The organism is Pseudomonas sp. MPFS, from assembly GCF_022537035.1.
GTDB lineage: Bacteria > Pseudomonadota > Gammaproteobacteria > Pseudomonadales > Pseudomonadaceae > Aquipseudomonas > Aquipseudomonas sessilinigenes.
Genome location: NZ_CP066123.1, coordinates 112,335 through 343,020 on the forward strand (window position 1 = coordinate 112,335; position 230,686 = coordinate 343,020).

Genomic DNA, 230,686 nt, shown 5'->3' on the forward strand with positions numbered 1-230,686 from the left:
AGGTCGTGCAAAAGGAAGAGCGATTGCCCGAGTGGGTCATGAACCTGTCGGGCGATGCCGAACAAATGAATGCCGTGGAGGAGGATGGCGACAAGTACCTGGTGGGACCGTTGTGCGAGACCACCCAGAGTTGCCGCAGCCAGCGGCTGATCGTGGCCTTCGCTTTCGACAAGAAGCATGCCTATGCATTGCTGGTGGAAGTGCCTGCGGGGTTGCCCGCCGACAAGTCGCCGACCCGGCATGCCAACTACCGGTTTCTCGGCAAGCCCGAGCCCGGTATGCAGGAATTGCTTAAAGAGCAGCTGAGAAAAGACCCGAACTGGTATTGAGTCCGGGTCAGTCGAATAGACGAAAGGGCCTGGTGCGCTTTCGGCTGTTGCACGACCCGAGGAGGGCACGTGCATGACCAGGGGGCCGGGACGTTCTGATCCACCAGAGATCGGAGTGACCTAGGGGTACAGGGAGTGCCTCCGCAAGGGCCGGGTCAGGAAAAAGCGGCGGCGCAAGCTCCCGGGTCGGTGTCGACCCGACGAGCTTGCGGCGTGCGTGAACGGTCAGATCCCCGTTCTAGAGCCATTGGCCTGATGCCACCGATGTCTGAACTGAAAAATCTTCCTTTGACTCCGGTCAAACGTTTCCTGGTGTTTCTCTGCGACCGTATATCGAGAAACTTTCCGGAAAATCCGGAAGGTTCCAGGGCACCCGAAACAGAACATTCCTAAAGTTTTTTAGACCTTTTCCTGACCCTTCCGACAAGCCTGCACGCCGCCTGAAATGGCCGTTTCACGGCATTCTGGCCTGCCGAAATGTCGTATTCGAACCGGTTGGGACGCTCGTTTTGTTTCGAAAAACTCATGCCGATTCGGCATAGGGTAGGCGTTTACGGCATTAGACGCGCCACCCTTGCATCGGAATAGTTGCGCCTTTTTTCGCCTGCAGAGAGCCGTAAATGCTCGCTCGGGATGACCTTATACGGGGGCTGATGCACAGACTTTTCCGCCATTGAGCGTTGCAGTTCGCGCATCAGCCCGAGTCCAACTGAAGTAAGGGTAATGATATGAAGAAGGCCAAATTAAGCCTCGCCTGGCAGATCCTCATCGGTCTGGTCCTGGGTATTGCGATCGGCGCACTGCTCAATCATTTCAGCGCTGAAAAAGCCTGGTGGATTAGCAACGTCCTGCAACCTGCGGGCGATATCTTTATCCGCTTGATCAAGATGATCGTGATCCCGATCGTCATCTCCTCGCTGGTGGTCGGCATCGCCGGTGTCGGCGACGCCAAGAAGCTGGGCCGCATCGGCCTCAAGACCATCATCTACTTCGAGATCGTGACCACCATCGCCATCGTCGTCGGCCTGCTGCTGGCCAACCTGTTCCATCCGGGCGCAGGCATCGACATGAGCACCCTGGGCACCGTGGACATTTCCAAGTACCAGGCCACCGCGGCCGAAGTGCAACATGAACACGCCTTCATCGAGACCATCCTCAACCTGATTCCGTCGAACATCTTCGCGGCCATGGCCCGTGGCGAGATGCTGCCGATCATTTTCTTCTCGGTGCTGTTCGGCCTGGGCCTGTCGAGCCTGCAGGCCGACCTGCGCGAGCCGCTGGTGAAGATGTTCCAGGGCGTTTCGGAAACCATGTTCAAGGTCACCCACATGATCATGAACTACGCCCCTATCGGTGTATTTGCCCTGATCGCGGTGACCGTCGCCAACTTCGGTTTCGCTTCGCTGCTGCCTTTGGCCAAGCTGGTGATCCTGGTCTACGTGGCCATCGCTTTCTTCGCCTTTGTGGTCCTGGGCCTGATCGCACGCCTGTTCGGTTTCTCGGTGATCAAGCTGATGCGCATCTTCAAGGATGAGCTGGTGCTCGCCTACTCCACCGCCAGCTCGGAAACCGTGCTGCCGCGAGTGATCGAGAAGATGGAAGCCTACGGCGCGCCGAAGGCGATCTGCAGCTTCGTGGTGCCTACCGGCTACTCCTTCAACCTCGACGGTTCGACCCTGTACCAGAGCATCGCGGCGATCTTCATCGCCCAGCTGTACGGAATCGACCTGTCCATCAGCCAGCAGCTGCTGCTGGTCCTGACCCTGATGGTCACTTCCAAGGGGATCGCCGGGGTTCCGGGCGTGTCCTTCGTGGTCCTGCTGGCCACCCTGGGCAGCGTTGGCATCCCGCTGGAAGGCCTGGCCTTCATCGCCGGTGTCGACCGCGTGATGGACATGGCGCGTACCGCCCTGAACGTGATCGGCAACGCCCTGGCGGTGCTGGTGATCGCTCGTTGGGAAGGCATGTACGACGAAGCCAAGGGCCAGCGCTACTGGAACTCCCTGCCGCACTGGCGCAGCAAGGAGAAGCTGCCAGCCGGCGAGATCTCCAAGGGCTGAGACGCCTGACGCCCGCCCGCCACCCCGGCGGGCCCGCGCAACAGACAAACCCCGGTCGATCCGGGGTTTGTCGTTTCTGCAGCCCCCGCTATCATTCGCCGCATCTTCCGAGGGATATGACCGATGCTCAATGGCCTGTGGCTTGGCTTCTTTATCGTTGCAACCGTTTCCGCCCTGGCGCAGTGGCTGGTGGGAGGCAACGCCGGGATCTTCGCCGCCATGGTGGAAAGCATCTTCGCCATGGCCAAGCTGTCGGTGGAGGTCATGGTGTTGCTGTTCGGCACCCTGACCCTGTGGCTGGGGTTCCTGCGGATCGCCGAGAAGGCCGGCATCGTCGAATGGCTGGCCAAGGTCCTCGGCCCGTTGTTCAAGCGCCTGATGCCGGAAGTGCCACCGGGCCATCCGGCCCTGGGCCTGATCACCCTGAACTTCGCCGCCAACGGCCTGGGCCTGGACAATGCTGCCACGCCCATCGGCCTCAAGGCCATGCGCGCCCTGCAGGAGCTCAACCCCAGTGCCACCACCGCGAGCAACGCGCAGATCCTGTTCCTGGTGCTCAACGCTTCGTCCCTGACCCTGTTGCCGGTGACCATCTTCATGTACCGCGCCCAGCAAGGTGCGGCGGACCCGACCCTGGTGTTCCTGCCGATCCTGCTGGCCACCAGCGCCTCGACCCTGGTAGGCCTGCTGTCGGTGGCGGTGATGCAGCGCCTGCGGCTGTGGGACCCGGTGGTGCTGGCCTACCTGATTCCCGGTGCCCTGGCCCTGGGGGCTTTCATGGCGCTGCTGGCGAGCCTGTCGGCGGCGGCCCTGGCGTCGCTTTCCTCGATCCTCGGCAACCTGACGCTGTTCGGCCTGATCATGCTGTTCCTGGTGATCGGCGCGCTGCGCAAGGTCAAGGTCTACGAGGCTTTCGTCGAGGGCGCCAAGGAAGGGTTCGACGTCGCCAAGAACCTGCTGCCGTACCTGGTGGCCATGCTGTGCGCCATCGGCGTGCTGCGGGCTTCCGGGGCGCTGGATTTCGGCCTCGACGCAATCCGCCACCTGGTGGCCTGGGCCGGATGGGATACGCGCTTCGTCGATGCCCTGCCCACTGCCATGGTCAAGCCGTTCTCGGGCAGTGCCGCCCGGGCGATGTTGATCGAGACCATGAAGAGCCAGGGTGTGGACAGCTTCCCGGCGCTGGCGGCGGCGACCATCCAGGGCAGCACCGAAACCACCTTCTATGTGCTGGCGGTGTATTTCGGTGCGGTGGGCATCCAGCGGGTACGGCACGCCGTGGGCTGCGCCCTGTTGGCGGAGTTTGCCGGCGTGGTCGCGGCGATCGCCGTCTGCTACTGGTTCTTCGGCTGATCCTGCGCCGGCTTGCCGGCGCGCTGGAGCTCAGCGTTTCCCCACCTGGTTGCCCTGCCCTACGGCCCAGTCCACCACCTGGCGGGCCAGCACATCGCTGGCTTGGCCGAACCCGGCCACGACCGCCGGCACCCGGGTCTCGGCCAGCGGCTGGCGTACCTCGAAGCGCCGGCTGGCGAGGATCTTCTGGTCAGCACCCCGAATCAGCCGTGCATCCAGGCGTATCACCACCTGGGCGGCCTTGTCCTGGTATTCGGTCTGGAAGGCCTGCAGGTCGCCGCCCAGGGCCAGGTCGGTCTGCAGGTTGCTGTCGTCGGTGCTCAGCAGCTGGACCCGGCCGTCGCGCTGGAATCCATCCAGCAGGCGGTTGCGCAGCAGGATCGGTGCCGGGTCGGTCCAGCGCGAAGCCTTGTAGCTGCTGATCAAGTCGCCCTGGGGGATCACTGCGATCCTGGCACTGTTCAGGGCATCGCTGGCCTGGGGCTTGAGCAGTTGCAGCGACCACGGCAAGGCCTTGCCCGGGGTGCTGGGTTGGTTCACCGGCAAGCGGTAGATATCCAGCGGCTCGCTCTTGGGCAGGATCGAGCAGCCGCCCAGGACCAGGGCGGCTCCCAGGGCCAGGGGGGCAAACAGGCGACAGGCACGCATCATGGCGTGAACTCCTTGTTCTTCTCGTTACCCAGCAGGTAACCGCCGGGGTTGGCTTCCAGGCGGCGGGTGATGGCCCGCAGCGAGCTCATGGTCTCGCGCAGTTCGCGCACGGCCGGCGCCAGGCCATTGAGGCCCTGCATGCCGTTGCTCAGCGAATCCTGGTTGTCGGTCAACAGTGTGTTCAGGGTGGCACTGCTTTGCTCCAGCGAGCGCATGGCCTGCTCGGCGCTGCCGAACATCTGCCGGCCCTGGTCGTTGAGCAGGCCGTTGGCGTTGCGCATCAGTGCCGTGGTCTGTTCCAGCATGGCGCTGGTCTGCTTGGTGATGGTTCCCAGTTGCTGCATCAGCTGGCGCAGGTCGTTACGTTGCTCGGCGATGCTGGCGGTGGTCTTCTGCAGGTTATCCAGGGTATTGCTGACCCGGCCCACGTTCTCCGGGGAAAACAGCCGGTTGGCGTTATGCAGCAGCAGGTTGACCCCGGTCATCAGGTCGTCGCTGTTGTTCAGCAGGCGGGCGATGGGCGATGGCGAGGCGATGATGGTCGGCAACTGGCCGTTCTTGCCCTTGAGGGGCTGGCTTTGCGGGGTGCCGCCACTGAGCTGGATGATCGAGGTGCCGGTGATGCCGGTCAGGGCCAGCTTGGCCTGGGTGTCTTCCTTGATCGGCGTGTCGCCGCCCAGGCGAATCTGCGCCAGTACCCGGCGCGGGTCCTTGGGGTCCAGGCGCAGGTTGACCACGTCGCCGACCTTGATCCCGCTGTACTGCACCGAGCTGCCCCGGGACAGGCCGCTGACAGCCTCGTTGAAGACGATCTCGTAGTCCTGGAAGGCGCTGTCGACGCTGGACTTGGCCAGCCACAGGCCGAACAGCAAGGCGCCGGCCACCAGAATCACCGTGAACAGGCCGATCAGTACGTGATGGGCTCGGGTTTCCATGTCATCCCTCGTTGGTCGGTGTCGCGGCCTGGTACGCCGCGCGGCCGCGAGGGCCGTGGAAGTATTCGTGGATCCAGGCGTCCGGGGTCTCGGCGACGATGTCGATGGCATCGGCCACCAGCACCTTCTTCTGGGCCAGTACCGCCACCCGGTCGGTGATGGTGTAGAGGGTATCCAGGTCGTGGGTGACCAGGAACACGCTCAGGCCCAGGGCGTCGCGCAGGGTCAGGATCAGTTGGTCGAAGGCGGCGGCGCCCACCGGGTCCAGGCCGGCGGTGGGCTCGTCGAGAAACAGGATGTCCGGGTCCAGGGCCAGGGCTCGGGCCAGGGCCGCGCGCTTGATCATGCCGCCGGACAGCGACGCCGGGTACTTGTCCGCCGCCGACAGCGGCAGGCCGGCCAGGGCCAGCTTCACCGCCGCCAGGTGCTCGGCGTCGGCGCGCGACAGGCCGGCGTGTTCGATCAGTGGCAGGGCGACGTTCTCGGTCACCGTCAGCGAGGTGAACAGCGCGCCCTTCTGGAACAGCACGCCGAAACGTCGTTCCACCAGCGAGCGCTGCTGCTCCGGCAGGCTTGGCAGGTCCTGGCCGAATACCCGCACCGAGCCTTCGCTGGGCTGGCGCAGGCCGACGATGCTGCGCAGCAGTACCGACTTGCCGCTGCCCGAGCCACCGACCACGCCGAGGATCTCGCCCTTGTACACGTCCAGGTCGAGGTTCTCGTGCACGCTCTGCGGGCCGAAGCGGTTGCACAGCCCGCGAACCTCGATCACCGCCTCGGCGCGCGCGCGCGGCGGGCGGCTCACCAGCCCATCTCCATGAAGAACAGTGCGGCCACGGCGTCAATGACGATCACCACGAAGATCGACTGCACGACGGCGGAGGTGGTGTGCGCCCCTACCGATTCGGAACTGCCGCTGACCTTGAAGCCCTCCAGGCAGCCGATGGCGGCGATCAGGAAGGCGAATATCGGGGCCTTCACCAGGCCCAGCAGGAAGTGCTTCACGCCGATGTCCGAATGCAGCAGCGAAAGGAACATCGCCGGCGAAATATCCAACGACAGCGCACAGACCACTCCGCCGCCGATGATGCCCGAGAGCATGGCCAGGAAGGTCAGCATCGGCAATGCCACCAGCAGGGCCAGGACCCGGGGCAGGACCAGCAATTCCATGGGGTCCAGGCCCAGGGTGCGGATCGCGTCGATCTCCTCGTTGGCCTTCATCGAGCCGATCTGCGCGGTAAAGGCGCTGGCGGTGCGTCCGGCCATGAGGATGGCGGTGAGCAGTACGCCGAATTCACGTAGAAAGGAAAACGCCACCAGGTCCACGGTGAAGATGCTGGCGCCGAACCCGGCCAGCACCGTGGCCCCGAGGAAGGCCACCACCGCCCCCACCAGGAAGGTCAGCAGGGCCACGATGGGCGCGGCGTCCAGGCCGGTCTGCTCGATATGCGCCACCACCGGGGTGATGCGCCAGCGTTTGGGATGTAGCAGGCCGCGGGCCAGGGTCTCGAGGATCAGGCCGATGAAACCCAGGACTTTCAGGGTGTCCTGCCAGACGGTGTAGACCGATCCGCCGATCCGCGAGAGCAGCTGTATGCCGACCGGAATCTCCGGTTGCTTGACCGGTACGCAGAAGTCGTTCAGCGAGCTGTAGACGGTTTGCAACAGGGCGCGGTCGGCGGCGGAGAGGGTGCAGTCGGGGTGTTCGGCGCTGTGGCCCAGGCGCTCGGCCCCGAGCAATTCCACCAGCAGCGAGGCGCCGGCGGTATCCAGGGCACCCAAGCCATTGAGGTCGATATGGGTGCTGCTGTCGTAGCGGCCATCCAGCGCTTGGCTCAGGCGCTTGAGCTCGCTGTAGTGCGCCAGCGTCCAGTCGCCACGGATGCGCAATTGCGCCGGGGATTGGGCAAGATCCAGTTGAGCGGTGCCGGGCGTCACGCTGGTAGTCATAAGCTCCGTGCTTGTGTGGCGATTTCGCAGTGCTACGTAATAGCACGATCCGGATTAATTTGCCTTGCCCGTCTTGGCGGCGCCTTGATCTGGATCGTCGATCCGAAAACGCAGCACGCCGATCACCTGATCGTCTTCGGTGACCACCCGCACTTGCCAGTCGCCTGTGGGGTTGGCCGGGAAGTTCTGCTTGTGGGACCAGGCCCGATAGCCTTCCTTGCGTCCGCCATGGATATCCAGTGCGATGCGATCCACTTCGCTGCCGTTGAACTGCCAGACATGGTAGATGCGCTCGTCCAGGCCGCGCGGTGCATTGATCGCGGTATAGGCGTACAACCCATTGCCGCGCACCTGGGTGGTGTCCAGGTGTTCCAGGCTGGCCCCGGGAGTACGGTCCTGGAGCTGGGTGCTGATGGTTTGCTCGGTCAGCCACAGGGTGGCCGGCGGCACCCAGGAACGCATCAGCCAGCCGGTGCCGCCGATGGCCAGGGTGATGCACAGAACGGCCACGCCACTACGCGCACTGCGGATCGGCAGGATCGAGGCCAGGCTCGGAAAGGACAGCAGCATCGCTGTGCCCAGGGCCAGCTTGAAGCTCTGGGCGGTGGTCAGGTGCAGGATCAGCGGCAAGGCCGTGAGCAGTGCGGCGAACAGCGTCAGGGTATGCAGCGCGAGGAACAACCAGCGGCGCGGGGCCAGCCACTTGTAGTACAGCGGGTCGGTGATGGAGACCAGCGCCGCGGCGCCCAATAGTCCGGTGAACACCAGCTGGCCGCTGGTCCAGCTGGTGGTGACGAAGAAGAATGGCAGGACGAAGAACAGGCTTTCCTGATGGATCATCTGCGTGGCATAGCGCAGCAGCGGCTGGGGGATCTCGCGCTTGAAGACCTGGGCGAACAGCTGGGTCAGGCTGTTCTCCAGCATCAACCAGACCCAGCTCACCAGCATGATGATGGCGATCCATGACGCCAGGCTCTGTTGCCGGTCCACCAGGATGAAGCTGCAGACCCCAGAGATGAAGCCACCCAGTGCAATGACCCCCGGATAGCGCTCTATCAGTTGCAGCAGGCGCTTTATGTGTCGGTTCCAGTCGGGCATTGGGTGCAAGTCACGGTCATGGCAGGAAAAAGCGCGACAGGATAACGTCGGCGGCGGTCCCTGGCGAGGGAGCAGGCTGTTGTCCGGACATGCTGTACAGGGTGTCCGGCCCGGGGAGCTGGTCGTGCTCTTCGAGGCTTGCCGGTTTGCTCGTCATGGCTTATCGGGATTGACGACGCCACAAGCCCACGCCCAGGCCACCGAGGAGCACCAGGGCTAGCAGCCCGCCCATCAGCCAGAGCAATTGCTCGTCGCCCAGCAGGGGTTTTTCGATCCGCAGGTAGCCTGGCTGCTGCAGCAGTTGGTGCAGGGCCTGGTTGGCCTGGTCCAGGGTCACGGCCCGCAAAGCCTTGGCCGGATCGCTGAACCGGCCATCGTCGAAGTCGCCCAGTGCGCTCCAGTAGTAGTCCGCCAGGGCGCTGTTGCCCTGCACTGCCCAGGCCTGGCGGTCGATGGCGGCCTGTTTCAAGCGGGCGAAGGTGGCGGGGTCGAGCCCGTCCTTGAGCAGGTGGCTGAGCAGCTGTTCGACGACTTGCCGGGCCTGGGGCAGGTTCTCGCGCTCGAGGTCCGCGTTGAGGCTGAGGAAGCCGACGCCGCCGAATACCTCACGATCGCTCCAGGGGCCGTAGGACAGTTCATGTGTCAGGCGTAGCTGGCGATACAGCGCCCAGTCCAGGTAGTCCTTGAGCAGGTCGAAGGTCTCGCTGTGCTGCTGCTCCAGTACCGGCTCGGGGAACAGCCAGTGCAGTTGGGCGCTCTGCCCCACCCAGCCACGGATCAGGTCGCGTACGGGGGCCGCGTGGCCTTCGAGCTGGGGCAGCTCCGGATGTTCCCTTGGCTCCACCGGTTCGAGGGCGCCGTAGGTGCGCTCAAGGTAGGCCGGCAGCAGGCGATCCAGTTCGCCGACCACGATCAGGGTCATGTTGTTGGGGGCGTACCAATCCTTGCGCACCTGTTCCAGCTGGGCCAGGGTCAGATGGTCGACCTCGGCCCGCTCGGCACACTTGAGGCCCAGTTCCACGGCCAATTGGTTGCTGGCCTTGTGACCCAGGTCCTGGCGGTCGAGCCAGCGTTGCAGGTGCGAATAGTGGCCGCCGTCCTCACGCTCCACCACCCGCTTGGCGGCGGCCACTGCATTGTCGTCCAGGCGGGTATGGGTCAGCAGCGAGAGCAACAGGTCGAGGACTTTGCGCTGGTTCTTGGCCGGGGCCTCGATGACGAAAGTGGTGTCGGCATTGCTGGTGTAGGCATTCCACTCGCCGCCCAGGGCCTGCATGCGTTCTTCCAGGCCGCCCTCGCCGCTGGCGTCGATACCGCTGAACAGCAGGTGTTCGAGCAGGTGCGGCAACTCCTTTTCGTGGCACGGGAAATCGTCCAGGCCCACGCCCACCACCAGGCGAATCGCCACGTGGCCGCGCTCGCTGCCGGGCTTGAGCAGCAACTGCAAGCCATTGGGCAGGGTATAGCCTTCGACCTGGAAGCGATCCAGGGCCCAAGCTTGTGCGCTGCCCAGCAGCAGGCAGGCGAGTAACAGACAACGCATAACAAGAACTTCCTTACGACGTGCGTAAGTTGTAGAGACTGCACATCATCCTGGACGTTCAGGGTGAATGGGTGATGTCGCTCATGTCCTCGACCTCCAGGGCACCGGTGTCGGAGGTTTCCAGGACCACATAGGCGCTGCTGCAGAACAGCGAGTTGAGGCGCTTCATGTCGGCGATCAGCTCCAGGTGCAGCGAACTGGTCTCGATGCTCTGGACGATCTTGCGCTGCAAGCGGCTGACGTGGGCGTGGGCCAGGCGCCGTTCCTGGGCGCGGAAGCGGCGCTTCTCCCGCAGTAGCTGGCGGGCGCTTTCCGGATCGGCGCTGAGGAATACCGACAGTCCCAGGCGCAGGTTGGCCAGCAGTTGGGCGTGCAGTCCGGCCAGCTCCTCCAGGCCGACCTCGGAAAAGGAGCGGCGCTGGGAGGTCTTTTGCTGCTGGACCTTGCGCAACATGCGTTCGATCAGGTCGCTGGCCAGCTTGAGGTTGATCGCCAGCTCGATGATCTCGGCCCAGCGTCGGCTGTCCTGTTCGCTGAGGTCTTCGCGAGGCATTTGTGCCAGGTACAGCTTGATGGCGCTGTAGAGCACTTCGACGTCGTCGCTCAGGGCCCGCAGTTCCTGGGTGATGGAGGTCTGCTTGCCCCGCAGTACGTCGCCCATGGCTTCGAGCATGTTCTCCACCAGGTCGCCGATACGCAGGGTTTCCCGGGCAGCGTTGGCCAGGGCCAGGCTGGGTGTATCCAGGGCGGTCGGATCGAGGTGGCGGGGCCGTGCCCGGCCATTTTCCTGGGGACGCTCGGGCAAGAGCCAGGAACAGAGCCTGGCCATGGGACCGACGCTGGGCAGCAGCAACAGGCAGCGGGCGGTGTTGTAGAGCAAGTGGAAGCCGATCACCACCTCCTGGGGGCTGAAGTCCAGGCTGTCCATCCAGTGTGCCAGCGGGCTGAGCACCGGGATGATCAACAGCAGGCCGATCAGCTTGTACAGCAAGCTGCCCAGGGCCACCTGGCGCCCGGCGGCGTTCTGCATGCTGGTGCTGAGGAATGCCAGCACGCCACTGCCGATGTTGGCGCCGATCACCAGGCCGATGGCCACCGGCAGGCCGATGACCCCGGCACCAGCCAGGGTCGCGGTGAGTAGCACGGCAGCCAGGCTGGAGTAGGAAACCATGGCGAACACTGCGCCCATCAGTGCATCCAGCAGGATGTCGCCAGTCAGCGAGGCGAACAGCACCTTCACGCCCTGGGCGTGGGTGATGGGCGCTGCGGCCTCCACGATCAGTTGCAGGGCCAGGATGATCAGGCCCAGGCCGATGCCGACCCGGCCCAGTTGGCCGGCGCGGGTCTGCTTGCGCGAGAGGAAGAACATCACCCCGATGAAGATCAGCAGGGGCGACAGCCAGGACAGGTCGAACGTCAGCACCCGGGCCATCAAGGCGGTACCGACATCGGCGCCGAGCATGGTGGCCAGGGCCGGAGTCAGGCCCATCAGCCCCTGGCCGACGAAGGACGTCACCAGCATGGCCGTGGCGTTGCTGCTCTGGACCATGGCGGTTACCAGGATCCCGGCGATGAAGGCCAGCGGCCGGCGGGCCATGTTCTGGCCGATCACGTGGCGCAGGTTGGAGCCATAGACCCGCAGGATTCCGGTGCGCACGATATGGGTGCCCCAGACCAGCAGGGCCACGGCGGAAAGCAGATTGAGCAGGGTCAGCATGAGAGGGCCCCCTGGGGTGAAGAGCCCCAAGCGGGGCCAGTGGACGTTGCTGCGCGCGGTTCTTGGTTATGTCAGTAAGCTTTAGTCGGCTAACGCGCTAGGCGCCAGCATCGCACAGCTAATCTTGCGACTGAAACATAACTGTTATGAAAACGTCATGTTCCAGGCAAGCAAAAGGGGCCCGAAAGCCCCTTTTTCATTTCGACGATTTCAGCGCATTCGGGTTATTGACCGGGAATGTCCTTGCGCAGTTTCACAGGCTCTTGCTGTTTTTTCTTCGCCAGGTTGGTCCGCAGCTTGATGTTGATGACTTCCACCGCCAGGGAGAAGGCCATGGCGAAGTACACATAGCCCTTGGGTACATGCACGTCGAAGGCTTCGGCGATCAGCACGGTACCGACCACCAGCAGGAACGACAGCGCGAGCATCTTCAGCGATGGGTGCTTGTCGATGAACTCGCTGATGGTGCCCGAGGCCAGCATCATCACCAGCACCGCGACGACGATCGCCGCGACCATCACCGGTACGTGGGAAACCATGCCCACTGCGGTGATCACCGAGTCCAGGGAGAACACGATGTCGATGATCGCGATCTGGATGATGGTGTAGATAAACTTGCCGCCCTTGCCCTTGGGCTCGTCGTTGGTCTCATCCTCGCCTTCCAGCGCGTGGTACATCTCCTGGGAGCTCTTCCACAACAGGAACAGGCCACCGAAGAACAGGATCAGGTCGCGTCCGGAGATGCCCTGGCCGAGCACGGTGAACAGGTCGTCGGTCAGGCGCATGACCCAGGTGATCGACAGCAGCAGCAGGATCCGCGTGATCATGGCCAGGGCCAGGCCGAAGATCCGGGTACGGGCCTGCATGTGCTTGGGCATGCGGCTGACCAGGATCGAGATCATGATGATGTTGTCGATGCCCAGGACGATCTCCAGGGCGGTCAAGGTGAAGAAGGCAACCCAGATCTCCGGGTTGGTCAGCCATTCCATGTGTATTCCTTTGAGCGAGTGTTATGGCCCTGTCCGGTGATCGGCCAGGGCGAAGAATCTATGGCCTTAGAGAGTGCTGAACAGGGGAAATATTCCCATCAGCAAGGCGGCGAACATTATGCACAGGCAGACCAGCACTGCCCACTTGAGGGTGAAGCGCTGGTGGTCGCCGAATTCGATACCGGCCAGGGCCACCAGCAGGTAGGTCGAGGGTACCAGCGGGCTGAGCAGGTGTACGGGCTGGCCGACGATCGACGCGCGAGCCATCTCCACCGCGGTGATGCCGTAGTGGCTGGCAGCCTCGGCCAGTACCGGCAGGACACCGTAGTAGAAGGCATCGTTGGACATGAAGAAGGTAAACGGCATGCTCACCAGGGCGGTGATCACCGCGAGGTAAGGGCCCAGGGCTTCGGGGATCACGGCCAGCAGGCTCTTGGACATGGCGTCGACCATGCCGGTGCCGGACAGGATGCCGGTGAAGATACCGGCGGCGAAGATCAACCCGACCACCGCCAGGACACTACCAGCATGGGCCGCGACCCGGTCCTTCTGCTGTTGCAGGCAGGGATAGTTGACGATCATGGCGATGCTGAACGCCACCATGAACAGCACGGGCAGCGGCAGCAGGCCGGCGATCAGGGCACACATCAGGGCGAAGGTCAGGGCGCCGTTGAACCAGATCATCTTGGGGCGACGAGCGTCAGGGTATTGCGACACGCTGATCTCGCTGTGATCGATCTCTTCGCCAACCAGGTGCAGTTCACCCAGGCGGGCGCGCTCGCGCTTGCCGTACAGGTAGGCGATGGCCAGGATCGCCACCACGCCGGCCAGCATCGCCGGGATCATGGGCACGAAAATGTCCGATGGGTCCACGTGCAGCGCGCTGGCGGCGCGGGCGGTGGGGCCGCCCCATGGGGTCATGTTCATCACCCCGCCGGCGAGGATGATCAGGCCGGCCATGATCCGCGGGCTCATGCCGATGCGGCTGTACAGCGGCAGCATTGCGGCCACGCAGATCATGTAGGTGGTGGCACCGTCACCGTCCAGCGATACCACCAGGGCCAGCACCGCAGTGCCCACCGAGACTTTCAGCGGATCACCCTTGACCAGCTTGAGGATCTTGCGCACGGCCGGGTCGAACAGGCCGGAGTCGATCATCAGGGCGAAATACAGGATGGCGAACATCAGCATCACGCCGGTGGGGGCCAGCTTGGTGATGCCTTCGAGCATCATCGGGCCGATCTTCGGCGCGAAGCCACCGAACAGGGCGAACAGGATGGGCACGATGATCAGGGCGATCAGCGCCGACAGGCGCTTGGTCATGATCAGGAACATGAACGTGATGACCATGGCGAAGCCAAGGAAAGTCAGCATGGGAATACTCCAGGCGTAGCGCGGCTAGGGAATGGCGATCGGGAAGGATCAGCGCAGGACGGCAAGCACGAGGCGTACGGGAGTGGGGACAGCGAACAGGCGGGTACGAGCGGACATCAGAATCACCATTGTTGTTGTTAATAGGGCCGGGAGCGCGCGTGCGCTCGCTCTGGCCAACCGGTCTGTCGCCGGTGGTGGGAGGCGATCCTAATGGCGCAAGCTTTCAGCCAGCTTTCGCCGGACAAAGGAATCAAGGGATGTGTCATCGTCCGACAAGCGGCCTAAAGTGCAAGGCATGACGACCAAGGAGATCGAGATGGAGCAGTTGCACAGCGGAGGCTGCCACTGTGGGCGGCTGCGTTATGAGTTCAGCGGGCCCTTGCGGGACATTGCCCACTGTCATTGTTCGATTTGTCGCCGGGTCAGCGGCGGCTTGGTCACGACCTGGATCACCCTGCCCGCCTCGGCTTTCCGGTGGCTGCAAGGCATTCCTGCCCGTTATGACTCGTCTGCCAGCTGTGCGCGTTACTTCTGTAGTGATTGCGGGGCGCACCTGGCGCTCATCACCCAGCTGAGCCCGGACAGCATCGACGTCACTATCGCCACCCTGGACCACCCGGAGCAGGCCCCGGCGCAGCGGCATATCTGGACCGACAGTCGCCTGCCCTGGCTGCACCTGGACGAGCACTTGCCGCAGGAACCGCAAGAAACCCTGTAGCCGCGGTCGCGAGGCGCTCAAGAACGCCAAGCAAGGCCTGTGGTCCTTTTCGCAACCCCGCGGGTTCGGCTGCGGTTATGGCAGTTCCAGACCGCCGGCGGCCTTGTGCAGCGCCCGCAGGTGTTCGCCCACCTGCTTGAGGTTGGCTTCGTTGGCGGCAATTTCCGCTGCCCGGGCCGGTTCCAGCAAAGCTCGCACTTCCTTGTCCAGGTCGCCGGTCAAGGATTGCAGTTGCTTTTGCCGCGTGCTGCTTTCCGACTCCAGGCGCTGCCATTCGCTGGGCTGTGGCAGGCCATAGCCACTGCTGCCCAGCAGTTCCGCCGGGCGACTGAGGAAGCCGCTGTTGGCGAGAATTTCCTGCAAGGTCTTGTTGGCCTGTTCCATACCGCCGTTCTTCAGCTCGCGGGCACCCAGGTAGCGTTGCTTGACCTCGTCCTGGGCCAACAGCAACTGCCGGCGAAAACTGGCTTGCTCCAGCAGTAGCAACGCAGCGCTGGTGCGCAAGTCCGCCTGGTCGAACCATTGGCGGCGCTGTTCGGCGCTCAGGGACAGCCAGTCTTCGACACTGGTTTCCTTGATCGGCAGGTGCTTCTTGATGACTTCGAACATCGCCTGGTAGCGATCGCGAAAGGAGTCGAAGCGATAGCCCAGGCGCAGGGCCTCGCGAGGATCGTCGAGCACGCTGGTATCGGCCAGTCCCCTACCCTTGAGCACCTCCAGGAGACCGTTGGGCATGATGCTGTCCAGGCCAACCAGTTGCTGGTTGTTGCTGCCGCTACGCAGCAGCTTGAGGCTTTCCACGGCGCAGTTGTTGGACAGGAAGTAATAGTTGCCGTCGTAGCTCCAGTGCATTTCGGCGGCGTGCTCCACCACTTCCTCGATTTCGCTGCGCGAGAGGTTCAGGGGCACCGAGGCCAGGCTGCGCAGCTCGGTCTTGGTGTACTCGTCGATCACCTGGGACAGCGGCAGGATGAACAGGCGTGACGGGTACTTGCCCACCAGGCCGTCCCAGCTGGAGAGCTGCACGTCACCGACGAAAGCGCGATAGGACAGAACCAGGTGCTGGTCCAGGTCCAGCCGGCAATCCGGCCCACGAGGCCGGCCCGGCGCGCAGATCACCAGGCGCAGCATGCTGTGGCCCCAGCGACTGACCCAGTTCTGGTTGGCTTCGGCCAGCAGGTAGTCCACCGCGTAGACCCGCTCCGGGTCGACCTTCCCCAGGGGCGTCTTGGCAAAGTCGTTGCCGGCATTGAGGAACGCAAAGGACTTGGCGCAGGTGTCCTTGGCGGCTGGTGCCCAACCGAAGTGCTCCTGGTAGTAGCGATATAGCGCCGGACGCCGGCAGGCGTAGCTCGGGTCGAGGAGGAAGTACTCCATGTTCACCGCGACGAACTCTTTGGGATTGGTCGTCTCGTAGAGGTCGGGGCTGCGGGCAACCTGGCGGTTGTGCTGCTCACGCTCCCCGCGGCGGCCGACGTACTGCGGCCAGCCGGCCAGGTCCAGCAGGCGCGGGTCGTCGCTCAGGGTGAAGCGGCGATCGTTCTGGCCGCGACAGGCGTCTGGCAGGCCCACCAGGCCTGTGGTGCCGTTGTTGCGGGTGCAGCGTTGGATCAGGCTGCGCTCGGCGCTGGGCCAGAGGCGCGCACGATCATAGATATGGGTCAGCTCATGGAGCACGGTGGCGAGCATTTCCCGGCGCACGGTGCCATGGGGGCGATGGGTCTTCTGGGTGGCGGCAGAACCATCGGCGAGGCTGGGTAGCAGTGCGCGGTTCAGGTCCAGCTCCGCGACCAGGGAGGCCTCGCCATAGGCGTTGTCCGGCATGCGGTCGGTCCAGCCGACGTCGATGGTGCGGTCCAATTGCTGGATGAAGCGTGGCGGCAAAGCCTGCATCGCTTCATCCAGCAGCGCCTGGCTGGCTTGTTGTTGCTGCGGGTTCAGGCCGTCGGTCTTCAGGCGCAGCTTCAACTCGGCTTGGGCGCTGGCACAGGACAACCCCAGGGCTGCCGCGAGCAGCCAGGCGAAGAGTGGTTTCACAGGGCGAGGATGGCTTCGGCGAGCACCTGGTCGCTGGCGTCACGAGCTTCCGGTACGCGAGAGCGCAGGGTGCCGAAAGCGGCCTCCAGCTGGGCACCACGGATATCGCCGTTGCTGGCGACGAAGCTGGCGGCGTCGTCGTGGGCTTCGCGAACGATCTTGGAGTCACGGATGGATGTAGTGGTGTCCGAGGTGAAATCGATCGTGCGGCCGAAGGCGCGAACGATGATGTTACTGGTGGCCACCAGGGTATGTGCCTGGGCCACGTCGGCCAACAACAACAGGCCGAGGGTGGCGGCAATCAGTGGGCTACGCATGGAACGACTCCGGAATAACAGGGGTGGCTATTGGACGAGAATTGCCTGCGCCAGTTCAAGGTCGCTGGCATGAAGTTTTGCCGGGGCGTGGCGCAGATATTTCAGCGCTGACTCCAGGCGCGCACCAAGCAGTCGACCGTCCGTTGCAACGAAGGCAGCGGCGTCATCCTGGGCGGCAAGTACAAGTTTATGGTCGAAGGGCGCGGAGGTCACCTGGCTAGTAGCGTAGGCGGTGATGACCGAGCTCTGGGTGCTCAGGTCCATTGCCTGTGCCAGGTTGGTCCAACCAAGGACGATCAATACGGGAGCGATAAGCGTGATGCGGAACAAACCCATGGGTCTCTACAGCTGAAAACCAGCGGCCAAGGCTAGCGCAATGACCGCCGGAGGACCAGCGCAGAGGGCTCCAGGTGCGTAGCTGCACCTGAAGTCGACGATGCTCAGATGGCCAGGATGGCCTGGGCCAGTTGTGCGTCCGTGGCCTGTTGCAGCAGTGGGGCCTGCTGGCGGATGTGGGCGAAGGCGCTTTCCAGTTTCACGCCGCGAATGGCGCCATCGGTGGCGACGAAGCTGGCGGCGTCATCCCGGGCAGCACGGACGATCTTGTGGTCGCGCAGGGAGGATGTGGCGTCGGAGGTGGCATCGGAGGTGGCCTTGAGCGCGCCGACGATGGCATCGGTGGTCACGATCAGGCTGGTGGCGTGGGCGTTGGCGGCCAGGGCCAGCAGTGCGGCAGCGCTAAGCAAGCGGAGACGGGACATGGATAACTCCTGTAGATGAACAGACAGATGAAGGGCGCTGAGTGAGACGCCGGGCAGTCACTGCGAGGTGCTGTGTCTGATAGCTCTGACGCAGCTCGAGCGAGAATCGCCACGTCAGGACTGATATTAGGCTCAGCCGTTCTGTTCGCCCATACCTGCTCAGGTCCGCCAGAAAGGTTTGCGCAGTTCTGCTGCCCTTTCGCAATGACTGATGCCGCTGTCTGCCAGTTGTCGCTCATCCAGTTGGGCCAGCAGCCGACGGGTCCTGCTTCGTTCCTGCATGTTCCTGAAAGCGTCCAGCCAAGTGTGCAAGGCCTGGAGGCCGGTGTGCCTGACTGATGAGTTCATGATGCGATCCTCGATGAAAGGCCGGGCATTGTTCCCGTAGGTCACATAATGGGCAGTGCCAGCAGGCGCGGACAGGTACACCAGAGGAAAATTGTACTGGTTCAGTTTTAATTTATTTGAAACTGTACTTGTCGCTATCGACCGAGGCTGTACGCCGGGCTCCAGGGTTTTTCAGGCCAGAAACGACAAGACCCGCCGCGGTTTCCCGCGGCGGGTCTTGTTAATGCAATTCGGGGTGCTGGCGGTGGACCCGGTGGGTCAGGGCCAGCGACGCTGAGTTAGCGCCAGAACGGCTTGCTCAGCTCTTCGTAGCGTTGTGCTTCGCTGATCCCGGCATCGGCCAGCAGACGCGAGTCCAGGCGAGCCAGTTGATGGCGGCTGGAGATGCGGCGCTGCCACAGCATCAGGTTGGCGATGATACGCAGAGGCATGGAAGCCTGGGATTTTGCAGCCTTGTCTTCGAAGAACAGTTCGGAACTGAGTGTACGTTCCATGGTTGACATCCTTCCGCTTGTGGCGGGATCAGGTAGTGGTTTAACTGGTGCCCATGATCCTCCTCCGGCGCAAGACTCTGTAGATACAGTTCACCTGTATTGTGAATGACCAGTTAACTGTTTATAGGGGCTGTACTGTTCCGAAATGGCACAACTGTACCTGTCAGCACCTTTTTGGTGCATTTCGCGGGTTTTTGGCGGGCGGGTGGCGGTTTCAGGCGGGGAAAAGACCGGTACAGCAGTACAGTTTTTGCAAAGCTGTAGAAATGAAGTCGGCGGGCTGGCGCAACTGTGCTTGCGTCAGCCACCGACTGTATCCATCACTCGGCGAGCATCTTCCCGGTTTCTTCCAGGTTGATGTGCCAGCTCAGGGCTTCACGCAGGATGTGCGGGGTGTGGCCACCCAGGGCGCAGGCCTTGGTGAAGTAATCGTTGAGGGCGTCGCGGTAGGACGGATGCACGCAGTTGTCGATGATCACCCGTGCCCGCTCCCGGGGCGCCAGGCCGCGCAGGTCGGCCAGGCCGATTTCGGTGACGAGGATGTCGACGTCGTGCTCGGTGTGGTCCACATGGCTGACCATGGGCACCACGCTGGAAATAGCCCCGTCCTTGGCGATCGACTTGGTAACGAAGATCGCCAGGTGCGCGTTACGGGCGAAGTCACCCGAGCCGCCGATGCCGTTCATCATCCTGGTGCCGCAGACGTGGGTGGAGTTGACGTTGCCGTAGATGTCGAACTCCAGCGCGGTGTTGATACCGATGATGCCCAGGCGCCGTACCACTTCGGGGTGGTTGGAGATCTCCTGCGGGCGCAGCACCAGCTTGTCCTTGTAGCGCTCCAGGTTGCCGAACACATCGGCGTTGCGCCGGCTCGACAGGGTAATGGAGCTGCCCGAGGCGAAGCTCAGCTTGCCGGCGTCGATCAGGTCGAAGGTCGAGTCCTGCAGTACTTCGGAGTACATGGTCAGGTTTTCGAAGGGCGACTCGATCAGGCCGCACATCACCGCGTTGGCGATGTTGCCGATACCGGCCTGCAACGGGCCGAGCTTGTTGCTCATGCGCCCGGCCTCCACTTCCCGCTTGAGGAAGTCGATCAGGTGGTTGGCGATGCCCTGGGTCTCGCTGTCCGGGGTCGAGACAGTGGATGGCGAGTCGGACTGGTCGGTGATGACGATGGCGGCGATCTTGTCCGCCGGGATCGGGATGGCGGTGCTGCCGATGCGGTCGTCGACCTTCACCAGCGGGATCGGCGTGCGGGTTGGGCGATAGGTCGGGATATAGATGTCGTGCAGCCCTTCCAGGTTCGGGTTGTGCGCCATGTTGATCTCAACGATCACTTGCTTGGCGAAGATCGCGAAGCTGGCGGAGTTGCCCACCGAGGTGGTCGGCACGATGTGCCCCTGCTCGGTAATGGCCACCGCCTCGATCACGGCGATGTCCGGCAGCTTGAGCTGCTGGTTGCGCAGTTGTTCGACGGTTTCCGACAGGTGCTGGTCGATGAACATCACTTTGCCGGCGTTGATCGCCTTGCGCAGGGTGCTGTCCACCTGGAACGGCATGCGCCGGGCCAGTACGCCGGCCTCGGTCAGTTCCTTGTCCAGGTCGTTGCCCAGGCTGGCGCCGGTCATCAGGCTGATTTTAAGCGGTGACACCTTGGCCCGTTCGGCCAGGGCATGGGGCACGGCCTTGGCTTCACCGGCGCGGGTGAAGCCGCTCATGCCGACGGTCATGCCGTCCTCAATCAGAGCGGCAGCGTCTGCAGCGCTCATCACCTTATCCAACAACGAAGGCAAGCGGATACGATCACGGTACATGGATTGTTATCTCGGGCAACGAAAGCAAGAAGCGCAGTCTAGTGATTTCCAAAAAAAACGCCCCGCGACAAAGGTCGAATGAAGGGGCCCGTTCCAGAGCCTTCCGTCGGCTTGCTGGTATAAATAAAAAACCCCAGCCTACTAAAGGCTGAGGTTTGGGGTATTGCGCTACAGCAGGGTTATTCGACGGCTTTGACCATGTCTTCGATGACCTTCTTGGCGTCGCCGAAGACCATCATGGTCTTGTCCAGGTAGAACAGTTCGTTGTCCAGGCCGGCATAGCCGCTGGCCATGGAGCGCTTGTTGACGATGACGGTCTTGGCCTTGAAGGCCTCCAGGATCGGCATACCGGCGATGGGCGATTTCGGATCGTTCTTCGCTGCCGGGTTGACCACGTCGTTGGCGCCGAGCACCAGCACCACGTCGGCCTGGCCGAACTCGGAGTTGATGTCCTCCATCTCGAACACCTGGTCGTAGGGCACTTCTGCCTCGGCCAGGAGCACGTTCATATGACCAGGCATGCGCCCTGCCACCGGGTGGATCGCGTACTTCACGGTCACGCCACGGTGGACCAGTTTCTCGGTGAGTTCCTTCAGCGCGTGCTGGGCGCGTGCCACCGCCAGGCCGTAGCCGGGCACGATGATCACGGTGTCGGCGTTGGTCAGCAGGAAGGTCGCGTCGTCGGCCGAGCCGGACTTCACCGGGCGGGCCTCCTGGGCGCCAGCTGGACCGCCGGCATCGGCGCTGTTGCCGAAGCCGCCGAGCAGCACGTTGAAGAACGAGCGGTTCATCGCCTTGCACATGATGTACGAGAGGATTGCGCCGCTGGAGCCCACCAGGGAGCCGGCGATGATCAGCATCGAGTTGTTCAGCGAGAAGCCGATGCCCGCCGCCGCCCAGCCCGAGTAGCTGTTGAGCATCGACACCACCACCGGCATGTCGGCGCCGCCGATAGGGATGATGATCAGCACGCCCATGATGAAGGCCAGGGCCAGCATCAGGGCGAAGGCGCCCAGGTTGCCGGTGACCATGAAGGTGATGCCCAGGCCCAGGGTAGCCAGGCCCAGTACCAGGTTCAGCTTGTGCTGGCCGGCGAACTGTACCGGTGCGCCCTGGAACAGGCGGAACTTGTACTTGCCCGACAGCTTGCCAAAGGCAATCACCGAACCGGAGAAGGTGATGGCACCGATGGCCGCGCCGAGGAACAGCTCCAGGCGGTTGCCGGTGGGGATCGAGTCGCCCAGCTGCTTGACGATGCCCAGGGACTGCGGCTCGACCACGGCGGCGATGGCGATGAATACCGCGGCCAGGCCGATCATGCTGTGCATGAAGGCCACGAGCTCAGGCATCTTGGTCATTTCGACGCGCTTGGCCATGATCGAGCCGGCGGTGCCGCCGATCAGCAGGCCGACGATCACATAGCCGATGCCGGCGGTGGCGAGTTCGGCGCCGAGCTTGTAGATCAGGCCGACGGTGGTCAGTACCGCCAGGGCCATGCCCAGCATGCCGAACAGGTTGCCGCGGCGCGACGTGGTCGGGTGCGAAAGCCCCTTGAGCGCCTGGATGAAGCACACCGAGGCGATCAGGTAGAGGGTGGTTACCAGGTTCATGCTCATTATTTCTGCACCTCTTCTTTGGCTTTGGGCGCTTTCTTCTTGAACATTTCCAGCATGCGGCGGGTGACCAGGAAGCCACCGAACACGTTGACCGCGGCCAGGGCCACGGCCAGGGTGCCCATGGTCTTGCCCAGCGGGGTTACGGTCAGGGCGGCGGCCAGCATGGCGCCGACAATGACGATCGCGGAAATGGCGTTGGTCACCGCCATCAGCGGTGTGTGCAGTGCGGGTGTGACGTTCCAGACCACGTGATAACCGACATAGATCGCCAGCACGAAGATGATCAGGTTGTAGATACCGGGGGAGATGAGCTCTTCCATCGTCTGAATCCCTGCTTAGGCGTTTTTGCGGATGACTTGGCCGTCGCGGCACATCAGGCACGCGGCGACGATGTCGTCTTCGAGGTTGACGTCGAACTGCCCTTCTTTGGTGAAGACAAGCTTCAGGAAGTCCAGCAGGTTGCGCGCATACAGGGCCGACGCGTCGGCAGCTACTGCGCCGGCGAGGTTGGTCGGGCCGACGATGGTCACCCCGTTCTCGACCACCACCTGGTCAGCCACGGTCAGCGGGCAGTTGCCGCCCTGGGCGGCGGCCAGGTCGATGACCACCGAGCCGGGCTTCATCTGGGCCACGGTATCGGCGCTCAGCAGTGTCGGCGCCTTGCGGCCGGGGATCAGGGCGGTGGTGATGACCACGTCCGCCTGCTTGGCGCGCTCGTGCACGGCCAGGGCCTGGCGCTGCATCCAACTGGCTGGCATTGGGCGAGCGTAGCCACCAACGCCTTCGGCGCATTCGCGCTCTTCATCGGTTTCGTAAGGGACGTCGACGAACTTGGCACCCAGGGATTCGATCTGCTCCTTGACCGCCGGGCGTACGTCGGAAGCCTCGATCACCGCACCCAGGCGCTTGGCCGTGGCGATGGCTTGCAGGCCAGCCACGCCGGCGCCGAGGATCAGCACACGGGCGGCCTTAACGGTACCGGCGGCGGTCATCAGCATCGGCATGAAGCGCGGGTAGTAGTGGGCTGCCAACAACACGGCCTTGTAGCCGGCGATGTTGGCCTGGGACGACAGCACGTCCAGGCTCTGGGCCCGAGAAGTGCGCGGCGCAGCTTCCAGGGCGAAGGCGGTGATCCCGCGTTCGGCCAGCTTGGCGATGGTTTCATTGCTGAACGGGTTGAGCATGCCTACCAGGACGGTCCCGCTCTTGATCAGAGCCAGCTCGCTGTCGTTGGGGGCTACTACCTTGAGGATCAGCTCGGCGCCAAAGGCATCGTTGGCGTTGCCAATGGTCGCCCCTGCCGCTTCGTAGGCACTGTCGGGAACGCTGGCGTTGATGCCGGCGCCGCTTTGCACAGTGACTTTATGACCCTGGCCGATCAGCTTCTTGATGGTTTCCGGGGTTGCAGCAACCCGCGTTTCACCTGTCTGGGTTTCGAGAGGAACACCAATGTGCACGTCAAATCTCCTGCTTGATCTTATTGCTTGCGATCTTTCTTAGAAGGCCAGCGCACTACGCAGGGGCGCTGGGGCGGCCGATCAGCACGATCCCGCTGAAATCACAGCGGGGCGCGGCATTTTGCAGGCGAACTTTGAGGCCTTCAAGGCATTCTGACTAGTGACGGAAAATTAACTACAAGTCACCCCGTGACCGAATGTCGCAACCCCCTGGGCTTAGGCCTTGTAGGCCGTGGCTTTCAAGGGTTTTATCGCAAATTTAAGTTTTTTCGCATTGGTGACATGAATGCACATACATTGTCTGCCAATAAACCCTACAACCCACGTGGTTAGCTGCTTGGAGAAGGTTTTTGGTCGATGTCGGTACAGTCTGTCTATATGCGACAAATAGTTATATCTGTAGTGCTTTGATTTTTCTGACTACGAGGTCAAGTAAAGCTGGAGGCCTTAGTTTTCCAGGGTATAGCTGTGTGCCTGGTGTACCAGCCAATCGCGAAATGCCCGTAGCGAGGCTGACTCGACCTTCCGCTCGGGAATCATCAGGTAATACGCCTTGATGCTCGACAGGGCCTTGGGGTTGGCGATCACCAGGCGCTTCTCCGCCAGTTCACGCTGGATCAGGAACGGCGGGATCAAGGCGATGCCCATGTCGTGCATGGCGGCCTGGGCGAGCATTGAGAATAGCTCGTAGCGTGGGCCTGTCATGTCGCGGGGGATGTTCAACTGCTGGGAGTTGAACCATTGGCGCCAGGCGTAGGGCCGGGTGGTCTGCTGTAGCAGGGGCAGCTCGGCAATGGCTTCGGGGGATAACTGTTGAAGTTCGCCCAGCATGGCCGGGCTGCATACCGGCATGGGGTGTTCGTCCATCAAGCGGTGGGACTGGGTACCGGACCAGTCGGCGTCGCCGAAGTAGATGGCAGCGTCGAAGGGAGTATCGGCGAACAGGAATGGCCGGGTGCGGTTGGTCAGGTTGACGGTGACGTCCGGGTGCCGTTGCTGGAAGTCCTTGAGGCGTGGCAGCAGCCACTGGGTGCCGAAGGTCGGGACCACGGCCAGTTCGATGACGTTGGCGCCCTGCTGCCCCATCACCGATAGCGTGTCGCGTTCCACTGCATCCAGCTGGGTGGCAACCCGGCGGCTATAGGACAGGCCGGCCTCGGTCAGCTTGACCCCGCGTCGGGAGCGGCGGAACAGCTCGACGCCGAGGAACTCCTCCAGGCTGGCGATCTGTCGACACACCGCGCCCTGGGTCAGGGATAGCTCCAGGGCAGCCTTGGTGAAGCTCTCGTGACGGGCGGCGGCTTCGAAGCTGATGAGCGCGGCGGTGCTGGGGATTTTTCTGCGCATGTACGGCAATCTCACTAATGAATGCTGTAAATGGCACTTGTCGCCATTTCGAAGTGAGAAATTAGCACAACAGTATGCGAAATCCTCGTTTGCCCGGGGCGACGACCAGGCCTAGGATCAATCCACGATAGTTGGCCTACTTCACGAGGACTCTCCCATGGGCGGCAAAGCAAGCTTCAACTGGATCGATCCCCTTCTGCTGGATCAGCAACTGACCGAAGAAGAGCGCATGGTGCGCGACAGCGCCGAGCAGTTTGCCCAGGGCAAGCTGATGCCGCGGGTCCTGGAGGCTTTCCGCCATGAGCAGACCGATCCGGCGATCTTCCGCGAGATGGGTGAAGTGGGCCTGCTGGGGGCGACCATTCCCGAGCAATACGGCGGCAGTGGCCTGAACTACGTGTGCTACGGCCTGATCGCCCGTGAAGTGGAGCGTGTGGATTCCGGTTACCGCTCGATGATGAGCGTGCAGTCGTCCCTGGTGATGGTGCCGATCAACGAATTCGGCACCGAGGCGCAAAAGCAGAAGTACCTGCCGAAGCTGGCTTCCGGTGAGTGGATTGGCTGCTTCGGCCTGACCGAACCTAACCATGGCTCCGATCCGGGCGCTATGGTGACCCGTGCGCGCAAGGTGGATGGCGGCTACAGCCTGACCGGCAGCAAGATGTGGATCACCAACAGCCCGATCGCCGATGTCTTCGTGGTCTGGGCCAAGGACGACGCTGGCGATATCCGTGGCTTTGTCCTGGAGAAGGGCTGGAAGGGCCTGAGCGCCCCGGCTATCCATGGCAAGGTCGGCCTGCGGGCGTCGATCACCGGCGAGATCGTCATGGATAACGTGTTCGTTCCGGAAGAAAACATCTTCCCTGATGTGCGTGGCCTGAAAGGTCCTTTCACCTGCCTGAACTCGGCACGCTACGGTATTTCCTGGGGCGCCCTGGGAGCCGCCGAGTTCTGCTGGCACACCGCTCGCCAGTACACCCTGGATCGCCAGCAGTTCGGCCGTCCTTTGGCGGCGACCCAGCTGATCCAGAAGAAGCTGGCGGACATGCAGACCGAGATCACTCTCGCCTTGCAAGGCTGCTTGCGCCTGGGCCGGATGAAGGATGAAGGCACCGCGGCGGTGGAAATCACTTCGATCATGAAGCGCAACTCCTGCGGCAAGTCCCTGGATATTGCCCGCATGGCCCGCGACATGCTGGGCGGCAACGGTATCTCCGACGAGTTCGGCATCGCCCGTCACCTGGTGAACCTGGAGGTGGTCAACACCTATGAAGGCACCCATGACGTGCATGCGCTGATCCTGGGGCGTGCACAAACCGGTATCCAGGCGTTCTATTAATAGGAGAGCGGCCATGGGCGCGTTATCGCATCTGCGGGTACTGGATTTATCGCGGGTCCTGGCCGGGCCATGGTCCGGCCAGATCCTGGCGGACCTGGGGGCCGAGGTCATCAAGGTCGAGCGCCCGGGCAATGGTGACGATACCCGCGCCTGGGGGCCGCCCTTCCTTAAGGACGCTTATGGCGAGAACACTACGGAGGCTGCCTATTACCTGTCGGCCAATCGTAACAAGCAATCGGTGACCATCGACTTCACCCGTCCGGAAGGCCAGCAACTGGTGCGCGAGCTGGCGGCCAAGTCGGACATTCTCATCGAGAACTTCAAGGTGGGCGGCCTGGCGGCCTATGGCCTGGACTATGAGTCGCTCAAGACGCTCAATCCGCGCCTGATCTATTGCTCGATCACCGGGTTCGGCCAGACGGGGCCTTATGCCAAGAGGGCGGGCTATGACTTCATGATCCAGGGGCTGGGTGGGCTGATGAGCCTGACCGGTCGCCCCGAGGGTGATGAAGGTGCCGGGCCGGTGAAGGTCGGCGTGGCCTTGACCGACATCCTGACCGGGCTCTATTCGACGGTGGCGATCCTGGCGGCCCTGGCTCACCGGGACCAGGGCGGCAGCGGGCAGCATATCGACATGGCGCTGCTGGATGTCCAGGTGGCCTGCCTGGCGAACCAGGCGATGAATTACCTGACGACGGGGGTCGCGCCCAAGCGCCTGGGTAATGCCCATCCTAATATAGTGCCCTACCAGGATTTTCCGACGGCGGATGGCGACTTCATTCTTACCGTGGGTAATGATGGGCAGTTTCGTAAGTTTGCCGAAGTGGCGGGCCAGCCGCAGTGGGCGGATGACCCTCGGTTCGCCACCAACAAGCTACGGGTGGCCAATCGTGCGGTGCTGATTCCGCTGATTCGCCAGGCGACAGTGTTCAAGACTACGGCGCAGTGGGTCAGCCAGCTGGAGCAGGCAGGGGTGCCGTGTGGGCCGATCAACGACCTGTCCCAGGTGTTTGCCGATCCGCAGGTGGTGTCCCGTGGCCTGGCCGTGGAGTTGCCGCATGCCTTGGCCGGCATGGTGCCCCAGGTGGCCAGCCCTATTCGTCTCTCCGAGACGCCGGTGGAGTATCGTCAGGCCCCTCCTCTGCTGGGCGAGCATACGCAGCAAGTTCTGCAGTGCGTGCTGGGTATGCAGGCCGAGGCCGTGGATAGCTTGAAGCGGTCGGGAGTGTTGTAGGGGTTTCCTTCTTATATATAGAGAGAGAGGCGCTTTGCGTTCCATGTAACGCTGCCCGGGACAGCTTTTTAAGGCGTTCTGGGCGTTATTCATGGAAAACTGAAAATAAGTGTTGACGGCGAGTTTAATGTCTCTATAATTCGCCCCACTTCCGGCGCAGTCGAAACGGAAAACTCCTTGAGATTCAACGAGTTACGAAGATTTCGATAGCGGTCACGCTTCAGTTCATCGAAGCCCGAAAGGAGCTGATAAGGCAGCGAAAGTAGCCTTGTTAGCGTTTCGATCCTCTCGATCGAAAGCGGTTAAAAAGAGGTGTTGACAGCAGCGTGTAACGCTGTAGAATTCGCCTCCCGCTAACGAGAGATCGAAAGCGCAAGTGGTTGAAGTTACAAAGGAAACTTTGAAAACTTCTTGAAAAAATCACTTGACAGCAAATGAGGCTGCTGTAGAATGCGCGCCTCGGTTGAGACGAAAGATCTTAACCAACCGCTCTTTAACAACTGAATCAAGCAATTCGTGTGGGTGCTTGTGTAGTTAGACTGATAGTCAAAAAGATTATCAGCATCACAAGTGACCATTCGAGAAATCAAATAGTCATTTGAGGTTGCTGAGCCAAGTTTAGGGTTTCTTAAAAACCCAAGCAGTATTGAACTGAAGAGTTTGATCATGGCTCAGATTGAACGCTGGCGGCAGGCCTAACACATGCAAGTCGAGCGGATGAAGTGAGCTTGCTCACGGATTCAGCGGCGGACGGGTGAGTAATGCCTAGGAATCTGCCTGGTAGTGGGGGATAACGTTTCGAAAGGAGCGCTAATACCGCATACGTCCTACGGGAGAAAGCAGGGGACCTTCGGGCCTTGCGCTATCAGATGAGCCTAGGTCGGATTAGCTAGTTGGTGAGGTAATGGCTCACCAAGGCGACGATCCGTAACTGGTCTGAGAGGATGATCAGTCACACTGGAACTGAGACACGGTCCAGACTCCTACGGGAGGCAGCAGTGGGGAATATTGGACAATGGGCGAAAGCCTGATCCAGCCATGCCGCGTGTGTGAAGAAGGTCTTCGGATTGTAAAGCACTTTAAGTTGGGAGGAAGGGCAGTAAGCTAATATCTTGCTGTTTTGACGTTACCGACAGAATAAGCACCGGCTAACTCTGTGCCAGCAGCCGCGGTAATACAGAGGGTGCAAGCGTTAATCGGAATTACTGGGCGTAAAGCGCGCGTAGGTGGTTTGTTAAGTTGGATGTGAAAGCCCCGGGCTCAACCTGGGAACTGCATCCAAAACTGGCAAGCTAGAGTATGGTAGAGGGTGGTGGAATTTCCTGTGTAGCGGTGAAATGCGTAGATATAGGAAGGAACACCAGTGGCGAAGGCGACCACCTGGACTGATACTGACACTGAGGTGCGAAAGCGTGGGGAGCAAACAGGATTAGATACCCTGGTAGTCCACGCCGTAAACGATGTCAACTAGCCGTTGGGGTCCTTGAGACTTTAGTGGCGCAGCTAACGCATTAAGTTGACCGCCTGGGGAGTACGGCCGCAAGGTTAAAACTCAAATGAATTGACGGGGGCCCGCACAAGCGGTGGAGCATGTGGTTTAATTCGAAGCAACGCGAAGAACCTTACCAGGCCTTGACATGCAGAGAACTTTCCAGAGATGGATTGGTGCCTTCGGGAACTCTGACACAGGTGCTGCATGGCTGTCGTCAGCTCGTGTCGTGAGATGTTGGGTTAAGTCCCGTAACGAGCGCAACCCTTGTCCTTAGTTACCAGCACGTTATGGTGGGCACTCTAAGGAGACTGCCGGTGACAAACCGGAGGAAGGTGGGGATGACGTCAAGTCATCATGGCCCTTACGGCCTGGGCTACACACGTGCTACAATGGTCGGTACAGAGGGTTGCCAAGCCGCGAGGTGGAGCTAATCCCACAAAACCGATCGTAGTCCGGATCGCAGTCTGCAACTCGACTGCGTGAAGTCGGAATCGCTAGTAATCGCGAATCAGAATGTCGCGGTGAATACGTTCCCGGGCCTTGTACACACCGCCCGTCACACCATGGGAGTGGGTTGCACCAGAAGTAGCTAGTCTAACCTTCGGGAGGACGGTTACCACGGTGTGATTCATGACTGGGGTGAAGTCGTAACAAGGTAGCCGTAGGGGAACCTGCGGCTGGATCACCTCCTTAATCGACGACATCAGCTGCTTCATAAGCTCCCACACGAATTGCTTGATTCATTGAAGAAGACGATAGAAGCAGCTTTAAGCTCCAAGCTGATAGCTCCAAGCTAACAGTTACAAGCTCGAAATTGGGTCTGTAGCTCAGTTGGTTAGAGCGCACCCCTGATAAGGGTGAGGTCGGCAGTTCGAATCTGCCCAGACCCACCAATTTTGTTATGGGGCCATAGCTCAGCTGGGAGAGCGCCTGCCTTGCACGCAGGAGGTCAGCGGTTCGATCCCGCTTGGCTCCACCATAAACTGCTTCTGAAAGCTTAGAAATGAGCATTCAAATCGAATGTTGATTTCTAGTCTTTTGATTAGATCGTTCTTTAAAAATTTGGGTATGTGATAGAAAGATAGACTGAACACTACTTTCACTGGTAGTGGATCAGGCTAAGGTAAAGTTTGTAAATATTGCAAACTTTCGGCGAATGTCGTCTTCACAGTATAACCAGATTGCTTGGGGTTATATGGTCAAGTGAAGAAGCGCATACGGTGGATGCCTTGGCAGTCAGAGGCGATGAAAGACGTGGTAGCCTGCGATAAGCTTCGGGGAGTCGGCAAACAGACTTTGATCCGGAGATCTCTGAATGGGGGAACCCAGCCATCATAAGATGGTTATCTTACACTGAATACATAGGTGTAAGAGGCGAACCAGGGGAACTGAAACATCTAAGTACCCTGAGGAAAAGAAATCAACCGAGATTCCCTTAGTAGTGGCGAGCGAACGGGGACTAGCCCTTAAGCTTCTTTGATTTTAGCGGAACGCTCTGGAAAGTGCGGCCATAGTGGGTGATAGCCCTGTACGCGAAAGGATCTTAGAAGTGAAATCGAGTAGGACGGGGCACGAGAAACCTTGTCTGAATATGGGGGGACCATCCTCCAAGGCTAAATACTACTGACTGACCGATAGTGAACTAGTACCGTGAGGGAAAGGCGAAAAGAACCCCGGAGAGGGGAGTGAAATAGATCCTGAAACCGTATGCGTACAAGCAGTGGGAGCAGACTTTGTTCTGTGACTGCGTACCTTTTGTATAATGGGTCAGCGACTTATATTCAGTGGCAAGCTTAACCGAATAGGGGAGGCGTAGCGAAAGCGAGTCTTAATAGGGCGTTTAGTCGCTGGGTATAGACCCGAAACCGGGCGATCTATCCATGGGCAGGTTGAAGGTTAGGTAACACTGACTGGAGGACCGAACCGACTACCGTTGAAAAGTTAGCGGATGACCTGTGGATCGGAGTGAAAGGCTAATCAAGCTCGGAGATAGCTGGTTCTCCTCGAAAGCTATTTAGGTAGCGCCTCATGTATCACTGTAGGGGGTAGAGCACTGTTTCGGCTAGGGGGTCATCCCGACTTACCAAACCGATGCAAACTCCGAATACCTACAAGTGCCGAGCATGGGAGACACACGGCGGGTGCTAACGTCCGTCGTGAAAAGGGAAACAACCCAGACCGTCAGCTAAGGTCCCAAAGTTATGGTTAAGTGGGAAACGATGTGGGAAGGCTTAGACAGCTAGGAGGTTGGCTTAGAAGCAGCCACCCTTTAAAGAAAGCGTAATAGCTCACTAGTCGAGTCGGCCTGCGCGGAAGATGTAACGGGGCTCAAACCATACACCGAAGCTACGGGTATCACGTAAGTGATGCGGTAGAGGAGCGTTCTGTAAGCCTGTGAAGGTGAGTTGAGAAGCTTGCTGGAGGTATCAGAAGTGCGAATGCTGACATGAGTAACGACAATGCGAGTGAAAAACTCGCACGCCGAAAGACCAAGGTTTCCTGCGCAACGTTAATCGACGCAGGGTTAGTCGGTCCCTAAGGCGAGGCTGAAAAGCGTAGTCGATGGAAAACAGGTTAATATTCCTGTACTTCTAGTTATTGCGATGGAGGGACGGAGAAGGCTAGGCCAGCTTGGCGTTGGTTGTCCAAGTTTAAGGTGGTAGGCTGAGATCTTAGGTAAATCCGGGATCTTAAGGCCGAGAGCTGATGACGAGTTACCTTTTAGGTGACGAAGTGGTTGATGCCATGCTTCCAAGAAAAGCTTCTAAGCTTCAGATAACTAGGAACCGTACCCCAAACCGACACAGGTGGTTGGGTAGAGAATACCAAGGCGCTTGAGAGAACTCGGGTGAAGGAACTAGGCAAAATGGCACCGTAACTTCGGGAGAAGGTGCGCCGGTGAGGGTGAAGGACTTGCTCCGTAAGCCCATGCCGGTCGAAGATACCAGGCCGCTGCGACTGTTTATTAAAAACACAGCACTCTGCAAACACGAAAGTGGACGTATAGGGTGTGACGCCTGCCCGGTGCCGGAAGGTTAATTGATGGGGTTAGCGCAAGCGAAGCTCTTGATCGAAGCCCCGGTAAACGGCGGCCGTAACTATAACGGTCCTAAGGTAGCGAAATTCCTTGTCGGGTAAGTTCCGACCTGCACGAATGGCGTAACGATGGCGGCGCTGTCTCCACCCGAGACTCAGTGAAATTGAAATCGCTGTGAAGATGCAGTGTATCCGCGGCTAGACGGAAAGACCCCGTGAACCTTTACTATAGCTTTGCACTGGACTTTGAATTTGCTTGTGTAGGATAGGTGGGAGGCTTTGAAGCGTGGACGCCAGTCTGCGTGGAGCCATCCTTGAAATACCACCCTGGCAACTTTGAGGTTCTAACTCAGGTCCGTTATCCGGATCGAGGACAGTGTATGGTGGGTAGTTTGACTGGGGCGGTCTCCTCCTAAAGAGTAACGGAGGAGTACGAAGGTGCGCTCAGACCGGTCGGAAATCGGTCGCAGAGTATAAAGGCAAAAGCGCGCTTGACTGCGAGACAAACACGTCGAGCAGGTACGAAAGTAGGTCTTAGTGATCCGGTGGTTCTGTATGGAAGGGCCATCGCTCAACGGATAAAAGGTACTCCGGGGATAACAGGCTGATACCGCCCAAGAGTTCATATCGACGGCGGTGTTTGGCACCTCGATGTCGGCTCATCACATCCTGGGGCTGAAGCCGGTCCCAAGGGTATGGCTGTTCGCCATTTAAAGTGGTACGCGAGCTGGGTTTAGAACGTCGTGAGACAGTTCGGTCCCTATCTGCCGTGGACGTTTGAGATTTGAGAGGGGCTGCTCCTAGTACGAGAGGACCGGAGTGGACGAACCTCTGGTGTTCCGGTTGTCACGCCAGTGGCATTGCCGGGTAGCTATGTTCGGAAAAGATAACCGCTGAAAGCATCTAAGCGGGAAACTTGCCTCAAGATGAGATCTCACTGGGATCTTGAATCCCCTAAAGGGCCGTCGAAGACTACGACGTTGATAGGTTGGGTGTGTAAGCGCTGTGAGGCGTTGAGCTAACCAATACTAATTGCCCGTGAGGCTTGACCATATAACACCCAAGCAATTTGCTTAAGAGCGAGTTGCGGTGTGTGAAGACGCACGAACCGAAAGTTTGCAGCACACAAACCTATTGCATACCCATTCGCTGGAACGTTGCCCAAACAACGGCTCAGCTACAGAATTTCTTGACGACCATAGAGCATTGGAACCACCTGATCCCATCCCGAACTCAGCAGTGAAACGATGCATCGCCGATGGTAGTGTGGGGTTTCCCCATGTGAGAGTAGGTCATCGTCAAGATTAAATTCCGAAACCCCAATTGCGAAAGCAGTTGGGGTTTTGTCTATTTGTAGAAGCACTGATTTTGCTGGCACGTTTGACTCAAGGTCCAACGGATCGGCCACAGAATTTCTTGACGACCATAGAGCATTGGAACCACCTGATCCCATCCCGAACTCAGCAGTGAAACGATGCATCGCCGATGGTAGTGTGGGGTTTCCCCATGTGAGAGTAGGTCATCGTCAAGATTGAATTCCGAAACCCCAATTGCGAAAGCAATTGGGGTTTTGTTTTTGCGCTGGAAAAATCACCCATCGAGCATGCGCCCTCAACGCCGCTTAGCGGCCACTGCCTGCTCCTGAAAAATACCTCGCAACTGCTCTGGAATGCCGTTCAGCGGGATTTTGGCGATTCCGCTGAGTAATTCAGATAAATCTCTAAGGGTTCGGGAGTTCTTGCCGACAGAGTGATGAGAAATGCGTGCACCAGAGCAGAGCGATCAGAGAATGTCGCCTGCGTTGTTAAATGGAATGTTGCATTCCGGACGCATCCCCACTTTCGGCATAAGAAGTCCCATGAAATGAATCTCAAGTTCAGCCATAAAATCCTTTTGGCCGCCTCCGGCGTAGTGGTTCTGGCTTTTGCGTTGTTCACTTTGTACAACGACTACCTGCAGCGAAACACCATCCGACAGAACCTTGAATCCTCCATCAAACAGGCTGGCGAACTCACATCCAGTAGCGTCCAGAACTGGATGAGCGGGCGTATCCTGGTGCTCGAGAACCTGGCGCAGAACGTTGCTCACCAGGGTCAGAACGCCGACTTCCCAGGCCTGGTCGACCAACCGGCATTCACCTCGAACTTCCAGTTCACCTACGTTGGCCAAGCCAACGGTATCTTCACCCAGCGCCCTGACGCGAAGATGCCCGATGGCTACGACCCTCGCCAGCGTCCTTGGTACAAGCAGGCCGTAGCTGCCGATAAGACCATGCTGACTCCGCCCTACATGGCGGCTGTCGGTGGCCTGGTAGTGACTATCGCCATGCCGGTGAAGAAGCAGGGCGAGCTACTGGGCGTGGTGGGTGGCGACCTGAGCCTGGAAACCCTGGTGAAAATCATCAACTCGGTGGATTTTGGCGGCCTCGGCCACGCTTTCCTGGTCAGCGCCGATGGCCAGGTGATCGTCAGCCCGGACAAAGACCAGGTGATGAAGAACCTCAAGGATATCTACCCTGGCGCCAATGTGCGGATCGAGAACGGCAACCAGGAAGTGGTCCTGAACAAGCAGGAACGTATCCTCTCCTTTACCCCGGTAACCGGCCTGCCGAACGCCGAGTGGTACATCGGCCTGTCCATCGACAAGGACAAGGCCTATGCCCCGCTGAGCCAGTTCCGTACCTCGGCACTGATCGCGATGTTCATCGCCGTAGCCGTGATTGCCGTACTGCTGACCTTGTTGATCCAGGTCCTGATGCGTCCGTTGGTAACCATGGGCCGTGCGATGCAGGATATTGCCCAGGGCGAGGGCGACCTGACCCGCCGTCTGGTGGTGGCGAGCAAGGACGAGTTCGGCGAACTGGGTAGCTCGTTCAACCAATTCGTGGAGCGCATCCACGCCTCGATTTCCGAAGTATCCTCGGCCACTCGCCAAGTCCACGATCTGTCCCAGCGCGTGATGACCTCGTCCAACGCCTCGATCATCGGCTCCGACGAGCAGAGCGCCCGTACCAACAGCGTAGCGGCGGCAATCAACGAACTGGGTGCCGCCACCCAGGAAATCGCCCGTAACGCTGCCGACGCCTCCGAACACGCCAGTGGCGCCAGCGATCAGGCCGACGATGGGCGCCAGGTGGTCGAGCAGACCATCCAGGCGATGACCGAGCTGTCGCAGAAGATCAGCCTCTCCTGCACCCAGATCGAGACCCTGAATGCCAGCACCGACAACATCGGGCACATCCTCGATGTGATCAAGGGCATCTCCCAGCAGACCAACCTCCTGGCGCTCAACGCTGCCATCGAGGCGGCCCGTGCTGGTGAAGCAGGTCGTGGTTTCGCCGTGGTGGCCGATGAGGTGCGCAACCTGGCCCACCGTACCCAGGAGTCGGCGGAAGAGATCCACAAGATGATCACCTCGCTGCAGATCGGCTCCCGCGAAGCGGTGTCGACCATGAACGCCAGCCAGGCGTCCAGCGAAGAGAGCGTCGAAGTGGCCAACCAGGCCGGTGCTCGCCTGATCAGCGTGACCCAGCGCATCGGCGAGATCGATGGGATGAACCAGTCGGTGGCTGCTGCAACCGAAGAGCAGACCGCGGTGGTGGAAGCCCTCAACATCGACATCAACCAGATCAACCTGCTGAACCAGCAGGGTGTCGCCAACCTCAACGAAACCCTGAAGGACTGCGATGCGCTGTCCCAGCAGGCCAGTCGCTTGAAGCAGTTGGTCGACAGCTTCAAGATCTGAGGCGATCCAGAGTCACCTCAAAAGCCCGCTCCTGCCTGATGGCAGGGCGGGCTTTTTCATGCCCGGGCATCAGGCCAGATGCTCTCCCAGCAGCCCCAGGTGAGTGTTGATCACTTGCAGCAAACGTTGGCGTTGGGACTTGATGAAAAAATGGCTGCCGGCAATCTCGATCAACTCGAACTCCCTGCTGGTGAAGGCACGCCACGCGAGCATATGGCTGGCGGTCGCCAAGGGGTCCTCGCTGCCGTAGAAGGCTGTCAGGGGCATCTTGAGAGAGCCGCTGGCCGTGTCGTGCCAGGTCTCGAAGAGCTTCAGGTCGCTGCGTAGCAAGCGCTCGTATTCCAGCAACTCATGTTTCCCGCGAGGCATCTCCTGGGAACTGGCGCCCAGTGTCAGGACCGCCTCTCGGAAAGTCTCGGGAGGCAAGGTATGCAGCAGAGGGTGGGGTGGTGGAGTATCAGGGCTGCGGCAACCAGAGACGAATAGATGACGTGTCTGCTGGGGGAATCGTTCCTGGGCATACTTGGCGGTCTCGTACGCCAGAGAAGCTCCCAGGCCATGGCCGAACAGTGCGTGGGGTTCTGCCAGCCACGATCCGAGGGCCGTGGATATCGACTCCATCAGGTACTGCCAGTCATCGCAGGGCGGCTAGGTGCGGCGTGGACCATGTCCCGGCAGGTTGATCACCACCAACTCGATATGGTCGGCAAGGCCGGTGGACCATATTCGCAGTGGCTCTGCCGCCGCTCCTGAGTGTGGAAAGCAGATCAGGCGGATCCCCGTGGCTTGCCCGGAATTGACGACCAGCGTCCAATGTTGGTTATCGGTGTACACAGCTCTTCCTTAAGCAAGGGGGCCGGCAGATCCTCTCCCGGCGTTGGCACGGCAGGATGGTCCACAAGGTCCCAATCTGCCAGGGGTATTCAAAATACTGGTTGCAGGCGATGAATGCACGCAGCCCAGGAACAGATTTTCACGACGCCTGGTGCTTGGAACTATGCTCTGAGCGTTCGGTGCAGGCCGTCATTTTGCCGGGCAGTGATTGTAAGGTGCCATTGTTTTTTATCGGGCCAGCCTTCACCATCAGCCGATTTACGACAGCTCCCATGGACTCATCCCATTGGCGGTACGTTTAGCTCTCTTTCGGACCTTGCGCTGGCTTGGCGCGGCACTGCTGCTGGCCGGTGTGCTGCTGGGCACCTTGCGGGCCGATTGGGACTTCTCCCTGATCAGCCGACGAGCCACCGCGCTTTACGGCCCCCTGGGCGAAGGCCAGCAACGTATCGATGCCTGGCAGCATCTCCTGGCCACCCAGAAGCAGGTTCAGGAGCGTGAGCAGCTCAAGGTGGTCAACCTGTTCTTCAACAAGAACATGCGCTACGTAGAAGACATCGACCTATGGCACCAGGTGGATTACTGGGAAACGCCGATCGAAGCCCTGTGGAAGGGCGCGGGCGATTGCGAGGACTACGCCATCGCCAAGTATTTCAGCCTCCGCCACCTCGGTGTTTCCAGCGACAAATTGCGCATTACCTACGTCAAGGCGTTGCGCCAGAATCGTGCACACATGGTCCTGACTTACTATTCCACCCCGGATGCCATGCCCCTGGTGCTCGACAGCCTGGAAGACGCGATTCGTCCAGCCAGCGAGCGTACCGACCTGTTGCCGGTCTACTCCTTCAATGCCGAAGGACTCTGGCTTCCAGGCGCCAAGGGCAACAAACGCGTCAGTGATACCAAGCGCCTGTCCCGCTGGCAGGATGTGTTGAAAAAAATGCAGGCCGAAGGATTTCCGGTCGAAACGACTAACTAGGAGCACGAGCTCAGATGTCTTTGTTCAAACAACTGCTGATCGCAATCTGCGTGTTCCTGGTCGTGGCCTTCAGCGGCAGCTTCATGGTCAGCCTGGAAAGTTCGCGTACCCAGTACGTCAATCAACTGCGCTCCCATGCCCAGGACGCCGCCACCGCATTGGCCTTGTCGCTGACCCCGAGCATCGATGACCCGGCGATGGTCGAGCTGATGGTCAGCTCGATCTTCGACAGCGGCTACTACGCCAGCATTCGTGTGGTCGACCTGGCCACCGACAAGACCATCGTCGAGCGTAGTGGGGTCCCTGAGGTGAGCAACGTGCCGCAGTGGTTCGTCAATCTCATCGGCCTGGAGCCAGCTGGCGGCGACGCCCTTGTCAGCCGTGGCTGGGAGCAGGCGGCGCGGGTCGAGGTCATCAGTCATCCGATGTTCGCCGTGGCCAAGCTCTGGCAGAGCGCCCTGGGCAGCCTGGGCTGGCTGCTGATCTGTGGCGCGGTGAGTGCAGTGCTCGGCGCGCTGTTGCTGCGCCGCCAGCTCAAGCCGCTGGACTACATGGTCAAGCAGTCCCATGCCATCGCGCGCCGCGAGTTCCTCAGCCTGCCCGAATTGCCACGTACTCCCGAATTACGCCGGGTCGTGCAGGCCATGAACCAGATGGTGGAGAAGCTCAAGGCACTGTTCCAGGAGCAGGCCGAGCGCAGCGAAAAGCTGCGTGCCGAGTCCTACCAGGACAGCCTGACCGGGTTGGCCAACCGGCGGTATTTCGAGATGCAGCTCAACGCGCGGGTCAGCAATCCGGAGCAGGCCAGCTCCGGCTACCTGCTGCTATTGCGGGTCAAGGACCTGGCAGGCCTGAACCAGCGTCTTGGTGGCCAGCGTACCGACCAGCTGTTACAGGCAGTGGGCGAGCAGCTGCTGCGTGAATGCGACAAGTATCCCGAGACCCATAACCTGGTGACCCGGGTCCGTGGTGGCGAGTTCGCAGTCCTGGCTCCCGGGCTGGTGCGTGAGGAAGCCATCCAGCTGGCCCAGAACCTGGACAGTGCCCTGGGCAACCTGCACGCCACCGGGGCCACCGATGTGGCTTCGGTCGCATCGATCGGCTTGGCGGCCTTTGCCCATGGCGACTCGCCACAAGCGGTGCTCAGCCTGGGTGACCAGGCCCTGGCCCAGGCCGAAGCCCAGGGGGATGCCAGCTGGGCCTGCCTGGACCAGCACGCCAGTGCCCAGGTGGGGGACGATCATCACGCCTGGCACCGGTTGCTGGACCAGGCCCTGTCGCAACGACGCTTCCAGCTGTATTTCCAGCCTGTAGTGGCGGCGCAGGATACGTCGGTGGTGCTGCACAACAAGGTGCTGTCGCGGCTGTTGGATGAGCAGGGGCAGACCATTCCTGCAGGGCGCTTCCTACCCTGGCTGGAGCGCTTTGGCTGGACCTCGCGCCTGGACCTGCTGATGCTCGAACAGGTGCTTGGGCACTTGGCTGGACACTCCGAGTCGCTGGCGTTGAACCTGTCGGCCGCAACCCTGGGTGACCCGCAGACCCTGAACCGGGTGTTCGAGCTGTTGCGCCAGCATTCGGACCTTGGATCGCGCCTGACCCTGGAGATCGGTGAAGAACAACTGCCGGACCAGGCGCGCCTGGAACAGCTGACCCGCCAGTTGCGCAGCTTGGGCTTCTCCCTCAGCCTGCAGCGCTTCGGTGGTCGCTTCAGCATGATCGGCAACCTGGCGCGCCTTGGCCTGGCCTATCTGAAGATCGACGGCAGTTACATCCGTGCCATCGACCAGGAAAGTGACAAGCGCCTGTTTATCGAAGCCATCCAGCGCGCCGCCCACAGTATCGACCTGCCACTCATCGCCGAGCGGGTCGAGACCCAGGGCGAGTTGCAGGTGATTCGTGAGATGGGATTGTTCGGGGTACAGGGGCAGCTGTTCGGCGAACCCGCTCCCTGGCGTTGAAAACTGATCACCCCATGGCCGGCATACCGGCCATGGGAGGTCAGATCAGTCCGGTTTCATCATCATTGATCAATCGGCTCAAGCCGCCCAATGCCTCACGGGCGTTACTACGGTCCAGCAGCTTGGCCTGGGCCGCCTCCGGCAGATCGGTAATGCGGATCACGCCCTTGCTGGTCAGGACCTGAATCAGGTCGTCCAGCACCCGAACCATTTCCAGGTCACTGTGCTTGAGCTGCTTGAGGCTGATTTCCACTGCCTCGTTGGCGTACCAGGTCTGGATCTCATGGTGATCGGCGGGCAGCGTCTCGGTGGCTTCGGCAAACGCCGCAGCCTCCACGCGAACCAGTTGGCCCTGTGCATCGCGTTGCACGTAGAACATGGCATATCCCTCAGGCATTTTTTTCAGCGTCGGCCGTCGACAGCACAGGCCGGCGTGGCTCCCATGGCGCGAGTATGCGGTGTGCCGAGGCAATCGTCACGACGCGTGCTGTGCAGCGAAACCCGGCAGCCTCCCGCAAGGGGTGGCTGCCGGGCGCCGATCAGCTGTTGTTGTGATCGATCTTGATGGTCGGGTCGCTACCGGCAATCAACGAATTGATGCTGGTATTGGACCAGTTGTTGCCTTCCAGCTTGATCGTCACGTCGGCATTGGCCAGGCCGCCGGCGGCATTGAGCTTGCCTTCGGAGCTGACTTGCAGGGTCGAGACCCCGTCCACGGTGGTGATCTTGAGGAAGTTGTCGATGGTACTGGCGCTTTCGCCCTGCAGCAGGTCCCGCAGGTCGATACGGTCCCCTTCGCTGGCCTTGAAGTCCTTGATCACGTCGTTACCGATATCGCCGGCCTTCCAGACGAAGGTATCGGCTCCCGAGCCGCCGATCAGGATGTCGTTGCCCTGGCCGCCGATCAAGGTGTCGTTACCGGTACCGCCCAGCAGGATGTCATTGCCCTTGCCGCCGTCCAGGAGATCGTTGCCGCCCTGGCCGAAGAGAATGTCATTGCCGGCACCACCCAGCAGCGTGTCGTTGCCATCGTGGCTGCCAGACACATCGAACTCGGTGTAGTGCTCGGTGATGTACTGGTGCACGTTGCTGGCGCTGACCTTGCTGACATCGACGCCGGTCTGCTTGGCCACATAGGCCTGCATGGCCTGGTAACCCTCGCCGGCCACGCCGTTGAAGCTCACCAGGTCGCCGAACAGGATGTCGTTGCCATTGCCGCCATTGATGGTGTCCGACCCCGGCATGGTGGCCTCGGTATGGCCGATGATCGAGTTGGCCAGGTCCTTCGGATCGATGTTGGTCTGCGGCTTGCCATCGGTGTCGTATGGCTTGAGGTCATTGAGGCTGACACCGTTGTTCAGGCCGATGGCCTCCACTTCCGACAGCTTGCTCAACAACGCGAAGCCGGAATTGGAGTTGTTGGTGGTGTTCCAGTCGGTGCTGCCACCTGAACCAGCACGGTACGACAACTCGTAGGTGCCGTCGCCCTGGGCGTGCAGGGTGCCCAGGGTCGAGGCGTTCCAGTAGCCGCTCCAACTGTTGTAGGTCTGCAGGGTCAGCGTACCGTTGCTGCTCACGCTGTAGGCGTGGGTGTTGTCCAGGTAGGTGGTATTGATCGTGTCGCCCAGCTTGTAGTTATTGACGTTGATCAAGTCATCGAGCCTCGGACCGCCACTGTAGAGCGTCGGGTTGGTCTGCTCGCCAGCCTGGTAGAAGGTCGGCTTACCGTCGGTGATGAAGTACGTCAGGTTCTTGGCATTGGTGTTGCTGGTGGCCTGGTTGCTCTGGAAGAAGTTGGCCGTGGTCTTGAACACGTCTTCATAGTTGGTACCGCCGTCGGACCTCATCGAGTCCAGTACGGCCTTGAGCTGGTTCAGGGCGTTCGGGTCGTTGAGGTTCACCGATACTGCCTTGTTGACCTGAGAGCTGAAGTCCGCGAGGAAGATGTTCACCGTGCCCGAACCGGCGCCGCCAATGCTGTTCTTCAGGGTGTTGAACACCGAGGTCAGGGAATCCTTGGCCGCGTTGATGGACGAGCTGCTCATGCTGCCCGAGGTGTCCACCATGAAGGCGATGTTGTAGTTGGTGCCCGGGACCACGGTCAGGCCGCCGATGTCGGCGACCACGATATCGTTGCCGTCGGTACCGTTGACGGTATCGTCGCCGGAGGTGCCGACTACGGTGTTGTAGACGGCCGGGTAGACCTTGACCGGGATCTGCGCCGAAGTGCTGGCAGAACCGCCCAGGGACTCGGTGGAGGTCGAGGTCACGTTGAGGTTGAACGTGCCGTTGTAGTAAGGCGGCGGAGTGACCGTCAGGCTGCCCAGGTTCCAGCCGGTGACGTTGGCCTCGCCGTTGGTTGCCGTGGCGGTGAAGGTGTGTCCGGCGCCATCGCTGAGTACCGAGCCGGCCGGGATGCCGCCGATCTTCACGCTCAGGGTTTCCGAGCCGTCGGTATCGGTCAGTGCGGTGCTGATCTTCACCAGCTTGACGGTGCCACCTTCGGCGCCTTCATTGAGCTTGTAGCCATCGTAGTAGCCCTCGCCGTTGCTGCCGTGCAGCTCGGAAAGGGTGACGCCGGCATTGTTCAGCGCGGTTTCGTTAGGGTACATCGGGATATTGGTGTTGCTCAGGTCGACTGGTGCACCACCATTGACCGACAGGTTGACGTCATAGCTCCCCGGGCCGCTCTGGTTGGCATGGTAGATGTCCAGGGTGTAGTAGCCGCTGGTGGTCGGGGTGAACGAGCCGCTGATGCCGCCACCCGAGCCCCAGACAGCGGTCGCCACGTTCTTGCCGCCAATGGTGATCAGCAGGCTGTCGTCGCCGGTACCGCTGAAGCTGTAGGTCTTGCCGGCCTCCAGGTAGATCAGGCCGGACGTTTTCGAACCGCTGCCGCCTGTGACGTTGGCATCGGACTGGGCATTGGTCACCGTCGTGCTGCTGGTCGGTTTGCCGGAGTTGTCGAACACCGCCTTGAGCGCGTCGCCGGTAATGCCGTTGCCGTTGGTTCCCAGGCCGTTGAGGCTGCTCCAGGTCTCTTTGAGCAGACCGATGGAGTTCACATTGTTGTTATCCACACCCAGGCTCGGCGCATCCGCCACTGGTGCGATGTCGACCTTGACCGTGCCGGTGTTGCCCAGGGCCTGGCCATCGGTTGGCTGGAACTTGATCTGCGCGTAGTCCGCCTGCTTGTTACCCACGCCGGTGCCGCCGTAGCCATCGATACCGGAAGCGTTGGCGTCAGGCATGAAGCGCAGCTTGCCAGCGTCGATATCGGCTTTGCTGAAGGTCTGGTTGTTGGCCACATCCTTCCAGGTCGAACCGTCCAGATACTGCAACTTACCCTCGCCAGGCAGCTGGGTGATCTTCACCCCCAGGCTCGATGCCGGGCTGTCGACGTCGCTGACGCCGAAGTTGCTCCAGCTCAGGGCCAGAGGCGTGTCCTCGGTGCCGGTCACGGCACCGCCGGTGGCCACAGGGGCATCGTTGACCGCCACCACGTTGACGGTGGTGGTGGCGACGTTGGAGTAGTGGTCGCCGTCGGTCACGGTCACGGTGATGACCCGTGGCGTGGTGCTCGGGTCTTCACTGTTGTTGGTGAAGGTGATGTTCTTGATCTGCTGCATGTAGTCGGCCAGGGTCGCCTTGCCCGACAGGGTCAGCGTGATCGAACCATCCTTGCTGTTGGCGTTGATGCTGATGCCGTTGACGCTATTGCCCAGGTTCAGCGAGTCGCCAGGCTGACGGTTGGTCAGCACGATAGTGGCGCCGGTGAGCATGGTGCTGTCCGGGTCGGTGATGCTCAGGTCGGTATCGGCAATCGACACGCCAGGACCGGCGGTACCCTCGGTGAAGGTGACCTTGTAGTCGGCACCGGTGGCGCCGCTGGAGTTGTTGGCATCCAGGTCGATGACCGGCGGTGCGTCGTTGTCGATGATCGAGGTGTTCACACTGCCATTGGTGTCGCTGACCACCAGTTTCTCGAAGTTGCCACCGCTGGCCGAGTCGATCTTGACCACGAAGTTTTCCGTGCTTTCGGTGATCTTGTCGTCGATGGTCGCCACGTTGAAGGTGGCACTGCTGGCGCCGGCCGGGATCTTCACGGTGTAGACGCCCGTGAAGTCCGAACCGTCTGTGGCCGTACCGCTGTAGCTGATCTTCAGGGTGACTTCGGTCTGCGCCGGGTGCGTCAGGCTCACGGTGTAGGTGGCCGTCTGGCCCTCGACGACCGAAGTGCTGCCGGTGATGCTGACAGACGTGGTGTCGATGGTATCGGTGACGTTGGTCACGGCCGGAGTGGTATCGGTGACCAGCTTCTCGAAGTTGCCACCGGTAGCGCCGCTGATGCTGGCGTTGACCTTGCCGGCGTCGATGTACACGTCATCGGCTGGCGCGGCGACGGTCACGGTGCCGGTGGTCTTGCCCGCGGCGATGGTGATGACGGCGCCGTTGTTCAGGGTCACGGTCACCGGCGTGCCGGCGGCGTTGCTCAAGGTGGCGGTGTAGACGATCGAGCCGCCCTCGGCCACGGTGCCGGTAGCGCTGAGGCTGAGGGTCGTGGTGTCGACGGTATCGGTCACGGCGGTGTTGACCGGAGTCTTGTCCCCTACGAGTTTCTCGTAGTTGCCGCCGCTGACGTCGGTGATCGAGTTGGTCACGGAGCTATGGCCGATCAGGGCATCGTTCGGGGCAGTGATACTCACCGAGCCAGTGCTTTCGCCAACCGGGATGGTGATCTTCTCGCCATTGGCCAGGGTGACGGTCACCGGCGAACCGGTGACCGGCGCGGTCACGGTGGCGGTGTAGGTGATGGTTCCGCCTTCGGCTGCCGAAGACGTGGCCTTGAGGGTCACGGTGGAAGTATCGATGGTATCGGTGACATCGGTCACGGCTGGCGTGGTGCTTGGGACCAGCTTCTCGAAGTTGCCGCCTTCGGCTTTGGTGATGGTCGCTTCGACCTTGCCGGCATCTTTATAGACGTCGTCGGCTGGAGCCGGAACGGTGACAGTGCCGGTGGTCTTGCCGGCACCGATAGTGATCACTGCGCCGTTGCTCAGGGTCACGGTCACCGGAGTACCGGCAGCATTGCTCAGGGTGGCGGTGTAGGTGATCTGGCCACCTTCGGCCACGGACGGTGTGGCCGTCAGCGACAGGTTGGTGGTGTCGATGGTGTCGGTCACGGTGGTGCTGACCGGTGTTTTATCAGCGACCAGGTTTTCGTAGTTACCGCCGCTGACGTTGGTGATGGAGTTGGTCACGGCGGAGTGGCCAACCAGTACGTCGTTTGGAGCGGTGGTGTTGATTGAGGCGGTGGTTTCACCAACCGGGATGGTGATCTTCTCGCCATTGGCCAAGGTCACCACGACTGGAGAGCCAGTCACTGGAGCGGTGACGGTCACGGTATAGGTGATCTGGCCGCCTTCGGCTGCCGATGGGGTCGCCTTCAACGATACGGTCGAGTCGTCGATGGTGTCAGTGACGTTAGTAACGGCTGGCGCTGGGTTGGTCACCAGGTTCTCGAAGTTGCCACCTTCAGCCTTGGTGATGGTGGCTTCAACCTTACCGGCATCCTTGTACACATCATCGGCAGGCGCAGGAACCGTAACGGTGCCGGTAGTTTTGCCTGCTTCGATGGTGATGACTGCACCGTTAGACAGGGTGACAGTAACGGGAGTACCCGCCGGGTTGGTCAGGGTAGCGGTGTAAACAATGGAACCGCCTTCTGCCACGGTGCCCGTGGCGGACAAGCTCAAGCCAGTGTCATCAACAGTGTCGGTGACGTTGGTATTGACCGGAGTCTTATCGGCGACCAGGTTCTCGTAGTTGCCACCGCTCACATCGGTGATGGAGTTGGTCACGGCGGAGTGGCCAACCAGTACGTCGTTTGGAGCGGTGGTGTTGATCGAGGCTGTGGTTTCACCAACCGGGATGGTGATCTTCTCGCCATTGGCCAAGGTCACCACGACTGGAGAGCCAGTCACTGGAGCGGTGACGGTCACGGTGTAGGTGATTTGGCCGCCTTCAGCCGCTGATGGAGTCGCTTTGAGCGACACGGTCGAGTCATCGATGGTGTCAGTGACGTTAGTGACCGCTGGTGCCGGGTTAGTCACCAGGTTTTCGAAGTTGCCGCCTTCAGCCTTGGTGATGGTCGCCTCGACCTTGCCGGCGTCTTTATAAACGTCGTCTGCTGGCGCTGGGACGGTGACGGTGCCAGAGGTTTTACCGGCTTCGATGGTAATCACCGCGCCGTTGGACAGCGTTACGGTGACCGGAGTACCGGCAGCATTAGTCAGTGTCGCGGTGTAAGTGATCTGGCCACCTTCAGCTACGGTGCCGGTAGCGCTGAGGCTCAGGCCAGTGTCATCGACGGTATCAGTGACATTGGTGTTGACTGGAGTTTTGTCCGCTACGAGGTTCTCGTAGTTGCCACCGCTCACATCGGTGATGGAGTTGGTCACGGAGGAGTGACCAACCAACGCATCGTTCGGTGCAGTGATGTTGATCGAGGCGGTAGTTTCACCAACCGGGATCGTGATCTTCTCGCCATTGGCCAGGGTCACTACAACCGGTGAGCCAGTCACAGGGGCAGTGACAGTCACGGTGTAGGTGATCTGCCCGCCTTCGGCTGCCGAAGGTGTGGCCTTCAACGACACAGTCGAATCATCGATGGTGTCGGTGACGTTGGTGACCGCTGGTGCCGGGTTAGTCACCAGATTCTCGAAGTTGCCACCTTCGGCTTTGGTGATGGTCGCCTCGACCTTGCCGGCGTCTTTATAAACGTCGTCTGCTGGCGCTGGAACCGTAACGGTGCCGGTGGTTTTGCCTGCTTCGATGGTGATGACTGCACCGTTGGACAGGGTCACGGTAACGGGAGTACCCGCCGGGTTGGTCAGGGTGGCGGTGTAAACAATGGAACCGCCTTCTGCCACGGTGCCGGTGGCGGACAAGCTCAAGCCAGTGTCATCAACAGTGTCGGTGACGTTGGTATTGACCGGAGTCTTGTCGGCCACCAGGTTCTCATAGTTACCGCCACTCACATCGGTAATGGAGTTGGTGACGGAGCTGTGGCCAACCAGGGCATCGTTTGGAGCAGTGACATTGATCGAGGCAGTGGTTTCACCAACCGGGATGGTGATCTTTTCACCATTGGCCAAAGTAACGACCACAGGCGAGCCAGTCACAGGGGCAGTGACAGTCACGGTGTAGGTGATCTGGCCGCCTTCAGCCGCCGACGGAGTCGCTTTGAGCGACACGGTCGAGTCGTCGATGGTGTCAGTGACGTTCGTGACAGCTGGCGCTGGGTTGGTCACCAGGTTTTCGAAGTTGCCACCATCCGCTTTGGTGATGGTCGCTTCAACCTTGCCGGCATCTTTGTAGACGTCGTCTGCTGGCGCTGGAACCGTAACGGTGCCGGTAGTTTTGCCAGCCTCGATGGTGATCACAGCACCGTTAGACAGGGTCACGGTGACTGGAGTACCCGCAGCGTTGGTCAAGGTCGCGGTGTAGGTGATTTGGCCACCCTCAGCCACGGTGCCCGTGGCGGACAGGCTCAGGCCAGTGTCATCGACGGTATCGGTGACATTGGTGTTGACTGGAGTTTTGTCCGCTACGAGGTTCTCGTAGTTGCCGCCGCTCACATCAGTGATGGAGTTGGTGACGGAGGAGTGCCCAACCAGCGCATCATTTGGAGCAGTGACGTTGATCGAAGCAGTGGTCTCACCGACTGGGATGGTGATCTTCTCGCCATTGGCCAGGGTCACTACAACCGGTGAGCCAGTCACTGGAGCGGTGACAGTCACGGTATAGGTGATCTGGCCGCCTTCGGCTGCCGAAGGAGTCGCTTTCAACGACACGGTGGAGTCGTCGATGGTATCGGTGACGTTCGTGACAGCTGGCGCCGGGTTGGTAACCAGACTCTCGAAGTTGCCACCTTCAGCTTTGGTGATGGTGGCTTCAACCTTGCCGGCATCCTTGTACACATCATCGGCAGGCGCAGGAACAGTGACTGTACCGGAGGTTTTGCCTGCCTCGATGGTGATGACCGCACCATTACTCAAGGTCACAGTCACCGGGGTGCCCGCAGCATTAGTCAGTGTCGCGGTGTAGGTGATCTGGCCACCCTCAGCCACGGTACCAGTAGCGCTGAGGCTCAGGCCGGTATCGTCAACGGTGTCGGTGACGTTGGTGTTAACCGGAGTCTTATCGGCTACGAGGTTTTCGTAATTGCCACCGCTCACATCAGTGATCGAGTTGGTGACGGAGCTGTGGCCGACCAACGCATCGTTCGGTGCGGTGACGTTGATCGAGGCGGTGGTTTCGCCGACTGGAATGGTGATCTTCTCGCCATTAGCCAAGGTCACCACGACTGGAGAGCCTGTCACAGGGGCGGTAACGGTAGCGGTGTAGGTGATCTGCCCGCCTTCGGCTGCCGACGGAGTTGCTTTCAACGACACGGTGGAGTCGTCGATGGTGTCAGTGACGTTGGTGACCGCTGGCGCAGGGTTAGTCACCAGGTTTTCGAAGTTGCCGCCTTCAGCCTTGGTGATAGTGGCTTCGACTTTACCGGCATCCTTGTAGACGTCGTCGGCAGGAGCTGGGACGGTGACGGTGCCGGAGGTTTTACCGGCTTCGATGGTGATCACGGCACCGTTGGACAGCGTTACGGTGACCGGGCTACCGGCGGCGTTGGTCAGGGTAGCGGTGTAGGTGATCTGGCCACCCTCAGCCACGGTGCCGGTGGCGGACAAGCTCAAGCCAGTGTCATCAACAGTGTCGGTGACGTTGGTATTGACCGGAGTCTTGTCGGCCACCAGGTTCTCATAGTTACCGCCGCTCACATCGGTGATGGAGTTGGTGACGGAGCTGTGGCCGACCAACGCATCATTCGGTGCGGTGATGTTGATCGAGGCGGTGGTTTCGCCAACCGGGATCGTGATCTTCTCGCCATTGGCCAGGGTCACGACCACAGGCGAGCCGGTGACTGGGGCAGTGACAGTCACGGTGTAGGTGATCTGTCCACCTTCAGCGGCCGATGGGGTCGCTTTGAGCGACACGGTCGAATCATCGATGGTGTCAGTGACGTTGGTGACCGCTGGTGCCGGGTTGGTCACCAGGTTTTCGAAATTGCCGCCTTCAGCCTTGGTGATGGTGGCTTCAACCTTGCCGGCATCCTTGTACACATCATCGGCAGGCGCAGGAACAGTGACTGTACCGGTGGTTTTGCCTGCTTCGATGGTGATGACTGCACCGTTGGACAGCGTTACGGTGACCGGGCTACCGGCGGCGTTGGTCAGGGTAGCGGTGTAGGTGATCTGGCCACCCTCAGCCACGGTGCCGGTGGCGGACAAGCTCAAGCCAGTGTCATCAACGGTGTCGGTGACGTTGGTATTGACCGGGGTCTTATCGGCGACCAGGTTCTCGTAGTTGCCGCCGCTCACATCGGTGATGGCGTTGGTCACGGAGCTGTGGCCAACCAGTGCATCGTTCGGTGCAGTGATGTTGATCGAAGCAGTGGTTTCACCAACCGGGATGGTGATCTTCTCGCCATTGGCCAGGGTCACGACCACAGGCGAACCCGTTACGGGCGCAGTGACAGTCACGGTATAGGTGATCTGACCGCCTTCGGCTGCCGAAGGTGTGGCCTTCAACGACACAGTCGAATCATCGATGGTGTCAGTGACGTTCGTGACAGCTGGCGCTGGGTTAGTCACCAGGTTCTCGAAGTTACCGCCTTCAGCCTTGGTGATGGTGGCTTCGACCTTGCCGGCATCTTTGTAGACATCGTCAGCCGGAGCAGGGACGGTCACAGTACCGGTAGTTTTGCCAGCCTCGATGGTGATGACCGCACCATTACTCAAGGTCACAGTCACCGGGGTGCCCGCAGCATTAGTCAGTGTCGCGGTGTAGGTGATCTGGCCACCCTCAGCCACGGTACCAGAAGCGCTGAGGCTCAGGCCGGTATCGTCAACGGTGTCGGTGACGTTGGTGTTAACCGGAGTCTTGTCGGCCACCAGGTTCTCATAGTTACCGCCACTTACATCGGTAATGGAGTTGGTCACGGAGGAGTGACCAACCAGGGCATCGTTTGGAGCTGTGACGTTGATCGAGGCGGTGGTTTCACCGACCGGGATGGTGATTTTTTCACCGTTGGCCAAGGTCACCACGACTGGAGAGCCTGTCACTGGAGCAGTGACAGTCACGGTGTAAGTGATCTGCCCGCCTTCGGCTGCCGAAGGTGTGGCCTTCAATGACACGGTGGAGTCGTCGATGGTGTCAGTGACGTTAGTGACCGCTGGTGCAGGATTGGTCACCAGGTTTTCGAAGTTGCCGCCTTCAGCCTTGGTGATGGTGGCTTCAACCTTACCGGCATCCTTGTACACATCATCGGCAGGCGCAGGAACAGTGACTGTACCGGTGGTTTTGCCTGCTTCGATGGTGATTACAGCACCGTTGGACAGCGTTACGGTGACCGGGCTACCGGCGGCGTTGGTCAGGGTAGCGGTGTAGGTGATCTGGCCACCCTCAGCCACGGTGCCGGTGGCGGACAAGCTCAAGCCAGTGTCATCAACGGTATCGGTGACATTGGTGTTGACGGGAGTTTTGTCCGCTACGAGGTTCTCGTAGTTGCCGCCGCTCACATCGGTGATGGAGTTGGTCACGGAGCTGTGGCCAACCAGTGCATCGTTCGGCGCAGTGATGTTGATCGAGGCGGTAGTTTCACCAACCGGGATCGTGATTTTTTCACCGTTAGCCAGGGTGACGACCACAGGCGAGCCAGTGACGGGCGCAGTGACAGTCACGGTATAGGTGATCTGCCCGCCTTCAGCTGCCGATGGGGTTGCTTTGAGCGACACGGTCGAATCATCGATGGTGTCGGTGACGTTGGTGACCGCTGGTGCTGGGTTGGTCACCAGGTTTTCGAAATTGCCGCCTTCAGCCTTGGTGATGGTCGCTTCAACTTTGCCGGCATCTTTGTAGACATCGTCAGCCGGAGCTGGAACGGTCACGGTGCCGTTAGTTTTTCCAGCCTCGATGGTGATGACTGCACCATTACTCAAGGTCACAGTCACTGGCGTACCAGCGGCATTGGTCAGGGTGGCGGTGTAAACGATGGAGCCGCCTTCAGCCACGGTGCCCGTGGCGGACAGGCTCAGGCCAGTGTCATCAACGGTGTCGGTGACGTTGGTGTTAACCGGTGTTTTATCGGCGACCAGGTTCTCGTAGTTACCGCCACTTACATCGGTAATGGAGTTGGTCACCGAAGTGTGGCCAACCAGGGCATCGTTCGGTGCGGTGACATTGATCGAGGCGGTGGTTTCACCAACCGGGATCGTGATCTTCTCGCCATTAGCCAAGGTCACTACAACAGGCGAGCCAGTCACTGGAGCGGTGACGGTCACGGTGTAGGTGATCTGGCCGCCTTCAGCTGCCGATGGGGTTGCTTTGAGCGACACAGTCGAGTCGTCGATGGTGTCAGTGACGTTAGTAACGGCTGGCGCTGGGTTAGTCACCAAGTTCTCGAAGTTACCGCCTTCAGCCTTGGTGATAGTCGCTTCAACCTTTCCGGCGTCTTTGTAGACGTCATCGGCCGGAGCCGGAACGGTGACAGTACCGGTGGTTTTACCCGCTTCAATGGTGATTACGGCTCCGTTGCTCAGGGTCACGGTCACCGGAGTACCAGCAGCGTTGGTCAAGGTCGCGGTGTAGGTGATCTGGCCACCTTCGGCGACCGTACCAGTAGCGCTCAAGCTCAGACCGGTGTCATCGACGGTATCGGTGACGTTGGTGTTAACCGGGGTCTTATCGGCGACCAGGTTCTCGTAGTTGCCGCCGCTCACATCGGTAATGGAGTTGGTGACGGAGCTGTGGCCGACCAGGGCATCGTTTGGAGCAGTGATGTTGATCGAAGCAGTGGTTTCGCCGACTGGGATCGTGATCTTCTCGCCATTGGCCAGGGTCACTACAACCGGCGAGCCAGTGACGGGCGCAGTGACAGTCACGGTATAGGTGATCTGGCCGCCTTCAGCCGCCGATGGAGTCGCTTTGAGCGACACGGTCGAGTCGTCGATGGTGTCAGTGACGTTCGTGACAGCTGGCGCTGGGTTGGTCACCAGGTTTTCGAAGTTGCCACCATCCGCTTTGGTGATGGTCGCTTCAACCTTGCCGGCATCTTTGTAGACGTCGTCTGCTGGCGCTGGAACCGTAACGGTGCCGGTAGTTTTGCCAGCCTCGATGGTGATGACCGCACCATTACTCAAGGTCACAGTCACCGGGGTGCCGGCAGCGTTGGTCAAGGTCGCGGTGTAGGTGATTTGGCCACCTTCGGCGACCGTACCAGTAGCGCTCAAGCTCAGACCGGTGTCATCGACGGTGTCGGTGACGTTGGTATTGACTGGTGTCTTATCAGCTACGAGGTTTTCGTAATTGCCACCGCTCACATCAGTGATCGAGTTGGTGACGGAGCTGTGGCCGACCAACGCATCGTTCGGTGCGGTGACGTTGATCGAGGCGGTGGTTTCACCAACCGGGATGGTGATCTTCTCGCCATTGGCCAAGGTCACCACGACTGGAGAGCCAGTCACTGGAGCGGTGACGGTCACGGTATAGGTGATCTGGCCGCCTTCGGCCGCCGATGGGGTTGCTTTGAGCGACACAGTCGAGTCGTCGATGGTGTCAGTGACTTCGGTGACTGCTGGCGTGGTACTCGGTACCAAGTTCTCGAAGTTACCACCGTCTGCCTTGGTGATGGTCGCTTCGACCTTGCCGGCATCTTTGTAAACGTCGTCGGCAGGCGCAGGAACAGTGACTGTACCGGTGGTTTTGCCTGCTTCGATGGTGATGACTGCACCATTACTCAAGGTCACAGTCACTGGAGTGCCAGCAGCGTTGGTCAAGGTCGCGGTGTAGGTGATCTGGCCACCTTCGGCGACCGTACCAGTAGCGCTCAAGCTCAGACCGGTGTCATCGACGGTGTCGGTGACGTTGGTATTGACCGGGGTCTTATCGGCGACCAGGTTCTCGTAGTTACCACCGCTCACATCAGTGATCGAATTGGTGACGGAGCTGTGACCAACCAGGGCATCGTTTGGAGCAGTGACGTTGATCGAAGCAGTGGTCTCACCGACTGGGATCGTGATCTTCTCGCCATTGGCCAAGGTCACTACAACCGGTGAGCCAGTCACTGGAGCGGTGACGGTCACGGTGTAGGTGATCTGCCCGCCTTCAGCTGCCGATGGGGTTGCTTTGAGCGACACAGTCGAGTCGTCGATGGTGTCAGTCACATCAGTAACGGCAGGTGCTGGGTTGGTCACCAGGTTTTCGAAGTTACCGCCTTCGGTCTTGGTAATGGTGACTTCAACCTTGCCGGCATCTTTATAGACGTCGTCGGCAGGCGCAGGAACAGTGACAGTACCGGTCGTCTTACCCGCTTCGATGGTGATCACAGCACCGTTGGACAGCGTTACGGTGACCGGAGTGCCGGCAGCATTGGTCAGGGTGGCGGTGTAAACAATGGAACCACCTTCTGCCACGGTGCCAGTAGCGCTGAGGCTCAGGCCAGTGTCATCGACGGTATCGGTGACGTTGGTATTGACTGGTGTCTTGTCGGCTACAAGGTTCTCGTAATTGCCACCACTTACATCGGTAATGGAGTTGGTCACCGAAGTGTGGCCAACCAGGGCATCGTTCGGTGCGGTGACATTGATCGAGGCGGTGGTTTCACCAACCGGGATGGTGATTTTTTCACCGTTGGCCAAGGTCACTACGACTGGAGAGCCTGTCACAGGGGCAGTGACGGTCACGGTGTAAGTGATCTGTCCACCTTCAGCTGCCGATGGGGTCGCTTTGAGCGACACAGTCGAATCATCGATGGTGTCAGTCACATCAGTAACGGCAGGTGCTGGGTTGGTCACCAGGTTTTCGAAGTTGCCGCCTTCGGTCTTGGTAATGGTGACTTCAACCTTACCGGCATCTTTATAAACGTCGTCAGTCGGAGCTGGAACGGTCACGGTGCCGGAGGTTTTGCCCGCTTCGATGGTGATGACGGCGCCGTTGGACAGGGTCACGGTAACGGGAGTACCCGCCGGGTTGGTCAGGGTAGCGGTGTAGCTGATCTGGCCACCTTCTGCCACGGTGCCGGTGGCGGACAGGGTCAGGCCAGTATCATCGATGGTATCGGTAACCGTGGTTTGTGCAGGGTTGCCATTGACCTCGAGTTTTTCGTAGTTGCCACCTTCAGCCTTGGTAATGCTGGTGCTCAGGGAGCTGCCGCCGGCCAGGGCATCGTTAGGCGCGGTGAAGTTGACCGAGCCGGAAGACTCGCCGACCGCAATGGTGATGGTCTGGCCGTTGGACAGGGTCACCACGACAGGCGACCCGGTGACGGGGGCGGTGACCGATGCGGTATACACCACGGTACCGCCCTCGGCGACGCTTGGGGTCGCGGTCAGGCTGATGGTGGAGGTGTCGATGGTATCGGTGACGTCCGTGACGGCCGGCGTGGTGTTCGGCACCAGGTTCTCGAAGTTGCCACCCTCGGTCTTGGTGATGCTCACCTCGACCTTGCCCGCATCCTTGTAAACGTCATCGGCGGGTGCCGGTACGCTGATGCTGCCGGTGCTGGCACCGGCGGCAATGGTGATCACCGCGCCGTTGGACAGGGTCACGGTCAGGGGCGTGCCCGCCGGGTTGGTCAGGGTCGCGGTATAAACGATGGTGCCGCCTTCGGCCACGGTACCGGTAGCGGTCAGGCTCAAGCCGGTATCGTCGATGGTATCGGTAACGGTGGTTACCGCCTTGTCCGGGTTGGCGACCAGGTTTTCGAAGTTGCCGCCGTCGGCCTTGGTGATACCGACTTCTACCGTACTGCCATTCTTGTAGACGTCGTTGGCCGGTGCCGCTACGTCTACCGAGCCGCTGGACTTGCCCGCCTCGATGGTGATCACCGAACCGTTGGACAAGGTGATGGTCACCGGCGTCTGTGCCGGGTTGGTCAGGGTGGCGGTGTAGGTGATCTGCCCGCCTTCGCTGACGCTGCTATCGGCGGTCAGGGTGACAGTGGTGGTGTCGATGGTATCGGTGATCTGGGTCACCGCCGGGTTCGGGTCGACGGTGACGATCAGGCCGCTGCCGCCCGTGGTGCCGGTTACGTTGACGCTGATCTGGCCCGGATCGATATATACGTTGTCCTGCGGCGCCATGGGCACCTGCACGGTGCCCGTCAGCTGGCCGGCGTTGATCACGATTACCGCGCCATTGGACAGGGTCACGGTCAGGTCGGTCAGTGGCGCCTGGGTCAGGGTGGCGGTGTACACCAGCGTGCCGCCTGCCTCGGTAATGCTTGGGGTCGCACTCAGGGTGAGGGTGGACGGCCGCAGGCTATCGCTGCCGTTGCCGTTGTTGGTCAGGCCATTGTTGTCCTGGCCGCCGAATGTATTGTCCAGGGCCGAAGTGGCGCGCCCCAGGCCGGCAGTTGGGAAGCCGATGGTGGGGTCGACCCGGCCAGCGGTTTCTTCCAGCTGGACGAAGCTGTGACCGCCACCCGCGGCGCCTCCAGGGCCTGTTGCGGTCGGGCCGGCGGCAGTGGCTTCCAGGTCGGTGGTCGGGTCGACGCCGGCAGCGATGGCTTGCTGCAGCTCGGCAACCGAAGGCGCGGCCTGGGCAGCGGCTTGGGCCAGGTCGCTACCGGAGTCGGGTGCGGCACCGCTCCATTGGGTGTCGCGGCCCAGGTCGAGTGTGCGTCCATCGGTCAGTTCCAGGCTGACGGCCCCGGCCGTGCCGGTGTCCACCTGATCACCCACGAACAGGCGATCGCCTTCGATGAGTATGCGTCGGATCCCTTCCGGGGATACCACGAAAACTTGACCGACAATGCTTTTGACGATGGCAACAACACTGCTCATTGGGGACTCTCCGGTGTACCGCTCAGTCGACTTCCATGTACCGGCTTGGGCGCTGGCCGCAACTCAGTCTGGACGTACATTGCTATGTAATGGGGGAACGGCTAATTGACAGAATTCTTTGTCAATAATTTGGCTATATTTCTTCGAGATTAACTTTATGCCAAACTATTGACCTTATGGGTGCCATCCTAAACAATCGCTGAATTAATGTCACATTGATATTCACGCGGTAACCTGACTTGAAGTATGTGAACCAGTTCTTAGTTTGAACTTTCCGACGGACGGTCGTTGTGGTTGTAGTCATTCGATGTGGTGCCACATTCTGACGTGATACTGGACATGCTGTCCGAGGGAACTTCTTACCATGCGTTTTCACCTGTTCAAGGCCTTGCCCTTCGCTCTTGCAGCCAGCTTCGTGCAGGCTCAAACACTTCCTGAAGCCATGCAGAAAGCACTGGATGTGCACCCGGAAATCCAAGCCGGTGTGAACAGCCGTCTGGCTGCTGACTATCAACTGAAGGCGGCGAAAGGTGGCTACTTGCCACGAGTCGACATGTTGGCCGGTTATGGTCGTGAAGGCACCGATAACCCCACGACTCGTGCGGGAAGCGGTAGCAATCACTGGGAGACCATGACTCGCGGAGAGTCAAGTTTACGTCTCCAACAGATGGTTTTTGACGGTTTTGCAACCTCCAGTGAGGTTGGGCGTCAACAAGCCACCGTTAACTCCCGGGCGTATTCCCTGTTGGGTACCTCCGAACGCACCGGCCTGACCGTGGCCCAGGTGTACCTGGATGTGCTGACCCGTCGTCAATTCGTGCAACTGGCCGAAGACAACCTGCGCAATCACGAGCGCATCTACGACCAGATCAAGTTGCGCACCCAGCGTGGCGTAGGCAGTGGTGCCGACCTCGATCAGGCTGAGGCGCGCCTGGCACAGGCCCGTAACAACCTGATCACCGAGCAGACCAACCTGGCCGACTCCCAGACCAACTACCTCAGCGCCGTCGGGCAACTGCCGGACCAGTTGGAGCGCCCAGCCAGCTTCATGGCGATGATGCCGGCCAACCTCGATGAAGCCCGGCGCCAGATGCTGGAGAACAGCCCGATCCTGCGCTCCGCCGAGTCCGATATCGTGGCTGCCGAGAAACAGTACGAAGCAGCCAAGTCGGCCTTCTACCCACGCTTCGATGCGGAGCTTGGGCGTACCGCCGATAACGACCTGGATGGCCAGAACGGTCATAACAACGAGTGGCAGGCCATGTTGCGCATGCGCTTCAACCTGTTCGCCGGCGGCAGCAACAAGGCCGACCTGGAGTCCAAGGCCTACCAATCGAACCAGGCCCTGGACATCCGCAACAACGCCCTGCGAGTGCTGAACGAAGAACTGGGCCTGGCCTGGAACGCCATGAACAACGCCAATTCCCAGGTACCGATCGCCCAGGAATATGTCGACCGCAGTACTGCCGTGCGCACTGCCTACCAGAAACAGTTCAGCCTGGGCGAGCGTACCCTGCTGGACCTGCTCGACAGTGAAAACGAATTGTTCACCGCTTCCCGTCGCTTGGCTGAGATCAAGAACATTCAGTTATTTACTCAGTATCGAATCAAGGCGACCATGGGCGAGTTGCTCAAGAGCCAGGGAGTGGTCGCTCCGATGGCCTCCGTCGTACAGAACGACGTGAAGCCCAAGGTCCAGCTGCCTGGGATGAATTGAGCTAATTTCATCCAATAGCCAGTCATAGAGTGTCGAGCGTGGAATCAGAAGTCAGTCGAGTGCAACTCAATAATGATCCACGCGGCATGCATGACGACCCTTTATTGGATGGTTTGCTGACCCTCTGCTTCCTTCACCAGAAGCCCGCCAGCGCGGCGATGCTGACCACCGGTCTGCCATTGCCATCCCAGCGCCTGAGTGCCGCGCTGCTGCCTCGCGCAGCGGCCCGGGCGGGGCTTCAGGGCCGTGTCCTGCGGCGCCAGCTCGAACAGATCCCGGCGATCGCCATGCCTGCCTTGCTGTTGCTCAAGGATGGACGTAGCGCCGTACTGTTGGGCTGGCAGGGGGATGACCAGGCACGACTGCTGCTCAGCGAGAGCGACGGCGGCGAAGTCTGTGTCAGCCGGCAACTGTTGGCCGACGACTACAGCGGGCAGGTGTTCTTCGCCCAGCCCCAGCACAAGTTCGACGTCAACCACGGCTCGCTGATTCCCCGGGCCCGCTCCTGGTTTCGCGATACCCTCAAGCGCTCGCGCTGGCTGTATGCCGATGCCATTGCCGCGAGCCTGTTGATCAACATCATCGCCATGGCCGCGCCGCTGTTCGTGATGAACGTCTACGACCGGGTCGTCCCCAACCAGGCCACCTCGACCCTGTGGGTGCTATCCATTGGCATCATCGGCGCCTACGTCTTCGACCTGATCCTCAAGGGCCTGCGCAGCCTGTGCCTGGACCTTGCCGGGAAAAAGACCGACCTGATCATCTCCGCCACGCTGTTCGAACGCATCGTCGGCATGGCCATGAAGTACCGCCCGCCTCGGGTCGGCAGCTTTGCCCAGAACATCCATGAGTTCCAGAGCCTGCGGGACTTCCTCGCTTCGCTGACCCTCACCAGCCTGATCGACCTGCCGTTCACCCTGCTGATCTTCCTGGTGATCGCCATCCTTGGCGGACACCTGGTGTGGATCCCGGTGCTGGCGTTCCCGCTCGCCCTGGGGATCGGCTACGCCCTGCAGAAACCGCTGGTGGCGACCATGGAGAAGACCATGGCCCTGGGCGCCGAGCGCCAGTCGAGCCTGATCGAGACCCTGGCCGGGCTGGATGCGGTCAAGGTCAACAACGCCGAGAGCGAGCGCCAGTACCAGTGGGAACAGACCATCGGGACCCTCAGCCGCCTCGAGCTGCGAGTGAAGATGCTGTCCAGCCTGGCGATGAACATCACCCTGCTGATCCAGCAGTTGGCCGGGGTGATCATGATCATCTTCGGCGTGTACCAGATCATCGACGGCAACCTCAGCATGGGTGGCCTGATCGCCTGCTACATGCTCAGCGGCCGGGCTCTGAGCCCGCTGGCCTCGTTGTCCGGCCTGCTGACCCGCTACCAGCAGGCTCGGGTCACCATGACTTCGGTGGACCAGATGATGGAGCTGCCCCAGGAGCGCAATTTCGACGAGCGCCCGTTGAGCCGCAGCGTGCTGCAGGGCGCCATCGAGTGCCGGCAGTTGAGCTTCACCTACCCGGGCCAGCAGAACCCCGCGCTGAAGAACATCAACCTGGTGATCAAGCCGGGCGAAAAGGTCGGCATCATCGGGCGTAGCGGTTCGGGCAAGAGTTCCCTGGCCAAGTTGCTGGTGGGGCTCTACCAGCCGGACTCGGGGGCCCTGCTGGTAGACGGCGTGGATATCCGCCAGATCGACGTCAGCGAGCTGCGCCACAACATCGGCTATGTGCCCCAGGACATCCAACTGCTGGCCGGTACCCTGCGTGACAACCTCACTTCCGGTGCCCGCTACGTCGAGGACGAGCTGGTGCTGCAAGCCGCCGAACTGGCGGGGGTCCATGAATTCGCCCGGCTGCACCCGCAAGGCTACGAACTGCAAGTCGGCGAGCGCGGGCAGAACCTGTCCGGCGGCCAGCGCCAGAACGTCGCCCTGGCCCGCGCCTTGTTGCTCAATCCGCAGATCCTGCTGCTCGACGAACCCACCAGCGCCATGGACAACACTGGCGAGGAGCGCCTGAAGAAGCGCCTGGAAGCCGTCGTGCAGAGCAAGACCGTGGTCCTGGTCACCCACCGGGCGTCGCTGTTGTCGCTGGTCGACCGGCTGCTGGTGGTGGATCGTGGGCAGATCCTGGCCGATGGCCCGAAAGCTGTGGTCATGGAAGCGTTGAAGAAGGGGCAGATCAGTGTTGCTTAAGTCGGGATTCAAGGACTCGATCCGCCGTTATTTCAAAGGTACCGATTCCCTCCAGGGGCAACCGCTGCCGGAGGTCAACAAGGCCCTGATCGAAGATGCGCCGCGGGTTATCCGCCTGACCATCTGGGGCATCATCGCGTTCTTCCTGTTCATGGTGCTATGGGCCAACTTCGCCGTGATCGATGAAGTGACCAAGGGCGAGGGCAAGGCCATTCCATCGTCCAAGGTGCAGAAGATCCAGAACCTGGAAGGCGGGATCGTTGCCGAGCTGTACGTCAAGGAAGGCCAGGTGGTGGAGGCCGGTGCGCCGCTGATCCGCCTGGACGACACGCGCTTCCAGTCCAATGTCGGCGAGACCGAGACCGTGCGCCTGTCCATGCTGCTGCGAGTCGAGCGCTTGAGTGCCGAAGTCGAAGAGCGGCCGTTGAGCTTTTCCGAGGATGCGCTGCGCGATGCGCCCGGCCAGGCCGCCAGCGAGCGATCGCTGTATGAAAGCCGCCGCCAGCAGTTGCACGACGAGATCGGAGGCCTGCAGGAGCAACTGATCCAGAAGCAGCAGGAACTGCGCGAGTTCAATTCCAAGCAGGCACAGTACCGCCAGCAACTGGGCTTGCAACGCCAGGAAATCAACATGTCCGAGCCGCTGGTGGCCCAAGGGGCGGTATCGCCGGTGGAAGTGCTGCGGCTCAAGCGTGCCGAGGTCGAGACCCGCGGCCAGCTGGATGCCACGACGCTGGCGATTCCCCGCGCCGAGTCGGCCATCAAGGAAGTGCAGCGCAAGATCGATGAAACCCGCGGCAAATTCCGCAGCGAGGCCCTGACCCAGCTCAATGAGGCCCGTACCGAGCTGAACAAGGCCAGTGCCACTGGCAAGGCCCTGGAAGACCGCGTCAGCCGGACCCTGGTCACCACGCCGGTGCGCGGCATCGTCAAGCAATTGATGGTCAACACCATCGGCGGTGTGATCCAGCCGGGCAGCGACATGGTGGAAATCGTCCCGCTGGACGACACCCTGTTGGTTGAAGCCAAGATTCGTCCCCAGGACATCGCCTTCCTGCACCCGGGGCAGGAGGCGATCGTCAAGTTCAGTGCCTATGACTACACCATCTACGGCGGCCTCAAGGCCCGCCTGGAACAGATCGGTGCGGACACCATCACCGACGAAGACAAGAAGACCACCTACTACATGATCAAGCTGCGCACCGAGCGTAGCCACCTGGGCACCGACGACAAGCCGCTGCTGATCATCCCCGGGATGGTGGCCTCCGTGGACATCATCACCGGCAAGAAGAGCATCCTCAGCTACCTGCTCAAACCCATCATCCGCGCCCGCGCCGAAGCCCTGCACGAGCGCTGATCGTCGCGTTCACCTTCGCACTCACTGCACCCCGGCCACACGCTGCTTGCGCGTGTGGCCGGGCGTGCTTGTTGATTTCCCTCACGATTGCCCCGGGCAACCCTGCTAGCATTGCATCCTGATCACTATCGATCGGTGATGAGTGCTTGCTATGCAACTCCCGGACATGAACCTGTTGTTAGCCCTCGATGTCCTGCTGGATGAGGGCAGCGTAGTGGGCGCCGCGCGCCGCATGAATCTCAGCCCGGCGGCCATGAGCCGCACCCTGACGCGAATTCGCGACGCCCTCGGCGATCCGGTGCTGGTGCGCGCGGGGCGTGGTCTGGTGCCCACCCCCAAGGCCCTGGAGTTGCAGGGCCAGGTGCGTGACCTGGTGGAGCAGGCGGCCATGGTGTTCCGTTCCGCGGACCGGATCGACCTGTCGTCGTTGCAGCGGCGTTTCAACGTGCGCGCCAACGACTTCTTCGTCGGCGTCTACGGTGGCCGCCTGATCGACATCCTGGAGCGCCAGGCGCCGTTATGCGAGCTGCGCTTCGTCCCCGAGGGCGATGGTGACGATGAAGCCCTGCGCGAAGGGCGGATCGACCTGCGCATCAGTAACACCCGGCCCCTGAGCCCGGAGGTGAAGGTGCAGAACCTGTTCACCACCAACTTTGTGGGCCTGGTACGCGAAGATCATCCGCTGCTGGCTGAAGAGATCACCGCCGAACGCTTTGCCGCCTATCCCCACATCAGCATGTCCCGCCGTGGTATCGCCCGCGGTCCGATCGACACGGCGCTGGCCGAACAGGGCCTCAAGCGCCGTGTGCCGATGATCGCCCCGGGCTTTCATGCTGCGATGTTCATGCTGCCGGACTCGGACCTGATCCTGCCGGTGCCCAAGGAGTCCCAGTTCAGCGTCCGGCGCCTGGGACTGCGCCTGCGCTCCTTCGTGCTGCCCATCTCCCTGCCGACCTTGATCCTGACCCAGGCCTGGCACCCGCGCTATGACCAGGACCAGGCACACAAATGGTTTCGTGAGGTGGTGCGTACTTGCTGCCTGGAAACCTGGACGGAAGCCCAGCCACCGACGTAACTGGAGATCGATAATTGCGTCTGGTGCATTTATTAAGTTCCAATAAGTCAGTTTTCGTCAGCATCACCTGTTCTTAAACTGCTCTGGTGTTTCTTTAACTGGAGCGGTACGTCCATGAGTTCCCTCGCTGTCGCTGCGCCTGCTTCGGTCGAAGCCGCCAGCAAGCCGGCAGCCATGCCTGCGCAAACCTTCGGGCTGCGGATCGTCATCGGCCTGGTGGGTGTGTTGCTGGCGGTGCTGGTCTCCGGTCTCAATGAGATGGTGACCAAGATCGCCCTGGCGGATATCCGTGGTGCGCTGTTCATCGGCTACGACGAGGGCACCTGGCTGGTGGCCTGCTACACCGCTACCTCGGTGGCGGCCATGGCATTCGCCCCCTGGTGTTCGGTGACCTTCTCCCTGCGACGCTTCACCCTGTGCGCCATCGCGATGTTCACCCTGCTGGGGATTCTGTGTCCCTTCGCCCCGAACTACGAAAGCCTGTTGTTGCTGCGCACCCTGCAAGGCCTGGCCGGTGGTGCCCTGCCACCGATGCTGATGACCGTGGCCCTGCGTTTCCTGCCGGCGAATATCAAGCTCTATGGCTTGGCCGGCTACGCCCTGACCGCCACTTTCGGCCCGAGCCTGGGCACGCCCCTGGCGGCGTTCTGGACCGAGTACGTAGGCTGGCGCTGGGCATTCTGGCAGATCGTGGCACCCTGCTTGCTGGCCATGGCTGCCGTCGCCTATGGCCTGCCCCAGGACCCGCTGCGCCTGGAGCGTTTCAAGCAGTTCAACTGGCGTGGCCTGATGCTGGGTTTCCCGGCGATCTGCATGCTGGTGATCGGCATCCTGCAGGGCAACCGCCTGGACTGGTTCGAGTCGCCTCTGATCACCGTGCTGCTGGGTGGCGGCCTGATCCTGCTGGTGCTGTTCATGATCAACGAGTGGTCGCAGCCGATTCCCTTCTTCAAGCTGCAGATGCTCGGTATCCGCAACCTGTCGTTCTCCCTGGTGACCCTGGCTGGGGTGTTGGTGGTGCTTACCGCCGTGATCATCATTCCGTCCTCTTACCTGGCCCAGGTCCAGGGCTACCGGCCGTTGCAGACGGCGCCGGTGATGCTGGTGATGGCCCTGCCACAGCTGATCGCCCTGCCGCTGGTGGCGGCCCTGTGCAACCTGCGCTGGGTCGACTGCCGCTGGGTGCTGGGGATCGGCCTGGGCATGCTGACCTTGTCCTGCCTGGGGGGGACGCACCTGACTTCGGTGTGGATCCGTGATGATTTCTACGTACTGCAATTGCTGCAGATCTTCGGCCAGCCGATGGCGGTGCTGCCGTTGCTGATGCTCTCCACCGGCAGTATCGCGCCGGTAGAAGGGCCATTCGCGTCGTCCTGGTTCAACACCGTGAAAGGCCTGGCGGCAGTGATTGCTACCGGAGTGCTGGATGTACTGACCACCCACCGCCTGCACCTGCACTCCACCCTGCTGGTGGACAGCCTGGGCAACTCGCCCCTGGTGGACGACCGGGTGCCCGGCCTGGCCGCGCGCCTGCACCAGCAGGCGGTGGTCCTAACCTCCGCCGACCTCTATTTCTGCATGGCAGGGGTGGCCGCTGCGCTGATCCTGCTGATTTTCTGGTTGCCGACGCGGATCTATCCACCGCGGGCGCCTGTTTGAACGCTGATCGATACGGAAGAATTCCCATGACTATTGCAAGCAAAGACAAGATCGCCGTCGCGGTGGCGGCGGTAGCGGCCCTCGGCGTGCTGGCCTACCTGGTGGCGCCGGGGCTGTTCGGCCGCTCCAGCGAACAGAGCACCAACGATGCCTTCATCGCCGCCGACTACACCCTGGTGGCGCCCCGCGTGGCGGGGTTCATCAAGGAGGTGTTGGTGGAAGACAACCAGCAGGTCAAGGCCGGGCAACTGCTGGCGCTGATCGATGATCGCGACCTGCGGGCCGCGGCGCAGGCGGCGGACGCCGAGACCCTGGTGGCCAAGGCGCAGCTGCAGAACGCCCGGGCGACCCTGGACCGCCAGAGTTCGGTGATCGCCCAGGCCCAGGCCGCGGTGGTGGCCGCCCGGGCCGAGATGGATTTCGCCCAGCATGAACTCAACCGCTACAACCACCTGGCCGGGGTCGGCGCCGGCACCGTGCAGAACGCCCAGCAAGCACGTACCCGCATCGACCAGGCCAGTGCCCGGCTGGCGACGACCACCGCGGCCCTGGCGGCGGAACGCAAGCAGGTGGAGATCCTCACCGCCCAGCGCGATGCCGCCGAAGGTGGCCTGAAGCGGGCCCAGGCCGCGCTGGAAATGGCCAGCTACGAGCTGTCCTACACCCGTATCGTCGCGCCAGTCGATGGTATGGTCGGCGAGCGCGCGGTGCGGGTCGGTGCCTACGTCACCCCCGGCAGCAAGATCCTCGCCGTGGTGCCGCTGCAGCAGGCCTATGTGGTGGCCAACTTCCAGGAAACCCAGCTCACCGCCATGCACGCCGGGCAGGTGGTCGAGGTGCGTGTCGACAGCCTCGGCGGCGAGACCCTGCATGGCCGTGTCGAAAGCCTGGCCCCGGCCACCGGCGTGACCTTCGCCGCGGTGAAGCCGGACAACGCCACCGGCAACTTCACCAAGGTGGTGCAGCGCATCCCGGTGAAGATCCTCCTGGAGCCCAACCAGCCCATGGCCGAGCGCCTGCGGGTGGGGATGTCGGTGGAAGCTAGCGTCGATACCCGCAGCTCCGCCACCAGTGCCCGCGAGGTGACCCAGCGATGAGTCGCCCACAAGAGCAGTCATTGGCCTGGCGTGCAGGCCTGCCCCTGCTGGCGGTGAGTTTCTTGTCGCTGGCCGCGTGCAATGTCGGCCCGGACTTCCAGCGCCCCCAGGCCACCCAGCTCCAGGCCTGGCCCGTCCCGGCCCAGGCGGCTGCCAGCCAGGCGGCGGAAGGGGCCCTGCAAGAGCGCTGGTGGGAAGCGTTCAATGATCCACAATTGTCGGCCCTGAGCCGCCGGGTACTGACCGATAACCTCGACCTGCAGTTGGCTACCAGCCGCCTGCAACAGAGCCGGGCGGCGCGCCAGGTGATCACCGCCCAGCGCTACCCCGGTACTTCGGCCAACGGTGGCTACGGGCGCAAGCGCAACAGTAGCCAGGGCCTCAACGACCCTTCCGGGCATCAGGGCAAGGCCGACTTCAACCTCTGGGAGGCCGGGTTCTCGGCCTCCTGGGAGCTGGATTTCTGGGGCCGGGTGCGGCGCGAGACCGAAGCCGCCGACGCCAACCTGGAAGTGGCCGAGAACGACCGGCGCGCAGTGCTGCTGTCGGTACTGGCCGAAACCGCCCAGGACTATATCCAGTTGCGGGGCGTGCAGAGCACCCGGGCCGTTACCGAACAGAACCTGGAGGTCGCGCGCCACAGCCTGAAGCTTTCGCAATTGCGCCTGGCCGATGGCGTGGCCACCGACCTGGATGTGGCCGAAGCTGCGGCCCAGGTCGCCACCATCGAAGCCCGCCTGCCGGAGTTGCAACAGCGCCAGGCGCAGTTGATCAATGCCCTGAGCCTGCTCCTGGGCGAGCCACCCCAGGCCTTGCAGAAGGAGCTGGCCAGCGATGCCCCCGTACCGCAAGCGCCGGTCCGACTGGCCATCGGCCTGCCGTCGCAGTTGGCCGAGCGCCGCCCGGACATCCGCCAGGCCGAGGCGCGCCTGCATGCGGCAACGGCCAGCATCGGTGTGGCCAAGGGGGATTTCTATCCGCGCATCACCTTGTCCGGCAACTTCGGCTCCCAGGCTTTGCAACTGGCGGACTTTGGTTCCTGGAACTCCCGGCAGTACGCCATCGGCCCGCAGTTCAGCCTGCCGCTGTTCGACGGTGGTCGCTTGCGCGGCATGCTCGAGCTGCGTGAAGCCCAGCAACAGGAGGCGGGTGTGGCCTATCAGCAGACCGTACTGCGGGCCTGGCATGAGATCGACGACCAACTGACCCGCTACAACGCCAGCCAGCTGCGGCGCGACAGCCTCGCCGAGGCAGTGCGGCAGAACCAGATCGCCCTGCGTACCGCGCAGCAGCAGTACGTCGAGGGGGTGGTGGACTTCGTCAACGTCCTGACCGTGCAGGGCGCCTTGCTGGCCACCCAGGAGCAATGGGTGGAAAGCTCGGCCGGAGTGTCCCTGGCCATGGTCGGCCTGTACAAGGCCCTGGGCGGTGGCTGGGAGTCGGTGTATCCACTCCAGGCGTCTGCCCCGGCCCGGTGAAAACGCGCTTTGCCTGGATGTTGCAAAAAGTGTAATGATAATTGCTCTCAATCATGTGCGCGGTTCCATTCATGGAAGCAACGACTGACGGCAAAGCGCAGGTACATCGCCTGTATCAGGATCATCACGGCTGGTTGCAGGGTTGGTTGCGCAAGCGCCTGGGCGATCGCGAGCATGCAGCCGACGTGGCGCAGGATACTTTCCTGCGCCTTTTGCTTTCCGGGCGTCTTCCAGGTCACCAGGAGGGTCGCAGCTACCTGGCGCAGATCGCGCGCAACCTGGTGATCGATCAATGGCGCCGCATGCACATCGAGCGTGCCTACCTGGAAAGCATCGCCCACCTGCCGGAACCGCAGACACCTTCGCTGGAAAGCCGCGCGCTGATTCTTGAAACCCTGATGCAGATCGACGCCATGCTCGATCGGATGCCTGACAAGGTCCGCCAGGCCTTTGTCATGTCGCAGTTCGAAGGGCTGGGGTACGCCCAGATCGCCGAGCGCCTGGAGGTGTCCGTCAGCTCGGTGCAGAAGTACATGATCCGGGCGATCCAGGCCTGTTATCAGGTGCTCTACGAAGAATGAAGGACCAGGCACCGATCGATCCCGCGGTGGTCGAGCAGGCCAGTGAGTGGCTGATGCTGCATTGGAACGGCGAGCTCGATGCAGCGCAGCGCGAGGCCTTTGCCGCCTGGCAGCAAGCCGATTCTGAGCATCGCCGGGCCTGGCAGCGCCTGCAGCAATTGCAACGGACCCTGGGCAGCGTGCCGGAGCATAGTTCCCATGTGCTGCTGGCCCAGCCCGTGGACCACCAGCGCCGCGCGGCGCTCAAGGTGCTTGGCCTGCTACTGGTGGCCGGTGGCAGCGGTTACCTGGTGCAAGGCAGCCAGCCCTGGCGCGCGGCCTTCGCCGGGCAACGTACCGCCACTGGCGAGATCCGCCACCTGACCCTGGACGATGGCAGTCTCCTGGAGCTCAACAGCGCCAGTGCCGTCGATGTCCTGTTCAGTGCCAGCGAAAGACGTATCCGCCTGGTCCAGGGAGAAATCCTGTTGACCAGCGGCCACGACCCGAGGCCGCTGATCGTCGAAACCCCCGCGGGCGACATCCAGGCCCTGGGCACGCGCTTTGCCGTCCGCGAGCTGGACGGTGGCACCCGCATCGACCTGTACGAGGGGGCGTTGCGTGTCAGCCCCAGGCACGCCCCGGCGTTGCAACTCAATGCCGGTGAACGCCTGTGGTTCCGCGCCGACCAGGTCTCGGCCAGGCAGCCGGCGCAACTCAATGCCAGCAGCTGGAGCCAGGGCCGCCTGGTGGCCGAGCGCCAACCGCTGGGGCAGTTCGTGGCCGAGCTGGCGCGGTATCGCCCGGGGATACTGCGCTGCGACGAGCAAGTGGCCGGCTTGCTGCTCACAGGCGTCTTTCCCCTGGCGGACAGCGACGAAGTACTCGCAGCCCTGGAGCGATCGTTGCCAGTGCAGGTGCACAGGGTGACCCGCTACTGGGTGACCCTCAAGCCGCGCGCCTGAAGAAAAAAGTTGTGCTGGTGGTTGTCGATATTCTCGAGCTGTCCGGGATACCCCATGAATCCGATCAAGACGCATTCTCATGGGGAGTTCAGGAATGCCTTACCAGACCGTCGCATCCATCTTGACCCCGGGCCCTGCTGCCCGACGCCGAGCCCTCATCGCCCTGCTGGCTATCGCTCCGGCGATGCCGGGCCTGGCCCTGGCCGATAGCGCCAGCCACAGCCAGGCGCGTGATTATCAGATCGCTGCAGGCAGTCTCGACCAAGTACTGAACAGTTTTGCCAGCGCCTCGGGAATCCTCCTGTCGGTGGATGCGAGCCTGACCGCCGGCAAGCACAGCGCGGGCCTGCAGGGCCGCTACGAGGTCGCCCAGGGCTTGCAAGCGTTGCTGGCCGGGAGTGGCTTGCAGGCGGTGCAAAGCGGTTCCAGCTGGAGCCTGCAACCTTTGCCCCAGGATGGGGGGCTGCAACTGTCTCCCACGCGGGTAGGCGCTACCCAATTCGATGAGGATGCCTGGGGCGCGGTGCCGGGGCTGGTGGCCAAGCGCAGCGCCACGGGCAGCAAGACCGATTCGGCACTGGTGGAGATCCCGCAGACTATCAACGTGGTCGGCGCCAAGGAAATCAAGGCCCGCGGCGCCCACAGCGTGACCGAGGCGCTGCTGTACACGCCAGGCATGACCGGTGGCGGTTTCGCCGACCGGGTGAAAATCTTCGACGAACCCACCTCCCGGGGCTTCGCTCCTATCCCCATGTACCTGGACGGCTTGCACCTGCCCTATGGCGGCGGCAGCACCGGCGGCGCCCTGCAGATCGAGCCGTATTCCCTGGAGCGCATCGAGGTACTCAAGGGACCGGCTTCGGTGCTGTACGGGCAGAACCAGCCAGGCGGTATCGTCAACATGGTCAGCAAGCGACCCACTGCCACGCCTCTGCATCAGTTGGTCCTGGAGGCCGGCAGCTACGACCACAAGAGCATCGCCCTGGACCTGGGCGGCCCGCTGGATGAGCAGGGGCAGTTCCTCTATCGCCTGACCGGTCTGGCCAACGACAGCCAGGCGGAAATCGACTACGTCCAGCAGCAGCGCCAGTTCATCGCTCCCAGCCTGACCTGGCGGCCTGACGACGATACCCAACTGACGCTGTTCGCCCAGTTCCAGAAGGACAACGACGTACCCGAGGCCCAGGGCCTGCCGAGCGTCGGCACGGTGTTTCGCAACCCCAATGGCAAGATCGATCGCGACCTGTTCCTTGGCGAGCCTGGGGTCAATGCCTATGACCGCCAGCAGTATGTATTGGGCTATGAGTTTTCCCATCGCTTGAATGACGTCTGGACCCTCAAGCAGAACGCTCGCTATGCCGATGTGGATGACCATTATCGTGCCCCGCTGCATGGCTACAGGTTCGTCACCAACCCCAGGACCGGGCTCGACGACCAGCGCTACAGCACCCGCTACGGAGTGGACTGGAAGCAGCACAACAAGGTCTACGGCGTGGACAGCATCGCCCAGGCCGAATTCGATACCGGGCCTTTGCGCCATACCCTGGTGATGGGCCTGGACTACTACCATTCCAACTCGAAGTTCGATGGCAAGTACGACTTCAACCCGCCGATCATCGACCTCTTCACGCCCACCTATGGGCAGTCGCTGAATTTCGCGCGTCCTTACCAGTGGGACAACACCATCATCCAGACCGGCCTGTACCTGCAGGACCAGATTAAGTACGAGAAATGGGTGCTGGTGCTGGGCGGTCGCAAGGATTGGGCTGAGACCGACAACAAGGCGCCGCTCGGTGGTAGCCATACCAATGCCAGGGACCAGGCCTTCACTGGCCGTGCCGGATTGGTGTACCTGTTCGACAATGGCCTGGCGCCCTTTGTCAGCTACTCGGAATCCTTCCTGCCATTGAGCGGCACCGATGTGCATAACAGCGTGTTCGAACCGTCCACCGGCAAGCAGTACGAGGTGGGTATCAAGTACCAGCCGCCGGGCCAGGACAGCTTCGTGCAAGTGTCGGTCTATCAGCTGGACCAGGAGAACATGCTCAGCGTCGACCTGGCCAACCCCGGGTTCAATGTCCAGACCGGCTCGATTCGCTCCCGGGGCATCGAGTTCGAAGCCAAGGCCAGCCTCAGCGAGTCGCTGGATATCACCGCCTCGGCGTCACGCAACGACATCAAGTACACCAAGGACAATGATGGGCGCGAAGGGCGGCACCCGGCGGGCATGCCTCCTTTGACCGCCTCGCTGTGGCTCAACTACACCCTCCTCGGTGACACGCCCCTGGCGGGCCTCGGGGCGGGCGTGGGGACGCGTTATGTCAAAAGCAGCTATGGCACCGATTATGAAGGGGCGTTCCAGATTCCTTCCTACACCGTGTTCGATGCCAGCCTGTCCTATGACCTGGAGAAATCACCCCTGCAGTGGAAGGGCGTGAAGCTGGCGCTGAACGTGAAGAACGTCACCGACAAGACCTACGTGGCCAATTGCACCAGCGACTGGGACTGCTATTACGGTGAGGGGCGCACCATGGTCTCGAGCCTGACCTACGACTGGTAAAAGGCCATGGGGCCAGGCATTGGCCTCTCGACGAGGGGCCTGCTGGCTCATGGATTCTGCAGGAACACCACGTATCCCCTGAACCAGGGGCTGTCGCGCAGCGCCTGGGGCTCTTGCCAGTCGCCGCCCTGGATCAGGCCGACCTTGTAGGGCAGGCCCATGCGATCCAGGCGCGGCAGATAGGAGGCATAGTTGGGAATGCTGTAGCGGCCCTGGTAAGTCTGCACCACCACCTCGTCCACCACGCCCTTGAGCTGGCTGATGGCTTGCGGGTCGCCGTTGCTGCTCCAGTCCATCAGGCCGGTGATGCTCAAGCGGTATCGCGAGGGCAGGCGCTGGCGCAGGTCGCTCAGGAAGTGCCCGTAGCGCTCCAGTTCGCCGGTGCTGCTGTCGAAGTCGATCTGCACGCCCACCACCTGGGTGCCGCTGTCTTGCCAGCGTTGCACCTGGCCGAGCAACTGGCTGTAGATCGTTTCCGGCCAGGCCAGGGTATGGGCGCGATAGACCACCCAGACCTGGTCCTGGCTCAGGCGCGACACCGGCAGGCCCTGGGCGATCAGCTCGACGCCACGTCCAGGGTGGCGCCGCGAGCGACTGACCTGGCCCTGGAGGATGTACAGGACCTTGGCCTGGGCCAATACCGGTTGAGTCCTGACCCCGCTCCATAGCCAGAAGGCATCGTGGTCGGTCGCGTCTACGGCGGCGGCTGCCGGGAATGCCCAGCACAGCCAGAGCGGCAGCAGGCAGTAGCCCAGGTAGTTCCTCACCAGTAGTAACGCAGCGACTGGGCCCATTGAGTGTCCCCCAGCTTGGTCTTCAGCTGGCGGAACCAGGCCTTGCGCACATCCGGCTCGACACCCTTGCCGCCACAACGATTGTTGCCCGAGGAGGCGTAGCAGTAGATCCCCCGGTACAGGGCGAAGGCCCGTTCATCGCGGCTGGCCTTGGGGTTGTCGATCACTTGCTGGTAGCTGTCGAGTCGCGAGTAGGTACTGCCCGGGAACTGGTCCGGGGTGCCGCCCAGCCGATCGGCCTCGGGCTTGGTATCCAGGGGCATCTGGTCGAAGTTGTTCAGCCGTATGAATTCCGCCAGGCACAACAGGCCCGACGGGGACTTGGGGTTCTTCTGCAAGGTCGCTGCGGTTTCGGCAATGCCCGGGCATGTGTAGTTGGCGCTCTCGCCCGCCTCGCCCTGGCCATTCCAGTTGAACACCTGCAGCGAAGGGCCGTCGGCGTAGATGTAGCCCAGGTAGTTGCCGATGTTGTCGTTGGACAGGACGCCCTTGCCCTGGCTCGTATCCAGGCCCTGGTTGACGCTGTGCAAGTCTTCGGTGAAGGCGGCGTACCGGCCACGGGTCAGGCTCTTGTACAGCAGGACGAAGTACGCGGTGTTGCGTTCCTCGAGCGAATCGGCCTGGCGAGCTTGCTGGCGCAGTAGTTCGGGCGAGGCCACATGGCGCAGGAGGATGGCGCGCACCTGGGCGGACTCGATCGGCGAGTCGGCGGCGAACACCTTGGCCAGTTGGCCGCTGCGTTCGTAGGTGTAGGCCAGGGCCAGTTCCAGTTGTTCGCGTTGCAACGGTTGCTTGGCCAGGGGTAGCAGTTGCAGCCACAGCTGCGTTGCGCCCTTCCAGTCTTGCTGGGCCTGCATGGCCAGGCCGCGCAGGGTCTGTTGGCTGAAGGCCAGGTAGTCCAGTTGGGCTGGAATCTGCGTCGGCAATTGCTTGAGCGCTGTTGCTGGCTGCTGCTCGACAAACAAGATGAAGGCCGCTTGCAGATAGTCGTACAAGGCCGGTTGCTCGCTGAACAGGGCCTTGTGTTGCGTTAAGGCTTCGCGGGTCAGCCTGGACGATGGATCTTTGCGCATGTCCATCAGGTCCCGGACCGCCAGCAGCAGTGGGACCCGGATATCGGCGTCGGGATTGTCCAGCAGCTTGTAGTCGATCTCCGCTACCAGGTCGTCCTGGCGCTTGTCGTCGGAGTTGTCCGATCTCCGGGTCAGTTGCTGGCCGTAGTCATCGGCCAGGGTCCGGGTATCGCCTTGCAGCCAGTGCACACGGCGGATCAGCCCCTTGGCGGACACGGCATAGAGCCCTTGTGGATAAGTTTTCAGGTAGGCATCGAAGCCTGCCCCGGCTTGTTGCAGCGCCGACTTATCCACAAGCTTGAGGTTGACCGTGCCCCATTCGTCCAGGGCGCTCTGTTGGGCCTGGTTGAGAGCGGTGCGCGCCAGCATGTAGGTGGCCGTCTCGGCCAGCCAGGGCAGGGCGTTGTCCTTGAGGCTGGTGAAGCCCCTGGTCGCGTCATCGAAGTGACCGTCATAGAACTGGACGCTGGCCTGCAGATAGCTGGCCAGGTCGCGAGCCGGGGCAGAAGCCAGGTTTGCCGGCAGAAGGTCGGCCAGCGGGTTGGCTTCCCAGGAACAGGCTCCCAGCAGTTTGATCCGGGCCTGGGCCAGGGCCTGGCGGTCAGCGGGACTCAGTTGCGGGTTGTCCAGTTGAGCGACGAAGGCCAGGGCGCTGGCGTCCGAGTTGCTGCGGCAGCGGCTGCCTTCGCCCTCGATGAAGTTGTCCCCGGCGGCCTTCTGGTTGTCGCGGGAAATGCCCAGGGCCTGCAGCCGGCTGTTGAGCTCGGCGGCAGCGGGAGACAAGGCGGCGTTGGTGCTATCGCCGTCGTGCTCGTCCGCCGGGTCCAGTGGCCGCAAGCGGTAGGTCGGGAAGGGCACGGGGCCGAAACCCAGGCTCAGGTCATCTTTGTTCAGCGCCCGGGGCACTAGCGCCAGGCTGCCCTGGTCGGCCATCAACAGGCGCAGGTTGACCCGGCTGTCGTTGCCTGGGCTGAGGAAGGGCAGGTTGCTGCAACCGTCGAGTCGACTGGAGTAGAGCTTCCAGGCCGGGGCACAGAAGTCGTCGGAGCTGGCCTGGGCCTGGCTGGTGCAGAGAGTGGCCAGGATCAGCGATGAGAGGAGTGCGATGCGCATGAATTGTCCCTAATTCAGGAGGCCATCAGGACAAGCCTTCAGCTGTTGATGAGTGAGGTGGACGACCCGATGCGCGGATTATATGGCGATCTGCCCGGATCTGTTGTGCGCCGATCGACAGCGTGGATGTGCGCGTAGCGAAGGCGGGTGATTGATCGACGGGCGCGCAACCAGAAGTCCCGGACAAGCCTCGGGGGTTCTGGCCTACAATCAGCGCGTCATGGCTCTCGGGTGGGAGCGAAGATCTATCGGCAGAGGGTGGTGATGGGCGTACCGAGTACTGATCAAGCGGCCAAGGGACTGTATCGCCAGGCTGTCACGCATTCGCAGCCCCTGGCGCGATTGCTTCGCGAACCCTGGCTGGTGCCCCTGCTGCTGTTGGCCCTGGCCCTGCGCTTCTATGAGCTGACGGCGGCGGCGATCTGGGGCGACGAGGGTTCCAGTGTTTTGTTGGCCCAGTTCCCGTTGTCCGGCATCTGGGCGCATGCCGCCTACGATGTCCATCCGCCGCTGTATTTCGTTCTGCTGCATGGCTGGATAGGGCTGTTCGGCGACTCGATCCTGTCGATCCGCCTGATGAGTGCGTTGCCTGGGGCGCTCGCGGTATTCCTCGGGACCTGGTTGATGCACCTGGTCGCCGGTCGGCGGGCCACGCTGCTGGCCTGCCTGCTGCTGGCGCTGCTGCCGACAGCGGTGCGCTACAGCCAGGAAGTGCGCATGTATTCGCTGTTGGGCGTGTGGCTGCTGGGAGCGACCTTGGCGCTGGTCTACTGGGTGCGTGCGCCCCAGCGCCGGCGCTACCTGGCGATCTACGCCGTGCTGATGGCGGCCGGTTTCTATACCCACTACTTCACGGCGTTCTGCGTGGTCTCGCACTGGCTCTACCTGGCCCTGGCCCGGCCCCAGGATGAATCGGCGCGGCATTTCCTGCGGCGCCGGAGCTGGTGGTGGGCCAACGTCGCCATCGTGCTGCTGTTCCTGCCCTGGCTGCCGGGGCTGGTGGACCTGGTGTCGCATATGGAGGAGTTGAAGGCGGGTGGTGATGTCGGCTGGGAGCCGCCGGTCACCCTGCGCTCATTGCCTTCGATGATCTGGCAACTGCTGGCCCAGGACGATGGTGAAGGCATGCCCGGCTGGTTGTTCGTCAGCCTGCCGGTGTTGCTGACGGTGGTGCTGGCGTACCTGGCCTGGACCGACCGCAGCCGCTCCCGCCTTCCGACCTTGCTGGTGGTCTATAGCGCCGTGCCGCTGCTGTTAGTGTTCGCGGTGTCGTTCATTTCCCCGGTGTTCATCGAGCGCTACCTGACGGTGCCCGCGCTCGGGCTGCCATTGTGCCTGGCCCTGGCCATCGACTGGCTGGCGCAGCGCTCCAAGGGCCTGGCCGTGGCCTTGTTGCTGGTGGTGCTGGCGGTGTTCGGGGTGGGCTTGAAGAACAACTACACCGTGGACGCCGACGACCAGTTCGACAACATGGTCGAGTACATGAACCGCCACACCCTGGACGGTGACCAGGTGGTGCTGGGGGACATGTTCTGGTACCTGACCTGGGGCTACTACGACCGCAGCCATACCGCGCCCCGGCTGTACACGCCGCCGACAGCGGCTGGTGTGTCGACCCGCCCCAACCGCTACGGCTTTGGCACCTTGATCGATGAGAATGCCGGGGTCTACCTCGACCGCCTGGAGGACTTGCCCCTTGGTAACGGCCGGGTCTGGCTGGTCATGAGCCGGGTCGATCCGGATGAGTTCCCGTCGATTCCCGGTCATTGGCGAAAGCTCGACCAGCATGCCGGTGGCGATACCCAGGCGGTCCTGTACGAGACCTGCGGCCTCGCTTGCCCGGGGCGCTGACCGAGTGCGCGCGGCAGGCTGTGGATAAGTCGATGCCGAGCCTGGAGCCACCGTTTGGAAGTTTGTCCGGCAGCTGTCGGTACCCGGCCTAGACTTGCACCTGGGAGTCACAGTCCTGTCCCCGGGGACCGGGGTACCGAGGTGCATCATGCGTATGGCGAGAACCGTGCAACACAGTCTGGAACAAGCCCATTGCCAGTTCGATCTGGTAACCCATCCCCACTCGGCCAGCAGCCTGGAAACGGCACGGGTGGCGGGGGTGCCGGCGGAGCGCCTGGCCAAGTCGGTGATCCTCGACGACCAGCACGGCCGCTACCTGATGGCGGTGCTGCCGGCCAGCCGCCACCTGGACCTGGGCAAGGTCCGCGGCAGCGACCAGTGGCGGGTCACCCGGGAAAGCACCCTGGCGTATCTGTTCAACGACTGCGAGCGTGGTGCGGTGCCGGCCCTGGGCGAGTCCTATGGGCTGGATGTGGTCATCGACCCGTTGCTGACCCGGCAGAAGGACATCTACCTGGAGGCCGGCAACCACCACAGCCTGGTGCACATGAGCATGGCCGAGTACCTGCGCATGGTGCCCAATGCCGAGGTTTGCGAAGTCTGTCACTGATCAGGAGTTGTCCCATGGAATCACCGACCCACACCCTGCCAGCGCTGTTCAAGCAACTGGGGCTGGCCGATGACCCGGTGAGCATCGAGCGTTTCATCGCCTCCCATTCCCCGCTGAAACCGGAACTGCACCTGGCGGATGCGTTTTTCTGGAGCAAGAGCCAGGCGGATTTCTTGCGCGATGAAATCCTCGACGATGCCGACTGGGCCGAGGTGGTGGACCAACTGGATGTGTTGTTGAGGAAGGGACGGGGAGGAGGATGAGCTGTGGTTGTTGGGAGCGATAATTTAGACCAGAATCATGACCTGAATCGAGGTCATGAAAATGCAAAGTATCCTGGCTGACAAAGCCGTCAGCGTATCTGAATTGAAGAAGAATCCTTCAGCGGTATTGAACGGCGCTCAAGGTGGCCCGGTGGCTGTGTTGAACCACAACCGGGTCATGGGCTACATGATTCCTGCCGAAGTTTTCGAAGCGTTGATGGAGCGTTTGGACGATCTGGAACTGGCCGAGATCGTTCGGGCGCGTAGTCAGGAGACTCCCGTCCCGGTCAGTCTGGATGACTTATAAACTCGAGTTCCTGCCTTCGGCGCTCAAGGAGTGGAACAAGCTGGGCCATACGCTTCGCGAGCAATTCAAGAAGAAGCTCGCGCAACGGCTGCAAATGCCCCAAGTCCCAGCAGATGCCCTGTACGGTTTACCCGACTGCTACAAGATCAAGCTCAAGGCCTCGGGTTATCGGCTGGTCTATAAGGTTATCGAGCAGCGCGTTGTGGTGGCTGTTGTCGCGGTCGGTAAGCGCGAGCGCGGGGCTGTGTACGAGCAAGCCAGGAAGCGTTGAAGCACATTCGGAACGTGACCCGGATATTTGTTACAAAACTTGACTGAAATTATCCGCCGATGTCATATTGATAGTTAGCAAACTATCAGTGTGCGAACAGTCTTGTGTCCAATTCCCTTGAATCTCTTCACATGAACATCAGCAGTGGCATGGTGGTCGCGGCGCGGCATTGGCGTCGGATCTGCCAGAACACCCTGATCAACTTCGGGGTCTCCGAAGCCTGCGCAGTGCCCCTATTGATGATCGGGCGGCTGGGCGAGGGTGTACGCCAGGTGGCCGTGGCCCATGCGGCCGGAATGGAGAGCCCGTCCCTGGTGCGCCTGCTGGACCAGCTGTGCCATGCCGGTTATGTGCGTCGCAGCGAGGACCCCCATGACCGCCGGGCCAAATGCCTGAGTCTGACCGACAGCGGTCGCGAGCTGGTGCAGGCAGTGGAGGGCGAACTGGTGCGCCTGCGTCACGAAGTCCTGGCGGGCATCAGTGCCCAGGATCTGGAAGCGGCCTTGCGGGTGATCCAGGCCTTCGAATCCGCCAACCACTCGCCGGTGCAGCCATCTTGAAAGGATTTTTTACCGGTGTGCCTCCCGCGCGGGACTGGTTCTACGGCGTGCGCACCTTCGCCGCATCGATGATCGCCCTGTACATCGCCATGCTGATGCAGATGCCCCGTCCGTATTGGGCCATGGCCACGGTGTACATCGTCTCCAGCCCGTTCGTCGGCCCTACCAGTTCCAAGGCGCTGTACCGCGCCATCGGTACCCTCCTTGGCGCCTCGGCCGCGGTGCTGTTGGTACCGATGTTCGTGCAGAGTCCCTACCTGCTGGTGGTGATCATCGCGCTGTGGACCGGCATCCTGCTGTTCCTGTCCATGCACCTGCGCACGGCCAACAACTACGCGCTGATGCTGGCCGGCTACACCTTGCCGATGATCGCCCTGCCAGTGGTGGACAACCCCCTGGCCGTGTGGGACGTGGCGCAAGCGCGGACCGAGGAAATCTTCCTCGGCATCATCTGCGCAGCAGTGGTCGGCAGCCTGTTCTGGCCCCGGCGCCTGGCCCCGGTATTCGTCGGGTCGGCGGGCAAGTGGTTCGCCGATGCCGCGACCTACAGCCGGCGCTTCCTCACCCGCAATGTGCAGCCTGAGGAGGTCAGTGCCCTGCGCGCCTCGATGGTGGCGACCTTCAACACCCTGGAAATGATGATCGGCCAGTTGCCCCACGAAGGCGCGCGGCCGCAGACGGTGCGCAACACCAAGGAACTGCGTGGGCGAATGATCCACCTGCTGCCGGTGGTGGACGCCCTGGACGACGCCTTGTCTGCCCTGGAACGTCGGGCGCCGCAGCTGGCCGAACGCTTCGCGCCCTTGCTGGCCAAGGCCGACGAGTGGCTGGAAAGTACCGCCCAGGATGCCTCGACGCAGCGCTGGCAGGCCCTGCGCTGCGAGCTCGAAGCCCTGCAGCCCGATGCCCAGGCCCTGGACGATCGGAGCCAGTTGTTGTTTTCCAATACCCTGTACCGCCTGGGCGAGTGGATCGACCTGTGGCAGGACTGCCGTAGCCTGCAGCACGCCATCCAGTGCGAAAGCCAGGACACCTGGCGCGCGGTCTACCGCCATTGGCGCCTGGGCCGGCTGACGCCGTTCCTCGATCGTGGGCTGATGCTCTATTCGGCGGGCTCCACGGTGCTGGCGATTATCGTCGCCTCGGTGCTGTGGATTCTCCTGGGCTGGACCGACGGCGGCAGCGCGGTGATCCTGGCGGCGGTGGCTTGCAGCTTTTTCGCCGCCATGGACGACCCGGCGCCGCAGATCTACCGGTTCTTCTTCTGGACCGCGCTATCAGTGCTGTTCGCCAGCCTCTACCTGTTCCTGATCCTGCCCAACCTGCACGATTTCGCCATGCTGGTGCTGGTGTTCGCCGTGCCCTTCATCTGCGTCGGCACCCTGACCGTGCAGCCCAGGTTCTACCTGGGCATGCTCCTGACCATCGTCAACACCGCGTCCTTCATCAGTATCCAGGGTGCCTACGACGCCGACTTCCTGAACTTTTCCAACTCCAACCTGGCAGGCCCCATCGGCTTGCTGTTCGCCTTTATCTGGACCCTGGTCGCCCGGCCGTTCGGTTCGGAGCTGGCGGCCAAGCGCCTGACCCGCTTCAGCTGGCGCGACATCGTCAGCCTTTCGGAGCCGGCGACCCTGGCCGAGCACCGGCACATGGGCGCGCAAATGCTCGACCGGCTGATGCAGCACCTGCCGCGCCTGGCCATGACCGGCCAGGACACCGGCGTCGCCCTGCGCGAATTGCGGGTGGCACTCAACGTGCTGGATCTGCTGGCCTATGCGCCCCGGGTCCAGGGTGTGGCACAGGGCCTGTTGCGCCAGGTGGTGGCCGAGGTGGGCGAGTACTTCAAGGCCTGTCTCAAGGCCGGTGAGCGCCTCGAGGCGCCGAGCCCCTTGCTGATGACCCTGGATCGCACCCGCCGGGCCCTGGACAGCCAACGCCTGCAAGGCGACGACGAAACCCGCCGGCACCTGCTGCACGCCCTCAGTGGCCTGCGCCTGGCGCTGTTGCCGGGCGTGGAGTTCGTGGCCTCGGGCGAACATGAAGCACCCCTTCCCCCTGGCATCGATGGAGCGCCCCTATGATCGGTGATCTGGATATCAGCGGGGTGTTCCTGCCCACGCTGCTGGTGCTGATGGGCATCACCTATGGCGTGTACCTGCTGGTGCACGGATTGCTGACACGCCTGCATTTCTATCGCCTGGTCTGGCACCGGGCACTGTTCAACGTGGGTCTCTACGCCTTGTTGCTAGGCGTCGTCGACTCTCTCAGCCGATACCTGATGACATGAAAAAACCTTTATTGACCATCGGCCGTGTGGTCCTGACGTTATTGGTGGTGACCTTCGCGGTCGTGGTGGTCTGGCGCATGGTGATGTACTACATGTTCGCGCCCTGGACCCGGGACGGGCATATCCGTGCCGATATCGTGCAGATCGCTCCGGATGTCTCCGGGCTGATCCAGCAGGTAGAGGTCAAGGACAACCAGCTGGTCAAGCGTGGCCAGGTGCTGTTCAGCATCGACCAGGACCGCTTCCACCTGGCCCTGCGCCAGGCCCGGGCGAACCTGGCCGACCGCCAGGAAACCCTGGCCCAGGCCCAGCGCGAGGCCAAGCGCAACCGCGGCCTGGGCAACCTGGTGCCGCGCGAGCAACTGGAAGAGAGCCAGTCCCGCGAGGCCCGGGCCCAGTCGGCCCTGGCCGAGGCCCAGGTGGCGGTGGACAGTGCCCAGCTCAACCTCGACCGCTCGGTGGTGCGCAGCCCGGTGGACGGCTACGTCAACGACCGTGCGCCACGGCCCCAGGAATTCGTCACTGCCGGGCGCCCGGTGCTGTCGGTGGTGGACAGCAACTCCTTCCATATCGACGGCTACTTCGAGGAAACCAAGCTCGACGGCATCCATATCGGCCAGGCCGTGGATATCCGCGTAGTGGGCGACCGTGCGCGCCTGCGCGGGCATGTGGAGAGCATCGTCGCCGGGATCGAGGACCGTGACCGCAGCAGCGGCAGCAACCTGCTGCCCAACGTCAACCCGGCCTTCAGCTGGGTACGCCTGGCCCAGCGGATCCCGGTGCGCATCGCCTTCGACGATGTGCCGGCGGACTTTCGCATGATCGCCGGGCGCACCGCCACGGTGTCGATCATCGACGACCAGGCCAAGCAGGAGCCCGGGCAATGAACCACGGCGCACGTTTGGCCCTGCTCGGGCTTGGCTTGCTGCTTTCGGCCTGCCAGGTCGGGCCGGATTACCAGTTGCCCAAGGAGGCGGCGCTGCAACGCCCGGACCTGCAAGGCGAGTTGGCAGGCAAGGGGGCCAATGTGGTCTCGGCCCCGGTGCCCGGCGATTGGTGGCGCCTGTACCGCGACCCGCGCCTGGACCAGTTGGTGCAGCAGGCCCTGGCTTCCAGCACCGATTTGCGCGTAGCGGCGGCCAACCTGGCCCGGGCCCGAGCCCAGGTGGATGAAGCCCAGGCCGCCGGTGGCTGGGGCGGTGGGGTCAAGGCCGGGGTCGAGCGCTTGCAGGAGTCCGGCGAGGCCTTCCTGCTGCCGGAGAAAGTGCCGGTGGCCAACGTCGGCAACCTGTCCATCAGCACCTCCTACCAGTTCGACCTGTTCGGCACCCTGCAGCGCGGCATCGAGGCGGCCAAGGCCAATGCCGATGCGACCCAGGCCGCAGCGGACATCGCCCGCATCACCCTGGTGGCGGATGTGGTGCGGGCCTACACCCAGGTCTGCGCGGCCAACGAAGAACGGGAAATCGCCGAGCACTCCCTGGACCTGCAAGCCCAGAGCACCGAGTTGACCCAGCGCCTGCGCGATGCCGGGCGTGGCGACGAAACCCAGGTCACCCGCTCCCAGACCCAGTTCAAGTCCTTGCGGGCCGAGTTGCCGCGCTACGAAGCGGCACGCCAGTCGGGGCTGTTCCGCCTGTCGATGCTGCTGGCCAGGCCGGTGGACCAATTGCCCGCCGGCACCGCCAGTTGCGCCGAGCTGCCGCATATCGCCCAGCTGCTGCCGGTGGGCGACGGTGCCGCGCTGCTCAAGCGCCGTCCCGACGTGCGCCAGGCCGAGCGCCACCTGGCGGCCGCCACCGCACAAATTGGGGTAGCCACCGGGGCCCTGTACCCGGACATCAGCATCGGCGCCACCATTGGTACCGTGGGCATTCTCGATAACCTGGGCAAGGCTTCCACCAACCGCTGGGGCTTCGGCCCGGTGATCAGCTGGACGGTACCGGCCAATGGCGCCCGTGAGCGTATCCATGAAGCCGAGGCGACGAGCCAGGCGGCCCTGGCGCATTTTGACGGAGTAGTGCTCAACGCCATCCGCGAAACCCAGACCGGCCTGGCCCAGTACAGCGCCCAGCTGCAACGCCGTGACGCCCTGGCCGATGCCGAGCAATCGGCACAGGTGGCGGCGGACCAGACCCACCGCTTCTTCCAGGCCGGACGGGCGTCGTTCCTCGCCGACTTGCAGGCCACTCGTACCTACACCGACATGCGCGCCCAGCTGGCGGCGGCCAACACCCAGGTAGCGATGAGCCAGATCGACTTGTTCCTGGCCCTGGGCGGCGGTTGGGAAAGCGGACGAACGCAAGCTCCGCCAGCCACGAAACCCTGAGGCCGTTGCTATGCTTTGATCAGTTGGCAAGACGCCGAGTGCCGGGCGCCTTGCCATGATCAAAGCGTGATGGCCATGGGGATTCCAATAATGAAAAACCCTTATGCTCCGGGCTTCTGGTGCGCGCTCTGCGCCCTGATACTGCTGTCTGCCACCTACTTCTACGGGGTCATGCTGGCCCACCAGATCGACAAGGCCATGGTGTTTCTCGACAGCGCCAGCGCCTTGATCGCGGTGATGGCCATCGGCGTGGTGGCGTGGTCCTCGTTCCAGGGCCAGAAAATCAAGAAGAGGCAGCTCGAGCAGAGCAAGACCCTGGTGGCCATCTGGGACACCAAGGTGGCCCTGCGCCGGGTCGAGACCGTCTTTGACCGGTACTTCTGGGGCAGCTACTGGCAGCCCGGGCGGACCTTCGCTGAGGTCATGGGCGAACTCACCGGCACCCCTCTGGAAAAAAGCCTGGAGGCGCTGAAGGCGCAGTGCATGCGGCTCGACAAGCAAGCCGACGACGGCCACCACTGGCTGAGCAATGCCCGGGAGCTGTCGGATGTCGCCACAGCCATGGCCCGCGAGCGCTACCAACTGGATTTCTGCGACCCCCGCGGCGAGTCCCGAGGCAACAGCGCGGTGATCGATCGCGACTTCGAAGTGCTGGTCTACACCTGGAGCGCCCGGCTCAAGAGCTTCGACCATCAACTCGATGCCCTCGAGCTCGAATTTTCCTAACGACAGGCGGCAAGCCGCAAGCCACAAGCCAGCAGGCCCCTGCCTTTCGCTTTTGCTTGGAGCTTGCGGCTTGGCGCTTGCAGCTGCACCACTGTTGCACTGCGCCCCATCGCCAATGCTAATCTGCGCCGGTTTCACGCGGAGTCGAGCCGCGACCCGTCATGGGTTCAGGGAAGACCAGCACACTTTCAAACTATGGATATCGATCGGGTCAAACATGAATAAATCAGCAGGCGTACTGTTAGGAATCGTCGTCGCAGTGGGTGCAATCAGTGCCGGCGGCGCCTGGTACACCGGCACCAAGCTGGAAGGGGTTCTGCAGCAGCAGATCGTCGAGAGCAACAAGGAGCTGCAGGCAGCGCTGATCGGCTACGACGCCACGGCGACCCTGGAGCTGGTGTCCCTGGAGCGCGGTGTGTTCAGCAGCAACGCCCGCTATCGCTTGAAGGGCCAGGGCGAGGTGTTCCACGGTGACCTGGAACTGCTGATCGCCGACCACATCGAGCACGGCCCGCTGCCGTTCTCGCGCCTGGTTCGCTTCAAGTGGCTACCCGTCATGGCTTCCAGTCATTACGAACTGGTGAACAACTCCCAGACCGACAAATGGTTTGCGGCCACCAAGGGCGCTGCACCGTTCAGCGGCGTGGTCAATGTCGGCTATGACCTGTCCGCCGAGGGCACCCTGGATTTCGCTCCGATGGAACTGGCCCTGGATGAGCTGAACAACCTCAAGTTCTCTGGCCTGAACGCCACCTTCAGCGTCAGCGAGAATCGCCGCAAGGCCAAGGTCGACGGCTATATGGACAGCCTGGACCTGTTCCTCAGCTCGCCGGACAAAGCCCCGCTCAAGATGGAAATCAAAGGCTTGACCCTTGCCAGCAACCTGCAAAAGAGCAGCTTCGACTACTACCTGGGCCAGAACACCCTGGAGCTCAGCGGCCTGAAGGCTACCTTCGGCGACAAGCAGTCGGTACTGACCCTGAAGAACTTCGAACAGAAGACATCCAGTGAAGAAACCGGCAGCAGCGTGGCCGGTCGCGCGGATTACCGCGTGGGCGAGATTGTCTTCGATGGCAAGGCCGTGGGTTCCGCCGAGATGCTCTGGAGCATGAAGGACCTGGACAGCCAGGGCATGCTGGAGCTGGTCCAGGTCTATCAGAACGTCTTGCAGCCGTACCAAAAAACTGCCGCCGAGGCCTCGGCCAAGGGCGAAGAGGCACCTGAGCTGCAAATGAGCGAAGCCGAGGAGGCCAAGGTCCGTGCGGCCGTGAACAAGGTCCTGGCCGCCAAGCCACAGATCGCCCTGGAAAGCCTGGCACTCAAGACCGGCAACGGCGAAAGCCGCTTCAGCCTGGGCCTGAACCTGGCCAAGCCGCAGAGCCTGGAGCTGCCCACCGCAGAATTGGGCAAGCAACTGATCAGCCAGCTCGACGCCAAGCTGTCGCTGTCCAAGCCGATGGTGGCGGACCTGGCCGCATTGCAGGCCCAGGCCGAAGGCATGACCGACGCCAAGCAGATCGCCGAACAGGGCGCGGCCACCGCCGAAATGCTCAGCGCCATGGCCGTGGCCACCCAACTGGCGAAGCTGGAAGGCAACAACGTGGTTTCGGCGCTGCACTACGCCAACAACGAAGTGAACTTCAACGGCCAGAAGATGACGGTCGAGCAGTTCATTGGCTTCGTCATGAGCAAGGTGGCCGGCGCCGGCGCACAGCAATAAGCGACCGCCGCCCGATCGCCACTGGTGATCGGCTGCACCACCCTCGACGCCCGGTGCCGTGGATGCCACAGCCCGGGCGTCGTGCTGTCCAAGGCCCCGGTGCACGGGGCTTTGGGGACGCTCTGCCAATCTGATTCTGAATAATTATTGCGTTGCAATTTCTGAACTAACCTACGTGGAAGACTTCTCCCGGAAAGTTTCGCCGGGTCGCTTGGTCCCGGTCGCCGGGGGTGTACAGGCGTGGACGCGGCACTCCGGCCAGCCATGTAAAGGTGCTGACGAAATGCAATGCACTGTTCATCCTGCTCGCCGCTTTGGCCTGCGCCCGTTGTTTCGTCTGGCACTGTGCAGCCAGCTGCTGTTGCCCGGGCTGGCATTCGCCGACGCCGCCTATGACCAGTTGATCATCCAGGCCCGGTCGGGCAGTTATGCCCCGGCCCTGAGCCACTTGCGCCAGGTACCGGCCAACCAGTTGACCAACGGGCTGGTCAGTGACCATTTGCAGATCGCCAGCTGGGCCGGGCTGGATAGTGAAGTGGTGAATGTCTACGAGACCCAGGGGCGCAATCGCGTGCTGCCAGTGCAGGCACTAACCGCCACCGCCCGGGCCTATCGCAACCTCAAGCAGTGGGACAACGCCACCCGGCTCTATCGCCAGGCGCTGGAGCGCGACCCCAAGAACGCCGACCTGCAACTGGGCCTGGCCCTGACCCAGGCCGATGCCGGCCAGCCCGCCGAAGCCGTGGCCCGGGCCCGGGCGCTGGTGGCCGCCAAGCCGGAGGATCCGAACCGGCGCCTGGCCCTGGGCTACGCCCTGACCCGGGCCAACCAACCCCAGGATGCCCTGGTGGAGTACGACCAGGCCTTCGTCCGTGCCGGCGAGCGGCCCGACGTACTGCGCGAGTACATCTATGCCCTGCAACGCGCCCGCCTGCCGGAGCCGGCCGTGCGCCTGGCGCACCAGCATCCGGGGTTGATCGACCCGGTCATCCAGCGGCGCATGGAGGCCGACCTGGCTGCCGAGCGAGTGCGCCTGTCGGAGCTGGCCAGCCGCAGCGAGAAGGAACGCTTCGTGGTGGCCGATCGCGCCCTGGCCGACTACGACGCACTGTTCGCCGCCTGGGGCAACGATCCCAAGGCCCAGGACGACGTGACCCGCTGGCGCATCGACCGCCTGGGTGCGCTCAAGTCCCGGGCGCGGACCGCCGAGGTGATCAGCGAGTACGAGCAACTGACCGCCGCCGGCGTGGCCATTCCCACCTACGCCCTGCGCTGGGTCGCCTCGGCCTACCTCGACCAGCGCCAGCCGGAGGTTTCCGCCGACCTGTATCGCAAGGTACTGAGCGCCCCGGATGCCGACCGAGGCAATCGCGTCGAAGACACCACCGGCCTGTACTACTCGCTGCTGGAAAGCGAACAGCCCGAGGCGGCGCTGAAGGTGGCCAACGACCTGGCCAACAGCGAGCCCCAGCGCATCCAGCTGGTGGGGCAGACGGTGGGCGATCCCAACGACGACTGGATGGACGCGCAACTGCTGGCCGCCCAGGCCGGTACCTACGGCAATAACCTGCCTGACAGCGAGCAGCGCCTGGACGACCTGGCCACCAAGGCCCCGGGTGATGTCAGCGTGCGCCTGGCCCAGGCCAACCTGTACCTGGCCCGAGAGTGGCCGCGGCGCTCGGAAAACCTGCTCAAGGAAGTCGAGAGCGTGGCGCCGCGCGATGTCGCCCTGGAAGTCGCCCAAGGGCACACCGCCAAGGATCTGCAGGAATGGCGGCAACTGGATGCGCTGACCGACGATGTGGTCGAGCGCTATCCGGAGAACCGCTCGGTGCAACGTCTGGCCCGGGAGCGTGAAGTGCACGACATGGCCGAGCTGCGGGTCTCGACCTATGGCGGCAAGAGCAACGGCGGCGGCAGCAATGGCGCCGGGGCCGTCTCCGGGAGCCGCGATTTCGGCATTGAGAGTCGGCTCTACAGCCCGCCCATCGATGAAGACTGGCGCGTGTTCGCTGGCGTCGGCTACGCCATGGGTGACTTCCAGGAGGGCAAGGGCAACCACCGCTGGCAGCTGCTGGGTGTGGAACGGCGCACCCGCGACATGACCCTGGAGGCCGAGGTCTCCAACCACTCCTATGGCTACGGCAACAAGACCGGCGCCCGCATAGCCCTGGCCCGGGACATCGACGACCACTGGCAGTACGGCGGCAGCCTTGACTACCTCACCGCCGCGACCCCGCTGCGGGCGCTCAAGGACGACATCAGCGCCAACGGCGGCAGCGCCTTCCTGCGCTGGCGCGCCAACGAAAGCCGGGAGTGGAAACTGTCCCTGAGCCCCTCGCACTTCAGTGATGGCAACAACCGTTTCGAAGCCCTGCTCACCGGCCGCGAAGGGGTGTACCGCTCTCCCGAAGTCCAGGTCGACCTGGGCCTGGAGGTCGGTACCAGCCACAACACCCGGGACGACGCGCCGTACTTCAATCCCAAGTCCGACTTCAGCGTCTTGCCGACGGTGAACGTCAACCATGTGCTCTACCACCGCTACGAAACCTCCTGGAGCCAGCAGTTCCAGTTCGGCGTCGGTACCTACAGCCAGCGCGACTACTCCACCGGCGGTGTCGGCCTGGTCAGCTACGGCCAGCGCTATAGCTGGAACGACGTGTTCGATATCGGCGCGGTGCTGAGCGTGATCAACCGACCCTACGACGGCGAGCGGGAAACCGACTTGCGCCTGGCCGTGGACCTTACCTATCGCTTCTAGAGGACGGTGACGATGAGCCTGATCGAGCGTTGCATCCTCTTGCTGGGCGCGCTGCTGCTCAGTGCTTGTTCCCAGCCTGCCGCGGACTTCGTCACCCCGGCGCAACGACCGTTGCCGAACAACGAAGCGCCCTGGCCGAAAAACCATGTGCTGGGCATCGCCTACCACGATATCGAGGATCGCAACCCGGACCAGCGCGTGGTGGCGGTGCGCACCGACCGTATGCTCCAGCAACTGGCCTGGTTGCGGGAGAACGGCTACAAGCCGGTCACCGTAGACCAGATCCTGGCGGCACGCCGGGGCGGTCCGGACTTGCCGGCCAAGGCCATCCTGCTGAGTTTCGACGACGGCTACTCGAGCTTCTATACCCGGGTCATGCCAGTGCTGCGCAGTTATCGCTGGCCGGCCCTCCTGGCCCCGGTGGGCACCTGGATCGACACCCCGGCCGACCAGCCGGTGAACTTCGCCGGCGACCTGCGGCCGCGCTCGCAATTCTTGACCTGGGCGCAGATCCGCGAGATCTCCCGTTCCGGCCTGGTGGAGATCGCCGCCCACACCGACAGCAGCCACCTGGGCATCCTCGGTAACCCCCAGGGCAACATGCAGCCCGCTGCCGCGACCCGACGCTACGACCCGCGCACCGGACGCTATGAAAGCGAGGCGCAGTTCCAGGCGCGGATGCGCAAGGATGTGAGCACCATCTCGGACAAGATCCTGGCGGCCACCGGCTATCGTCCGCGGGTCTGGGTCTGGCCCTATGGCACGGCCGATGGCTCGACCCTGCAAGTGGTCGACAGCCAGGGCTTCAAGCTGGCGCTGACCCTGGACGATGGCCTGGACAGTCTCGACAACCTGATGAGCAGCCCGCGTTTCCTGGTGGTCTCGGACCCTGACGGCATCCACTTCTCCAACAGCATCGTCGGCACCGAGACCATGGCGCCCATGCGCGTGGTGCACGTGGACCTGGACAACGTCTACGACCCGGACCCCAAGCAGCAGGAGATCAACCTCGGCAAGCTGGTGCAGCGCATGGCCGACCTGGGGGCCAATACCGTGTTCCTCCAGGCCTTCGCCGATCCCAAGGGCGACGGGCTGGTGCAGTCGCTGTACTTCCCCAATCGCCACCTGCCGATGCGTGCCGACCTGTTCGACCGGGTCGCCTGGCAATTGCGCACCCGCTCCCACGTCAAGGTCTATGCCTGGATGCCGGTGCTCAGTTTCGACCTGGATGCCAGGCTGCCCCGGGTCACGCGCTGGGACCCGCAGACCGGCCAGGTGGCGGTCGATCCGAAGCAATACCGGCGCCTGTCGCCTTTCGACCCGCAAGTACGCCGCCTGATCGGCGACCTGTACGAGGATGTGGCGCGCATGACTTCGGTGGACGGCATCCTGTTCCATGACGACGCCGTGCTCTCGGATTTCGAGGACGCCAGCCCCGAGGCTCTGCGTGCCTATGCCGCCCAGGGGCTGCCGGGTTCCATCGCCGGGCTGCGCGACGACCCCGCCGCGTTGCAACGCTGGACCCGCTTCAAGAGCCGTTACCTGATCGACTTCACCCATGAACTGGCGGCCAAGGTCCGGGCGATCCGCGGGCCCCAGGTGCAGACCGCGCGCAACCTGTTCGCCGAGCCGATCATCAATCCCCAGAGCGAAACCTGGTTCGCCCAGAACCTCGACGATTTCCTCGTCAGCTATGACTGGACCGCGCCCATGGCCATGCCGTTGATGGAAGGGCAAAGCCCACGGCACTCCGGGCCCTGGCTGGAAGCCCTGGTGGATCAGGTGCGCACCCGCCCCGGTGCCTTGCAGCGCACGGTCTTCGAACTCCAGGCCCGGGACTGGACCCAGAAGCCTGCCAGCGATTTGCCCGCCACGCAGATGGCCGACTGGATGGGCCGGCTCAAGCGCCAGGGTGCCATCAACTTCGGTTACTACCCGGACAACTTCCTCGAGAACTCACCGGACCTGAAGACCTTGCGGCCCGCGCTCTCCAACAAATGGAGTCCATGAATCATGATGGATCGTATCTTCGCTGTGGTGGTCCTGGCGCTGGTCATGGGGGTACCCCTGGGCCTGATCTTCGTGGTGACTGGCGAATTCCTCATGGATTTCGTCTTCTACTACCCATTGTTCATGTCGGCGTTGTGGATCGCCGGAGGCCTGTATTTCTGGCTGCACTGGGAGCGCCACTGGCCGTGGGACGACGATACCCTGCCGCCTCCGCTGGCCGGCGAGCCGCTGATCAGCATCCTCATCCCTTGCTACAACGAGGGGGATAACGTCGCTGATACCATCCAGGCGGCCCTGGCCCAGCACTATCCGAACATCGAAGTGATCGCCATCAACGATGGCTCCAAGGACAACACCGGGCCGATCCTCGACCAGTTGGCCGTCCTCGACCCCCGCCTGCGGGTGCTGCACCTGGCGCAGAACCAGGGCAAGGCGGTGGCCCTGCGCATGGGCGCGGTGGCAGCCCATAGCGAGTACCTGGTGTGCATCGACGGTGATGCGTTGCTGGCGCCCAACACGGCGGCCTACCTGGTGGCGCCAATGCTGGATAACCCACGCCTGGGCGCGGTGACCGGCAACCCGCGCATTCGTACCCGCTCGACCCTGGTGGGCCGGGTGCAGGTGGGCGAGTTCTCCTCGATCATTGGCCTGATCAAGCGCACCCAGCGGGTGTTCGGCAAAGTCTTCACGGTCTCCGGGGTGATCGTCGCCTTCCGCCGCACGGCGCTGCATCGGGTGGGCTACTGGAGCCCGGACATGATCACCGAGGACATCGACGTCAGCTGGAAGCTGCAACTGGATCATTGGTACGTGTTCTTCGAGCCCCGCGCCTTGTGCTGGATCCTGATGCCCGAAACCCTGCGCGGCCTGTGGAAGCAGCGGCTGCGCTGGGCCCAGGGTGGTGCCGAGGTGTTGTTCAAGAACATCCGTGGCATCTGGGAATGGCGGCATCGCTACCTGTGGACCCTGTTGTTCGACTATTGCCTGTCCACCGGTTGGGCCTTCACCTTCCTGCTGTCGGTGATCTTCTGGGCCCTGGGCAAGTTCATCGTCATGCCCGAGGCCATCGCGGTGCACACCATCGTGCCGCCGGCCTTCACCGGCCTGGTGCTGGCGATGGTTTGCCTGACCCAGTTCGCGGTGAGCATCCTGATCGACCGCCGCTACGAGAAGGACCTGTGGAAAACCATGTTCTGGGTGGTCTGGTACCCCCTGGCGTTCTGGTTCATCAGCCTGTTCACCACCCTGGTGAGCTTTCCCAAGGTGTTGTTCAGCGAACACCGCAAGCGCGCGCGTTGGATCAGCCCGGACCGAGGGATCAAGCCCATCGATGACAAAGAGGAGGCGCGCTGATGAAAATCATCCGCACCCGCCAGCGCCCCTTCCTGGTGATAGTCGATGTCTTCTTCACCCTGTTGGCCTGGGCCGCGCTCCTTTATTTGCTGGTCCGGGGTCTCTGGCCGCTGCTCTATACCCACGAAGGGCCCAGGTTCGAGGCCGGTGTGCTCGATGCCCTGACCACCCTGCAGTTCTATGGGTTGGTGGCGGTGATCAACGCGGTGCTGCTGATCTCCTGGGCCCGCTATCGCCAGCGGCGCAGTCGCAACTACCCACCACGTCTGCCGGCCCCGGCGGTGGACGACAAGCGCCTGAGCGAGACCTTCAAGCTCAGCGATGCCACTTTCGCCCAGATGCGCCAACCCGGCAGCCTGGTCGTGCACAACGACGCGGAGGGTGGCATCAGCCATGTCACCACCCAGTTCTACCGCATCCAGCCCGAGGACCAGCCCCATCCGCCCCTGGTAGTCGAACCGCCACCCCGGGTGATCCACCTGCGCTCGGAGGGGGATGAGGACAAGGCCTAGTGCGATGACCATGACCCCATGCATCCGCATGGCTGGTTTGAAATGAGTAACCCGGGCTTTGAGGCCCGGGTTTTTTATTATCGTTCGTCGGCAATATGAAGTGTGCAGTGAGAAATTTATAATTTCTTTTTATATCAACTAGTTAGTTCGATTTATAGGAAATTTCCGAAGTTCCCTAAATTATTGACGCCATGGGTGACTGCTGACTATTTGCCCGGATATGCTCTGCAACGCTGTTCGGCAACGTGTACGCCAGCGTTTCAAGCAACCTGGCAGTACCTGTGCCTGAAACCGAAATGCGGTTGTTAATGCACCGCTTTTTTTGCGGGCAAATCCCCTGGAACAAGGGGGGTTCCGGTGTTTTGCGGGGTCTGGCGCGAATGGCGGATAACACTTTGATATATATGATTTTTTCATATTCATGGTGATTGTTTTGAACATTCGATCATTCGCCATGGATCATTCTTATAGACAAGAAAGTGTTCAGTCTAAGTTGTCGATGGTTAATTGACGCCTGGCTGGTGGCAAATTAGCATCGCCCGCTTTGTTGACTCTTGCTGCTGTTTCGAAGGATCGAACATGTATTTTCCTACCCTCGGGACGAGGTTGTGTTGTGTGTTGTCCTGCCTGGTGTTTTTGGCCGGCTCACTGAACAGTGCTTCTGCTGCCCCGCTGAACAATCCTGGTGACCAGGACCTGATTCGCGAGCGCCAGAACCGCCTGCTGGAAGAGCAGCAACGGCGCCTCGAAGATCTCAAGGACCTGCCTGGCAAGAGCGCGCTGCCCGTGGCGCCGACGGCCCCGACCGACAGCCGCTGCTTCCCCATCGAACACATCGAGCTCAAGGGCGCCGACGCCCTGTCCGCCGCCGAGCGCGAGCGCCTGCTCAAGCCCTACATCGGCCAGTGCCTGGGCGTGGCCCAGCTCAACGAGTTGCTCAAGGTCATTACCGATCACTACATCGCCAAAGGCCTGGTCACCAGTCGTGCCTACCTGCCGCAGCAGGACCTGTCCCGCGGGCACCTGCAGGTGCTGGTGGTGGAGGGTCGCCTTGAAGGCCTGAAGGCGGCCGAAGGCAGCAAGCTCACGGCGCGCGAGCTGGACATGGCGTTTCCCGGGAGTGTCGGGCAACTGCTCAACCTGCGGCAGATCGAGCAGATGGTCGACCAGCTCAACCGCCTGCCGTCGAACCAGGCACAGATGGAACTGGCCCCCGGCCAGGCGGTGGGCGGCAGCGAGGTGCTGGTCAAGAACACCCCACAAAAGCCCTGGCGGGTCGGTCTGTCCCGCAGCAACGACGGGCAGAAGAGCACCGGCGAGCAGCAATGGGGCAGCTCCTTGGAATGGGACAGCCCCCTGGGCCTGGCCGACCAGCTGGTGCTGCGCGGCGGCCATGACGCCATCAGCGACCACCAGAAGACCTCGCGCAATGCGATGCTCTACTACAACCTGCCGCTGGGCTGGTGGAACCTGAACTACAGCTACAGCCAGAGCGAGTACCGTTCCCTGGCCCAGGGCCAGGGCTTCAACTTCAAGCAGACCGGCGACAGCCAGAACCACCAGTTGCGCGTGGAGCGGGTGATCCATCGCGACTCGATGAGCAAGACTTCGCTCAACGCCGGCCTGACCCACCTGCGCACCAACAACTACATCGAAGACAGCAAGCTGAGCACCAGCAGCAACCGCTTGAGCGAAGTGCAGTGGGGCATCAACCATGGCCGGCGCATTGGCGGGGCCTTCGTCAACCTCGACCTGGGGCTGCAAGAGGGGGTCGGCCTGTTCGATGCCCAGCGCCAGTCCGAGCGCGACCAGTACGGCAACCGCCAGGCCAACGCCCGCTACCGCAAGTACACCGCCACCGCCAGCTACCTGCAGCCGTTCAAACTGTGGGACGAGTCCCTGGTGTTCAGCAGCCTGGTCACCAGCCAGCGCAGCGAAGACATCCTGTTCAGCTCCCAGCGCATGAGCCTGGGCAGCCAGTCCTCGATCCGCGGCTACAAGGACCAGAGCCTCAACGGCGACAGCGGCTACTACTGGCGCAACGACCTGCGCTGGAGCCGCCCGGTGATCTGGGACTGGCTGCGCCCGGTGTTCGCCGAGTACGGCACGGGGCTGGGGTATGACGTGGGTGCCATTCGCCACGACCGCTACAACGCCGAGCAGCACGGGCGGGTGTCCAGCGACTCCATCGAGTTGTTCGCCCGTGGCCAGCACCTCGCCGCCAGCGTGACCTTCGCCCATTCCCTCGAGCGGCCAGATGCCCTGAGTGACCGCGAAGCCCCGATCTATTTCCGCCTGGATCTTTTTCTCTAATTTCGCTCTTTACCCGAGATACCCGACATGGACGTTCGTCAGTTTGCCTTCCTGGCCCGCCAGCCCTCCGCCGCCCTGCAATCGCGTGATTCGTTCTGGGGCCTGTCCAAGCGTGGCCTGGCGTTCATCCTGGCCAACGTGATGTTCTGGCAGCCGCTGGTGGTGATGGCCGACGGCATCGTGGTCAACGGCAGCGGCACCACGGTCGGCCAGGCGGGCAATGGCGTGCCTGTCGTCAACATTGCCGCGCCCAATGGCGGCGGGTTGTCCCACAACAAGTTCAGCGACTACAACGTCGGCCAGCAGGGCGTGATCCTCAACAACGCCACCGACCGTACCCAGTCCACGCAACTGGGCGGGATCATCCTCGGCAACCCCAACCTGGGTGGCCGCGCGGCCAATGTGATCCTCAACGAGGTCAACGGCGGCAGCCCGAGCCAACTCAAGGGCTACACCGAAGTGGCGGGGCAATCGGCCCATGTGATCGTCGCCAACCCCTACGGCGTCACCTGTAATGGCTGCGGGTTCATCAACACCCCGAAAACCACCCTGACCACCGGCAAGCCGGTGATCGAGAATGGCCAGCTGCAGCGCTACCAGGTGGACCAGGGCAGCGTGGCCATCGAAGGTGCAGGGCTCAACGCGAGCAATATCGACCAGTTCGAGATCATCACCCGCAGCGCCAAGGTCAACGCCCAGATCCAGGCCCGGCACCTGGCGCTGGTCACGGGTGCCAACGACGTCGACGCCCAGACCCTCAAGGCCACCGCCCGGGCCGCCAACCCGGCGGATGCACCGCAACTGGCCATCGACTCCTCGGCCCTGGGCGGCATGTACGCCGGGGCGATCAAGCTGGTGGGCACCGAAGCCGGCGTGGGGGTGAAGCTCGACGGCAAGCTGATCGCCAGCGGTGGCGATATCCAGCTCGACGCCAACGGCCAGTTGCGCATGGCCCAAGTGACGGCCGACAAGGGCGCAGTGGCGATCAAGGCCCAGGGCCTGGAGACCCAGGGCGCGGTGTATGCCGGGACCGAACTGAAGGTTGAAACCCAGGGCGACCTGCACAACCGCAACAACCTGGTGGCCCGGGACCGCATCACGCTCACCAGCGGCGGCGCCTTGAACAACCAGGGCATCATCGAGGCCGGGGTCAATGCCGACAACAGCCGCAATGCCCAGGGCGATTTGAGCCTGAGTGCGCAGAGCCTGAACAACGCCGGCAAGAGCGTGGTGGCCAGCCGTGATGTGAGCGTGAGCACCACGCAAACCCTGGACAACCAGGGCGGCACCCTCAGCGGGCAGCGCCAGGTCACGGTCAATGCCGGGACCCTGGACAACCGCCACCAGGGCCGGGTGCTCAGTGCCGGTAACACCGACCTGACTGCCGGCCAGCTGCTCAATACCCAGGGTGGCCTGGTCAACAGCGGCGCCAATCTCAACGCCCAGGTGGGGCAGGTGGACAACAGTGGCGGCGAGCTGTCCACCGCCGGCAACCTGACCCTGCAAGTGACCAGCCTGGACAACGTGGCGGGCCTGGCATCCGCTGGCCAGCACCTGCGCCTGGACGCCAGCGGCACGCTGAACAACCGCACCGGCCAGCTCACCAGCTTGCAAACCCTGGAGCTCAAGGCCGCGAAGGTTGACAACAACGCGGGACGCATCGCCAGCAACCAGGCCCTGAATGCCAGTGTCTCGGGCCTGGAGCAGGGCAATGGCGGACGCCTGACCAGCACCACGGAACTGACCCTGGACCTCAATCACGGCCACCTGGACAACCAGGGCGGTCTGATCAACGCCCCGAGGCTGGCGTTGAAGAATCTCGACAGCGTGGACAACCGCCATGGCGAGATTTCCAGCGCCCAGGCCTTCGCCCTGATGGCTCGAAGCCTGGATAACAGCCATGGCAAGTTGTTGGCCAACCAGGCCCTGACCCTGCGTCTTGACCAGGCGCTGGTCAACGTTGAAGGCCTGATCTTTGCCACTGGCCTGGATGCCCAGGCCGCCAGCCTGGATAACCATGACGGCGTGCTGACCAGCAAGGCCGACCTGGCCCTGGGCCTGGCTGACGCTGCGAATAACCAGGGTGGGGAGATTTCCAGCCTCGGGACCACTCGCATCAAGGGCACCCGCCTGGATAACGGCGACGGCCAGGTGAGCGGCGATGCGGCACTGGACATTACCCTGAGCGGCGCCCTGGACAACCGCAAGGGCATGCTTGGCTCGGCCTTGAGCCTCGACCTCAATGCCGCCAGCCTGGACAACCGCGAGGGTGGCAGCCTGGTCAGCGATGGCCGTCTGAATGCCCATCTCCAGGGGGTGCTGGACAACCAGCAGGGCACGATCAACGCCAAGGGTGCGCTTGAGGTGCAGGCCAGTCGGCTGGACAACCGCCATGGCAGCCTCGATGGCAAGGACTTGCTGACCTTGCGCGCCGATGCCCTGGATAACCGCACCGGCAAGCTGCGGGCCCAACAGAAGCTGCAACTCGACGTCGAGCAACTGGATAACCGCCAGCAAGGGCTGTTGCATAGCCTGGCGGCCCTGAGCTTCAAGGGCGCGCACCTGGACAACCGTGGTGGGCTGCTCAGCGCCGCAGGGCCGTTGCGCCTGGAGGCCGCCAGCCTGGATAACGGTACAGGGCGGATTTCCAGCAAGAGCACCCTGGTCGCCCAGCTCACCCGCGTCCTCAACCAGCATGGCGAGTTGGTGGCCGAAGGCGACTTGGAGCTCAGTGGGGCCTCCCTGGATAACCGCGAGGGCGGCCTGGTAGGCGGCACAAAAGCGCTGAAACTGGACGTGGCGCAGGTCGATAACCGAGGAGGGGAGATTTCCAGCAGCCAGGGCCTGACCCTGCACGGCACACGCCTGGACAACAGCGACAGCGGCAAGCTCCTGGCCGGGACCGACCTGGGCTTGCACATGACCCAGGTGCTCAACCAGAACCAGGGCCTGCTGTTTTCCAAGGGCGCGGCGAACCTCACAGGGCAAACCCTGGATAACACCCGGGGCCGACTGGTGGCGCAGCAAGGGCTGGACATTCGCCTGGACCACGCCCTGGACAACCTGCAAGGGCAGATCAGCAGCGAAGGCCTGTTGAACGCCCGGGTCGGTAACCTGGACAACACCGACGGCAAGCTGTCGAGCGTGGGTGCCCTGGAACTGGCCAGTAGCGCGGCACTGGTCAATCGCAACGGCTCGATCACCACCGACGCCGGGTTGCTCATCCACAGCCAGGACCTGGACAACAGTCAGCAGGGCCTGCTGAGCGGCAAGGGTGCGACGCGGATCGACACGGGCATCCTGGATAACACCCAGGGTGGCACGCTGGTCAGCGGCGACAGCCTCGAACTCAAGGCCACCCAGCTCAGCAACGGCCAAGGCAGTCGGATCGCCAGTGAAGGCGCCCTGGACGCCAGCGTCAGCGGTTTCGATCAACAAGGCGGCGAGCTCTTCAGCAAGAGCGCCCTGACTCTGGACCTCAACCAGGGCCGGTTGACCAACCACAAGGGCTTGATCAATGCACCGCTGCTGGTGCTGAAGAACCTGGCCGAGGTGGACAACCAGGATGGCGAGATCTCCAGCGCCCAGGCTTTCACCCTGGCCGCTCGCAGCCTGGACAACGGCAGCGGCAAGCTGATCAGCCAGCAGGGCCTGACCCTGCGCATCGAACAGGCCCTGAGCAACCTCAAGGGCCTGGTGTCGGCCAAGACCCTGGATCTGCACAGCCAAAGCCTGGACAACGGCGCCGGGCTGATCAGCAGTCGCGGTACGCAATTACTCAAGGTCGACACTCGCCTGCTCAACCAGGACGGCACCGTGATCGCCGATGAACGCCTGGAGCTGCAGGCCGCTGGCGTGGATAACCGCAAGGGGCAGGTATCCGGCAAGGCCGAGGTGGTCGCCAGGATCGCCAGCCTGGACAACCAGGGCGGGCAACTGGTGGCTGGCAATACCCTGCTGCTGCGTGGCGATTCCCTGGACAACCGCCAGGGTGGCCTGGTGGGCGCGACCCAGGGGCTGCAACTGACGGTCGCGGCCATGGACAACCGTGGCGGTGAATTGTCGAGCCGGGCCGACGTGACCCTGGGCGGCAGCCACCTGGACAACGGCGATGGCGGCAAGGTGCTCAGCGAGGGGCGCCTGGCCCTGGTCGTGGCCCAGGTACTCAACCGCAACAAGGGTCTGCTCTCGGGCAAGGCCGGCCTGGGCCTGGATGGCAGCCACCTGGACAACACCGATGGCCTGTTGCTGACCCAGCAAGACCTCAAGGTGCGCCTGCAAGGCGATCTGGACAATCGCCAGGGCCTGATCAGCGCCGAGGGCAACCTGACGCTCGAAGGCCAGGCCCTGGATAACCGCCGGGGCAGTGTTTCCAGTGCCCAAGCCTTGACCCTGGAACAGCGCGGGGACGTGCTCAACCAGCAGGGCGAGATCGTCACCGATGGCGCGTTGCTGCTCGGCAGTGCCGCCCTGGATAACCGCAACGCGGGCAACATCAGCGCCAAAGGCGCCGCTCATGTGGTTACCACCGCTGTGGACAACAGCCAGAACGGTCGCTTGAACAGCGGCGCCAACCTGACCCTGAAAACCGGACGCCTGACCAACCAGGACGGCGGCCGCGTGGCCAGCGCCGGTGCCTTGGACGCCAGCCTCACCGGTCTTGACCAGCAGGGCGGCCAGCTGTTCAGCAACACCGCCCTGACCCTGGACCTGGGCCAGGGGCCGTTGAACAACCATAAAGGCCTGATCAACGCACCGTTGCTGGTGCTCAAGAACCTTGGGCAGGTGAACAACCAGGGCGGTGAGATCTCCTCGGCCCAGGCCTTCACCCTGGCCGCGCAAAACCTCGACAACAGCAATGGCAAGGTCCTGAGCAATCAGGCCCTGACCCTGCGCATCGACCAGGCCCTGGGCAACCTCAAGGGCCTGATCGCAGCGGCGGCCCTCGATGTCCGGGCCGCCAGCCTGGATAACAGCGGCGGCACCCTGACCAGCCGTGGCGATCTCGACCTGCAATTGGCAGGCGCCTTGAACAACAGCCAGCAAGGCCTGATCAACGCCACCGGTAGCTTGAACCTCGACAGCAGCGCCGTGGACAACCGCGGTGGTTCGCTTCTGGGCGGCGCCATTGCCGTGGACCTGGGCAACGCCACCGGCGACGTGAACAACGACGATGGCCTGATCAGCACCGACGGCCAACTGCGTATCACCCACCTGCGTGACCTGAGTAACCGCCGCGGCGAAGTCTCCAGCCACCAGAGCCTGGAGTTGGCGGCGCGCAAGCTGGACAACAGCGCCGGCAAGCTGATCAGCAACCAGCAGTTGAACCTCACGGCCCAAGGCCTGGACAACCAGGGCGGCCTGGTTTCCGGTTGGCAGGGCCTGAGTGCCAACCTGGGCAGCCTGGACAACCGCAACCTGGGAACCCTGTCCAGTCGCAGCGGTGCACTGGATGCCCAAGTCAGCGGCGACCTGCAAAACAGTGGTGCCGGGGCCCTGGTCAGCCAGCAAGTCCTGACGGTGGCGGCGGCCAACCTGGACAACAGTAACGGCGGCATCCTCTCCAGCGGTGCCGGGCAGAGCCTGAGCGTCAGCGGCCTGCTGAGCAATGCCCAGGGCGGCCTGATCGACAGCGGCGCGACCCTGGTGCTGAACGCCATGACCCTGGGCAACGCCAGCGGCACCATCAATGCCCAGCAGGCGCTGAGCCTCAACGCCACGCGCCTGGACAACAGCCACGGTAGCTTGGTGGGCAATGCCGCGGTGATCCTCGACCTGCTGGGCAACCTGGACAACACCCAGGGCAAGTTGGCCAGTGGTGGCCCGCTGCGTATCGAGCGGGCCGGGCAGATCGACAACCAGGGCGGACAGCTTGCCAGCCAGGGCCTGTTGAAGCTGTTCGCGGCCGGCCTGGACAACCGCAATCGCGGCACGGTGGCCGCCAACGAACAACTGACCCTGCATGTCGACGGCGCCTTGCACAACAGCGGCGACGGCCTGATCTACAGCCAGAATGCCGCTATCGATTTGCGTGCCGCCAGCCTGGCCAATGCCAAGGGCACCCTGCAAAGCCAGGGTGCCCTGGACCTGACCACGGGCGATATCGATAACCAGGGCGGGCACCTTGTGGCCAAGGCCGGCGACCTGACCCTCGCCGCCGGGGCCCTGGATAACCGCGGTGGTGTGCTGTCCAGTCTCCAGGGAGCACTGACCGCCAACCTGGATGGCGTGCTGAAAAACGGCTACGACCTGAATGACAAGCGCCAGGGCGGCGTGACCCAGGCCCAGCGCCTGAGCCTCAGGGCCCTGGCGGGTATCGACAACTACGGTGGGCGCATTTCGGCACAAAGTGGCGACGCGCTGATCAGCACCGGCGACTTCGACAACCGCAACGGTGGTCTTTATGCCAAGGGCCTGGTCAAGGTCACTGGCGGCAACTTCGATAACAGCGGCGACCAGGACGGGCAGATCGCTGGCCGGCAGATCGATCTCGACCTCAGCGGTGCCCTGAACAACCGCCTGGGCATCATCGAGAGCGACAGCACCCTGGCGATCAAGGCCGCCAGCCTCGACAACCAGGCCGGGCAACTGCGCGCCCTGGGCACCAGCGGCGGCACCCGATTCGAGATCGGCGGGCAGTTCGACAATCGCAATGGCACCCTGGAAAGCGCCAACACGGACCTGAGCCTGGGCGTGGGCAGCTTCCTCAATGGCGGCGGCAGCCTGTTGCATGTCGGCCGGGGCACCTTCGACATTGCCACCGCCAACGTCACCGGCGCCGGCGGCAGTATCGTCACTCGCGGTGGGCTGACCCTCAACGCCGACAGTTGGAACAACAGCAACGTGATTCAGGCCGGGCGCCTGACGGTCAACGTCGGGCAATTCAGCCAGAGTGCCAGCGGCCAGTTGCTGGCCAGCGAGGCGCTGGTCGGCAGCGGTGGCAACTGGAGCAACGATGGCCTGATCGCCAGCGATGCCAGCCTCAGTCTCAACCTGAGCGGTGCCTACTCGGGCAGTGGTCGCGTGAGCAGCCGCGGCACCCTGGGCCTGACAGCCGGGCAACTGGACCTCAACAGTGCCGCCAGTATCGCTGGCGGTGGCGACACCTCGGTGTCGGTGGCTGGCCAATTGAACAATGCCGGGCGCCTGACCTCCGCTGCCAGGCTCGACCTGGTCGCGGGCGGTATCGCCAACCAGGGAACCCTCGGCGCGGGGGGTGACCTGGTACTGACCACCGGTGCCCTGGTCAACGACCATGGGCTGGTATTCAGTGGCGGCGACATGGGCTTGCGGGTCGAGAGCCTGACCAACAGCTATGCCGATGTGTACAGCCTGGGCAACCTGGCGATCGACCGGGATGGCAAGGGCACCCTGGCCAACCGTATCGTCAACCGTTCCGGCTCGCTGCAAAGCGATGGGTCGATGGCACTGGCGGCCAGTACCATCGAGAACGTGCGGGCAGTGCTGAAAACCGACAACAAGGGCATCTACACCGCTCGCATCGGCGAAATCGCTTGTATCAAGGGGGTCAACGCCGGGGACTGTGGGGGCAAGCGCAACCACGTCTGGGAAGTCGTCCAGCGTGACAAGTTCGAAGTCACCGAGGCTAGCGCCGCATCGAGCATTACCGCTGGCGCCAACCTGACGATCAAGGGCGGCGACCTGCTCAACCAGAGCAGCACCATCGCCGCCGGGGGTGGCCTGGTCGCCACGGTCAACAACCTGACCAACAGCGGCATCGAAACCGGCGAGACCGAAACCACCCGGGTGTTCCGCTCGCAACGGACCAAGAACGCAGGGTCCTGGTACAACGTCGCCAGTGCCGTCACCAACAAATACTGGTTCCAGAGCGCGGGTTACAACCCCAATGACCTGGGCGGCCTGGAAGGTGCCTTGGCCGGCTTTATTGGCATGACCGAGGCTGAGCTGCCGCAGTTTGGCAAGAGTGTAAAAATCGCCGGTGGCGACCAGAGCTATGCGGCGGTGATGCAAGCCGGTGGCGCCGTGAACATCAACGCTGGCAACGGCATCGATAACAGTGTGGTACGCCCGGGCTATACCTACATTGGCAGTGGCGCCCGGACCAACACCGACGCGCCCGGCACCACCTTCGCGACCCGTATCACGCTCAACCAGCAGTTGCCACCGGACCTTGCCCAGCAGCAGGTCAATCCCCTGGCCCTGCCCGGCTTCAGCCTGCCGACGGGTAAAAACGGCCTCTTTCGCCTCAGCGGCCAGAGCGGCAGTACGCCCGCCACCACGGCTCCACAGAGCTGGACCATGGGCGGTGCGAGCCTGAGCAGCACGCAGCGCCAGCAAGGCCAGGCGGCTCCCCAGGTGCGGGACATCAACATGGCCGATACCGCCCAGGTTACTGCCCGTTCCGCCGACCTGAACGCGGTCGCTCCGGTCCTGACCCAGGTCGGTGGCGAGGCCCGGGTGGTCGACAGCAGCCTGCCTGCCACCGGCACGGTACCAGGGCCAGTGCTGCCCGGGCGTTCGGCGGCGGATGCAGGCATCAGCCAGCCCGCCACCCTGAACGGCCAGTCGCAGATGCCGGTCAGCGTCGAGCGCGTACAGGGCCTGCCGGACAGCAGCGTGCGCAGCAATCCGCACAAGTACCTGATCGAAACCAACCCGGTCCTCACCGACCTCAAGCAGTTCATGAGCTCCGACTACTTGTTGTCCAACCTGGGCTACAACCCGGACGACAGCGCCAAGCGCCTGGGCGATGGCTTCTACGAACAGAAGCTGATCCAGCAAGCGGTAACCGCCCGCACCGGCCAGCGCTTCATCAATGGCCAGGACACCGACGAGAAGTTGTTCAAGTACCTGATGGACAACGCCATCAAGAGCAAGCAGCAGCTCAACCTGGCAGTCGGAGTGAGCCTGACCTCCGAGCAGGTGGCGGCCCTGACCCACGACATCGTCTGGTTGGAAAATGCCGAAGTGAATGGCGAGCAGGTGCTGGTGCCGGTGCTCTACCTGGCCCACTCCAACAATCGCCTGGCACCCAATGGCGCCTTGATCGCTGGCAGCGACGTCAACCTGATCGCCGGGCAAGACCTGAATAACGTCGGCACCCTGCGGGCGACCCACAACCTTTCGGCCCAGGCCGGTCAGAACCTGGTCAACAGCGGCCTGGTGGAGGCTGGCAACCGCCTCGATCTGCTGGCGGGCAACAACCTGGTGAACAAGGCTGGAGGCATCATCGCCGGCCGTGATGTGAACCTCACCGCGACCCGGGGCGACGTGCTCAACGAGCGCACCTTGACCAGCCACCAGAGCAGCAACGGCAGCTACGCCCAGCAACGGGATTTCGTCGACAACGCGGCCAGGGTGGAGGCTGCGAACAACCTGGTCATCAACGCCGGACGCGACCTGAACAACAACGGCGGTGTGCTCAAGAGCGGTGCGGATACCAGCCTCAAGGCGGGGCGTGACGTCAACCTCAGCGCGGTGGAGCAGGTGGTCGGCAACGACCGGGGCACACGCTACAACGACCTGAGCGTGACCCAGAACGGCTCCAGCTTGCAGTCCGGGCGTGATCTTGCGATCAGCGCAGGGCGCGACATCACCGCCATCGCCAGCCAGATCGAGGCCAAGCGCGATGTGACGATGTCGGCCACGGAAAACCTGAACCTGGTTTCAGCCGCCAATGAGCAGCACTCGGCGAGCAAGACCAAGAAGGTGACGAGCCAGGAGGATCATGTTCAGCAGGTGTCGACCACCCTGGCCGCTGGCGGCAATGTCACGCTCAAGGCCGGTGAAGATCTGCAATTGATTGCCAGCCGGGTGACGGCGGGGAATGAAGCTTATTTGTATGCGGGCAATGACCTCAGCCTGAGCACTGCTGACAATAGTGACCACTCCTATTACTCCAAAACCAAGAAAGGTTCTTGGGGTAAGAAGAAATCGCTGATGACTGAGAGCAGTGGTACGGATGCTGTTTCATCTGTCATTCAGGTCCAAGGGAAGACCATGGTGGTGGCGGCAAACGACGTCAATATCAGTGGTTCTACTGTGAATAGCGACAAGGGCGCGTTGTCGGTGCTTGCTGGGCACGATATCAATTTGGAGGCTGCACAGAACACTCAATTCAGCGCTTCGGCGAAATCCAAATCGGGTGGATTCGGACTCTCCAGCACCAGTAAGAAAAGCACTGATGTTTCCAGTAGTACCTCGCTGACTGGATCGACTTTAAGTGGCAACACTACGTTGGTTCAGGCTGGGAATGACCTGCTGGTATCGGCCAGCAACGTGGTTTCCACTGAGCAGACCAACCTTCAGGCGGGTAAGGACATCCGCATCGAAAGCGGTACCGAAACTTTCAGCTCGCAGCACAGCCAGTCCAGTAGCAAGTCCGGATTGATGAGTTCTGGTGGAATTGGCGTCACCTTGGGCTCGTCGAAGAACAGCTTTACGCAGGATACCCAGGGCCAGACTGACAAAAGCAGTACGGTTGGCAGTGTGTTGGGCAACGTGGTGGTTACTGCTGGTAAAGATCTCACCGTCAAGGCTTCCGAGGTCGTGGCCGGTAAGGACATCAGCCTGATCGGGCAGAACGTCAGCATCATCGATGGCGAGAGCAAGAGCAGTACGCAGACCCATCAGGAGAGTAAGAAAAGCGGTTTGACCTTAGCTCTGTCGGGGGTGGTTGGGTCGGCAGTGAATACAGCTGTGCAGACCGTACAGGACGCTCGACATGAAGATGACAGCCGTTTAGCAGCACTTCAGGGTATCAAGGCTGGCCTGTCGGGTTATCAGGCTTGGCAAGGGGCTCAGGCCATTGAAGCTGGGGCCCAGGAAGGTAGTTTCTTTGGTATTTCCCTATCCCTGGGAGCGCAGAAGTCTAGCTCTAAGCAAGTACAGGAGCAGAGTGTCAGCCAAGGCAGTGGCCTGACAGCAGGGAACGATTTACGGGTTATTGCTACTGGCAAGGGCCAATCTAGTGGCGGTGATTTATCGGTGATCGGCGGCAAGTTGCAGGCTGGTCATGATGTAGTGCTGTCCGCCGCTCGCGATATCGACCTGCGAGCCGGAGCCAATACCCAGAGACTCGAGGGTTCCAACAAAAGCGGTGGTGGGGCTGTTGGTGTCAGCTTGGGGGTTGGATCTGGCGGTGGTGGACTATCGGTTTTCGCCAACGCCAACAGCGGTGCGGGCAAGGAGAAAGGTAACGGGACTACCTGGACCGAAACAACGGTCAATGCGGGTAATCAACTGATCCTGAACAGTGGTCGGGATACCACCTTGGAAGGGGCTCAGGCTAATGCACAAAAAGTACTGGCCGAGATAGGCCGCAACCTGACCCTGACCAGCCTGCAGGACAGTGATCGTTTTGACTCCAAGCAGACCAATGTCAGCGCTGGTGGGAGCTATGCCATCGTTGGCAGCGGTGGTGGTGCGTCGCTAAGTGTTAGCCAGGACAAGATCAAGTCCAGATTCGACAGCGTGCAGGAGCAGACGGGACTGTTTGCTGGAAAGGACGGCTATCAGGTCACTGTTGGTGAACACACCCAGCTCAACGGTAGTGTGCTTGCTAGCACTTCTAGTGCAGATAAGAACAAACTCGACACCGGTACGCTGGGCTGGTCCGACATTCGCAACAAGGCTGACTTCAGCAGCCAGCATCAGAGCGTGAGTGGTAGTTCCGGCGGCGATATAGCTTCATTGTTCCAAAGCAATATGGGCAGCCTGGTGTTGGTGGGAGCCAATAACAAAGGGCATGACAGCAGTACCACGCAAGCTGCAGTCTCCGGTGGGCAAATCACTGTCCGCGACCAGGATAAGCAACAACAGGATGTGGCGACGCTGAGTCGTGATGTCGAACACGCCAATAATGCATTGAGTCCGATTTTCGATAAGGAGAAAGAGCAGAAACGCCTGCGTCAGGCGCAGTTGATTGGCGATATTGGCAACCAGGCGATGGATGTCATACGGACCCAGGGCTCGATTGAGGCGGCCAAGGCTCAAAAAGACCCGCAGATGCTTGAGGCTGCCCGAGAGAAGTTGGCGAAGGAAGGAAACTTCTCTCCAACGAGGGAGCAACTTGCAAAGCAGGTCAACGAGACCGTAATGGAGCAGTACGGTACTGGTAGCAACCTCCAGCGTGCGGCCCAGGCTGTGACGGCAGCAGTGCAGGGACTTGCGGGTGGCAATCTTGGGCAGGCACTGGCTGGGGCATCTGCGCCCTACCTTGCAGGCGTGATCAAGGCAAGCCTGCCTGACAATCTTGAAGCACGTCTCATGGCACATGCGGTGTTGGGGGCCGTGGTAGCTAAATCTCAGCAGAACTCGGCCCTGGCTGGAGCGGCAGGAGCCAGTATCGGTGAGCTGATTGCTGCCAAACTGTTTCCTGATAGGTCAGTCGAACAGTTGACTGAGGCCGAAAGGCAGAAAATTTCTGCACTATCAACGCTGGCTGGTGGTTTGCTGGGTGGCCTGGTTGGTGGGGATGCGGCGAGTGCAGTGGCGGGTGGGGAGACTGCCAAGAATGCCGCCGAGAACAACGGCATGGGTATGGACGTTGGCTCTAATCTCGCGTTTTGGTTATCCAATAACAAAGATTGCGATATTGAGTGCAAAGGCAAAATTGCACAGCAAGGAGCTGCTGGTGGCCTAGTACTTTCCAGTGCCTTATTAGTGGCTATTACTGCGACTGCTGCTACTCCTGAAGTCATAGCCTTTGCACGTGTAGCTGCGCAGGGCTGCAAGGCCAATAAGACGCTTTGTTTCAACGAAGTGAACTTATGGTTGGCTGAGGTAGCTATGGGCGAAGCCTTGCCTGCCGGGCTGGCCGTCGGTGGTGCTGCCAAGCTGACTGCAGATCAGCTCAGCGATGTCCGAGCGTTGATGGAGCTTCAGAAGCAGACCGGGAAAAAAGTTACTTCTGAGATGTTGGCCAACGCTCTCGGCACAGGAGGTGGGCCGAAGATCGGAGGGGATTTTCCTAAGAAAATTGATCCTACAGATTTAGGAGGCTTGTTGGGGCGGGGAGGAAATAAAGATGTGTTTGCTTATGGAGACAACCAAGCTGTTGGAGTACTTCGCGATGGAAAACCAATAGAAAGCCTTGATCAGGAACTATCGATACTAAACCAACTTGATAGGTTGGGGTTGCCAACTGTAAATGCTCGAGGGCCAGTTTTAATCGGTGATCAGCCTGCGCTAATTTATGAAAAATTTGAATTAGGATCTAAGGAGATTGTACGTCTGAAAGACGGGAAGGTTAGAGTTGTAGGAGAGTCAAGCCTGCTGAATGAGAGAAGTGTCTCTGATCTGAAAGATATTCGTCAGAAAATGGTAGATGGAAATATTAGAGTTAATGATTTACAGTTTCTCATCGCTAAAGATGGCCGGGTTGTGGTTTCCGATCCTTTAGATATCAAGGTAGGTGTTCCACCATCATATAACAATCTTCGAATGATTGATTTACTAATTCAGCAGGCCCAGAAAGGGATAGGAAAATGAACTGTGAGTCGTGTACTCCAACAAGTCTATCAAATGAGCTGAGAAAACTTGTCGGGTCAAAATTGATGTCCATCAAGCGCTATAGTTGGTGGTCTCCTGAGGATGGAGTCAGGAATTATGGAATAGCAAAAGAGAATGTATTCTCTTTAACAGCTGGCCCAGCTTCTATTGAGGTGGAAACAGGTGCTATTTTCGGGATTTCTAGTGATCCGTCGTTGAACTCTGTGGTGGTTTGGATAGAGAGAAGAGAAGATGGTTATTGTTTGAGGGATGAGCCATTGGAGACAGATAACGAGTTACACGAATTATCGTCTGTCGATCCAATCTATTCTAATGATTTTTGGCGAAGTATTGCTGGCTGTAGAATATTAAAAATTACAGTGCTTCAGCGACTTTATGAATCTGTAAGAATTTCACAACTCCCTTGTCAAGTAGGGTTGCGTTTTTCATTAGACTCCGGAGATGCTTTCGTTGCGGCTCACGGTCTATATGATGATTCGGATGATTTTTCAATAATTCCTGAATCGTTAATTTCTGAAGAAATTAAAAAGGACTTGAGAGAAGTCCAAATATGATCTGAGACAGGTTATTAGGGGCTAAGAGGAATTGGTTTATTAAGGTTTTGAGTTTTCTGGGATATTTGCACGAATCCACGGTCTGGGTTTAAGAATTTCATGCTTGAGTGTAATCGAGCGTGGAAAGATGTCGGCCACGGAAAACCTGAACCTGGTTTCAGCCGCCAATGAGCAGCACTCGGCGAGCAAGACCAAGAAGGTGACGAGCCAGGAGGATCATGTTCAGCAGGTGTCGACCACCCTGGCCGCTGGCGGCAATGTCACGCTCAAGGCCGGTGAAGATCTGCAATTGATTGCCAGCCGGGTGACGGCGGGGAATGAAGCTTATTTGTATGCCGTGGGTGATGTGAACCTGGATGCGGCCCAGAACAGTGACTACAGCTACTACCGCAAGACCAAGACCAGTAGCTCAGGGCTTTCCAGCACTCAGAAAACACGTATCGACAGCAGCAGTTCAACCACGCAGGAGGGATCCTCCGTCAGTGGCGATAAAGTGGTTGTGCGCGCTGGGCAGGATATCGGCGTTACTGCCAGCAATGTCGTATCCACCCAATCCACCAGCCTGGTCGCTGGGCGCAATGTCGCCATCGACAGTGCTACGCAAACCAGTGAAGAAAGTCATTCGACGTCGAAGAAGAAATCCGGCCTGTTGAGCAGTGGCGGTATCGGCTTCACCTTGGGATCGTCTTCGCTTCAGAACACCTCGACCCGCTCCAGCGAGAATGCCAAGGTCAGTACCATCGGCAGTGTGCTGGGCAACGTCGATATCCAGGCCGGCAAGGACCTGGGCATAAAAGGATCTGACGTCGTCGCCGGCAAGGACATCAACCTCGTTGGGCAGAATGTCAGCATCCTTGCGGCGGAGAATCACAACCGCAGCGAGCAGACCTCCAAGAGCAAGACCAGCGGCCTGACCCTGGCTCTTTCCGGCACCGTTGGCAGCGCTATCGATACGGCGTACCAGACAACCAAGCAAGCCAAGGAAGAAGACGACAGTCGGCTCTCTGCCCTGCAAGGCATAAAGGCCGGCCTGACAGGTATCCAGGCCTGGCAGGCAGCGCAGCAAAATGGCGGGATGAACGCTGACAATGTGGGGCAGTTCGTTGGCATCAGCCTGTCCCTTGGGTCGCAGAAGTCCAGTTCCAAGCAAACCCAGGAACAGACAGTGAGCCAGGGGAGCAGCCTGAATGCGGGAGGAAGTCTCAGCATTCTGGCTACCGGCAAGGAGAGTCTTGGAAGCGATGGCGACATCAATGTTCATGGCAGCAAGTTGCAGGCTGCCAAGGACCTCAAACTCGTAGCCAATCGCGATATCAATCTGGATGCCGCGGCAAATACCCAAAGGCTGGATGGCAAGAACAGCAGCAGCGGTGGCGCCGTTGGGGCGAGCATCGGATTTGGCTCCAGTGGTGCCGGGCTGAGCATCTTCGCCAACGGCAACAAGGGAGCGGGTAATGAGAAAGGCAACGGTACTACCTGGACCGAAACCACCCTAGACGCCGGTAACCACGCCAGCCTGATCAGTGGCCGGGATGCCACGCTCAAGGGCGCGCAGGTCAACGCCGACAAGATCACCGCCAATGTAGGACGTGACCTCACACTGCAAAGCTTGCAGGACACAGACAACTACAAGTCCAAACAGAGCAATGTCAGCGCAGGGGCGAGCTTTACGATTGGCACGATGACGGGCAGCGGGTCCCTCAGTGTCAGCCAGAGCAAGATCGACTCCAAATACCAGAGCGTGCAGGAGCAAACCGGGCTGTTTGCCGGTAAGGGCGGCTATCAGGTTGAGGTAGGCAAGCACACTCAACTTGATGGCAGTGTTATTGCCAGTACAGCAGAAGCCGACAAGAACCGGCTGAGTACTGGCACCTTGGGCTGGAGTGACCTCAAGAACAAGGCCGATTACACAAGCCAGATCCAGAGCGCCAGCGTCAGCAGCGGCAACGGCGGTACGGACGGTTTTATCAGCAATATGCCCAGTGGCACGTTGATCGCCTACAACCACAGTGGCAGTGCCAGCGGCACTACTTCATCGGCGATCTCCAACGGCACTCTGGAAATCCGTGACCCCAGCCTGCAGAAGCAAGACGTAACCACCCTCAGCCATGACGTCGAACATGCCAACGGCAGCATCAGTCCGATCTTCGATAAGGAGAAGGAGCAGAAGCGCCTGCGGCAGGTGCAACTGATTGGCGAGATTGGCACTCAGGTGACGGACATCGTTCGTACCGAAGGTCAGCTTAAGGCCGACAAAGATGCGAGCGATGAGCTGGAGAAACTAGGCATCCATCGACCTGGAAAAAATGCCAGCAAAGAGGAGGTCGATAACTACCAGCAGAAGTTGATTGCCACTGATGCGTACCAACGAATCATGGGCAAGTACGGTACCGGTGGTGACTACCAGCGCGTCGCGCAAGCGGTAACGGCGGCCCTGCAAGGGCTGGCAGGCGGGGATATTGGCTCGGCACTTGCCGGTGCCTCCGCACCGTATCTGGCGCAACTCATCAAGAAAACCACGGGCGACAATACAGCCCTCAACGCCATGGCTCACGCAGTGCTGGGAGCCGCGGTAGCCCAGGCCCAAGGTAACTCGGCAATCGCGGGCGCCGCAGGAGCGGCAGGTGGAGAGCTGGCAGCTCGATTGATCACCCAGCAGTTGTACGGCACCAGCGATACCAGCTCCCTCAGCGAAGAACAAAAGCAGACAGTGGCCGCGCTATCGACGTTAGCCGCTGGGCTCGCGGGGGGAATTGCCAAGGGCGATAGCGCGGGTGCTATTGCGGGTGCTGGGGCTGGCAAGAATGCTGTGGAGAACAACCACTTAGGAACCGGAGCCAATATTTTTGGCTATCAACTGGGTAAGGACCAAATAGCAGAATTTAGTAAGGAGCTCAAAGCATCATGTGGTGACTCAGGGGGGATGCAAGCCTGCCTGAAGACATACGACACGTGGAAAGAAACCTCGTACCGGCAGGGTGGGCTGGAAACGAAAGAGGCTCAGGCAGGCTGGGAAGAGTTCGTACAGGCGGTTTACACCGAGAAAGTGTTCCCCCTCTGTAAAGGAAATACTGCCTGTGAGCGTAACGTTGCAGTTCATATGGCTGTCGCGACGGTGACGTATGCAGGTGATGGCGCAGGCATAGGCCAGGCCGTGGGTGAGGCTACGCGGGCAGCCAACTTGGCCAACGGGAACTGGGTTCGTACTGGATTGCAAGTTGTAGAGGATGCGGGTTTATTAGCTACGCTTGGCGGTATGGTAGGGACATTCTCAAGAGCAGGGAGTGCGGGGGCTGCAAAGGGAGGTGTCAGTTCGAACACAAGTGGGGCTTACGTTGATGGGGCTGGTGGAGCCATTAAAGGGGGGCCAACTATTGTATATGAACCGAAAGGATCTTTTATTTCACAGGGTGATCTACCGGTATGTGGTCCTGCTTGTGCTGCTATGACGATAACAGATGGTAAAGGGGTTTCTGTTAGCCTAGAGAGCACGATAGGGCAGTTTGTTAATGGAGTTAGGCCTAGTGGTGTAAATACAATGGAGCTGTCAGATGTAATAACTCAGGCGGGAATTAAAAATACGGTAAATACAAATATGTTTCGATCGCAGTTGGATAGGGCTTTGAAGGAAACAGGAAGTGTTATAGTTCAAGTGCCGGCGGGATCGCAGAAGCATTTCATAATAGTCGATGAGGTTAAAGTTGTTGATGGTGTTAAGTACTATATGACGAGAGATCCTAAAGCAGGCCCCCGAGGTGTTCGTGAAGATTTCTTGGAGCGTGCAATGGAATATGGTGTTAACGCTATTTTAATCGGTAGGTAGTCATGAAAAATCTAGACCTTTTGCATGATAAATTTTTAAGTAAGGCTGTTGATGGTGGTGAGCTTCTTGAACTTTTTGGATGGTTGGTAATAATTGATTATAGTTTGTTTCTTATTCCTTGTGAGTATGGGGCTGACTACAGATCTGGGGAGAAAATTGAGTTTTGCGAATCAGAAGTAATCTTTTCTATAGCGGATAAGGTCCTCCCTTTAGGAGGAGGGGATAGCTTTATTTTTCATAAGGCAAAAGTTTTAGGCCGATTAATGGACACCAGTCCGCCTAAGGTAAGCCCTGTAAGGATAGTTGTGGAAGATAGAAGTCTTGGGTCCATAGAGGTATGCCTCGAAGATGAGGCGATGGATCGCAATAAAATTAGATATTCTGAGTTTTTGAAAAATAGGGGCACGTCTGATTCTGCTGACTGGCTTGATATTTACAAAGGCTAATCGCTGTAAAAGGGGAAGTTTCCGGTCTGTTACCTAAACCCGGTACCGCTTCTGTGCCTGCAAGCGGTATAGGAGTCGGTGCTACACGAAGCAGCTAGGTAAGAAACTTGGTAAGCACGTTGAGGATTTTGGGGATAATGCAGGCAGCCCTACAGACCGTAAAATGGTGCTCGATAAAGTTCATGATGTCGGAACTAATCCTGAAAAGGTCATTCCTGGGGTTTTTCCCGGGCAAGGAGCAAATGGTGCTCGGGGTGATGTGTTCTTCAGGATTAAGAGTAATGATTTGGTTGTTACTAAACTTGATGGGAAGTTCGTTACGATTCTGAAGGATGGAGTAACTCAGAATACATCTGTACAGAACGCACTGAAGGGAGGGTGGAGATAATGAGGCCTCCTGAATTGATGGTCTCTTGGCTGCTGACAGTGATAGGGAAGAAACTGCTGTCAGTAAGTGCTCTATTCCATATTTTTGCTTCTGAGAGGGATTCTTTTCCTCAAGAGATAGGTCTTTTCTTTGAATACTCTGAGGTTGGAAAACTCTATGGCGGACGTGATGGTGCGTCTCTATCTTTTTCTTTGAGTCAAATTGTCGGCTGCGATCTTGGTGAATATGGAAAGCAAGATATTCTTTGTGTATCTGATGAGCCTTGTTATTTCAGTGTTGTGGGGCGGAAATTGGCGTCAGCTTCGCTTGTGCAGTCCTCGGTGGAGGAGGCAGTGATAGGTGTTGTTCTTTCGTTTGATAGTGGTACTTGCCTATCCATTTTAAATTTAGGTGATGAGCTTTTTGTCTATGATGAGGTCCCAGAGGAAATAGTGATCAGTGAGGCGGTGAGCCTTATTCCGGTGAGTTGATGCTGCAAAAGGAGCCTCTCCGGGAACTGTTACGTACTTTAGGGTTGAGGGCGGTGGATCTGGTACGAAGACCAGTCAGAACCGCATTATTGCCAATGAAGATGGAACCATCACCATCACCCCAGGTTGCGCAGGGCAAATTTGCGTAAGTGTTGGCAATGCTGATCATGCTACGTACTACTTGACGAACAAGCGACCTGATGGCTCTGTAATAGTTTTTGACGTTGATGCTGGCCTTCATAAGGAAATTGTAGTTGATGCGTTCAGTCATGTGGGTGGTACGAAAAATACAACTCTGGTAACTGTTCAACTCCCTAATGGAAAACAGGTAACAACAATTCCAGATATGTGGGGTAGAAATGCTGGTGGGTTACTAGAAGTAAAAAATGTTAAAAATCTATCTATGTCTGACCAGTTACGCGCACAGTTGCAGCTAGCAGAAATGACTGGGCAGCCATTTAATCTGGTTGTAAGCCCACGGACACAGAGTATTTCTGCGCCACTTAAGGCAAGAATAGATGCGGTTACTAGTAAGGTTGGTGGAGGTATATACAGATATGATCCTTCTACTAAGTTATTGTCAGATTTTTAACTGATTTGGTGAATTATGCTGCGCATGTCTGTAATAACAAATCTTGATACTACAAGCTGGGTTGTTGGGAACCAGGTTATTTCGGCATTTTCAGAAAAGGATTCAAAGCTTATTCCGGAAAGCTTGTTCCAATGGGAAAATCGAATTGCTAATTTTGAAAGTGTTCCTGCATGTGAGACATATTGGGCTCAAATGGCAACAATGCAGGTTCAGGGTTCAAAAATGGAGTTTCCTATAGGGCTCCGTTGGAAGAGAAAAAAAGTAGCAAAATATGATGCGGAGATTAGTCATACTCATAAGAATATGAAGGGCGAGCAAATAGATGGTTCACTTATTGTGCAAGCGCAATTTAATAGTAAAGTCGATTGGTTAAGTGTTTTTCGAGAGGCATGCTTAGCTATGAGGGCAAGCTATGCTCTGATGCATGTTTTTCATAAAAATGAAACCGTTAATGTAAGGCCGGGGACTTCGGAGAGCTATTTTCTTTCTGGTGTTCTACATCGTGGCACGATACCGAATATTGGTTGGGCAGTATTTTATGGTGAAAAATTCGCCGGATCAGTTGACGTTGATCGAATTGCAGGCTCAGGATTTCCTATTGAAAAAATAGGTAGCGGTTACTTGGTAAGGGTTACAGAAAATCTCCAAGATGTTGTGAGTGATTTTCCTCTATTTTCCAAACGTCGTGCCGAACTCAAGACTTTGTTTCCAGAAGGGTTTTTTCTCATAAAAGATGAACCACTAACAAACAACCCCAGCTCTTGAGCTGGGGTTGTTCATTCACTCCGCCGTAATCACTAATCTATTCTTACTGACCTCGATTCTAATTTTCTGATTGACCTCAAGTCCTGCCTGTTGCAACCAATGCCCACGCAGTCGAAGCCAGGAGGTAAGGCGGTGTTGTGGATATTCGGCATCACCCAACGGTGGGAAGAAAAAAGTCTTGATGTATCAGGTAAGTATATAGAAAAGTATGGGTGTCAAATCCAAGTACTCCTAGAGTAGGTGCGTGGGTATCAAAAAATGAGTGAAATCATAAGAGAGTTCGACATGCTTTGCGGCGTAGCTATGACTGCTTATGACGAGGAATCAGAGATATCCTATGAAACATCATTATTGAGGATTCTGAATTTTGTTAAATGTAATTTGATATATAAAAAAGAGTTTATTCTGAAGTTCGAAAATATATTGATGTCTAGCAGCTCTCCATTTGAGGTCGTAGCATTTTGTATGCGAGAGCTTCAGTGGCCGGAAATTAAAGACTTTGTAATTTCGAATATGGATCCTTCACAAGATCCCCGTAGTGAAGCTCTGCGAGGGGTGCTTACAGCATATGATGAGTTTTGGCCTGACGCCGATTTGTACAAATATTATGATGCGAATAAACAAAATTAAGTGGGCATTCATGAAGTAGTCTCCACGGTTTGGTGTCATTCGGTCATCAAACAAGTTCTGTCATGATTTAAGATAAAGGAGTTGATTCCTTGTAAGCTACTGGGGGCTATATACAGCAGGGTAGCTATCTCCTAAAAGATAGAAAGTACAGTCTTCCGATTAAGGCAACATCTGAGCAAGCAGCAGCTCAACCTGGCAGTCGGGGTGAGCCTGACCTCCGAGCAGGTGGTCAGCAACGACCGGGGCACACGCTACAATGACCTGAGCGTGACCCAGAACGGCTCCAGCTTGTGATCTTGCGATCAGCGCAGGGCGCGACATCACCGCCATCGCCAGCCAGATCGAGGCCAAGCGCGATGTGACGATGTCGGCCACGGAAAACCTGAACCTGGTTTCAGCCGCCAATGAGCAGCACTCGGCGAGCAAGGCTAAGAAGGTAATTATAGGTTTACAGCCCCGGAAGGACGTATTGCTGGTTATGTAGACAGCAAGGGCACTTATTATATATCTGAGGGAAATCATCGCATGGTCGCCGCCCAGGAAATATTCAGAAAGACAGGTGATGCTTCTTTTATAGATAAGTTATTGAAAAATGGACTGTGGACTCAAACAAAAAATGCCCCTGCTGGAGCTCAATCCATGCCGGTAAGAAAATGATGATCGCTCATATTAAAAAAAATGAAATATACGTTGGGATGTTGTCCCTAGCTCTACCTTATATAAGAAATATCCAGACTCTGGATAAAAAGATAAAGGGTAAGGATAGGTCGTGTTATTTTGAGGCGGAGTTAGTGCACAACCTTACAGTCGGTTTGTTGGACTCTGAGTTTTCTGAGCATGATATATGGTTTTTAAATCATCAGGCTAAGTATTACTTTGACAACTGCAGTGATGATATTTCACCTAATTACTCGGAGCATATAAAATTTATTCAGGCTCTTTTTGAGCTGGTTCCTGACTCACTAAAAGCAAAACTACTATGGCTTGGGCCATGCCATAATCAGCAAAGATAAGGGTATAAAACGCCATCAGGATCATATGGCTTTGTAACAGTGCCTGATGGAGCAGTTCGAGTCAGTAGGAAAAATATTAATGAAGGTTTTTCAACTCACCTTGGACTTAGCGATAGAGGGACTTAAAATATTCAGGTTCTATACGCTATTGGAATAATTATGTTCCAAGTCGAGGAGCAATAAGTCAGCAGAATAATGGCTCTGGGCATTGCAAGCCGCCAGCATCGTTATGTAATAACTCCAGGCTGCCAGAAAATTTATTTAGTCCAAGTTAGGTTTGACATGGATGAGCGACAGAGGGCGCTATGCGCACAGCTTGTTAGGGTGAATTCTGATCAAGCTGCTGATTGGCTAATGACTAAGTATCCGATAGAGTCTGCTGATTGGGGAGAAGCATTGCTACTGATTCCCCATCGTACGTGGAAGCGCTCTGATCAGAAGCGATTAGCAAAATACTATTTTAGAAAATTACCTTTTTCTGGGCCAAGAGGGTATGAGTCTTTTGCGGCTATTATGTCTATAAAGTTATTAATTGGTTGTGTGGCGGAAGCTATTTCGGCAGAAGCATCAAAGGTTGAATTGTTGCTTTATTATTTGATTCCGATTTTAAATAAGTTGGCTAAAAATGATTCGAGCCGCCAGCTGGTTAGAGAATTTGTTGCGGGGCTTTAGTTGGTTACTTTGAATGCTAAAAATATCCCCGGCACTGCCGGGGATATTATTTTTCGCTCCGCTGTAACTACCAGCCTATTCTTGCTGACCTTGATTCTAATTTTCTGATTGACCTCAAACCCTGCCTGTTGCAGCCAGTGCCCAGGCAGTCGAAGCATGGATGATGCAACGCTGACCCCAAGTATTCGCTCAGGAACCTCAGGAAAGGCCCAGGCATATAAAGTTTAAGGGCATCCAACCATTTCCGAGATTCAATATCATCCAGGTAGTGGAAAGCACAAAGCTGGTGAATATTATAAGTTTACTTATAAGGATGGTTTGGCGGTTAGAGTTGTGGTGAGATGTTACTGAAAGATCATGGTGTTTTAGCTTCTCAAATTGAGTTGGGATGGAGCTTGGCTCGATGAACTGAAACTAAATAGGGTTGATTCTGGTTGGGCAATTAATGCTGTTGATACCTAAAGTTTTAATGCTCTAAAAAACTGGATCTTGGAGCGCCATGATGTGGGACTCTGGGAGTAGAGCTGGACATTGAATTTCCGGTTGTTCTAGTTGACAGTTTCAGGGGCTGAGTGCAACACGGTTACTAAGTGGAAGTGGGCGCCTGCTCGATTTCTACGATGACGGTCGTTCGGTTATCACTCCAACACCGCCCGAGGTGGCGCTGACGACAATGCTCGACGAGCTGCAAACGCCCCATGCCGATCGCTGGCCTGGCGCGCCAGGCGGTTTACGCAGCAGGGCCCGCCATGGGGTATTCGCGCTCCTGGGGTAGCAGGCGCCGGGCCTCTTCCAGGTCGCCAGCCAGCACCCGCTCATGGATGCGATGCGCCAGCGGCGTGACGTCGCTGATGCGCTGGATCCACTGGTTCACGTACAAGCCCACTGCTTCCTGGCCAAGGCCGATCTGGATGGCCCGGTGTTCCTGGGGCCGCAGGTGCAGGTCGCGTTCCGGGTCCCACTGGATGCGCACCGGCGACTGGTCTTTCAACTGCAACCATTGCTCCTTGCTCATCCCCTCCTCGGCGTGGCTCGGGCAGCTGTGGGCCAGGGCCCATTCGAAGCCTTCGCGGCTGATGTCGATGGCCAGGATGCGGCTCTGCCCTGCGTCTTTGAAGCCCCAGCCGGCGCGATACATCATCCAGAGGAAGGAGGGCTTTATCCAGGTCATGCGCTCCATCTTGAACGGTGGCGAGACGAAGGTGCCATGGGCCAGCGCCGCATCGGCAATGCTTGCCGAGTAGGCCTGGTAGACGCGCAGGGTGCTGGCGTCGTAGACCGCCCGGATCTGGCGCAGGGGGGTGTTGTCGGCTGTTGCAGGCATGGTGTTTCCTTGTGAAAGCGGGCGGCTGAGTGGCCGCCCGTGATGCGCCTGGTGCGCTGCGCCATGTGCTGTTGCGCGGCATCCAGGCACAAGGGTGTTCAGCGGGAATGCTGTATCAAAAGAATGTCGCCGGTCGCCGCGTCGATATCCACCCTGAACATCGCCTGGTCGCGTTGTCGGCTGAACATGCAGGTGAAGACGCTGGGCGAATCCTGCGGGAACTGTTCGAACCAGGTGTAGACGCCGGTCTCGAGCTGGCCATCGATCAGCAACTGGTCGGTAATCCGGATCTGTTGCTGGCGGTCGCCGGAGACCACGTAGAGGGTCGCGGCCATGCCCGTGTCGTCATCGTTCCACAAAATGGCGAGGTGTTGCCGATTCGGTACCACGATCGCCAGCAGGCCGCGGCTATTGGCCACGCTCAGGAGCTGTTCCTGCCAGCGCCAGCGTGCCTCGACGACCAGGCAAGGAGACCATCCGAGGGCGATCATCCGGTCCACTGTCATGTTTTCGTCGATGACCTTGCCGTCTTCCCGGATGCGTTCGAAATCACTGATCACAATTTTCACTCCACAGGCAGCACTTTAGGCGTGCCGACTATTTTCACAAGCCTGTCACCGAGGAACTCCACTTGTCTCACCCCGCCCTTGTAGTTCTCCAGCGGGCCGGTGATGCCACTGTGAATCTTTTGCGGGGCGGTGGTCTCGACGGTGATCACATAGGACACGTCTGGCTTGAACCGCTCGAGGATCACCAGTTTATCCCGGGCATAGGCCTGGTTGGGAACCGCATCGGGGGTGGCGAATCCGCCGAAGAACTTTTTGCCCTGCATGATGCCTTCGGCCTGGCCCTTGGCGACCACCATCTGGTATCGCGTTCCTGGCGGCACTATCTCGGTCTTGACCAGAGTTCCCTCCAGCCACGCTGGCAACTCCTTCTTGGCGATCATCAACTTGTTGACCTCCGAGGCCGTGCGCACTTCCAGTACCTGCGACTGGTTGGCCAGTCGCGCGGCGTTGCGCTCCGCACTCCTCCTGGCCATTTTCGGCCCGGCGCCGAGCAGCGCCAGGCCGGCGATACCTTGCAGCAGGTCACGGTAGCCCGGACCGAGCTGGTCGCCGATGTGGCCGAGCAATTCCATGCCGCCATAGATCGCGGCGCCCACCTCCACGGTGGTCAGCAGGGCTGCCGCGCCAGCCATGGCCGCCAGCACCAGGGCACCTGCGGCAGCGACCAGGCCCAACACCTCCAGGCCGGTATGCAGCCAGCCCTCGATATCCAGCACGAACTCCACCTGCAGCGTCGGGCCACCGATGAAGGTGTCCTGGCTACCGGACTTGATGTGTGCCCCGCAGGTCATCTTGCTGGTCAGGCGCGCCGCCGGCTTGCCGTTGATGTACACGGTAGCGCTGCCTTCGGCGATGGTGACCGGGAGCGGCCAGGGCGGATGCCCCAGGGGAAAGCCGGTACAGGAACTCGATACATCCTCACCGGCCCGCATGGCGTTGCGCAGGTTGACGAAGACATTGGGGCTGCCCCTTATGAGCTCGCCGGTGGTTGGCTCGGGCAAATCGAAGATGGTCGACAGTCCCTTCACCAGTTGGAACATCGACAGGCCGCCAGCGGCGACCGAACCCGCCAGGATCACCACCGCCAGGCCGCCCGTTGCGGCAGTTGCCGCGACGATGGCTGCACCGATGAGAGCCCCGGCGACCGCGCCGGCGATCATCGCTGCAACTCCGAATCCATGGGCGATTTCATCGCCAAACCGCGCTGCAGCCTGTACGTCCATGTTGAGGCTCCGTCCTTGGTGCTCCAAGCACCTTTCCTGGGCCATTGATTGTCGTGATCATCGGATTATCGAAGAGCGGTCCGGGGGCAGCAAGTCCTGGACGTCGTCCTGCATTTGCCAATGCAAAGCGCCATCGCGTCGACCAGGGCTCGCCAGTGCGCAGGCAACGCTAGCGGGCCAATACCACCAGCCGTGGGGATGGCGGGAGATTCACGCGGCTGATGAAACCCTGCTTGAGGAGCGCTCTGCGCCTGGTTACCGGCTGGGCCCCGGTGCCCAGGGTGGTTTTGGCTGGAAAATTCCGCATTTTTTAATTTACAACCACCCCCGCACTCAAGCTCAATCTCCCACCGCGCCTTGCGTGAAGGGGCGCATTCATTCAAGCCGGCTATAGTCTGGTGCTCACCCCGCTTTCATCCGCAAAAGGTGCTTTCGTATGTCTCGCTTTGCCTCCCGCAATACTTGGCTGGCCGCTGGTGCCGTGCTGTTGTGCCTGCAACTTCCCGTGCAGGCCCAGGAGCGTTTCACCCTGAATGTGCCCGGGGTGTCGGATGATCGGTTGTTCACCACCGGCAACGCCAGCGATGCCAAGGGCTGTGGCGGGCATAACAACTCCCCGGCGCTGAGCTGGACCGCCGGCCCTGCCGGGACCTTGAGCTACGCCATCGTCATGCACGATCCAGATGGCGCCAAGGGCCAGGGTGTCGATCACTGGGTGCACTACGGCATCAAGGCCAGCACCCGGCAGCTCCCGGCCGGCGCCGGCACCAAGCCGAACCTGGAAGGCCTGGCCGGTATCAACAGCCGTAACAGCACCACCTACATGGGGCCGTGCCCGCCGGTGGGCGACAGCGCCCATCACTACATCATCCAGATCTTCGCCCTGGACCTGCCCCCCGAGGCCTTGCCTGCCGGGCTGACCCGCGCCCAGCTGCTGGAGAAGATCAACGGCCATGTACTGCGCAATAGCAGCGTGGTGCGCCGCTACTCGCGCTGAAGTTTTTTTCAGGGGCTTAACCCGAATCGCCAAGGCGCTTCGTCTGAAGGGGGGAATGGATCATTTCTTCCCCGAGGTCAGCCCCCATGTCCCTTCCTCTGCATTTCCTTCGCCCGGCCACCCAGGGTTTCGCCATCGCTGGCCTGCTGTTGGCGATTGCCGGTTGCGGCGTGTCGTCCAAGCCTGATGCCACTGCGGAGGCTGTGGCCCAGGGCGCCCTGCAGGCGGCGCCTGAGGCCCAGTACGAGAGGCCGCGTGCCGATACGTCCCTGGCCAAGCGCGGCCTGCGCCCGGTATCGATGATCGCGCCCATGCCGGCCCCGGCAGAGTACCGCGAGTCATTCCAGGCCTACCGGGACGAGCCGCGCGAGCAGTACCAGGCCCTGCCGGACAACCCGATCCACAGCGTGGCCGAGGCCCCGGTGTCGACCTTCAGCGTCGACGTGGACACCGGCGCCTACGCCAACGTCCGCCGCTTGCTCAACCAGGGCAGCCTGCCGCCCGAAGGCGCGGTGCGCCTGGAGGAACTGGTCAACTACTTCCCCTACGACTACGCCTTGCCCAGCGATGGCTCGCCCTTCGGCGTGACCACCGAGCTGGCGCCCACGCCGTGGAACCCCCATACCCGCTTGCTGCGCATCGGCATCAAGGCTTCGGATCGCGCGGTGGCCCAGTTGGCCCCGGCCAACCTGGTGTTCCTGGTGGATGTCTCCGGCTCCATGAACCGCCGCGAAGGCCTGCCCCTGGTCAAGAGCACCCTCAAGCTGCTGGTGGACCAACTGCGCGACCAGGATCGGGTATCGCTGGTGGTCTATGCCGGTGAGTCGCGGGTGGTGCTCGAACCCACCTCCGGCCGCGACAAGGCCAAGATCCGCAACGCCATCGACCAACTCACCGCCGGAGGCTCCACTGCTGGCGCCTCGGGCATCCAGATGGCCTACCAGATGGCCCAGCAGGGCTTCATCGACAAGGGCATCAACCGCATCCTGCTGGCCACCGACGGCGACTTCAACGTCGGGGTCAGCGACTTCGACAGCCTCAAGGCCATGGCGGTCGAGAAGCGCAAGAGCGGCGTGTCCCTCACCACCCTGGGTTTTGGCGTGGATAACTACAACGAGCACCTGATGGAGCAGCTGGCCGACGCCGGCGATGGCAACTACGCCTATATCGACAACCTGCGCGAGGCGCGCAAGGTGCTGGTGGACCAGCTCAGCTCGACCCTGGCGGTGGTGGCCAAGGACGTGAAGCTGCAAGTGGAGTTCAACCCGGCCCAGGTCAGCGAATATCGCCTGCTGGGCTATGAGAACCGGGCGCTCAAGCGCGAAGACTTCAGCAACGACAAGGTCGATGCCGGGGAAATCGGCTCGGGGCATACCGTCACGGCGTTGTATGAAGTGGTTCCGGTGGGCGAGAAGGGCTGGCTGGAGCCGCTGCGCTACGGCCAGGCCAAGACTTCCGCCACCAGCGGCAAGGCCGATGAGCTGGCCATGCTGCGGGTGCGCTACAAGGCGCCGGAAGGGGGCAGCAGCCGATTGATCGAGCGGCCGATCAGCACCCAGCAGCCGACGGAGCTGGCCAAGGCCAGCCCCGACCTGCGGTTTGCCGCCGCCGTGGCGGCGTTCTCCCAGCAGCTCAAGGACGGTCGCTACACCGCGGATTTCAGCCTGGCCGACACCGCCAAGTTGGCGCGGGGCGCCAAGGGCGATGACCCCTACGGATTGCGTGGTGAGTTCGTACAGCTGGTGGAGCTGGCGCAAAGTCTGCAAACTCAATTCCCCAAAGATCGGGCGGCCGATGCGCTGGGCCAGCATGCCGTGCAAAGCCGCCTTGAGTAGAGCCATGACGAGCAGTGAACAGGAGTTCCAGCGCCCTATGTCTGCTCCCCATCCGTCCCCCGACGCCAGCAGCGACGAAGCGCTGCTGGCGCGTTATCGTGCTGGCGAAGGTGCGGCCTTCGAACTGCTGTACCAGCGCCATCGCCAGGGCCTGTACCGCTTCCTGCTCGGTTTGTCCGGCAAGGCGGAGCTGGCCGAAGAGGTCTACCAGGAAACCTGGCTCAGCCTGATCCGCAGCACCAGCGGGCCATCGGGCCGGGCCAGCTTCCGCACCTGGCTGTACCAGATTGCCCGCAATCGGTTGATCGACCACTGGCGCAAGCACGGTGTGCGCAACCCACTGCACGACAGCTATGACGAACAACTGCATGCCGAGGCTGACCAGGCCCCTGGGCCCGAACAGCAATTGAGCCTGTGCCGCGACCGGCAGCGCATCGAGGCGGCCCTGCAAGACCTGCCCGAAGACCAGCGTGAAGTGTTCCTGCTGCGGGCCCACGGCGAGCTGGAATTGCCGCAGATCGCCAGCCTGACCCAGGCACCTTTGGAGACGGTGAAAAGCCGTTTTCGTTATGCACTGAAAAAACTGCGTCGGCTCCTGGCCGAGGAGGTACTCACATGACTGACGCCCGACAGACCCCATCCGCCGAGGAGCAGATGCTGGCCCATGTGCGCGAGCACAGCGCGATGGCGCCGCCGGCCCATCTCGACGCCCTGATCCTGGCTGCTGCCCGCCGCGAGGCTCCCGCCCCCCGTGCCGGGTGGTGGCAGCGCTGGCTGCAGGCCTGCCAGCGTCCGCGTTACCAGGTGGCCTTTGCCAGCCTGTTCGGCGTGGCCTTGATCATCGGTATGGTGCAGCGCACTCCGGAGCAGTACCCGACCCAGGTCTTCGCCCCGGCGCGAGCCCCGGCCCCGGAGCCTGCGGCAGCCAAGGCCAGGCCCCGGGCGATGGAACAGGCCGAGATGGCCCCGGTACCAGCCCCGGAACCGGCATCGGCCGAGGCATCCGGTGCCCTGAGCGCTCCCGCCCCGGCGGCGCCCACCAGCAGCTTCGCCATGGCACCGCACATGGACCGGCAGGAGGAACGGCTCGCGCAATCGGACGTCCCCACCGAGGCCCATGCATCGCACCTGGCCAAGCGCATGGCCGCGACGCTCGGTCCGAGCCCCACCGAGCGGCTGGACCCGGTCCTGAAGGAGGTGTTGCGCCTGTGGGACGGCGGCCATAACCGCGAGGCGGCCGAGCTGTTGCTCAAGCTCTATGCCGCCTACCCGGACGAGGACCTGGACAGCCGCTTGCACGCCTTGCGTCGGCGGTGAAGCACAAGGATTGGCCCTCAAGGCGGAAAACGCGCACTATCGTGGCCGTTTCCAGAACTTGAGAGGCCGTCCATGGCACCTCGCATCGACCGCATTGCGGCAATGTTGAACTGCCCGATCAAGGGCGCACAGATCCGTCAGGCCATCAAGGAGAGTCGCAAGGACTTCGACCTTGAACAGGCCGAAGAGGACGATGCCGAAGCGCTGGCGCCGCAGGCCCAGGCAGACCTGCCCAAGGCCGACGAGGCTCAATGAGCCCGGCAGCCTGAATCTTCAGGCGTAAGGCATGGCAGGCAGGTTGAGGAACTCGGTGCAGGCGCCATCCGCGCTCATGCGCCGGGCCCGCTCCGGCAGCAGCCGATGGTGGTTTTCCACTTGCCAGCGATACCAGCCCAGGCGTTGGACGATCCGCCGCTTGCAGGCCGGCGGCAGTTGCCCCAGCAGGTCGGCGCTGCCAGGCGCCAGGCGGGCTCGGGTCGAGTAGTAGTTGAACAGGTTTTCCCGCAGGCCGAAGCAGTCTTCCAGGGTTTGCTCGATGCTGTAGGCATACAGCTCGAAGCTGGCACTGAGCTGCTGCGCGCCGTCGGCGTTGTCGCGCAGGTAGCTGAAGATTCCCGGCCAGTTGATGCAGTACAGGTGCTCGTCCCAATCGCCGTCCCGGGTCAGGTACTGGCCCTGGCCACGAAAGAACTGCAGCACTTCCTCACGCTCCAGCGCCTCTTCAAAGTGGCTTTTCATCTTGTGTTCCCTTGACCTGGGCAATGCTCACAGATAGCGCCACGCATTCGATCACGCTGTCGAAGCCGATCTCCAGGCGCACGTAGTAACCGGGGGTCAAGCGCGTGAGCTGGGCACGCATGGGCCCATCGAAGCGTGTGCCGCTCATGGCCAGTTCGCTGATGCCCTGGATCTCCAGCACCAAGCTGCAATGGCTCGGCCCTGGCGGGCTGTTCCAGCTGGCGGGCAGGAGCAGGCGGGGCAACTCCCCGGACAGGGCCAGGCGCAGTCGTTCGCCATGGAACTGTGGGCCGGGCGTCTGCAGCTCGTAGGGCGTGGCGGCGAGGCCGAATTGCGCTTTCCAGGCCTCGGGGTTATCGACACTGAACAGCCAGTCGCGGCTGCCGCGATCCCGTTCGGCAATCTCCTGGCATTGCTTGAGCGAGGGCAGCTGCGCACGGGCCAGGTCGTCGTGCCACAGCTCGCGGGCAGCACGCAGCAGGCGCTGGAAAAAGTCGCGGCTATCGATCACTCGCTCCGGCCAACCGCTGGGCCACTGCGGGTCCTCGTAGTCGTCCTCGGGCGGTTCCCAGACCTGCCCGAAGTCGTAGTGCGCATCGGCCACGGCCGCTTGCAGCGCCAGGACCCGCTGCTGCCGATGCCGGAAGTTCTCGCGCACATCGTCCCGCGCCAGGCAATAGCGGCGGATCAGGTGCTCACGGTCGTCGGGATCATTGGGGTCATAGCGGCTCAACTCGGCATCCAGCGCCTCGGGCATGCGGTAGCCGGTGAAACAGGCGATCCAGCTCTGCAAGGTTGGCTGGTACGGTTGGTCGAGCAGGGGATGGCGCAGCATCGGGACCTCCTGTCCTGGGGGCGAGGAATGTAGCAAGTTGCCCTCCGCCTGGGCAGGCCCGGGTGGCCATGCCCTTGTCGTCCGGCCTTGGCCGAGCCAACAAAAAAGCCCCGGGCCATGGGCCTGGGGCTTTCTCGTTGAAGCTGGCGCACTCGGCGGGATTCGAACCCACGACCCCTGCCTTCGGAGGGCAGTACTCTATCCAGCTGAGCTACGAGTGCAGTGCGGGCGACATCATACCTATGTCCACCCGGGGCGTCCACGCTGGTTTTCATGCGCGTGTGGTTGCCGGTCGCGATCCCCGGAAACCCCGGGGCCGGCGGTAGTTTTTCCCGCTGAACCGATCTTCTGCCCCGGCGCACCCTGCAGCCATGTCCGTGCAATCACGGGGCACAGGGAGGTGCGGTAGATGAACTGTTCCATGCAAGGTGGCCTGGAGGCGGCGCTGGCCGATCATCTGTTCGAGTCGAGCTGGCGAGCGGTCCTGCCCGGTTTGCAGCGCCGCGCCCGACAACTGGCCCGGGGCAATGCCGATGGCGCCCAGGAATGGCTGGCGGCCACGGCGATCAAGGCCTTGTTGTTCTTTCGCCGCTCGCCGGAGCGGATTCGCGACCCCCAGGGCTTCCTGTTCCTGGTCCTGGAGCATGTCTTTCTCGACAGTTGCCGGCGACGAACCCGGGAGCAGCGGTTGTTCGTCGACCTGGCCGACTTCGAGCAGGACCCGGTGCAGCAACTGGAGGCCCCGCAAATATCGGTGCTCGAGCATGTGGAGCTGCAGGAAGCCCTGGTCCAGCTCAGTCGCAGGGTCGCCAAGCTGTCTTTCAAGAAGCGCAGGCTGTTTGAACTGAAGTTCATCGAGGATTTGCCCTACCCGCACATCGCCGCCGAGCTGGGTATCAACCAGCCCCTGGCCCGCAAGCATGTGCAATTGCTGCGCGAGCAGCTGCGCTGAAGCATGACGAGGATTCACAACGGGCCTGCCGGAGCGTTTTCTTTCAGTGAGCCTGTTTTCGACGCTGTAGCCGGCGCCGCCGCCCCTGCGGTGGGCCATTCCATCTAAGGAGAGATGTATGCCAGATCCCATGGTCAACTCGCAGATCACCGATGCCGTCACCCAGACCAACGTCAAGGTGGTGGCCGAGGCCCCCGCCCAGTCCATTGCCTCGCTGTACCAGGTGGCCAGCCATTCCGCGGGCTTGTCGTTGCAGAACGCCGTCAACAGTCAGCAGGCGCTGAACCAGATCTCCAATGCGGTGGTGTCCAAGGCCGTGGCCCTGATCATGGCGATCGGCGAGTAGGGCTGATGGCCCGGGAGAAGCGTCATGGCTTGGTTCAAGAAGAAAACCCCTCGCACGGATGAAGTCGGTGCAAAACCCGAGCCCGTGATAACGCTGGAGCCGGGCCCGGAAAAGGCGCCCGACCCGGTGCCGCCGCCTGAGCCGGCACCGCATGTGCCGCCGTCCACGGGCGGCGACAAAGTCTCGATCATGGGGATGTTGAACGATCAGTTGCTCAAGAAGGCCAACAACCCGGACACCGGCAACACCTCTGCCTTGAACAGCCAGATCGTGCAGGCGGTGCAGTTCACCAATGCCGAGGCCTTCAGCTATGCCCCGGCGCAGATCGCCGTGCCTCCGGACATGATGATCAGCCAGGCGGCCGGCCTGGTGGCGCAGTCGGCCGCCGGATACTTCGATGGGGTCAGCAAGCTGGCCCTGGCGGCCCAGGCGGTGCTGATCAAGCAGATGACCGAAAACATCGTCAAGGAAAACGTCACGGGGGCCGCCGAAGATGCATTGGGCGTGCTGGCCACCGACCTGATGGTGGGGGCGGCCGCGGCGGTGGCGGCTGCCGCGGGGGCCATGGAAGCCGATGCGGCGGCCGGGGCCATCGACAAGATCGATGCCAGCATCGCCAAGTACGCCGATACCCTGGCCAACCGTGCATCATCCTGAACATCGCTCCCCGGGCGCGCAAGGCACCCGGGGAGGTTGTGCCGGGGGCCCGCGAGGCCTCTTTTTTCATCCTGGGCGCTGAAGTCCGACCCACCCGATACCCAGTGCTTCAGCGCCATTCATCGACAAGGAGCATGAGATGGCGAATGAAGACCTTAATGCGTTGGAAATGATCCAGCGTTTTGCCGAAGCCTACCTGAAACGTCCGTTGACCCAGGTCGAAAGCCAGGTGCTCGATGCGTTCATCCGCGACAAGCCCCTGGACTTTTCCCAGAACGCCCAGCAGAGCGTCGAGCAGGCCCGCAAGCAGGCCATGGAACTGATCCGCTCCGACAGCCAGCGCACCCGCAGCATCCTCGACCAGGTGACCAGCCCCAGGGCCACCGACAGGGCCGACCCCCAGGCCCGTGAGTTGGTGCTCTCGCAACTGCTGGCGGCCATCGCGGCCCAGGGCCAGGCGGCGCCAGCCCCGCCGGAACCCGCCGGCCCGGTGAACGACCCCACGCTCAGGGCGATGGTCAGCGCCATGGTGCAGGCCGAGGTGAAGAACACGGTGGAAAAACAGCTGGCCGAGCTCACGCAAAAGGTCGAGGAGGTGCTCAGGCAGTCCAGTCCCGGCAATGGTCGCCCGGGGTCGCGCTGAGCCGGCTCGGGCGCGGCTTTCGGGGCCGGTTCACAGGCCATGGCCTGCCACGTTCACTCAATGACACGGAATGCTCCGTGTATCAAACAAAGGAAGTTGAGCCATGCCACTTGTAAATGAACAAATCACCGATGCCGTCACCCAGACCAACGTCAAAGTCGTCGCCGAAGCGCCGGCCATGGCAATGGGCACCATCTACCAATCCATGGCCCAGGCCACCGCGATCCTGTTCCAGAACTCGGTCTCGGCGCAGCAGCAGCAAAACACCCTGGCGCAGGCCGCGACCAACCAGGGCGTGATGCAGATCTACAGCGTCGACACCACCGCCGGTGCCGCGGCAACCGAGAAGGTCGCCCAGGGCGGGGTCGCCGACAACCTCACCAGCCTGCTGACCGTACTCAAGTCCTTCCAGGTCTGAAGGCCTGACGGCTTAGTCCCCAGTTGAGTTCTTCCTGCTAAAAAAATGGAGTTTTTATGAGCACAGTTAGTCCGCAAATCACCGATGCCGTGACCCAGAGCAACGTCAAGGTGGTCGCCGAGGCCCCCGCCGTAGCCATGGGCACTGTCTTCCAGTCCATGGGCCAGTCCGTGGCCATCCTGTTCCAGAACTCGGTTTCGGCCCAGCAACAGCAGAACACCCTGGCCCAGGCGGCTACCAACCAGGGCGTAATGCAGATCTACAGCGTCGACACCACCGCCGGAGCGGCCACCGCCGAGAAAATCGCCCAAGGCGGCGTGGTCGACAACCTCGCCAGCCTGTTGACCGTGCTCAAGTCGCTCAACAGCTGATTGTTCCTGGCGGCATGCCAACGCCCCCGTTGCCAGCAGGCAGCGGGGGCGTTGTCTTTATGGCGCAGCGATGACGTTGATCCGAAAGTTTTCGCCTTGGGGACGTTTACGTTCTTTTTTTCGAACGCCCTATTGTCCTTTTACCCCCTTTGCTCCTAGGATTCGTTTGAGATTTCAAACGCTCTTGCCTGGGTGCCCAAGCGCACGTCTATCCTTGTGTGCGACATTTTTCATGCTTCGACCCAGTGAACGATTTTCCTGACGGCAGCTTTGCTCCGTCCGTTGCATGCGCTGCTGCGCTCGACGGCCGACAAGGCGCCTTTTCTACAATCACAATTTGCCCCGCGTATGCGCGGTGCTGTTAAGGAATCCGACATGCAGCTCAAAGATGCCCAGTTGTTCCGCCAACAAGCCTATATCGATGGTGCTTGGGTGGATGCGGACGGCGGCCAGACCATCAAGGTCAACAACCCGGCCACCGGTGAGATCCTCGGTACCGTGCCGAAGATGGGGGCCGCCGAAACCCGTCGCGCCATCGAAGCCGCCGACAAGGCCCTGCCGGCCTGGCGTGCCCTGACCGCCAAGGAGCGTGCCACCAAGCTGCGCCGCTGGTATGAGCTGCTGATCGAGAACCAGGACGACCTCGGTCGCCTGATGACCCTGGAGCAGGGCAAGCCACTGGCCGAGGCCAAGGGCGAGATCGCCTACGCAGCCTCCTTCATCGAGTGGTTCGCCGAAGAAGCCAAGCGCATCTACGGCGATGTGATCCCCGGCCACCAGCCCGACAAGCGCCTGATCGTGATCAAGCAGCCGATCGGCGTGACCGCGGCCATCACTCCGTGGAACTTCCCCGCCGCCATGATCACCCGCAAAGCCGGCCCGGCCCTGGCCGCCGGTTGCACCATGGTGATCAAGCCCGCTTCGCAAACCCCGTTCTCGGCCCTGGCCCTGGTTGAACTGGCCCACCGTGCCGGCATCCCGAAAGGCGTGCTGAGCGTGGTCACCGGCAGCGCCGGCGACATCGGCGGCGAGCTGACCAGCAACCCGATCGTGCGCAAGCTGTCGTTCACCGGCTCCACCGAGATCGGTCGCCAACTGATGGCCGAATGCGCCAACGACATCAAGAAGGTTTCCCTGGAACTGGGCGGCAACGCACCGTTCATCGTGTTCGACGACGCCGACCTGGATAAGGCGGTCGAGGGCGCGATCATTTCCAAGTACCGCAACAACGGCCAGACCTGCGTCTGCGCCAACCGCCTGTACATCCAGGATTCGGTCTACGACGCTTTCGCCGAGAAGCTCAAGGCCGCCGTGGCCAAGCTGAAGATCGGCAACGGCCTGGAAGAGGGCACCACCACCGGCCCGCTGATCGACGAAAAAGCCGTGGCCAAGGTCCAGGAACACATCAAGGATGCCCTGGACAAGGGCGCCACCCTGCTGGCCGGCGGCAAGCCCATGGAAGGCAACTTCTTCGAGCCGACCATCCTGGTCAACGTGCCCAAGGGCGCGGCCGTGGCCAAGGAAGAAACCTTCGGCCCGCTGGCGCCGCTGTTCCGCTTCAAGGACGAGGCCGAAGTCATCGCCATGTCCAACGACACCGAATTCGGCCTGGCCTCCTACTTCTATGCCCGCGACCTGGGTCGCGTGTTCCGTGTGGCCGAGGCCCTGGAATACGGCATGGTCGGGGTCAACACCGGCCTGATCTCCAACGAAGTGGCGCCATTCGGCGGCATCAAGGCTTCGGGCCTGGGTCGCGAAGGTTCCAAGTACGGGATCGAGGATTACCTGGAAATCAAATACCTCTGCCTGGGTATCTGATCCGGTTTCAAGCGCGCGGGGCACGAGAGCGCTGTCCCTCGCGCAGTTTTAAAACCGCACTATTCAAGGTGGCCCGGGACCACGGCGGCAGTCGATCATCGCATGCTGCCACCGTTGCCTCCCCGCCCCGCAACCCTTGAACCGCACCGCGGCCGCCGCGGTGAATGAGGACATTATGAGCAAGACCAACGCATCCCTGATGAAACGCCGTGAAGCCGCCGTACCGCGTGGCGTGGGCCAGATCCACCCGATCTTCGCCGACAGCGCGAAGAACGCCAGCGTCACTGACGTCGAAGGCCGCGAGTTCATCGACTTCGCCGGCGGTATCGCCGTGCTCAACACCGGTCACGTGCACCCGAAAGTCATCGCCGCGGTGACCGAGCAGCTGAACAAGCTGACCCACACCTGCTTCCAGGTCCTGGCCTACGAGCCCTACGTTGAGCTGTGCGAAAAAATCAACGCCAAGGTGCCAGGTGATTTCGCCAAGAAAACCCTGCTGGTGACCACCGGTTCCGAAGCCGTCGAGAACGCCGTGAAGATCGCCCGCGCCAGTACTGGCCGCGCCGGCGTGATTGCCTTCACCGGCGCCTACCACGGCCGCACCATGATGACCCTGGGCCTGACCGGCAAGGTCGTGCCGTACTCGGCCGGCATGGGCCTGATGCCAGGCGGCATCTTCCGCGCGCTGTACCCTAACGAGCTGCACGGCGTGAGCATCGACGACTCCATCGCCAGCATCGAGCGCATCTTCAAGAACGACGCCGAGCCTCGTGACATCGCTGCGATCATCATCGAGCCAGTGCAGGGCGAGGGTGGTTTCTACGTTGCGCCGAAGGAATTCATGAAGCGCCTGCGCGCCCTGTGCGACCAGCACGGCATCCTGTTGATCGCCGACGAAGTGCAGACCGGCGCTGGCCGTACCGGCACCTTCTTCGCCATGGAGCAGATGGGCGTCGCCGCCGACCTGACCACCTTCGCCAAGTCCATCGCCGGTGGTTTCCCGCTGGCTGGCGTATGCGGCAAGGCCGAGTACATGGACGCCATCGCCCCAGGCGGCCTGGGCGGCACCTACGCCGGTAGCCCGATCGCCTGCGCCGCGGCCCTGGCCGTGATGGAAGTGTTCGAGGAAGAGCACCTGCTGGACCGCTGCAAGGCCGTCGGCGAGCGCCTGGTGACCGGCCTCAAGGCCATCCAGGCCAAGCACCCGGCAGTGATCGGTGAAGTCCGTGCCCTGGGCGCGATGATCGCGGTCGAGCTGTTCGAGAATGGCGACAGCCACAAGCCGAACGCCGCCGCCGTGGCCCAGGTTGTGGCCAAGGCCCGTGACAAGGGCCTGATCCTGCTGTCCTGCGGCACCTACGGCAACGTCCTGCGGGTGCTGGTGCCGCTGACCGCCCCGGATGCGCAACTGGACAAGGGCCTGGCGATCATCGCCGAGTGCTTCGCTGAGCTGGCGTGACCCTCGGGCCTGAAGGCCCGCTGTGCAAAAGCCGCTGGCGCCCCTGGCCCCAGCGGCTTTTTCTTGCCCGGGTTTCAGGCCCCGGCCAGCCAACCGGCCAGGCGTTGCTGGACCCCGGGGTCGAACAGTTGGTGGTGGTCCATCCATTCATCGTTGAATACCGTGTCCAGGTACTTTTCCCCGCCATCGCAAACCAGGGCGACGATCACGCTGTGCGCCGGGCAATCCTGGGCCTGGCGCAGCGCGTGGTAGATCACCCCGCCGGCGGAGCCGCCCACCAGCAGGCCGTGATGGCGCGCCAGGTAGCGGGCGGTTTCGAAGGCCTCGGCATCGCTGGCCTTCAGGCCGCGATCGATCAGCGGGTAGTCGATCAGGGCGCCGATCTCGGCGCCTTCCGGCGTACCGGTACCGGACTGCAGGTAGGGCCCGCCGGGGCCGCCGAAAATCACCGAACCTACCGGCTCCACGCCCACCACCTGCACCTGCTGGTGATACGCCTTGAGCGCGCGGGCGGTGCCACACAAAGAGCCGCCGGTGCCGACCGCGCCGAACAGGTAATCCAGGCGCCCGTCGAGGGCCTCCTGCAGCTCCTGCGCCAGGGCCCGGTAGCCGTTGGCATTGGCCGGATTGTGGTGCTGCTGGGTCCAGTAGGCGCCCTGTTCCCGGGCGATGCGCTCGGCGGTGGCGTCACGGTCGGCGGTGGCCAGTCCACCCTCCGGGCTCCCGACCCGAACCAGCTGGGCGCCGAAGGCCTGCATGCCACGCAGTTTATCGACGCTGGAGTGGTGATCGACCACGGCGGTAAAGCGGTAGCCGCGCTCGGCGGCGATCAGCGCCAGGCCCAGGCCGGTATTGCCGGAGGTGGACTCGACGATCTGCCCACCCGGCTGCAACAGGCCCAGGGCTTCGGCTTCATCGATCATCTGCCGGGCCATACGGATTTTCGCGGTGCCGGTGGGGTTGAATTGTTCGAGCTTGAGCAGCACCCGGCTGCCATTGGCGGTTTCATGGAGCTGGAGCAAAGGAGAGGCGCCGATCAGCTCGGAAACCTGGTGCTTGATGGCGCAATCGGCTTGTGGCGAGTGCATGGTGACCTCCATAGAGTGAACGGTCGGGCAGCGGCGCCCGGGCTGGGCAGGTGGATTCAGCGCAGGGCCTGTACGGCCTGTTGCAGGCCGGCGAGAAAGCGTGCGTTGTCGTCAGGTTGGGCCAGCGTCATGCGGATGCAGGTTTCGTAACCCGGTTCACGCCAGGCCTTGATGATCATGGCTTGCGCCAGCAGGCGCCGGTTGACCTCCTGCGCGTCGACTCCGGTGTCGATGAACAGGAAATGGGTACGCGAGGGCGCGACCTGGAACCCGGCTGCACCGAGGGCCTCGATCATTGGCGCCCGCACCTGGGCGGCAAAGGCCCGGCTGCGGGCCACGTGTTGCTGGTCGCCGAGGGCCGCCAGTGCGGCCTGCTGGGCCAGTTGGTTGATGTTGTAGGGCGTGCGCACCCGATCCAGGGCGGCCACCAGGCTGGCATCGCTGGCAATCCCGTAGCCCACCCGCAGTCCGGCCAGGCCATAGGCCTTGGAGAAGGTGCGCAGGACGATCCAGGGCCTATGCTGGGCGCGCAGCAGGCCCAGTACCTCGGGGAAGTCCGGGTCGGCGCAGGCGTACTCGTAGTAGGCCTCGTCGATCACCAGCAGGGTATCGCTGGCGGCCGCACCGATCAGTTGGGCCAGGGCCTGCTGGTCGAAGATGGTGCCCAGGGGGTTGGATGGGTTGCTGATCAGCAGCATCTTGCTTGGCCCGGCCAGGGCACTGCGCCAGGCGCCGAGGTTGCAGGAAAAGTCCGGGTGCGGCGCGACCTTGGTCACCTGCGCCGCCATCATCAGGGGAAAGATCTCGTGCAGGCCGAAGCACGGTGACTGGGTCACGACCCGGTCGCCCGGGTCGAGAAAGGCCAGGCACAGCAGCTCCAGCAGATTCTCCGAACCGTTGCCGATGATCAGCTGGCTGGGGTGGGTATCGAGCCGTTCGCCCAGGGCGTGACGCAGCGCCAGGCAAGCCGGGTCGGGGTACAGGCCGAGCAGCTCCGGACGATAGTCGCGCAGCACGGCGAGGGCTGCGGGCGCCACACCCAGGGGGTTCTCGTTGTTGCTGAGCTTGAGCAGCGGCTGCCCGGCGCAGTGCTGCGCCACCTGCTCCGGGTCCGCCCCGGGGTCGTACAGGGGCAGGGCCTGCACGCTGGGGCGTAGCAGCTTGAGGACAGCGGCGGAGCGGTCGCGGGTCATGTCGGTTCCTTGGCAGCGTGCATGCCGCCTGCTTGGGTTTGGCTCGGATGGCGCTGGGCCAGCAGGGCCTTGATCTGCCGCTCGAACGACAACACCAGCAGCAGCGCGGTCACGGCGAGGCCAATGGCCAGGCCGATCCAGATGCCGAAGATGCCGTTGGCTGCGAGTACGCCCAGCCCGTAGGCGGCGGGCAGGCCCACCAGCCAGTAGCCGTACAGGGACAGGCGAAAGGGCCCGGCGGTGTCACCCAGGCCCCGCAGGATGCCGTTGCCGATGTTCTGCGCGGCATCGAAGAACTGCAGCAGCGCGGCAATCAGCAGGCCGCTGGCGGTCAGGCTCAGTACCTGCTGGTTGGTGGACTGTTCGGCGGAAATGAACAGCGTCACGATCTGCTGCGCGAACAGCAGGTAGAGCACCGCGAACAGCAGCATCAGCGCGGCGCCGGCCACCAGGCCCATGTGTCCCAGCTGGCGGGCGCGGTGGTACTGGCCGGCGCCATGGGCTTCGCTGATGTGGATCGAGGCCGCGTGGGAGACCCCGGCCGAAAACATGAAGACGATGTAGATGATCTGGTTGAGCACCGTTTGTGCCGCCAGCGCTTCCATGCCCAGGGTCCCGATCAGCAGGGTCAGCACGCTGAAGAAGCCGGCTTCCGACGCGTAGGTTCCAGCAATCGGCAGGCCGAGCTTCCACACCGCGCCCAATGTTGCCCAGGAGCAGCGCAGTCGCTTGAGATCCAGGTACTGCGCGAGCTGGCGGTCCTTGAGCACCACCCCGAGGAACATCAGCAGCGACAGCAGGAACACCAGGCTGCTGGTCAGCGCCACGCCCTGGAAACCCATGGCCGGGAGGCCGAGCTTGCCGAACACCAATCCGTAGTTCAGCCCGGCGCTGAGCACGATCGACACCAGGGTAATGGCCAGCAGCGGCCCCGGGCGTTTCAGGCCGACGGTGAAATGCCGCAGGGCCTGGAACCACAGGCAGGGCAACAGGCCCGGGGCAATGATGGCGAGGAACTGCACCGTGTCCCTGGCCACCTGCGGGTCTTGCCCGAGCCAGACCAGAGGCCGCTCCAGGAGCAGCAGCACGCCGATGAACAGCACGCCGCTGAGGGTCGCCCAGAACAGCCCGGCCACCAGCAGCTGGCGGATCTGTCCGTGGTCCTGGCGTGCGTTGGCCTGGGCCACCAGGTTGCTGACGCCGGTCACCAGGCCAGTGCCGGTGGTGCGCAGCTGGTTGAACAGGGCCAGGGCCAGGCCACCGGCGGCGATCTCCCGGGCACCCAGGGCGCCCAGGACCACGATGTCGATGGTGGTCAGGGCGACGTGGGCCAGGTTGGTGAGGATCAGTGGGCCGGCCAGCAATAGCAGCGGCAGGAATTCCTGGCGCCACGGCGATGGGGTGCGGGAAGTCGGGCTCACCATAGCTTGACCCTCTGCCCGCGTCGGCTGGCCAGGGCCAGGTCCGCCAGGTAGCGCCCCAGGGCCACGTCGGTGACCACCATGCCGCTGTTGTAGGCGAAGACGATATCCCGCTCATGGCGGCGTGCCGGGGCGTGGCCGAGGAGGATGTCCGGCAACTGCGCGTCCATGTCCGGCAGGCTGCCGTCGGCGGCGGCCAGGTCGGCGCTGGTGACGCGCATCTGCGCGCTGTCGGTGGCGATGCGGTAGTCGGCGCCGTGCAGCACATCGGCATCGATGCCGTAGCCCACCAGCACCGCCACGGCCCCGGGCTTGAGCCAGGCTCGCTTGACCTGCTGGCGGGCGGTCAGGCCGGCCACCCCGAGAATGATGTCGGCTTGCGCAGCAGCCTGCGGCAAGTCTTCGACCACCTCGACCTCGCGCCCCGGGCAGTGGCGCTGGAGATTCTCGCGCACCGCCTTGAGGCCGTCGGCGTAGTGGCCATAGACCTGCAGGCGTTGCAGCCCGGGCAGGGCGGCCAGGAGCATCGGCAAGGCGATCTGCCCCTGCACGCCGCTGCCGACCACCAGTGCCGTGCGGGCGTCGGGGCAGGCGGCCCGGGCCATCAGCGCCGAGGTCGCGCTGGTGCGCATTGGCCCCAACTGGGCCACGTCCATCAAGGCGATGGGCTGGCCGCTGCGATCGTCACAGAGAAAGATGAAGGAGTGGAAGCGGTAGGCCTCGCGCTGGCGCTGCGGGTCGTGCTCGTACACCACCTTGAAGCCCAGGGTCTGGCTGGCGCCGTCGCGCCCCACCATCGAGTAGCTGATGGAGCGCTGGTCCGCCGGCTCGACGATGGTCTTGAGCGGGTTCTGCGAGTCGCCATTGCGCAGGGCGATGTAGGCCTGCTCCACCACCTTGAGCACATCCTCGTGGCGTACCCCCAGGTCTTCCAGGTCGGCCTGTGCAAGCACCCAGAGTTCGCCGGGCGCGGCGTATTGCGTTGAGCTGTTCATCCTGACTCCTTGTTGGCAAGCAAAACCTCACGCCAGCCCATCGAGCTTCCAGCGCAGGGTGGGGCCGTCGAGTTCGATGACGACCTTGTGGGGCAACCGGGCCTCGTGAAACGGCGACTCGTTGGAGTCCATCTGGTAGCCGGCGGTGTTGAGGTAGACCAGCAGGTCGCCGGGGCGTACCGGTTGGTCGAAACGGATCTTGCGCCAGGTCAGCATGTCGGACTCCAGGCAGGTCGAGCCGCCGACACAGGCGAGAAAGGGCGCGGCCGGGCGGGGTTCGGCGGGGAGCAGCAAGGGCTCGGGCAGGAACTCGCTGTTGAACCACTGCTCGGAGAGGCTGAAGCTGCTGCCCTGCACCGTGACCAGCGCGTAGCCGTCACCCCGGTCCTTGACCCCCTGGACGCGAAAGGCGCTGATGCCGGCCTGGTCGAGCAGTGCCCGGCCGGGTTCGATCATCAACTCGATGGCGTGCCGCTCGGCCTTCTGCGCCAGGGTCATGGCCGTGTCCACCGGGGTTGCGAGAATGTCCGCCAGGGCGTCGGCAGTGGCGCGCGGTGCGCCGTAGGGATAGAAGCCGTTGAAGGTGCGGGCACCGTGGTAGTGGTTGGGCCGGTCCTGCTGGAGGAAGCGGGCCCAGGCCCCGGGGCTGACGTACCGCACGGCAAGGCCGCCCCCCAGGTTCAGGCGTCGGCAATGTTCCAGGCCCGCCGCGCGGGTGCTCACGCAGAGGTCGAGCAAGCGATTGGCGGTCTGGGCGCGCTGCTCGCTGGAGTAACCGCCGAGGTGGAAGGAAAACCCCATCAGGCGTAACCAGCGGGGATGCTCCCGGCACAGCGCAATGGCCTGTGCGCACTGCCCTGGGTCGAGGCCGAAGCGGCTCTCGGGCTGGCTCTCGGGCAGGCAACGCAACAACAACCGGGCCTGTTGGTCACGGTGGCGCGCCAGGTGCAGCAGGCGTTGCAACTCGCTGGGCGAATCGATGGCCAACAGGCATTGGTGACTCAGGCTCAGCGCCAGCAAGCGCTCGCTTTTTTCCGGGCCGGAGACCCCGATGGCATGGCCCGGTACGCCGCCGCCCAGGGCCCTTTCCAGCTCGCCGACGCTGGCCACGTCAACGCCGATGCCCTCCTGGGAGCAGGCCTGGATCAGGCAGTCGGCCTTGTTGGCTTTTTTCGCGAATAGCAGCGTGCCCGTGGCTGGTGCTTGGTCGAAGGTGCGTTGGAACTGGCGGATGTTCTCCACGAACACCTGCGGCAGCATCAGGTGCAGGGGCGAACCCAGGCCCTGCACCAGGTCGTGCAGGGCTGCCGGGTGCTGGCGCAGCAGGTCGTCGACGCGGGCATGGCGCAGGCTGGCCAATGGGTTGGAAGGCTGGCTGGCGTTGGAGCGTGAAGGCAGGTGCATGACTGGCGTTTTCATCCTTGGCAGAGGCGCTGGCGCCGGCAACCCTGTGCCGACGCCGTGTCAGGTCAGAATTCGAAGCGCGCCGAGAGGAACACCTCGCGTTCGCGTCCCACTTCCAGGCCGCCCTGGTAATAGGTGCTGGCGTAGTAATAGGTGTTGGTCAGGTTCTTGCCGTGGAGCCGATAGGTCACCGGCGTTTCGCCTAGTCGGGTGCGGTAGCTGGCACCTGCGTCGAGCAGGGCATAGCCGGGGATGTAGCCGCTGTTCTGGGCATCCACCGGACGGCTGCCGACCAGGCTCAGGGTGCTGTCCAGGGACAGGCCGGGAACGCTTTGCAACTGGTATTGGGCACCGAAGGTCCCCTTCCATTTCGGCACGCCTTCGGTGCGCTTGCCGGCGACGCTGAGGTCGTCCACGTTCTCCAAGCGGGTTGCCAGATAGGCCAGGTTGGCGTCCAGGGTCAGCGAGTCGGTGGGCCGGTGGCTGAGGTTGAGCTCGATGCCCCGGTGGCGATACTGGCCTTTGCTGACGAAGGTGTTGCTGGTGTCCAGGTAGCTGGCGTTGCGGCGGATCTCGAAGAGCGCCAGGCCCAGGCTTGCGCGTGAGTCGAGCTCGGCCTTGAGCCCGACTTCGTATTGCTCGGACTCGATGGCATCGGTGGGCTGGTTCTTGTTGGTGGCATTCCAGGGCGCGTAGTCGCCTTTCTCCAGGCCGCGCGAATAGCTGACGTAGGTCATCAGGTTGTCCAGCGGGCGGTAGATCAGGGCGCCGCTGGGGACGAACACGTCATGGCGCTGGGGCAGTGCGTTGGCCGACAGATGATCGGCGCGGTACCAGATGTAGCGCCCACCGAGCAGCACCTGGAACTGCTCGTTGAGAGACACCAGGTCGCTGGCGAAGACCGAGCTTTCCTTGATCCGCGAGACGAACTCGATGTCGTTCTCCGGACCGAAATGATGCTTGGGCGGCTGCACCGGGTGGCGGATGTTGCCCACCGAAACGTCGCTGACGCGAACCCCGGGATTGGCGCTGTTGATATCGTCCCAGGCCGGGCTACGGTCCTTGAACTGCTTGTAGCCGGTGCCCAGGAACACATCGTGGTAGAGGCTGCCGGTGTTGAACTTGCCCGCCAGGTAGGACTGCAGCGACCAGGTGCTGAACACCTCGCCACGGGAAACATAGAGGTCGGCGGTGCCGATGTCGCCATTGGGCTGGATGTTGAACAGGTCGTTGTAGCCGCCGTGGCGCTCGACCTGCGAATAGTTGGCCTGGGTGATGGAGGTCCAGTTGTCGCTGAGGGTGTATTCGAACTTGGCGTCGAGGTTCTTGCCCTCGGTCTGGTGGCGGAACCAGGAACCGGTCAGCAGGTCGCGACGGTTGATCTTCGGCGGCCTGACGTAGCTGGACGCATCCAGTGGATTGGCCCGGTGGCTCTGGTCAGCCCGCAGCAGGGGATCGGCCACCGTGGACTTCCACGACCAGTCGCCGTTGAGTTGCAGTAGCGCACGGTCGCTCAAGCGCCAGTCGGTGGCCAGGCCGATGAACTTGCGCTCCATGTCCCGGGCGTGATCGTAGTCGCCGTTCTTTTCGTAGCCGGCATTCAGGCGATAGCCGAAGGCGCCGTCGGCGGTGGAGTTGCTGTTGTCGATGGCGACGTAGCGCCCGGCCAGGGACGAGCCCTGGACCGTCAGCTTGAGCAGGGGATCGAGGGTCGGGCGCTTGGGGATGTAGTTGATCGTGCCGCCAGGGGAATTGACCCCGTACAGGAAGCCCGACGGCCCCTTGAGTACGTCGATGCGCTCCACGTTCTCCAGGGGGAAGTCGTGGTGCGGGGCCAATGCCAGGCCATCGCGACGGATGGTGTTGAAGTTGTCCATGGCAAAGCCGCGCAGGCGGAAATTGTCGAAGCCGCTACCGGCGGAGGCACTGAGGATCGAGGGGTCCAGGCTCAGCACATCGACGGCGGTACGCGCCGACGAGTCGGCGATGGTCTTGGCGTCGTAGCTCTGGATGACCAGGGGGATCTCCATGGCTGTCTTGGCGCCGAAGGCCCCGGCATTCACCTCGTAGGCATCGTTGAGGGGCGGGGCGACGATATGGCTGGTGTCCAGGCTCAGGGGAGCGGCCTTGCGCTCTTCCCGGACCTCCTGCGCTTCGACGGCGGGCAGGCTGCAACAGGCTGAAAACACACCGGCCAAGAGCGTGCACGCACAACGTTGTGCTGATCCGTACAACGGGTTCATCTGTAGTCCCTTAACTCAACGAAGCATGAAGTTCGCCGCTGTCCAACCGGCCTGCCGTGGCTCGTCGATGAGCCTTGCTCTGTCCAGGCTGAAAACGTCGTTGACACTCGATCCAAGTGTGAGAACTGTTCTCGAATGAAACATTATAACGTTTTTATTTTTCACGCAACGACCTTCCCCGCAAGTCGTTCCAGGGCTCTGGTGCGCAGGGTTCGATGCAAAGGGCTGATGTGTTGGGAGGCGTTTACCGGGCACTTTTCCCGGTTTTTTCGAGGCCATCGGTGTTTTTGGCTGTATGAATCCGGCGGCTTTGACTAAGGTGCACCCATAGTTACCGGAGCGTGCTGCATGACCGCTGTCGATCTACCTGCTGTACCTCGCGTGCTGATCGCCGAGGCCGATCCCTGGTCCCGCGACCTGCTGACCCAAGTGCTGCTCAACGTACGCTGCGATGCGCGCCTGGACCTGTGTGCCGATGGCCAGGAAGCCATGGACCTGCTCAGCGCCAAGCCCTACGACCTGGTCATTGCCGATTGGGAGCTGCCGGGTATCGATGGCCTGGCGCTGTTGCGGGCGGTGCGCCAGCGCAAGCGCAACCCGCTGCAGCCGTTCATTCTCCTTAGCGTGCGCAGCGACAGTGCCAGCGTGCGCGAGGCGTTGCCCCTGGCGCCTACTGCCTACCTGACCAAGCCCCTGAACATGGAAGGCCTGACCCAGCGCCTGCAGGGCTTGCTGCTGGACGCTGGCCAGGAGGTCTCCTGCGAGGTCCCGAGCCTGACGCCCGGTACGACCTTGTACAGCTTTCTCGAACACCGCCGCGAGCTGGCCGACGGCGCGCCCCTGTTGACCGACGTGCAACTGGCGGTCAAGCGCAGCCTGCACCCCGAAGGGCTGGACCTGCGCTTGCTGGAGGAAGAAATCCGCACCGACCCGCAAGTCACCGCCGTGCTGATCGCCGCTGCCAACAGCGCTGCCCAGCACCATGGCGACGGCGTGCAGACCCTGTCCCAGGCCTTGCAGCGGCTCGGCACCGGGCAGAGCATGAATCTGATCCTCGGCCTGACCCTCAAGCGCAGCGCCCGCCTCAGCGACCCGGTCCTGGCCGACTATGCCGAGCGCTACTGGGGGCTGTCGCTGCACACCGCGGAGTATGGGCGGACCCTGGCGCGCCTGTTGGACCTGGACCAGGAGCGTTGCTACTGCGCCGGCCTGTTGCACCGCCTGGGCGACCTGGCGTTGCTGCGCTGCCTGCAGGAGTGGAAGCAGGCGGGCGGTGAGCTGGACGATCAGGAGGAGGTCGGAGATGCCCTGGAGCGTTTTGGCGCCGCCTACGGTTCGGCCCTGCGCACCCGCTGGCGCATGCCCCTGGAGCTGCGCGAGCTGATCGCCTCGGTGTATCAGCTCGGCGGTGGCGTCTATTCCCGCGAGGCCCTGGTGATGAACCTGGCCGGCCAGTTGGCTCGCCTGCCAGCCTCGGAAGGAGTGGAAGAAGTGGCCCGGGGCAAGACCGCGCGCCTGCTCAAGGTCGGCCTGCCGGAGCTGAGTCGCCTGCGCAAGGGGTGAGTGAGGTCAGTTGCCCAGAAGCTCGAACAGCGCGAACCAGCCATCGACCGTCTGGTCTTCGGCCAGGAAGGCCAGGTAGAAGAACGGCCAGGCGGCCAGCAGGGTCAGCAACTGCGCTGGATGGGGCCCGAGCTTGACGGCCAGGGCCAGCCCGAACACCACCAGGGCCACGCCGATCAGCAAGCACACCAGGCGCTTGCCCCGACAACCATTGCGTTTGCTGTTGATGCGCTTGAGCAGTTGTTCTTCGTTCATCGGGTCGTGCGTCCGGCGCGGGCCGCCATTGCCATGGGGGCCGCAGTCTATCCCGGCCCGGACGGCGAATCAGCCACTGACGATGCGATTCTTGCCCTGGCGCTTGGCCTCGTACATCGCCGCGTCGGCCCGGGCGAACAGGCTGTCCAGGCTCTCGTCCTCCGCCAGCAGCCCCGTCAGGCCCTGGCTGACCGTGATGCTGAAGGCCTGGCCCTGGTGGCTGAAGTGCTGGCGCTGGATTTCCCGTTGCAGGCGCTCGGCCACCTGGCGCGCCATGTCGACGGCACAACCGGGAAACAGGGCGGCGAATTCTTCGCCGCCAATACGCCCGAACAGGTCGCCCCGGCGCAGGGCGGCGCGCCCGCTCTCGGCGATGCGCTGCAGGACCACATCGCCCTCGGGATGGCCGTAGGTGTCGTTGATCACCTTGAAGTCATCGATATCCAAGAGCAGGAAAGACAGCGGCGAACCCTGCAGGCGGGCCTGCTCGAACTCGCGGTTGGCACATTCGAAGAAGTGCCGGCGGTTGCTGCTCTGGGTCAGCGCATCGGTAGTGGCCAGGCGCTGCAGCTCGGCCTCCAGCTGCTTCTTTTCGCTGATGTCCTCGGCGATACCCACTACGACCAGGCGCTGCCCGGGCTCGGCATTGCGGTTGATAAAGCATTTGTCGCTAAGCCAACGCACCTGGCCCGCGGCATCGATGATGCGGTACTCGCGGTCCTCCACGGCGCCTTTCTCCAGGACTTGGGCCAGGCTGCGCTCGGCGTACTCCAGGTCGTCGGGATAGATGCTGTCGCGCCATTGGTTGTAGTCCGCCAGCAACAGGCCGGCAGGGCGCCCGAAAATGCGTTCATAGGCCGGGCTGACGTAGAGCACCTGGCGGCTGCTCCAGTCCAGGGCCCAGAGTACTGCGTTGACGCTGACCAGCAGCGAGCTGAACAGCTGCTCGCGTTCGGTCAGGCGGGCGACTTCGCCCTGGGCATGCATCAGGGCCAGTAGGGTTTGCGCGGCCTCGGGCCATTGGGGGAGCGAAGATGGAATGTCTGGATTCTTGTTGACCATCGGCACATATCTCGAAGGGCGTGCCGCTTCGACAGCGGCTACAACCAAGCCCGCCTGGATGGCGAAGTGTTGTTTGAGATAGAGGATGGAACATGAAGTTCCCGGCTGCCCGGGCGATACGCCGGACGGTCGAGGCTCTGGAGAGGGGGAGCAGGGCACCGGCCCCCTCGCCACAGCCAATGCCGTGGCGAGGGGCGTGGATCAGGCGACGCTAGGACGCAGGGAGTAGGTCTTGAGCTGGCTGGCGAAGTCCCGCAGGGACTGGATGCCGCTGGCCTCGGCCTCGTGGACCCAGTCCTTGATCGCGGCCAGCATGTCGTGGCCGTTGGAGCTGGTCTTGACCCAGATCTGTTGCAGCGCCAGGCGCTTCTCGTAGATCACCTTCAATGCCTGGCTGTGTTCCAGCATGTTCTGGATGCGCAGGTGGTGGCGGTCTTCCAGCAGGCTGGTTTCCCGGGACAGCAAGCGCTTGGCGCGGTGGAACTGGTGGCGCACCGAGTGATCGACCTTGGCCAGTTCCTGCTTGACCAGCGGGCCGATCACCAGCTTGCGGTACTGGGCCATGATCTGGAACCGGTTGTTGAGGATCGCCATGGCGGTGTCCATGTCCAGGTGGCCCTTGCCTTCGACCCGATGGGCGATGGGCGCCACTCGCTGGACCTTGGCCAGGCCCAGCAGGCTGAACAGCTTGATCCAGCCCCAGCCCATGTCGAACTCCCACTTCTTCACCGACAGCTTGGCCGAGTTGGGGTAGGTGTGGTGGTTGTTATGCAGCTCTTCGCCGCCGACGATGATGCCCCACGGCACCAGGTTGGTGGCCGCGTCGCGGCATTCGAAGTTGCGGTAGCCCACGGCATGGCCCAGGCCGTTGATCACGCCGGCGGCCCAGAACGGGATCCACATCATCTGCACCGCCCAGATGGTGATGCCGATGGTGCCGAACAGCAGCAGGTCGATCACCGCCATCAGCGCCACGCCACCGAGCTTGTAGCGGCTGTAGAGGTTGCGCTCGATCCAGTCTTCCGGGCAGTTCTTGCCGTAGATGCGCAGGGTCTCGGGGTTGCGGGCTTCTTCGCGGTACAGCTCGGCGCCTTTGCGCATGACCGTGGACAGGCCCTTGATCACCGGGCTGTGCGGGTCGTCGACCGTCTCGCACTTGGCGTGGTGCTTGCGATGGATCGCGGTCCACTCGCGGGTGTTCTGCGCCGTGGTCAGCCACAGCCAGAAACGGAAGAAATGCTTGAGCCCGGCATTGAGCTCCAGGGAGCGATGCGCGGAATAGCGATGCAGATAGACCGTGACCGCGACGATGGTCACGTGGGTCATCAACAGGGTGACTGCCACCAGTTGCCAGGCGGACAAGCCAAGTAAACCTTCATACCACATAGGCGATAAGGCCCTCGATAGAGAAAAAACAGCCCAGGCATTATCACTAAGCACGTCGAGAAAACCAGTCGCCCTTTCAGATAAGAGTGGCGGGATGTTTCTTCCTCTATAATCCCAAACTTTTCGTGTGGAAATAGACGGGCTTATGTCGGTTTCTTATCGCAATGGCTTGCGTGCGGCCTTGCTCTACCTGCTGCTGTCCCTGGTTTGGCTCCAGCTCAGTGGTTATTTATTGAGCAGTTTCTTCGATGGGTCTCCGGATGAGGCTCGTTGGCAACGGGCCAGTTGCTACGCCTGGGCCCTGGTCAGTGCGGTGCTGATCTTCTTTGCCCGTGCCCGCTTGCTGCGGGTGCTGGGCGCCGATCGCTGGTTGCGCCACCAGCAGAAGGACCGCGAGCGCCTGCGCCAGGCGGCGGCGGTGTTCGACTGTACCCGCGAGGGGGTACTGGTGAGCGACACCCAGGGGCAGATCGTCCACGTCAACCGTGCCTTCATCGAGATCACCGGCTACCAGCGCGAGGAGGTGCTGGGGCGCCAGCCGAGCATGTTCAAGTCCGGCCATCATTCGGTGGACTTCTATAAGGCGATGTTCGGTGCGTTACGCCAGAGCGGCGAGTGGAGCGGGGAAATCTGGAACCGGCGCAAGAGCGGGGAAATCTATCCACAGTGGCAGACCATCCGTGCGATCCACGATGAGCAGGGCGAACTCACCCACTATGTGGCGGTATTCTCCGACATCAGCGCGATCAAGGACTCCGAACACGAGCTGGCGCACCTGGCCCACCACGATCCACTGACTGACCTGCCCAACCGCCTGCTGCTCACCGACCGCGCCGAACAGGCCCTGGCTTCGGCGCAGATCCACAAGCGCGGCTGCGCCATGCTGATGATCGACCTGGACCACTTCAAGATGGTCAACGACAGCCTCGGGCATAACGTCGGCGACCAGTTGCTCAAGGCTTTTGCCCAACGCCTGCGCGACATGTTCGGCCCGGGCGTGACCCTGGCGCGCCTGGGCGGCGACGAGTTCGCCGTGCTGGCCGAAAGCTGCCCGCAGTTGGTGCAGGCGGCAGCCCTGGCCCAGCGCATCCTCGATGGCCTCAAGGAGCCATTCCAGCTGGATGGCCACCAGGTGCTGATCAACGCCAGCATCGGCATCAGCCTGTTTCCCAGCGATGCCTTGAGCGCCAGCCAGCTGTTGCGCAACGCCGATGCCGCGTTGTTCAAGGCCAAGAGCGCCGGGCGCAATGGTTATGCCCTGTATACCGAGGAACTCACTGCCCACGCCCAGCAGCGGGTGGAGATCGCCTTCGAACTGCGCCGGGCCCTGGACCGCCAGGAGCTGCGGGTCTACTACCAGCCGGTGCACGACCTGGCCAGCAGTCGCCTGGTGGGCGTCGAGGCCCTGGTGCGCTGGCAGCACCCGCACCGGGGCCTGGTGCCGCCGGCGGAGTTCATCCCCATCGCCGAACGCACCGGGATGATTGCCGAGATCGATGCCTGGGTCATGGGCGAGGCATGCCGGCAGATGTGCCAGTGGCAGGCCGAGGGCGTGGTGCTGTCGTTCATCGCGGTGAACGTCTCGACCCGCCTGTTCGCGCGCAGCGAGCTGTACCAGCAGGTGGCCCAGGTGCTGCACGACACCGGGCTGGACCCAGCCTACCTGGAGCTGGAGGTCACCGAGAGTGCGCTGATGGACGACCCGGAAGTGGCCCTGGAGCAGATGCACCGCCTGCGGGAGCTGGGCATCCGCCTGGCCATCGACGACTTCGGCACCGGCTATTCGTCGTTGCTGCGGCTCAAGCGCCTGCCGGTGCAAAAGCTCAAGATCGACCAGGGCTTCGTCGCCGGCTTGCCGTGGGACGAGGACGATGCGGCGATTTCCCGGGTCATCGTGGCCCTGGCCCAGAGCATGGGCATGCAGGTCCATGCCGAAGGTATCGAACAGATGGAGCAGGCCCGCTTCCTCCTCGACCATGGCTGCGATTTGGGCCAGGGCTACTGGTTCGGCCGGCCGATGCCAGCGTCGCTGCTGGACTGGGACAACGCCCCGCAGATCCTCTGATGCGCCTGATGCAGCTGGCGGTCGCTGCGCACCCGGTCGCAGCCTCGCTGTGCTCGACAGCGGCTACAGGTGCTTCGCGTAGCGGCCGCAAGAGGCTGGCCATGGACCCACGGGGCCCGTAACTGCGCGCCCCGTCGAATAATTTCCGCTGGTTATATAAACATTCTTAAATAGTATTTTTAAGAATATCCCTGCCTATCTACTATTGCTCCACGCCACCCGCAGTGCCGCCACTGCACGGCACATCCCACTCAGGAGCAACACCATGAGCGCATCTCTACGTAGCGTCGACGGACAGGACGAAGCAACCATCTTGCGTGAAATTCAAAGTGCACTGCGGGACCTGCGCTTCGGGGCAGTGGAAATCACCGTGCACAACGCCCAGGTCGTGCAGATCGAGCGCAAGGAAAAATTCCGCCTGCAGCAACCCGGCAACAAGCCCAGCTGAATCGCGCGTCACCCTCTCGCGAGCGAGAGGCCCGACTGGTCAACCGGAGGGCGTCACCCATGACCCCCAGTTCGTCCCCCAGCGTTCATCCGCGAATGCGAGCCTGATTCGCCATAAGAAAAATGCCAGCACATTAGAAAATTTCGGGAGCTCTACCATGTCGTCGATTCGCCGTTATGCCCTGGCTGCCCTCGCCAGCGCCATTTTTGCCGGTTCCGCCGTAGCCAAGGACTATGAGCTGCTCAACGTGTCCTACGACCCGACCCGCGAGCTGTACCAGGACTACAACGCCGATTTCGTAAACTTCTGGAAGAAGGAGCACCCCGGCGACAACGTGAAGATCCAGCAATCCCACGGTGGCTCGGGCAAGCAGGGCCGGGCGGTGATCGATGGCCTGCGCGCCGACGTGGTGACCCTGGCCCTGGCCGGCGACATCGACGAAATCGCCAAGCTCGGCAAGACCCTGCCGGCGGACTGGCAGCAGCGCCTGCCCGACGCCAGCACACCCTACACCTCGACCATCGTGTTCCTGGTGCGCAAGGGCAACCCCAAGGGCATCAAGGACTGGGGCGACCTGATCAAGAAGGACGTCTCGGTGATCACCCCCAACCCGAAGACCTCCGGCGGCGCCCGCTGGAACTTCCTGGCCGCCTGGGCCTACGGCCTGAAGGCCGGAGGTAGCGAAGCCAAGGCCAAGGACTACGTGCAAGAGCTGTTCAAGCACGTACCGGTGCTGGATACCGGTGCCCGAGGCTCGACCATCACCTTCGTCAACAACGGCCAGGGCGACGTGCTGCTGGCTTGGGAAAACGAAGCCTTCCTGGCGCTCAAGGAAGACGGTGGCGCCGACAAGTTCGACATCGTCGTGCCGTCGCTGTCGATCCTCGCCGAACCGCCGGTGGCGGTGGTGGACAAGAACGCCGAGAAGAAGGGCAACACGGCGATCGCCGAAGCCTACCTCAAGCACCTGTACAGCCCGGCCGGCCAGGAGATTGCGGCGAAGAACTTCTATCGTCCACGGGACAAGGACGTGGCGGCCAAATACGCCCAGCAGTTCCCGAAACTGGAGCTGGTGACTATCGACAAGGACTTCGGCGGCTGGAAAACTGCCCAACCGAAATTCTTCAATGACGGTGGCGTGTTCGACCAGATCTACCAGGCCCAGTAACAGGAGGAGCCACTCTAACCGCCATCGCCTGGAGCCCCGGAATCACTTCGGGGCTTCGTGCGTTTCACCTGCGTTCAACCAAGGACTCTTATGTCGCGTCGTATCTCCCCCGTCATACCCGGCTTCGGGCTGACGCTGGGCTACACCTTGGTGTACCTCAGCCTGATTGTGCTCATCCCCCTGGCGGCGATGTTCGTCCATGCCGCACAACTCACCTGGGACCAGTTCTGGGCCATCGTCTCGGCGCCCCGGGTGCTCGCCGCCCTCAAGCTCAGCTTCGGCACCGCCTTGTACGCGGCAGTCATCAATGGCCTGATCGGCACGCTGTTGGCCTGGGTCCTGGTGCGCTACAGCTTCCCCGGGCGGCGGATCATCGATGCGATGATCGACCTGCCCTTCGCCTTGCCCACCGCGGTGGCGGGCATCGCCCTGACCGCGCTGTACGCGCCTACCGGGCTGGTGGGCCAGTTCGCCACCGACCTGGGCTTCAAGATCGCCTACACGCCCTTGGGCATCACCCTGGCGCTGACCTTCGTCACCCTGCCGTTCGTGGTGCGCACGGTGCAGCCGGTGCTGGCGGACATCCCCCGTGAAGTGGAAGAGGCCGCCGCCTGCCTCGGCGCCAAGCCCTGGCAGGTGTTCCGCCATATCCTGGTGCCGGCCTTGCTGCCAGCCTGGCTCACCGGTTTCGCCCTGGCCTTCGCCCGGGGCGTGGGCGAGTACGGTTCGGTGATCTTCATCGCTGGCAACATGCCGATGAAGACCGAGATCCTGCCGCTGCTGATCATGGTCAAGCTCGACCAGTACGATTACACCGGCGCCACTGCCATCGGCGTGCTGATGCTGGTGGTGTCCTTCATCCTGCTGCTGCTGATCAACCTGCTGCAGCGGCGCATCGAAACCCCATAAGGAGGCGCGAACCATGTCCCAATCGTCCATCGCCGCCTCGTCGGCCAACGCCGCCCGCCGTGGCAACGCCACTTCGCGGCGGGTATTGATTGGCCTGGGCTGGCTGATCTTTGCCCTGTTCCTGCTACTGCCGCTGTTCATCGTCGTGTCCCAGGGGCTCAAGCTTGGCCTGGGTGCATTCTTCGACGCGATCTTCGAGCCCGACGCCCTGTCGGCCCTCAAGCTCACGGTGATCGCGGTGCTGATCTCGGTGCCGCTGAACCTGGTGTTCGGCGTCTGCGCTGCCTGGTGCGTGAGCAAGTACTCGTTCCGTGGCAAGAGCATCCTGGTGACCCTGATCGACCTGCCGTTCTCGGTGTCGCCAGTGATCGCCGGCCTGGTCTACGTGCTGATGTTCGGCGCCCAGGGGCTGTTCGGCCCGTGGCTGTCGGATCACGACATCCAGATCGTGTTCGCCCTGCCGGGCATCGTCCTGGCCACCATCTTCGTCACCGTACCCTTCGTCGCCCGCGAGCTGATCCCGCTGATGCAGGAGCAGGGCACCCAGGAAGAAGAGGCCGCGCGCCTGCTGGGGGCCAACGGCTGGCAGATGTTCTGGCACGTCACCGTACCCAACATCAAATGGGGCCTGATCTACGGCGTGGTGCTCTGCACCGCCCGGGCCATGGGCGAGTTCGGCGCGGTGTCGGTGGTCTCCGGGCACATTCGCGGGGTCACCAACACCCTGCCGCTGCACGTGGAGATCCTCTACAACGAGTACAACCACGTCGCCGCCTTTGCCGTGGCCAGCCTGTTGCTGATCCTTGCGTTGTTCATCCTGCTGCTCAAGCAGTGGAGCGAATCCCGAATCAACCGCCTGCGCGCCAGCGCCGCGGAGGAATAAGACATGTCGATCGAAGTCCGTAACGTCAGCAAGAACTTCAACGCCTTCAAGGCCCTGAACAGCATCAACCTGGATATCCACAGCGGTGAGCTGGTGGCGCTGCTCGGCCCTTCGGGCTGCGGCAAGACCACCCTGCTGCGGATCATCGCCGGCCTGGAGACGCCCGATGCCGGCAACATCGTGTTCCACGGCGAGGACGTCTCCGGCCACGATGTGCGCGATCGCAACGTCGGGTTCGTGTTCCAGCACTACGCGTTGTTCCGCCACATGAGCGTGTTCGACAACGTCGCCTTCGGCCTGCGCATGAAGCCCAAGAACCAGCGCCCCAGCGAAAGCCGGATCGCCGAGAAGGTCCATGAACTGCTGAACATGGTGCAGCTGGACTGGCTCTCCGATCGCTATCCGGAGCAGCTCTCCGGCGGCCAGCGCCAGCGTATCGCCTTGGCCCGGGCCCTGGCGGTGGAGCCCAAGGTGCTGTTGCTGGACGAGCCCTTCGGCGCGCTGGACGCCAAGGTGCGCAAGGAGCTGCGTCGCTGGCTGGCGCGGCTGCACGAGGACATCAACCTGACCTCGGTGTTCGTCACCCACGACCAGGAAGAGGCCATGGAAGTGGCCGATCGCATCGTGGTGATGAACAAGGGCGTGATCGAGCAGATCGGCTCACCTGGCGAGGTCTATGAGAATCCGGCCAGCGATTTCGTCTATCACTTCCTCGGCGACTCCAACCGCCTGCACCTGGGAGAGGACGAGCATGTGCTGTTCCGGCCCCATGAAGTGTCGCTGTCGCGTTCGGAACTGGAAGATCACCATGCCGCCCAGGTCCGTGATATCCGCCCACTGGGCGCCACCACCCGGGTGACCCTCAAGGTCGAGGGCCAGAGTGAACTGATCGAAGCCGAAGTGGTGAAGGACCATGACAGCCTGGTGGGCCTGGCCAAGGGCGAGACCCTGTTCTTCAAGCCCAAGGTCTGGCAGAAGGTCGCCAACCTCTAAAAGCCAAAAGCTGCGCGGGCAAGACGGATCGTCGCCCGCTGGCTCCTACAGAAGCACACGATCGGCTTTTTGCAGGAGCGAGGCTTGTCCGCGCTAACGATCTAGATCGCAGCACGCTTCGGATTGGCCCGCACACCCCCCGCCCGTGCCTCGACCTGCTGCTTGAGGTCATGACGCAGCCCGAGCAGGAACGCCAGTTCGGCTACCACGAACAACGGCCCGATGATCAAGCCCGACAGATCATCGACAAAGGCCGGCTTGCGGCCCTCGTAGTAATGGCCGATGAACTGGATCACCCAGCCCAATACGAACAGCCCCAGGCCGCTGCTCAGCCACAGCCCGGTGGCTTGGGCCGCCAGCACTTGCCCGATCCATACCGACAGCCCCATCAACACGCTCATCAGTAACCCCAGGCGCAGCTCCAGGCGCAGGTAGAACACCGCCGAGAACAGGGCCAGCAGCAGCGCTGGCGAGAGCATCAGCCCGGCCACCGGCCAGGCCGGACGGGACAGCAGCACGGCCACGGCGACCACGATCATCGGGATGCCGATGAAGTGGCTGGCGATATTGCGCGGATCGCGGTGATAGGTCGCGTATTGACTGAGATGATCGACGAGGCTTTTCATTGTTGTTCCTCCGTTGGGGTGGCTGGATCATGCCGGACGCCCGATCACGGTTCTGTCGGCTAGGCGACAATCATGGCGATACCCTGGGGAAAACACGGTCCATGGATATGCAGCGATGGCGTGAATGCCTGATGACCGGCCAATGGTTCAGCCACTTGCCGGCCTCTCTACAGGATAGTCTGCTCGACGGTGCCCGCCTGCGGCGGCTGGCGCCGGGGCAGTACCTGTTTCGCCGTGGCGATCCGCCCTGCGGCCTGTATGCGGTGGTCGAAGGCATGGTGCGGGTCGGCGCGGTCAGCGAGCAGGGCAAGGAGGCCTTGCTCAGCCTGGTGGAGGCGCCCCACTGGTTCGGCGAGATCTGCCTGTTCGATGGTCAGCCGCGTACCCACGATGCCTGCGCCGAGGGCACCTGTACCTTGCTCCAGGTACCCCAGGCGAGCTTGGAGCGGCTATTGGACGAACATCCCGCCTACTGGCGCCAGTTCGCCCTGCTGATGAGCCACAAGCTGCGCCTGGCCTTCATCAACCTGGAGCAACTGAGCCTGATGCCGGCCCCGGCGCGGGTGGCCAACCGCCTGCTGGCGATGGCCGCCGGTTATGGCGAAGTGAGCCAGAGCCGGCGCCTGCTGCAACTGCCCCAGGAGCAGCTGGCGCTGATGCTCTCGCTGTCGCGCCAGACCACCAACCAGATCCTCAAGGACCTGCAACACCAGGGCATCCTGCGCCTGAGCTACGGCGAGATCGAGATCCTCGACGCCGAACGCCTGCGCGCCCTCGCCAACTCCGTGTAGATACCGTCTTGCCCGTTACCGGGCAAGCGCCAATTTCGGGTCATAAGGATGACCCGACTTGAGCACGCCAAATACGATGTGCAGCATCTTGCGCATCACTGCACAGACGATCTGCTTGCCCGCTTTACCCTTGGCGCGCAGCCGCTCTTTCATCGCCATGAGGGGCTCACTCATGTTCATGGCGGTGATGCTGGGTAGGTACAACGCTCGGCGGATACGCCCCGAACCAGCCTTGCTGATCAGCGTGCGGCCCTTGAATTTGCCGGATTCGGCCAGCTGCGGATTCAACCCCGCAAACGAGACTACGGCCCGGGCGCTACGAAACTCCTTGAGATCGCCCAGTTCGGCCAGGATCACTGACGCGGTCTTCTCGCCGATACCGTCGATGCTCAACAGCAGATCCCGTTTGCCCCGCAAGTCGGGATCATCGTCGACATGCTGCTTGATCATCTGGCGGGTCTGGACGATGTCTTTTTCGATGTGGCTGATGTGCGACTGGATCGATTCCTGAACCACCGTATCCGCCACTTCCTGGCGATTACGTTCCATCTGCAGCATCTCCTGCAGGTCGTCCAGGCGTCGCAGCAGGACCCGTAGCCGGCGGATCGCCACAGGCTCCGGCGCCCAGGGCGTCAAGGGTGACTCGTGCTTGGCCTGGGCAAAGGCGGCCAGCAACTTGGCGTCCACCTTGTCGGTCTTGTAGTTGATTCCTTCGCTTTTCTTGAAGTAATGGACCCGGGCCGGGTTGACCACGATGACTTTGTAACCCTGGTGGTAGAGGTGCTCTGCCAGGGCTTCGTGATAAACGCTGGTGGCTTCCATGACGACCCTGGCGTCGGGCTGCGCATGCAACTTGAGCCACTGGTCGAGCTGGGCGAAGCCCTCGGCATTGTTGGGAATCTTGCCGCGTGTGCGGTACTTGCCGTTGGGCAGAGGCGTGGCGACATCGAATGTGTTCTTGGCGATATCGATCCCGATGACGTTAGACATATTCTCTTCCTCGTATGCGCGGGTTGAGGATCATCCATCACTCGGTCTCAGCCTTGTTGATGCGAGCTACCGTGCGATGCAGGGCTCAGGATACCGTTCGGACTTAGCGAGTGAGGTTGAAGAGGAGGAGCTCAATCTACAGTGCAGGCTCAAGGCCTTAGCCGCTGCCCGGCTTCATTCCTCTTCCTCGATGATCAGTCGAGAACTATCGCGTGTGTAAACGCGATAGTCGAGATACAAGCCGCTGCCGCAGGCTGCGCACGGCTCGGCACGAGCCGCCATCTGGCGGTGCCTGGTTCCATGCAGGTCAGGGACGGTTCGGGGGATCAGCGCAGGCCGTCGCGAAATTGCCCGGGGGTCATGCCGGTCCAGCGCTTGAAGGCCCGGCTGAAGCTGCTGGCGTCGGCGAATCCCAGCAGGTAGCTGATCTCGCCCAGGGAGCAACCCGGGTCCCGCAGGTGCAGCAGGGCGAGGTTTTCCCGGCATTCGTTGAGCAGGGTGTCGAAGCGCGTGCCTTCGTCCGCCAGGTGCCGTTGCAGGCTGCGCAAACTCAGGTGCAGGGCCTGGGCCACCCGCTCGGCGGACGGCTCGCCATCGGGCAGTTGGGTCTCGATCACCTCGCGCACCTTGCGCTCCCAGGTCAGAGGTCGCAACTGTGCCAGGGCGCGCTTGAGCACCTCCTCGTTATGTTCGGCCAGCTCCGGATTGGCGTCGTCCAGGTGGCTCTCGAAATCCTGCACGCGAAACTCCAGGCAATCTTCACTGGCCGCGAAATGCACTGGGCAGCGGAACACCCGGTGCCACTGGCTGGGGTCCTTGGGCTCCGGACGCCGCAGGTGCACGGCCATGGGCGCATAGTCGCGCCCCAGGCGACTACGGCAGGTGCGTACATGGATCGCGGCAAACGCATCGATGGCCTCGAACGCCGGCTGCTGGGCGCCTTCGGGCATCTTCAGGACGAACCGGTAGCGATCCGCTTCGCGGATCAACTGCGGGACCAGGGCATCGCTGACCACCTGATGATAGCGCAGGATGCGTTCGAACACTTCCCGCAGGCTGCCGCTGGCCACCAGGGCATACCCCAGGGCGTGGAAAGTGGTAGGGCTGACGAAGCGCGACACCCGCAAGCCAATGGCCGGATCGCCACTGGCCTGGACCGCCAGCTGCCACAGACGAGTGGTTGCCGACAGTGGGTAGCGCGCGTTGGGATTGTCCATCAATTGGGGGTCAAGCCCGGCCTCTCGGCACAATGCGCCGCTATCCAGGTCAAGGGCATCCAGCTGCTTGCGCAGGGCGCGGGTCCAGCTGGCGAGAGAGGTGGCTTCGGTCATGCGTTTGGCGCGTCCGGTCAACAGGTTGGCGTTTACGGCTAGCGCCCGGGGCCAGGGCCCGGGGCAGGATGCACACATCACTGACCCAGAGGATGGAATCATGCAGGGTATTTCCGCAAGCCCCGAACGGATGAACGCGCAACAGCGAGCCGCTCACATTCGCGAGGTTGTCATGGGCCGGGGGGACGAACTGCGCAGGCGCTACCCGGTGTTGCGTCACCAGGATGCCCTGGGTGCCGCAATCCTGGCCTTCGCCCTGGCCGGCATGGTCGGTTCGGCAGCGCTCTATCTCAATGGTCAGCTGGCCTGGTGGGCCTGCCTGCTGCTCAATGCGTTCTTCGCTTCGCTGACCCACGAGCTGGAGCACGACCTGATCCACAGCATGTACTTTCGCAAGCAGCGGTTGCCCCACAACCTGATGATGGGGTTGGTCTGGCTGGCCCGGCCGAGCACCATCAACCCCTGGATACGCCGCCACCTGCACCTGAACCACCACAAGGTCTCGGGCTCCGCGGGCGATGTCGAAGAACGTGGCATCACCAACGGCGAGCCTTGGGGCGTCGTACGGTTGCTGATGGTGGGCGACAACATGGTCTCGGCCTTCGTCCATACGCTCCACACGTCCGGCTGGAAGGCCAAGCTCAAGCGCTTTGCCCGCCTGATGGCGGCCTATGCCCCACTGGCACAGCTGCACTGGGGCGCCTGGTACGTGTTTCTCGGCTTCCATGGGGCCAACGGCGTCGCTGCGCTGCTGGGCACTTCCATCGAGTGGTCGGCCAGCACCCTGGCGCTGATGCAGGTGATCGACATCGCCGTGGTGGTGATCGTCGGCCCGAACGTGCTGCGTACCTTCTGCCTGCACTTCGTCAGCTCCAACATGCACTACTACGGCGATGTCGAGCCGGGCAACGTGATCCAGCAGACCCAGGTGCTCAACCCTTGGTGGATGTGGCCGTTGCAAGCGTTCTGCTTCAACTTCGGCAGTACCCACGGCATCCACCACTTCGTGGTCAAGGAGCCCTTCTACATCCGCCAGATGTCCGCGCCGGTGGCCCACCGGGTGATGGCGCAGATGGGCGTGCGTTTCAACGACCTGGGCACCTTCGGCCGGGCCAATCGCTTCGCCGCCAAGGAGCAGGCGGCGACGGAGGCGGTGCAGGGGGTGAAGGCTTGAGGTGTGTTGGTTGAGGGCCAATCACGGGCAAGCCTCGCACCTACCCACTGGCGTAGGAGCGAGGCTTGCCCGCGATGGCGATTGCCCGGCCGCGATCAATCCGGCTGGAACGGCGACTCGCTGAGGATCACCCCGGTCTCGTCCACGTAGCGCTGCCATTCCTGCAACAGGATTTGCAGCTTTTGCGGGTGGCTGCCGGCCAGGTCGTGGATCTCCCCCGGGTCGCGCCCAAGGTCGTACAACTGCCAGGTGGCCGGGCCCACGGGGCCTGGAATGTACACCGCCTTCCATTGCCCCTGGCGGATCGCCCGGCGGCCGAACAGCTCCCAGCCGGTGACCGTGTGCTCGTCATGCACCTGCGCCGTCTCGCCGGACAGGAACCCCAGCCAGGACTTGCCCCGTAGCGGTGCGATATCGCGCCCGCGCCAGCGCTTGCCCGGATGGCGCACGCCGGCCAGGTCCAGCAGGGTTGGGGTGATGTCCATCACCGTGCCGAAGCCATGGCTGACCTGTCCCTTGAGCGGCAACTGCGGGTAATGCAGCAACGCCGGCACGCGAATCCCGCCCTGGGTGGTGAAGGCCTTGAACAGCCGCGACGGCGCGGTGGCGGCCTGAGCCCAGGCCGGTCCGTACCAGACATAGGAATTGGCCCGGCCGATGTTCTGAAGGCGGTTGTCGTAGTGCTGGTCCAGGTAGCTCAACAGCTGCGGGCCGAACTTGGGGAAAGCCTCCAGCAGCGCCCCTTCGGCCCCGTTGTCGGACATGAACAGGATCAGCGTGTTGTCCAGCTGGCCCTGCTGGCGCAGGTAATCCACCACCCGGCCGATGTTCCAGTCCATGCGTTCCACCATCGCCGCATACACCTCCATGGCCCGGGCCGAGCGCTGGCGCTGGTCATCGCTGAGGGCGGCCCACTCGGCGTCCAGGCCGATCAGCGGATGCGGCTCGACCTGGGCGTCCACCAGCCCCAGGGCCTTGAGCTTCTCCAGCCGTTCCAGGCGCAGGGCCTCGGGGCCGGCGTCGTAGCGCCCGCGGTACTTGGCGACGATCTCTTCAGGGGCCTGCAACGGCCAATGGGGGGCCGAGAACGGCAGGTAGGCGAAGAACGGTCGGCTCTGGTCGCGCTCCTTGAGGTACTGCAAGAGCTTGTCGCCGAAGGCATCGGAGGAATAGAACCCCTGGGGCAGAGCGTCGAGGAAGCGATCGTCCTCGATGTACAGCGCCGGGGTGGACTTGAGCAGGCCCGGAGTGTGCTCGTCGTAGGTGGGTTCGAAACCATAGTGGTTGGCCGCCCCGGGCAACAACGCGAAAGAGCGCTCGAAGCCCCGGGCGTGGGGCGCGCGGTCCACGGTCAGCCCCAGGTGCCACTTGCCGCTCATCAGGGTCTGGTAGCCGGCTTCGCGCAGCAGTTCGGGCAGGGCCGCTACCCGGTCGTTGAGGTGGCCCTCGTAACCCGGCTTGCCGATCAGTTCCGGGGTCAGGGCCTCGGCCATGGTGCCGATCCCGGCGATATGGTGGTCGGTACCGGTGAGCAGCATGGAGCGGGTCGGCGAGCAGGTCGGGGCGGTATGGAAATCAGTCAGGCGCAGGCCGTTGAAGGCCAGGGCATCGAGGTTCGGCGTGGCGATCTCGCCCCCGAAGGCGCCGATGTCGGAAAAGCCCAGGTCGTCGGCCAGGATCACCAGGAAGTTGGGACGTTGCGGCATCGAGTCACTCCTGTTCAGCAAGCAATGAAGGTCAAGGGCAGGTCGCTGATCCGTACCGGTGGCAGGGCCTGGTAGTGATCGTCGCTGGTCAGTTCGTGCAGCAGCTCCTCGCGCAGCTGATGGAAGTCGAAGCTGCTGCGCTGGCGCGGATGGGGCAGGGCCACCTCGACCACGCGCTTGATCCGCCCCGGGCGTGGCTCCATCACCACCACCCGGTCGGCGAGGAAGATCGCTTCCTCGACATCGTGGGTCACCAGCACCGTGGTGATCCGTGCCCGCTCGCGGATCGCCAGCAGCTCGTCCTGCATCTGCTGGCGGGTCAGCGCGTCGAGGGCGCCGAAGGGTTCGTCCAGCAACAGGATGCGCGGGCTGGCCACCAGCCCCCGGGCGATGGCCACCCGCTGTGCCATGCCGCCGGACAACTGGTGCGGGTAGGCCTTGGCGAAGTCCTTGAGGCCCACCAGCTCGATGAACTCGGCGATGCGCCGTTGGCGCTCGGCGGTGCCCAGCGGTTCGTTGACCAGGCCCAGGCCGATGTTCTCGGCCACGCTCAGCCAGGGGAACAACCGGTGCTCCTGGAACACGATGCCGCGTTCGCTGCCGATGCCACTGACGGCCTTGCCGTCGACGCGTATCTGGCCACGGAACTCGGTGTCCAGGCCGATCAGCAGGCGCAACAGGGTGGACTTGCCACAGCCGCTGGAGCCGACGATGGCGACGAATTCGCCCTCGGCAATGTCCAGGTTGAATTCGCGGATTGCCTCCAGTTCGCCACCGGCGACAGGAAAGCTCTTGCCCACGTGATTGAAGCTGACCAGAGGTGCGTTCATGCGTGTCTCCAACGGGTGGCGTGGCGTTCCAGCCATTGCCCAAGGAAGTTGATAAGGGCGCCGGTCAGGCCCACCAGCAGCATCCCGGCCATGATCAGGTCCATGCGCAGCAGCTGCTGGGCGCTGATCATCTGGCTGCCGATCCCTCCGTCGGACGGCATGAAGTACTCGGCGCCGATGGTGCCCAGCCAGGCGTAGATCAGGCTCACCCGCAGGCCGGCGAAGATCCCCGGCGCGGCCCCGGGCAACACCAGGCGCCGCAGGCGCTGCCAGAGACCCAGGCGCAACACCTGGGCCGCCTCCGCCAGTTGTGGCGAGAGCTGGGCGACGCTGCGCTGGGTGGCGATGAACAGTGGGAAGAAGGCGGCCAGGGCGACGAAGACCCACTTGGCCAGTTCACCCAGGCCGAACCAGGCGGTAAGCAACGGCACCCAGGCGAAGATGGCGATCTGGCGCAGGGCGGCCAGGGTCGGCCCCAGCAGGCGCTCGCTCAGGCGCGACAGGCCCAGCAGCAGTCCCAGCCCCAGGCCCAGGCTGCCGCCCAGCAACAGGCCGGTGAGGGTACGTCCCAGGCTCAGGCCCAGGCCGCCCAGCAGGCTGCCATCGACCAGGCCGTCGAAGGTAGTGGCCAGCACCACCAGGGGGCTGGGCAGGATGTTGGCGTCCAGCCACTGGCGTTCGCTCGCCAGTTGCCACAGGGCCAGCAGCGCCAGGGGCAGCAGCCAGGGTTGCAGGCGCTGCCAGCCCTGGTAGCGCGGGCCACGGCGAAACTCGGCGGTAGCCGGGTGCGGCCAGTACACCAGCTTGCGGTCCAGCCAGCCGATGCCGCGATCCATGGCCATGCCCAGCACACCGATCACCAGGATGCAGACGAAGACGATATCCAGCATGAACAGCTGCCTGGCCCAGACCATCAGGTAGCCTATGCCTTCGCTGGAGGCCAGCAACTCCACCGCCAGCAACGAGGTCCAGCCGGTGGCCAGGGCCAGGCGCACGCCCGCCATGAAGGCCGGCAGCGCAGCGGGCAGCACCAGGCGCCGCAGCAGCAGGATCGGTGGCAGGCGCAGTACGGCGGCGGCTTCGCGCAGCCGCGGTTGCGCGTCGCGCACGCCCACCAGGGTATGCAGGGTCACCGGGACCACCACCGCCTTGAGCAGTACCACCAGCTTGAGCAGTTCGCCGATGCCGAAAAACACCATGAACAGCGGTACCCAGGCCAGGGTCGGGATCTGTGCCAGGGCACCGAAGGTGGGAAACACCAGGCGCTCCAGGCGGCGGCTGAAGCCCATGGCGCCACCCAGCAGGGCGCCGGTGCCGATCCCGACCAGCAGGCCCCAGCCCAGCCGTTGCAGGCTGATCGCCAGGTGGCTCCAGAGTTCGCCGGCGGCCAGTTCCCGGGCGCTGTTCCAGACCAGCTCCGGGGCCGGCAGGATCTGCTCGCTCATCCATTGGTTGCGGCTGGCCAGCCACCACAGGCCGAACAACCCCAATGGCAGCAACCAGGGCAGCAGGCGCTTGGCCGCCGGCCAATTTTGGCGCGGGCCGGAGGGTGCCCACAGGGGCAGGCTGAGCAAAGAAACACGGGCCATGGGTGACCTCCGTCGTCGGGTGCGGCATGGCATGGGGCGGGCCACGTCCTGGCGTGGCGGAACCGATCGCTCCTACAATATGCATTTGTGTTCTATTAAAAATCACATCAATGCTATTGAGCGATAAGAGAGGCCATTTAAGGCTTCCCGTCGTCACGCATCCAATGCATTTGGAGAATATTTTCCATGCATTTTCCGCATGTTCGCGGGGGAGCCCCGTACTGACTGATTTATTTCTTTCGGTTATTAAAATGTGAATTTTTAGTATTTAAATGCCTTGCCCTGCTGGGCCTACCTTGGGCTCCTCAACGCCTTTGCCCTCCAGGAGCCGTCCCCATGAACCTTCCCTTCAAACGTGTGATCAGCCTGTTGGCCGCGCCGGCCCTGGCCGGGCTGCTGGGCTACCTGCCGCTGCTGGCCCAGGCTGGCGAACTCAAGGAAATCCGCATCGCCGTGCCCGACCTCAGCGCCGGTACCCAGCACAGCTCCGGCGGGGTGGTGGATGTGCTGCGCCACCAGCAGATCCTGGAGAAGGCCTTCGCCGACCAGGGCATCAAGATCCAGTGGAATTTCTTCAAGGGTGCAGGGCCGGTGATCAACGAAGCCTTCGCCAATGGCCAGGTGGACCTGGCCTACCTTGGCGACCTGGCGGCCATCATCGGCAAGTCCAATGGCCTGGATACCCGCCTGCTCAGTGCCACGGCCCGTGGGGTCAAGCATTACCTGGGCGTTGCGCCGGGGTCGGGGATCAAGACCCTGGAAGACCTCAAGGGCAAGCGCGTGGCGGTGTTCCGTGGCACCGCCACCCAGTTGTCCTTCGATGCGGCCCTGGCCAGCCGGGGCCTGAGCGAAAAGGACCTGAAGGTGGTCAACCTCGACTTCAATGCCGCCGTGGCGGCCCTGGCGGCCAAGCAAATCGACGCCTCCTGGGGCAGCACCGGGCTGTCTGCCCTGCGCAGCAAAGGCCTGGCCGAACTGCCCCTGAGTACCAAGGACCTGGGCGATGCCGGCAGTGTGCAGGCGGTGCTGGTAGGGGCGGGCAAGTTCGTCGACGAGCATCCCGAAGCGGTGGAAAAACTGCTCAAGGCCCAGCAGCAGGCGGTGCAATGGTTGACCCAGGACAGCAATAAGGAGGCCTATATCCAGCTGGTGTCGGGGCTGGCCAGTTATCCACCGGTGATTCTCCAGGATGACCTCAAGGACCAGCGCCTGAGCGAGATCTTCCCCTCGACCCTGGACCCGGTGTTTCTCGGCCGGTTGCAGGATGCCGTGGACCTGGCGGCCAAGGAGCGGCTGATCCGCAAGCCGTTCAAGGTCAGCGAATGGGTCGCCCCACAACTGGCCGCCGCCGGCCTGTAGCGCCCGGTCGCTGCCGCGCGCTGCTCGTCAGCGGCTACAGGGCGATGGCGACTTGCTGCTGGTCCACGCTCACCAGCACTTCGATCATCTTGCGGGCCGCTGGCGACAGGCGAAAACCACTGCGGCTGACGATGCCGCAGCGGGCGTTCAGGCTGTCGATGTTCTGCGGCAGGTTGCGCCAGTGCAGCAGGGTCAGCGAACCCTGGGCGATATCCTCGGCGAACGCCTCGGCGGTGCCCACGCCAATGGCATTGGACTGGCGGACGATCTTCACCAGCGCCGGGAAATGCTCGGTCTCGATGGTCGGCGAAAAGTCGATGCGCCCGCTCAGGTTGGCCAGCAACTTGCGAATGCCCGGCGGGATCAGGGTGGTGGCCAGGGGGTAGTCGAACATGTCGTTGGTGGACAGGCTTTCCTTGGCCAGCAACGGATGCCCGGGACGGCAGAAGAACACCCCGCGCTTGGGCGTCAGGGCCTGGGTCTGGTAGTTGGGATCGGCCTCGAAGTGGCGGATGTCGGCGATGAAGAACTCGATCTCCTCGCGGTTGAGGCTGCGGCTGAGTTTTTCCCAGTTATCCACGGCGAAGCAGGTACGCACCCGCGGGTGGGCGCTGGTGAACTGCGCCACGGCGTCGGGCACCAGCTTCACCGCGGGCGCCGGGCCGCAGCCGAAGCGCACCTCGCCGGCATCGAGCTTGGTCATCTGGGTCACTTCACTGCTGAGCAGGGCCGCACCCTGCACCAGGCTCAAGGCATGCTGCAGCACCACCTGGCCCTCGGGCGTGGGGCGCAGGTCCTTGTTGCCCCGGTCCACCAGCACGCAGCCGAACTCCTGCTCCAGGCCCTGGATACTGCGGCTGAAGGCCGGCTGGGTGATGCCCATGGCATCGGCGGCGCGGACAAAACTGCGGTGCTCGTTGAGGGCGATGAAGTAACGCAATTGGCGAAGATCCATATGCTTTCCCGGCATCCGAAAAATAGCTCGAAGGCATTTGCGACGAGTGAGGAATGAGGTTTTAAATGCAAGCTCTTATTCCGTCAATGAAGCATGTATTTATCTATTAGATCTAAAGTGAATATAGATAGAGCGTTGTTTCACGGCGATTTCAACCATGAGCAGTCCGCTGAGGGTGTCTTCGATGAGTAATGCCGCTTTAGCTGTCAAACCCGTTGTCCAGGCCCTTGAAATCCACCCGGTGGCCGGCCGTATCGGCGCCGAGATCCGTGGCGTGCAACTTTCCGGCGAGCTCGATGCCGCTACCGTGCAGGCCATCGAGCAGGCGCTGGTGCAGTACAAGGTGATCTTCTTCCGTGGCCAGGCCCACCTCGACGACCAGAGCCAGGAAGCCTTCTCCCACCTGCTGGGCGAGCCGGTGGCCCACCCCACCGTGCCGGTGCGCGACGGTACCCGCTACCTGATGGAGCTCGATGGCGCCCAGGGCCAGCGAGCCAACTCCTGGCACACCGACGTGACCTTCGTCGACGCCTACCCCAAGGCCTCGATCCTGCGCTCGGTGGTGGCCCCGGCGTTCGGCGGCGACACCGTGTGGGCCAACACCGCCACCGCCTATAACGAGCTGCCGGAAGAACTGCGGGCCTTGGCGGACCAGCTGTGGGCGGTGCACAGCAACGAGTACGACTATGCCTCGGTCAAGCCCGACGTCTCGGCGGAACGCCTGGAGCGCTACCGCAAGATCTTCACCTCCACGGTGTTCGAGACGGAGCACCCGGTGGTTCGCGTGCATCCCCAGAGCGGCGAGAGGAGCCTGGTGCTGGGGCATTTCGTCAAGCGCATCAAGGGCTATTCCCAGGCCGATTCGGCGCACCTGTTCAACCTGCTGCAAAGCCATGTCACGCGCCTGGAGAACACCGTGCGCTGGCGCTGGAGCGCCGGTGACGTGGCGATCTGGGACAACCGCTCGACCCAGCACTACGCCGTCGACGACTACGGCAGCCAGGACCGCGTCGTGCGTCGGGTGACCCTCAAGGGCGACGTCCCGGTGGGTGTCCAGGGCCAGCGCAGCCAGACCACCAAGGGGGCTTGAACGCCCCCGACGGTTGCAGGTCACCACCAACCCTGCCGCTGCCGAGCTTGCGAGGCTGCGCAGGGCCCGAAGGGTCCTGAAGGCCCCACAGTCGCCGCAGCGGCTTCGGGACGGTGGCGGATTGGCGTTTTTTCGCGGGCAAGTCGGATCGCCGCCCGCTCGCTCCTACGCAAGAACGAGGCGTTCGCCCCCCGCTTTCACCACACGCCGATCTGTACCACCTTCTCCGCCTCCGGCTCGCCGTAGCGGAAACGCTGGCCCCGCAGGTCGATCTCCCCATGGCTGATGGTGGTCCGGCGCTTGAGGCCGCGCAGCCATTCCAGCAGGTAGCCCAGGTGTTCTTCGCGTACCGGCGCATAGGCCGGATCGGCCCCCAGGTCGTGCAGCTCCTGCGGGTCGTTCTGCAGGTCGAACAGCTGCGGGCGAAAACCGTCGTAGGCCAGGTACTTCCAGCGCTCGCTGCGCACCATGGTCATGCGGCAACGGTCGATGGGCTGGCCCAGGCGCTCCCGGGCCGGGGCCTGGAAGGCGTAGTCGTATTCGCTGATGGCGTAGCGGCGCCAGGGTGGCGTGGCGCCATGCAGCAGCGGGATCAGCGAGCGGCCTTCCAGGCGATGCTCGGCACCCGGCAAGCCCAGGGCCTCGAGGAAGGTCGGCAGGGCATCGATGGTTTCCACCAGGCGGGCATCCACCGTGCCCCGGGTGCTGTGCGCCGCTGGCCGTGGATCGCGGACGATCAGCGGCACGCCTACCGCCGGCTCCAGCAGGAATTCCTTTTCCCCCAGGTAGTGATCGCCGAGGAAGTCGCCATGGTCGCTGGTGAAGACGATCAGGGTGTCGTCCCAGCGTCCGCTGCTGTGCAGCACATCGAACAGCCGGCCTAGCTGGTCGTCCACCTGCTTGATCAGGCCCATGTAGGTGGGCACCACGTTGGCGCGCACCTCATCGCGGGAGAAGTTCAGGCTCTCTTCGTGCTGGCGGAAGGCCTGGTACACCGGATGGTCGCTGGCTTCCTGCGGCGCGGCCCGCACCGGCGCCAGTACCTGCTCTGCACCGTAGAGCGCGTGGTAGGGCGCCGGGGCGATATAGGGCCAGTGCGGCTTGATGTAGGACAGGTGCAGGCACCAGGGGCGCTCGCCCTGTTCGTGGATGAAATCGATGGCGCGGTCAGTGGTGTAGACGGTTTCCGAATGCTCTTCGGCGACCCGCGCCGGCAGGTGCGCGTGGCGCATCTTCCAGCCGCTGAGGATCTGCCCCTGCTCGCCGGCCGCGGCGTTGGCCCAGTCATGCCAGGGGTTGCGCCCGGCGTAGCCAAGCTCGCGCAGGTAGTGGGTGTAGGGCGCGGACTCGCGCTTGTCGTCGAACAGCGGGTCGTCGGGGTAGATGCCGTCGTGGCGGAACCAGGGCTCGAAGCCTACTTCGTTCAACTGTTCGGCCTGGGGGCTGTCGGCGGCGATATCCAGCCGCTGCTGGGCATCCAGGTTGGGCGTGGCGTGGGTCTTGCCCACCAGTGCTGTGCGGATGCCGTGGGGGCGCAGGTAGTCGCCCAGGGTCAGTTCCTCAAGCGGCAGGGGCACGGCGTTCCACGCCACCTGGTGGCTGCTGACGTAGCGCCCGGTGTAGGCCGACATCCGCGACGGGCCGCAGATGGTGCCTTGGGTGTAGGCGCGGCTGAAGCGCACCCCGGCGGCGGCCAGGCGGTCGATGTTGGGGGTATGCAGGTGCGGGTGGCCGTAGCACGACAGGTAATCCCGGCGCAGTTGATCGCACATGATGTAGAGCACGTTGCGCACGGGTTGGGGGGTAGGGGACATGGGCTTCACCGATCGAAAGACAGGTGAGGTTTTTCGCCTTCCCCAGGGGATGCCGGCAAGCGCATTTGCCGAATAGTTTTGATGCATGGCTTGCATAGCGCAAGGCATTGGCTCCGTAGGGGTACGAAAGCGTTTTAGCGGCAGGTGTGTGCTGGTTATCAGTGGAGCGTCTGTTAGCAGAGCAAGCTATTATCCCCCGTCATGTTTCTGTGTGATCTCAGCGTCATTCAGACCTTGATAACAAGATTTACCAAGGACGACTCCTGACAGTGTTAACGTCTGCCGGTGGCTATTTTTCAAATCGCCGCCGCTCTTATATTCGAGGAAACCATGCTCAAACGACTCCACATCAAAAACTTCACAGTCTTTGAAGAGGCCGATCTGCAGTTCAGTAAACAGCTGAATGTGATCGTGGGGGAGAATGGCTCGGGAAAGACACATCTGTTGAAGCTGGCGTACGCTGGGCTCGCGACCAGTTCCGAGGAGCGCAACCGGCTGAATGCGGCATCCGTGGAACCGACAAAATCTGTTTTGCAGTTGCGAATGGCCGACAAGCTGGTGGGGGTATTCCGTCCTGAGTCACTAGGAAGACTGGCCCGGCGCAAGCGAGGCCGCGAGCGCTGTGATGTGAAGTTTTTCTTCGATAAGAGTGAATACGATCTGGCTTTCAGTTTCGCCACTAACAGCAAGACCGAAGTCAGTGTCGAACATCTGCCCAAATGTTGGCTCAAGGCAACACCTACGTATTTACCGACTCGTGAGTTGCTGAGCATCTACCCAAACTTTCTCGCGGTTTATGAGAACCACTACCTGGAGTTTGAGGAAACCTGGCGCGACACCTGCAGATTGCTTGGCGGGTTATTGCGTAAGGGGCCGACCGAAGATCGTATTCGCGAGTTGCTCGGCCCTCTGGAAACCGCAATGCAGGGCAGTATTGAACTGGATAAAAACGGGCGTTTTTATCTACGTAACGCCAGCGGCAGAATGGAAATTCCACTGGTAGCCGAGGGCTTGCGAAAGTTGGGCATGCTGGCCCGCCTGATCAGTACGGGGGCCCTGCTGCATCAGGGCTATCTGTTCTGGGACGAACCGGAAGCGAACCTGAACCCGCGTTTGATCAAGCAAGTGGCTAAAACCATCGTTGACTTGAGCGCAAGTGGCATCCAGATCTTTATTGCCACCCACAGCCTGTTTTTACTGCGTGAGCTGGAAATCCTGTTAAGTGAGAAGCCTCAGGAGGCGGCGTTTTTTGGTCTTCACAGCAGTGATGGCGGGATTACCGTGCAACAAGGCGGGAGTTTGGAGGACATCGGCGATATCACCGCTCTTGAAGAAAGCCTGCAACAGTCCGACCGTTATCTGGCATTGGAGTGAAGGGCATGCCGGCGTTGAATGTTGATGGGTTGACCTTTACGTTTCCACTCCATTGGCAAGCCAGTAAGTTTGATGAATGGAGCTTTTATCGAAATCATTTCGTTAAGCAACGCTCGAACATTCAAGCTGTGGATATCCTGGCGCTGTCTCCGAGCCAGGTAGCCTTTCTTATCGAAGTCAAAGACTATCGTCACCCTCTGGCGCTCAAGCCATCAGCATTACCCGAGGCAATTGCCAACAAGGTATTTTGCACTTTGGCCGCTTTGCTACCGGCCCGACTGAATGGTAATACCCCAGCCAATGAACAAGCTTTGAGTCAGGCCGTTCTCAACTGCCGGGAGTTGCACGTGGTGGTACACATCGAACAGCCTGCTGCTCATCAACCTAAAGTCGATTTGGCAGACATCAAGCAAAAACTCAAAAAGCTGTTACGCGCTATTGACCCTCACCTGAAAATTGTCAGCAAGCAAAAGCCGCAGGCAATGGCCTGGACTGTTACCTAGCTTTAATCAGAACATTCGCGACAATCTCGCGGTGTTGGAATTCACTTCCACACCACCTTCAGCAGGTGTCTATCGCCATGCATCTGTGATCCTCGAAGGCCGGTCTTGAGGCGGCTCAGACCGCCAGGTTGTCCAGGTTGCATACTTCCTCGTCCTGCTCATCGATACGCTTGATCTCCTCGATCATCGCCTGGGCCAGCGGCGACAGCCGATACCCGGCGCGGCTGACGATGCCGTAGCGGGTGTAGAGCTCCTCCAGGTCGTCGGCCAACCCCTCGATTTTCAGGCACACCAGCTCGCCCTTGGCCTGGTGCAGGGCATCGCTGTAGGAGCCGACGATGCCGATGGCGTCCGAGCGCAGCACCACCCCCAGCAGGCTGTAGCTGTTCTCGCATTCCACATTGGGCGTGAAGTCCGGCTTGCCACTGAGATCGACAATGACCTTGCGCAGGTTCGGCGGGCGGATGGTCACCGCCAGCGGGTAGCTCATCAGCTCGCTGGCGCTGACGCTGTCGCGCCCGGCCAGGGGGTGGCCGGCACGGCAGCAGAAGTGCCATTTGCGCGGGCGCAGGCGCTGGCTCAGGTAGTCCGGGTCGGCCTCGAAGTGCCGGGTATCGGCGACGAAAAATTCGAACTCCTCACACAGCAGGCGCTTGCCCAGGCTCTGCCAATCCTCCACCTGGAACTGCACCCGGGCCTTGGGGTAGCGCCCGATGAAGCTGCCGATGGCCCGGGGGATCAGCCCGGCCGCCGGTGCCGGGCCGCAGCCGAAGCGCAACTCCCCGGCTTCCAGGCCATTGAACTGGCTGATTTCGTTGGCCATCTGCTGGGCGCCGCTGACCAGCCGCCGCGCGTGTTCCAGCAGCAGTTGGCCCTGCTTGGTCGGCGCCAGGTCCTTGCGCCCACGGTCCACCAACTGGCAGCCGACGCTGTGCTCCAGCGCCTGGATGCTGCGGCTGAAGGCCGATTGCGAGAGGTTCACCGTGGCCGCGGCGGCGACGAAGCTGCGCTGCTCGGCGAGGGCGATGAAGTGGCGGAGCTGGCGCAGGTCGATATGCATTTTTCACATAAAAAATATCGGGGAAATGCATTGGCTATGCATTAGGTCGACTCCTTATAAAGGCAATCTCTTATGCAGTAAATCTTTGTAAAAACATAAATAAATAACTTTAGGGAATATACGAGCTGTATGTTTTCTGACCAGGAGCCGCCCATGAGCCCGTTGTCCATCGCTTCACCCCTCACGCCTCGGCGGCTCAAGCGCCTGCCCCTGGCCCTGCTGCTGGCCGGCAGTGCCGGCTGGAGTGCGAGCTGGGCCGAGGAGGCGCCGGTGCCCCAGGCGAGCCCGGCCAAGAGCAGCGCCAACAAGGCCAAGGCCGATGACGGCCAGTTGCAGACCGTGACCGTGACTGCCCGGCGCCGCGAGGAAAGCTCGCAGAACGTGCCCACGCCCATGAGCGTGATTGGCGGCCAGGCCCTGGAGAGCCAGCGGGTCTATCGCATCCAGGACCTGCAACAGCTGGTGCCCAGCGTCAACGTCGCCTACATGCATGCGCGCCAGTCCAGCGTGTCGATCCGTGGCCTGGGCAACAACCCGGCCAGCGACGGCTTGGAAGGCAGCGTCGGGCTGTACATCGACAACGTCTACCTGGGACGGCCGGGGATGGCGGTGTTCGACCTGATGGACATCGAGCAGCTGGAAGTGCTGCGCGGGCCCCAGGGCACCCTGTTCGGCAAGAACACCACCGCCGGGGTGATCAACATCAGCACCCGCGCGCCGAGCTTCACCCCCGAGCGCAGCATCGAGACCTCCCTGGGCGAGGATGGCTATTTCCAGACCAAGGGCACCCTTTCCGGGCCGCTGACCGATGAGCTGGCCGGGCGGTTCTCGGCCTATCGCACCCGCAGCGATGGCGACATCAAGAACGAGCACGACGGCCATGATCTCAATGGCGGTTCGCGCCAGGGCTTTCGCGGCCAGTTGCTGTACAAGCCCAACGAGAGCTTCAACCTGCGCTGGATCGGCGACTACAACGAAGAGGATTCCAGCGCCGGCACCCGGGTGCTGTACAGCACCGGGCCGACCATCAACGGCAGCAATGTCTATGAGTCGCGCGCGGCGGCAGCGGGGGCGACCCTGGTCAACGGCAGCCATCGCAAGGTCAACCTGGACAACGACCAGCACGTCACGGTGTTCCAGGGCGGCACTTCGCTGGAAGCCAACTGGACCCTGCCCAGCGACTTCACCCTGACCTCGGTCAGCTCCTATCGCTGGTGGAACTTCACCCCGCGCAACGACGATGGCCTCAATGTGCCGGCCACCTACAACGCCGGGGTCTCGGTGGAAGATAAGCAGTGGTCCCAGGAGTTTCGTCTGGCCTCGCCCAGCGGCGGGTTCTTCGACTACGTGCTGGGGGCCTACTACTTCGGCTCGGACCTGGATAACAAGTCCTTCGCCTACTACGGGCCCAAGGCCGATATCTGGAACGGTACGCCCAACGGTGCGTTGAACGACGTCACCAGCATCGGCAAGGGCAAGATCCGCACCGACAGTTTTGCCCTGTTCGCCCAGGGCACCTGGCACCTCACCGAGCGCCTGGATTTCACCGCTGGCCTGCGTGGCACCTACGAGGAAAAAACCGCCTCGGTCGGCCGCAATGCACCCCTGGGCGGTGTCGCGGTCACCGGTGCTGCGGCCAATGCCCGGCGTGGCCGGGCCGGGGCCTATGATTCCGGCGACCTGAACCAGTACAGCACCAGCCCCTCGGGGTTGCTCAACCTGAGCTACCGCTTCAGCGATGACCTGCTGGGCTATGCCACCTTGTCCCACGGCGAGAAATCCGGCGGGGTCAACCTGGCGGTAGGCTCCGCGCCCACGGCCGGCGCCGACTCGTTGCTGATCGGCACCGAGCGCGCCAACAACGCCGAGCTGGGCTTCAAGAGCACCCTGTGGGACCGGCGCCTGCAACTCAACGCCAACCTGTTCTGGACCCAGGTCAACGGCTACCAGACCAACGCCTACGACTATGGCAACCGCGTGCAGTACCTGACCAACGCCGGTTCGGTGCGCTCGCGCGGGGTCGAGGTGGAAAGCACCCTGGTGCCGCTGCGCGGCCTGACCCTGAACCTCAACGGCTCCTATAACGACGTGCGTTACCTGTCCTACAAGGATGCCCCATGCCCGCCGGAGGTCAGCTTGCGTCCCGGGGCGCCGGCGTCCTGCGATCTCACCGGGCACCAGGTGGTGGGTGCTTCGAAATGGATCGCCAACGCCAACGGCGAATACAAGTGGAACCTGGACAACGGCCTGGAGGAGTACGTCACCGCCAGCTATGCCTTCCGCTCCAAGGCCGTGGGCACGGTGGAGGATTCCCAGTACGGGCAGATCCCCAGCTATGCCGTGGTCAACCTCTCCACCGGCTTGCGGGGCAACTACGAGCAGGGCCAGTGGGATGTCTCGCTGTGGCTGAAGAACGCCTTCGACAAGACCTACTACACCACCCTCTGGACCGGCGGCAACGGCGGCTATGAGGGCCTTTTGGGCACGCCGCGAACCCTGGGTGTGACCGGTCGCTACGACTTCTGACATCCGCTTTCGCACCTGGCGCCAGGACTGCCGGCGCCCCTCAACCCGAACAGGAGTGCCTGCCATGCCACGCGCCACAACCCCCTTGGTCTTGTTGACCACCACCTTGCTGGCCGGAGCGCTGCACGCGGCGCCCAGCGTCTACCCCACCGGCGTGACCCGCTACGACCCGGCCAAGGCCTATAACCAGTACGTGATCTTCAGCGGTGCCGACAAGCAGACCCACTTGATCGACATGAACGGCAACGAGGTCAGGAACTGGCCCCAGGCCGGTTTTCCCTCGGCCATCATCGACCCGCAACTGGTAGGCGGCGAGCGCGGCCGGGTGCTGTTGCAACTCAAGGACAAGGACCCCGGCCCGCTCGGCTCGGCGGGCAACGGCCTGGGCAACCAGAGCGTCGGCGAGCTGGACTGGAACGGCAAGCTGGTCTGGCAATGGGGCGACCAGGCCCCCGGCGGCGCGGCCCAGCAGCACCATGACCAGCGCCGGTTGAGCAATGGCAACACCCTGGTGCTGGCCAACAAGGTGCACAAGGTGGCGGGCTTCAAGGTGCCCCAGGTGATCGACGACGTGATCTACGAAGTCAGCCCCGACGGCCAGGTCAAATGGCAGTGGCTGGCCTCCGAGCACCTCAAGGAGTTCGGCTTCACTCCCGCCCAGTTGAAATTAGTGCACGGCACCAGCAACCCGGATTACCTGCACATCAACAACCTCAGCGTGGTGGGCCCCAATCGCTGGTTCGACGCCGGCGACAAACGCTTCGCCCCGGACAACCTGTTGATCGATTCACGCAACGCCAACTTCATCGCCATCATCGACAAGCACAGCGCCAAGGTGGTCTGGCGCCTGGGACCGAACCTGGCGCCGATCGAGCCCAGGAGCGCCGGCAAGCTGCCGCGCCCGGTGGACCAGTTCGTCGGCCAGCACGATGCCCACATCATCCCCGCCGGCCTGCCGGGGGCCGGCAACCTGCTGGTGTTCGACAACCAGGGCACGGCCGGCTACCCCTCGGTGCCCCTGGGGCTGATCGCCGGCTCCCGGGTGCTGGAGATCGATCCGATCAAGCGTGAAATCGTCTGGCAATACAGCGCCGCCAGTTCCAGGCAACCGGGCTGGGCCTTCTACAGCTCGTTCATCAGCAGCGCGCGGCGCCTGCCCAACGGCAACACCCTGATCGACGAGGGCATGAATGGGCGTTTCTTCCAGGTCACCGGCGCCGGCGAGATCGTCTGGGAATACGTCAGCCCCTACCTGGGCAAGGCCCCGGGCAGCGAGGCGGTGAGCAACTGGGTGTATCGCGCGCTGCCGGTGAACTATGACTGGGTGCCGGAGGGCACGCCGCGTTCGCAAACCGCCGTGCAGGCGCCAGAGTTGCAGCTGAAACAGGCCAGCGCCGGGATCTGACCCCGCGAGCTCCCCCTGGCGAAGGCGCTTGCCCGTTCAGAAGTAGAAGTACAGGCCGGTGTCCCGCTCCAGGGCCAGTCGATTCAGGGCGATGAGCCTGTGGATAAGTTCATCCCCGACGGTCGCGGCCTGGGTGAGGATCGCCAGCGCCGTGGCGAGGTCGGCCTGGCCCTGGATCGAGGCGTCTTCGTAGTCGTCGATCAGGGTGCCCAGGGCACGGTTCAAGCTCGGCAGCAGGTCGCTGCGCGACAGGCTCGCCCAGTGCTCTGGGGACAAGGCCAGTTCCTCCAGGTCGCCCGGCAGGCACTGGTCCAGGTCCAGGCGTTGCATGGCGCCCTGGCTGGTGGGTACGACTATCCATCTACGCGGTGTGTTCATGGCTGCCACAACTCGACGAAGGCCTGGAAGTCGGCGGCCACCGGGTAGCGGTTGGCGCTGTCGGGGTCGAAGATTTCCACCGCCACGCGCGGGCTGTTGAAGTCCAGGCAGATCAGCAGGCCGCCGGCATCCCGGGCAATCGCCAGGCTGCCGGCGGCGAGCCCTGGCACGCGGCCAGGGCTGGCGTACCAGAGCAGGGTCCAGGGGGCGTCGTTCAGGCTGAAATCGAAGAATTCGCTGATGCAGGCGTAGCCGTTGCCATAGGCGAAGGTGCCGATTCCTGGCGTGGCGGCCTCGGCGTAGCGCACCAGTTCCAGGTACAGCGGCGGTAACTCGACGCCCAGGCGTTGTTGCACCAGGGCGATCAATTGTTCGTCTACCGACGACCCGGGTTCAATGTCCCAGGCATTCCAGTCCATGGTCATGGTTGTCCTGCGCCTTGATCGAGGGGCTGCGCCCGCCTGGGGGGCGGGCGGCGGGGGCGATTGTAGGCGTGGCGCCGCAGCGGTTGCAAAGCGCCTGGCAGGCAGCTACTTGCAGCTCTGGCCTTCGGGCAGGGTGACGCTGTAGTTGCGGTGCACCCGATTGCGAAAGTCCAGGTGATCCAGGCCCTGCTGGACCAGGAAGTCCTCGACCTTGGTGTCCTGGCAATCGTCGTTGGACGAGGAGACCCGCATCAGGAACACGGTGCGCAGGCTCTTGGCATCCTTGGCCTCGACGTTGAAGGTCGAGAGGGTGGTGTAGCCGGTGCGTTCCGAGCTGCCTACCGGGCCCCAGGTCATGGTCGGGGTGCTGTCGCATACCATGTTCTGGTTCTTTTTCGACGACGGTTTGCAGACCATCTTGGAGCTGCTGGGAACCTGGCCATAGTCGGTAGCGGTATAGCGGTAGCTGGATTTCTTGCTGCCCACGTCGAGGGCGATGTTCATGCGAAACGGCGGATGGTTCTCGGGCAACGGTTCATCGGTGAACACCTGCTTGAAGCCCATGCCATGCAGGGCTGCCACCATGTCCTTGAGGTAGTAGCGGGCGTTGAGGGCGTTGGCGGAGTTGGCACCGCTGACGGTCACCAGCACCGGGGCCTGGTGGTCGAAGTAGTAGTCGGGGGCCGGAGTGGCATTGAGTGCCACGTCGAGTTTGTTGGCGCAGCCAGTCAGCAGGCAGGCGAGCAGGAATAGCGGGTAGAGCAGGGTACGAGTCATGAGTCAGCCATTGAACAACGTGAGGACTTGGAAAAGGCTTTAACGGTCTGGACTCGATCAAACACACGCGAGGGGGGAGACGCAGTTTCAGTCTGCCTGGTACTCCAGCAGGTCGCCGGGTTGGCAGTCGAGTGCGGCGCAGAGTTTGTCGAGGGTTTCGATTTTCATCCCCTTGACCTTGCCATTTTTCAGCAACGACAGATTGGCCTCGGTAATGCCCAGGATGGCGGCCAGCTCTTTCGAGCGAATCTTGTTTTTAGCCATGACAACGTCAAGCCGAACGATAATGGTCATCTCATTGTTCTATATGTAGTGACTGTGCTCATCACTGAGGATTTTCGCGTCGCGCATGATAATGGAAAACGAGCACAGCAAGATTCCTTTGACCACTTCGTAAGCGGCGTAGGACGAGAAGCCTGCGGAGATCTGCAGGATGCGCTGGCCGGGCGGTAGATCGATGGACAGGGCCAGGCCTTGCAGGGTCTCCATCATCGGGAAGGTGGCCGGGGCGACGATCCACAGCATGCCCACGCGCCAGAGGATACGGATGTTGCGATCACTCCAGGTTTCGCCTCGGGACAGGCGCAGGAAGAACACGCCGGTCAGCCACAGGGCGAAGCTGGTCAGCAGCAGTGGCAGGAAGTCCAGGATCACCAGCAGGGTGAAGCTCAGGGTGGAGAGTTTGAAGTCCGCTTCCAGCAGGCGCGGCGAGTGTTCGGCGAAGACCCCGAGCAGGGCACCCAGAACCTGGTCCTTGCTGTAGATCCAGAGCCCGGCGTTGCCACCGATTTCGACCACGCCCATGACCCAGGCCAGGATCGCGGCCAGCACGCCAACCCGGCGTAACCGGTATTGGGCGGAACCATTGGTTTGGAGGGGCATGCGGTATTCCTTGAAAAACTGTGGGGGTGGCGGATTATTGATAAATAATTATCGAATTACAATAATTTATTTCCCCTAATATTTTCCCGCGCTCCAACGTCTATTGCTTTGGCCCACTCCATTGAGTCCCGGCCGGTGGCCGTTGTTTGCTGTTCATGGGTGACCTGCCGCAGCGCGTCGCTGGGTGTTGCGGGCGCTGTGCGCCCGGTCGCAGCCTCGCTGCGCTCGACAGCGGCTACAGGGTTGCGCGTAGCCGCTGCCGCAGGCTGCGCACGGCTCGGCACGAGCCGCCTGATGGACCCGGCTCCAGGCTCATGCGGCTTGTGCGGCGGGGTCGAAACTGGCCCTGGGCTGGTAGCTGGACGGGCTGAAGATGCGGGTCAGGAGCAGCATCGCCACGGCTCCGGCGACCAGCACCCACCAGGCACTGGTGAAGTCGCCGGTGACCTGGCGCAGCCAGCCGGTGAGCCAGGGCGAGACGGCGTTGAGCAAGAACCCCACGCCCTGCACGAAGGCCGCCAGTTGCCCGGCCTCCCGGGGATCGCGGCGGTGGTCGAGGGTGAGGATCAGGCTCAGGCCGAAGCAGGCGCCCAGGCCGAAACCGATCAGCGCCACCCACACGTGCGGTGCTTGCAGCGGCCACAGCACCAGGCCGAGAAAGCCCAGGGCCTGGGCGGCGAGGCTGATGCCCAGCAGGGGCCGACGATCGACGCTGCGTTGGGCCAAGGCGGGCATCAACAGTGCGGCGATGACCTGGAACACGGTCATGAACGCCAGCAGCGAACCGCTCATCGTGGCGCTCCAGCCCATCTGCAGGTAGTAGGCCGGGAGCCAGGCCACCATGCTCATGTAGCCGCAGTTCACCAGGCCGAAGTACAGCGCCAGCAGCCAGGCCCGGCGGTTGCCCCACAGGCTGTCGGTCACGGATCGGGCACCCGGGCGGCGGGCGGCGCCCAGGGGCAGGCAGGTCCACAGCAACAGCGCCGCCATGGCCGGCAGCAGCCAGACCCCCAGGCCCATCTGCCAGTTGGCGAAGTGCAGGGCCACTTGCGGGCTGAGCAGCGCGGCGAGCCCGCCACCGCCCATCAGCGAGGCCGAGTACACGCCCATGGCCAGGGCTACCCGTTGCTGGAACTGGCGCTTGATCAACCCGGGCACCAGGGCCTGGATCAGCGCGACCCCGACGCCCCCCAGCAAGGCGCTGGCCAGCAGGGCCTGTGCCTGGCCGAAGTACAGGCGCGCCAGGCAGGCCAAAAGCACCAGCAGCAACCCCAGGGAGACCCCACGGCGTTCCCCCAGGCGCGCTTCGATGCGCACACCCAGCAGGGCCACCAGGCCCATGCAGATCACCGGCAGGCTGGTGAGCCAGGCGCTGCTCTGGAAACTCATGCCAGTGGCTTCGCGGATCTGGTTCAGCAGCGGGCTGACCGAGCTGAGGATCGGTCGCAGGTTCAGCCCCAGGCACACCAGCAAGGCCCAGCCAGCGAAGGTCTTGAACGCTGATTCAGTGCGCGCCATGACGGTCCTGCCAATCCTGGTAGATCGCGTTCATCGCCGCCTGCGGCAGGTGCTGTACAGGCAGCGTTTGGGTCGCCAGGGGCTGGCCCAGTTGTTCGTAGATCGCCGCGGTGGACAGGCCGAACGGCGCCGCCTGTTGGTTGCTGGCGGCGAACACTGCCCGGGATACGCCGCACAGGTACATGGCCGCCAGGCACATCGGGCAGGGCTGGCCGCTGGCGTAGATCACGCAGCCATCCAGGCGCGGCCCCAGTTGCTGGCTGGCGCTGCGGATCGCCAGCAATTCGGCGTGGGCGGTGGGGTCCTGGCTGAGGTGGATTTCGTTGACCGCCTCGGCCAGGACCTGGCCGTCACGCACCAGCAAGGCGCCGAAGGGCCGGCCGCCCTGCTCGACATTGCGCCGGGCCAGGGCCACGGCTCGTTCGAGGAAGTGTTGATCGTTATGCATGCAAATCTCCGGCGTGCGCCACGCGAATTCAGGAGGCCCCGGCCTCGCGCAGCAGTTGGGCAGTGGCCTCCTGGCCGCGTTGTTCGGCATGGCGCAGGGGGCTGATCCCGGCGCGGTCCGGCAGGTTCAGGTCGGCACCGGCGGCGATCAGCCGGCTGACGATGCGCTGGTGCGCCGGGCCGCCATCGGAGAGCAGGATCGCCTCCAGCAGGCAGGTCCAACCCAGGCGGTTGACGTGGTCCAGATCGACCCCGGCGGCGATCAGCAACTCCACGGTGGTCTCGTGGCCGCGCTCGCAGGCCGGGATCAGCGCCGTGCCGCCGTAGCGGTTGGTGCTCTTGAGGTCGGCGCCATGGGCCAGGGTCAGCTTGAGGATCTCGTCGTAGCCGCTGGCACCGGCCAGCAGGTAGGGGCTGTCTTGCATCAGGTTCTTGCGATTGACGTCGGCGCCAGCCTCGATCAGCACCCGGGCGATCTCCACCTGGTTGCTGCGGGTGGCCAACAGCAAGGGGCTGCTGCCGTCCAGGCCCCGGTCGTCGAGCGGCGCGCCCTGGGCGACGAGCTCGCGTACCTGCTGCAACTGTCCGTTGCGTACCGCATCGAGCAACGCATTGTCGTTGGCCATTACCACCCCCGCCGTGAACAGACTGGCGGCCAACAGGCCGCGTTTGAGGGACAGGCTGAATGTCATGGAAACCTCCCGCTCCTGCTGATGAACAGCGAGTATGAGCAACCCCATGGGTATTCTGAAATTAAATATAATCATGCAAATCAGTGGCTATCAAAATGGTTTGGCAATGTTCGATCCCGTGTTGTTACGCAGTTTCGTGGCGGTCGCCGACTGCCAGAACTTCACCCGCGCTGCCGAGCGCCTGCACCTGACCCAGTCCACCGTGAGCCAGCAGGTACGGCGCCTGGAGGAGAGCCTGGGTTGCCAGTTGCTGGACCGCGACCAGCGCCGGGTGGTGGCGACTGTGGAGGGCGAGCGACTGCTGGCCTATGCCCGGCGCATCCTGGCGCTGCACGAAGAGGCCAGCGACGTGCTGATCAACCAGCGCAGCGAAGAGGTACTGCGCCTGGGGGGGCCGGAAGACTATGCCGCCGAGCGCCTGATGCCGTTGCTGTCACGGTTTGGCCGCGACTACCCGGCGGTGCGCCTGGAGGTCACTTGCGGCCTGGGGCCGGAGTTGCTGCGCCAATACCGGCGTGGCGAGTTCGACCTGTTGCTGGTCAAGCAGATGGGCCATGGCGAGGACTGCCTGGACTCCTGGCCCGAGCCGCTGTGTTGGGCCGACAGCCTCCGGCAGCCGGCCTTCGGTCGCGAACCGCTGCCCTTGGTGGCTTTTCCGGTGGGGGGCTTGTACCGCCAGGAAATGCTCCATCACCTGGAAGTGGGCGGTTGGCCCTGGCGCATCGCCTATTCCAGCGCCAGCCTGGCCAGTGTCTGCTCGGCGGTGGGCGCGGGCCTGGGGATCAGCCTGTTGCCGGTGCGGGTGCTGGGCAAGCAGCACCGCATCCTCGATGCCGACAGCGGCCTGCCGGATATCCAGGGCGTGCGCCTGGCCCTGTATGCCGGCAGCGGCTTGAGCCGGGCAGGCAAGGAACTGCAGGAGAAGTTGCAAATTCTGGCGGCTGGAAAGTTATAGGTTGCCTTGAAATGGATATAGCTTATATGTCCCGTGCTGGGCTCTATAGCTATTTGATTAGTTTATTCAATAGTTTGGCTTGGACAACTTTATGAATGCCGACCATGCTGGGTTCGTGAGTTCTATCTGAACTTGCCTCATTGGAAGAAACCTTTAATTGCATAAGGAAACCAGCACTATGTCGAGCATCAATGGCACCTATGTAAACTCCAACGCTGACGCCCGCCTGGTCGTGACCGACGGCAACGATTCCAACGGTTCGTTCAGCGGTGAGTTGACCCAGGCCGGAGTCAAGTACAGCGTCGCCGGTCATTACCACTTCCAGAACAGCACCGGGCAGCCGACCATCATCAATGTCTCCGGCTATAACGACGGCTACGGTTACCAGGCCTGGGCGCTGTTCTCTCCCGACCACAACTATGCCCGCTTGCGTGCATCCGGGGCCCGCAGCAACTTCAGCGGTGATGTAGTTGGCTTGAGTGGTGAATTTCTCAAGCAGTAATTAGTTTCAAGTCCGGCAGCCGTCGGATATCCGCTATTTGATTTTGAATAGTGTGGTATTCCGACGGCTTTGTCGTGCCTGGAGGTTTATGGTCCTGATGTTAGTTGCTGGGAAAGTGTCTTGGTTAGTTGTGGGGTTACTGTCGAGCGGGTGTTTTCGATGCCTTCAGGGAATATTTTTCATGCCGGTAAAGCATGGGTTTTCAGCGTGAAGGCTACAGCCCTTGATTCACGGGGGCTGGAGCGTTTCGCTGATTTCCAATATTCCATATCGATCTATATATAACTTGAAAGATTACTTTAAGAGATAAGAGTGGGGCGCGGATCATTGGTCTGCGGCACCGTTGCGTGGGGGAGTCAGAGCGCTGGTGCCGGGTTATCCGCACAAGATCGTAGGGAGTGAATCAATGGGCAATGTCCAGACCGTCGCCAGTGCACAGGAGGTGCCATGGCGCCAGGCACCCAGCGGCGAGTTGGTCGACCTCGGTCGGCCGCATCGCTCGCCGTTGGGCCAGGCTCGCCTGCAGCGCACGCCCAAGGGGGTATTGCGCCGGCGCGAGGCGATCCTCCTGGGTGCGGCGGCCCTGGTATTGCACGGCGCGGTGATCTACTGGTTGAGCCAGAAGCCGACGCCGGTACTGCCGGTGGTACCGCCGGAAATCCCGCCCATGACCATCGAGTTCTCGCATCCGGCGCCGCCGGTGGTCGAGCCACCGCCTCCGCAGCCAGCCCAGCCGGTAGTGGAGCCACCACCGCCGGTGGAGGATGAGCTGGCAGTGAAGCCGCCGCCACCCAAGCCGGTGCCCAAACCCAAGCCAAAACCGGTGCCCAAGCCTGAACCCAAACCTGCGCCTAAACCGGTGCAACAGGCTCCGGCAGCGCCCCAGCCGGCTGCTCCGGTCGCTGCCCCGGCTCCACCTGCGCCACCGGCCCCCGCTCCGGTGACGCCGGCTTCGGCCAATGCGGCGTACTTGAAGAATCCGGCACCGGAGTATCCGTCCCTGGCCCAGCGCCGGGGCTGGGAAGGCACGGTGTTGCTTCGGGTACATGTGCTGGCCAGCGGCAAGCCGGGAGAGATCCAGATCCAGAAGAGCAGTGGGCGCCAGCAACTCGACGATGCGGCCCTGGCCGCGGTCAAGCGCTGGAGCTTCGTCCCGGCCAAGCAGGGCGACGTAGCCCAGGACGGCTGGGTCAGCGTACCTATCGATTTCAAGATCCATTGAGCCACAAGGCCCGATCCACACGCTTATAGAGGGAACACATCATGACGTTACTGGCATCTCCACTGGAATCGATCGAAAGCGCGGTGATCTGGCTGCTGGTGGTCTTCTCCGTCGCCACCTGGGGCCTGGCCCTGGTCAAGGGCGTGCAGTTCGCCCGCCTCAAGGCCCAGGATCGCAAGTTCCACAATCAGTTCTGGGCGGCGTCGAGCCTGGACTCGGCCGCGCCCCTGAGCGAAACCCAGCCCGGCGCGGCGGCCCGAGTGGCCCAGGCCGGTTATGCGGCGATCCAGGTGGGCGATGCGCCCCACGCCGCCGACCTGAGCCAGGCGATCAACCACCAGGACCGGCTCGAGCGTGCCCTGCGCCAGCAGATCGTGCGTGAGCGCCGCTCCCTTGAGACGGGCCTGGCGGTGGTCGCCAGTATCGGTAGCACCTCGCCCTTCATCGGCCTGTTCGGCACCGTGTGGGGGATCATGGAAGCGCTCAAGGGCATCAGCGCCGCGGGCTCGGCGAGCCTGGAAACCGTGGCTGGCCCGATTGGTGCGGCGCTGGTGGCCACGGGCGTGGGGATCGCCGTCGCGGTGCCGGCGGTGCTGGTCTACAACTACTTCCTGCGGCGCCTGAAGCTGACCGCCGCCGACCTTGATGACTTCGCCCATGACTTCTACAGCCTGGCGCAGAAGAGTTCGTTCCGCGTGCTGATCCATCCGGCTGCGCACAAAGTCGCGGCCCAGGGCAGCGGCCACAAAGTGAAGGAGGCCTCCTGACATGGCCTTCTCGACCCAGGATAGCGACGAGGTACTGAGCGAGATCAACGTCACCCCGCTGGTGGACGTGATGCTGGTGCTGCTGGTGGTGTTCATCGTCACCGCGCCGCTCTTGACCAATGCCATTCCCATCAACCTGCCCAAGACCGAGGCCGTGGCCCCGGTGGAGCAGAAGGACCCGCTGGTGGTGAGCATCGATGGCACCGGCAAGCTGTTCATCAACAAGGACGAGATCCAGCCGGATCTCCTGGAAACCAACCTGCAAGCGGCCAAGCAGAAGGACCCGGAAGTCCGCGTCCAACTGCAGGCCGACGATGGCGTCAACTACGGCGAGGTGGCCCGGGCCATGGCGTCCATCGAGCGTGCGGGCATCACCAAGCTGTCGGTGATCACCGCCCGCTGATACCGAGCAACAAAGCCACGACTTTTCAGGCCGTCTCCTTGGCAGGGTGCGGCCTTTTTTTTGTTGTAGCCCTGTAGCCGCTGTCGAGCGCAGCGAGGCCCGCAGGGCACTTCAAGTGCGCGGTCGAACGGACTGCCTGGCGGCTGCTGCGCGCCTGCGGCAGCGATTGCACAAGGCGGAGTGGGGTGGGTTTTATATTCTTTATGAGTCTTAATAAATAGCTTCTTATTCCTTAACCAATATAAATCCCCTCCCTATACTCGTTCGGGAACAGACACGCAGCAGGAGAGTTCCCCATGCGCAACGAATCCATTCGCTACTTGATTGTGCCGGGCTGGCAAGGATCGCCAGAAGATCATTGGCAAAGCCACTGGCAGCGCAGCCTGCCCAACAGTGCGCGAGTGGAGCAGGCCGACTGGCTGACGCCGCGCCGGGAAGACTGGGTAGCGGCGCTGGCCGAAGCCATTGTCGCCGATGACACCCCGGTGATCCTGATCGCCCACAGCCTGGGTTGCGTCACCGTGGCCCATTGGGCGGCCCGGGCGCCGTTGGCCGCCTTGCGCCAGGTGCGTGGCGCACTGCTGGTGGCGCCGGCGGATGTGGAGCGTCCGGCCTGTGTGCCGGCGCTGCGCAATTTTGCTCCGATCCCCCGGGGCCTGCTGCCGTTCCCCAGCCAGGTGGTCAGCTCGGACAACGACAGCGCGGTCAGCGCGGCGCGAGCCCTGGAGCTGGCCCGGGACTGGGGCGCCGAAGCCGGGATCCTGGCCGGTGCCGGGCATATCAACGTCAAGTCCGGCCACTATCGCTGGGAACAGGGTTTCGCCTATCTCTACCGCCTGCAAAACCGCATGGAACAGCACGCCCTGCGTCGTGCCTGAGTTTTCTTTTTTCGTTTAAACGCCCCCGCCTCCAGGCGCCTTGGGGCGGGAGTCCGCCATGAGTTCGCATACCCCCTTCGGCCAGCCGCTGCTGACCTTTCCCGATGCCGAGAAAAGCCCCCTGAGCATCCGCGCCAAGGCGCTGGTGTTCGTCGATCCGCGTTCGCGCCAGCTGCGCGAGGAGCTGGAGCAACTGGCGCCGCGTTCGACCTCGGTACTGATCCGTGGCGAGACCGGCACCGGCAAGGAGCTGCTGGCCCGGCATATCCACCGCGCCAGCGATCGCAGTGGATTGTTCGTCTCGGTCAACTGCGGGGCCATCAGCCCGACTTACGCCGATGCCGAGCTATTCGGTTATGCGGCGGGCAGCTTCAGCGGCTCGGCCAGCAGCCGGGCCGGCTGGTTCGGCTCGGCCAATGGCGGGACCCTGTACCTGGACGAGATCGGCGACCTGCCGCTGCCGATCCAGACCAAGCTGCTGGCGGCCCTGGAGAACCACGAGGTGACCCGGGTCGGCGCGCAGCAGCCAAGCCCGGTGGATGTGCGCCTGGTGGCGGCCACCAGCATCGACCTGGCCCAGGCGGTGGCGGCGGGCAAGTTCCACGAGCGCCTGTACCGCTACCTGAGCGAGGGCCAGCTGGAGCTACCGGCCCTGCGTGAGCGGGTGGGGGACATCGAGTCGTTGGCCGAATACTTCCTGGGGATCTACAGCCAGCGCCTGGACCTGCCGGTGCCGCTGATCAGCGAAGCCGCGCAGCAGGTCCTGGAGCGCCATAGCTGGCCGGGCAATACCCGCGAGCTGGAGAACGTCATTCACTTCGCCCTGCTGGTCAGCGATGGTGGGGAAATCCTTCCGGAACACCTCAACCTGCCATCCCAGGCCGCGCCCCTGGAGCAGGTGCGCTTGCTGGTACGCGGGATTCTCGAGTCCGGCACCGAGGCGGACCGCGCCGCCCTCAAGCAACTGCTGGCGGTGTAGGCACTGGAGCAGGCTGCGCCTGGGTGCGTAGCGCCTGTCTATCCCGGCGCTACGAGCTTTGGGAGGGGTTCGTTTCGCGAGGACTGCGTCCTCGTGCGCAGCCTCGCAGGCTCGGCAGCGGCTACAGGCTGCGTAAGGGCGCGTAGCGGCCGCCAAGAAGTGCGCTCAATTGCCTACCTGAAGGCCCAGCCTACCTGGACCCAGCCTTGCCGCGCTCGACAGCGGCCACACCACTTCACCGGGCGCCGCGGTAGGCGGGAGCTCTGGCCAGGGGCTTCCCGGCTGTATGAACAAAATGGAATATGAACTTGAATAAAAGATATTGTTCGGGAATAAAAAATCTCGGTATTGTCCGATCCACGCCAAAAGTGGCACTTCACCAGTATCCCGATCCACTCCCTGTTTGCAGCCGTCGTCGGTCCCCCGACACCTAAGGACATCCCATGAAAAAAGTTCTGTTGTTCACCGCACTGGCGGCAGCCCTGGGCGCCGGTATCGCCCAGGCCGGCGAGAAGCTGGTCGTCGCCGCGACCCCGGTGCCCCACGCCGAGATCCTCGAGCTGATCAAGCCGACCCTGGCCAAGGAAGGCGTGGACCTGGAAGTGAAGGTCTTCACCGACTACGTGCAGCCCAACGTGCAAGTGGACCAGAAGCGCCTGGACGCCAACTACTTCCAGACCCTGCCGTACCTGAAGAACTTCAACGAAGGCAAGGGCACCCACCTGGAGACCGTGATCGGCGTGCATGTCGAGCCTTTCGGCGGCTACTCGAAGAAGGTCAAGAGCCTGGCCGAGCTGAAGGACGGCGCCAGCATCGCCATCCCCAACGAAGGCAGCAACAGCGGTCGTGCGCTGATCCTGCTGCACAAGGCCGGCCTGATCGAACTCAAGGATCCGAAGAACGCCGTGTCCACTCCGAAGGACATCGCCAAGAACCCGCACAACTTCAAGTTCAGGGAACTGGAATCGGCCATGCTGCCACGGGTCCTGGACCAGGTTGACCTGGACATGATCAACACCAACTACGCCCTGGAAGCTGGCCTGAACCCGGCCAAGGATGCGCTGGTGATCGAAGGCGCCGACTCGCCCTACGTGAACTTCCTGGTGGCCCGTCCGGACAACAAGGACAGTCCGGCCATCCAGAAGCTGGCCAAGGCCCTGACCAGCCCTGAAGTGAAGGCTTTCATCGAGAAGAAATACAGCGGCGCAGTATTGCCGGCCTTCTGATGGGCTAGCTTGTCCATCGGACAACCCCCTTCAAGGTTCGAACGCCGACGGCTAGGCCAGCGTCGGCGTTTTTTATTGCCTGCAATCTTTGGCCAGCGTCAGCCTGCCGGCTGCATGGCCCGGCGCAAGGCCATGAGCCATTTGAGCAAGTCATGGGGATCGAGCGGTTGCGGAGTCTTTTCATCGGCCATGGTCATCGTCCTTGTGAAGCTGCGCGTCCTGGGAAATGCCTAGGCCCTCATGAACCCGGCAGGCAAGGCAAAAAAGGTAGTCGCTCGACGCCAGCCCGGCAAATCCGCGGGTTAGGTTTTTGGGTGATATCAATATGCCTTAACGGTATTTAAATTCTGCTTTTTATAGCTTTAGAGTCGCGCTCACCCCGGCGATTACCCATCGCCCCATGGACTGCATCACCGCCGCTGTATCCCAGCGGCGTCCAGGACGTTCAATGACCCTCGACTACGCTTTCATCCTCAGCACCCTGCCGGCGTTCCTCAAGGCCGTGGGGGTGACCCTGCAGGTTGGCCTGATCGCCATCGCTACCTCCCTGCTGGTGGCGCTGATCAACGCTACCTTCCTGGTGTTCCGCACGCCCTATGTGCACCGCCTGATCGGCCTGTACGTGGAGCTGGCGCGCAACACGCCGTTGCTGATCCAGCTGTTCTTCGTCTACTTCGCCCTGCCGGCCCTGGGGATCAAGGTCTCCGGCTTCACCGCGGCGATCATCACCATGACCTTCCTCGGCGGTGCCTATCTCACCGAGGTGCTGCGCGCCGGGGTCGAAGCGGTGCCGCTGGCCCAGCTGGAATCGGGGCGCTCCATCGGCCTGTCGCGCTGGCAACTGCTGCGCTACGTGATCCTGCCCCAGGCGGGCATCCTCAGCCTGCCGTCGCTGTTCGCCAACTTCATCTTCCTGCTCAAGGAGACCACCGTGGTCTCGGCGGTGGCGGTGCCGGAGATCCTCTACACCACCAAGAGCTACATCGCCCTGTACTACAAGACCTACGAGATGCTGGCGGTACTGACGCTGATCTGCGTGCTGCTGTTCCTGCCGCTGTCGCTGTTGCTCAGCTACCTGGAAAGGAGGCTGCAACATGGCCAGTTCGGGTCTTGAGCTGCTGCTGGTGTCCCTGCCGCAACTGGCCCGGGGCGCCGAGCAGACCTTATCGATTTCCTTGCTGAGCATCGTCTTCAGCACCCTGGGCGGCGTGCTCTATGGCGTGCTGCGCAGCCTGCAGCGGCGAGTGCTGGATGTACCGCTGCGCATCTACCTGGAGCTGTTCCGGGCGATCCCGGTGCTGGTCTGGCTGTACCTGCTGTTCTTCGGTTTCCCGATCTTCTTCGGTATCAGCATTCCCAGCTTCACCTGTGCGGTGCTGGTGCTGTCGCTGTGGGGCGCCAGTGAGGTTGGCGAGGTGGTGCGCGGGGCGCTGCGTTCGCTGCCCCGGGGCCAGCGTGAGGCGGGGCTGTCCATCGGCCTGTCGACGTTGCAGTTGTATGGCCACGTGCTGCTGCCCCAGGCCCTCAAGCGCATGACGCCGCCGACCATCAACGTCTACACGCGGATCATCAAGACCAGCTCCCTGGCGGTGCTGATCGGCGTGGTGGACGTGATCAAGGTCGGCCAGCAGATCATCGAGCGTACCTACGAGTCGGTGCTGATCTACGGCGTCCTGTTCCTGTTTTTCTTTTTCATCTGCTACCCGCTGTCGGCCGCCTCCCGCGTGCTGGAGCGGCGCTGGACGCAAGCATGAGCGCATTGATCGAGTTCCAGGGTTTCAACAAGTTCTTCGGCTCGCAGCAGGTGCTGCGCGACATCGACCTGAGCGTGGCGTCGGGTGAGGTGATCGTCATCCTCGGCCCCAGCGGCTGCGGCAAGAGCACCCTGCTGCGCTGCCTCAACGGCCTGGAAAGCGCCCAGGGCGGTCACCTGCGCTTTGCCGGCCGCGAGCTGCTGGCCCCGGCCACCGACTGGCGCCAGGTACGCCAGCAGATCGGTATGGTGTTCCAGAGCTATCACCTGTTTCCCCACATGAACGTGCTGGACAACATCCTCCTCGGCCCGCTCAAGGTGCAGAAGCGCCAGCGCCGCGAGGCCCAGGCCCAGGCCGAGGCACTGCTGGAACGGGTCGGCCTGGCGGACAAGCGCCAGGCGTTTCCCCGGCAGCTGTCCGGCGGCCAGCAGCAACGCATCGCCATCGTCCGTTCGCTGTGCATGAACCCCCAGGTGATGCTGTTCGATGAGGTCACCGCGGCGCTGGACCCGGAGATGGTCAAGGAAGTGCTGCAGGTGATCCAGGGCCTGGCCCGGGACGGCATGACGCTGCTGATCGTCACCCATGAAATGGCCTTCGCCCGGGCCGTGGCCGACCGCATCGTGTTCATGGACGCTGGCCGCATCCTCGAGCAGAACACCCCCGAGGCTTTCTTCACGAACCCGCAGACCGTTCGCGCGCAGCAGTTCCTGGAGAAGTTCTCGTTCGTCGAAGCATTACCCAAGAAAGCCCCTAGAAAGGAACTGGAGCTCTTATGAAAACCGTCAAGTCTTCACTGTTGTTGCTACCGCTGTTCGGCCTGGCCCTGCTGGCCGGCTGCGAGAAATCTTCCGAGGCCTCCAAGCCTGCGGCCAGTGCCGCCAGCGCTGCGCCGGCGGCCAGCTACCTGGACAAGATCAAGGCCCGGGACAAGCTGATCGTCGGCGTGTTCACCGACAAGCCGCCGTTCGGTTTCGTCGATGAGGCCGGGCGCTACGTGGGCTTCGATACCGACATCGGCCGGCAGTTCGCCAAGGACCTGCTGGGCGACGAGAACAAGGTGGAGTTCGTCGCCGTGGAGCCGGCCAGCCGCATTCCGTTCCTGCAAAGCGACAAGGTCGACCTGATCCTGGCCAACATGACCGTGACCCCCGAGCGCAAGGAAGCGGTGGAATTCACCAACCCCAACCTGAAGGTCGCGGTCCAGGCCCTGGTGCCAGAGGGCAGTCCGGTGAAGAGCCTGGATGACCTGGCGAGCCGCACCACCATCGTCACCACCGGCACCACCGCGGATATCTGGCTGACCCAGAACCACCCGGACTGGAAGCTGCTCAAGTTCGAGAAGAACACCGAGTCCCTGCAGGCCCTGGCCAATGGCCGTGGCGATGCCTACGCCCAGGACAACCTGATCCTGTTCAGCTGGTCCAAGCAGAACCCGGGCTACCGCGTGCTGCCACAGACCCTGGGCGAGCAGGCGCCGATCGCCCCGGCGGTGAAGAAGGGCAACACCGAGCTGCGTGACTGGGTCAACGCCGAGCTGGCCAAGCTGGGCGAGCAGAAGTACCTGCTCAAGCTGTACGACCAGTACGTGCGCAAGGAGCTGAGCGACGACACCAACCCCGACAGCGTGATTGTCGAAGGCGGCAAGTGGCAGGGGTGATACGCCCCGGGTGCTTGAGGCGCTCTTGAGTACGCCATCGCGGGCAAGCCTCGCTCCTTACGCAGACCGCAGGAGAGAGGCTTGCCCGTGATGCTTTGGGGGCTGCTCAATCGGGCCAGTACCACGCGGGCTCGTCGAGCAGGCGCTGGCCGACGATGCCCGTCTGGCCCAGTTCCTTTTCCAGCACGATGCAGTTGCATTCCGGGTCTTCCTGCAGGGCCGCGATCAGGCGCCGGGCGTGGGACACCACCCACACCTGGCACTGCTCCGAGGCACGGATGATCAGGCGCGCCAGCGCCGGTAGCAGGTCGGGGTGCAGGCTGGTCTCCGGTTCGTTGAGCACCATCAGCGTTGGCGGTCTCGGGGTCAGCAGGGCCGCCACCAGCAGCAGGTAGCGCAGGGTGCCGTCCGACAGCTCCGCCGCCGACAGTGGGCGCAACAAGCCTTCCTGGCGGAAACGCACTTCGAACAAGCCTCCGGGTACAGCATCGATCTCCAGGCTGGAACCCGGGAAAGCATCGCTGATGGTGTCGTGCAAGGCTTGTTGGTCGCCGACCTCGATGATGGTTTGCAAGGCCGCCGCCAGGTCCCGGCCGTCATGGTGCAGAACCGGGGTGCGGGTACCTAGTTGCGCTCGGCGCGCGGGGGCCTGGCTGTCGGTGCGTAAGTGATCGTAGAAGCGCCAGCCGCGGATCTGCTCGCGCAGGTGCAAGACTTCCGGCGATGAGCGCAGGTTGCCCACTTGGTCGAACAGACTGTCGCCGCTGGAGATGTGTTGCGTCAGTACTTCCCACTGTCGCCCGTCGCGAGCCCTTACCATCGGACCCTGGCGATCCACGAGCACGCTGGCCGACCGATACAGCGCACCGCCCCAGATACTTTCGCGCTTGATGCTGGGGTCGAGGGTGAAGCGCGATGGAATCGGCAGGCTGTGGCCGGGAAGCATGAAATGCCCGCTGGAGTCGGGTAGTCCGAGGCCGATGGCATAGCCGAAATCTTCACTGGCAAAGCCCAGTTGCAGGCGCTTGACCGTCTTGCGTGGGCCGCCCTGGACTGCCACGTCGCCCCGGCTCATGCGTCGACTGATGGTTTCCGGCCCGGCCCAGAAGGTCGAGTCCAGACCGCCTTCGCCGGCCAGGGCGTTGACCACCCCGCCCTGGGCGGTTTCCGCCAGCAGGCGTAGTGCCTTGTACAGATTGGATTTGCCGCTGCCGTTGGCGCCGGTGATCAGGTTCAGCCGAGCGAGGGGAATCACCAGTTTGTTGATGGAGCGGTAATTGGCCACCGCCAGGGTCTTGAGCATGCCGGATCTCCTTTGCCTGCCGCGCAGTGTGCCCAATCCCCATGGCTCTTGTCGCGCCATCCCTGCGGCGGCGACACGAGGCGAACCTGTAGCCGCTGTCGAGCTTGCGAGGCTGCGCCAAGGCCCGCAGGGCCTTCAAGTGGACGATCTCCAGACCCTGGGCTGCGGCGGGCAGTACAAGGGTGGAACCCTGTTCTAAGCTCACAGTCGTAAACGTCACGGCGCATCGATCAAGCAAAAGGAGCCTGCATGGCTGGTCTCGATACGAAGTGGGGAGTGGGGCTTTGCCTGTTGGCCTTGCTCGCTGGTTGCGGGGCGGAGCACCCCACGGAAAAGAATCATCCGCGGGTGCGGGTCCAGCAAGTGCAGAGCAGCGAGTTCGCGGCGTCGGTGACCCTCACCGGCGACGTGCAGGCACGGGTCCAGACCGACCTGTCGTTTCGCGTTGGCGGCAAGATCATCCAGCGCATGGTGGACGTCGGCGACCGGGTCGCGGCCCGCCAGGTGCTGGCCCGGCTCGACCCCAAGGACCTGCAGACCAACGTCGACTCGGCCAGTGCCGCGGTGTTCGCCGAGCAGGCGCGGGTCAAGCAGACCAGCGCCGCGTTCGTCCGCCAGCAGAAACTCTTGCCCAAGGGCTACACCAGCCAGAGCGAATACGACTCGGCCCAGGCCGCCCTGCACAGCAGCCAGAGCGCCTTGAGCGCGGCCCAGGCCCAGTTGGCCAACGCCCGCGAGCAACTGGGCTACACCGCGCTGGTGGCCGAGGTCCCGGGGGTGATCACCGCCCGCCAGGCCGAGGTCGGCCAGGTGATGCAGGCGACGCAGCCGATCTTCAGCCTGGCCCAGGACGGCGAGCGCGATGCGGTATTCAACGTCTATGAGTCTTTGGTGATGCAGCCACCGGGCCAGGAAACCATCCACATCGCCCTGTTGGACAACCCCAAGGTGACCACCACCGGCAAGGTCCGCGAAGTGACCCCGGTGGTCTCGGCCCAGAGCGGCACGGTGCAGGTCAAGGTCAGGCTCGATTCGCTGCCGGCGGGCATGGAGTTGGGTTCGGTGGTCAGCGCCACCGCGCGCGCCAATGCCAAGGCCAGCGTGGTGCTGCCCTGGTCGGCCCTGGCCAAGGATTTGCGCGATCCGGCGGTATGGCTGGTGGGCGCCGACGGCAAGGCGCAGTTGCACAAGGTCAAGGTCGGGCGCTACCTGACCGGCAAGGTGATCATCAGCGAAGGCCTCGAGGGCGGCGAGCAGGTGGTGGTGGCCGGCGGGCAGTTGCTGTATCCGGGTGTACCAGTGGAGATCGCCGGCAAGACCACCGGCCAGGAGCAGCAGCCATGAAGCGCCTGGCCTTGTTGTGGTGCGCTGCTGTGCTGCTGCCTGCTTGCTCCAAGCACGACGCACCGCCGGAACCGGTGCGCCCGGTGCTGTGGATCCAGGTGACGGCGCAGTCCGAGGAAAGCCTGGGGCGCTTTGCCGGCAATATCCAGGCGCGCTACGAAACCAACCTGGGCTTCCGGGTGCCCGGGCGCATCGCCAAGCGCAATGTCGACGTCGGGGCCGAGGTGGCCCCCGGGGACTTGCTGGCGACCCTGGACCCCACCGACCAGCAGAACCAGTTGCGTGCGGCCCAGGGCGACCTGGCCCGGGTCCAGGCGCAGTGGATCAATGCCCAGGCCAACGCCCGGCGCCAGCAGGAACTGTTCGACCGTGGGGTCGGGGCCCAGGCCCAGCTGGACTTGGCCCAGACCGACATGAAGACCACCGGCGCCTCCCTGGCCCAGGCCAAGGCCTCGGTGCAGCAGGCCCGGGACCAGCTCGGCTACAGCGAGTTGCACACCGACCACGGCGGCGTGGTCACCGCCTGGAAGGCCGAGGCCGGGCAGGTGGTGAGCGCCGGCCAGCAGGTGGTGACCCTGGCCCGGCCGGAGGTTAAGGAAGCGGTGATCGACCTGCCGGCGAACCTGGTGGACCAGTTGCCGGCGGACGTGGTGTTCCAGGTCGCGGCGCAACTGGACCCGAGCATCGGTACCAGCGCCACGGTGCGCGAGATCGAACCCCAGGCCCAGAGCGCGACCCGCACCCGCCGGGCCCGCCTGACCCTCAAGGACACCCCCGAGGCATTCCGCCTGGGCACCGCCATCAGCGTGACCCTGAGCTCGGCCATCGCGCCGCGCACCGAGCTGCCGTTGAGTGCGTTGCAACAGGTGGATGGCAAGAGCCGGATCTGGGTCATCGACCCCAAGGCCCTGACCGTCTCGCCCCGTGAGGTCACGGTACTGAGCCGCGATGACGATTCGGTCCTGATCAGCCAGGGCGTGCAGCCCGGCGAGCGGATCGTCAGCGCTGGCGTCAACAGCCTCAAGCCGGGGCAGAAAGTCAAAATCGATGAGGACCATGCACAATGACGCCCGCCAGCAAAGGGAGCTTCAACCTGTCCGAGTGGGCGATCAGGCATCAATCCTTCGTCTGGTACCTGATGTTCGTGGCGCTGTTGATGGGCGTGTTCTCCTACATGAACCTGGGGCGCGAGGAAGACCCGTCCTTCACCATCAAGACCATGGTCATCCAGACCCGCTGGCCCGGCGCGACCCAGGAGGAAACCCTCAAGCAGGTCACCGACCGCATCGAGAAGAAGCTCGAGGAACTCGACTCCCTGGACTACGTGAAGAGCTATACCCGCCCCGGCGAGTCGACGGTGTTCGTCTACCTGCGCGACACCACCAGCGGCAAGGACATCCCCGACATCTGGTACCAGGTGCGCAAGAAGATCAACGACATCCGTGGCGATTTTCCCCAGGGTTTGCAGGGGCCCGGGTTCAACGATGAGTTCGGCGATGTGTTCGGTTCCATCTATGCCTTCACCGCCGATGGCCTGAGCATGCGCCAGCTGCGCGACTACGTGGAGCAGGTGCGGGCGCAGATCCGCGAGGTGCCGAACCTGGGCAAGGTGGAGATGGTCGGCGAGCAGGACGAGGTGATCTACCTGAACTTCTCCACCCGCAAGCTGGCGGCCCTGGGGATCGACCAGCGCCAGGTGCTGCAAAGCCTGCAATCGCAGAATGCGGTGACCCCCTCCGGGGTGATCGAGGCCGGGCCGGAGCGGATCTCGGTGCGCACCTCGGGGCAGTTCGCCTCGGAAAAGGACCTGGCCTCGGTCAACCTGCGGCTCAACGACCGCTTCTACCGCCTGGCGGATATCGCCGAGGTCAGCCGTGGCTATGTCGACCCGGCGACGCCGATGTTCCGCTTCAACGGCCAGCCGGCCATTGGCCTGGCCATCGCCATGAAGAAGGGCGGCAATATCCAGGACTTCGGCAAGGCCCTGCATGCGCGCATGGACCAATTGACCGCCGACCTGCCGGTGGGCGTCGGCGTGCACAAGGTCTCCGACCAGGCCGAGGTGGTGGAAGAGGCGGTGAGCGGCTTTACCAGCGCACTGTTCGAGGCGGTGGTGATCGTCCTGGTGGTGAGCTTCATCAGCCTGGGGTTTCGTGCCGGGTTGGTGGTGGCCTGCTCGATCCCGCTGGTGCTGGCCATGGTCTTCCTGTTCATGGAGTACAGCGGCATCACCATGCAGCGGGTGTCCCTGGGGGCCTTGATCATCGCCCTGGGCCTGCTGGTGGATGACGCGATGATCACCGTGGAGATGATGGTCACGCGCCTGGAGAAGGGCGAGAGCAAGGAGCAGGCGGCGACGTTCGCCTACACCTCCACGGCCTTCCCGATGCTCACCGGGACCCTGGTGACCGTGGCCGGGTTCGTGCCCATCGGCCTGAACGCCAGCTCCGCCGGGGAATACACCTTCACCCTGTTCGCGGTGATCGCGGTGGCGATGCTGGTGTCGTGGGTCGTCGCGGTGCTGTTCGCCCCGGTGGTCGGCGTGCATATCCTGAGCACCGACGTCAAACCCCACTCCGAGGAGCCAGGCCGCATCGGCCGGGCTTTCAACAATGGCCTCTTGTGGGCCATGCGCAACCGCTGGTGGGCCATCGGCATCACCGTGCTGTTGTTCGTCGCCTCGGTGTTCGGCATGGGCCTGGTGCAGAACCAGTTCTTCCCGTCCTCGGACCGGCCGGAGATCCTGGTGGACCTGAACCTGCCGCAGAACGCCTCGATCAACGAGACCCGCAAGGCGGTGGATCGCCTGGAGGCGACCCTCAAGGACGATCCGGACATCGAGCGCTGGAGCACCTACATCGGCGAAGGCGCGATCCGTTTCTACCTGCCGCTGGACCAGCAATTGCAGAACCCCTACTACGCCCAGCTGGTGATCGTCAGCAAGGGCCTGGAGCAGCGCGGGGCCTTGATCGAGCGTCTGCAAAAGCGCCTGCGCCAGGACTTCGTCGGCATCGGCAGCTATGTCCAGGCCCTGGAGATGGGGCCGCCGGTGGGCCGGCCGATCCAGTACCGGGTCAGCGGCAAGGACATCGACCAGGTGCGCAAGCACGCCATCGCCCTGGCGGCCGAGCTGGATAAGAATTCCCACGTCGGCGAGATCATCTACGACTGGAACGAGCCGGGCAAAGTGCTGCGCATCGACATCGCCCAGGACAAGGCGCGGCAACTGGGCCTGTCTTCGGAAGACGTGGCGCAGCTGATGAACAGCATCGTCAGCGGCTCCACCGTGACCCAGGTGCATGACGACATCTACCTGATCAAGGTGGTCGGCCGCGCCGACGACAGCGAGCGCGGTTCGCCGGATACCTTGCAGAACCTGCAGATCGTCACCCCCAGCGGCACCTCGATCCCGGTGCTGGCTTTTGCCAGCGTGCGCTATGAACTGGAGCAGCCCCTGGTGTGGCGTCGCGATCGCAAGCCAACCATCACCATCAAGGCGGCGGTGCGCGATGGGATCCAGCCCACCGACCTGGTCAAGCAGCTCAAGCCGACCATCGACAGGTTCGCCTCTGGCCTGCCGACCGGTTACACGGTGGCCACTGGCGGCACCGTGGAGGAGAGCGGCAAGGCCCAGGGGCCGATCGCCAAGGTGGTGCCGCTGATGCTGTTCCTGATGGCGACCTTCCTGATGATCCAGCTGCACAGCGTGCAGAAGATGTTCCTGGTGGCCAGTGTCGCGCCCCTGGGGCTGATCGGCGTGGTCCTGGCCCTGGTGCCGACGGGGACGCCCATGGGCTTCGTGGCGATTCTCGGGATCCTGGCGCTGATCGGCATCATCATCCGCAACTCGGTGATCCTGGTGACCCAGATCGATGAGTACGAGCAGGCCGGCTACGACCCCTGGGATGCGGTACTGGAAGCCACCCACCACCGGCGGCGGCCGATCCTGCTGACCGCCGCGGCGGCCAGCCTGGGGATGATCCCCATCGCCCGGGAAGTGTTCTGGGGGCCGATGGCCTACGCCATGATCGGCGGCATCATCGTCGCCACCTTGCTCACCTTGCTGTTCCTGCCGGCGCTGTACGTGGCCTGGTACAGGATTCGCGAACCGCAGAAAGAAGCCGGTTGAGGCAGGGCCCTGCGCGTGTTGCGCACAGGGTTTTTCCCGGATGCCGGCGGGACGGGCTGCGCTTGGCTTTACACTCTGGACATTCATTGGAGAAGAGATTGCTCATGTCCTGCGTTGCCCGGCCTCTTCGTGGCCTGTTACTCGCCGCCGCCCTGCTGCTGTCGCCCTGGGCGCTGGCCCAGCCGTTGTTGGAAAACTCGCTGTGGCAGGTCGAGATCGATCCGGCGACCCTGGCGATTCGCGTGACCCCTGCCGGTCAGCCGGCCGTGCAAGCCTCGGCGGGTGTGGACAGCCACCGGGTCAGCGTCTTGCAACAGACGCCGCAGCAGCTGAGTTGGCAATGGGACGATGGCGCCTGGAGCCTTAGCGCGACCCTGCGCCAGCGCGACCTGGTGTTCTCCATCCAGGCCCGGGAGCCGGGCTCGCTGACGTTCCTGCGCCAGCCGGCCAGCGCCATGGGCAGGGGGCTGGTCTGGCCTTTGGCCGAGGGGCACTACGTACCGACGGGGGACCTGCGCTGGCAACGGTTTCTACTGGACCAGGGCGAGGTCAACAGTACCCAGGACCTGAGCCTGCCGCTGTGGACCCTGGATCACGGCGCCTTCACCCTGAGCTGGCTGCTGACCCGACCCTATAACAACCGCCTGAGCCTGAGCGCCGAAGGGCCGGCCATGGCGCTGACGGGGCAGCATCAGTTCACCCGCCTGGAACCCGATGCGCCGCTGACCATGACCTTGTACCTGGGGGACGCCGACCTGCTGGCGGGCGCCAAGCGCTATCGTCAATGGCTGATCGACAACGGGCGCTACGAGACCCTGGAGGCCAAGCTGGCGCGCACGCCGCAAGGCAGCAGGTTGCTGGGGGCCAGTCATGTTTATCTGTGGGGCAACGATCTGCTGGGGGACGCCGATGTGCGCAACTGGCCGCAGTTGCTACAGGACTTGCAGGGTAACGAGCCGCTGGCGATGAAGCTGCGGGCCGGCCTGGACAAGGACAGCGCGAAGATCCTCAAGGCGTCCGCGGCCAACCTGGATGCCTATCAGCGCACCACCTTGCTGCGCAGCCTCAACAGCGCGCTGAACCAGCAGGCCCGCCTGGGCTGGCAGGGCGCTGACGAGCCCGACATGCAAGCCCTGGCCCAGGGTTACGGCGAGCTGCGCACGCAGATGGCCAAGGTCTTCGCCAAGGCCTTGAACACCGACCCGGCGCGTTGGGGCAGCAGCCTGTCGCTGGCGACCATGGAGCGTTTGCAGGCGGCCGGGCTGAGCCGTTTGTGGCTAGGCCTCGGCGAAGGTTGGGAGGGCGGGCTCTGGCACCCCGAAGCGGTGCGGGCCGGGGTGGCTGCGGGGTATCTGGTGGCGCCCTACGACTCCTACGAGACCGCGTTGCGCAGCAATGAAAACCCCGACTGGAGCACCGCCCACCTGGGCTCGCGGGCCAACCGCGAGTGCGCGATCGTGCTGGAAAACGGCCAGCTCAAAAGCGGTTTCCAGCAGTCCGGGCATTACACCGACCCCCGTTGCGTCAGGCCACTGCTGGAGGCCCGGGTCAAGGCCGTGCAGGCCCGGGTCGGGTTCAACAGTTGGTTCCTCGATGCCTACGCCACCGGCATGCTGTTCGACAGCTACCGCGCCGAGAGGCCGATGACCCAGGCGCAGAACGCCGAGGGCAATATCGATGCTTCGCGCTGGATTGCCGAGCAGCAGCAACTGGTCAGCGGTTCCGAAGACGGCAATGGGGTGACGGCCGGCGGCGTGCTGTTCGCCCATGGCATGCAGACCCCAGTCATGGGCTGGGGCGATGAGCAGATGAGCAAGGAGGTGAAGTCGCCCTACTACCTGGGCAACTGGTACCCGCCGGAGCAGCCAGCGGTGTTCTTCAAGAGCGCGCCGCTCAAGGAGCCCTACCGCACGGTGTATTTCGCACCGGCGACACGTGTGCCGTTGTACCAGGCGGTGTTCCACGGGTCGTTGGTGACCAGCCACCATTGGCTGTTCGACAGCCTCAAATTGAGCAATGTGCGGGTCGAGAACGAATTGGCCCAGCTGCTCTACAACGTGCCGCCCTTGTATCACCTGAGTGCCGCCACCTTGCGCCAGCGCCTGCCGCCGATGGTCCGCCAGGATGCATTTTTCCGGCCTTTGCACCAGCGCCTGGGCACCCAGGCCCTCACGGATTTTCGCTGGCTGACGGCGGACCGCCAGGTGCAGCAGACCACCTTTGCCGACGGTTCGCGGCTGCTGGCGAATTTCGACTCCCAAGCCCGTGAAGTGCAGGGCGTGAGGTTGCCGGGGCAGAGCATCAAGGCGCTGCTGGCGGACGGCGAGGTGCGTGAGTATCAGGTCGCGCGCCAGCCCTGAGCCGTCCGGCGGCAGGCTGTGGCCTCAGGCTTTGCGCCAGACGCTGGCCAGCCACGGTTGCTGCTCCCGGGGCAATCCGGCAGGGCGGTAATAGTGCTCCAGTTCGACAAATCCGGCATCCGTCAGGAGTGCCTGCCAGGCCGCCAGGTCGTGGTAGGCGCCGTAGCGGTCGCCGTTCCAGCCTTCCTGGTTGTCGCCCCTGGGGTTGGAGCTGAACAGCACCCCGCCGGGCTTCAAGGTGCCATGCAGTTGCTTGAGTACCCGGGGCAGTTCCTGGCCGGGAACGTGGAACAGCACGGCGTTGGCGAAGATCCCGTCGAAGCGTGCCGCTGGCAGGTCGAGCTTGAGGAAGTCTTGCTGCCAGACTTCGCAGCCGCTGTCTTGCCGGGCCATCCGGGCGAACTCCTGGCTGCCGTCCAGGCCGACGGCCACATGGCCCAGGCGGGTGAAGGTGCGCAGGTCGCGCCCCGGGCCGCAGCCGAAGTCCAGCAGGGTGAAGGGCGCCGTGCCCTGGATATGCCGCAGCAGGGCGTCGATGTTCTGGCTGACGTCGTGGTCGCGGGTACCTTCGCGAAAGCCTTCGGCCACCTGGTTGTAGTGGCCCAGGGTGGTGGCGGTGATGGTGTCGAGATCGTCGGGGGCAAGTTTCATGGCGGCAGGACGGCGTGATGGGGACCGGCTCAATATACACCGGTGCAAAGGCAAGGTTGGCGGGCGCTGCGCAGTCTGCGGCAGCGGCGACACGAAGCGGGTCTTGTGGGTACGCGCTTGTAGATACCGTCTTGCCCGTTACCGGGCAAGCGCCAATTTCGGGTCATAAGGATGGCCCGATTTCAGCACGCCAAATACGATGTGCAGCATCTTGCGCATCACCGCACAGACGATCTGCTTGCCCGCTTTACCCTTGGCGCGCAGCCGCTCTTTCATCGCCATGAGGGGCTCACTCATGTTCATGGCGGTGATGCTGGGTAGGTACAACGCTCGGCGGATACGCCCCGAACCAGCCTTGCTGATCAGCGTGCGGCCCTTGAATTTGCCGGATTCGGCCAACTGCGGATTCAACCCCGCAAACGAGACTACGGCCCGGGCGCTACGAAACTCCTTGAGATCGCCCAGTTCGGCCAGGATCACTGACGCGGTCTTCTCGCCGATACCGTCGATGCTCAACAGCAGATCCCGTTTGCCCCGCAAGTCGGGATCATCGTCGACATGCTGCTTGATCATCTGGCGGGTCTGGACGATGTCTTTTTCGATGTGGCTGATGTGCGACTGGATCGATTCCTGAACCACCGTATCCGCCACTTCCTGGCGATTACGTTCCATCTGCAGCATCTCCTGCAGGTCGTCCAGGCGTCGCAGCAGGACCCGTAGCCGGCGGATCGCCACAGGCTCCGGCGCCCAGGGCGTCAAGGGTGACTCGTGCTTGGCCTGGGCAAAGGCGGCCAGCAACTTGGCGTCCACCTTGTCGGTCTTGTAGTTGATTCCTTCGCTTTTCTTGAAGTAATGGACCCGGGCTGGGTTGACCACGATGACTTCGTAACCCTGGTGGTACAGGTGCTCTGCCAGGGCTTCGTGATAAACGCTGGTGGCTTCCATGACGACCCTGGCGTCGGGCTGCGCATGCAACTTGAGCCACTGGTCGAGCTGGGCGAAGCCCTCGGCATTGTTGGGAATCTTGCCGCGTGTGCGGTACTTGCCGTTGGGCAGAGGCGTGGCGACATCGAATGTGTTCTTGGCGATATCGATCCCGATGACGTTAGACATATTCTCTTCCTCGTATGCGCGGGTTGAGGATCATCCATCACTCGGTCTCAGCCTTGTTGATGCGAGCTACCGTGCGATGCAGGGCTCAGGATACCGTTCGGACTTAGCGAGTGAGGTTGAAGAGGAGGAGCTCAATCTACAGTGCAGGCTCAAGGCCTTAGCCGCTGCCCGGCTTCATTCCTCTTCCTCGATGATCAGTCGAGAACTATCGCGTGTGTAAACGCGATAGTCGAGATACAAGCCGCTGCCGGGCCTGCGAGGCTGCGCCAAGGCCCAGAGGGCCTTCAGGTGCGCGAAGCGGCTCAGCGCTTGTTGAGGCGCCGGGCCAGGCGGTCGCCGCCGAGCTGGATCGCCGTCACCAGGAGCACCAGCAACACGATCACCGTGAGCATGATCTGGCTGTCGAAGCGCTGGTAGCCGTAGCGGTAGGCGATGTCCCCCAGCCCGCCGGCCCCGATGGCCCCGGCCATGGCCGAGGAGTTGATCATGGTCACCAGGGTGATGGTGAAGCCGCCGACTATCCCCGGCAGCGCCTCGGGCAAGAGCACGTGCCAGACAATGTGCCAGCGTCGGCAGCCCATGGCCTGGGCCGCTTCGATCAGCCCGTGGTTGACCTCCCGCAGGCTGACTTCGGCGATGCGCGCGAAGAACGGCGTGGCGGCAATGGTCAGCGGCACCACGGCCGCCCACACCCCATAGGTGGTGCCGACGATCAGCCGGGTGAAGGGGATCAGCGCCACCATCAGGATCAGGAACGGGATCGAGCGGAACAGGTTGACGAAGGCCCCCAGCGCCCGGTTCAGCGCCGGGGCCTGGTAGATCCCGCCCTTGCCGCTGGTGACCAGGATCACCGCCAGGGGAATCCCCGCCAGCAGGGCGATCAACGACGACACGCCGACCATCAGCAGGGTGTCGAGTGCACCCTGGAGCAAACGTTCAAACCACATAACCCAGCACCTCCACCTGTTGTGCCCAGTGCCTGGCGCGCTGGCGCAGTTCCTCGGCGCCCAGGGACGAGCCCTGTACCGCCAGCAGCAGCTGGCCCAGGGCATGGCCCTGGATGCGCTCGACCCCGCCCTGCAGCAGCCGCACGCGCCCGCCCAGGGCGTTGAACAGCGCCGCCAGGTCCGGCTCGTCACGTTGCGCGCCGGTAAAGCGCAGGCTCAGCACCACGGCCGCTGCGGCACTTTCGGGATGGCTGCGCAGGCGTTGGCGCAACTCCTCGGGCAGTTCATGTTGCAAGGGGGCCAGCAGGGTCTTGCTGACCTCGTGCTGTGGGTCACCGAAGACCTTCCACACCGGGCCCTGCTCGACGATGCCCCCACGCTCCAGGACCACCACCCGGTGGCAGATATCGCGGATCACCGCCATCTCGTGGGTGATCAGGATGATGGTCAGGCCCAGGCGCTGGTTGATCTCTTGCAGCAGGCCGAGGATCGACTGGGTGGTTTCCGGGTCCAGGGCCGAGGTGGCCTCGTCGCACAGCAGGATCTCGGGGTCGTGGACCAGGGCGCGGGCGATCCCCACCCGCTGCTTCTGGCCGCCGGACAGCTGCGCCGGATAGGCCTGGTGCTTGTCCTTCAGGCCCACCAGTTCCAGCAGTTCACGGACCTTGCGCTGGCGCTGGGCCTTGGGCACCCCGGCCACCTTCAGGGGCAGCTCGACGTTGTGCCACACGGTCTTGGCCGACATCAGGTTGAAGTGCTGGAAGATCATGCCGATGCGTCGGCGCAGGGCCACCAGGCGGTCTTCGTCGAATTCGCCGATGTCCACCTGGTCGATCAGCACCCGGCCGCTGCTGGGTCGTTCCAGGCGGTTGATGGTGCGGATCAGCGACGACTTGCCGGCGCCGCTGCGGCCGATGATGCCGAACACCTCGCCGCGCTGGATCGCCAGGTCGATGCCGTGCAGGGCCTGGACCGGACCCTGCTGGCCCTGGTAGGTCTTGCCCAGGCCGATGAAGCGCACCTGGGCGCGGTTCAGGTCCGGATGCAGCTCGGTCCGTTCGGCGCTCTGGGGTTCGGGTTCGGGGAGCGCAAGCTTATGCGTGGCGACTGTCATCTCAACCTTCCCAACCGGCCTGGTAGAGCTTGCCGTGGGCCTGGTCCAGGGCGGCGCGCACGGCGGGCGAATGCTGGTAGATATCGACGAACTTGATCAGCCGCGGATCGTTTTTGCTCTTGGGCTGGATCACGAACTGGATCACGTACTCCTTGTGGTCCAGGCCGTCGAACAGCAGCGCCGAGCCGGCATCGAAGGTCTTGGCCAGGCGGATGTAGGCCGGGTAGCCCTGGACCAGGTCGGCGTCGTCGTAGGCACGCACCAGTTGCACGGCCTCGACCTGGAGGATCTTGATCTTTTTCGAGTTGGCGATGATGTCGTCTTCGGTGGCCTTGTAGCCGACCCCCGGCTTCAGGCTGATCAGCCCGGCCTTGGCGAGCAGCTGCAGGCCGCGACCGCTGTTGATCGGGTCGTTGGCGATGGCCACGCTGGCGCCTTGGGGCAGTTCGTCGAAGCTTTTGTACTTCTTCGAGTACAAGCCGACGTTGTTGATGATCCCCGGGGCGAAAGGCACCAGGTCGAAACCGGCGGCGGCCTTGGCGTTTTCCAGGAACGGGATGTGCTGGAAGTAGTTCACGTCGATGTCGCCGGCGGCCAGGCTGACGTTGGGCGCGATCCAGTCGCTGAACTCCACCAGTTCCACCTTCAGGCCTTGCTTGCCGGCTTCGGCGACGGCGGCCTCCAGGGGAATGGCGAAGGCGGCGGTGGTGCCGACCTTGAGTGGCGGTTCGGCGGCGAAGACGCTGCTGGCGAAGAGCCCGAGGGCGAGGGCCAGTGCTTTGACCGGATGGCGCGGGAGCTTGGTGTTCATGGTCTTGGGTTCCAGTCAGTGCATCGAGGTTTTTGGGGGTATTACGGTCTTGTCGCGGGCAAGCCTCGCTCCTGCGCATGCCTCTGCAGGAGCGAGCGGGCGGCGATCCGGCTTGCCCGCGATGCCGTTAGCGGCGGTAGGCCGCGCCGGTGTGGCGAGCGGGCAGCTTGCGGTCCTGGTGGAAGAGCTTTTCGCGCAGGGTCCCGGTCTCGTAGGCGGTCTTGTAGGACCCGCGTCGTTGCAGCTCCGGGATCACCAGGTCGATGAAGTCGACATAGCTTTCCGGGGTGACGATGCGGGTCAGGTTGAAGCCGTCCAGGCCGGTCTCGGCAATCCAGGATTCCAGGTCGTCGGCCACCTGTTGCGGTGAGCCGACCACGGTGAAGTAGCGCCCGCCCAAGGCGTGCTGCTCCAGGAGCTTGCGCCGGGTCCAGTCGTTGTTCTGCAGGTGCTTGGTGGCCGACTGGATGGCGTTGTTCTTCACGTACTGGATCGGTTCGTCGAGTTCGTACTGGGCGAAGTCGATGCCGGTGGAGGCGGAAAAATGCGCGACCCCGGCCTCGGCGCTGGCATGGCTGCGGTACTCGGCGTGCTTCTTCCAGGCCAGCTCCTCGGTGGCCCCGACGATCACGTTCAGGCCCATGAAGATCTTGATGTCCTCGGGATTGCGCCCGGCGGCCACGGCGCTGGCGCGGACCTTGTCCACCTGGGCCTTGGTCGCGGCCTTGTTCTGCCCGCTGATGAACACGCATTCGGCGTGGCGTCCGGCGAACACCAGGCCGCGCTCCGAACTGCCAGCCTGGAACAGCACCGGGGTGCGCTGGGGCGAGGGCTCGCACAGGTGATAACCGCTGACCTGGTAGAACTCGCCCTGGTGCTCGACCTTGTGCACCTTGTCCGGCCGGGCATAGAGGCGCTGCTCGCGGTCGTTGACCACGGCGTCGTCTTCCCAACTGCCTTCCCAGAGCTTGTACAGCACCTCCAGGTATTCGTCGGCCTGGTCGTAGCGGCGGTCGTGCTCGATCTGCTCTTTGAGGCCCATGGCCTGGGCGGCGCTGTCCAGGTAGCCGGTGACGATGTTCCAGCCGACCCGGCCACGGCTCAGGTGGTCAAGGGTGGAAAGCCTGCGGGCGAACAGGTAGGGCGCCTCGTAGGTGAGGTTGGCGGTGAGGCCGAACCCCAGGTTGCGGGTCACCGCGGCCATGGCCGAGACCAGCAGCAGCGGGTCGTTGACCGGCAGCTGGATCGATTCCTTGAGCGTCACGTCCACCGAGCCCTGGTAGACGTCGTAGACCCCGACGATATCGGCGATGAACAGCCCGTCGAACAGCCCGCGCTCCAGCAACTGGGCCAGCTCGGTCCAGTACTCGAGGCTCTGGTACTGGGTGGAGGTGTCCCGTGGGTGGGTCCACAGGCCGTGGTTGATGTGCCCGACGCAGTTCATGTTGAAGGCGTTGAGCAGGATCTTCTTCTTGGTGGGGGCGAGGGCGCTCATCAGATGGTCCCCCGCAGTGGCGGGTTCTGCTGGTTGAGGTAGTAGTTGCCCACGGCGTGGTACTTCCAGCGCACCGGGTCGTGCAGGGTGTGCACCCGGGCATTGCGCCAGTGGCGGTCCAGGCCGTACTCGGCCAGGGTCGCCTGGCTGCCGGCCAGTTCGAACAGGGTGCTGCCGGCGGCCAGGGAAATCTCCGTGCTCAGGGCCCGGGCCTCGGCCACGGCGATGGAGGCGGCCGCCACGGTCTCGGCGTTGGTCTGGGCCTGGGCGCGGTCGAGGAATTCCCCGGCCCGTTCCAGCAGGGCCTCGGTGGCATGCAGGCGAATGCTCAGGTGGCCGAAACTCTTGATGGTCAGCGGGTCGTCGGTGGCCTTGTCGTGGCCGGAATCGATCCACGGCCGGCTCTTGGTCCGTACGAAGCGCAGGGCGTCTTCGTAGGCGGCGCGGGCGATGCCGGTGTCGATGGCGGCGTGGAGAATCTGCGCCAGGGGGCCGACCGGGGTCGGACGCTCGAAGGCGCTCTGGAACGGCACCACGTCGGCGGCGTCCACCGCCACGCTTTCGAAGACCACCGAGCCACTGCCGGTGGTGCGCTGGCCGAAGCCGCTCCAGTCGTCGATCACGCTCAGGCCCTGGCTGTCGGCGGGGACGAACGCCAGTTGCTGGATGCCGTCCTCGTCCACCACCGAGGTGGGGATGCGCTGGGCATAGATGGCGCCGGTGGCGTAGAACTTGCGTCCGTCGATGCGGTAACCCTGGCCGCTGCGGTCGCGGCTCAGGCGGGTGGTGCGGTCGTGGGCGGTCTTGGTCCCCAGCTCGGCCAGGGCGTTGCCGAAGCGTCGGCCGGCCAGGACCTCGGCGTACAGCCGTTGCTTCTGCTGCTCGCTGCCGTTCACCCGCAGCACTTCGAGGGCATAGAAATGGTTTTGCGGGATCTGGCCCAGGGAGGCGTCGGCCTCGGCGATCAGCGCGGTGACCTTGGCCAGGGTGACGTTGGATACGCCAGCGCCGCCGTATTCCTTGGGTACGCTGATACCCCACAGGCCGGAGCGGCTGAAGGCTTCCAGCTCGGGGTGCGGCAGGCGCCGCTCGCGATCGCGCAGGGCGCTGTCGCGCTTGAAATCTTCCGCCAGGTCGCTGGCGACAATCAGGGCTTGCTCGTCGCTGGTGATGACCGCGACGTGTTGAGAAAGAGACATGTGTTTCTCCAGAGATCTGGTCAAAAGCGTTCTGGGCGGTTAAATCCAGGAATGACGGGCCGGCAGCGTGCCGTTCAGGTGATAGGCGCCCACGGCGTGGTACTTCCAGCGCACCGGGTCGTGCAGGGTGTGCACCCGGGCGTTGCGCCAATGGCGGTCGAGATTGAATTCGGCGAGGGTGGCGCGGCTGCCGGCCAGCTCGAACAGTTTCTCGCTGGCTTGCAGGGAGATCTCGGTGGTCAGCACCTTGGCTTCGGCCACGGCGATGGAGGCACGGGCCGCGGACTCGGCGGTGACCGGTGCCGCGCTGACCTGGTCCAGCACTTGGCCGGCCTTGCGCAGCAGGGCCTCGGCGGCGTGCAGTTCGATCTGCAGCTTGCCGATGTCGGCGATTACATACAGGTCGTCGCTGGCCCGTTCGACGTTGGCGTCGATCCACGGCCGCGAGCGTTCACGGACGAAGCGAATGGCATCGGCCAGGGCTTCACGGGCGATCCCGGCGTCGATGGCGGCCTGGATCAGTTGCGAGGCGGCGCCCTGGATGTTCGGCGTCTCGTTGATCTTCCAGTTGTCCAGCACCAGCTCGGAGTCCACCTGCACGTTGTTCAGCACGATGGTGCCGCTGGCGGTGGTGCGCTGGCCGAAGCCCGACCAGTCATCGATGATGCGCAGCCCCGGGGTGCCACGGCGGACGAAGGCCAGGACCTGGCGACCATCGTCGTTGAGCGCCTTGACCGCCACCCAGTGGGCGAACAGCGCACCGGTGGAATAGAACTTCTGGCCATTGAGCACATGGCCGTCGGCGTCGGCGCTGATCCGCGCCTTGAGCTCCAGGGTGTTCTTGGTGCCGCGTTCGGGCCCGGCATTGCCGATGCGCCAGCCTTCCAGGACGCTTTGCAGCAGCTGTTTCTTCTGGCGCTCGGTACCGCAACCGAGGATCAGGTTGAGGATGCCGAACTGGTTCTGCGGGATCTGCCCGAGGGCCGGGTCCGCCGCGGAAATGATCGCGAACACCTCGGCCACGGTCACGTAGGAAACCTGTGGGCCGCCATAGGCCCGGGGGATAGCGATGCTGCCCAGGCCGCTGCGGGTGAACTGCTCGACCAGCGCCCAGGGCAGCTTGCGCTGGCGGTCGCGCTGGGCGGCTTGTTGGCGGGCCTCGTCGGCCAGTTCATGGGCGGCCTGCAAGGCCTGGGCGTCGTTGAGCAGTACCTGCGCGGGCAACAACAGGGGGGCAATGTCCAGGTCGCTCTGGACCTGTGCTTCTACCAGACTGGACATCAGTGCCACTCCTTGGCTGCACGCAATGCCCTGGCGATCTGCACTGGGGTGATTGTGTTCCGAACCATACCTACCTCACATCTTTGGATAGGCCGCGTCATGCGGCGAAATCGGGATCAAGAATGTCCGGTGGTCCGGTGGCATATACCCTAAACGTGGATAAAAATTAAATAAACTAACTTATAGGAATATGCATAGAAGAGGGTTACGTATACGTCAGGCGGAGATGGGGCGTGTGGGTATCGGGCGTGTGTGGCCGCTGCCGCAGGCTGCGCGTGGGCGCGCAGCGGCCGTGGATTTTGGGGTTTGAAGGCCCTGCGGGCCTTGGCGCAGCCTCGCGTTGCTCGGCAGCGGCTACAGGTGAGGGTGGCGTTTGGCGTGGCCGCTGCCGCAGGTTGCGTAGCGGCCTTGGGGTTTTGGGGCGGGTCAGGCCGAGGTGAGGAACTTGCTGAGGAACTGCCGGGTGCGTTCTTCCCGGGGGTGGGCGAACAGGGCCTTGGCTTCGCCCTGTTCGACGATCACTCCCTTGTCGAAGAAGATCACCCGGTTGGCCACGTCGCGGGCGAAGCTCATCTCATGGGTGACGATGACCATCGTGCGCTTCTCCTCGGCCAGGCCGCGGATGGTCGCCAGTACCTCGCCCACCAGCTCCGGGTCCAGGGCCGAGGTGGGTTCGTCGAACAGGATCACCTTGGGCTCCATGGCCAGGGCCCGGGCAATCGCCACCCGCTGCTGCTGGCCGCCGGACAGGCGCCTGGGGTAGGCGTCTTCCTTGCCCGCCAGGCCGACCTTGGCCAGGAGCTTGCGGCCCAGGGCCAGGGCCTGCTCGCGTGGGGTCTTCTTCACCACCAGCGGGCCCTCGACGACGTTCTCCAGGGCGGTGCGGTGGGGAAACAGGTTGAAGTTCTGGAACACGAAACCCACTTGCTGGCGCAGTTGGCGGATCCGCCCTTGCTGCTGGCTCAGCGGGACATTGCTGTCGATGGCGATGTCGCCGATGCGGACCCGGCCGCTGGTGGGTTGTTCGAGGAAATTCAGGCAACGCAGGAAAGTGGTCTTGCCCGAGCCACTGGGGCCGATGATGGCCACCACTTCGCCTTCCTTGACCTCCAGGTCGATGCCATTGAGCACCGTCTGGCCCTTGAACTGCTTGGTCAGTTTTTCCACCACGATCATGGCTTCAAGACTCCTGGTCGTGCCGATTGACCCGCTCTTCCAGACGGTGCTGCAGGTGCGCGAGCACACTGGCCAGGACCCAGTAGATCAGAGCGGCGGCAAGATACATGGTGAAGATTTCGAAGGTCCGGGCGGTGATCAGCTGCGCCTGGCGGAACAGTTCCGGGACCTGGATGGTGGCGGCCAGGGCGGTGTCCTTGACCAGCGAGATGAAGCTGTTGCCCAACGGCGGCAGGGCGGTGCGCATGGCTTGCGGCAGGATCGCCCGGCGCAGGGTCTGGGCCCGGGTCATGCCGATGCTGGCGGCGGCCTCCCACTGGCCACGCTCGATGGAGCCGATGGCGGCCCTGAGGATTTCACAGGCGTAGGCCGCCATGTTCAGGGAGAAGCCGATCAGCGCCGCAGGCAACGGGTCCAGCTCCAGCCCCAGTTGCGGCAGGCCGTAGTAGATCACGAAGAGCTGCACCAAGAGCGGAGTGCCGCGAAAGAACGACACATAGATCCGGGCGATCCAGCTCACCAGCGCGAAGCGCGACAGGCGCATCAAGGCCAGGCCGAAGCCCAGCAGCAGCCCGAAGAACATGCCGCCCAGGCTCAGGATCACCGTGTAGTACGCACCCTTGAGCAGGAATGGCGCCGAGTCCAGCGCCAGTTGCAGGCCTGCTTCCATTATTGGGTGACGTCAGCGTTGAAGTATTTTTCCGAGAGTTTCTTCAGCGTGCCATCGGCCCGCAGCTCCTCGATCGCCTTGTTCACTGCGGCCAGCAGTTCCGGTTCGCCCTTGCGCAGGGCCACGCCGGATTCCTGGCGGGAGAAGGGGTCGCCGGAGACCACCAGGGTGTCCTTGGTTTTCTTGATCAGCTCGAAGGCCGCCAGGCGGTCCACCAGGATGGCTTCGATACGGCCTACACGCAGGTCCTGGTACTTGGTCGGATCGTCGTCGTAGGTCTTGATGATGGCGTTGGGCACGTTGTCCTTCAGCCATTGCTCGTAGTTGGTGCCCAGGCCCACCCCGACCTTGTGCCCGGCCAGGTCGGCGGCGGTCTTGAACTTGCCCTCGTCCTTCTTCTGGGTCAGGGCCTGGATGCCGGAGATGGTGTAGGGGGTGGAGAAGTCGTACTTCTTCTTGCGCTCCTCGGAGATGGTCACCTGGTTGACCACGGCGTCCAGGCGCTTGGATTCCAGGGCCGCGAGGATGCCGTCCCACTTGGTCGGTTGCAGCTTGACCTTGACCCCGAGCTTGTTGGCCAGGGCTTCGGAGAATTCCACTTCGAAGCCGGTCAGCTTGCCATTTTCGTCGACGTAGCTGAACGGTGGGTAGGTGCCTTCCAGGCCGACGTTGATCACGCCCGCGTCCTTGATCTTCTGCAGTTGCTCGCCGGCAACCGCTTGCCCCATCAGTCCGGCACCGAGGGCCAGGCCCAGTGTGCCAATCAGCAGATTGCGACGCAGTACGGAAAGATTCATGACAAGCCCCTGTGGTTTCTTATGCACGATGCGAGTGGGAAATGCAGGTCGATCGATGAGCCGGAACGCAGGTTTCATCCTGCCCTAAATGCAGCGTATGCGTCTCCCGGCAAATTCGCCTGCGCCGCGACTATAAGTACTCTTTTATAGATGTAAAAATAATATAAATTCACATTTATATTCCCTAAAAGAATATTTAATTCATCCCTTGCAGCCGCTGCCGCAGGCTGCGCACGAGCGCAAGGCGCTCGCCTTTGCCGATGTATTTCCTTGCTCTGATCTTCAGCTGAAGGCCCCTGCATAAGCGAACAGCGCCGGGGCTCCGCCGGTGTGCAGGAACAGGATCGGGCCCTCCTCGAATCGCTGGCGACCGATGCCGTCCAGCAACCCGGCCATGGCCTTGCCGGTATAGACCGGGTCCAGCAGCAAGCCCTCCTGGCTGGCCAGGAGCTTGACCGCGGCCAGGGTGCCGGCATTGGGCTCGCCATAGCGCGGGGCAAAATATTCGTCCCACAGCTGCACGTTGAAGCTCGGCGGCAACGGCACGCCCAGCAGTTCGGCGGTGCGCTCGGCCAGGCCCTGGACCTTGGGCCGCTGGTTTTCCTCGGTACGCGAGACGGTGACGCCGATCACCGGCAGTTGCGGCAAGGCTTCGCTCAGGCCCAGGGCCAGGCCGCTGTGGGTGCCGGCGCTGCCAGAGGCCAGGACCACGGCGGCGAAGCGCAGGCCGCTGTCCTCGATCTGTTGCGCCAGCTCCAGGCCGGCGCGTACGTAGCCCAGGGCGCCCAGGGCATTGGAGCCGCCGATGGGTACCAGGTAGGGTTTCTTGCCGTTGCTGCGCAGGCGCGCGGCCAGGGCCTGGAGCTGCTCGTCGGCCTGGTCGAGGTTGTCCACCCGCTCGACCTTGGCATCGAACAGTTCCAGCAGCAGGCGGTTGCCGTTGCCCAGGTAGTTGGCATCGTCGGTGCCGATGGGGTTTTCCAGCAGGGCGACGCAACCCAGGCCCAGTTGGGCGGCCAGGGCCGCGGTCTGGCGTACGTGGTTGGACTGGATGGCCCCGGCGGTGACCAGGGTGTCGGCACCCTGGGCCAGGGCATCGGCCGCCAGGTATTCGAGCTTGCGCAGCTTGTTGCCGCCCATGGCCAGGGGCGTGGTGTCGTCGCGCTTGATGTAGATGTCGCGGCCGGTCCAGGCCGACAGGCGTTGGAGTTTTTCCAGGGCGGTGGCGTGGCCGAGCAGGTCGAGGCGGTCGAAACGGGCGAGCTGTTGTTTGATCATGAGTCCGCACGGAACAGGGAAGGTGCAACGACTATAGGCAGCGATATTTGGCCGGGCAACCGCTGCTCGCTTATGCAAAAAAGTGCTTATGTGCGCACAATTAGTTCTTAAGGGTGGCCGTGACCGGGCGTAAAGTGATCGCCGTTTGCGCGGCCTGACAGTCCGGCCGCCCGAGTCTAGGAGTCTTATCGTGAGCGAGCGTTCCAGCCATTGGCAATTGCAGACCATCGTCGGTCAACTGCGCGATGCCCGTGATCAGTGGCGTAGCCGCAACGGTCGGGTCAGCGGCGAGCAGGGTGGCCGCGAGCTGCCGTCGAGGGCGGCCATGGCGGAGATCCTCGAGGCCCTGTGCGGCGCCCTGTTCCCCATGCGCCTGGGGCCGGTGGACCTGCGCGAGGAGAGCGAGGATTTCTACGTCGGCCATACCCTGGATGCGGCGCTCAACGCCCTGCTGGCCCAGGCGCGCCTGGAGCTGCGCTACGTGGCCCGGCAGAACGGTGAAAGCGATATCGACGTCAATGCCCGGGCGATTCGCCTGATCCAGGATTTCGCCCTGGCCCTGCCTGGCCTGCGCGTATTGCTCGATACCGATGTGCTGGCCGCTTACCACGGCGATCCGGCGGCCCGCAGCGTCGACGAAGTGCTGTTGTGCTACCCGGGCATCCTGGCGGTGATCCACCATCGCCTGGCGCACCACTTGTATGGTGCCGGGCTGCCGTTGCTGGCGCGGATCAGCTCGGAGATCGCCCACTCGGCCACCGGCATCGACATCCACCCGGGGGCGCAGATCGGCAAGAGCTTCTTCATCGACCACGGCACCGGCGTGGTGATCGGCGAGACCGCGATCATCGGCGAGCGGGTGCGCATCTACCAGGCGGTAACCCTGGGGGCCAAGCGCTTCCCTGCGGACGAGGACGGCCAGTTGCAGAAGGGTCATCCGCGCCACCCGATCGTCGAGGACGACGTGGTGATCTACGCCGGCGCGACCATCCTCGGGCGCATCACCATCGGCAAGGGCTCGACCATCGGCGGCAACGTCTGGTTGACCCGCAGCGTGCCGGCGGGCTGCAACCTGACCCAGGCCAACCTGCAGCACGACGACGGCTCGCAGAAGTAACCTGTGGCCGCTGGCGGGCCTGCCCCCCCCCCAATGCGGGCGCTGCGCGCCCGTGTGCAGCCTGCGGCAGCGGCTACACGAAGCGGCTACGCATGCCCGTCAGGGCCTTCCGGGGCCGGCCGGGCTTTCTCGCCATCGATGTGTCCGCCGTGCTGAACGATTGCGTCCGGCATACGTCATACCCTTCCTTGAGCTAGCGTACTGACAGTACCGCTGAGCCCTGCAATTGGTCCTGAACCCCTTATCCATGTTTAACTTGAACGCTTGTTCAAGTTAAACCGGTGGTTCGCTGCCCGCTCACAACAGGAGGCTTGCCTTTGCTGAGTCCGTACATTTCAGCCATGTTTCACCCCTTCGAGGTGCGCCATTGATGAGTGCATCATCCACCCCCGCGAACAGCCTGGTTCGCATGAATCCCCCGGTGTTCTACTTCGCCGCCAGCTTCATCCTGATCTTCGGCGTGGTGGTGATCAGCCTGCCGGAACAGGCCGGTGCCTGGCTGCTGGCCGCGCAGAACTGGGCGGCCAATACGGTCGGCTGGTACTACATGCTGGCCATGACCCTGTATCTGGTCTTCGTGGTGGTCACCGCCTTGTCCGGCTACGGCAAGATCAAGCTCGGTGCCGACCACGACGAACCCGAGTTCAGCTACCTGTCCTGGGCCGGCATGCTGTTCGCCGCCGGGATCAGCATCACCCTGTTCTTCTTCTGCGTTTCCGAACCCCTGACCCACATGCTCCAGCCGCCCAAGGGCGAGGCCGGCACGGTGGAGGCGGCGCGCCAGGGCATGCAGTTGCTGTTCCTGCACTGGGGCCTGCATGGCTGGGGTGTGTTCGCCTTCGTCGGCATGGCCCTGGCGTATTTCGCCTACCGACATAACCTGCCGCTGGCCCTGCGTTCGGCGCTGTATCCGCTGATCGGCAAACGCATCAATGGCCCCATCGGCTATGCGGTGGATGGCTTCGGCATCATCGCCACGGTATTCGGCCTGGGCGCCGACATGGGGTTTGGCGTGTTGCACCTGAACTCCGGCCTCGACTACCTGTTCGGCATCGCCCACACCCAGTGGATCCAGGTCTTGTTGATCACCCTGATGATGGGCGCGGCGATCACCGTGGCGGTATCCGGGGTCGACAAGGGCGTGCGGGTGATGTCCGACATCAACATGCTGCTGGCAGTGGCGCTGCTGCTGTTCGTGCTGTTCGCCGGCCCGACCCAGCATCTGCTCAATACCCTGATCCAGAACCTGGGTGACTACCTGGGCGCGCTGCCGGCCAAGAGCTTCGATGTCTATGCCTATGACAAGCCCAGCGACTGGCTGGGTGGCTGGACGGTGTTCTACTGGGCCTGGTGGATTGCATGGTCGCCCTTCGTGGGGCTGTTCATCGCGCGGATTTCCCGGGGCCGGACCATTCGTGAGTTCGTCTTCGGCGTGCTGCTGATTCCCCTGGGCTTCACCCTGGCGTGGATGTCGATCTTCGGCAACAGCGCCATCGACCAGGTGCTCAACCACGGCATGAGCGCCCTGGGCATGTCGGCCATCGACAATCCGTCCATGACCCTCTACCTGCTGCTGGAAACCTACCCCTGGAGCAAGACCGTGATCGCGGTCACGGTGTTCATCAGCTTCGTGTTCTTCGTCACCTCGGCGGACTCCGGCACCGTGGTGCTCTCCACCTTGTCGGCCCGAGGCGGCAGCGCGGACGAAGACGGCCCGAAATGGCTGCGGGTGTTCTGGGGGGCGATGACCGCCCTGGTCACCAGCGCGCTGTTGTTCGCTGGCAGCATCGATTCGCTGAAGTCGGCGGTGGTCCTGACCTCGCTGCCGTTCTCGCTGATCCTGCTGTTGATGATGTGGGGCCTGCACAAGGCGTTCTACATGGAGTCGCAGAAGCGCATCGCCCAGTTGCATTCCCTGGCGCCGGTATCGGCCTCGCGCCGGGGCCGAGGCGGTTGGCGCCAGCGCTTGAGCCAGGCGGTGCATTTCCCGTCGCGGGACGAGGTGTATCGCTTCCTCGACCAGACCGTGCGCCCGGCCATCGAGGAGGTGACGGCGGTATTCGTCGAGAAGGGCCTGAACGTCATCACCCAGCCCGATCCGGCCAACGACAGCGTCAGCCTGGAGATCGGCCACGGCGACCAGCATCCGTTCGTCTACCAGGTGCAGATGCGCGGTTATTTCACCCCGTCCTTCGCCCGGGGCGGCATGGGCCCGAAAGAGCTGCGCAACCGCCGTTACTACCGTGCCGAGGTGCATCTGTCCGAGGGTAGCCAGGACTATGACCTGATGGGCTACAGCAAGGAGCAGATCATCAACGACATCCTCGACCAGTACGAACGCCACATGCAGTTCCTGCATCTGGTGCGTTGATCCAGAGCCTCGCGGCCGGGGGCGCTGCTGCCCCTGGCCGGCGACTCAAGCCCTCGCTCCGCCCATGGCCAGGTACAGCCCCAGGGCGGCCACCGGCAGGGCGAACACCAGGCAGCCGACCAGCAGTTCCGAACCCAGGGGCTGCTTGGCGCTGACCACTCCCACCGCACCGTTGAGCACGCTCAACGCCAGCCACAGCCCGCAAAAGGCGTAGCCCAGGGTCTGTTGGCCGAAGCCCAGCCGTTCACCGATATACAGCACCAGGGCCAGCAGGAGCAGGCCGAAGGCAATGACGATGGTGGTGTGCATGAGGGGGCATCTCCTGGCGCCAGCCGACTGGCCGGAAAGAGTCCGGCGGCCCTGTTATCCAGCATAGGTCTCAAACCAGCCCGCCGTTGGCCCGCAGCACCTGGCCGTTGATCCAGCAGGCCGCGGGGCTGGCCAGGAAGGCGACGATGGCGGCGATGTCCTGTGGTTGGCCCAGGCGCTCCAGGGGCGGCAGCTTGGCGAAGTGCTGCACCTGCTCCTCGCTCTTGTCCTGCAGGAACAACTCGGTGGCCACCGGCCCGGGCGCCACGGCGTTGACCCGGATGTTGCGCCCGCGCAGTTCCTTGGCGAATACCCGGGTCATGGATTCCACCGCGGCCTTGCTGGCGATGTACACCGCGTAGCCGGGCAGGTCGAGGCCTACGGTGCTGCTGGAGAAGTTGACGATGGAACCGCCCTGGTTGAGGCGCGTGGCCGCCTCGCGCAAGGCATTGAAGGTTCCCCGGGTGTTGATGGCGAAGGTGCGCTCGAATAACTCGTCGCTGTGCTCGGCCAGGGCCTGGACCTTGAGGATGCCGGCGTTGTTGACCAGCACATCGACCTTGCCCAGCTGGGTTTCAGTGGTTTCGAACAGCTGGCGTACCTGGGCGGCGTCAGCCACGTCGGCCTTGACCGCGATGGCCTGGTGGCCGGCCTGGCGCAGCTGCACCACCAGCCGGGAGGCCTCCTCGGCGTTGCTGGCGTAGTTGATCGCCACGGCATAACCAGCGCTGGCCAGTTGGCGGGCGATGGTGGCGCCGATACCGCGCGAGGCTCCGGTGACGATCGCGACTTTGTTGGATTGAACGGTCATGGTGAGTATTCCTGGGCAAGTGTGGCGGTGATGGGATGTGGCGCAGGTTCACCGATTTACCCCTGTGGATAAATGCGCCAGAGTTGCCTTGACTGTTCAAGCAACGCCAACAATCTCGCCTAAGGAGCGGCCTGTGGATCAAGTCAAAGCGATGAAAGTGTTCGTGCGGATCTACGAGCGCAGCAGCTTCACCCTGGCCGCCGAGGACTTGAACCTGCCCCGGGCGACTCTGACCCATACCCTCAACCAGTTCGAGGCCTGGCTCGGCACCCGGCTGCTGGAGCGCAGTACCCGGCGGGTGCGGCCGACCCTGGACGGCGAGGCCTATTACCCGCGCTGTGTGCAATTGCTGGCGCAGTTGGAAGAGGCCGAGCTGGCGTTTCGGGCAGTGCAGCCCAAGGGCCGGTTACGGGTCGACATGCATGGCTCCCTGGCCAGGCATTTCGTGATGCCGCGGCTGGGGCAGTTCATGCAGAGTTATCCACAGATCGAGCTGGCCCTCAGCGAGGCCGATCACTTCGTCGACCTGATCGCCGAAGGGGTGGATTGCGTGCTGCGGGCCGGCACCCTGTGCGACTCCGCGCTGGTCGCCCGGCGGGTGGCGAACCTGGCCCAGGTGACATGTGCCAGCCCCGCCTACCTGGCGCGCCATGGTGAGCCCAGGAGCCTGCAGGACCTGCCCCGGCACCGGGTGGTGAACTATGTCTCGCGCAGTGCCGGTGGGCCGTTTCCCTTCAAGTTCATGGTGGCTGGCGAGCTGCATGAATTGACCCTCGATGGCGCGCTCTCGGTGTCCGGCGCCCAGGTCTACGGCGCTGCGGCCCTGGCTGGGCTGGGCATCATCCAATGCCCGCGCTACCACGTGGCCGATTCCCTGGACCGGGGGTTGATGCGCGAGATCCTGGTGGACACCCCACCACCGCCAATGCCGGTATCGGTGGTCTACCCCCATAACCGCCAGCTGTCGCCACGGGTGCGGGTGTTCGTCGACTGGCTGGCCCAGGTCTTCGCCGAAGCCGGCTGACCCACTGTCGCGCTTCCAGGCGCCTGGAGCGCCCCTTCCTCAGGCCCGTCAAGGGCTGTTTTTTCCTGCCGACGGTGGCTGCCGCGGCCCGGGCAGGAGTGGTTTTTGCCGTCTATAACCAATGGATACGAGCTGCCTGATGCCGATCGGTTAAGGCAATGGCAGGAGCGAGGCTTGCCCGCGATGGGCTTCAGGGCGTTGGGTTTATCCAGTCAATACGCGCAACCGTTAACGACCATCGTGAGCAATCGAGCGTCGAGCGGCTGCTCCCACAAGGGATCAGCTCGCTTGACCGACTGGCGTATGGCTTTCGACGAATTTTTTGTGCACTGCAAGTGAGTGTCAGCGACTGCGAGCCCTGGGTATTTCTCCACGACCGTTGTTGGCGGCGGCTTTTGCCTCAGGGGCCGGTGTGGCCACTTTTGAGCATCGTTCAGGGGGTAAAAAGGCAAATTGCCATTAGCTACTGAGGACGATTTCGTATTGTGCTACGTGGTACGTAATTAATTTCTTTTGCGCTGTTTGGTGTGATTCTTCGATCCGTCGATTTCAAGGGTGTGCGATCTGGGTTTCGTGGTACGAAGCGCCAGTCATTACGTCTCGCTCAATTTGCTTCATGGGGTTTTCGTCCAGTAAATACTGGGTTTCTCGCTACTGTATGAAGCTTGGGGCTGATGCTTCGTGGGCAAGCACTTTTTGGCTGAAAACTGAGCAAAAGGTTGTTTTTTAACGATTTTATAGTACGAAATTAAGTATGAATTCGGTATGAAATACGGCATTTCATATCGTTTCAGGTTTGCGGAACTGCCAGGAACCGGGTGGTTCACAACAACAGGGGGAGGCTGGCCGTTGCGCCAGCCGCCATGCCGGAACCGGCCATCCAGAGGTGGCCCCAGTCCAGATGAGGATTCGATGACTTATTCAGCTGCTGAACATCGCTACGATTCCATGCCCTATCGCCGGATCGGCCGCAGTGGCCTGGTGCTGCCGGCCCTGTCCCTGGGGTTGTGGCACAACTTCGGCGACAGCACGCCGATCGATACCCAGCGCGCCTTGCTGCGCACGGCCTTCGACCTGGGTATCAACCATTTCGACCTGGCCAACAACTACGGCCCACCCTATGGCAGCGCCGAGATCAACTTCGGCCGCCTGCTGCGCGAGGATTTTCGGGCCTATCGCGACGAACTGATCATTTCCAGCAAGGCCGGTTGGGACATGTGGCCAGGGCCCTACGGCCAGGGCGGCGGCTCGCGCAAGTACGTGCTGGCCAGCCTGGACCAGAGCCTGCAGCGCATGGGCCTTGAGTATGTGGATATCTTCTATTCCCACCGCTTCGACCCGGACACGCCCCTGGAGGAAACCGCCAGCGCCCTGGCCAGCGCGGTGCAGCAGGGCAAGGCGCTGTACATCGGTCTCTCCTCCTACTCCGGAGCGAAGACTCGGGAGATGGCGGCCTTGCTCAAGGAGTGGAAGGTGCCGCTGCTGATCCACCAGCCGGCCTACAACATGCTCAATCGCTGGGTGGAAAGGGACCTGCTGGAGACCACCGAGGAGCTCGGCGTGGGGGTGATCGCCTTCACCCCGCTGGCCCAGGGGCTGCTCACCGACAAGTACCTGGACGGCATTCCCGAGGATGCGCGGGTCAACCGCCCTGGCGGCGGGTCATTGCAGGCCTCTCACTTGTCCGAGACCAACATCGCCCATGTGCGCGCCCTCAACGATATTGCCCGGAATCGTGGGCAGAGCCTGGCCCAGCTGGCCCTGGCCTGGACCCTGCGCGATTCGCGGGTCACCTCGGCCCTGATCGGCGCCAGCCGGCCGGAGCAGATCGTCGAGAACGTCGGGGCCTTGCAGAACCTGGGCTTCAGCGTGGAGGAGCTGGCGGAAATCGATCATTTCGCCCGGGAAGGGCGGATCAACCTGTGGGAAAAACCTTCCACCGCCGAGTAGTGTGTACCGCCGCCAGGGCCATGGTCCTGGCGCCCATTGCCGGTCGCCTGGAGCATGGCGGCCGGCAGTGGGGGTGAGCTTCACTGGCTGTTGGCGCTGACCTTGAGTTCGGCGTGGGCATCACCTGCGTTGCGCTGCTGGGGGGCGTCCAGGTCGACCTTGGCGATCACCGACAGGCCCGGTCGCAGCCGTTCCAGGCCAGGCTGGTCGGCATCGAAGCGGATGCGCACCGGCACCCGCTGGACGATCTTGGTGAAGTTGCCGGTGCCCGGCTCGAAGGGCAGCAGGGCGAAGGTCGAGCCCGAGCCCGGGGCCAGGCTTTCCACGGTGCCGGTCATGCTGACTCCCGGCAGGGCGTCGATCTTGATGCGCGTTGGCTGGCCCGCAAGCATGTGCTGGGTCTGGGTCTCCTTGAAGTTGGCCAGGACATAGAGCTCGTGCAGCGGGACCAGGGTCAGCAGGCGTGAACCGGGTTGTACGTAGTCCCCCACCTGGACCTGGCGATTACCCACGGTGCCGTCCATGGGCGCGTAGACCGTGGTGTGGCTCTGGTCCTGGCGCGCCAGCTCCAGCCGGGCCTGGGCGCTCACCACCTTGGCCTTGGCCATTTGTAGCTGCGCCTGCAGGCGCTCGCGCTGGGCCGAGGTCACGGCCAGATCGTTCTGCGCCACTTGCAGCATGGCCTGGGCATGGGCGTGGTTCTGCTGCGCGGAAATTGCCTGGGTGCTGTATTTCTCCACTTCGTTGCGGGCCACGGCGCCGGTGGTGACCAGGGTATCGAAACGATTGCGCTCGTCTCCGGCGCGCCTGGATTCGGCCTGGGTGGCACGGATCGAGGTACGGGCCGCCAGTACCCGGGTGCCGGCCAGGCGCTGCTCGGCGTCCTGGATCGCCAGCGCTGCCTCGGCCAGGGCGACCTGGGCCTGGCTATCGGCCAGGTCACCGGTGGCCAGGGTCACCCGGCTGTCGAATTCCTCGCTGTCGATGCGGACCAGGGGCTGCCCGGCGCTGACGCTCTGGTGATCCTTGACCAGCACCGCGGTGACCAGGCCATGGATGCGTGGAGCGACGGACGTCGCGTCGGCGGCGACATAGGCGTCGTCCGTGGATTCGCTCGATGGCGCTGTCAGTACCCAACCTGCGCCAACGGCCACCAGGCTGAGGGCGATGGCCCCGGCGACCAGGGGGCGCCTCGAGCGTTTGCGCGGCGTCTGCGTCGCTTGGGCGGCTTGCAGAATGGCGTTCTGGGCCTGGGTGCTTTGCTCCATGTTGAAACTCCGCGGGGATTTAAATTACGATCATAATATTCACATGATGGTTGCAATGCCATAGGGAGATATCCACATGACGACCAGCGCATCCGCTCTCCCTGACAGGGGCCCGCAGGCCCGTCCGCACTCCACCCGTCGCAAGTTCCTGACCTTCACGGTCATGGCTTTCGGCATGTTCATGGCGCTGATCGACATCCAGATCGTGGCGGCCTCGCTCAATGACGTACAGGCCGGGCTCAGTGCCGGCCCCGATGAAGTGAGCTGGGTCCAGACGGCCTATCTGATCGCCGAGCTGATCATGATTCCGTTCTCCGCCTTTCTCGCCCAGGCGCTCTCCACTCGCTGGCTGTTCTGTGCCAGCGCGGCGCTCTTCACCTTGTTCAGCGTCGGTTGTGGCATGGCCTGGAACATCGAGTCGATGATCGTGCTGCGGGCACTGCAAGGTTTTACCGGCGGCGCCATGGTGCCCACGGTATTCGCCGTGGGGTTCGTGCTGTTCGAGGGCAAGCAGCGGGCGCTGGTGCCGGCCATCCTCGGCATGACCGCGGTCCTGGCACCGACCCTGGGCCCCACGGTGGGTGGGCTGGTGACCTATTACCTGGACTGGCGCTGGATCTTCTTCATCAATGTGTTGCCGGGGCTTTTGATCTGTATCGGTGCGGCGTTGCTGATCGATGTGGACCGTCCCGAGCCGTCCCTGTTGCGTCGCATCGACTGGCTGCATTTCACGGCCATGGCCCTGGCCCTGGGGTGCTTCGAATACGTGCTGGAGGAGGGGCCGCGCAAGGACTGGTTCGGTGATACCGGGATCGTCATCGCCGCCTGGGTTGCCCTGGTGTCCTTCGGTTTGTTCATCGAGCGTTCGCTGTATTCGAGCAACCCGGTCGTCTCGTTGCGGCCGTTCCGGGACCGGACCTTTGCCATCGCCTGCCTGCTCAACCTGGTGATCGGCTTCGGCCTGTACTCCTCGACTTACCTGGTGCCGGTGTTCCTCGGGCGGGTACGCGGCTTCGACAGCCTGGAGATCGGCACCACGGTATTTGTGGTGGGTATCGGGCAGTTGGTCAGTACCATCGTCGCCGCCCGGGCGTCGGAGAAGGTCGATTTGCGCCTGATCCTCTCGGTGGGATTTCTTGGCTTGGCCCTGAGCCTGTGGTTGACCTCGAGGATCACCTCGAACTGGGGATTCGATGAGTTGCTGGTGCCCCAGGTCGCGCGCGGGCTGTTCCTGATGCTGTGCATCGTGCCCAGCGTCAACATGGCCTTGGGGTCATTCCAGGGTGCGCAGTTGCGCCAGGCTTCCGGGCTGTTCAACTTGATGCGCAACCTGGGTGGGGCGATTGGTATCGCTACCGTCAACACTTGGCTGCAGGACGATGCCAGGGCCCAGGTCCTGCATCTTTCCGAGTCCCTGGGCAACAAGGCGGTGACGGCCCAGGAAGTGATGGGGCAATTGGCATCGAAAATCGGTGTGCAAGTCGCGGATTCCAGCCAGGCGTTGCTGATGGCCCAGGGGCTTTTCGGCCGGTTGGTGGGGCGCGAGGCGCTGACCCTGGCATTTGGCGATGTGTTTCGCCTGATGGCGATGATGTTCGTGGTGGCGCTGCTGCTGGTGCCGCTGTGCCGGGGGCCTGCGTCCAGTACTGCCCGCGCCGGTGACGCCGCATGAGCGGGAGGGGTCAGGTGATCGGCGACCCGGCCCGGGCCTTGCGCAACTGGCTGGGGGTACAGCCCATGTTTTTCCACATCAACCGGCGTAGGGCCGTGGAGTCGGAGTATCCGACCTTGAATGCAATGTCCTCGATGCTCATATGGGTGGTTTCCAACAGGCTCTGGACATGCTGCAGGCGAACTTTCTGGATGAACGCCATGGGCGATTTTCCCGTGGCATTGCGAATCCTGCGGGACAGGGTTTTTTCGGTGATGGCCAGGTGTTCGGCAATGGCCTTGAGGGATGGAACTTCCGGGAGGCAATCCTCGATGAACTTCTCCAGCATCAATACTTCACGGTTGTCTGTCTGCAAGTTGGACAAGGCCATGTAGTGATATTGCGCCGGACGGTCGTCTATAAGTAAGTAGCGCATGATGGATTCGGCAATCTGGTTGCCCATGCAGTCGCGCACTATATAAAGCATGAGATCCATCTGCGACATTCCGGCGCCGGAAGTTATTATGTTTCCATCATGTACGAGCATGCGCTTGGTATCGAGCGTGGTGCCGGGATAGTTCTGTTCGAAGGCCTCATATAGTTGCCAATGCGTGGTCACTATCCGCTCTTGCAGGATACCCGCCTCGGCCAACACGAAAACCGCAGAGCAGGAGGCGGCGAGCGGTTTTCCCTGGCGCTGGAATTCCTGCACCAGCTTGACCAGTTTGCGGATATCGCCGTGTCCGAGTCGGTTGCGCAGGTCGGCGGGAAGCGACCGACCGCTTTGGCGCGGCTCCTGGCGGCGTCCGAACGAATCGAGTTCCGCGGTGTTCTCAAGGCCCAGCCCGGGCACCACCAGCATGCTGCTTTCCAGGGCTTTGGCCTGTTCCAGCGGTACGGCCTGCAGGTGCATGCCATTTCTCATGCGAACTGACTCGGCGCTGCCGACAATCTGCCAGGTAATGGTTGGACGACCCATGGCTTCGGCGACCTGGTTGGCCGTGCGCAACACATCCAGTGTGATTGCCAGGCTCGACCCCATGGCGCCTTCGAGTGCGACGAGGGTGAGTGTCGCCATGTCCATTTTCTCCCGGTAAGTGTCCATTCATGCATTAGTAAAATATACAAGCAGGTGGCAGACTTAACAATATAAATACTTGTTGTCGTGGCTGTACTAAGTTTGCGGTCGAGACGAGTTCTGGGTTGTTTTATTTGCTCTGTTTTTTGGAGTTTTAGATACTTATTAAAACTAATCGATCGAGGTCGAATGTTTAAGGGGTTTCTGAGTTTTCGGCTGCGCGTGATGCTGAAAGTTGTATTTGCAAAACCCAGATATATGTTTTCAGGCAGCAAGTCTCGGGATCTACAGTTCTCGGGCTGGCTGCCCTGTTCCAGGTTCCGGATGCCTGGCAGGTTCAATAAGGGCAACAAGGAGGTGGAATATGGATTATCCCGATCATTGGTACCAGGAAACCCAGTACGACCATGACATCTACGTGATGGTCATCAAGGAGCCGGTGCCGCCGGACTTCTGCCAGCAGCGTTCGGAACCCAAGTTCAGCTATGTCGGGCGGTTGGTCGGGCATGGCCAGCACCCGAGTTTTTCGTTGCATTTCGTTTGCCCACCCTACGGCAACGACTACCCCTCCCATGAGGCGGCATTGCAGGCTGGCCTGGCCCATTCCCGGGCGCTGATCGAGCATTGGTGCGGGCGACCACGCAAATTGCCTGTACCGGGTTCGCGCTGGATAGCGACGCCCTTGATGATCTAGCCCATTGCGCTCGGTGTCGGACACCGGCTACGTGCACCCAGGAGAAATCAACAGATGACGATCCAGGAGCGAATTCCCAGCGCTGCCGGCAACCGGCGTGGCCGTCTCGGGCCAGCGCTTTTCAAGGGCATCTACCACATGGTCCTGGGTGCGCTGCGCTGCAGTTTCTGGCTCGGCTCGCGTCTGTTTCCCCGGTATGCGGCACAACGGGCGCTGAAGATATTCACGACCCCACAGCGGCTGCGCCGAGATTTCCCGCAGGCCCTGGCCGGGGCCACGCTAACGGACCTGGAGACTGCCGAGGGCCGCTTGCGCTGCTTCCACTGGGCGGCGCCGCAACCCCGGCGGCGGGTGGTGCTGGTCCATGGTTGGGGTGGCGCCAGCAGCCAATGGCAGCACCTGGTTCCGTTGCTGCTGGAGCGGGGGTGCGAGGTGCTGTCCTTCGATTGCATCGGCCATGGCTACAGTGGTGGCCGCCAGGCATCGCTGCCGACTTTCGTCAGCATGCTCGAGCAGGTCCAGCAGCAGTTGGGCCCCTTCGATACGGTGGTCGGGCATTCCCTGGGCGCAGCGGGTGTCGGCTATGCCTTGAGCACCGAGGCGGGCAAGGATTTCAAGCGAGCGGTATTGCTGGCCGCACCGGCAGACATCGAAGACGTCGTTCGCCGGTTCGCGGCCTTTCTCTGGATTGGCGATGCTGCCAGGCAACGCATGCAGCGCCTGGTCGAACAGCGCTACCGCAAGGACATGGGCAGCCTGGCGGTCAGCCGCTATGGCCACCGACTGGAGATTCCGGTGCTGCTGGTCCACGACCGGCATGACCAGGAGGTTCCGATAGGCGACTTGCAGTCCTTCGCCCGGGAGCTGGCACATCGGCAAGTCTTGCAGACCTCGGGGCTTGGCCACCTGAAGATTCTCAAGGACCGGGCGACCCTGGACGCCGTGGTGGATTTTGTGTGTGCACAGGATGACAAGCGATGAGTGAAACCTACGATGTGATCGTGATTGGCGCCGGTCCCGGCGGCTACGTAGCGGCGATCCGGGCTGCGCAATTGGGACTCAAGACGGCTTGTATCGAGCGCTACAAGGGCAAGGACGGCAAGACCGCCCTGGGTGGTACCTGCCTGAACGTGGGGTGCATTCCCTCCAAGGCGCTGCTCGACAGCTCTCATCACTACTACGAGGCGCGCCACGGCTTCGAGGTGCACGGCATCGGCATCGGCAACCCGCAGATCGACGTGGCAACGATGCTGGCGCGCAAGGACAACGTGGTGCGCAACTTCAATGGCGGCATCGCCTCGCTGTTCAAGGCCAATGGCGTGACGCTGCTGGAAGGCCACGGCAAGCTGCTGGCCAACAAGCAAGTGGAGGTCATTGCCGCCGACGGCAGCCCCCAGCACATCAGCGCCGAGCACGTCATCCTGGCCCCTGGTTCGCGCCCGATCGACATCCCGGCGGCGCCCCTGACCGGCGAGGTGATCGTCGACTCCACCGGCGCCCTGGAATTCACCTGCGTGCCCAAGCGCCTCGGTGTGATCGGCGCCGGGGTCATCGGCCTGGAACTGGGTTCAGTGTGGGCCCGCCTGGGCGCCGAGGTGACGGTGCTCGAAGCCCTCGACAGCTTCCTGCCGGCGGTGGATGCACAGATCGCCAGGGAAGCGCAGAAGATCCTCGGCAAGCAGGGCCTGGATATCCGCCTCGGCGCCCGGGTGACCGCTTGCGAGGTGCAGGGCGATAGCGTCAAGGTCAGCCTGACCGAGGCTGGCGAAGACAAGCAGCAGACCTTCGACCGGCTGATCGTCGCCGTTGGCCGGCGTCCCTTGACCACCGACCTGCTGGCCGCCGACAGCGGCGTGCAACTGGACGAGCGTGGTTTCATCCATGTCGACGGCCAGTGCCTGACCAGCGTTCCCGGGGTGTATGCCATTGGTGATGTGGTGCGCGGGCCGATGCTGGCGCACAAGGCTTCGGAAGAGGGTGTGATGGTCGCCGAAAGCCTTGCCGGGCATTCGCACCCGCTCAACTACGAGCTGATTCCGTCGGTGATCTACACCCACCCGGAAATCGCCTGGGTCGGCCAGACCGAACAGGCGCTCAAGGCAGCGGGCGTCGAGCTGAACATCGGCACCTTCCCCTTCTCCGCCAGCAGCCGGGCCATGGCGGCCAACGACACGGCCGGGCTGGTCAAGGTGATCGCCGATGCCGGCACCGACCGGGTGCTGGGCGTGCATGTGATCGGGCCAGGCGCCGCGGAGCTGGTCCAGGAAGGCGCCATCGGCATGGAGTTCGGCACCAGCGCCGAAGACCTGGGGATGATGGTGTTCTCCCATCCGACCCTGTCCGAGGCCCTGCATGAGGCGGCGCTGTCGGTGAATGGCCAGGCCATCCATATCGGCAACCGCAAGAAGAAACCGGCCGCCAGCGCCAACTAGCGAGCCGTACCCAGCCCCGTGGTTCAGCGGGGCCGGGATCTGTCAGCGCCGCCGCGTTTCAGCGGAAGAACGGCGCATCCCCGAGAATGGTCGCGCGCTGCATCACCCGGCGCTGTGGGCGGTAGTCGTCGACGGCGTAGTGCTGGGTCACGCGGTTGTCCCAGAACGCCACGTCGTTTTCCTGCCAGCGCCAGCGAATGGTGAATTCCGGGCGGGTGGCGTGGGCGAACAGTAGCTTGAGAATGGCCTCGCTCTCGCTGTCCGACAGTTCGTTGATCCGGGTGGTGAAGCCATCGTTGACGAACAGCGACTTGCGCCCGCTCACCGGGTGGGTGCGGATCACCGGGTGCGACAGCGGTGGGTTCTTGCGCCGGGTTTCTTCCCAGCGCGCCAGGTCTTCGGGGGTATTGCCGAAGCGCTCCAGGGGGAACGACTTGATGAACTCGTGGGTGGCGGTCAGGCCCTGCAGCAGGTTCTTCATGGGTTCCGACAGGGCCTCGTAGGCGGCGATGCCGCTGGCCCACAGGGTGTCGCCGCCGAACTTGGGCAGCAGCTTGGCGCTGAGCACCGCGCCCAGTGCCGGGGTCGGCAGGAAGGTGACGTCGGTGTGCCAGATGGCGTTGTCGCGCACGTCGGTCTCGGCGGTGTCGAGGATCAGCACTTCCGGTTGTTCCGGTACGTTGGGGTAGATCGGGTGGATGTGCAGGTCACCGAAGTGGGCGGCAAAACGCGCCTGCTGCTGCGGGGTGATCGGCTGGTTGCGAAAGAACAGCACCTGATGTTCGAGCAGGGCCCGCTCGATGGTGTCGCGCTGATTGTCGTCCAGGGGCTGGCTGATATCGATGCCGTCGATCTGCGCGCCGAGGGCGGAACTCAAGGGGGTGATGGTCAGGCTCATGCTGGCTCTCGTGTGCGGCGCCGAACGGTCGGCGTGGTCGGATTCGGTTTTATCGGTATCGATCTGAATGTTGCTGGCTTCGTCCAAGGCTGCTCAGTGGCTCTGGCCGTGCCAGGGCACCAGCTTGCGCTGCAGGGCCCGCAAGCCCATCTCCATGGCGAAGGCGATCACCGCGATCACCAGGATCCCCAGCACCACCACATCGGTGACCAGGAACTGCGCGGCGGACTGCACCATGAACCCCAGGCCGCTGGTGGCGGCGATCAGTTCGGCGGCCACCAGGGTCGACCAGCCCACGCCCAGGCCGATGCGGATTCCGGTGAGGATGTCCGGCAAGGCGCTGGGCAGGATCACATGGCGGATCAGCTGGACCCGGGTCGCTCCCAGGGACTGCGCCGCCCGCAGCTTGGCCGGGTCGACGGTGCGCACGCCGGTGGCGGTGGCGATGGCGATCGGGGCGAAGATCGCCAGGTAGATCAGCAGCACCTTGGACAGCTCGCCAATGCCACACCAGATCACGATCAGGGGCAGGTAGGCCAAAGGCGGGATCGGCCGGTAGAACTCGATCAATGGGTCGAGCACGCCCCGGGCGACGCGGTTGGCGCCGATGGCGATGCCCACCGGGATCGCCGTCAGCACCGCAAGGCTAAGGCCCAGGTCGATGCGTTGCAGGCTCGCGGCCAGGTGCTGCCACAAGGTGGCGTCCATGTAGCCGCTGGTGGCCAGCAACCAAGCCTTTTGCACCACGGCCCCAGGCGAGGGCAGGAACAGCGGTTCCACCAGGCCGCTGGCGGTGACCGCCCACCACAGCGCCAGCAGGCCGACCAGGGTCAGCACGCTGATCCAGCGGGTGCTCAGGCTGCGCCGCGCCGGCAACGGCCTGGAGTGGGCCTCGTGGCTGGCGGTGGCGGGAATCTCGTAGCTGCTCATGGGCGCTCCTGCTGCTGGCTGCTGCGTTGGGAGAAGACCCGCGCCAGCACGTGCTCGCGGGTTTCGATGAAGCGTGGATCGGACTTGATCGCCCGGGCCGACTCGCCGGCGGCATATCGCTGGCCGAAGTCCAGGTGCAGGCGCTCGACGATCTGGCCCGGATTGGGCGCCAGGAGAATCAGGTCGGTGGCCAAAAACACCGCTTCCTCGATGTCGTGGGTGATCAGGAACACCGGCTTGGCGGTGCGTCGCCAGACTTGCAGCAACAGCTCCTGCATCTGCTCGCGCGTGAAGGCGTCCAGGGCGCCGAAAGGCTCGTCCATCAGCAGCAGCCGTGGATCGGCGGCCAGGGCGCGAGCCAGGCCGACACGTTGCTTCTGGCCCCCGGAGAGCTGCCAGATGCGCCGCTTGTCGAAACCGGCCAGGTCCACCAGGGCGAGCATTTCCCGGGCCCGGGCTTCGCGCTTGTCGCGGGCCACACCAGCCAGCTCCAGGCCGAAGGCGACGTTGGCCAGCACGTCCTGCCAGGGCAGCAGGGCATCGTCCTGGAACACCACGCCGCGCTCGGCGCCAGGGCCTTGCACCGGTACGCCATCGAGGCTGATGCGCCCGGCGCTGGGCGCGACGAAACCGGCGATCAGGTTGAGCAGCGAAGTCTTGCCGCTGCCGGAGGGCCCCAGGGCGACCAGCAGTTGCTGTGGCCCCAGGGTCAGGGAGATATCGGTCAGCACCGGTTCGGCGGCGCCGGGATACTGTGCGCTGATGCGCTCCAGTTGTAGCAAAGCCATGACGGCTGTCTCCTTTGCGAACCCGCAGCCTTAGTTGCTGATGAACCGGGCGCTGACGTAGGGGGCGTAGTCGGGCAGCACGGCTTCGACCTTGCCTTGTTCCTTGAGGAATACCGCGGTGTCGGTGATGGCCTTGGTGGTCGGCGCGCCGAGGCTGGCGACCTGGTCGGCGGCCAGCGGGTAGACGTTGCCTTGCAGCAGCAGGGGGATGTCGCCGGCCTTGGCTCCGGAGAGCTTTACCAGCTTGTCGACGTTGCCCGGGTTGGCCAGCCAGGCTTGCGGGTCCTTGCGGTAGTCGGCGTAGGCATCCAGGGTCACCTTGGCGAAAGCGCTGACGATTTCCGGGTGCTTCTGGGCGAAATCCTTGCGCACGATCCAGGCGTCGAAGGTCGGCGCGCCGGATTTGGCCAGCTCGCCCGAGGTGATCAGCACCTTGCCGTTTTCCTTGGCCACGCCCAGGGCCGGGTCCCAGACGTAGGTGGCGTCGATGTCGCCGCGCTTCCAGGCGGCGATGATCGCCGGCGGCGCCAGGTTGAGTACCTGGACCTTGGCCGGGTCGATGTTCCAGTGCTTGAGCGCCGCCAGCAGGCTGTAGTGGCCGGTGGAGACGAAGGGCACGGCAATCTTCTTGCCCACCAGGTCCTGGGGCGTATTGATCCCGGAGCCGTCACGGGCCACCAGGGCCTCGGCAGCACCGATCTGGGTGGCGATCAGGAAGGTTTCCACCGGCACCTTGCGGGTGACGGCGGCGGTCAGTGGGCTGGAGCCCAGGTAGCCGATCTGCACGTCACCGGAGGCGATGGCGGCAATGACGTCGGCGCCGTTGTCGAACTTGCGCCAGTTGATGCTGGCCTGGGTGGCTTTTTCGTAGCTGCCGTCGGCCTGGGCGACCTTGGCCGGGTCGACGGTGGTCTGGTACGCGACGGTGAGATCGGCCGCCTGGGCAAGGAAACTCGCTGCGGCCAGGGAGGCGGCCGCCAGGAGGCGAAGGGGGAAATGCAGTTTCACGATGAAGCTCCTCATAGGCGACCGTTGATCGGCGTGGGAGGAGCCTAAATGATCTAAGAATTATAAAATAAATAACGTTTTAGAATTAGCTTAGAAAGAGAGAACGAGTTGAAGAGGGGGAAGCGCGTCGCGCTTCATCGCGGGCAAGTCGGATCGCCGCCCGCTCGCTCCTACAGGACGGTGCCGTGTAGGAGCGAAGCTCAGGCAGCGCGGTGTATCTATCAGTTGCTGATGGCCAGGATGCTGGCCTGGTAGGCACCGACGAAGACGTCGAAATCCCCCACTTCGTTCTGTTCCAGTTCGGCCTGCTGTTCCAGGGACTTGCGCGCCGCGTCTTCGAACGCCGCCTGCTCTTCCTTGGCCAGGGCCTGGCTACGGAAATGCTCGGCGTGGGCCAGGCTCTGGCGCAGGGAGAACTGGCTGAAGCTCTCCTTGTGCTCGGTCATGGCCGCCAGGACCTGGGCCGATGGCGTCAGGGACGAATCCTTGACCTTGGCCAGCTGGGCGTCCAGCGCCTTGCTGTGCTCATCGCTGCCATGGCTCTGATCGAGCAGGGCGGCCAGTGGGGCGATGCCCTCCAGCAGCTCGGCGGCCCACTCCTTCATGTCCACCGCTTGCCCGCGGCGTTGCAGCTGCAGGCCAGGGCGCCGGCCTTCCTTGACCACGCTGAGGAAGTTCGAGGTGGCGTTGCCGCACTCGTTGTTCTCGAACAGCGGGCTGTCGTTGAGCGCGCAATACAGCAGGAAGGCGTCGAGGAAGCGGGCTTCCTGCACGTCGATGCCCAGGGGCAGGAACGGGTTGATGTCCAGGCAACGCACTTCGACGTACTGGATGCCGCGGGCCATCAGCGCCTGGATCGGCCGTTCGCCGGTGTAGGTCACGCGTTTGGGGCGGATGTTGGAGTAGTACTCGTTTTCGATCTGCAGGATGTTGGTATTGAGCTGGACCCACTCGCCGTCCTTGTGGGTGCCGACTTCCACGTAGGGGGCATAGGGTGTGGCCACCGCCTTGCGCAGGCTGTCGGTGTAGCTGTTCAGGTCGTTGTAGCAGGGGGTCAGCCCAGCCTGGGCCTTGCTCTGGTAGCCCAGGTCGCTCATGCGCAGGCTGGTGGCGTAGGGCAGGTACAGGGTCTCGGCGTCGAACTGCTCCAGCTGGTGCGAGCGGCCACGCAGGAAGCCGGCGTCCAGGGCCGGGGAGGCGCCGAACAGGTACATCAGCAACCAGCTGTAGCGGCGGAAGTTGCGGATCAGTGCGATATAGGCCGCGGACTGGTAGTCACGGTCGGTGCCGGTGAAGCCCTCGGCCTGCTTGAGCAGCGGCCACAGCTGTTCCGGCAGGGAGAAGTTGTAGTGGATCCCGGCGATGCACTGCATGGTCTTGCCGTAGCGCAGGGCCAGGCCCTTGCGGTACACATACTTGAGCTGGCCGATGTTGGAGGTGCCGTAGTAGGCGATCGGGATGTCTTCCTCGGCCGGCAACGGGCACGGCATCGATGGACTCCACAGGTACTCGTTGCCGAGCTTGCTGTAGGCGAAGCGATGGATCTTGTCGAGGCTGGCCAGGGTATCCGCCGGGTCCTTGAGGGCCGGGGTGATGAACTCCAGCAACGACTCGGAGTAGTCGGTGGTGATCTGTTCGTTGGTCAGCGCGGAACCCAGTTCTTCCGGGTGCGGGGTCTGGGCCAGGCGGCCTTCGCCGGTGACCCGCAGGCATTCACGTTCGATGCCGTGCAGGCACTGCTCGAGCAGGGAGAGGTTAGCGCGCTCGCCGAGTAGGGCCAGGCGGCGGTTGAGAAGTTCGCTCAAGTTGGATTCCTTCACGCGTCAGTCGCCCCAATATGGGGGTGGGCAGGACGGTCTACAAGGGTGAAGTTAAAACTGGCGTTTTCGCCTGGTTTTTGAGTCAAGCCGACTCGCTTGAAAACGCCAATCCTTCATCCCTGAATCTGGCTTTAGCGCGGGCAAGAAACTCCGACGCCGCTTTCGCAGCGCCGAAATTAACCCAATTCGATGACAGGCAGCTACAGGACTGCGAAGGTGCCTTGTGCTTTTGCGACCAGTTTATCGCCCTGGATCACATCCGCCTCGACCACCAGGGTGCGGCGGCCGGGGTGGATCACCTTGGCCCGGCACAACACCTCGCCCTCGGCCACGGCGCGGATGTAGTTGATCTTGCACTCGATGGTGGCGCTCTGCTGGTCGAAGCCATGGGTGCTGGAGCAGGCCAGGCCCATGGCAATGTCCACCAGGCTGAAGATCGCCCCGCCGTGGAGCTTCTGCCCGCGATTGCGCAATGGCGGGGTCAGCTCCAGGGCCACGTCCGCCTCGCCCACCTCCAGGCGTTGCAGGCGGCAGCCGAGCAGTTGGCTGAAGGCGCTCTCGGTCAGGCTGGCTGGAATCTCCATCAGCGCTTCTTCAACTGCTTGGCGTTGGCGAACAGCGAGGCCATGGCGTTGTTGGTTGGCGCCGCGGTGGCGGTTTCCTTGCGCGGGGCATTGCCCTGGGAGGTGCGTGGTGCCGAACCTGGGCGGGAGCCGCGGGCGCCATCGATTTTCTCGCCCGGGGTGTCGCTCATGCGCATCGACAGGCCCACGCGCTTGCGTGGGATGTCCACTTCCATGACCTTGACCTTGACCACGTCGCCGGCCTTCACCGCTTCACGCGGGTCCTTGATGAACTTCTCCGACAGCGCCGAGATGTGCACCAGGCCATCCTGGTGCACGCCGATGTCGACGAAGGCACCGAAGTTGGTGACGTTGGTCACCACGCCTTCGAGGATCATCCCCAGTTGCAGGTCCTTGAGGTCTTCGACGCCTTCCTGGAACTCGGCAGTCTTGAACTCGGGACGCGGGTCGCGGCCGGGCTTGTCCAGTTCCAGGAGGATATCGGTGACGGTGGGCAGGCCGAAGGTCTCGTCGGTGAACTTCGATGGATCGAGGCGCTTGAGGAAACCGCTGTCGCCGATCAGCGAGCGGATGTCGCGAGCGGTATCGGCGGCGATGCGCTGCACCAGCGGATAGGCTTCCGGGTGCACCGCGGAGGCGTCCAGCGGGTTTTCGCCGTTCATCACGCGCAGGAAGCCGGCGGCCTGTTCGAAGGTCTTCTCACCCAGGCGAGCGACTTTCTTCAGGGCGGCGCGGGTCTTGAAGGCCCCGTGTTCGTCGCGGTGGTTGACGATGTTCTGCGCCAGGGTCGCGTTGAGACCGGAGATGCGTGCCAGCAGGGCCACGGAGGCAGTGTTGACGTCGACGCCCACGGCGTTCACGCAGTCTTCCACTACCGCGTCCAGGCCACGGGCCAGTTTCAGCTGCGACACGTCGTGCTGGTACTGGCCGACACCGATGGACTTCGGATCGATCTTCACCAGTTCGGCCAGCGGGTCCTGCAGGCGACGGGCGATGGACACCGCGCCACGGATCGACACGTCCAGGTCCGGGAACTCCTTGGCCGCCAGCTCCGAGGCCGAGTACACCGAGGCGCCAGCTTCGGAGACCATGACCTTGGTCATGCGCATGGCTGGGTATTTCTTGATCAGGTCGGCGGCCAGCTTGTCGGTCTCGCGGCTGGCGGTGCCGTTGCCGATGGCGATCAGGTCCACCGAGTGCTTGGCGCACAGGGCGGCCAGGGTGGCGATGGTCTGGTCCCACTTGTTGTGCGGTACGTGGGGGTAGACGGTGGCGTGGTCCAGCAGCTTGCCGGTGGCGTCCACTACCGCCACCTTGCAGCCGG

The 230,686-nt window shown here is 62.7% G+C and carries 175 protein-coding genes, 3 tRNA genes, 4 rRNA genes and 3 pseudogenes (2 of these 185 only partly in view); 104 read left to right on the forward strand and 81 right to left on the reverse strand.

Annotated elements, in window-relative coordinates; translation table 11 throughout:
- The 3 genes from I9018_RS00540 to I9018_RS00550 all read left to right on the forward strand — a co-directional run.
- On the forward strand, positions 1–329 hold the 3' portion of the coding sequence (locus tag I9018_RS00540; protein ID WP_241108479.1) for an inhibitor of vertebrate lysozyme family protein. The gene continues 136 nt to the left of window position 1, outside the view; the window shows 329 of its 465 coding nt (coding positions 137–465); its start codon lies beyond the left edge, outside the window; the stop codon is at positions 327–329.
- 728 nt (positions 330–1,057) lie between these two features.
- The gene (gene gltP, locus I9018_RS00545; protein WP_068575380.1) at positions 1,058–2,389 is read left to right on the forward strand and encodes a glutamate/aspartate:proton symporter GltP; all 1,332 of its coding nucleotides are present in this window, start codon (positions 1,058–1,060) and stop codon (positions 2,387–2,389) included.
- Between the two features lie 123 nt (positions 2,390–2,512).
- Positions 2,513–3,742, forward strand: coding sequence for a spore maturation protein (locus I9018_RS00550; RefSeq protein ID WP_068575379.1), 1,230 nt, complete (start codon positions 2,513–2,515; stop codon positions 3,740–3,742).
- Between the two features lie 30 nt (positions 3,743–3,772).
- Here the strand turns inward: I9018_RS00550 and I9018_RS00555 are convergent, their stop codons facing one another.
- From I9018_RS00555 to I9018_RS00595, 9 genes are all read right to left on the reverse strand, one after another.
- A complete protein-coding gene (locus I9018_RS00555; protein WP_241108480.1) occupies positions 3,773–4,393 on the reverse strand; it encodes an ABC-type transport auxiliary lipoprotein family protein in 621 nt (206 codons plus the stop codon).
- Positions 4,390–5,328: an MlaD family protein gene (locus tag I9018_RS00560; RefSeq protein ID WP_068575377.1), complete on the reverse strand. Its 939-nt coding sequence runs from the start codon at positions 5,326–5,328 to the stop codon at positions 4,390–4,392. The genes I9018_RS00555 and I9018_RS00560 overlap by 4 nt, the downstream gene beginning before the upstream one ends.
- A 1-nt stretch (position 5,329) precedes the next feature.
- A complete protein-coding gene (locus I9018_RS00565; protein ID WP_241108481.1) occupies positions 5,330–6,133 on the reverse strand; it encodes an ATP-binding cassette domain-containing protein in 804 nt (267 codons plus the stop codon).
- A complete protein-coding gene (locus tag I9018_RS00570) occupies positions 6,130–7,278 on the reverse strand; it encodes an ABC transporter permease (RefSeq protein WP_124345418.1) in 1,149 nt (382 codons plus the stop codon). The genes I9018_RS00565 and I9018_RS00570 overlap by 4 nt, the downstream gene beginning before the upstream one ends.
- A 54-nt stretch (positions 7,279–7,332) precedes the next feature.
- On the reverse strand, positions 7,333–8,376 hold the full coding sequence (locus I9018_RS00575) for a DUF5924 family protein (RefSeq protein ID WP_241108482.1): 1,044 nt from the start codon (positions 8,374–8,376) through the stop codon (positions 7,333–7,335).
- A 160-nt stretch (positions 8,377–8,536) separates the two neighbouring features.
- Complete coding sequence (locus I9018_RS00580; RefSeq protein ID WP_241108483.1) at positions 8,537–9,919, reverse strand: insulinase family protein; 1,383 nt, start codon at positions 9,917–9,919, stop codon at positions 8,537–8,539.
- Between the two features lie 58 nt (positions 9,920–9,977).
- On the reverse strand, positions 9,978–11,636 hold the full coding sequence (locus I9018_RS00585; RefSeq protein ID WP_068575372.1) for a Na/Pi cotransporter family protein: 1,659 nt from the start codon (positions 11,634–11,636) through the stop codon (positions 9,978–9,980).
- 224 nt (positions 11,637–11,860) lie between these two features.
- The gene (locus I9018_RS00590) at positions 11,861–12,625 is read right to left on the reverse strand and encodes a TerC family protein (RefSeq protein WP_068575371.1); all 765 of its coding nucleotides are present in this window, start codon (positions 12,623–12,625) and stop codon (positions 11,861–11,863) included.
- Between the two features lie 66 nt (positions 12,626–12,691).
- The gene (locus tag I9018_RS00595) at positions 12,692–13,999 is read right to left on the reverse strand and encodes a CitMHS family transporter (RefSeq protein WP_068575370.1); all 1,308 of its coding nucleotides are present in this window, start codon (positions 13,997–13,999) and stop codon (positions 12,692–12,694) included.
- 316 nt (positions 14,000–14,315) lie between these two features.
- On the opposite strand from I9018_RS00595, the gene I9018_RS00600 reads away from it, so the two are divergent.
- Positions 14,316–14,717 carry a GFA family protein gene (locus tag I9018_RS00600; RefSeq protein ID WP_241110217.1) on the forward strand — a complete coding sequence of 134 codons (402 nt, stop codon included), beginning with the start codon at positions 14,316–14,318 and terminating at the stop codon, positions 14,715–14,717.
- A 75-nt stretch (positions 14,718–14,792) separates the two neighbouring features.
- On the opposite strand, the gene I9018_RS00605 is transcribed toward I9018_RS00600, so the two are convergent.
- From I9018_RS00605 to I9018_RS00655, 11 genes and pseudogenes are all read right to left on the reverse strand, one after another.
- Complete coding sequence (locus I9018_RS00605; RefSeq protein WP_068575368.1) at positions 14,793–16,754, reverse strand: DUF4105 domain-containing protein; 1,962 nt, start codon at positions 16,752–16,754, stop codon at positions 14,793–14,795.
- Positions 16,751–17,071, reverse strand: a complete 321-nt coding sequence (locus I9018_RS00610; protein ID WP_068575367.1) for a DUF2388 domain-containing protein — start codon at positions 17,069–17,071, stop codon at positions 16,751–16,753. The genes I9018_RS00605 and I9018_RS00610 overlap by 4 nt, the downstream gene beginning before the upstream one ends.
- A 27-nt stretch (positions 17,072–17,098) precedes the next feature.
- A complete protein-coding gene (locus tag I9018_RS00615; protein ID WP_068575366.1) occupies positions 17,099–17,407 on the reverse strand; it encodes a DUF2388 domain-containing protein in 309 nt (102 codons plus the stop codon).
- Positions 17,408–17,511: 104 nt separating this feature from the next.
- On the reverse strand, positions 17,512–17,832 hold the full coding sequence (locus tag I9018_RS00620; protein WP_068575365.1) for a DUF2388 domain-containing protein: 321 nt from the start codon (positions 17,830–17,832) through the stop codon (positions 17,512–17,514).
- A gap of 159 nt (positions 17,833–17,991) precedes the next feature.
- A pseudogene (locus I9018_RS00625) lies at positions 17,992–18,135 on the reverse strand (DUF1127 domain-containing protein); the annotation flags it as partial.
- A 323-nt stretch (positions 18,136–18,458) separates the two neighbouring features.
- Positions 18,459–18,674, reverse strand: a complete 216-nt coding sequence (locus I9018_RS00630; protein WP_068589259.1) for a DUF1127 domain-containing protein — start codon at positions 18,672–18,674, stop codon at positions 18,459–18,461.
- A 320-nt stretch (positions 18,675–18,994) separates the two neighbouring features.
- Positions 18,995–20,488 (reverse strand): acetyl-CoA hydrolase/transferase family protein, encoded by a 1,494-nt coding sequence (locus I9018_RS00635; protein WP_068584257.1) that lies wholly within the window; start codon positions 20,486–20,488, stop codon positions 18,995–18,997.
- A gap of 179 nt (positions 20,489–20,667) precedes the next feature.
- Entirely contained in the window at positions 20,668–22,104 is a 1,437-nt protein-coding gene (locus tag I9018_RS00640; protein ID WP_068584260.1) for an NAD(P)(+) transhydrogenase (Re/Si-specific) subunit beta, read from the reverse strand.
- Positions 22,104–22,424, reverse strand: coding sequence for an NAD(P) transhydrogenase subunit alpha (locus I9018_RS00645; RefSeq protein ID WP_003233786.1), 321 nt, complete (start codon positions 22,422–22,424; stop codon positions 22,104–22,106). Before I9018_RS00645 ends, I9018_RS00640 begins: the two co-directional genes overlap by 1 nt.
- 15 nt (positions 22,425–22,439) lie before the next feature.
- Positions 22,440–23,561 (reverse strand): Re/Si-specific NAD(P)(+) transhydrogenase subunit alpha, encoded by a 1,122-nt coding sequence (locus I9018_RS00650; RefSeq protein WP_124345424.1) that lies wholly within the window; start codon positions 23,559–23,561, stop codon positions 22,440–22,442.
- A gap of 447 nt (positions 23,562–24,008) precedes the next feature.
- The gene (locus I9018_RS00655; protein WP_068584268.1) at positions 24,009–24,908 is read right to left on the reverse strand and encodes a LysR family transcriptional regulator; all 900 of its coding nucleotides are present in this window, start codon (positions 24,906–24,908) and stop codon (positions 24,009–24,011) included.
- Positions 24,909–25,065: 157 nt separating this feature from the next.
- Between I9018_RS00655 and I9018_RS00660 the strand changes: the two genes are divergently transcribed.
- The 9 genes from I9018_RS00660 to I9018_RS00700 all read left to right on the forward strand — a co-directional run bounded on the left by I9018_RS00660 (position 25,066) and on the right by I9018_RS00700 (position 35,753).
- Positions 25,066–26,247: an acyl-CoA dehydrogenase gene (locus I9018_RS00660; RefSeq protein ID WP_068584271.1), complete on the forward strand. Its 1,182-nt coding sequence runs from the start codon at positions 25,066–25,068 to the stop codon at positions 26,245–26,247.
- Positions 26,248–26,260: 13 nt separating this feature from the next.
- On the forward strand, positions 26,261–27,481 hold the full coding sequence (locus tag I9018_RS00665; RefSeq protein ID WP_241108484.1) for a CaiB/BaiF CoA-transferase family protein: 1,221 nt from the start codon (positions 26,261–26,263) through the stop codon (positions 27,479–27,481).
- Positions 27,482–28,129: 648 nt separating this feature from the next.
- A 16S ribosomal RNA gene (locus I9018_RS00670) occupies positions 28,130–29,666 on the forward strand.
- A 123-nt stretch (positions 29,667–29,789) separates the two neighbouring features.
- Positions 29,790–29,866, forward strand: a tRNA-Ile gene (locus tag I9018_RS00675).
- 10 nt (positions 29,867–29,876) lie between these two features.
- Positions 29,877–29,952: transfer RNA gene (locus I9018_RS00680), tRNA-Ala, on the forward strand.
- A gap of 218 nt (positions 29,953–30,170) precedes the next feature.
- Positions 30,171–33,062 (forward strand): 23S ribosomal RNA (locus tag I9018_RS00685).
- A gap of 135 nt (positions 33,063–33,197) precedes the next feature.
- Positions 33,198–33,313, forward strand: a 5S ribosomal RNA gene (gene rrf, locus I9018_RS00690).
- Positions 33,314–33,424: 111 nt separating this feature from the next.
- Positions 33,425–33,540 (forward strand): 5S ribosomal RNA (gene rrf / locus I9018_RS00695).
- Together the 16S, 23S and 5S rRNA genes with 2 tRNA genes alongside form the textbook arrangement of a ribosomal RNA operon.
- Positions 33,541–33,872: 332 nt before the next feature.
- A complete protein-coding gene (locus tag I9018_RS00700) occupies positions 33,873–35,753 on the forward strand; it encodes a methyl-accepting chemotaxis protein (protein WP_068575489.1) in 1,881 nt (626 codons plus the stop codon).
- Between the two features lie 69 nt (positions 35,754–35,822).
- Here I9018_RS00700 and I9018_RS00705 read toward each other — a convergent pair.
- Positions 35,823–36,389, reverse strand: a pseudogene (locus tag I9018_RS00705) (thioesterase domain-containing protein); the annotation flags it as partial.
- A gap of 484 nt (positions 36,390–36,873) precedes the next feature.
- Between I9018_RS00705 and lapG the strand changes: the two are divergent.
- Together lapG and lapD are read left to right on the forward strand one after the other, a co-directional pair.
- A complete protein-coding gene (gene lapG, locus I9018_RS00710; RefSeq protein ID WP_241108486.1) occupies positions 36,874–37,566 on the forward strand; it encodes a cysteine protease LapG in 693 nt (230 codons plus the stop codon).
- Positions 37,567–37,580: 14 nt separating this feature from the next.
- Positions 37,581–39,527, forward strand: a complete 1,947-nt coding sequence (gene lapD, locus I9018_RS00715) for a cyclic di-GMP receptor LapD (RefSeq protein ID WP_241108487.1) — start codon at positions 37,581–37,583, stop codon at positions 39,525–39,527.
- A gap of 40 nt (positions 39,528–39,567) precedes the next feature.
- On the opposite strand, the gene I9018_RS00720 is transcribed toward lapD, so the two are convergent.
- Both I9018_RS00720 and I9018_RS00725 read right to left on the reverse strand, forming a co-directional pair.
- The gene (locus I9018_RS00720) at positions 39,568–39,906 is read right to left on the reverse strand and encodes a tryptophan synthase subunit beta (RefSeq protein WP_241108488.1); all 339 of its coding nucleotides are present in this window, start codon (positions 39,904–39,906) and stop codon (positions 39,568–39,570) included.
- A 160-nt stretch (positions 39,907–40,066) separates the two neighbouring features.
- Positions 40,067–55,429 (reverse strand): LapA family giant adhesin, encoded by a 15,363-nt coding sequence (locus tag I9018_RS00725; RefSeq protein ID WP_241108489.1) that lies wholly within the window; start codon positions 55,427–55,429, stop codon positions 40,067–40,069.
- A gap of 364 nt (positions 55,430–55,793) precedes the next feature.
- On the opposite strand from I9018_RS00725, the gene I9018_RS00730 reads away from it, so the two are divergent.
- The 10 genes from I9018_RS00730 (at position 55,794) to I9018_RS00775 (ending at position 70,092) form a co-directional block, all read left to right on the forward strand.
- Entirely contained in the window at positions 55,794–57,146 is a 1,353-nt protein-coding gene (locus I9018_RS00730) for a TolC family outer membrane protein (RefSeq protein WP_068576279.1), read from the forward strand.
- 38 nt (positions 57,147–57,184) lie between these two features.
- Positions 57,185–59,341 carry a type I secretion system permease/ATPase gene (locus tag I9018_RS00735; RefSeq protein WP_068576277.1) on the forward strand — a complete coding sequence of 719 codons (2,157 nt, stop codon included), beginning with the start codon at positions 57,185–57,187 and terminating at the stop codon, positions 59,339–59,341.
- Positions 59,331–60,698, forward strand: coding sequence for an HlyD family type I secretion periplasmic adaptor subunit (locus tag I9018_RS00740; protein WP_068576275.1), 1,368 nt, complete (start codon positions 59,331–59,333; stop codon positions 60,696–60,698). Before I9018_RS00735 ends, I9018_RS00740 begins: the two co-directional genes overlap by 11 nt.
- Before the next feature lie 151 nt (positions 60,699–60,849).
- Positions 60,850–61,773: a LysR family transcriptional regulator gene (locus I9018_RS00745; protein WP_241108490.1), complete on the forward strand. Its 924-nt coding sequence runs from the start codon at positions 60,850–60,852 to the stop codon at positions 61,771–61,773.
- Between the two features lie 114 nt (positions 61,774–61,887).
- Positions 61,888–63,432 (forward strand): MFS transporter, encoded by a 1,545-nt coding sequence (locus tag I9018_RS00750; protein WP_241108491.1) that lies wholly within the window; start codon positions 61,888–61,890, stop codon positions 63,430–63,432.
- Positions 63,433–63,458: 26 nt separating this feature from the next.
- Positions 63,459–64,529, forward strand: coding sequence for an HlyD family secretion protein (locus I9018_RS00755; RefSeq protein ID WP_068576269.1), 1,071 nt, complete (start codon positions 63,459–63,461; stop codon positions 64,527–64,529).
- Complete coding sequence (locus I9018_RS00760) at positions 64,526–66,007, forward strand: efflux transporter outer membrane subunit (protein WP_124345430.1); 1,482 nt, start codon at positions 64,526–64,528, stop codon at positions 66,005–66,007. Before I9018_RS00755 ends, I9018_RS00760 begins: the two co-directional genes overlap by 4 nt.
- A gap of 71 nt (positions 66,008–66,078) precedes the next feature.
- Positions 66,079–66,588, forward strand: coding sequence for a sigma-70 family RNA polymerase sigma factor (locus tag I9018_RS00765; RefSeq protein WP_241108492.1), 510 nt, complete (start codon positions 66,079–66,081; stop codon positions 66,586–66,588).
- The gene (locus tag I9018_RS00770; protein ID WP_241108493.1) at positions 66,585–67,532 is read left to right on the forward strand and encodes a FecR domain-containing protein; all 948 of its coding nucleotides are present in this window, start codon (positions 66,585–66,587) and stop codon (positions 67,530–67,532) included. The genes I9018_RS00765 and I9018_RS00770 overlap by 4 nt, the downstream gene beginning before the upstream one ends.
- A gap of 94 nt (positions 67,533–67,626) precedes the next feature.
- A complete protein-coding gene (locus tag I9018_RS00775) occupies positions 67,627–70,092 on the forward strand; it encodes a TonB-dependent siderophore receptor (protein ID WP_241108494.1) in 2,466 nt (821 codons plus the stop codon).
- Positions 70,093–70,139: 47 nt separating this feature from the next.
- Here the strand turns inward: I9018_RS00775 and I9018_RS00780 are convergent, their stop codons facing one another.
- Both I9018_RS00780 and I9018_RS00785 read right to left on the reverse strand, forming a co-directional pair.
- A complete protein-coding gene (locus I9018_RS00780) occupies positions 70,140–70,886 on the reverse strand; it encodes a DUF3142 domain-containing protein (RefSeq protein ID WP_241108495.1) in 747 nt (248 codons plus the stop codon).
- Positions 70,856–73,072 carry an outer membrane assembly lipoprotein YfiO gene (locus I9018_RS00785; protein ID WP_241108496.1) on the reverse strand — a complete coding sequence of 739 codons (2,217 nt, stop codon included), beginning with the start codon at positions 73,070–73,072 and terminating at the stop codon, positions 70,856–70,858. Before I9018_RS00785 ends, I9018_RS00780 begins: the two co-directional genes overlap by 31 nt.
- Before the next feature lie 264 nt (positions 73,073–73,336).
- Between I9018_RS00785 and I9018_RS00790 the strand changes: the two genes are divergently transcribed.
- From I9018_RS00790 to I9018_RS00915, 27 genes and pseudogenes are all read left to right on the forward strand, one after another.
- The gene (locus I9018_RS00790; RefSeq protein WP_241108497.1) at positions 73,337–74,923 is read left to right on the forward strand and encodes a glycosyltransferase family 39 protein; all 1,587 of its coding nucleotides are present in this window, start codon (positions 73,337–73,339) and stop codon (positions 74,921–74,923) included.
- A gap of 148 nt (positions 74,924–75,071) precedes the next feature.
- Positions 75,072–75,533 carry a YbaK/EbsC family protein gene (locus tag I9018_RS00795; RefSeq protein ID WP_085598056.1) on the forward strand — a complete coding sequence of 154 codons (462 nt, stop codon included), beginning with the start codon at positions 75,072–75,074 and terminating at the stop codon, positions 75,531–75,533.
- Between the two features lie 14 nt (positions 75,534–75,547).
- Positions 75,548–75,796 carry a DUF2789 domain-containing protein gene (locus I9018_RS00800; RefSeq protein WP_124345435.1) on the forward strand — a complete coding sequence of 83 codons (249 nt, stop codon included), beginning with the start codon at positions 75,548–75,550 and terminating at the stop codon, positions 75,794–75,796.
- Between the two features lie 61 nt (positions 75,797–75,857).
- A complete protein-coding gene (locus I9018_RS00805) occupies positions 75,858–76,103 on the forward strand; it encodes a type II toxin-antitoxin system prevent-host-death family antitoxin (protein WP_085598199.1) in 246 nt (81 codons plus the stop codon).
- Complete coding sequence (locus tag I9018_RS00810) at positions 76,093–76,374, forward strand: type II toxin-antitoxin system RelE/ParE family toxin (RefSeq protein WP_124345436.1); 282 nt, start codon at positions 76,093–76,095, stop codon at positions 76,372–76,374. Before I9018_RS00805 ends, I9018_RS00810 begins: the two co-directional genes overlap by 11 nt.
- A 131-nt stretch (positions 76,375–76,505) precedes the next feature.
- Entirely contained in the window at positions 76,506–76,934 is a 429-nt protein-coding gene (locus I9018_RS00815) for a MarR family transcriptional regulator (protein WP_241108498.1), read from the forward strand.
- On the forward strand, positions 76,931–79,018 hold the full coding sequence (locus I9018_RS00820) for an FUSC family protein (RefSeq protein ID WP_241108499.1): 2,088 nt from the start codon (positions 76,931–76,933) through the stop codon (positions 79,016–79,018). The genes I9018_RS00815 and I9018_RS00820 overlap by 4 nt, the downstream gene beginning before the upstream one ends.
- Positions 79,015–79,224, forward strand: a complete 210-nt coding sequence (locus I9018_RS00825) for a DUF1656 domain-containing protein (protein ID WP_022643266.1) — start codon at positions 79,015–79,017, stop codon at positions 79,222–79,224. Before I9018_RS00820 ends, I9018_RS00825 begins: the two co-directional genes overlap by 4 nt.
- On the forward strand, positions 79,221–80,111 hold the full coding sequence (locus tag I9018_RS00830) for an HlyD family secretion protein (protein WP_068576241.1): 891 nt from the start codon (positions 79,221–79,223) through the stop codon (positions 80,109–80,111). Before I9018_RS00825 ends, I9018_RS00830 begins: the two co-directional genes overlap by 4 nt.
- Positions 80,108–81,553, forward strand: a complete 1,446-nt coding sequence (locus tag I9018_RS00835; protein ID WP_241108500.1) for an efflux transporter outer membrane subunit — start codon at positions 80,108–80,110, stop codon at positions 81,551–81,553. Before I9018_RS00830 ends, I9018_RS00835 begins: the two co-directional genes overlap by 4 nt.
- Positions 81,554–81,643: 90 nt before the next feature.
- The gene (locus I9018_RS00840; protein ID WP_068576236.1) at positions 81,644–82,279 is read left to right on the forward strand and encodes an NADH:ubiquinone oxidoreductase subunit N; all 636 of its coding nucleotides are present in this window, start codon (positions 81,644–81,646) and stop codon (positions 82,277–82,279) included.
- A 217-nt stretch (positions 82,280–82,496) separates the two neighbouring features.
- The gene (locus I9018_RS00845; protein ID WP_068576234.1) at positions 82,497–83,999 is read left to right on the forward strand and encodes a YdgA family protein; all 1,503 of its coding nucleotides are present in this window, start codon (positions 82,497–82,499) and stop codon (positions 83,997–83,999) included.
- A gap of 283 nt (positions 84,000–84,282) precedes the next feature.
- Positions 84,283–86,760: a poly-beta-1,6 N-acetyl-D-glucosamine export porin PgaA gene (gene pgaA / locus I9018_RS00850; RefSeq protein WP_241108501.1), complete on the forward strand. Its 2,478-nt coding sequence runs from the start codon at positions 84,283–84,285 to the stop codon at positions 86,758–86,760.
- Positions 86,761–86,772: 12 nt separating this feature from the next.
- Positions 86,773–88,770 (forward strand): poly-beta-1,6-N-acetyl-D-glucosamine N-deacetylase PgaB, encoded by a 1,998-nt coding sequence (pgaB, locus tag I9018_RS00855; RefSeq protein WP_068576230.1) that lies wholly within the window; start codon positions 86,773–86,775, stop codon positions 88,768–88,770.
- Positions 88,771–88,773: 3 nt separating this feature from the next.
- Positions 88,774–90,123: a poly-beta-1,6-N-acetyl-D-glucosamine synthase gene (gene pgaC / locus I9018_RS00860; protein ID WP_241108502.1), complete on the forward strand. Its 1,350-nt coding sequence runs from the start codon at positions 88,774–88,776 to the stop codon at positions 90,121–90,123.
- On the forward strand, positions 90,123–90,635 hold the full coding sequence (gene pgaD / locus I9018_RS00865) for a poly-beta-1,6-N-acetyl-D-glucosamine biosynthesis protein PgaD (protein ID WP_241108503.1): 513 nt from the start codon (positions 90,123–90,125) through the stop codon (positions 90,633–90,635). Before pgaC ends, pgaD begins: the two co-directional genes overlap by 1 nt.
- 579 nt (positions 90,636–91,214) lie before the next feature.
- Positions 91,215–92,948, forward strand: coding sequence for a ShlB/FhaC/HecB family hemolysin secretion/activation protein (locus I9018_RS00870; protein WP_241108504.1), 1,734 nt, complete (start codon positions 91,215–91,217; stop codon positions 92,946–92,948).
- 27 nt (positions 92,949–92,975) lie between these two features.
- A complete protein-coding gene (locus tag I9018_RS00875) occupies positions 92,976–106,421 on the forward strand; it encodes a hemagglutinin repeat-containing protein (protein WP_241108505.1) in 13,446 nt (4,481 codons plus the stop codon).
- A 65-nt stretch (positions 106,422–106,486) separates the two neighbouring features.
- Positions 106,487–106,996 carry a hypothetical protein gene (locus I9018_RS00880; protein ID WP_241108506.1) on the forward strand — a complete coding sequence of 170 codons (510 nt, stop codon included), beginning with the start codon at positions 106,487–106,489 and terminating at the stop codon, positions 106,994–106,996.
- Between the two features lie 127 nt (positions 106,997–107,123).
- Positions 107,124–110,819, forward strand: a pseudogene (locus I9018_RS00885) (hemagglutinin repeat-containing protein); the annotation flags it as partial.
- A 2-nt stretch (positions 110,820–110,821) separates the two neighbouring features.
- Positions 110,822–111,265 (forward strand): hypothetical protein, encoded by a 444-nt coding sequence (locus I9018_RS00890; protein ID WP_241108507.1) that lies wholly within the window; start codon positions 110,822–110,824, stop codon positions 111,263–111,265.
- A 387-nt stretch (positions 111,266–111,652) separates the two neighbouring features.
- Positions 111,653–112,123, forward strand: coding sequence for a hypothetical protein (locus tag I9018_RS00895; protein ID WP_241108508.1), 471 nt, complete (start codon positions 111,653–111,655; stop codon positions 112,121–112,123).
- Positions 112,124–112,304: 181 nt separating this feature from the next.
- On the forward strand, positions 112,305–112,715 hold the full coding sequence (locus I9018_RS00900) for a putative toxin (RefSeq protein ID WP_241108509.1): 411 nt from the start codon (positions 112,305–112,307) through the stop codon (positions 112,713–112,715).
- 15 nt (positions 112,716–112,730) lie between these two features.
- A complete protein-coding gene (locus I9018_RS00905) occupies positions 112,731–113,480 on the forward strand; it encodes a hypothetical protein (protein ID WP_241108510.1) in 750 nt (249 codons plus the stop codon).
- 258 nt (positions 113,481–113,738) lie between these two features.
- Positions 113,739–114,110 (forward strand): hypothetical protein, encoded by a 372-nt coding sequence (locus I9018_RS00910; RefSeq protein ID WP_241108511.1) that lies wholly within the window; start codon positions 113,739–113,741, stop codon positions 114,108–114,110.
- 525 nt (positions 114,111–114,635) lie between these two features.
- Positions 114,636–114,767, forward strand: a complete 132-nt coding sequence (locus I9018_RS32675; protein WP_277398084.1) for a hypothetical protein — start codon at positions 114,636–114,638, stop codon at positions 114,765–114,767.
- A gap of 551 nt (positions 114,768–115,318) precedes the next feature.
- On the forward strand, positions 115,319–115,795 hold the full coding sequence (locus I9018_RS00915) for a hypothetical protein (RefSeq protein WP_241108512.1): 477 nt from the start codon (positions 115,319–115,321) through the stop codon (positions 115,793–115,795).
- A gap of 730 nt (positions 115,796–116,525) precedes the next feature.
- Here I9018_RS00915 and I9018_RS00920 read toward each other — a convergent pair.
- The 3 genes from I9018_RS00920 to I9018_RS32680 form a co-directional block, all read right to left on the reverse strand.
- Complete coding sequence (locus I9018_RS00920) at positions 116,526–117,119, reverse strand: DUF4291 domain-containing protein (protein ID WP_068576224.1); 594 nt, start codon at positions 117,117–117,119, stop codon at positions 116,526–116,528.
- A gap of 98 nt (positions 117,120–117,217) precedes the next feature.
- On the reverse strand, positions 117,218–117,688 hold the full coding sequence (locus I9018_RS00925; protein ID WP_241108513.1) for a hypothetical protein: 471 nt from the start codon (positions 117,686–117,688) through the stop codon (positions 117,218–117,220).
- On the reverse strand, positions 117,685–118,911 hold the full coding sequence (locus I9018_RS32680; RefSeq protein WP_277398085.1) for a PAAR domain-containing protein: 1,227 nt from the start codon (positions 118,909–118,911) through the stop codon (positions 117,685–117,687). The genes I9018_RS00925 and I9018_RS32680 overlap by 4 nt, the downstream gene beginning before the upstream one ends.
- Positions 118,912–119,347: 436 nt before the next feature.
- Here I9018_RS32680 and I9018_RS00935 point away from each other — a divergent pair, with 436 nt between their 5' ends.
- From I9018_RS00935 to I9018_RS00955, 5 genes are all read left to right on the forward strand, one after another.
- Positions 119,348–119,908, forward strand: coding sequence for a YbhB/YbcL family Raf kinase inhibitor-like protein (locus I9018_RS00935; RefSeq protein ID WP_185701654.1), 561 nt, complete (start codon positions 119,348–119,350; stop codon positions 119,906–119,908).
- Positions 119,909–119,994: 86 nt separating this feature from the next.
- On the forward strand, positions 119,995–121,743 hold the full coding sequence (locus I9018_RS00940; protein ID WP_241108514.1) for a VWA domain-containing protein: 1,749 nt from the start codon (positions 119,995–119,997) through the stop codon (positions 121,741–121,743).
- A gap of 37 nt (positions 121,744–121,780) precedes the next feature.
- Entirely contained in the window at positions 121,781–122,362 is a 582-nt protein-coding gene (locus tag I9018_RS00945; protein WP_124348305.1) for an RNA polymerase sigma factor, read from the forward strand.
- Complete coding sequence (locus I9018_RS00950; protein WP_241108515.1) at positions 122,359–123,060, forward strand: hypothetical protein; 702 nt, start codon at positions 122,359–122,361, stop codon at positions 123,058–123,060. Before I9018_RS00945 ends, I9018_RS00950 begins: the two co-directional genes overlap by 4 nt.
- Before the next feature lie 72 nt (positions 123,061–123,132).
- Positions 123,133–123,315: a hypothetical protein gene (locus tag I9018_RS00955; RefSeq protein WP_124345456.1), complete on the forward strand. Its 183-nt coding sequence runs from the start codon at positions 123,133–123,135 to the stop codon at positions 123,313–123,315.
- An 18-nt stretch (positions 123,316–123,333) separates the two neighbouring features.
- Here the strand turns inward: I9018_RS00955 and I9018_RS00960 are convergent, their stop codons facing one another.
- The 3 genes from I9018_RS00960 to I9018_RS00970 form a co-directional block, all read right to left on the reverse strand.
- Positions 123,334–123,798 carry a hypothetical protein gene (locus tag I9018_RS00960; RefSeq protein ID WP_241108516.1) on the reverse strand — a complete coding sequence of 155 codons (465 nt, stop codon included), beginning with the start codon at positions 123,796–123,798 and terminating at the stop codon, positions 123,334–123,336.
- The gene (locus I9018_RS00965; RefSeq protein ID WP_241108517.1) at positions 123,782–124,633 is read right to left on the reverse strand and encodes a hypothetical protein; all 852 of its coding nucleotides are present in this window, start codon (positions 124,631–124,633) and stop codon (positions 123,782–123,784) included. Before I9018_RS00965 ends, I9018_RS00960 begins: the two co-directional genes overlap by 17 nt.
- A gap of 144 nt (positions 124,634–124,777) precedes the next feature.
- Positions 124,778–124,854 (reverse strand) — tRNA-Arg (locus I9018_RS00970).
- 188 nt (positions 124,855–125,042) lie between these two features.
- On the opposite strand from I9018_RS00970, the gene I9018_RS00975 reads away from it, so the two are divergent.
- From I9018_RS00975 to gabT, 8 genes are all read left to right on the forward strand, one after another.
- A complete protein-coding gene (locus I9018_RS00975; protein ID WP_225926549.1) occupies positions 125,043–125,585 on the forward strand; it encodes a sigma-70 family RNA polymerase sigma factor in 543 nt (180 codons plus the stop codon).
- Between the two features lie 118 nt (positions 125,586–125,703).
- Positions 125,704–125,931 (forward strand): RebB family R body protein, encoded by a 228-nt coding sequence (locus tag I9018_RS00980; RefSeq protein ID WP_031321382.1) that lies wholly within the window; start codon positions 125,704–125,706, stop codon positions 125,929–125,931.
- 24 nt (positions 125,932–125,955) lie between these two features.
- The gene (locus I9018_RS00985) at positions 125,956–126,588 is read left to right on the forward strand and encodes a hypothetical protein (RefSeq protein WP_241108518.1); all 633 of its coding nucleotides are present in this window, start codon (positions 125,956–125,958) and stop codon (positions 126,586–126,588) included.
- Between the two features lie 139 nt (positions 126,589–126,727).
- Positions 126,728–127,231 (forward strand): hypothetical protein, encoded by a 504-nt coding sequence (locus tag I9018_RS00990; RefSeq protein ID WP_124345457.1) that lies wholly within the window; start codon positions 126,728–126,730, stop codon positions 127,229–127,231.
- A gap of 103 nt (positions 127,232–127,334) precedes the next feature.
- Complete coding sequence (locus tag I9018_RS00995; RefSeq protein ID WP_068578913.1) at positions 127,335–127,649, forward strand: RebB family R body protein; 315 nt, start codon at positions 127,335–127,337, stop codon at positions 127,647–127,649.
- A gap of 56 nt (positions 127,650–127,705) precedes the next feature.
- Positions 127,706–128,020, forward strand: a complete 315-nt coding sequence (locus tag I9018_RS01000; protein ID WP_241108519.1) for a RebB family R body protein — start codon at positions 127,706–127,708, stop codon at positions 128,018–128,020.
- Positions 128,021–128,395: 375 nt separating this feature from the next.
- Positions 128,396–129,838: an NADP-dependent succinate-semialdehyde dehydrogenase gene (gene gabD / locus I9018_RS01005; RefSeq protein WP_068578910.1), complete on the forward strand. Its 1,443-nt coding sequence runs from the start codon at positions 128,396–128,398 to the stop codon at positions 129,836–129,838.
- Positions 129,839–130,013: 175 nt separating this feature from the next.
- Complete coding sequence (gabT, locus tag I9018_RS01010) at positions 130,014–131,297, forward strand: 4-aminobutyrate--2-oxoglutarate transaminase (protein ID WP_241108520.1); 1,284 nt, start codon at positions 130,014–130,016, stop codon at positions 131,295–131,297.
- Positions 131,298–131,371: 74 nt separating this feature from the next.
- On the opposite strand, the gene I9018_RS01015 is transcribed toward gabT, so the two are convergent.
- From I9018_RS01015 to I9018_RS01040, 6 genes are all read right to left on the reverse strand, one after another.
- Positions 131,372–132,385: a cysteine synthase family protein gene (locus tag I9018_RS01015; protein WP_241108521.1), complete on the reverse strand. Its 1,014-nt coding sequence runs from the start codon at positions 132,383–132,385 to the stop codon at positions 131,372–131,374.
- A gap of 56 nt (positions 132,386–132,441) precedes the next feature.
- On the reverse strand, positions 132,442–133,578 hold the full coding sequence (locus I9018_RS01020) for an aminotransferase class I/II-fold pyridoxal phosphate-dependent enzyme (RefSeq protein WP_124345459.1): 1,137 nt from the start codon (positions 133,576–133,578) through the stop codon (positions 132,442–132,444).
- Positions 133,575–134,999, reverse strand: coding sequence for an MATE family efflux transporter (locus tag I9018_RS01025; protein WP_241108522.1), 1,425 nt, complete (start codon positions 134,997–134,999; stop codon positions 133,575–133,577). Before I9018_RS01025 ends, I9018_RS01020 begins: the two co-directional genes overlap by 4 nt.
- Positions 134,996–135,994: a hypothetical protein gene (locus tag I9018_RS01030; protein WP_241108523.1), complete on the reverse strand. Its 999-nt coding sequence runs from the start codon at positions 135,992–135,994 to the stop codon at positions 134,996–134,998. Before I9018_RS01030 ends, I9018_RS01025 begins: the two co-directional genes overlap by 4 nt.
- 27 nt (positions 135,995–136,021) lie before the next feature.
- Positions 136,022–137,398, reverse strand: a complete 1,377-nt coding sequence (locus I9018_RS01035; protein ID WP_241108524.1) for an alanine racemase — start codon at positions 137,396–137,398, stop codon at positions 136,022–136,024.
- Positions 137,399–137,463: 65 nt separating this feature from the next.
- A complete protein-coding gene (locus tag I9018_RS01040; RefSeq protein ID WP_241108525.1) occupies positions 137,464–139,641 on the reverse strand; it encodes a TonB-dependent siderophore receptor in 2,178 nt (725 codons plus the stop codon).
- Between the two features lie 348 nt (positions 139,642–139,989).
- On the opposite strand from I9018_RS01040, the gene I9018_RS01045 reads away from it, so the two are divergent.
- Positions 139,990–141,204, forward strand: coding sequence for a response regulator (locus I9018_RS01045; RefSeq protein ID WP_241108526.1), 1,215 nt, complete (start codon positions 139,990–139,992; stop codon positions 141,202–141,204).
- Positions 141,205–141,210: 6 nt separating this feature from the next.
- Here I9018_RS01045 and I9018_RS01050 read toward each other — a convergent pair whose 3' ends face one another.
- From I9018_RS01050 to desA, 3 genes are all read right to left on the reverse strand, one after another.
- Positions 141,211–141,459, reverse strand: a complete 249-nt coding sequence (locus I9018_RS01050; RefSeq protein ID WP_068578894.1) for a hypothetical protein — start codon at positions 141,457–141,459, stop codon at positions 141,211–141,213.
- Positions 141,460–141,528: 69 nt separating this feature from the next.
- Positions 141,529–142,521, reverse strand: a complete 993-nt coding sequence (locus tag I9018_RS01055) for a sensor domain-containing diguanylate cyclase (protein WP_241108527.1) — start codon at positions 142,519–142,521, stop codon at positions 141,529–141,531.
- Positions 142,522–142,722: 201 nt separating this feature from the next.
- Positions 142,723–143,907 carry a delta-9 fatty acid desaturase DesA gene (gene desA / locus I9018_RS01060; protein WP_068578890.1) on the reverse strand — a complete coding sequence of 395 codons (1,185 nt, stop codon included), beginning with the start codon at positions 143,905–143,907 and terminating at the stop codon, positions 142,723–142,725.
- Positions 143,908–144,052: 145 nt separating this feature from the next.
- On the opposite strand from desA, the gene dibA reads away from it, so the two are divergent.
- The 6 genes from dibA to I9018_RS01090 all read left to right on the forward strand — a co-directional run bounded on the left by dibA (position 144,053) and on the right by I9018_RS01090 (position 150,373).
- Positions 144,053–145,972, forward strand: coding sequence for a phosphodiesterase DibA (dibA, locus tag I9018_RS01065; RefSeq protein ID WP_068578888.1), 1,920 nt, complete (start codon positions 144,053–144,055; stop codon positions 145,970–145,972).
- Between the two features lie 265 nt (positions 145,973–146,237).
- Complete coding sequence (gene oscA, locus I9018_RS01070) at positions 146,238–146,420, forward strand: sulfur starvation response protein OscA (protein WP_022643503.1); 183 nt, start codon at positions 146,238–146,240, stop codon at positions 146,418–146,420.
- Positions 146,421–146,577: 157 nt separating this feature from the next.
- The gene (locus tag I9018_RS01075) at positions 146,578–147,588 is read left to right on the forward strand and encodes a sulfate ABC transporter substrate-binding protein (protein ID WP_241108528.1); all 1,011 of its coding nucleotides are present in this window, start codon (positions 146,578–146,580) and stop codon (positions 147,586–147,588) included.
- Between the two features lie 90 nt (positions 147,589–147,678).
- Entirely contained in the window at positions 147,679–148,497 is an 819-nt protein-coding gene (cysT, locus tag I9018_RS01080; protein ID WP_241108529.1) for a sulfate ABC transporter permease subunit CysT, read from the forward strand.
- A gap of 13 nt (positions 148,498–148,510) precedes the next feature.
- Entirely contained in the window at positions 148,511–149,380 is an 870-nt protein-coding gene (gene cysW, locus I9018_RS01085) for a sulfate ABC transporter permease subunit CysW (protein WP_124345464.1), read from the forward strand.
- 3 nt (positions 149,381–149,383) lie between these two features.
- Entirely contained in the window at positions 149,384–150,373 is a 990-nt protein-coding gene (locus tag I9018_RS01090; protein WP_068580058.1) for a sulfate ABC transporter ATP-binding protein, read from the forward strand.
- Positions 150,374–150,474: 101 nt separating this feature from the next.
- On the opposite strand, the gene I9018_RS01095 is transcribed toward I9018_RS01090, so the two are convergent.
- Complete coding sequence (locus I9018_RS01095; protein WP_068580061.1) at positions 150,475–150,999, reverse strand: Mpo1-like protein; 525 nt, start codon at positions 150,997–150,999, stop codon at positions 150,475–150,477.
- 101 nt (positions 151,000–151,100) lie between these two features.
- On the opposite strand from I9018_RS01095, the gene I9018_RS01100 reads away from it, so the two are divergent.
- Positions 151,101–151,790: a Crp/Fnr family transcriptional regulator gene (locus tag I9018_RS01100; protein WP_241108530.1), complete on the forward strand. Its 690-nt coding sequence runs from the start codon at positions 151,101–151,103 to the stop codon at positions 151,788–151,790.
- Positions 151,791–151,805: 15 nt separating this feature from the next.
- Here the strand turns inward: I9018_RS01100 and I9018_RS01105 are convergent, their stop codons facing one another.
- Together I9018_RS01105 and I9018_RS01110 are read right to left on the reverse strand one after the other, a co-directional pair.
- Entirely contained in the window at positions 151,806–152,780 is a 975-nt protein-coding gene (locus I9018_RS01105) for a transposase (protein ID WP_241107265.1), read from the reverse strand.
- A gap of 326 nt (positions 152,781–153,106) precedes the next feature.
- A complete protein-coding gene (locus tag I9018_RS01110; RefSeq protein WP_068580065.1) occupies positions 153,107–154,111 on the reverse strand; it encodes an AraC family transcriptional regulator in 1,005 nt (334 codons plus the stop codon).
- Between the two features lie 100 nt (positions 154,112–154,211).
- Here I9018_RS01110 and I9018_RS01115 point away from each other — a divergent pair, with 100 nt between their 5' ends.
- Complete coding sequence (locus tag I9018_RS01115) at positions 154,212–155,285, forward strand: fatty acid desaturase (protein WP_241108531.1); 1,074 nt, start codon at positions 154,212–154,214, stop codon at positions 155,283–155,285.
- 95 nt (positions 155,286–155,380) lie between these two features.
- Here I9018_RS01115 and I9018_RS01120 read toward each other — a convergent pair whose 3' ends face one another.
- From I9018_RS01120 to I9018_RS01130, 3 genes are read right to left on the reverse strand one after another with little or no spacing between them, the layout of a single operon-like run.
- On the reverse strand, positions 155,381–156,991 hold the full coding sequence (locus I9018_RS01120; RefSeq protein ID WP_241108532.1) for an arylsulfatase: 1,611 nt from the start codon (positions 156,989–156,991) through the stop codon (positions 155,381–155,383).
- A 14-nt stretch (positions 156,992–157,005) separates the two neighbouring features.
- Positions 157,006–157,821 carry an ABC transporter ATP-binding protein gene (locus I9018_RS01125; protein WP_241108533.1) on the reverse strand — a complete coding sequence of 272 codons (816 nt, stop codon included), beginning with the start codon at positions 157,819–157,821 and terminating at the stop codon, positions 157,006–157,008.
- Positions 157,818–159,410, reverse strand: a complete 1,593-nt coding sequence (locus I9018_RS01130; protein ID WP_241108534.1) for an ABC transporter permease subunit — start codon at positions 159,408–159,410, stop codon at positions 157,818–157,820. Before I9018_RS01130 ends, I9018_RS01125 begins: the two co-directional genes overlap by 4 nt.
- 336 nt (positions 159,411–159,746) lie before the next feature.
- On the opposite strand from I9018_RS01130, the gene I9018_RS01135 reads away from it, so the two are divergent.
- Positions 159,747–160,769: an ABC transporter substrate-binding protein gene (locus tag I9018_RS01135; RefSeq protein WP_241108535.1), complete on the forward strand. Its 1,023-nt coding sequence runs from the start codon at positions 159,747–159,749 to the stop codon at positions 160,767–160,769.
- A gap of 34 nt (positions 160,770–160,803) precedes the next feature.
- Here the strand turns inward: I9018_RS01135 and I9018_RS01140 are convergent, their stop codons facing one another.
- Entirely contained in the window at positions 160,804–161,724 is a 921-nt protein-coding gene (locus tag I9018_RS01140; RefSeq protein ID WP_241108536.1) for a LysR family transcriptional regulator, read from the reverse strand.
- Positions 161,725–161,908: 184 nt separating this feature from the next.
- On the opposite strand from I9018_RS01140, the gene I9018_RS01145 reads away from it, so the two are divergent.
- Positions 161,909–162,814, forward strand: a complete 906-nt coding sequence (locus I9018_RS01145; protein WP_241108537.1) for a TauD/TfdA family dioxygenase — start codon at positions 161,909–161,911, stop codon at positions 162,812–162,814.
- Between the two features lie 197 nt (positions 162,815–163,011).
- Here the strand turns inward: I9018_RS01145 and I9018_RS01150 are convergent, their stop codons facing one another.
- Positions 163,012–164,628 carry an alkaline phosphatase family protein gene (locus tag I9018_RS01150; protein WP_241108538.1) on the reverse strand — a complete coding sequence of 539 codons (1,617 nt, stop codon included), beginning with the start codon at positions 164,626–164,628 and terminating at the stop codon, positions 163,012–163,014.
- A 285-nt stretch (positions 164,629–164,913) separates the two neighbouring features.
- On the opposite strand from I9018_RS01150, the gene I9018_RS01155 reads away from it, so the two are divergent.
- Together I9018_RS01155 and I9018_RS01160 are read left to right on the forward strand one after the other, a co-directional pair.
- Complete coding sequence (locus I9018_RS01155) at positions 164,914–166,002, forward strand: AAA family ATPase (RefSeq protein ID WP_241108539.1); 1,089 nt, start codon at positions 164,914–164,916, stop codon at positions 166,000–166,002.
- 5 nt (positions 166,003–166,007) lie between these two features.
- On the forward strand, positions 166,008–166,505 hold the full coding sequence (locus I9018_RS01160) for a hypothetical protein (protein ID WP_031321548.1): 498 nt from the start codon (positions 166,008–166,010) through the stop codon (positions 166,503–166,505).
- Positions 166,506–166,620: 115 nt separating this feature from the next.
- Here I9018_RS01160 and I9018_RS01165 read toward each other — a convergent pair whose 3' ends face one another.
- Complete coding sequence (locus I9018_RS01165; RefSeq protein WP_241108540.1) at positions 166,621–167,565, reverse strand: LysR family transcriptional regulator; 945 nt, start codon at positions 167,563–167,565, stop codon at positions 166,621–166,623.
- Between the two features lie 153 nt (positions 167,566–167,718).
- On the opposite strand from I9018_RS01165, the gene I9018_RS01170 reads away from it, so the two are divergent.
- Positions 167,719–170,091, forward strand: a complete 2,373-nt coding sequence (locus I9018_RS01170) for a TonB-dependent receptor (RefSeq protein WP_241108541.1) — start codon at positions 167,719–167,721, stop codon at positions 170,089–170,091.
- Positions 170,092–170,155: 64 nt separating this feature from the next.
- Entirely contained in the window at positions 170,156–171,496 is a 1,341-nt protein-coding gene (locus I9018_RS01175) for an aryl-sulfate sulfotransferase (protein ID WP_241108542.1), read from the forward strand.
- A 36-nt stretch (positions 171,497–171,532) separates the two neighbouring features.
- Here the strand turns inward: I9018_RS01175 and I9018_RS01180 are convergent, their stop codons facing one another.
- The 8 genes from I9018_RS01180 to I9018_RS01215 form a co-directional block, all read right to left on the reverse strand.
- Entirely contained in the window at positions 171,533–171,874 is a 342-nt protein-coding gene (locus I9018_RS01180; protein WP_241108543.1) for a hypothetical protein, read from the reverse strand.
- Positions 171,871–172,299 carry an SMI1/KNR4 family protein gene (locus tag I9018_RS01185; protein WP_164487261.1) on the reverse strand — a complete coding sequence of 143 codons (429 nt, stop codon included), beginning with the start codon at positions 172,297–172,299 and terminating at the stop codon, positions 171,871–171,873. The genes I9018_RS01180 and I9018_RS01185 overlap by 4 nt, the downstream gene beginning before the upstream one ends.
- Positions 172,300–172,404: 105 nt before the next feature.
- Positions 172,405–173,076, reverse strand: a complete 672-nt coding sequence (locus I9018_RS01190; RefSeq protein ID WP_068580091.1) for a hypothetical protein — start codon at positions 173,074–173,076, stop codon at positions 172,405–172,407.
- An 87-nt stretch (positions 173,077–173,163) separates the two neighbouring features.
- Positions 173,164–173,370, reverse strand: a complete 207-nt coding sequence (locus I9018_RS01195; protein WP_022643915.1) for a helix-turn-helix transcriptional regulator — start codon at positions 173,368–173,370, stop codon at positions 173,164–173,166.
- A gap of 9 nt (positions 173,371–173,379) precedes the next feature.
- Entirely contained in the window at positions 173,380–173,958 is a 579-nt protein-coding gene (locus I9018_RS01200) for a hypothetical protein (protein WP_068580093.1), read from the reverse strand.
- A gap of 312 nt (positions 173,959–174,270) precedes the next feature.
- Positions 174,271–175,476 carry a CynX/NimT family MFS transporter gene (locus I9018_RS01205; RefSeq protein ID WP_241108544.1) on the reverse strand — a complete coding sequence of 402 codons (1,206 nt, stop codon included), beginning with the start codon at positions 175,474–175,476 and terminating at the stop codon, positions 174,271–174,273.
- Positions 175,463–175,924 carry a nucleoside deaminase gene (locus tag I9018_RS01210; protein ID WP_068580097.1) on the reverse strand — a complete coding sequence of 154 codons (462 nt, stop codon included), beginning with the start codon at positions 175,922–175,924 and terminating at the stop codon, positions 175,463–175,465. Before I9018_RS01210 ends, I9018_RS01205 begins: the two co-directional genes overlap by 14 nt.
- A 28-nt stretch (positions 175,925–175,952) precedes the next feature.
- Positions 175,953–176,615 carry an ankyrin repeat domain-containing protein gene (locus tag I9018_RS01215; RefSeq protein ID WP_068580099.1) on the reverse strand — a complete coding sequence of 221 codons (663 nt, stop codon included), beginning with the start codon at positions 176,613–176,615 and terminating at the stop codon, positions 175,953–175,955.
- Between the two features lie 106 nt (positions 176,616–176,721).
- On the opposite strand from I9018_RS01215, the gene I9018_RS01220 reads away from it, so the two are divergent.
- The 12 genes from I9018_RS01220 to I9018_RS01275 all read left to right on the forward strand — a co-directional run bounded on the left by I9018_RS01220 (position 176,722) and on the right by I9018_RS01275 (position 186,961).
- Entirely contained in the window at positions 176,722–177,570 is an 849-nt protein-coding gene (locus I9018_RS01220; RefSeq protein WP_241108545.1) for a LysR substrate-binding domain-containing protein, read from the forward strand.
- 178 nt (positions 177,571–177,748) lie between these two features.
- Complete coding sequence (locus I9018_RS01225) at positions 177,749–178,072, forward strand: hypothetical protein (RefSeq protein WP_068580103.1); 324 nt, start codon at positions 177,749–177,751, stop codon at positions 178,070–178,072.
- A gap of 406 nt (positions 178,073–178,478) precedes the next feature.
- Positions 178,479–179,294: an energy transducer TonB gene (locus I9018_RS01230; RefSeq protein ID WP_241108546.1), complete on the forward strand. Its 816-nt coding sequence runs from the start codon at positions 178,479–178,481 to the stop codon at positions 179,292–179,294.
- A 41-nt stretch (positions 179,295–179,335) separates the two neighbouring features.
- Positions 179,336–180,061 (forward strand): MotA/TolQ/ExbB proton channel family protein, encoded by a 726-nt coding sequence (locus tag I9018_RS01235; RefSeq protein WP_068580107.1) that lies wholly within the window; start codon positions 179,336–179,338, stop codon positions 180,059–180,061.
- 1 nt (position 180,062) lies between these two features.
- A complete protein-coding gene (locus I9018_RS01240; protein ID WP_053132759.1) occupies positions 180,063–180,464 on the forward strand; it encodes a biopolymer transporter ExbD in 402 nt (133 codons plus the stop codon).
- A 296-nt stretch (positions 180,465–180,760) separates the two neighbouring features.
- Complete coding sequence (locus I9018_RS01245) at positions 180,761–181,342, forward strand: alpha/beta hydrolase (RefSeq protein WP_241108547.1); 582 nt, start codon at positions 180,761–180,763, stop codon at positions 181,340–181,342.
- Between the two features lie 58 nt (positions 181,343–181,400).
- On the forward strand, positions 181,401–182,321 hold the full coding sequence (locus I9018_RS01250) for a sigma 54-interacting transcriptional regulator (RefSeq protein ID WP_068580111.1): 921 nt from the start codon (positions 181,401–181,403) through the stop codon (positions 182,319–182,321).
- Positions 182,322–182,764: 443 nt separating this feature from the next.
- A complete protein-coding gene (locus I9018_RS01255; RefSeq protein ID WP_053132753.1) occupies positions 182,765–183,547 on the forward strand; it encodes a MetQ/NlpA family ABC transporter substrate-binding protein in 783 nt (260 codons plus the stop codon).
- A 448-nt stretch (positions 183,548–183,995) separates the two neighbouring features.
- A complete protein-coding gene (locus I9018_RS01260; protein WP_068580113.1) occupies positions 183,996–184,661 on the forward strand; it encodes an amino acid ABC transporter permease in 666 nt (221 codons plus the stop codon).
- A complete protein-coding gene (locus tag I9018_RS01265; protein WP_058438797.1) occupies positions 184,642–185,301 on the forward strand; it encodes an amino acid ABC transporter permease in 660 nt (219 codons plus the stop codon). The genes I9018_RS01260 and I9018_RS01265 overlap by 20 nt, the downstream gene beginning before the upstream one ends.
- Positions 185,298–186,080 carry an amino acid ABC transporter ATP-binding protein gene (locus tag I9018_RS01270; RefSeq protein ID WP_241108548.1) on the forward strand — a complete coding sequence of 261 codons (783 nt, stop codon included), beginning with the start codon at positions 185,298–185,300 and terminating at the stop codon, positions 186,078–186,080. The genes I9018_RS01265 and I9018_RS01270 overlap by 4 nt, the downstream gene beginning before the upstream one ends.
- On the forward strand, positions 186,077–186,961 hold the full coding sequence (locus tag I9018_RS01275; protein ID WP_241108549.1) for a transporter substrate-binding domain-containing protein: 885 nt from the start codon (positions 186,077–186,079) through the stop codon (positions 186,959–186,961). The genes I9018_RS01270 and I9018_RS01275 overlap by 4 nt, the downstream gene beginning before the upstream one ends.
- Positions 186,962–187,067: 106 nt before the next feature.
- Here the strand turns inward: I9018_RS01275 and I9018_RS01280 are convergent, their stop codons facing one another.
- Positions 187,068–188,264, reverse strand: coding sequence for an AAA family ATPase (locus tag I9018_RS01280; protein WP_068580121.1), 1,197 nt, complete (start codon positions 188,262–188,264; stop codon positions 187,068–187,070).
- A gap of 249 nt (positions 188,265–188,513) precedes the next feature.
- Between I9018_RS01280 and I9018_RS01285 the strand changes: the two genes are divergently transcribed.
- The 4 genes from I9018_RS01285 (at position 188,514) to I9018_RS01300 (ending at position 196,097) form a co-directional block, all read left to right on the forward strand.
- The gene (locus tag I9018_RS01285) at positions 188,514–189,608 is read left to right on the forward strand and encodes an efflux RND transporter periplasmic adaptor subunit (protein WP_241108550.1); all 1,095 of its coding nucleotides are present in this window, start codon (positions 188,514–188,516) and stop codon (positions 189,606–189,608) included.
- A complete protein-coding gene (locus tag I9018_RS01290; RefSeq protein ID WP_124345479.1) occupies positions 189,605–190,675 on the forward strand; it encodes an efflux RND transporter periplasmic adaptor subunit in 1,071 nt (356 codons plus the stop codon). Before I9018_RS01285 ends, I9018_RS01290 begins: the two co-directional genes overlap by 4 nt.
- Positions 190,672–193,737, forward strand: coding sequence for an efflux RND transporter permease subunit (locus tag I9018_RS01295; protein WP_241108551.1), 3,066 nt, complete (start codon positions 190,672–190,674; stop codon positions 193,735–193,737). The genes I9018_RS01290 and I9018_RS01295 overlap by 4 nt, the downstream gene beginning before the upstream one ends.
- 104 nt (positions 193,738–193,841) lie before the next feature.
- Positions 193,842–196,097 carry a glycoside hydrolase gene (locus I9018_RS01300; RefSeq protein ID WP_241108552.1) on the forward strand — a complete coding sequence of 752 codons (2,256 nt, stop codon included), beginning with the start codon at positions 193,842–193,844 and terminating at the stop codon, positions 196,095–196,097.
- 24 nt (positions 196,098–196,121) lie between these two features.
- Here I9018_RS01300 and I9018_RS01305 read toward each other — a convergent pair whose 3' ends face one another.
- The 12 genes from I9018_RS01305 to I9018_RS01360 all read right to left on the reverse strand — a co-directional run bounded on the left by I9018_RS01305 (position 196,122) and on the right by I9018_RS01360 (position 208,629).
- Positions 196,122–196,748 carry a class I SAM-dependent methyltransferase gene (locus tag I9018_RS01305; protein WP_241108553.1) on the reverse strand — a complete coding sequence of 209 codons (627 nt, stop codon included), beginning with the start codon at positions 196,746–196,748 and terminating at the stop codon, positions 196,122–196,124.
- Between the two features lie 138 nt (positions 196,749–196,886).
- Positions 196,887–197,861, reverse strand: coding sequence for a transposase (locus I9018_RS01310; RefSeq protein WP_241106977.1), 975 nt, complete (start codon positions 197,859–197,861; stop codon positions 196,887–196,889).
- A 302-nt stretch (positions 197,862–198,163) separates the two neighbouring features.
- On the reverse strand, positions 198,164–198,808 hold the full coding sequence (locus tag I9018_RS01315) for a methionine ABC transporter permease (protein ID WP_241108554.1): 645 nt from the start codon (positions 198,806–198,808) through the stop codon (positions 198,164–198,166).
- Positions 198,798–199,922: an ATP-binding cassette domain-containing protein gene (locus I9018_RS01320; protein ID WP_068580133.1), complete on the reverse strand. Its 1,125-nt coding sequence runs from the start codon at positions 199,920–199,922 to the stop codon at positions 198,798–198,800. Before I9018_RS01320 ends, I9018_RS01315 begins: the two co-directional genes overlap by 11 nt.
- A 1-nt stretch (position 199,923) precedes the next feature.
- The gene (locus I9018_RS01325) at positions 199,924–200,733 is read right to left on the reverse strand and encodes a MetQ/NlpA family ABC transporter substrate-binding protein (protein WP_241108555.1); all 810 of its coding nucleotides are present in this window, start codon (positions 200,731–200,733) and stop codon (positions 199,924–199,926) included.
- Positions 200,734–200,860: 127 nt separating this feature from the next.
- Positions 200,861–202,228 (reverse strand): LLM class flavin-dependent oxidoreductase, encoded by a 1,368-nt coding sequence (locus I9018_RS01330; protein WP_068580136.1) that lies wholly within the window; start codon positions 202,226–202,228, stop codon positions 200,861–200,863.
- Positions 202,228–203,427, reverse strand: a complete 1,200-nt coding sequence (locus I9018_RS01335) for an SfnB family sulfur acquisition oxidoreductase (RefSeq protein WP_124345485.1) — start codon at positions 203,425–203,427, stop codon at positions 202,228–202,230. The genes I9018_RS01330 and I9018_RS01335 overlap by 1 nt, the downstream gene beginning before the upstream one ends.
- Before the next feature lie 39 nt (positions 203,428–203,466).
- The gene (locus I9018_RS01340) at positions 203,467–204,708 is read right to left on the reverse strand and encodes an SfnB family sulfur acquisition oxidoreductase (protein WP_241108556.1); all 1,242 of its coding nucleotides are present in this window, start codon (positions 204,706–204,708) and stop codon (positions 203,467–203,469) included.
- A gap of 426 nt (positions 204,709–205,134) precedes the next feature.
- Positions 205,135–205,884, reverse strand: coding sequence for an L-cystine ABC transporter ATP-binding protein TcyN (tcyN, locus tag I9018_RS01345; RefSeq protein WP_053132714.1), 750 nt, complete (start codon positions 205,882–205,884; stop codon positions 205,135–205,137).
- Positions 205,885–205,888: 4 nt separating this feature from the next.
- Positions 205,889–206,554, reverse strand: coding sequence for a cystine ABC transporter permease (gene tcyL / locus I9018_RS01350; protein WP_022644179.1), 666 nt, complete (start codon positions 206,552–206,554; stop codon positions 205,889–205,891).
- Positions 206,554–207,351: a cystine ABC transporter substrate-binding protein gene (gene tcyJ / locus I9018_RS01355; protein ID WP_068580138.1), complete on the reverse strand. Its 798-nt coding sequence runs from the start codon at positions 207,349–207,351 to the stop codon at positions 206,554–206,556. The genes tcyL and tcyJ overlap by 1 nt, the downstream gene beginning before the upstream one ends.
- A gap of 282 nt (positions 207,352–207,633) precedes the next feature.
- The gene (locus tag I9018_RS01360) at positions 207,634–208,629 is read right to left on the reverse strand and encodes a D-cysteine desulfhydrase (protein ID WP_241108557.1); all 996 of its coding nucleotides are present in this window, start codon (positions 208,627–208,629) and stop codon (positions 207,634–207,636) included.
- Between the two features lie 190 nt (positions 208,630–208,819).
- Here I9018_RS01360 and epsC point away from each other — a divergent pair, with 190 nt between their 5' ends.
- Both epsC and betT read left to right on the forward strand, forming a co-directional pair.
- Positions 208,820–209,746 (forward strand): serine O-acetyltransferase EpsC, encoded by a 927-nt coding sequence (epsC, locus tag I9018_RS01365; RefSeq protein WP_068580140.1) that lies wholly within the window; start codon positions 208,820–208,822, stop codon positions 209,744–209,746.
- A 409-nt stretch (positions 209,747–210,155) separates the two neighbouring features.
- Complete coding sequence (betT, locus tag I9018_RS01370) at positions 210,156–212,117, forward strand: choline transporter BetT (protein ID WP_164487344.1); 1,962 nt, start codon at positions 210,156–210,158, stop codon at positions 212,115–212,117.
- A 45-nt stretch (positions 212,118–212,162) separates the two neighbouring features.
- Here the strand turns inward: betT and I9018_RS01375 are convergent, their stop codons facing one another.
- Both I9018_RS01375 and I9018_RS01380 read right to left on the reverse strand, forming a co-directional pair.
- Complete coding sequence (locus I9018_RS01375; protein ID WP_124345487.1) at positions 212,163–212,426, reverse strand: hypothetical protein; 264 nt, start codon at positions 212,424–212,426, stop codon at positions 212,163–212,165.
- 70 nt (positions 212,427–212,496) lie between these two features.
- Positions 212,497–213,237 carry a glucose 1-dehydrogenase gene (locus I9018_RS01380; RefSeq protein ID WP_124345488.1) on the reverse strand — a complete coding sequence of 247 codons (741 nt, stop codon included), beginning with the start codon at positions 213,235–213,237 and terminating at the stop codon, positions 212,497–212,499.
- A 133-nt stretch (positions 213,238–213,370) separates the two neighbouring features.
- Here I9018_RS01380 and I9018_RS01385 point away from each other — a divergent pair, with 133 nt between their 5' ends.
- Together I9018_RS01385 and mgrA are read left to right on the forward strand one after the other, a co-directional pair.
- A complete protein-coding gene (locus I9018_RS01385; protein ID WP_241108558.1) occupies positions 213,371–214,261 on the forward strand; it encodes a LysR family transcriptional regulator in 891 nt (296 codons plus the stop codon).
- A gap of 912 nt (positions 214,262–215,173) precedes the next feature.
- A complete protein-coding gene (gene mgrA / locus I9018_RS01390; RefSeq protein WP_241108559.1) occupies positions 215,174–216,211 on the forward strand; it encodes an L-glyceraldehyde 3-phosphate reductase in 1,038 nt (345 codons plus the stop codon).
- A gap of 80 nt (positions 216,212–216,291) precedes the next feature.
- On the opposite strand, the gene I9018_RS01395 is transcribed toward mgrA, so the two are convergent.
- Positions 216,292–217,479, reverse strand: coding sequence for an HlyD family secretion protein (locus I9018_RS01395; RefSeq protein WP_241108560.1), 1,188 nt, complete (start codon positions 217,477–217,479; stop codon positions 216,292–216,294).
- 76 nt (positions 217,480–217,555) lie between these two features.
- On the opposite strand from I9018_RS01395, the gene I9018_RS01400 reads away from it, so the two are divergent.
- On the forward strand, positions 217,556–219,151 hold the full coding sequence (locus I9018_RS01400; RefSeq protein WP_241108561.1) for a DHA2 family efflux MFS transporter permease subunit: 1,596 nt from the start codon (positions 217,556–217,558) through the stop codon (positions 219,149–219,151).
- 10 nt (positions 219,152–219,161) lie between these two features.
- Here the strand turns inward: I9018_RS01400 and I9018_RS01405 are convergent, their stop codons facing one another.
- Positions 219,162–220,208, reverse strand: a complete 1,047-nt coding sequence (locus I9018_RS01405; protein WP_241108562.1) for a helix-turn-helix domain-containing protein — start codon at positions 220,206–220,208, stop codon at positions 219,162–219,164.
- A 364-nt stretch (positions 220,209–220,572) separates the two neighbouring features.
- Between I9018_RS01405 and I9018_RS01410 the strand changes: the two genes are divergently transcribed.
- From I9018_RS01410 to lpdA, 3 genes are read left to right on the forward strand one after another with little or no spacing between them, the layout of a single operon-like run.
- A complete protein-coding gene (locus I9018_RS01410; protein WP_068580156.1) occupies positions 220,573–220,902 on the forward strand; it encodes a hypothetical protein in 330 nt (109 codons plus the stop codon).
- A gap of 54 nt (positions 220,903–220,956) precedes the next feature.
- Positions 220,957–221,883 carry an alpha/beta fold hydrolase gene (locus I9018_RS01415; RefSeq protein ID WP_241108563.1) on the forward strand — a complete coding sequence of 309 codons (927 nt, stop codon included), beginning with the start codon at positions 220,957–220,959 and terminating at the stop codon, positions 221,881–221,883.
- Complete coding sequence (gene lpdA / locus I9018_RS01420; protein ID WP_241108564.1) at positions 221,880–223,334, forward strand: dihydrolipoyl dehydrogenase; 1,455 nt, start codon at positions 221,880–221,882, stop codon at positions 223,332–223,334. Before I9018_RS01415 ends, lpdA begins: the two co-directional genes overlap by 4 nt.
- A 58-nt stretch (positions 223,335–223,392) precedes the next feature.
- Here lpdA and tauD read toward each other — a convergent pair whose 3' ends face one another.
- The 7 genes from tauD to I9018_RS01455 form a co-directional block, all read right to left on the reverse strand.
- Positions 223,393–224,232 (reverse strand): taurine dioxygenase, encoded by an 840-nt coding sequence (gene tauD, locus I9018_RS01425; protein ID WP_241108565.1) that lies wholly within the window; start codon positions 224,230–224,232, stop codon positions 223,393–223,395.
- Positions 224,233–224,325: 93 nt separating this feature from the next.
- Positions 224,326–225,162 (reverse strand): taurine ABC transporter permease TauC, encoded by an 837-nt coding sequence (gene tauC / locus I9018_RS01430; protein ID WP_241108566.1) that lies wholly within the window; start codon positions 225,160–225,162, stop codon positions 224,326–224,328.
- Complete coding sequence (tauB, locus tag I9018_RS01435) at positions 225,159–225,950, reverse strand: taurine ABC transporter ATP-binding subunit (RefSeq protein ID WP_241108567.1); 792 nt, start codon at positions 225,948–225,950, stop codon at positions 225,159–225,161. Before tauB ends, tauC begins: the two co-directional genes overlap by 4 nt.
- A 30-nt stretch (positions 225,951–225,980) precedes the next feature.
- Entirely contained in the window at positions 225,981–226,958 is a 978-nt protein-coding gene (gene tauA, locus I9018_RS01440; RefSeq protein ID WP_068580162.1) for a taurine ABC transporter substrate-binding protein, read from the reverse strand.
- A 221-nt stretch (positions 226,959–227,179) separates the two neighbouring features.
- A complete protein-coding gene (gene gshA, locus I9018_RS01445; RefSeq protein ID WP_241108568.1) occupies positions 227,180–228,763 on the reverse strand; it encodes a glutamate--cysteine ligase in 1,584 nt (527 codons plus the stop codon).
- Between the two features lie 215 nt (positions 228,764–228,978).
- The gene (locus I9018_RS01450; RefSeq protein WP_241108569.1) at positions 228,979–229,362 is read right to left on the reverse strand and encodes a PaaI family thioesterase; all 384 of its coding nucleotides are present in this window, start codon (positions 229,360–229,362) and stop codon (positions 228,979–228,981) included.
- Positions 229,362–230,686 carry the 3' portion of a Tex family protein gene (locus I9018_RS01455; RefSeq protein WP_241108570.1) on the reverse strand. 1,000 nt of this gene lie beyond the right edge of the window, so the window shows 1,325 of its 2,325 coding nt (coding positions 1,001–2,325); the start codon falls outside the window, past its right edge; the stop codon is at positions 229,362–229,364. The genes I9018_RS01450 and I9018_RS01455 overlap by 1 nt, the downstream gene beginning before the upstream one ends.

Bases quoted from the DNA above. Each gene is read 5' to 3' on its own strand.
- I9018_RS00920 (WP_068576224.1), bottom strand. From the start codon at position 117,119: ATGCCTGCAACAGCCGACAACACCCCCCTGCGCCAGATCCGGGCGGTC.
- I9018_RS01330 (WP_068580136.1), bottom strand. From the start codon at position 202,228: ATGAGCGCCCTCGCCCCCACCAAGAAGAAGATCCTGCTCAACGCCTTC.
- I9018_RS00800 (WP_124345435.1), top strand. From the start codon at position 75,548: ATGGAATCACCGACCCACACCCTGCCAGCGCTGTTCAAGCAACTGGGG.
- betT (WP_164487344.1), top strand. From the start codon at position 210,156: ATGAATCCCCCGGTGTTCTACTTCGCCGCCAGCTTCATCCTGATCTTC.
- I9018_RS00815 (WP_241108498.1), top strand. From the start codon at position 76,506: ATGAACATCAGCAGTGGCATGGTGGTCGCGGCGCGGCATTGGCGTCGG.
- I9018_RS01380 (WP_124345488.1), bottom strand. From the start codon at position 213,237: ATGACCGTTCAATCCAACAAAGTCGCGATCGTCACCGGAGCCTCGCGC.
- I9018_RS00810 (WP_124345436.1), top strand. From the start codon at position 76,093: ATGACTTATAAACTCGAGTTCCTGCCTTCGGCGCTCAAGGAGTGGAAC.
- I9018_RS00765 (WP_241108492.1), top strand. From the start codon at position 66,079: ATGGAAGCAACGACTGACGGCAAAGCGCAGGTACATCGCCTGTATCAG.
- I9018_RS01280 (WP_068580121.1), bottom strand. From the start codon at position 188,264: ATGCTCAAGACCCTGGCGGTGGCCAATTACCGCTCCATCAACAAACTG.
- I9018_RS00915 (WP_241108512.1), top strand. From the start codon at position 115,319: ATGGCTCTGGGCATTGCAAGCCGCCAGCATCGTTATGTAATAACTCCA.
- I9018_RS01120 (WP_241108532.1), bottom strand. From the start codon at position 156,991: ATGCCGCAACGTCCCAACTTCCTGGTGATCCTGGCCGACGACCTGGGC.
- I9018_RS00550 (WP_068575379.1), top strand. From the start codon at position 2,513: ATGCTCAATGGCCTGTGGCTTGGCTTCTTTATCGTTGCAACCGTTTCC.
- I9018_RS00975 (WP_225926549.1), top strand. From the start codon at position 125,043: ATGAACTGTTCCATGCAAGGTGGCCTGGAGGCGGCGCTGGCCGATCAT.
- I9018_RS00825 (WP_022643266.1), top strand. From the start codon at position 79,015: ATGATCGGTGATCTGGATATCAGCGGGGTGTTCCTGCCCACGCTGCTG.
- I9018_RS00805 (WP_085598199.1), top strand. From the start codon at position 75,858: ATGCAAAGTATCCTGGCTGACAAAGCCGTCAGCGTATCTGAATTGAAG.
- I9018_RS00895 (WP_241108508.1), top strand. From the start codon at position 111,653: ATGAGGCCTCCTGAATTGATGGTCTCTTGGCTGCTGACAGTGATAGGG.
- I9018_RS01030 (WP_241108523.1), bottom strand. From the start codon at position 135,994: ATGAACAGCTCAACGCAATACGCCGCGCCCGGCGAACTCTGGGTGCTT.
- I9018_RS00840 (WP_068576236.1), top strand. From the start codon at position 81,644: ATGAAAAACCCTTATGCTCCGGGCTTCTGGTGCGCGCTCTGCGCCCTG.
- I9018_RS01045 (WP_241108526.1), top strand. From the start codon at position 139,990: ATGACCGCTGTCGATCTACCTGCTGTACCTCGCGTGCTGATCGCCGAG.
- I9018_RS00700 (WP_068575489.1), top strand. From the start codon at position 33,873: ATGAATCTCAAGTTCAGCCATAAAATCCTTTTGGCCGCCTCCGGCGTA.
- I9018_RS01265 (WP_058438797.1), top strand. From the start codon at position 184,642: ATGGCCAGTTCGGGTCTTGAGCTGCTGCTGGTGTCCCTGCCGCAACTG.
- I9018_RS01360 (WP_241108557.1), bottom strand. From the start codon at position 208,629: ATGATCAAACAACAGCTCGCCCGTTTCGACCGCCTCGACCTGCTCGGC.
- I9018_RS01255 (WP_053132753.1), top strand. From the start codon at position 182,765: ATGAAAAAAGTTCTGTTGTTCACCGCACTGGCGGCAGCCCTGGGCGCC.
- I9018_RS01240 (WP_053132759.1), top strand. From the start codon at position 180,063: ATGGCCTTCTCGACCCAGGATAGCGACGAGGTACTGAGCGAGATCAAC.
- I9018_RS00995 (WP_068578913.1), top strand. From the start codon at position 127,335: ATGCCACTTGTAAATGAACAAATCACCGATGCCGTCACCCAGACCAAC.
- I9018_RS00875 (WP_241108505.1), top strand. From the start codon at position 92,976: ATGGACGTTCGTCAGTTTGCCTTCCTGGCCCGCCAGCCCTCCGCCGCC.
- I9018_RS01335 (WP_124345485.1), bottom strand. From the start codon at position 203,427: ATGTCTCTTTCTCAACACGTCGCGGTCATCACCAGCGACGAGCAAGCC.
- I9018_RS01270 (WP_241108548.1), top strand. From the start codon at position 185,298: ATGAGCGCATTGATCGAGTTCCAGGGTTTCAACAAGTTCTTCGGCTCG.
- lapD (WP_241108487.1), top strand. From the start codon at position 37,581: ATGTCTTTGTTCAAACAACTGCTGATCGCAATCTGCGTGTTCCTGGTC.
- I9018_RS00570 (WP_124345418.1), bottom strand. From the start codon at position 7,278: ATGACTACCAGCGTGACGCCCGGCACCGCTCAACTGGATCTTGCCCAA.
- lpdA (WP_241108564.1), top strand. From the start codon at position 221,880: ATGAGTGAAACCTACGATGTGATCGTGATTGGCGCCGGTCCCGGCGGC.
- I9018_RS00730 (WP_068576279.1), top strand. From the start codon at position 55,794: ATGCGTTTTCACCTGTTCAAGGCCTTGCCCTTCGCTCTTGCAGCCAGC.
- I9018_RS01285 (WP_241108550.1), top strand. From the start codon at position 188,514: ATGGCTGGTCTCGATACGAAGTGGGGAGTGGGGCTTTGCCTGTTGGCC.
- I9018_RS01090 (WP_068580058.1), top strand. From the start codon at position 149,384: ATGTCGATCGAAGTCCGTAACGTCAGCAAGAACTTCAACGCCTTCAAG.
- I9018_RS00655 (WP_068584268.1), bottom strand. From the start codon at position 24,908: ATGCGCAGAAAAATCCCCAGCACCGCCGCGCTCATCAGCTTCGAAGCC.
- gabT (WP_241108520.1), top strand. From the start codon at position 130,014: ATGAGCAAGACCAACGCATCCCTGATGAAACGCCGTGAAGCCGCCGTA.
- I9018_RS01190 (WP_068580091.1), bottom strand. From the start codon at position 173,076: ATGACTCGTACCCTGCTCTACCCGCTATTCCTGCTCGCCTGCCTGCTG.
- I9018_RS01395 (WP_241108560.1), bottom strand. From the start codon at position 217,479: ATGGAGCAAAGCACCCAGGCCCAGAACGCCATTCTGCAAGCCGCCCAA.
- I9018_RS00620 (WP_068575365.1), bottom strand. From the start codon at position 17,832: ATGTCCCGTCTCCGCTTGCTTAGCGCTGCCGCACTGCTGGCCCTGGCC.
- I9018_RS00890 (WP_241108507.1), top strand. From the start codon at position 110,822: ATGAAAAATCTAGACCTTTTGCATGATAAATTTTTAAGTAAGGCTGTT.
- I9018_RS00580 (WP_241108483.1), bottom strand. From the start codon at position 9,919: ATGCGTTGTCTGTTACTCGCCTGCCTGCTGCTGGGCAGCGCACAAGCT.
- I9018_RS00555 (WP_241108480.1), bottom strand. From the start codon at position 4,393: ATGATGCGTGCCTGTCGCCTGTTTGCCCCCCTGGCCCTGGGAGCCGCC.
- I9018_RS01075 (WP_241108528.1), top strand. From the start codon at position 146,578: ATGTCGTCGATTCGCCGTTATGCCCTGGCTGCCCTCGCCAGCGCCATT.
- I9018_RS00750 (WP_241108491.1), top strand. From the start codon at position 61,888: ATGAGTTCCCTCGCTGTCGCTGCGCCTGCTTCGGTCGAAGCCGCCAGC.
- I9018_RS01095 (WP_068580061.1), bottom strand. From the start codon at position 150,999: ATGAAAAGCCTCGTCGATCATCTCAGTCAATACGCGACCTATCACCGC.
- I9018_RS00660 (WP_068584271.1), top strand. From the start codon at position 25,066: ATGGGCGGCAAAGCAAGCTTCAACTGGATCGATCCCCTTCTGCTGGAT.
- I9018_RS00870 (WP_241108504.1), top strand. From the start codon at position 91,215: ATGTATTTTCCTACCCTCGGGACGAGGTTGTGTTGTGTGTTGTCCTGC.
- I9018_RS01220 (WP_241108545.1), top strand. From the start codon at position 176,722: ATGTTCGATCCCGTGTTGTTACGCAGTTTCGTGGCGGTCGCCGACTGC.
- I9018_RS00755 (WP_068576269.1), top strand. From the start codon at position 63,459: ATGACTATTGCAAGCAAAGACAAGATCGCCGTCGCGGTGGCGGCGGTA.
- I9018_RS00910 (WP_241108511.1), top strand. From the start codon at position 113,739: ATGAGTGAAATCATAAGAGAGTTCGACATGCTTTGCGGCGTAGCTATG.
- I9018_RS00955 (WP_124345456.1), top strand. From the start codon at position 123,133: ATGGCACCTCGCATCGACCGCATTGCGGCAATGTTGAACTGCCCGATC.
- I9018_RS01375 (WP_124345487.1), bottom strand. From the start codon at position 212,426: ATGCACACCACCATCGTCATTGCCTTCGGCCTGCTCCTGCTGGCCCTG.
- I9018_RS00665 (WP_241108484.1), top strand. From the start codon at position 26,261: ATGGGCGCGTTATCGCATCTGCGGGTACTGGATTTATCGCGGGTCCTG.
- I9018_RS00770 (WP_241108493.1), top strand. From the start codon at position 66,585: ATGAAGGACCAGGCACCGATCGATCCCGCGGTGGTCGAGCAGGCCAGT.
- pgaC (WP_241108502.1), top strand. From the start codon at position 88,774: ATGATGGATCGTATCTTCGCTGTGGTGGTCCTGGCGCTGGTCATGGGG.
- I9018_RS01310 (WP_241106977.1), bottom strand. From the start codon at position 197,861: ATGTCTAACGTCATCGGGATCGATATCGCCAAGAACACATTCGATGTC.
- I9018_RS01315 (WP_241108554.1), bottom strand. From the start codon at position 198,808: ATGTGGTTTGAACGTTTGCTCCAGGGTGCACTCGACACCCTGCTGATG.
- I9018_RS00780 (WP_241108495.1), bottom strand. From the start codon at position 70,886: ATGGGCCCAGTCGCTGCGTTACTACTGGTGAGGAACTACCTGGGCTAC.
- I9018_RS00985 (WP_241108518.1), top strand. From the start codon at position 125,956: ATGGCTTGGTTCAAGAAGAAAACCCCTCGCACGGATGAAGTCGGTGCA.
- oscA (WP_022643503.1), top strand. From the start codon at position 146,238: ATGAGCGCATCTCTACGTAGCGTCGACGGACAGGACGAAGCAACCATC.
- I9018_RS01290 (WP_124345479.1), top strand. From the start codon at position 189,605: ATGAAGCGCCTGGCCTTGTTGTGGTGCGCTGCTGTGCTGCTGCCTGCT.
- cysW (WP_124345464.1), top strand. From the start codon at position 148,511: ATGTCCCAATCGTCCATCGCCGCCTCGTCGGCCAACGCCGCCCGCCGT.
- I9018_RS01135 (WP_241108535.1), top strand. From the start codon at position 159,747: ATGAACCTTCCCTTCAAACGTGTGATCAGCCTGTTGGCCGCGCCGGCC.
- I9018_RS01170 (WP_241108541.1), top strand. From the start codon at position 167,719: ATGAGCCCGTTGTCCATCGCTTCACCCCTCACGCCTCGGCGGCTCAAG.
- I9018_RS00645 (WP_003233786.1), bottom strand. From the start codon at position 22,424: ATGGAAGAGCTCATCTCCCCCGGTATCTACAACCTGATCATCTTCGTG.
- I9018_RS00940 (WP_241108514.1), top strand. From the start codon at position 119,995: ATGTCCCTTCCTCTGCATTTCCTTCGCCCGGCCACCCAGGGTTTCGCC.
- I9018_RS01410 (WP_068580156.1), top strand. From the start codon at position 220,573: ATGGATTATCCCGATCATTGGTACCAGGAAACCCAGTACGACCATGAC.
- I9018_RS00575 (WP_241108482.1), bottom strand. From the start codon at position 8,376: ATGCCCGACTGGAACCGACACATAAAGCGCCTGCTGCAACTGATAGAG.
- I9018_RS01245 (WP_241108547.1), top strand. From the start codon at position 180,761: ATGCGCAACGAATCCATTCGCTACTTGATTGTGCCGGGCTGGCAAGGA.
- desA (WP_068578890.1), bottom strand. From the start codon at position 143,907: ATGTGGTATGAAGGTTTACTTGGCTTGTCCGCCTGGCAACTGGTGGCA.
- I9018_RS01130 (WP_241108534.1), bottom strand. From the start codon at position 159,410: ATGGCCCGTGTTTCTTTGCTCAGCCTGCCCCTGTGGGCACCCTCCGGC.
- I9018_RS00745 (WP_241108490.1), top strand. From the start codon at position 60,850: ATGCAACTCCCGGACATGAACCTGTTGTTAGCCCTCGATGTCCTGCTG.
- I9018_RS00960 (WP_241108516.1), bottom strand. From the start codon at position 123,798: ATGAAAAGCCACTTTGAAGAGGCGCTGGAGCGTGAGGAAGTGCTGCAG.
- pgaA (WP_241108501.1), top strand. From the start codon at position 84,283: ATGCAATGCACTGTTCATCCTGCTCGCCGCTTTGGCCTGCGCCCGTTG.
- I9018_RS01150 (WP_241108538.1), bottom strand. From the start codon at position 164,628: ATGTCCCCTACCCCCCAACCCGTGCGCAACGTGCTCTACATCATGTGC.
- I9018_RS01300 (WP_241108552.1), top strand. From the start codon at position 193,842: ATGTCCTGCGTTGCCCGGCCTCTTCGTGGCCTGTTACTCGCCGCCGCC.
- I9018_RS01200 (WP_068580093.1), bottom strand. From the start codon at position 173,958: ATGCCCCTCCAAACCAATGGTTCCGCCCAATACCGGTTACGCCGGGTT.
- I9018_RS00835 (WP_241108500.1), top strand. From the start codon at position 80,108: ATGAACCACGGCGCACGTTTGGCCCTGCTCGGGCTTGGCTTGCTGCTT.
- I9018_RS01050 (WP_068578894.1), bottom strand. From the start codon at position 141,459: ATGAACGAAGAACAACTGCTCAAGCGCATCAACAGCAAACGCAATGGT.
- I9018_RS32680 (WP_277398085.1), bottom strand. From the start codon at position 118,911: ATGGACGTACAGGCTGCAGCGCGGTTTGGCGATGAAATCGCCCATGGA.
- I9018_RS00595 (WP_068575370.1), bottom strand. From the start codon at position 13,999: ATGCTGACTTTCCTTGGCTTCGCCATGGTCATCACGTTCATGTTCCTG.
- I9018_RS01105 (WP_241107265.1), bottom strand. From the start codon at position 152,780: ATGTCTAACGTCATCGGGATCGATATCGCCAAGAACACATTCGATGTC.
- I9018_RS00935 (WP_185701654.1), top strand. From the start codon at position 119,348: ATGTCTCGCTTTGCCTCCCGCAATACTTGGCTGGCCGCTGGTGCCGTG.
- I9018_RS00905 (WP_241108510.1), top strand. From the start codon at position 112,731: ATGCTGCGCATGTCTGTAATAACAAATCTTGATACTACAAGCTGGGTT.
- I9018_RS01400 (WP_241108561.1), top strand. From the start codon at position 217,556: ATGACGACCAGCGCATCCGCTCTCCCTGACAGGGGCCCGCAGGCCCGT.
- I9018_RS00775 (WP_241108494.1), top strand. From the start codon at position 67,627: ATGCCTTACCAGACCGTCGCATCCATCTTGACCCCGGGCCCTGCTGCC.
- I9018_RS01230 (WP_241108546.1), top strand. From the start codon at position 178,479: ATGGGCAATGTCCAGACCGTCGCCAGTGCACAGGAGGTGCCATGGCGC.
- tcyL (WP_022644179.1), bottom strand. From the start codon at position 206,554: ATGGAAGCAGGCCTGCAACTGGCGCTGGACTCGGCGCCATTCCTGCTC.
- gabD (WP_068578910.1), top strand. From the start codon at position 128,396: ATGCAGCTCAAAGATGCCCAGTTGTTCCGCCAACAAGCCTATATCGAT.
- I9018_RS01405 (WP_241108562.1), bottom strand. From the start codon at position 220,208: ATGGCGACACTCACCCTCGTCGCACTCGAAGGCGCCATGGGGTCGAGC.
- dibA (WP_068578888.1), top strand. From the start codon at position 144,053: ATGTCGGTTTCTTATCGCAATGGCTTGCGTGCGGCCTTGCTCTACCTG.
- I9018_RS01110 (WP_068580065.1), bottom strand. From the start codon at position 154,111: ATGACCGAAGCCACCTCTCTCGCCAGCTGGACCCGCGCCCTGCGCAAG.
- I9018_RS01340 (WP_241108556.1), bottom strand. From the start codon at position 204,708: ATGTCCAGTCTGGTAGAAGCACAGGTCCAGAGCGACCTGGACATTGCC.
- tauC (WP_241108566.1), bottom strand. From the start codon at position 225,162: ATGAGCAGCTACGAGATTCCCGCCACCGCCAGCCACGAGGCCCACTCC.
- I9018_RS01175 (WP_241108542.1), top strand. From the start codon at position 170,156: ATGCCACGCGCCACAACCCCCTTGGTCTTGTTGACCACCACCTTGCTG.
- I9018_RS01040 (WP_241108525.1), bottom strand. From the start codon at position 139,641: ATGAACCCGTTGTACGGATCAGCACAACGTTGTGCGTGCACGCTCTTG.
- I9018_RS01020 (WP_124345459.1), bottom strand. From the start codon at position 133,578: ATGACCCGCGACCGCTCCGCCGCTGTCCTCAAGCTGCTACGCCCCAGC.
- I9018_RS01325 (WP_241108555.1), bottom strand. From the start codon at position 200,733: ATGAACACCAAGCTCCCGCGCCATCCGGTCAAAGCACTGGCCCTCGCC.
- I9018_RS01195 (WP_022643915.1), bottom strand. From the start codon at position 173,370: ATGACCATTATCGTTCGGCTTGACGTTGTCATGGCTAAAAACAAGATT.
- I9018_RS00950 (WP_241108515.1), top strand. From the start codon at position 122,359: ATGACTGACGCCCGACAGACCCCATCCGCCGAGGAGCAGATGCTGGCC.
- I9018_RS01295 (WP_241108551.1), top strand. From the start codon at position 190,672: ATGACGCCCGCCAGCAAAGGGAGCTTCAACCTGTCCGAGTGGGCGATC.
- I9018_RS01305 (WP_241108553.1), bottom strand. From the start codon at position 196,748: ATGAAACTTGCCCCCGACGATCTCGACACCATCACCGCCACCACCCTG.
- I9018_RS00795 (WP_085598056.1), top strand. From the start codon at position 75,072: ATGCGTATGGCGAGAACCGTGCAACACAGTCTGGAACAAGCCCATTGC.
- I9018_RS00965 (WP_241108517.1), bottom strand. From the start codon at position 124,633: ATGCTGCGCCATCCCCTGCTCGACCAACCGTACCAGCCAACCTTGCAG.
- I9018_RS00725 (WP_241108489.1), bottom strand. From the start codon at position 55,429: ATGAGCAGTGTTGTTGCCATCGTCAAAAGCATTGTCGGTCAAGTTTTC.
- I9018_RS00630 (WP_068589259.1), bottom strand. From the start codon at position 18,674: ATGGAACGTACACTCAGTTCCGAACTGTTCTTCGAAGACAAGGCTGCA.
- tauD (WP_241108565.1), bottom strand. From the start codon at position 224,232: ATGAGCCTGACCATCACCCCCTTGAGTTCCGCCCTCGGCGCGCAGATC.
- I9018_RS00990 (WP_124345457.1), top strand. From the start codon at position 126,728: ATGGCGAATGAAGACCTTAATGCGTTGGAAATGATCCAGCGTTTTGCC.
- I9018_RS00785 (WP_241108496.1), bottom strand. From the start codon at position 73,072: ATGCGCATCGCACTCCTCTCATCGCTGATCCTGGCCACTCTCTGCACC.
- I9018_RS01165 (WP_241108540.1), bottom strand. From the start codon at position 167,565: ATGCATATCGACCTGCGCCAGCTCCGCCACTTCATCGCCCTCGCCGAG.
- I9018_RS01210 (WP_068580097.1), bottom strand. From the start codon at position 175,924: ATGCATAACGATCAACACTTCCTCGAACGAGCCGTGGCCCTGGCCCGG.
- I9018_RS01320 (WP_068580133.1), bottom strand. From the start codon at position 199,922: ATGACAGTCGCCACGCATAAGCTTGCGCTCCCCGAACCCGAACCCCAG.
- I9018_RS00945 (WP_124348305.1), top strand. From the start codon at position 121,781: ATGTCTGCTCCCCATCCGTCCCCCGACGCCAGCAGCGACGAAGCGCTG.
- I9018_RS01125 (WP_241108533.1), bottom strand. From the start codon at position 157,821: ATGAACGCACCTCTGGTCAGCTTCAATCACGTGGGCAAGAGCTTTCCT.
- I9018_RS01180 (WP_241108543.1), bottom strand. From the start codon at position 171,874: ATGAACACACCGCGTAGATGGATAGTCGTACCCACCAGCCAGGGCGCC.
- I9018_RS00880 (WP_241108506.1), top strand. From the start codon at position 106,487: ATGTCCATCAAGCGCTATAGTTGGTGGTCTCCTGAGGATGGAGTCAGG.
- I9018_RS01450 (WP_241108569.1), bottom strand. From the start codon at position 229,362: ATGGAGATTCCAGCCAGCCTGACCGAGAGCGCCTTCAGCCAACTGCTC.
- I9018_RS01000 (WP_241108519.1), top strand. From the start codon at position 127,706: ATGAGCACAGTTAGTCCGCAAATCACCGATGCCGTGACCCAGAGCAAC.
- pgaD (WP_241108503.1), top strand. From the start codon at position 90,123: ATGAAAATCATCCGCACCCGCCAGCGCCCCTTCCTGGTGATAGTCGAT.
- I9018_RS00640 (WP_068584260.1), bottom strand. From the start codon at position 22,104: ATGAGCATGAACCTGGTAACCACCCTCTACCTGATCGCCTCGGTGTGC.
- I9018_RS00635 (WP_068584257.1), bottom strand. From the start codon at position 20,488: ATGTACCGTGATCGTATCCGCTTGCCTTCGTTGTTGGATAAGGTGATG.
- cysT (WP_241108529.1), top strand. From the start codon at position 147,679: ATGTCGCGTCGTATCTCCCCCGTCATACCCGGCTTCGGGCTGACGCTG.
- I9018_RS01215 (WP_068580099.1), bottom strand. From the start codon at position 176,615: ATGACATTCAGCCTGTCCCTCAAACGCGGCCTGTTGGCCGCCAGTCTG.
- I9018_RS01100 (WP_241108530.1), top strand. From the start codon at position 151,101: ATGGATATGCAGCGATGGCGTGAATGCCTGATGACCGGCCAATGGTTC.
- I9018_RS01115 (WP_241108531.1), top strand. From the start codon at position 154,212: ATGCAGGGTATTTCCGCAAGCCCCGAACGGATGAACGCGCAACAGCGA.
- I9018_RS00600 (WP_241110217.1), top strand. From the start codon at position 14,316: ATGGAGCAGTTGCACAGCGGAGGCTGCCACTGTGGGCGGCTGCGTTAT.
- I9018_RS01250 (WP_068580111.1), top strand. From the start codon at position 181,401: ATGAGTTCGCATACCCCCTTCGGCCAGCCGCTGCTGACCTTTCCCGAT.
- I9018_RS01235 (WP_068580107.1), top strand. From the start codon at position 179,336: ATGACGTTACTGGCATCTCCACTGGAATCGATCGAAAGCGCGGTGATC.
- I9018_RS00615 (WP_068575366.1), bottom strand. From the start codon at position 17,407: ATGGGTTTGTTCCGCATCACGCTTATCGCTCCCGTATTGATCGTCCTT.
- tcyJ (WP_068580138.1), bottom strand. From the start codon at position 207,351: ATGAATCTTTCCGTACTGCGTCGCAATCTGCTGATTGGCACACTGGGC.
- I9018_RS00560 (WP_068575377.1), bottom strand. From the start codon at position 5,328: ATGGAAACCCGAGCCCATCACGTACTGATCGGCCTGTTCACGGTGATT.
- tauB (WP_241108567.1), bottom strand. From the start codon at position 225,950: ATGGCTTTGCTACAACTGGAGCGCATCAGCGCACAGTATCCCGGCGCC.
- I9018_RS01140 (WP_241108536.1), bottom strand. From the start codon at position 161,724: ATGGATCTTCGCCAATTGCGTTACTTCATCGCCCTCAACGAGCACCGC.
- I9018_RS01225 (WP_068580103.1), top strand. From the start codon at position 177,749: ATGTCGAGCATCAATGGCACCTATGTAAACTCCAACGCTGACGCCCGC.
- I9018_RS01015 (WP_241108521.1), bottom strand. From the start codon at position 132,385: ATGCACTCGCCACAAGCCGATTGCGCCATCAAGCACCAGGTTTCCGAG.
- I9018_RS00720 (WP_241108488.1), bottom strand. From the start codon at position 39,906: ATGTTCTACGTGCAACGCGATGCACAGGGCCAACTGGTTCGCGTGGAG.
- pgaB (WP_068576230.1), top strand. From the start codon at position 86,773: ATGAGCCTGATCGAGCGTTGCATCCTCTTGCTGGGCGCGCTGCTGCTC.
- I9018_RS01415 (WP_241108563.1), top strand. From the start codon at position 220,957: ATGACGATCCAGGAGCGAATTCCCAGCGCTGCCGGCAACCGGCGTGGC.
- I9018_RS00980 (WP_031321382.1), top strand. From the start codon at position 125,704: ATGCCAGATCCCATGGTCAACTCGCAGATCACCGATGCCGTCACCCAG.
- gltP (WP_068575380.1), top strand. From the start codon at position 1,058: ATGAAGAAGGCCAAATTAAGCCTCGCCTGGCAGATCCTCATCGGTCTG.
- I9018_RS01260 (WP_068580113.1), top strand. From the start codon at position 183,996: ATGACCCTCGACTACGCTTTCATCCTCAGCACCCTGCCGGCGTTCCTC.
- I9018_RS01035 (WP_241108524.1), bottom strand. From the start codon at position 137,398: ATGCACCTGCCTTCACGCTCCAACGCCAGCCAGCCTTCCAACCCATTG.
- I9018_RS01055 (WP_241108527.1), bottom strand. From the start codon at position 142,521: ATGGTCAACAAGAATCCAGACATTCCATCTTCGCTCCCCCAATGGCCC.
- I9018_RS00760 (WP_124345430.1), top strand. From the start codon at position 64,526: ATGAGTCGCCCACAAGAGCAGTCATTGGCCTGGCGTGCAGGCCTGCCC.
- I9018_RS00610 (WP_068575367.1), bottom strand. From the start codon at position 17,071: ATGCGTAGCCCACTGATTGCCGCCACCCTCGGCCTGTTGTTGTTGGCC.
- I9018_RS01145 (WP_241108537.1), top strand. From the start codon at position 161,909: ATGAGTAATGCCGCTTTAGCTGTCAAACCCGTTGTCCAGGCCCTTGAA.
- I9018_RS00585 (WP_068575372.1), bottom strand. From the start codon at position 11,636: ATGCTGACCCTGCTCAATCTGCTTTCCGCCGTGGCCCTGCTGGTCTGG.
- I9018_RS00590 (WP_068575371.1), bottom strand. From the start codon at position 12,625: ATGGAATGGCTGACCAACCCGGAGATCTGGGTTGCCTTCTTCACCTTG.
- I9018_RS01160 (WP_031321548.1), top strand. From the start codon at position 166,008: ATGCCGGCGTTGAATGTTGATGGGTTGACCTTTACGTTTCCACTCCAT.
- I9018_RS01205 (WP_241108544.1), bottom strand. From the start codon at position 175,476: ATGGCGCGCACTGAATCAGCGTTCAAGACCTTCGCTGGCTGGGCCTTG.
- I9018_RS00790 (WP_241108497.1), top strand. From the start codon at position 73,337: ATGGGCGTACCGAGTACTGATCAAGCGGCCAAGGGACTGTATCGCCAG.
- tcyN (WP_053132714.1), bottom strand. From the start codon at position 205,884: ATGATCGTGGTGGAAAAACTGACCAAGCAGTTCAAGGGCCAGACGGTG.
- mgrA (WP_241108559.1), top strand. From the start codon at position 215,174: ATGACTTATTCAGCTGCTGAACATCGCTACGATTCCATGCCCTATCGC.
- I9018_RS00830 (WP_068576241.1), top strand. From the start codon at position 79,221: ATGAAAAAACCTTTATTGACCATCGGCCGTGTGGTCCTGACGTTATTG.
- I9018_RS01185 (WP_164487261.1), bottom strand. From the start codon at position 172,299: ATGACCATGGACTGGAATGCCTGGGACATTGAACCCGGGTCGTCGGTA.
- I9018_RS00845 (WP_068576234.1), top strand. From the start codon at position 82,497: ATGAATAAATCAGCAGGCGTACTGTTAGGAATCGTCGTCGCAGTGGGT.
- I9018_RS32675 (WP_277398084.1), top strand. From the start codon at position 114,636: ATGGTCGCCGCCCAGGAAATATTCAGAAAGACAGGTGATGCTTCTTTT.
- I9018_RS01275 (WP_241108549.1), top strand. From the start codon at position 186,077: ATGAAAACCGTCAAGTCTTCACTGTTGTTGCTACCGCTGTTCGGCCTG.